Origin of the sequence: Pedobacter psychrodurus, assembly GCF_004331735.1 — a bacterium.
Classification (GTDB): domain Bacteria; phylum Bacteroidota; class Bacteroidia; order Sphingobacteriales; family Sphingobacteriaceae; genus Pedobacter; species Pedobacter psychrodurus.
This window is the reverse complement of the sequence record NZ_SJSO01000005.1, coordinates 173015-391649: the sequence shown is the minus strand read 5'-3', so window position 1 is coordinate 391649 and position 218635 is coordinate 173015. Positions and strand designations below refer to the sequence as shown.

General features: G+C 37.9%; 189 protein-coding genes, 1 pseudogene and 1 riboswitch (1 of these 191 only partly in view). Of the genes and pseudogenes, 73 read left to right on the top strand and 117 right to left on the bottom strand.

Translation table 11 applies throughout. From position 1 onward, the window contains the following. Both EZ456_RS08495 and EZ456_RS08490 read left to right on the top strand, forming a co-directional pair. The coding region (locus EZ456_RS08495; RefSeq protein WP_165501280.1) for a transposase at nucleotides 1–590 on the top strand (590 nt) is incomplete at its 5' end. A gap of 496 nt (nucleotides 591–1086) precedes the next feature. Then, entirely contained in the window at nucleotides 1087–4617 is a 3531-nt protein-coding gene (locus tag EZ456_RS08490) for a gliding motility-associated C-terminal domain-containing protein (RefSeq protein WP_131529178.1), read from the top strand. Here EZ456_RS08490 and EZ456_RS08485 read toward each other — a convergent pair. Beyond that, on the bottom strand, nucleotides 4614–5624 hold the full coding sequence (locus EZ456_RS08485) for a PorP/SprF family type IX secretion system membrane protein (protein WP_131529176.1): 1011 nt from the start codon (nucleotides 5622–5624) through the stop codon (nucleotides 4614–4616). The two genes, EZ456_RS08490 and EZ456_RS08485, sit on opposite strands and share 4 nt — an antisense overlap. 283 nt (nucleotides 5625–5907) lie before the next feature. Between EZ456_RS08485 and EZ456_RS08480 the strand changes: the two genes are divergently transcribed. The 4 genes from EZ456_RS08480 (at nucleotide 5908) to EZ456_RS08465 (ending at nucleotide 10986) form a co-directional block, all read left to right on the top strand. Then, the gene (locus EZ456_RS08480) at nucleotides 5908–8799 is read left to right on the top strand and encodes a DEAD/DEAH box helicase (RefSeq protein ID WP_131529174.1); all 2892 of its coding nucleotides are present in this window, start codon (nucleotides 5908–5910) and stop codon (nucleotides 8797–8799) included. A 309-nt stretch (nucleotides 8800–9108) separates the two neighbouring features. Further along, nucleotides 9109–9426: a YgaP family membrane protein gene (locus EZ456_RS08475; protein WP_131529172.1), complete on the top strand. Its 318-nt coding sequence runs from the start codon at nucleotides 9109–9111 to the stop codon at nucleotides 9424–9426. 64 nt (nucleotides 9427–9490) lie between these two features. Beyond that, the gene (locus tag EZ456_RS08470; protein ID WP_131529170.1) at nucleotides 9491–10273 is read left to right on the top strand and encodes a 3-keto-disaccharide hydrolase; all 783 of its coding nucleotides are present in this window, start codon (nucleotides 9491–9493) and stop codon (nucleotides 10271–10273) included. A 104-nt stretch (nucleotides 10274–10377) separates the two neighbouring features. Further along, on the top strand, nucleotides 10378–10986 hold the full coding sequence (locus tag EZ456_RS08465) for a TMEM175 family protein (protein ID WP_131529168.1): 609 nt from the start codon (nucleotides 10378–10380) through the stop codon (nucleotides 10984–10986). 200 nt (nucleotides 10987–11186) lie between these two features. On the opposite strand, the gene aat is transcribed toward EZ456_RS08465, so the two are convergent. Continuing rightward, on the bottom strand, nucleotides 11187–11819 hold the full coding sequence (gene aat / locus EZ456_RS08460) for a leucyl/phenylalanyl-tRNA--protein transferase (RefSeq protein ID WP_131529166.1): 633 nt from the start codon (nucleotides 11817–11819) through the stop codon (nucleotides 11187–11189). A 73-nt stretch (nucleotides 11820–11892) separates the two neighbouring features. Here aat and EZ456_RS08455 point away from each other — a divergent pair, with 73 nt between their 5' ends. Both EZ456_RS08455 and EZ456_RS08450 read left to right on the top strand, forming a co-directional pair. Continuing rightward, on the top strand, nucleotides 11893–13335 hold the full coding sequence (locus tag EZ456_RS08455; protein ID WP_131529164.1) for a DUF1800 domain-containing protein: 1443 nt from the start codon (nucleotides 11893–11895) through the stop codon (nucleotides 13333–13335). A gap of 106 nt (nucleotides 13336–13441) precedes the next feature. Continuing rightward, nucleotides 13442–14641, top strand: coding sequence for a DUF1501 domain-containing protein (locus EZ456_RS08450; protein WP_131529162.1), 1200 nt, complete (start codon nucleotides 13442–13444; stop codon nucleotides 14639–14641). 62 nt (nucleotides 14642–14703) lie between these two features. Here the strand turns inward: EZ456_RS08450 and EZ456_RS08445 are convergent, their stop codons facing one another. Further along, nucleotides 14704–15057 carry a hypothetical protein gene (locus EZ456_RS08445; protein WP_131529160.1) on the bottom strand — a complete coding sequence of 118 codons (354 nt, stop codon included), beginning with the start codon at nucleotides 15055–15057 and terminating at the stop codon, nucleotides 14704–14706. A 107-nt stretch (nucleotides 15058–15164) separates the two neighbouring features. Between EZ456_RS08445 and EZ456_RS08440 the strand changes: the two genes are divergently transcribed. Further along, nucleotides 15165–15533: a YccF domain-containing protein gene (locus EZ456_RS08440; protein WP_029274540.1), complete on the top strand. Its 369-nt coding sequence runs from the start codon at nucleotides 15165–15167 to the stop codon at nucleotides 15531–15533. Nucleotides 15534–16169: 636 nt separating this feature from the next. Here the strand turns inward: EZ456_RS08440 and EZ456_RS08435 are convergent. Beyond that, nucleotides 16170–17144 (bottom strand): App1 family protein, encoded by a 975-nt coding sequence (locus EZ456_RS08435; RefSeq protein ID WP_131529158.1) that lies wholly within the window; start codon nucleotides 17142–17144, stop codon nucleotides 16170–16172. A gap of 57 nt (nucleotides 17145–17201) precedes the next feature. On the opposite strand from EZ456_RS08435, the gene EZ456_RS08430 reads away from it, so the two are divergent. Further along, nucleotides 17202–18074, top strand: a complete 873-nt coding sequence (locus EZ456_RS08430) for a diacylglycerol/lipid kinase family protein (RefSeq protein ID WP_131529156.1) — start codon at nucleotides 17202–17204, stop codon at nucleotides 18072–18074. On the opposite strand, the gene EZ456_RS08425 is transcribed toward EZ456_RS08430, so the two are convergent. Further along, nucleotides 18063–18452 carry a hypothetical protein gene (locus tag EZ456_RS08425; protein ID WP_131529154.1) on the bottom strand — a complete coding sequence of 130 codons (390 nt, stop codon included), beginning with the start codon at nucleotides 18450–18452 and terminating at the stop codon, nucleotides 18063–18065. The genes EZ456_RS08430 and EZ456_RS08425 overlap by 12 nt on opposite strands. A gap of 82 nt (nucleotides 18453–18534) precedes the next feature. On the opposite strand from EZ456_RS08425, the gene EZ456_RS08420 reads away from it, so the two are divergent. After that, nucleotides 18535–18969 (top strand): energy transducer TonB, encoded by a 435-nt coding sequence (locus EZ456_RS08420; RefSeq protein ID WP_131529152.1) that lies wholly within the window; start codon nucleotides 18535–18537, stop codon nucleotides 18967–18969. 12 nt (nucleotides 18970–18981) lie between these two features. Here EZ456_RS08420 and EZ456_RS08415 read toward each other — a convergent pair whose 3' ends face one another. The 9 genes from EZ456_RS08415 to EZ456_RS08375 form a co-directional block, all read right to left on the bottom strand. Next, on the bottom strand, nucleotides 18982–19635 hold the full coding sequence (locus EZ456_RS08415) for a TonB family protein (protein WP_131529150.1): 654 nt from the start codon (nucleotides 19633–19635) through the stop codon (nucleotides 18982–18984). A 238-nt stretch (nucleotides 19636–19873) separates the two neighbouring features. Continuing rightward, nucleotides 19874–20560: a peptidoglycan DD-metalloendopeptidase family protein gene (locus tag EZ456_RS08410; protein WP_131529148.1), complete on the bottom strand. Its 687-nt coding sequence runs from the start codon at nucleotides 20558–20560 to the stop codon at nucleotides 19874–19876. Nucleotides 20561–20567: 7 nt separating this feature from the next. Further along, a complete protein-coding gene (gene trhA, locus EZ456_RS08405) occupies nucleotides 20568–21197 on the bottom strand; it encodes a PAQR family membrane homeostasis protein TrhA (RefSeq protein ID WP_165501279.1) in 630 nt (209 codons plus the stop codon). Between the two features lie 5 nt (nucleotides 21198–21202). Continuing rightward, nucleotides 21203–21580 carry a 30S ribosome-binding factor RbfA gene (rbfA, locus tag EZ456_RS08400; protein ID WP_131529199.1) on the bottom strand — a complete coding sequence of 126 codons (378 nt, stop codon included), beginning with the start codon at nucleotides 21578–21580 and terminating at the stop codon, nucleotides 21203–21205. 100 nt (nucleotides 21581–21680) lie between these two features. Further along, the gene (hflX, locus tag EZ456_RS08395; RefSeq protein ID WP_057931523.1) at nucleotides 21681–22871 is read right to left on the bottom strand and encodes a GTPase HflX; all 1191 of its coding nucleotides are present in this window, start codon (nucleotides 22869–22871) and stop codon (nucleotides 21681–21683) included. Between the two features lie 90 nt (nucleotides 22872–22961). Then, entirely contained in the window at nucleotides 22962–23744 is a 783-nt protein-coding gene (gene trpC, locus EZ456_RS08390; RefSeq protein ID WP_131529198.1) for an indole-3-glycerol phosphate synthase TrpC, read from the bottom strand. 122 nt (nucleotides 23745–23866) lie between these two features. Beyond that, the gene (locus EZ456_RS08385) at nucleotides 23867–24457 is read right to left on the bottom strand and encodes an anthranilate synthase component II (protein WP_131529144.1); all 591 of its coding nucleotides are present in this window, start codon (nucleotides 24455–24457) and stop codon (nucleotides 23867–23869) included. Between the two features lie 52 nt (nucleotides 24458–24509). Continuing rightward, nucleotides 24510–25907: an anthranilate synthase component I family protein gene (locus EZ456_RS08380; protein ID WP_184465000.1), complete on the bottom strand. Its 1398-nt coding sequence runs from the start codon at nucleotides 25905–25907 to the stop codon at nucleotides 24510–24512. A gap of 357 nt (nucleotides 25908–26264) precedes the next feature. Next, on the bottom strand, nucleotides 26265–26708 hold the full coding sequence (locus tag EZ456_RS08375; RefSeq protein ID WP_131529142.1) for a cytochrome B: 444 nt from the start codon (nucleotides 26706–26708) through the stop codon (nucleotides 26265–26267). 112 nt (nucleotides 26709–26820) lie between these two features. Here EZ456_RS08375 and EZ456_RS08370 point away from each other — a divergent pair, with 112 nt between their 5' ends. Further along, nucleotides 26821–29841 carry an amidohydrolase family protein gene (locus EZ456_RS08370; protein WP_131529140.1) on the top strand — a complete coding sequence of 1007 codons (3021 nt, stop codon included), beginning with the start codon at nucleotides 26821–26823 and terminating at the stop codon, nucleotides 29839–29841. Between the two features lie 79 nt (nucleotides 29842–29920). Further along, complete coding sequence (locus tag EZ456_RS08365; protein WP_131529138.1) at nucleotides 29921–31231, top strand: amidohydrolase family protein; 1311 nt, start codon at nucleotides 29921–29923, stop codon at nucleotides 31229–31231. A 150-nt stretch (nucleotides 31232–31381) separates the two neighbouring features. Here EZ456_RS08365 and EZ456_RS08360 read toward each other — a convergent pair whose 3' ends face one another. After that, nucleotides 31382–32824 carry a hypothetical protein gene (locus tag EZ456_RS08360; RefSeq protein WP_131529135.1) on the bottom strand — a complete coding sequence of 481 codons (1443 nt, stop codon included), beginning with the start codon at nucleotides 32822–32824 and terminating at the stop codon, nucleotides 31382–31384. A gap of 338 nt (nucleotides 32825–33162) precedes the next feature. Here EZ456_RS08360 and EZ456_RS08355 point away from each other — a divergent pair, with 338 nt between their 5' ends. The 3 genes from EZ456_RS08355 to EZ456_RS08345 all read left to right on the top strand — a co-directional run bounded on the left by EZ456_RS08355 (nucleotide 33163) and on the right by EZ456_RS08345 (nucleotide 38456). After that, nucleotides 33163–36369 (top strand): TonB-dependent receptor, encoded by a 3207-nt coding sequence (locus EZ456_RS08355; RefSeq protein WP_225876497.1) that lies wholly within the window; start codon nucleotides 33163–33165, stop codon nucleotides 36367–36369. 101 nt (nucleotides 36370–36470) lie between these two features. Next, complete coding sequence (locus EZ456_RS08350) at nucleotides 36471–38222, top strand: ABC transporter ATP-binding protein (RefSeq protein ID WP_131529131.1); 1752 nt, start codon at nucleotides 36471–36473, stop codon at nucleotides 38220–38222. Between the two features lie 18 nt (nucleotides 38223–38240). After that, nucleotides 38241–38456 (top strand): PLDc N-terminal domain-containing protein, encoded by a 216-nt coding sequence (locus EZ456_RS08345; RefSeq protein ID WP_131529129.1) that lies wholly within the window; start codon nucleotides 38241–38243, stop codon nucleotides 38454–38456. Between the two features lie 494 nt (nucleotides 38457–38950). Here the strand turns inward: EZ456_RS08345 and EZ456_RS08340 are convergent, their stop codons facing one another. The 8 genes from EZ456_RS08340 to EZ456_RS08310 form a co-directional block, all read right to left on the bottom strand. Then, entirely contained in the window at nucleotides 38951–40273 is a 1323-nt protein-coding gene (locus EZ456_RS08340) for an MFS transporter (protein ID WP_205945053.1), read from the bottom strand. Nucleotides 40274–40452: 179 nt separating this feature from the next. Next, the gene (locus tag EZ456_RS08335; RefSeq protein WP_225876496.1) at nucleotides 40453–42336 is read right to left on the bottom strand and encodes a RagB/SusD family nutrient uptake outer membrane protein; all 1884 of its coding nucleotides are present in this window, start codon (nucleotides 42334–42336) and stop codon (nucleotides 40453–40455) included. A gap of 109 nt (nucleotides 42337–42445) precedes the next feature. Then, nucleotides 42446–45718: a SusC/RagA family TonB-linked outer membrane protein gene (locus tag EZ456_RS08330; RefSeq protein ID WP_205945052.1), complete on the bottom strand. Its 3273-nt coding sequence runs from the start codon at nucleotides 45716–45718 to the stop codon at nucleotides 42446–42448. Between the two features lie 471 nt (nucleotides 45719–46189). Then, entirely contained in the window at nucleotides 46190–48295 is a 2106-nt protein-coding gene (gene recG, locus EZ456_RS08325) for an ATP-dependent DNA helicase RecG (protein WP_131529125.1), read from the bottom strand. Nucleotides 48296–48301: 6 nt separating this feature from the next. Continuing rightward, nucleotides 48302–49204 carry an EamA family transporter gene (locus tag EZ456_RS08320; RefSeq protein ID WP_131529123.1) on the bottom strand — a complete coding sequence of 301 codons (903 nt, stop codon included), beginning with the start codon at nucleotides 49202–49204 and terminating at the stop codon, nucleotides 48302–48304. A 2-nt stretch (nucleotides 49205–49206) separates the two neighbouring features. After that, complete coding sequence (locus EZ456_RS08315) at nucleotides 49207–49587, bottom strand: RidA family protein (protein ID WP_131529121.1); 381 nt, start codon at nucleotides 49585–49587, stop codon at nucleotides 49207–49209. Between the two features lie 11 nt (nucleotides 49588–49598). After that, nucleotides 49599–49736 carry a DUF6728 family protein gene (locus EZ456_RS25720; protein ID WP_307533138.1) on the bottom strand — a complete coding sequence of 46 codons (138 nt, stop codon included), beginning with the start codon at nucleotides 49734–49736 and terminating at the stop codon, nucleotides 49599–49601. Between the two features lie 97 nt (nucleotides 49737–49833). Next, the gene (locus EZ456_RS08310) at nucleotides 49834–51180 is read right to left on the bottom strand and encodes an OmpA family protein (RefSeq protein WP_131529119.1); all 1347 of its coding nucleotides are present in this window, start codon (nucleotides 51178–51180) and stop codon (nucleotides 49834–49836) included. A gap of 171 nt (nucleotides 51181–51351) precedes the next feature. Between EZ456_RS08310 and EZ456_RS08305 the strand changes: the two genes are divergently transcribed. Beyond that, nucleotides 51352–52641, top strand: coding sequence for an aminopeptidase P family protein (locus tag EZ456_RS08305; protein ID WP_131529117.1), 1290 nt, complete (start codon nucleotides 51352–51354; stop codon nucleotides 52639–52641). A gap of 50 nt (nucleotides 52642–52691) precedes the next feature. On the opposite strand, the gene meaB is transcribed toward EZ456_RS08305, so the two are convergent. Next, nucleotides 52692–53591 (bottom strand): methylmalonyl Co-A mutase-associated GTPase MeaB, encoded by a 900-nt coding sequence (gene meaB, locus EZ456_RS08300; protein WP_131529115.1) that lies wholly within the window; start codon nucleotides 53589–53591, stop codon nucleotides 52692–52694. A gap of 58 nt (nucleotides 53592–53649) precedes the next feature. On the opposite strand from meaB, the gene EZ456_RS08295 reads away from it, so the two are divergent. The 5 genes from EZ456_RS08295 to EZ456_RS08275 all read left to right on the top strand — a co-directional run bounded on the left by EZ456_RS08295 (nucleotide 53650) and on the right by EZ456_RS08275 (nucleotide 59680). Further along, a complete protein-coding gene (locus EZ456_RS08295) occupies nucleotides 53650–54525 on the top strand; it encodes a glycosyltransferase family 2 protein (protein WP_131529112.1) in 876 nt (291 codons plus the stop codon). 64 nt (nucleotides 54526–54589) lie between these two features. Further along, nucleotides 54590–55645 (top strand): glycosyltransferase family 4 protein, encoded by a 1056-nt coding sequence (locus EZ456_RS08290; protein ID WP_131529110.1) that lies wholly within the window; start codon nucleotides 54590–54592, stop codon nucleotides 55643–55645. Nucleotides 55646–55860: 215 nt separating this feature from the next. After that, nucleotides 55861–57696 carry an ABC transporter ATP-binding protein gene (locus tag EZ456_RS08285; RefSeq protein ID WP_131529108.1) on the top strand — a complete coding sequence of 612 codons (1836 nt, stop codon included), beginning with the start codon at nucleotides 55861–55863 and terminating at the stop codon, nucleotides 57694–57696. Nucleotides 57697–57703: 7 nt separating this feature from the next. After that, nucleotides 57704–58867 (top strand): glycosyltransferase, encoded by a 1164-nt coding sequence (locus EZ456_RS08280; RefSeq protein ID WP_131529106.1) that lies wholly within the window; start codon nucleotides 57704–57706, stop codon nucleotides 58865–58867. An 18-nt stretch (nucleotides 58868–58885) separates the two neighbouring features. Further along, complete coding sequence (locus tag EZ456_RS08275) at nucleotides 58886–59680, top strand: DUF5672 family protein (protein WP_131529104.1); 795 nt, start codon at nucleotides 58886–58888, stop codon at nucleotides 59678–59680. Between the two features lie 12 nt (nucleotides 59681–59692). Here EZ456_RS08275 and EZ456_RS08270 read toward each other — a convergent pair whose 3' ends face one another. Next, on the bottom strand, nucleotides 59693–60637 hold the full coding sequence (locus tag EZ456_RS08270) for a glycosyltransferase family 2 protein (protein ID WP_131529102.1): 945 nt from the start codon (nucleotides 60635–60637) through the stop codon (nucleotides 59693–59695). Between the two features lie 82 nt (nucleotides 60638–60719). On the opposite strand from EZ456_RS08270, the gene EZ456_RS08265 reads away from it, so the two are divergent. Together EZ456_RS08265 and EZ456_RS08260 are read left to right on the top strand one after the other, a co-directional pair. Then, nucleotides 60720–61574 (top strand): alpha-1,2-fucosyltransferase, encoded by an 855-nt coding sequence (locus tag EZ456_RS08265; protein ID WP_131529100.1) that lies wholly within the window; start codon nucleotides 60720–60722, stop codon nucleotides 61572–61574. Beyond that, on the top strand, nucleotides 61571–62578 hold the full coding sequence (locus tag EZ456_RS08260) for a glycosyltransferase family 2 protein (RefSeq protein WP_131529098.1): 1008 nt from the start codon (nucleotides 61571–61573) through the stop codon (nucleotides 62576–62578). Before EZ456_RS08265 ends, EZ456_RS08260 begins: the two co-directional genes overlap by 4 nt. Here EZ456_RS08260 and EZ456_RS08255 read toward each other — a convergent pair. Then, the gene (locus tag EZ456_RS08255) at nucleotides 62575–63666 is read right to left on the bottom strand and encodes an acyltransferase family protein (RefSeq protein WP_131529096.1); all 1092 of its coding nucleotides are present in this window, start codon (nucleotides 63664–63666) and stop codon (nucleotides 62575–62577) included. The two genes, EZ456_RS08260 and EZ456_RS08255, sit on opposite strands and share 4 nt — an antisense overlap. A gap of 238 nt (nucleotides 63667–63904) precedes the next feature. On the opposite strand from EZ456_RS08255, the gene EZ456_RS08250 reads away from it, so the two are divergent. Next, on the top strand, nucleotides 63905–64648 hold the full coding sequence (locus tag EZ456_RS08250) for a DUF268 domain-containing protein (protein WP_131529094.1): 744 nt from the start codon (nucleotides 63905–63907) through the stop codon (nucleotides 64646–64648). Between the two features lie 74 nt (nucleotides 64649–64722). On the opposite strand, the gene EZ456_RS08245 is transcribed toward EZ456_RS08250, so the two are convergent. After that, entirely contained in the window at nucleotides 64723–65568 is an 846-nt protein-coding gene (locus tag EZ456_RS08245; protein ID WP_131529092.1) for a hypothetical protein, read from the bottom strand. A 1-nt stretch (nucleotide 65569) separates the two neighbouring features. Next, a complete protein-coding gene (locus EZ456_RS08240; protein WP_131529090.1) occupies nucleotides 65570–65863 on the bottom strand; it encodes a hypothetical protein in 294 nt (97 codons plus the stop codon). A 126-nt stretch (nucleotides 65864–65989) separates the two neighbouring features. Between EZ456_RS08240 and EZ456_RS08235 the strand changes: the two genes are divergently transcribed. After that, a complete protein-coding gene (locus tag EZ456_RS08235; RefSeq protein WP_131529088.1) occupies nucleotides 65990–66184 on the top strand; it encodes a helix-turn-helix transcriptional regulator in 195 nt (64 codons plus the stop codon). An 88-nt stretch (nucleotides 66185–66272) separates the two neighbouring features. Here the strand turns inward: EZ456_RS08235 and EZ456_RS08230 are convergent, their stop codons facing one another. Continuing rightward, a complete protein-coding gene (locus tag EZ456_RS08230; protein WP_205945051.1) occupies nucleotides 66273–67079 on the bottom strand; it encodes a hypothetical protein in 807 nt (268 codons plus the stop codon). 4 nt (nucleotides 67080–67083) lie between these two features. After that, entirely contained in the window at nucleotides 67084–67392 is a 309-nt protein-coding gene (locus tag EZ456_RS08225) for a hypothetical protein (RefSeq protein WP_131529084.1), read from the bottom strand. A gap of 133 nt (nucleotides 67393–67525) precedes the next feature. Between EZ456_RS08225 and EZ456_RS08220 the strand changes: the two genes are divergently transcribed. After that, the gene (locus EZ456_RS08220; protein ID WP_131529082.1) at nucleotides 67526–67765 is read left to right on the top strand and encodes a helix-turn-helix transcriptional regulator; all 240 of its coding nucleotides are present in this window, start codon (nucleotides 67526–67528) and stop codon (nucleotides 67763–67765) included. A 185-nt stretch (nucleotides 67766–67950) separates the two neighbouring features. Here the strand turns inward: EZ456_RS08220 and EZ456_RS08215 are convergent, their stop codons facing one another. The 5 genes from EZ456_RS08215 to EZ456_RS08195 all read right to left on the bottom strand — a co-directional run bounded on the left by EZ456_RS08215 (nucleotide 67951) and on the right by EZ456_RS08195 (nucleotide 74840). Continuing rightward, nucleotides 67951–69183, bottom strand: coding sequence for an ATP-binding protein (locus EZ456_RS08215; protein WP_131529080.1), 1233 nt, complete (start codon nucleotides 69181–69183; stop codon nucleotides 67951–67953). A 173-nt stretch (nucleotides 69184–69356) separates the two neighbouring features. Beyond that, complete coding sequence (infB, locus tag EZ456_RS08210; protein WP_131529078.1) at nucleotides 69357–72449, bottom strand: translation initiation factor IF-2; 3093 nt, start codon at nucleotides 72447–72449, stop codon at nucleotides 69357–69359. 62 nt (nucleotides 72450–72511) lie between these two features. After that, nucleotides 72512–73756: a transcription termination factor NusA gene (nusA, locus tag EZ456_RS08205; protein ID WP_131529076.1), complete on the bottom strand. Its 1245-nt coding sequence runs from the start codon at nucleotides 73754–73756 to the stop codon at nucleotides 72512–72514. Nucleotides 73757–73822: 66 nt separating this feature from the next. Next, complete coding sequence (rimP, locus tag EZ456_RS08200; RefSeq protein WP_131529074.1) at nucleotides 73823–74287, bottom strand: ribosome assembly cofactor RimP; 465 nt, start codon at nucleotides 74285–74287, stop codon at nucleotides 73823–73825. Between the two features lie 121 nt (nucleotides 74288–74408). Continuing rightward, on the bottom strand, nucleotides 74409–74840 hold the full coding sequence (locus tag EZ456_RS08195) for a hypothetical protein (RefSeq protein ID WP_131529072.1): 432 nt from the start codon (nucleotides 74838–74840) through the stop codon (nucleotides 74409–74411). 18 nt (nucleotides 74841–74858) lie between these two features. Between EZ456_RS08195 and EZ456_RS08190 the strand changes: the two genes are divergently transcribed. Further along, entirely contained in the window at nucleotides 74859–75203 is a 345-nt protein-coding gene (locus tag EZ456_RS08190; protein ID WP_131529070.1) for a phage holin family protein, read from the top strand. 64 nt (nucleotides 75204–75267) lie between these two features. On the opposite strand, the gene EZ456_RS08185 is transcribed toward EZ456_RS08190, so the two are convergent. The 4 genes from EZ456_RS08185 to panC all read right to left on the bottom strand — a co-directional run bounded on the left by EZ456_RS08185 (nucleotide 75268) and on the right by panC (nucleotide 79307). After that, the gene (locus tag EZ456_RS08185; protein ID WP_131529068.1) at nucleotides 75268–76407 is read right to left on the bottom strand and encodes an acyl-CoA dehydrogenase; all 1140 of its coding nucleotides are present in this window, start codon (nucleotides 76405–76407) and stop codon (nucleotides 75268–75270) included. Between the two features lie 593 nt (nucleotides 76408–77000). Further along, the gene (locus EZ456_RS08180) at nucleotides 77001–77981 is read right to left on the bottom strand and encodes a lysylphosphatidylglycerol synthase transmembrane domain-containing protein (RefSeq protein WP_131529066.1); all 981 of its coding nucleotides are present in this window, start codon (nucleotides 77979–77981) and stop codon (nucleotides 77001–77003) included. A 4-nt stretch (nucleotides 77982–77985) separates the two neighbouring features. Next, a complete protein-coding gene (panD, locus tag EZ456_RS08175) occupies nucleotides 77986–78336 on the bottom strand; it encodes an aspartate 1-decarboxylase (RefSeq protein ID WP_131529064.1) in 351 nt (116 codons plus the stop codon). 125 nt (nucleotides 78337–78461) lie between these two features. After that, nucleotides 78462–79307, bottom strand: coding sequence for a pantoate--beta-alanine ligase (panC, locus tag EZ456_RS08170; RefSeq protein ID WP_131529062.1), 846 nt, complete (start codon nucleotides 79305–79307; stop codon nucleotides 78462–78464). A 149-nt stretch (nucleotides 79308–79456) separates the two neighbouring features. Here panC and EZ456_RS08165 point away from each other — a divergent pair, with 149 nt between their 5' ends. Continuing rightward, nucleotides 79457–80281, top strand: a complete 825-nt coding sequence (locus tag EZ456_RS08165) for a glycogen/starch synthase (RefSeq protein ID WP_225876495.1) — start codon at nucleotides 79457–79459, stop codon at nucleotides 80279–80281. Between the two features lie 21 nt (nucleotides 80282–80302). Further along, nucleotides 80303–81742: a DUF4270 domain-containing protein gene (locus tag EZ456_RS08160; RefSeq protein WP_131529058.1), complete on the top strand. Its 1440-nt coding sequence runs from the start codon at nucleotides 80303–80305 to the stop codon at nucleotides 81740–81742. Nucleotides 81743–81887: 145 nt separating this feature from the next. On the opposite strand, the gene EZ456_RS08155 is transcribed toward EZ456_RS08160, so the two are convergent. Together EZ456_RS08155 and mutY are read right to left on the bottom strand one after the other, a co-directional pair. Continuing rightward, a complete protein-coding gene (locus EZ456_RS08155) occupies nucleotides 81888–82325 on the bottom strand; it encodes a single-stranded DNA-binding protein (RefSeq protein ID WP_131529056.1) in 438 nt (145 codons plus the stop codon). A gap of 56 nt (nucleotides 82326–82381) precedes the next feature. After that, on the bottom strand, nucleotides 82382–83443 hold the full coding sequence (mutY, locus tag EZ456_RS08150; RefSeq protein WP_131529054.1) for an A/G-specific adenine glycosylase: 1062 nt from the start codon (nucleotides 83441–83443) through the stop codon (nucleotides 82382–82384). A gap of 170 nt (nucleotides 83444–83613) precedes the next feature. Between mutY and EZ456_RS08145 the strand changes: the two genes are divergently transcribed. The 5 genes from EZ456_RS08145 (at nucleotide 83614) to EZ456_RS08125 (ending at nucleotide 89323) form a co-directional block, all read left to right on the top strand. Further along, complete coding sequence (locus EZ456_RS08145) at nucleotides 83614–83916, top strand: HU family DNA-binding protein (protein ID WP_025143406.1); 303 nt, start codon at nucleotides 83614–83616, stop codon at nucleotides 83914–83916. 9 nt (nucleotides 83917–83925) lie between these two features. Then, nucleotides 83926–84804, top strand: coding sequence for a tetratricopeptide repeat protein (locus EZ456_RS08140; protein WP_131529052.1), 879 nt, complete (start codon nucleotides 83926–83928; stop codon nucleotides 84802–84804). 277 nt (nucleotides 84805–85081) lie between these two features. Then, entirely contained in the window at nucleotides 85082–86632 is a 1551-nt protein-coding gene (locus tag EZ456_RS08135; RefSeq protein WP_131529050.1) for an Rne/Rng family ribonuclease, read from the top strand. A 520-nt stretch (nucleotides 86633–87152) separates the two neighbouring features. Beyond that, complete coding sequence (gene radA, locus EZ456_RS08130) at nucleotides 87153–88529, top strand: DNA repair protein RadA (protein ID WP_131529048.1); 1377 nt, start codon at nucleotides 87153–87155, stop codon at nucleotides 88527–88529. A gap of 329 nt (nucleotides 88530–88858) precedes the next feature. Then, the gene (locus EZ456_RS08125) at nucleotides 88859–89323 is read left to right on the top strand and encodes a DUF4920 domain-containing protein (protein WP_131529046.1); all 465 of its coding nucleotides are present in this window, start codon (nucleotides 88859–88861) and stop codon (nucleotides 89321–89323) included. A 208-nt stretch (nucleotides 89324–89531) separates the two neighbouring features. On the opposite strand, the gene EZ456_RS08120 is transcribed toward EZ456_RS08125, so the two are convergent. Then, entirely contained in the window at nucleotides 89532–90596 is a 1065-nt protein-coding gene (locus EZ456_RS08120) for a branched-chain amino acid aminotransferase (protein WP_131529044.1), read from the bottom strand. 145 nt (nucleotides 90597–90741) lie between these two features. Beyond that, on the bottom strand, nucleotides 90742–91707 hold the full coding sequence (locus tag EZ456_RS08115) for a tryptophan 2,3-dioxygenase family protein (protein WP_131529042.1): 966 nt from the start codon (nucleotides 91705–91707) through the stop codon (nucleotides 90742–90744). A gap of 64 nt (nucleotides 91708–91771) precedes the next feature. Beyond that, nucleotides 91772–91834: riboswitch (Fluoride riboswitch) on the top strand. Nucleotides 91835–91853: 19 nt separating this feature from the next. On the opposite strand from EZ456_RS08115, the gene EZ456_RS08110 reads away from it, so the two are divergent. After that, nucleotides 91854–93143: a voltage-gated chloride channel family protein gene (locus EZ456_RS08110; protein WP_131529040.1), complete on the top strand. Its 1290-nt coding sequence runs from the start codon at nucleotides 91854–91856 to the stop codon at nucleotides 93141–93143. Between the two features lie 167 nt (nucleotides 93144–93310). Here EZ456_RS08110 and EZ456_RS08105 read toward each other — a convergent pair whose 3' ends face one another. Further along, nucleotides 93311–94612 (bottom strand): HAD-IB family phosphatase, encoded by a 1302-nt coding sequence (locus EZ456_RS08105; protein ID WP_131529038.1) that lies wholly within the window; start codon nucleotides 94610–94612, stop codon nucleotides 93311–93313. Beyond that, the gene (locus EZ456_RS08100) at nucleotides 94612–95574 is read right to left on the bottom strand and encodes an NAD-dependent epimerase/dehydratase family protein (RefSeq protein ID WP_131529036.1); all 963 of its coding nucleotides are present in this window, start codon (nucleotides 95572–95574) and stop codon (nucleotides 94612–94614) included. Before EZ456_RS08100 ends, EZ456_RS08105 begins: the two co-directional genes overlap by 1 nt. A 71-nt stretch (nucleotides 95575–95645) precedes the next feature. Between EZ456_RS08100 and EZ456_RS08095 the strand changes: the two genes are divergently transcribed. The 3 genes from EZ456_RS08095 (at nucleotide 95646) to EZ456_RS08085 (ending at nucleotide 99355) form a co-directional block, all read left to right on the top strand. Further along, the gene (locus EZ456_RS08095) at nucleotides 95646–96827 is read left to right on the top strand and encodes a formimidoylglutamase (RefSeq protein WP_131529034.1); all 1182 of its coding nucleotides are present in this window, start codon (nucleotides 95646–95648) and stop codon (nucleotides 96825–96827) included. A gap of 114 nt (nucleotides 96828–96941) precedes the next feature. Beyond that, nucleotides 96942–98102 carry an ATP-binding protein gene (locus tag EZ456_RS08090; RefSeq protein WP_131529032.1) on the top strand — a complete coding sequence of 387 codons (1161 nt, stop codon included), beginning with the start codon at nucleotides 96942–96944 and terminating at the stop codon, nucleotides 98100–98102. A gap of 98 nt (nucleotides 98103–98200) precedes the next feature. Beyond that, nucleotides 98201–99355: a TlpA disulfide reductase family protein gene (locus EZ456_RS08085; RefSeq protein ID WP_131529030.1), complete on the top strand. Its 1155-nt coding sequence runs from the start codon at nucleotides 98201–98203 to the stop codon at nucleotides 99353–99355. Nucleotides 99356–99415: 60 nt separating this feature from the next. On the opposite strand, the gene EZ456_RS08080 is transcribed toward EZ456_RS08085, so the two are convergent. From EZ456_RS08080 to dcd, 9 genes are all read right to left on the bottom strand, one after another. Next, nucleotides 99416–99922 (bottom strand): SMI1/KNR4 family protein, encoded by a 507-nt coding sequence (locus tag EZ456_RS08080; protein WP_131529028.1) that lies wholly within the window; start codon nucleotides 99920–99922, stop codon nucleotides 99416–99418. Nucleotides 99923–99933: 11 nt separating this feature from the next. Continuing rightward, nucleotides 99934–101205, bottom strand: a complete 1272-nt coding sequence (purD, locus tag EZ456_RS08075) for a phosphoribosylamine--glycine ligase (RefSeq protein ID WP_131529026.1) — start codon at nucleotides 101203–101205, stop codon at nucleotides 99934–99936. A gap of 487 nt (nucleotides 101206–101692) precedes the next feature. Next, nucleotides 101693–102445 (bottom strand): methyltransferase domain-containing protein, encoded by a 753-nt coding sequence (locus EZ456_RS08065; protein WP_131529022.1) that lies wholly within the window; start codon nucleotides 102443–102445, stop codon nucleotides 101693–101695. After that, a complete protein-coding gene (locus tag EZ456_RS08060; RefSeq protein ID WP_131529020.1) occupies nucleotides 102436–103173 on the bottom strand; it encodes a DUF2071 domain-containing protein in 738 nt (245 codons plus the stop codon). The genes EZ456_RS08065 and EZ456_RS08060 overlap by 10 nt, the downstream gene beginning before the upstream one ends. Before the next feature lie 13 nt (nucleotides 103174–103186). After that, nucleotides 103187–103582 carry a DoxX-like family protein gene (locus EZ456_RS08055; RefSeq protein ID WP_131529018.1) on the bottom strand — a complete coding sequence of 132 codons (396 nt, stop codon included), beginning with the start codon at nucleotides 103580–103582 and terminating at the stop codon, nucleotides 103187–103189. Nucleotides 103583–103588: 6 nt separating this feature from the next. Then, nucleotides 103589–104464, bottom strand: a complete 876-nt coding sequence (locus EZ456_RS08050; protein WP_131529016.1) for an SDR family oxidoreductase — start codon at nucleotides 104462–104464, stop codon at nucleotides 103589–103591. A 133-nt stretch (nucleotides 104465–104597) separates the two neighbouring features. Further along, nucleotides 104598–105359: an enoyl-CoA hydratase/isomerase family protein gene (locus EZ456_RS08045; protein WP_131529014.1), complete on the bottom strand. Its 762-nt coding sequence runs from the start codon at nucleotides 105357–105359 to the stop codon at nucleotides 104598–104600. Nucleotides 105360–105480: 121 nt separating this feature from the next. Then, the gene (locus EZ456_RS08040; RefSeq protein ID WP_225876494.1) at nucleotides 105481–108171 is read right to left on the bottom strand and encodes a carboxypeptidase-like regulatory domain-containing protein; all 2691 of its coding nucleotides are present in this window, start codon (nucleotides 108169–108171) and stop codon (nucleotides 105481–105483) included. A gap of 674 nt (nucleotides 108172–108845) precedes the next feature. Further along, the gene (dcd, locus tag EZ456_RS08035; RefSeq protein WP_086548704.1) at nucleotides 108846–109382 is read right to left on the bottom strand and encodes a dCTP deaminase; all 537 of its coding nucleotides are present in this window, start codon (nucleotides 109380–109382) and stop codon (nucleotides 108846–108848) included. A 71-nt stretch (nucleotides 109383–109453) separates the two neighbouring features. Here dcd and EZ456_RS08030 point away from each other — a divergent pair, with 71 nt between their 5' ends. From EZ456_RS08030 to EZ456_RS25515, 5 genes and pseudogenes are all read left to right on the top strand, one after another. Continuing rightward, the gene (locus EZ456_RS08030; protein ID WP_131529012.1) at nucleotides 109454–110101 is read left to right on the top strand and encodes a 4'-phosphopantetheinyl transferase family protein; all 648 of its coding nucleotides are present in this window, start codon (nucleotides 109454–109456) and stop codon (nucleotides 110099–110101) included. 11 nt (nucleotides 110102–110112) lie between these two features. Next, the gene (lipB, locus tag EZ456_RS08025; RefSeq protein ID WP_131529010.1) at nucleotides 110113–110841 is read left to right on the top strand and encodes a lipoyl(octanoyl) transferase LipB; all 729 of its coding nucleotides are present in this window, start codon (nucleotides 110113–110115) and stop codon (nucleotides 110839–110841) included. A gap of 45 nt (nucleotides 110842–110886) precedes the next feature. Next, nucleotides 110887–111612: an SGNH/GDSL hydrolase family protein gene (locus EZ456_RS08020; RefSeq protein ID WP_131529008.1), complete on the top strand. Its 726-nt coding sequence runs from the start codon at nucleotides 110887–110889 to the stop codon at nucleotides 111610–111612. 90 nt (nucleotides 111613–111702) lie between these two features. Beyond that, nucleotides 111703–112191 (top strand): DUF5684 domain-containing protein, encoded by a 489-nt coding sequence (locus EZ456_RS08015; protein WP_131529006.1) that lies wholly within the window; start codon nucleotides 111703–111705, stop codon nucleotides 112189–112191. Between the two features lie 8 nt (nucleotides 112192–112199). Continuing rightward, nucleotides 112200–112346: pseudogene (locus EZ456_RS25515) on the top strand (DUF2752 domain-containing protein); the annotation flags it as partial. Nucleotides 112347–112522: 176 nt separating this feature from the next. On the opposite strand, the gene EZ456_RS08005 reads toward EZ456_RS25515, so the two are convergent. Continuing rightward, the gene (locus EZ456_RS08005; RefSeq protein ID WP_131529002.1) at nucleotides 112523–113266 is read right to left on the bottom strand and encodes an RDD family protein; all 744 of its coding nucleotides are present in this window, start codon (nucleotides 113264–113266) and stop codon (nucleotides 112523–112525) included. Nucleotides 113267–113465: 199 nt separating this feature from the next. Here EZ456_RS08005 and EZ456_RS08000 point away from each other — a divergent pair, with 199 nt between their 5' ends. The 6 genes from EZ456_RS08000 (at nucleotide 113466) to EZ456_RS07975 (ending at nucleotide 119596) form a co-directional block, all read left to right on the top strand. After that, entirely contained in the window at nucleotides 113466–114419 is a 954-nt protein-coding gene (locus EZ456_RS08000) for a stage II sporulation protein M (RefSeq protein WP_131529000.1), read from the top strand. Between the two features lies 1 nt (nucleotide 114420). Then, entirely contained in the window at nucleotides 114421–115305 is an 885-nt protein-coding gene (locus EZ456_RS07995) for a hypothetical protein (RefSeq protein WP_131528998.1), read from the top strand. Between the two features lies 1 nt (nucleotide 115306). Then, entirely contained in the window at nucleotides 115307–116035 is a 729-nt protein-coding gene (locus tag EZ456_RS07990) for a DUF4129 domain-containing protein (protein WP_131528996.1), read from the top strand. After that, nucleotides 116032–117222: a DUF4350 domain-containing protein gene (locus EZ456_RS07985; protein ID WP_131528994.1), complete on the top strand. Its 1191-nt coding sequence runs from the start codon at nucleotides 116032–116034 to the stop codon at nucleotides 117220–117222. Before EZ456_RS07990 ends, EZ456_RS07985 begins: the two co-directional genes overlap by 4 nt. After that, the gene (locus EZ456_RS07980; protein WP_131528992.1) at nucleotides 117203–118180 is read left to right on the top strand and encodes an AAA family ATPase; all 978 of its coding nucleotides are present in this window, start codon (nucleotides 117203–117205) and stop codon (nucleotides 118178–118180) included. Before EZ456_RS07985 ends, EZ456_RS07980 begins: the two co-directional genes overlap by 20 nt. Before the next feature lie 69 nt (nucleotides 118181–118249). Further along, nucleotides 118250–119596, top strand: coding sequence for a DUF58 domain-containing protein (locus tag EZ456_RS07975; protein WP_131528990.1), 1347 nt, complete (start codon nucleotides 118250–118252; stop codon nucleotides 119594–119596). Between the two features lie 68 nt (nucleotides 119597–119664). Here the strand turns inward: EZ456_RS07975 and EZ456_RS07970 are convergent, their stop codons facing one another. The 4 genes from EZ456_RS07970 to EZ456_RS07955 form a co-directional block, all read right to left on the bottom strand. Further along, on the bottom strand, nucleotides 119665–120723 hold the full coding sequence (locus tag EZ456_RS07970; RefSeq protein WP_131528988.1) for a nucleoid-associated protein: 1059 nt from the start codon (nucleotides 120721–120723) through the stop codon (nucleotides 119665–119667). A gap of 85 nt (nucleotides 120724–120808) precedes the next feature. Beyond that, nucleotides 120809–121291, bottom strand: a complete 483-nt coding sequence (locus EZ456_RS07965) for a MarR family winged helix-turn-helix transcriptional regulator (RefSeq protein ID WP_131528986.1) — start codon at nucleotides 121289–121291, stop codon at nucleotides 120809–120811. Beyond that, nucleotides 121291–121794: a GNAT family N-acetyltransferase gene (locus tag EZ456_RS07960; protein WP_131528984.1), complete on the bottom strand. Its 504-nt coding sequence runs from the start codon at nucleotides 121792–121794 to the stop codon at nucleotides 121291–121293. Before EZ456_RS07960 ends, EZ456_RS07965 begins: the two co-directional genes overlap by 1 nt. A 197-nt stretch (nucleotides 121795–121991) precedes the next feature. Continuing rightward, nucleotides 121992–122564, bottom strand: coding sequence for a TlpA family protein disulfide reductase (locus EZ456_RS07955; RefSeq protein WP_131528982.1), 573 nt, complete (start codon nucleotides 122562–122564; stop codon nucleotides 121992–121994). A 166-nt stretch (nucleotides 122565–122730) separates the two neighbouring features. Here EZ456_RS07955 and EZ456_RS07950 point away from each other — a divergent pair, with 166 nt between their 5' ends. Together EZ456_RS07950 and EZ456_RS07945 are read left to right on the top strand one after the other, a co-directional pair. Continuing rightward, entirely contained in the window at nucleotides 122731–123063 is a 333-nt protein-coding gene (locus EZ456_RS07950; protein ID WP_131528980.1) for a hypothetical protein, read from the top strand. A 113-nt stretch (nucleotides 123064–123176) separates the two neighbouring features. After that, nucleotides 123177–125495 (top strand): TonB-dependent receptor, encoded by a 2319-nt coding sequence (locus EZ456_RS07945; RefSeq protein WP_131528978.1) that lies wholly within the window; start codon nucleotides 123177–123179, stop codon nucleotides 125493–125495. A gap of 254 nt (nucleotides 125496–125749) precedes the next feature. Here EZ456_RS07945 and EZ456_RS07940 read toward each other — a convergent pair whose 3' ends face one another. Next, nucleotides 125750–126832 carry an NADH:flavin oxidoreductase/NADH oxidase gene (locus EZ456_RS07940; RefSeq protein WP_225876493.1) on the bottom strand — a complete coding sequence of 361 codons (1083 nt, stop codon included), beginning with the start codon at nucleotides 126830–126832 and terminating at the stop codon, nucleotides 125750–125752. Nucleotides 126833–127163: 331 nt separating this feature from the next. Between EZ456_RS07940 and EZ456_RS07935 the strand changes: the two genes are divergently transcribed. From EZ456_RS07935 to EZ456_RS07915, 5 genes are all read left to right on the top strand, one after another. Then, complete coding sequence (locus tag EZ456_RS07935) at nucleotides 127164–127991, top strand: ABC transporter ATP-binding protein (RefSeq protein WP_131528976.1); 828 nt, start codon at nucleotides 127164–127166, stop codon at nucleotides 127989–127991. 3 nt (nucleotides 127992–127994) lie between these two features. After that, entirely contained in the window at nucleotides 127995–128798 is an 804-nt protein-coding gene (locus EZ456_RS07930) for a hypothetical protein (RefSeq protein ID WP_131528974.1), read from the top strand. Nucleotides 128799–128816: 18 nt separating this feature from the next. Next, nucleotides 128817–129191: a GntR family transcriptional regulator gene (locus tag EZ456_RS07925; RefSeq protein WP_131528972.1), complete on the top strand. Its 375-nt coding sequence runs from the start codon at nucleotides 128817–128819 to the stop codon at nucleotides 129189–129191. A 4-nt stretch (nucleotides 129192–129195) separates the two neighbouring features. Beyond that, nucleotides 129196–130038 carry a hypothetical protein gene (locus EZ456_RS07920; protein WP_131528971.1) on the top strand — a complete coding sequence of 281 codons (843 nt, stop codon included), beginning with the start codon at nucleotides 129196–129198 and terminating at the stop codon, nucleotides 130036–130038. A 167-nt stretch (nucleotides 130039–130205) separates the two neighbouring features. Then, a complete protein-coding gene (locus EZ456_RS07915) occupies nucleotides 130206–131192 on the top strand; it encodes an alpha/beta fold hydrolase (protein WP_131528969.1) in 987 nt (328 codons plus the stop codon). A 48-nt stretch (nucleotides 131193–131240) separates the two neighbouring features. Here EZ456_RS07915 and EZ456_RS07910 read toward each other — a convergent pair whose 3' ends face one another. From EZ456_RS07910 to EZ456_RS07900, 3 genes are all read right to left on the bottom strand, one after another. Beyond that, nucleotides 131241–132131 (bottom strand): DUF6263 family protein, encoded by an 891-nt coding sequence (locus EZ456_RS07910; protein WP_131528967.1) that lies wholly within the window; start codon nucleotides 132129–132131, stop codon nucleotides 131241–131243. 16 nt (nucleotides 132132–132147) lie between these two features. Then, nucleotides 132148–132921 carry a M90 family metallopeptidase gene (locus tag EZ456_RS07905; protein WP_131528965.1) on the bottom strand — a complete coding sequence of 258 codons (774 nt, stop codon included), beginning with the start codon at nucleotides 132919–132921 and terminating at the stop codon, nucleotides 132148–132150. Nucleotides 132922–132997: 76 nt separating this feature from the next. Beyond that, nucleotides 132998–134023 (bottom strand): Gfo/Idh/MocA family oxidoreductase, encoded by a 1026-nt coding sequence (locus tag EZ456_RS07900; protein ID WP_131528963.1) that lies wholly within the window; start codon nucleotides 134021–134023, stop codon nucleotides 132998–133000. 105 nt (nucleotides 134024–134128) lie between these two features. Here EZ456_RS07900 and EZ456_RS07895 point away from each other — a divergent pair, with 105 nt between their 5' ends. After that, a complete protein-coding gene (locus EZ456_RS07895) occupies nucleotides 134129–134473 on the top strand; it encodes a hypothetical protein (protein ID WP_131028267.1) in 345 nt (114 codons plus the stop codon). 458 nt (nucleotides 134474–134931) lie between these two features. Here the strand turns inward: EZ456_RS07895 and EZ456_RS07890 are convergent, their stop codons facing one another. From EZ456_RS07890 to EZ456_RS07875, 4 genes are all read right to left on the bottom strand, one after another. Further along, nucleotides 134932–135609 (bottom strand): OmpA family protein, encoded by a 678-nt coding sequence (locus EZ456_RS07890; protein WP_205945050.1) that lies wholly within the window; start codon nucleotides 135607–135609, stop codon nucleotides 134932–134934. 175 nt (nucleotides 135610–135784) lie between these two features. After that, nucleotides 135785–136477: an ABC transporter ATP-binding protein gene (locus EZ456_RS07885; protein ID WP_205945049.1), complete on the bottom strand. Its 693-nt coding sequence runs from the start codon at nucleotides 136475–136477 to the stop codon at nucleotides 135785–135787. 2 nt (nucleotides 136478–136479) lie between these two features. Further along, complete coding sequence (locus tag EZ456_RS07880) at nucleotides 136480–137952, bottom strand: DUF5687 family protein (protein ID WP_131528959.1); 1473 nt, start codon at nucleotides 137950–137952, stop codon at nucleotides 136480–136482. 70 nt (nucleotides 137953–138022) lie between these two features. Continuing rightward, nucleotides 138023–139303 (bottom strand): replication-associated recombination protein A, encoded by a 1281-nt coding sequence (locus tag EZ456_RS07875; protein WP_131528957.1) that lies wholly within the window; start codon nucleotides 139301–139303, stop codon nucleotides 138023–138025. Nucleotides 139304–139424: 121 nt separating this feature from the next. On the opposite strand from EZ456_RS07875, the gene EZ456_RS07870 reads away from it, so the two are divergent. Further along, the gene (locus EZ456_RS07870) at nucleotides 139425–139805 is read left to right on the top strand and encodes a VOC family protein (protein ID WP_131528955.1); all 381 of its coding nucleotides are present in this window, start codon (nucleotides 139425–139427) and stop codon (nucleotides 139803–139805) included. A 228-nt stretch (nucleotides 139806–140033) separates the two neighbouring features. Here EZ456_RS07870 and EZ456_RS07865 read toward each other — a convergent pair whose 3' ends face one another. Next, nucleotides 140034–141341 (bottom strand): MFS transporter, encoded by a 1308-nt coding sequence (locus EZ456_RS07865; RefSeq protein ID WP_131528953.1) that lies wholly within the window; start codon nucleotides 141339–141341, stop codon nucleotides 140034–140036. A gap of 203 nt (nucleotides 141342–141544) precedes the next feature. Here EZ456_RS07865 and EZ456_RS07860 point away from each other — a divergent pair, with 203 nt between their 5' ends. Beyond that, entirely contained in the window at nucleotides 141545–142276 is a 732-nt protein-coding gene (locus tag EZ456_RS07860; protein ID WP_131528951.1) for a class I SAM-dependent methyltransferase, read from the top strand. A 112-nt stretch (nucleotides 142277–142388) separates the two neighbouring features. Here EZ456_RS07860 and hisS read toward each other — a convergent pair whose 3' ends face one another. The 5 genes from hisS to EZ456_RS07835 form a co-directional block, all read right to left on the bottom strand. Further along, nucleotides 142389–143780 (bottom strand): histidine--tRNA ligase, encoded by a 1392-nt coding sequence (gene hisS / locus EZ456_RS07855; protein WP_131528949.1) that lies wholly within the window; start codon nucleotides 143778–143780, stop codon nucleotides 142389–142391. Between the two features lie 144 nt (nucleotides 143781–143924). After that, nucleotides 143925–144545: a LytR/AlgR family response regulator transcription factor gene (locus EZ456_RS07850; protein ID WP_131528947.1), complete on the bottom strand. Its 621-nt coding sequence runs from the start codon at nucleotides 144543–144545 to the stop codon at nucleotides 143925–143927. Continuing rightward, nucleotides 144535–144735: a hypothetical protein gene (locus EZ456_RS07845; protein ID WP_131528945.1), complete on the bottom strand. Its 201-nt coding sequence runs from the start codon at nucleotides 144733–144735 to the stop codon at nucleotides 144535–144537. Before EZ456_RS07845 ends, EZ456_RS07850 begins: the two co-directional genes overlap by 11 nt. Before the next feature lie 367 nt (nucleotides 144736–145102). Further along, on the bottom strand, nucleotides 145103–145453 hold the full coding sequence (locus tag EZ456_RS07840) for a translation initiation factor (protein WP_131528943.1): 351 nt from the start codon (nucleotides 145451–145453) through the stop codon (nucleotides 145103–145105). A 107-nt stretch (nucleotides 145454–145560) separates the two neighbouring features. Further along, nucleotides 145561–146442 (bottom strand): diacylglycerol/lipid kinase family protein, encoded by an 882-nt coding sequence (locus tag EZ456_RS07835; RefSeq protein WP_225876492.1) that lies wholly within the window; start codon nucleotides 146440–146442, stop codon nucleotides 145561–145563. 225 nt (nucleotides 146443–146667) lie between these two features. Between EZ456_RS07835 and metK the strand changes: the two genes are divergently transcribed. Beyond that, nucleotides 146668–147918 (top strand): methionine adenosyltransferase, encoded by a 1251-nt coding sequence (gene metK, locus EZ456_RS07830; protein WP_131528939.1) that lies wholly within the window; start codon nucleotides 146668–146670, stop codon nucleotides 147916–147918. A 954-nt stretch (nucleotides 147919–148872) separates the two neighbouring features. Here metK and EZ456_RS07825 read toward each other — a convergent pair. The 5 genes from EZ456_RS07825 to EZ456_RS07805 all read right to left on the bottom strand — a co-directional run bounded on the left by EZ456_RS07825 (nucleotide 148873) and on the right by EZ456_RS07805 (nucleotide 154005). Continuing rightward, the gene (locus EZ456_RS07825) at nucleotides 148873–150984 is read right to left on the bottom strand and encodes a peptidase domain-containing ABC transporter (protein WP_131528937.1); all 2112 of its coding nucleotides are present in this window, start codon (nucleotides 150982–150984) and stop codon (nucleotides 148873–148875) included. 6 nt (nucleotides 150985–150990) lie between these two features. Beyond that, entirely contained in the window at nucleotides 150991–152148 is a 1158-nt protein-coding gene (locus EZ456_RS07820; protein ID WP_131528935.1) for an HlyD family secretion protein, read from the bottom strand. A gap of 63 nt (nucleotides 152149–152211) precedes the next feature. Next, nucleotides 152212–152418: a bacteriocin gene (locus tag EZ456_RS07815; RefSeq protein WP_131528933.1), complete on the bottom strand. Its 207-nt coding sequence runs from the start codon at nucleotides 152416–152418 to the stop codon at nucleotides 152212–152214. Between the two features lie 310 nt (nucleotides 152419–152728). Beyond that, nucleotides 152729–153262 (bottom strand): ExbD/TolR family protein, encoded by a 534-nt coding sequence (locus EZ456_RS07810; protein ID WP_131528931.1) that lies wholly within the window; start codon nucleotides 153260–153262, stop codon nucleotides 152729–152731. 212 nt (nucleotides 153263–153474) lie between these two features. Next, the gene (locus EZ456_RS07805; protein ID WP_131528929.1) at nucleotides 153475–154005 is read right to left on the bottom strand and encodes a superoxide dismutase family protein; all 531 of its coding nucleotides are present in this window, start codon (nucleotides 154003–154005) and stop codon (nucleotides 153475–153477) included. A 118-nt stretch (nucleotides 154006–154123) separates the two neighbouring features. On the opposite strand from EZ456_RS07805, the gene EZ456_RS07800 reads away from it, so the two are divergent. Continuing rightward, complete coding sequence (locus tag EZ456_RS07800; protein ID WP_131528927.1) at nucleotides 154124–154471, top strand: hypothetical protein; 348 nt, start codon at nucleotides 154124–154126, stop codon at nucleotides 154469–154471. Nucleotides 154472–154588: 117 nt separating this feature from the next. Further along, on the top strand, nucleotides 154589–155440 hold the full coding sequence (locus EZ456_RS07795; RefSeq protein ID WP_131528925.1) for an EamA family transporter: 852 nt from the start codon (nucleotides 154589–154591) through the stop codon (nucleotides 155438–155440). Here the strand turns inward: EZ456_RS07795 and EZ456_RS07790 are convergent, their stop codons facing one another. Together EZ456_RS07790 and EZ456_RS07785 are read right to left on the bottom strand one after the other, a co-directional pair. Next, the gene (locus EZ456_RS07790) at nucleotides 155441–155725 is read right to left on the bottom strand and encodes a putative quinol monooxygenase (RefSeq protein ID WP_131528922.1); all 285 of its coding nucleotides are present in this window, start codon (nucleotides 155723–155725) and stop codon (nucleotides 155441–155443) included. Further along, the gene (locus EZ456_RS07785; RefSeq protein ID WP_131528920.1) at nucleotides 155697–156326 is read right to left on the bottom strand and encodes an NAD(P)H-dependent oxidoreductase; all 630 of its coding nucleotides are present in this window, start codon (nucleotides 156324–156326) and stop codon (nucleotides 155697–155699) included. Before EZ456_RS07785 ends, EZ456_RS07790 begins: the two co-directional genes overlap by 29 nt. 99 nt (nucleotides 156327–156425) lie before the next feature. Here EZ456_RS07785 and EZ456_RS07780 point away from each other — a divergent pair, with 99 nt between their 5' ends. After that, complete coding sequence (locus EZ456_RS07780) at nucleotides 156426–157328, top strand: LysR family transcriptional regulator (RefSeq protein ID WP_131528918.1); 903 nt, start codon at nucleotides 156426–156428, stop codon at nucleotides 157326–157328. Nucleotides 157329–157421: 93 nt separating this feature from the next. Then, nucleotides 157422–159896, top strand: coding sequence for a PAS domain S-box protein (locus tag EZ456_RS07775; RefSeq protein ID WP_131528916.1), 2475 nt, complete (start codon nucleotides 157422–157424; stop codon nucleotides 159894–159896). A gap of 300 nt (nucleotides 159897–160196) precedes the next feature. Here EZ456_RS07775 and EZ456_RS07770 read toward each other — a convergent pair whose 3' ends face one another. Both EZ456_RS07770 and hutH read right to left on the bottom strand, forming a co-directional pair. Continuing rightward, nucleotides 160197–162203 (bottom strand): urocanate hydratase, encoded by a 2007-nt coding sequence (locus tag EZ456_RS07770; protein ID WP_131528914.1) that lies wholly within the window; start codon nucleotides 162201–162203, stop codon nucleotides 160197–160199. Between the two features lie 12 nt (nucleotides 162204–162215). Next, nucleotides 162216–163751, bottom strand: coding sequence for a histidine ammonia-lyase (hutH, locus tag EZ456_RS07765; RefSeq protein ID WP_131528912.1), 1536 nt, complete (start codon nucleotides 163749–163751; stop codon nucleotides 162216–162218). Between the two features lie 76 nt (nucleotides 163752–163827). Between hutH and EZ456_RS07760 the strand changes: the two genes are divergently transcribed. Further along, nucleotides 163828–164721, top strand: a complete 894-nt coding sequence (locus tag EZ456_RS07760) for a LysR family transcriptional regulator (RefSeq protein ID WP_131528910.1) — start codon at nucleotides 163828–163830, stop codon at nucleotides 164719–164721. Between the two features lie 19 nt (nucleotides 164722–164740). Here the strand turns inward: EZ456_RS07760 and EZ456_RS07755 are convergent, their stop codons facing one another. From EZ456_RS07755 to EZ456_RS07630, 28 genes are all read right to left on the bottom strand, one after another. Beyond that, complete coding sequence (locus EZ456_RS07755) at nucleotides 164741–165661, bottom strand: hypothetical protein (protein ID WP_131528908.1); 921 nt, start codon at nucleotides 165659–165661, stop codon at nucleotides 164741–164743. Beyond that, on the bottom strand, nucleotides 165661–170250 hold the full coding sequence (locus EZ456_RS07750; RefSeq protein WP_131528906.1) for an RHS repeat-associated core domain-containing protein: 4590 nt from the start codon (nucleotides 170248–170250) through the stop codon (nucleotides 165661–165663). The genes EZ456_RS07755 and EZ456_RS07750 overlap by 1 nt, the downstream gene beginning before the upstream one ends. An 11-nt stretch (nucleotides 170251–170261) precedes the next feature. Continuing rightward, nucleotides 170262–171545 carry a tetratricopeptide repeat protein gene (locus EZ456_RS07745; protein ID WP_131528904.1) on the bottom strand — a complete coding sequence of 428 codons (1284 nt, stop codon included), beginning with the start codon at nucleotides 171543–171545 and terminating at the stop codon, nucleotides 170262–170264. 19 nt (nucleotides 171546–171564) lie between these two features. After that, nucleotides 171565–173382, bottom strand: coding sequence for a type VI secretion system Vgr family protein (locus EZ456_RS07740; RefSeq protein WP_131528902.1), 1818 nt, complete (start codon nucleotides 173380–173382; stop codon nucleotides 171565–171567). A gap of 24 nt (nucleotides 173383–173406) precedes the next feature. Beyond that, nucleotides 173407–174249 (bottom strand): hypothetical protein, encoded by an 843-nt coding sequence (locus EZ456_RS07735; protein ID WP_131528900.1) that lies wholly within the window; start codon nucleotides 174247–174249, stop codon nucleotides 173407–173409. 1 nt (nucleotide 174250) lies between these two features. After that, nucleotides 174251–174970 (bottom strand): hypothetical protein, encoded by a 720-nt coding sequence (locus tag EZ456_RS07730; RefSeq protein WP_131528898.1) that lies wholly within the window; start codon nucleotides 174968–174970, stop codon nucleotides 174251–174253. A gap of 91 nt (nucleotides 174971–175061) precedes the next feature. Continuing rightward, a complete protein-coding gene (gene tssD, locus EZ456_RS07725) occupies nucleotides 175062–175457 on the bottom strand; it encodes a type VI secretion system tube protein TssD (protein ID WP_025145659.1) in 396 nt (131 codons plus the stop codon). Nucleotides 175458–175633: 176 nt separating this feature from the next. After that, entirely contained in the window at nucleotides 175634–176029 is a 396-nt protein-coding gene (tssD, locus tag EZ456_RS07720; protein ID WP_131528876.1) for a type VI secretion system tube protein TssD, read from the bottom strand. 1199 nt (nucleotides 176030–177228) lie between these two features. After that, nucleotides 177229–178005: a hypothetical protein gene (locus tag EZ456_RS07715; RefSeq protein WP_131528895.1), complete on the bottom strand. Its 777-nt coding sequence runs from the start codon at nucleotides 178003–178005 to the stop codon at nucleotides 177229–177231. Between the two features lie 46 nt (nucleotides 178006–178051). Continuing rightward, nucleotides 178052–178798: a hypothetical protein gene (locus tag EZ456_RS07710; protein WP_131528893.1), complete on the bottom strand. Its 747-nt coding sequence runs from the start codon at nucleotides 178796–178798 to the stop codon at nucleotides 178052–178054. Further along, complete coding sequence (locus EZ456_RS07705) at nucleotides 178773–181526, bottom strand: hypothetical protein (RefSeq protein WP_131528891.1); 2754 nt, start codon at nucleotides 181524–181526, stop codon at nucleotides 178773–178775. The genes EZ456_RS07710 and EZ456_RS07705 overlap by 26 nt, the downstream gene beginning before the upstream one ends. 5 nt (nucleotides 181527–181531) lie before the next feature. Further along, a complete protein-coding gene (locus EZ456_RS07700) occupies nucleotides 181532–182017 on the bottom strand; it encodes a DUF4280 domain-containing protein (protein WP_131528889.1) in 486 nt (161 codons plus the stop codon). A 16-nt stretch (nucleotides 182018–182033) separates the two neighbouring features. Beyond that, nucleotides 182034–183011 (bottom strand): hypothetical protein, encoded by a 978-nt coding sequence (locus EZ456_RS07695; RefSeq protein WP_131528887.1) that lies wholly within the window; start codon nucleotides 183009–183011, stop codon nucleotides 182034–182036. An 11-nt stretch (nucleotides 183012–183022) separates the two neighbouring features. Beyond that, complete coding sequence (locus EZ456_RS07690) at nucleotides 183023–184438, bottom strand: T6SS phospholipase effector Tle1-like catalytic domain-containing protein (protein ID WP_131528885.1); 1416 nt, start codon at nucleotides 184436–184438, stop codon at nucleotides 183023–183025. 1 nt (nucleotide 184439) lies between these two features. Next, entirely contained in the window at nucleotides 184440–185483 is a 1044-nt protein-coding gene (locus tag EZ456_RS07685; protein WP_131528882.1) for a DUF2931 family protein, read from the bottom strand. Beyond that, entirely contained in the window at nucleotides 185480–185653 is a 174-nt protein-coding gene (locus EZ456_RS25065; RefSeq protein ID WP_165501277.1) for a hypothetical protein, read from the bottom strand. Before EZ456_RS25065 ends, EZ456_RS07685 begins: the two co-directional genes overlap by 4 nt. A gap of 2 nt (nucleotides 185654–185655) precedes the next feature. Continuing rightward, nucleotides 185656–187494, bottom strand: coding sequence for a type VI secretion system Vgr family protein (locus EZ456_RS07680; protein ID WP_131528880.1), 1839 nt, complete (start codon nucleotides 187492–187494; stop codon nucleotides 185656–185658). A gap of 34 nt (nucleotides 187495–187528) precedes the next feature. Continuing rightward, entirely contained in the window at nucleotides 187529–187690 is a 162-nt protein-coding gene (locus EZ456_RS25060) for a hypothetical protein (protein WP_165501276.1), read from the bottom strand. 150 nt (nucleotides 187691–187840) lie between these two features. Then, nucleotides 187841–188236 carry a type VI secretion system tube protein TssD gene (gene tssD, locus EZ456_RS07675; RefSeq protein ID WP_131528878.1) on the bottom strand — a complete coding sequence of 132 codons (396 nt, stop codon included), beginning with the start codon at nucleotides 188234–188236 and terminating at the stop codon, nucleotides 187841–187843. 177 nt (nucleotides 188237–188413) lie between these two features. Beyond that, nucleotides 188414–188809 (bottom strand): type VI secretion system tube protein TssD, encoded by a 396-nt coding sequence (tssD, locus tag EZ456_RS07670; RefSeq protein ID WP_131528876.1) that lies wholly within the window; start codon nucleotides 188807–188809, stop codon nucleotides 188414–188416. 315 nt (nucleotides 188810–189124) lie between these two features. Next, complete coding sequence (locus tag EZ456_RS07665) at nucleotides 189125–189697, bottom strand: NAD(P)H-dependent oxidoreductase (protein ID WP_131528874.1); 573 nt, start codon at nucleotides 189695–189697, stop codon at nucleotides 189125–189127. A gap of 124 nt (nucleotides 189698–189821) precedes the next feature. Further along, complete coding sequence (locus EZ456_RS07660) at nucleotides 189822–191210, bottom strand: DUF5458 family protein (protein WP_131528872.1); 1389 nt, start codon at nucleotides 191208–191210, stop codon at nucleotides 189822–189824. 18 nt (nucleotides 191211–191228) lie between these two features. Then, nucleotides 191229–191675, bottom strand: a complete 447-nt coding sequence (locus EZ456_RS07655) for a hypothetical protein (RefSeq protein ID WP_131528870.1) — start codon at nucleotides 191673–191675, stop codon at nucleotides 191229–191231. A 57-nt stretch (nucleotides 191676–191732) separates the two neighbouring features. Next, the gene (locus EZ456_RS07650; protein ID WP_131528868.1) at nucleotides 191733–194249 is read right to left on the bottom strand and encodes an ATP-dependent Clp protease ATP-binding subunit; all 2517 of its coding nucleotides are present in this window, start codon (nucleotides 194247–194249) and stop codon (nucleotides 191733–191735) included. 5 nt (nucleotides 194250–194254) lie between these two features. Next, nucleotides 194255–196630 carry a type VI secretion system protein TssR domain-containing protein gene (gene tssR / locus EZ456_RS07645; RefSeq protein ID WP_131528866.1) on the bottom strand — a complete coding sequence of 792 codons (2376 nt, stop codon included), beginning with the start codon at nucleotides 196628–196630 and terminating at the stop codon, nucleotides 194255–194257. A gap of 42 nt (nucleotides 196631–196672) precedes the next feature. Beyond that, entirely contained in the window at nucleotides 196673–197653 is a 981-nt protein-coding gene (locus EZ456_RS07640) for a PKD domain-containing protein (protein ID WP_131528864.1), read from the bottom strand. 30 nt (nucleotides 197654–197683) lie between these two features. Then, nucleotides 197684–198169: a type VI secretion system TssO gene (tssO, locus tag EZ456_RS07635; protein ID WP_165501275.1), complete on the bottom strand. Its 486-nt coding sequence runs from the start codon at nucleotides 198167–198169 to the stop codon at nucleotides 197684–197686. Between the two features lie 12 nt (nucleotides 198170–198181). Next, a complete protein-coding gene (locus tag EZ456_RS07630) occupies nucleotides 198182–198703 on the bottom strand; it encodes a type VI secretion system TssO (protein WP_131528862.1) in 522 nt (173 codons plus the stop codon). 179 nt (nucleotides 198704–198882) lie between these two features. Here EZ456_RS07630 and EZ456_RS07625 point away from each other — a divergent pair, with 179 nt between their 5' ends. Continuing rightward, nucleotides 198883–199317 (top strand): GPW/gp25 family protein, encoded by a 435-nt coding sequence (locus EZ456_RS07625; RefSeq protein WP_131528860.1) that lies wholly within the window; start codon nucleotides 198883–198885, stop codon nucleotides 199315–199317. A 26-nt stretch (nucleotides 199318–199343) separates the two neighbouring features. Continuing rightward, a complete protein-coding gene (locus EZ456_RS07620; protein ID WP_131528858.1) occupies nucleotides 199344–201209 on the top strand; it encodes a type VI secretion system baseplate subunit TssF in 1866 nt (621 codons plus the stop codon). A 450-nt stretch (nucleotides 201210–201659) separates the two neighbouring features. Here EZ456_RS07620 and EZ456_RS07615 read toward each other — a convergent pair whose 3' ends face one another. Continuing rightward, the gene (locus EZ456_RS07615; RefSeq protein ID WP_131528855.1) at nucleotides 201660–202598 is read right to left on the bottom strand and encodes a type VI secretion system baseplate subunit TssG; all 939 of its coding nucleotides are present in this window, start codon (nucleotides 202596–202598) and stop codon (nucleotides 201660–201662) included. A gap of 117 nt (nucleotides 202599–202715) precedes the next feature. Between EZ456_RS07615 and EZ456_RS07610 the strand changes: the two genes are divergently transcribed. Both EZ456_RS07610 and EZ456_RS07605 read left to right on the top strand, forming a co-directional pair. Continuing rightward, nucleotides 202716–203609, top strand: a complete 894-nt coding sequence (locus EZ456_RS07610; protein WP_131528853.1) for a TssN family type VI secretion system protein — start codon at nucleotides 202716–202718, stop codon at nucleotides 203607–203609. Between the two features lie 21 nt (nucleotides 203610–203630). Further along, nucleotides 203631–204773, top strand: coding sequence for a hypothetical protein (locus EZ456_RS07605; RefSeq protein WP_131528851.1), 1143 nt, complete (start codon nucleotides 203631–203633; stop codon nucleotides 204771–204773). A 387-nt stretch (nucleotides 204774–205160) separates the two neighbouring features. Here the strand turns inward: EZ456_RS07605 and EZ456_RS07600 are convergent, their stop codons facing one another. Continuing rightward, a complete protein-coding gene (locus tag EZ456_RS07600) occupies nucleotides 205161–205577 on the bottom strand; it encodes a hypothetical protein (protein ID WP_131528849.1) in 417 nt (138 codons plus the stop codon). A 506-nt stretch (nucleotides 205578–206083) separates the two neighbouring features. On the opposite strand from EZ456_RS07600, the gene EZ456_RS07595 reads away from it, so the two are divergent. After that, nucleotides 206084–208360, top strand: coding sequence for a tetratricopeptide repeat protein (locus EZ456_RS07595; RefSeq protein ID WP_131528847.1), 2277 nt, complete (start codon nucleotides 206084–206086; stop codon nucleotides 208358–208360). Between the two features lie 210 nt (nucleotides 208361–208570). Then, a complete protein-coding gene (locus EZ456_RS07590) occupies nucleotides 208571–209224 on the top strand; it encodes a hypothetical protein (RefSeq protein WP_131528845.1) in 654 nt (217 codons plus the stop codon). Between the two features lie 678 nt (nucleotides 209225–209902). On the opposite strand, the gene EZ456_RS07585 is transcribed toward EZ456_RS07590, so the two are convergent. From EZ456_RS07585 to EZ456_RS07565, 5 genes are all read right to left on the bottom strand, one after another. Further along, entirely contained in the window at nucleotides 209903–210757 is an 855-nt protein-coding gene (locus EZ456_RS07585; RefSeq protein ID WP_131528843.1) for a glycosyltransferase family 10 domain-containing protein, read from the bottom strand. Nucleotides 210758–210946: 189 nt separating this feature from the next. Then, nucleotides 210947–212248: an HlyD family secretion protein gene (locus tag EZ456_RS07580; protein ID WP_131528841.1), complete on the bottom strand. Its 1302-nt coding sequence runs from the start codon at nucleotides 212246–212248 to the stop codon at nucleotides 210947–210949. Beyond that, nucleotides 212249–214453 carry a peptidase domain-containing ABC transporter gene (locus EZ456_RS07575; RefSeq protein WP_131528839.1) on the bottom strand — a complete coding sequence of 735 codons (2205 nt, stop codon included), beginning with the start codon at nucleotides 214451–214453 and terminating at the stop codon, nucleotides 212249–212251. 122 nt (nucleotides 214454–214575) lie between these two features. Continuing rightward, nucleotides 214576–215895: a glycosyltransferase family 25 protein gene (locus tag EZ456_RS07570; RefSeq protein ID WP_131528837.1), complete on the bottom strand. Its 1320-nt coding sequence runs from the start codon at nucleotides 215893–215895 to the stop codon at nucleotides 214576–214578. A 267-nt stretch (nucleotides 215896–216162) separates the two neighbouring features. Beyond that, the gene (locus tag EZ456_RS07565) at nucleotides 216163–217824 is read right to left on the bottom strand and encodes a thioredoxin domain-containing protein (RefSeq protein ID WP_131528835.1); all 1662 of its coding nucleotides are present in this window, start codon (nucleotides 217822–217824) and stop codon (nucleotides 216163–216165) included. A gap of 789 nt (nucleotides 217825–218613) precedes the next feature. On the opposite strand from EZ456_RS07565, the gene EZ456_RS25860 reads away from it, so the two are divergent. Further along, nucleotides 218614–218635 carry the 5' portion of a CBU_0592 family membrane protein gene (locus EZ456_RS25860; RefSeq protein ID WP_131528833.1) on the top strand. It continues 233 nt past the right edge of the window, so the window shows 22 of its 255 coding nt (coding positions 1–22); its start codon is at nucleotides 218614–218616; its stop codon lies beyond the right edge, outside the window.

Genomic DNA, 218635 nt, shown 5'->3' with positions numbered 1-218635 from the left:
GGGCCATCATTGCAGATAGCATCTTTGGTACAGAGCAGAACTATGAACTTCTGGAGAGCAAACAGATAAACAACTACCTTAAGTTTCCCTCTTATCAGGCCGAACAAAAGCAAAGCTACCGTCAGAATCCTTTTTTGAAAGATAACTTCGGCTATGATGCAAGTACTGACAGTTATACCTGTCCGAATGAAAAACAACTTACCTTACAGTCCAGCTATTTTCAAACCCATAAACGAACCGGCTACCAGTCTGCAATTAAAGAGTACCAATGTAAAGACTGCAAGAAATGTCCTTTTTATAAGCAATGCTGCAAATCTACTACAGGCGAGAACAGGATGATCAAGGTAAATGAGAAGCTGGATACTTATAAACATCAGGCCAGAGGAAATCTGAATAGCGAAATGGGAAATGTCTTAACCGAGCAGCGCAGCATTGAAATAGAAAGCTGCTTTGGCGACATCAAACATAACATGGGGTTTAGAAGATTCCATCTTCGTGGATTAAAAAAAGTGGAAACAGAGTTTAGTCTGGTTGCGATGGCGCATAACCTTAGAAAACTTCGGATCAAACAAGAGAAAACGGCTGTGTAAGCCTTTTTAAACCCTATTTCTTGTGTAGTCAATCAAAAGGTATTCAACAAAATAAGTTCGGCAAGATATTCTATAGCTTCTATAGCTATAGAAAAAGGAAGGCTGACCAAATTAGCAATATACCTTTTTAGTCAGCCCCATTGGGAATCTTAATGCCTTTGTAAGGGTTTGTAGGTTGCATTAAGATTCCCGCCTGCGCGGGAATGACGAACGATTTTTAGAATCTGTCACTGGTAGCGCAGTGAAGGATCTTTAAAAACAGAGATAGATCCTGAACAAGTTCAGGATGACGATCGCGTTAGTGGAGGCAGCGTTAGTGATTGTTCAGACTAATGCAATAGAAATCCCTAACTCCATGTCCTATGTGTCTTCCCTCTGTTAACTCGGTGGTTAAAAAGCCTGCGCAACTATTTTTCAGAAAAATAATGTAGGTTTGTTTACTAAAACGCTAGCCACTAAATAGTTTATTTGTATTTTGGCTGCACCAAACAATTTTATGCGCTTCTCAAAACTTCTAGCCCTCCTTGCTGGCTTATTTTTCTTTAGTAATAGCTACGCCCAAACTTACGTAGTAACCAGTAATGCCGATAGCGGACCTGGTACATTGAGGGAAGCATTAACACAAGCAGCCATAGCCAATAGGATAACTACGTTTACCATTAACTTTAATTTACCGGGTACGCCTAGCGACAACGCTAACCGTACCATCAGGTTGCGTTCAGCACTACCTATAGTCTCGTCAAACGTAGTTATTGATGGCACATCTCAGGCAGCCTGGCCAGCACTTGGTGTTTCTGGAGCAAAGGTAATTCTGGAGCCAGAATATCCTAATTCTACATTTTCGGGTCTGGTAATTGGCCAGTCTTCAACCACGCAGATCCAAACTACAGGGGTTGAGGTTTATGGTTTGTACATAAGGAATTTTGCCACCATCAATAACTTACAAAATGTAAATATGGCTCAAGGCTCGGGAATTGTAATCGATTATCGTGCAAATAATATTACAATTGGTGCTCCAACTAAAGGAAATGTTATAGGAGGCAACGTTAACGGTATTATTATTCAGAATAGCTATTATTTTACCACCATCACCGCAACTAAAATTAAGATCCAATCGAACTTAATCGGGGTGATATATGATGGAATAACGCCAAACACCAATGTTTTTGGTATTTCGGCCAATTTATACGATAGCGCGCTAGATGTTGGTGGTGATAATGCTGGTGAAGGAAACGTGATTGCAGCAAACCGGATTAATGTAGATATCACCCGATCATCGTACTCCACTAACGCAAGGTTTGATGTCAACGTGATCAATAATAAAATCGGGGTTGATTATACAGGCAAGAAAGACTTTCATGAGCTACCGATATTTCTTTCTTCTTCCGCTTTAGAAATTGCAGGTTTAAAAGTTAATGCCATCAATACTGCACTTTATGTGCGCAACAACATTATCGGAGGAAATAGAACTACAGGCATTTCGATCACCAATTCCGACTTCATTTTAACTGGTAACGCTATAGGTACCGATGCCGCCGGAACAGTTGTAATGGGTAATGGCATTGGCGTTAGGATAGAATCGGGTGCAGGAGGAACTATCGGCGGCGCAACACCTGCCGAAGCAAACTTAATTGCCAACAACAATTTCGGAGTTGAAACGGTATCTTCAAAGCCTGTAAAAATTACAAGGAACAGTTTCTTTTGCAACAAGACATTTGGGATCGGAAAAACATTATCTATCCTTCAACCCTACATTCAAGTATTGAAAAAAAGAAGTGACTATGTTTCAGGTAAGGCTACTCCCAACTCAGAAGTAGAATTATTTTATACTGTAAACTGCCAGGGTATCTGTGAGGGTAAAACCTACATCGCAACCGTACAAGCTGGTAGCGATGGCCGTTGGGAATATAACGGAAGCCTTAGCGGAATGGTTACTGCAACAGCCAGTTTATTAAATGCTACCACCTCCCCTTTTTCTACAGCAGAATTACTACCAAACGAAGCCATAGTAGAACCCGTAACCTGTAATGCCAACGGATCGATCACGATACCTGAGGTGCGTGAGGGTTTTACCTTTAACTGGGTAAAGATAGAAACTGATGGTAGCCGTGTACCTAAAGGAAGTACACAAAGTATTTCCAATTTAGATGTAGGCACTTACGAAGTAACTGTTGATGATGGCTGCAAAGCATTCCCATCAGTGTTTATCATCAAAGATCAGAAGTTAACCAAACCCACTATTTTGCCAGTCTCGCCTGTATGCGGACAAACCTCTTTTACCTTTACTGCCGAGGTTTTAAGGGGAAAGGGCGTATTAAAATATGAATGGATAAATACCGCAACAAATGCCGTGGTAAGCAGAAGCAATCCAGCTAGTTTGCCAGAAGGTACCTACATCGTAAAGGCCTCAGATGAGGCAAGCTGCACGTTAGATTCTGATCCGATTACGGTTAAAAGGAAACCCCAACCTAAAATTGGGAATCCAACTAAAACTACTTCTGCAGCGTGTGGTAAAGAAAACGGATCCATTGTCGGCATCACTATTATAGATGCAACAGGTACGTTAAGCTACAAATGGTTTAAACGTGATCCGATCACAGGGATTTTAGGTACTGATGTTGTGTCGAATACATTGGACCTGGAAAATGTTGGAGGTGGCAACTATACCTTGTCTGTTTCTGATGAGGGTCAATGTTCGCCAGTTTCCTCATCTTTCTTTATCGGTACTTATAGTGATGTTACCATTAATGGCGGAACAGTAACCCCGGCCAGATGCGGTGTTAACAATGGTGTTATTGATGGTGTATCGATTACCAATGCCGATACCTACGAGTGGTTAAGCCCAGCTGGACAAAGCATCAAAAAAGGAACGTACTCACCTGGCATGTCAATAAAAATGATTGACCTAGCACCAGGAACTTATACATTAAGAGCCAGCAATTCGCTATATACCTGCACTTTAGACAGGACTTTTAGGGTGGATGCATTAACGCCAACTGTTTATACTTTTACGCCAACCGTTAACAACACTACCTGTGAGTTGATTAACGGAAGTATTAACCTAAACTTCAGTTCCATTCTTCCAACATTCTTTAAATGGGTAGATGAATCAGGAGCTACAGTTGCAGGAGCAACCAAAACAGGGAACATTATTGAACTTAAAAATTTGCCAGGAGGCAATTACAGGATGTTCGCTTATGATGTGAACAATTGTGAAACCATTTTAGGGCCTTATGCCATCAATATTACGCCAAAACTAAACATCGTATCGAATACGGCAACTGTAATTAAAGATGGCTGTACCTTACAGAGAGGTTCTGTTAAAGGCATACAGGTAATTGGTGGTATTCCAGCTTACGATTTTAAATGGATAAATGAAGCTGGTGAAGCCGTTCAATATACCCAAGATTTGATTAATGTTGGCGCAGGCACTTATCGCTTAGAGGTTAAAGACAAAACATCTTGTGGTTATGCTATCAGCGAGGCCTATACAGTAGTAGATGAACCTTTTAAAATCATAGCTCCACTCATCAACGATTTACGCGTTTGTTATGTTTCTGATATCGTTTTACCTGTAATTGCACCAGAAGAAGGAACTTACCAGCTCTTTGAAAAAATTGACGATACCAAGCCCTTTTTAGAAAACACCAACGGAATATTCAAATTTAAAGTGGCCAAAACAGCCGATTACTTCGTGAGGAGAAAATTAGGTTCTTGTACCAGCGAGTTCACTAAAGTGCACGTAGAGGTAACACACGATAACCTCGAGGTAACCAATACCATGACCCCAAATGGCGATGGCATGAACGATGTTTGGCAAGTGAGGGGCTTACCGGATTTCAAAGGGAATAATATTAAAATTTATACCCGTGGTGGCCAATTGGTATACGAATCAATCGGCAACTACACCAAACCTTTTGATGGTAGGTTTAGGGATAAGGAATTACCAGCAGGTGTTTATTATTATGTGATCGATTTGCGAGCCGAATGTAAACCACTGGGCGGTAGTATAACGCTTTTGCGTTAAAACTGTCGGCTAGGGCAAACCACTTGATAACGGTTATTTAATAAAATACCCAGTACAATTTCGTGCGTGCCATTGTTTACCGAGCGTAAACCTGAAGTATTAACATCATAAGAATAACTCAGGTTTACCAACGAAGCAATATTGAGTCCGGCCAAAAGCGAAAAGGAATCATTGTTTCTGAAACTGGTACCCACCCAGAATTTATCCTGATAGGCGAATTTCAAATTGGCATCGAAAGTAGCTGGAGAGTTGGTCCAATACGAAATCAAACCTGAGGGAATCATTGCGATATCCTCATCCAGAAATATTTTATAGCCCGCCGTTCCGTAAAAAGTAGCCGCTTGGTAGGGACTGGTTTTAACTTGATTATTTACAATACTGCTTTTATTTCCAACGAGCTGTTTTGCTGAAACACCGGCAAAAAATCTTGGACTATACAGCCAAATACCTGCGCCAATATCCGGTCTTATTTTATTGTTGTAATCGGCAGAGAATAAAGGATCGCCAGATTCGTCAGCTATAATCCCACGCACATCAACACTAATTGATTTAAATCCGCCAGATAAACCAACTGATAAATTTACTTCGTTTGTAATCCCTAGATGATAAGCATAGGTTAAATTAACATTTGTTTGCCTAACCAAACCAGCTTTGTCTGTCATGGCCACCAGGCCAATTCCATGGTGAGGTTCGGCCGCAGTATAACTGTTTACAAAACTTCTGCTCATTGGATTATCTCCATTCCCGGCAAATGAGTTTACATTGCTCCGAACAAAATCTTCGCCAATAGCAGTGCTTAAAGAAAGATATTGTGTACTTGGGGCACCTTCTAAACCGCTCCACTGTTTGCGTAAACCTATTTTTAAATCCGTATAATTATCTATTCCCGATAGTGCAGGGTTCAGTAGAATATTGTTAAAAATATATTGGGTGCTCCGGGGAATTTCTTGTGCATAGCTACAAAAAAAGAGGCAGGCAAGCAGAGAGAGCGCGTAAAAAAATTTCATTTAGACCTTTAGTGATGCGTTAATTGATTGATAAAAAAAGCATATCAATACAAGGGCTAAGATAATAAGTTGTAGCCAATTATAAAGTATTTAATATTTATCTGCTCATTAACTTCAAAGAGGCCCTCTAGCCAACCGTACTAATTAACCCTTCTTTTAAATTTCGATATAAAACCGATAATTTTTATCTCAAAAACCACTACTTCTTTTGATGTAACCTCAAAATATTGTAAGTTTAAAGTTTTTTAAGCGCTTAGCTTAGAAAAAAATTTTATCTCCATCAATGTTACGTGTCGATAGTTCTAAAACCTGTAAAGTGGTGTACTCTTTGTGCAAACATGAGTACTTGGGCTATTTAATTGAACCTCACGTTGTTCAACTCAATCCACAAGGAGATTTTTCTTTTACTTATCAACGGGTTTTTACGCATACCGCAGAAGAATTTAGCGCCTATTTAAGTGATATTGATTATAAGCTGATCAAGATTTTAGATGACATCGAGCAAGACTCGCTGATTAAAAAATATTATAAAAAACTAATCAGGCCAACTGAGTTTTTCACCAAAATTTTCGACAGTAAATTTTACGAAAATGTCCGCCCTAAAATCGAGAAGAAACTTGCCGAAGCTTTAGAGCTTTTAAAGGTAAAAAACGAGCTTTATGTAATGGACAAAGATGGCTGGCCGGTAGAACGCAAAATCGAACTGGCCGATGAGCCCGCATCTATTCTTTTTCATTTCCGCCGGAATGAAACTGAAACACGTTATTTTCCGACCATCAAATATCAGAATCTGCGCATCGAATTTATGTTTAAAGAAGCGCAGATCATTAGCAACAAACCTGCATGGCTATTGCTTAATGATGTATTGTACTTTTTTGATCAGGATATTGAAGGGAAAAAATTGCAGCCTTTTTTAAATAAACGTTTTATTGCCATACCCAAAACAACTGAAGCCACTTATTTTGAAAAGTTTGTTGCCCCTTTAATAGAAAAACACCATGTGTATGCCGAAGGTTTCGAAATTAGAACCGAACAGTTTGAAGCCACACCTGTAATTAAAGTTTTATATGTAGACGGCGGACTTTCTCAGATTCAGTTGTACTTTAAATACGGCGAATATACTTTCCCAGTAGAGAATGCGCACAAAGTAACTGTACGTTTAGAAAAAACTGCCGATAACTATATTTTCCACCGCATCAAACGTTCGGCAGAATGGGAGAAAAAACAGTTTAATTTGCTGTTATCGTTAGGACTAAAAAAAACGAGTTCTTTATTCAGCAACCTGGAAGTAGCTTCTGCCGACGAAAATCCAAGTTACGGGGCTATAAATTGGGTAAATGAACATATCGAACTTTTAGAAGCAGCAGGATACGAAATTGAACAGGCCACTGGGCAGAAAAAATTTGTTTTAGGCGCCAGCAAAATAGATCTTGAAGTTAAAGAAGGAAACGATTGGTTTGATATTCATGCCGTGGTATGGTTCGGAAAATACCAGATTCCTTTTCTTTCGCTAAAACAACATATTCTACACAAAAAGCGTGAGTTTTTATTGCCCGATGGCGAGGTGGCCATTATTCCCGATAAATGGTTTACGCAATATGGTAGTTTATTCAGTTTGGCAGAGGCTGGAAAAACGTTAAAATTAAAGAAACACCATATCGGTCTAATCAACGATTTGGCCGAAGATAGCCTAGCTAACGTTACACTCGAGCGTAAGTTACAGCGATTATCAGATTTCGAAGATATCGCCGATACGCAGATGCCCGTTCACTTTAAAGGTAGTTTACGCGATTACCAGAAAGCCGGTTATAACTGGTTCAGCTTTTTACGCGAATACAATTTTGGCGGGTGTTTAGCCGATGATATGGGTTTGGGTAAAACCATCCAAACATTAGCCATGCTGCAAAAAGTGAAGGAAGATGATCAATTGCTTGAAACGCAAACCACCTCACTCATCATCATGCCTACCTCTTTAATTTATAACTGGTTAACAGAGGCTAAAAAATTCACACCAAAGCTTAAAATACTGGCACATACGGGCACTAATCGAAATAAAGATGTTGCCAATTTTGCCAATTACGATATCATCATTACCACTTACGGTGTAACCAGAGTGGATGTAGATGAACTGAAAAATTTTTATTTCAACTACATTATTCTCGATGAAAGTCAGAACATTAAAAACCCGGCATCAAAATCATTCAAAGCCGTTAGAAGCTTAAAATCGAAACATAAACTGATTCTGAGCGGTACGCCTGTAGAAAATTCGGTAAGTGATTTATGGTCGCAATTAACTTTTTTAAACCCTGGTTTGCTGGGCACACAGGCATTTTTCTATGAAGAATATGTACAAGCAATAGAAAAGAAAAAAGACGAAGAAAAAGCGCGTAAACTGCAATCGATTATTAAGCCATTTGTGCTTCGTAGAACGAAAGAGCAAGTAGCAGCAGAATTACCCCCTAAAACGGAGCAGGTAATTTATTGCGACATGAGCGAAGATCAGGCCGCTTATTACGAGAAAACAAAATCTGCCTACCGCAACGACTTATTGCAAAGCATGGACGATGGAACTTTCGCCCAGAAACAGGTGCAGCTTTTACAAGGATTAACTGCCCTACGTCAGCTGGCCAACCACCCCGTAATGATTGATGGTGCCTATGTTTCAGATTCGGGGAAGTTTGAAAACGTAATCCACACTTTAGATAACGTACTTAAAGGCGGGCATAAGGTTTTAGTATTTTCTCAGTTTGTAAAACACCTGGATATCTTCAAAAAACATTTTGAAGCGGAAAATATTCCATTTGCTTATCTGGATGGTTCAACCCGTAACCGCGGCGAAATTGTTTCCGAATTTCAGCAGAATACCGAACTGAAGGTCTTCTTAATCTCGATAAAAGCTGGTGGTGTGGGTTTAAACTTAACCCAGGCCGATTATGTTTTTATCCTCGATCCATGGTGGAACCCTGCGGTAGAACAACAAGCGATCGACAGAACCCACCGTATCGGTCAGGATAAAAAAGTTTTCATTTACAAATTTATTGCAAAAGATACCGTTGAAGAGAAAATATTGGCCTTACAAAACCGTAAAAAATCGCTGGCAAACTCTTTAATTACAACTGAAGAAAGTTTCTTTAAATCATTGAGCAAAGAAGATATAAGGGATATATTAAATTAAAGTCGACATAGGCAATTGATTCATTAGTCATTGGTTCATTCATGAACATGTCGCAAGCTGGATATATCTCGAAATATCGTCATTCCCAACTTGATTGGGAATCTTAATGCATTATAAATATGCAACACATTAGCTTTAAGATTCCCGCATACGCGAGAATGACGATTATGCGAACAATAAAATCCTCTTAAATGATCTTAGGTTTCTTAGGTGGTGAAATTTTTCTCTGTGGTAGTCCCTATATTTAATTTTCTTTCAAAACTCATTTCCCCCTTACTTGTTATACAGTAGAACATAAATTTTACCATCATGACAAATCAAGATTTTAATACCGCTGTAAACAACGTTAAAGAAGCCTGGAAGTACCCAGAATTATTCACAAACGTTTCAAAATCTGAGCGTTGGTTATCGGGCGCTGCAGGAACATATTTGCTCTTTAAAGGTATCACCAGCATTTTTTCGCATCCTGTAATTGGCCTAACTGGAGCAGCAATTGGCGCAGGATTACTGTATCGCGGCGTTACGGGTTATTGCCCAATGCGCGATTTGGCAGAACAGCGCAGAGAAGACATTGCCCCTGACGAAGTAATTATAAGCGAAACCTATGTTGTTGACGATTTGGGGTAAAATTTTAAATACCAATTTCCATTTCTTAATAAACTGGTTAACTTTAAAAAGTTAAACCACAATCATGAACAAGTATACACTATTATTTATTCCTGCACTTTTTGCAGGTCAAGCTATGGCACAAGATAAAAAACCAGATCCTGCCAAAGACCCAAAAACAACCGAGGTTTGGGAACCTGTTCCAAAGGTTGTTACACCAGGCAAATTGCCTCAAGATGCACCATCTGATGCTACCATTCTTTTTAGTGGTAGAAATTTAGATGCATGGCATTCGGTTAAAGATCCATCAAAACCAGCTGAATGGACAATCGACGATGGATTTTTCACCGTAAAAAAAGGGACTGGAAACATCGAAACGAATAAAAAGTTTACCGATTACCAGCTACATATGGAATGGAAAATTCCTGAAAACATATCGGGCGAAGGTCAGGCACGTGGGAACAGTGGCGTGTTTTTAGCCTCAACTGGAGGTGGTGATAATGGTTACGAAATCCAGATTATGGATGCATACAACAATAAAACCTATGTGAACGGACAAACAGGTAGCGTTTATAAACAAGCCGTTCCTTTGGCTAATGCTAACAAGAAACCAGGCGAATGGCAATATTATGATATCATTTGGAATGCTCCACGTTTTAACGAAGATGGAACAGTACAAAAACCAGCAACTGTTACCGTGTTTTTAAATGGGGTGCTTTTGCAAAACGGATTTGTATTAAAGGGTGAAACCAGGTATATCGGCGCCCCTGAATATAAAAAACATGGCCCTTCTTCAATTAAATTACAAGATCACGGCGACCCAAGCCCAGCCATCAGTTACAGAAATATTTGGGTAAGAGAATTATAATTCAACAAAACAACAATACGGAACCTGCAGGCCAAAAGTTTGCAGGTTTTGTTTTATAAGATAATTTGACTGATAATTGCATCAGATTATTAGGGTTGAATTTTATGAACAAAGGCAGATTAGAAGCATTTAGTGATGGGGTAATTGCAATCATTATCACCATTATGGTTTTAGAGATTAAAGTACCCGAGCATGGCGATACATTGGCCAGCTTAAAACCACTTATTCCAAAATTTATCAGCTATGTTTTAAGTTTTATCTACGTAGGTATTTACTGGAACAATCACCACCATTTACTGCATGCGGTTAAAAAAGTAAACGGATCAATGCTTTGGGCAAATCTTAATTTTTTATTCTGGCTCTCTTTATTCCCCGTAGCAGCCGGATGGATGGGTGAGCATCATTTTGCGTTATGGCCGGTTGTAGTTTACGGTGCTGTGCTCCTGCTTGCTGCTGTTTCTTACACCCTGTTGGTAATCGTAATCAAAAGAACGGAGGGTCAGCATTCGCTTGTGGTACATGCCATTGGGAGTGATGCAAAAGGGAAATTTTCATTGCTTTTTTATATCGGGGGCGTTGCACTAAGTTTTATAAACCCATGGATTGGTGTTGCACTCTATTTCTCTGTGGCCTGCATCTGGTTTATCCCCGATAGAAGAATAGAAAATGCAATGCGCGAACAAGGTTTAATTGAGGGGAATAACGGACATTAGCCTTAGTGCGGGGATTATAATTGTATGAAAAACTAATTTCTTGGCATACTTAGCCGATAATAGTAATACAACCCCGCCCACCTAGCCCCGATTGAAGTGAACATCCCGATCCCTTCATCGAGATAAAACGTAAAGCGGGAAGAAACCTGAATAACTGTACTTAGCTGCGCTCCAAGTGAAAGTCAAAACATCTGTTGGAATCAAAGCGCCTGAAGCGTCTCTATATACAATTCCCGACTAATCATCTCTGCACCCAAACTCAGTAAATGATCATTTGGTAACTGGCAATCGATTAAATCGATATTCATTTTACTCAAAAAAATCAATGCTGCTTTTGAGGCATTGCTTACATGGCTAAACATACTTTCGCCACAAAAAACGCGGTTTACTTTTAAACCATATAAGCCACCAACCAGTTGATCTCCTAACCAAACTTCTACACTATGTGCGTAGCCCTGTTGATGAAGATTAATGTAAGCCTCTTGCATTTCGTTGGTAATCCAGGTGCCATCCTGACCTTTCCTTTCAGTAGTTGCGCAATTGCGAATTACTTCGGCAAAAGCCTGATTAAAGGTTACTTTGAAAACCTCCTGATTCAGAATTTTCCGCATGCTTTTACTGATCTTAATTTTATCTGGATAAATTACGCAACGCTCATGTGGCGAATACCAGAGAATTGGTTCGCCTTCACTAAACCACGGAAATATACAATTGGAATATGCAATTAACAACCGCTCTGTACTTAAATCTCCCCCAATGGCCAATAAACCATCCTCCTCTGCCAAAGCCGGATCTGGAAAGCCTGGGTTATCATCTAGTAACTGAAAAAACATAAACAAAAATAAGAAAGAAAACAAAGATTAAACCCTGGCGTTTTAAATAAGTCATACTGTAAAACAGTCCATTATGAGCGCAAAAGATAATTTCTTAAAAGTAAAACATCTTTACAACCGGGCGGGCTTCGGGGTTTCTTATACAGACTTACAAAAATTAAGCAAAAAAAACCTCGATAAGGTGGTAGATAATCTGCTTAAAGATTCCCAAAAAAACGATCCCATCAATTTAGTGAACGATTACGAATCGAAACGGCAACTTCTGGTTCAGGCGGGTTTATACTCAAAAAAAGACCTGAGTGATGAAGAAAAAAAAATGCGCCAGCAAATTGTTCGCGAACAAAACGAAGTGAGCCGCGACCTGAACATTGCCTTCATTACCAAGATGATTAACACAGATGCCCCATTGAGGGAAAAAATGACACTTTTTTGGCATGGTCATTTTGCCTGCCGCAGCAATAACCCGTTTTTTGCACAACAACTAAACAACATCCAAAGAACAAATGCACTTGGCAGCTTTAAAGCCTTACTGGTTGAGGTTTCTAAGTCGCCCGCAATGCTGCAATATCTGAATAACCAGCAGAATAGAAAAGGAAAGCCAAATGAGAACTTCGCACGCGAGCTCATGGAACTTTTCACCTTAGGTAGAGGAAATTATACCGAGCAGGACATTAAAGAATCTGCCCGCTCATTTACCGGCTGGATGTACGATAAAGATGGCTCTTTTATTTTTAGGCAAAACTTACATGATGCCGGAACAAAAACTTTCTTCGGTAAAATTGGGAATTTTGAGGGCGAAAACATTATTGATATTATTCTCGAAAAACCAGAAACCTCGCAGTTTATCGCCCGAAAAGTATACAAATTCTTCGTAAATGATAATCCAAATGAGACGCACATTAAAGAACTTGCCACTCATTTTTACAACTCGAAATACGACATTGCCTCGATGATGAAAAAAATGTTTACTTCCGATTGGTTTTATAGCCCTGAAAATGTGGGCACAAAAATTAAATCACCTACCGAATTTTTGGTAGGATTAAGTCGCGAGTTTTATGTTACTTATAACAAACCACAGGTTTTAATACAGCTACAAAGCAGTTTGGGGCAATATTTATTTAACCCACCTAATGTTGCAGGCTGGCCTGGCGGACAAAGTTGGATTGATAGCTCATCGTTAATGTTAAGGATGCGCATTCCCTCTCTTGTTTTAAATGATGGGGAAATCGATTTTAGCGGTAAAGCCGATCCTGAAGATGAAGCTGTAATTGCCTTAAGCCGGACAGCGACCACCAATGCAAATGCGAACACGAAACCAAAGTCGTATGTAAACGCAAATGCAGATTGGCCTAAATTTTTAGATACTTTACCAAAGGGATTAACCCCATTAGCGCTTACTGAGTTTTTATTGCAACCAAAATTAAACGCCAAAATTACATCAATGGTAAGCGATAATAAAGGATTGCGGAGTACAGCAGTAGAAATTACCAGTATGCCCGAGTATCAGTTGTGTTAATAGTCAATGGTTGATGGTCAATAGCCAGTTACCTATGCACCTAGGCTATTAACCATTAAACTATGAACCATTGACTAAAAGACCATCAACAAAAAAACTTTACACCATGAACAGAAGAAATTTTTTAAGAAATACAGGATTTGTTGCAGCAGGTTCGCTATTCGTTCCGGCTTTTATGAAACCACTTGAGGCCATGGCACTTGATGAATTGAGCCTTTACAAAAACCTGGTTGTGGTACAGCTTTCTGGCGGAAATGACGGCTTAAATACTGTTATTCCCTTTGGAAACGACATTTATTATCAAAAGAGAAAAAGTATTGCCATTAAACCTGAAGAGGTGATCAAACTAAACGACATGCAGGGATTAAATCCCAATATGGCCGCCTTGCAAGAAATTTATGACCAAGGCTGGATGACCATTATCAATGATGTTGGCTACCCTAACCCCGACCGTTCGCATTTCCGTTCGATGGATATCTGGCAAACGGGTAGTGATAGCAATCAATTCTTATCAACCGGATGGATTGGCCGCTATTTAGATAGCAATTGCCAAACCTGTAAATTCCCTTATACCGCGATAGAAGTAGATGATTCGCTTTCTCTCGCGATGAAAGGTCAGACTAAAAAAGGAATTGCATTAAAAGATCCTGCTGCTTTGTTCCGCAATACAAACGATCCATTTTTTAAAGCCATGTTGCAGAATGACAAGGAACATTTAGATGAAGATAATTTAGGTTATTTGTACAAAACCATGATCGAAACTTCATCCTCTGCCAATTATATCCAGAATACCTCCAAAATTTACCAGTCTAAATCCACGTACCCAACTTCGGGTTTTGCAAACCAGTTGAAAACGGTTTCTAAATTTATTTCGTCAGGATTAAAGACAAGAGTTTATTATGTATCGTTAAGTGGTTTCGATACACACGTAAATCAAATTGGTCAACAAGGAAATCTGCTTAAACAATATAGTGAAGGCATGGCGGCCTTTTTGAAAGATCTAAAATCGAACAACAAACTGGAAGATACCTTGGTGGTTACCTTCTCCGAATTTGGCCGCAGGGTAGAACAAAACGCCAGTAATGGCACCGACCACGGAACGGCAAATAATATGTTTGTTTTTGGCGGAAAATTAAAGAAACAAGGGATTTTTAACGCTGCTCCTAACTTGAGCGACCTGGATACCGGCGATTTAAAATACCAATTGGATTTCAGACAGGTTTATGGTACCATTTTAGATAAATGGCTGGATGTAAATAATGCTGATATCTTGAACAAAAAATTTAATACGCTCGATTTTATATAGATATTACAAAGAAGTTAAGTTTTCATAGCACCTTGGCCATTTAAACTTGACTTCTTTCTTAATTATTTCCTTTTCAACACATAAACAGGTCGATTGGAATCTGAGGACACCTGCTCTGTGTAAACACTAAACAGTTCATAATCGTAGGACTTCATTTTGTTCACGGCATCGATGGCTGAATTAAATTCTAGTTTTTTGGCATTGTCATCCCTGATGTACATTTCGCTATATTCATCTACCTTTTGCCCATACTCCAGTAAAATCCATTGTTTATCCTCAAAAAAACTCTTTTCCGCGCGGATCTGGATATAATCCACATGGATATCGGTCAGCTTCACGCCATTTACATTTTGGGCTTTGGCACGCGACAGCCCAAAGCATGCGACAAGTGCCGCTGCAAGAATTAATTTTTTCATGTTGTGTTTCTTTTTGTGTGTAATTCTAAATTACGAAGAATACATGAGTATGTATTAAATGAATTGTAACAAAACATCCATTATTAAATCTTAAACTAAAAAACATAATGAACTTTTTAGGCAATATTATCTGGATTATTTTTGGCGGTATCTTTATTTTCTTCGAATATATTATTGGAGGATTAATCCTTTGTCTAACCATTGTGGGGATTCCTTTTGGCATTCAATGTTTTAAATTTGCCATTGTAGGCCTTGCTCCTTTTGGGGTTAAAATCACCGATACTTCATCAAACACAGGCTGCCTTTCTACGATCATGAACCTGATCTGGATTTTATGCGGTGGTTTCTGGATTGCTTTAACGCATTTATTTTTCGGTATCCTGCTTTGCATTACCATTGTAGGTATTCCATTTGGGCGCCAGCATTTTAAGTTAATGAATCTGGCTTTTACGCCGTTCGGAAAGTCGATTTCTTAAAACGAAAGGAAACTGAAAATATCTTCAGTTAAAGCACCCGTTTTCAAATCAAAATTTAATATTTTTTGATTTTGAAAATGAAAGTCAGTATTTCATAGCCTCTGCAATCCCGCCATTCGCTGTAGCCCTCATGAAAAATTCGGGGCTGTCGCTGCTGTCAGGTTTATTGAACAACAGAATGATCCTGCAGGCGCTACACAACCTTAAATAGTAATACCAGCCTTGCCAGCTAACTCGACCGCAGTGTAAAACCCATAGTCCGAAGCATGAGGGCGAGGATTTGTAACGGAGGGCGGGGCAGTTGAGGCCGAAAAGTGATGTGTTTGCTTTCCAAAATAATAATAAAAAATGCTTGTATACCATGGCCAGTCAACTCAATCGCTTTAGAATGGTTCCTTCATTTGGACCGCAGCGGAGAACCCGAAGGCTCTGCGAAGCAAAATCTGTAATTTTTTTTGAAAAGCAAGGTTCGGTGTTTATCGGATCCGAAAGTCCTGCCATCCGCTTTATCCCGACTTTACCTCGGGATGCTCGCTGCTGTCAGGTTTATTGAACTATGGCCTGTTCCCATTAGCAAAAAGTGCTGTACTTAGCCCCGATTGAAACCGATGAGCACAACAATTGCGCTCCAAAAAACTATTGGATCAACCCTATTGATTTAGAATGTTCAATCGCCTCATCGCTATCATTAAACAAGCACGCACTCACCTGTTTGTCTTTGATTTTTGCTAACAAAGCTAGTGTCTGTTTTTCTCTTTCGGGCCGAATGTTGCGGATATACACCGCTTCAATATTTTTTGGATATTTCTCCACTATTGCTGAATAAATTTCGGGGTCCTGCTGGGAGTTATCACCAAAGAAAACAAACTTCTGATTGGGGAAAGCGTCTAAAATCCTCATTACCCTCAATAATTTACCTTCATGCCCTGTTTTACCTGTTTTCACTAAATCTTTCCATCGTTTTAATGTATTTAAAAGAAAAGCACCTTCAGGCAGTTTATTAAACTTGAAAGTCTCGAGCAAATAATCGTAAAGGTTCCATTCGCTGCTACTTACATAAAAAAAAGGATTGGGCTGATTTGCCTCGGTATGCGACAGGGCTAATTGCTGATAGTGACTGGCTGCATCTGCAAAAGTTTTACGTGTATGCGGATTTTTGATAAACAGCTCTCTTAATCTCCTTCCAATAGTTGCCGAATGAGAAACCATTACCGTATCATCCACATCAGAAATAAAAGCATATTGGGTAATGTGTGGCACATATACCTTACCCTCACCTGCACTTAAAACTTTACCGTTTCTATCAACAGCTTCTACTTTAACAAAATGCCAGCCTGCAGGCACATCATGTTCCGCCTTCCATTCAAACTTAAAAAAGCCATCTCCTTCGGTTTTATTGTAAATGGTCTGATCAAAAAACTGCAAACGCACCTCAACAGAAGCATAAGGTTTTAAAATAAAGAGTTTTAACAGGTGTACAATATTAACAAACAAATTATTACTATAAACCTGCTGTGTTTTTGCCTTGCGTTTAAAAACATGGCCATAAACAACCAAATTGTGTGCGTGGCCATAGCCATGATATACTTTAACGCTAACAGATTTATTCATCTGTATTAAAACAGAGTTTACTAAAAGTTGTTTGTGATATAAACCATAAGCTAACAAATGAAATTATTATTCATCATCAACCCAGGCTCAGGCAGTCATAACATTAACTTGAAGGAAGTAATTTCTACCCATTTCAATGCAAAAAACACACAAGTTGATCTTTTCGAATTACCAGAAGATTGCTCTTTAGAGAAGATAAAAGAGAGAATTAAAAGTGCAAAAGCAGATCGTGTGGTAGCTGTTGGTGGCGACGGGACCTTAAAACTGGTTGCCGAATGTTTGCTGCATACCGAAACCCCTATCGGGATTATCCCTGCCGGTTCGGCTAATGGCATGGCAAAAGAATTAGGTATACCAACTGATATTGAACAGGCTTTAGCTATCTTGGATGGAGGTCGTTTGCAAAAAATTCATGTAGTTAAACTCAATGATGAAATCTGTATACATTTATCTGATCTAGGTTTTAATGCCTACCTGGTAAAGAAATTTGATACCCTGCCCCAACGCGGTATGTGGGGTTATGCAAAAGCCACCTGGCATGCTTTATGGAACCATAGCAGAATGGAAGTACAGCTGAAACTTAAGGACAAAACCATTACTTCAAAAGCGGCGATGGTAGCCATTGCCAATGCAACCATGTACGGCTCCGGATTAAAAATAAACCCTGATGGAAAATTAGACGACGATCTTTTCGAAGTGGTTTTGGTAAAAGATTACTCCTATCTTGAAATATTAAAAATATGGATCACCAAACTGCCCTTCAACCCAAAAAAAATAGAGGTGTTCCAAACTGCTGAAGTCAAAATTTCGTCGAAACATAAAGCACATTTCCAGGTTGATGGAGAATACATTGGCAGCGTGAATACCGTTGAAGCAAAAATTCTTCCTGCTGCCATAACGGTGGTTTTACCTAATGTATCAGAAGGATGAGCGGTGAATTTTAATGGTAAAATATAATCTGAAAAATTCGGCGATAAAACAGATGCGGAACAAAATATCAAACCACCGTTCGCCCAGGTTTAACACTTCTGGTAAATAAGTAATAAAGCCGATGGAAAATATCCATACCACCAAACGGAATGGAAACTGAATGTAATAAGTAATAAAGCCGAATTTCTTAAATAAAATTAAACCCGTTGCCGATACAAAAAGAGACACAAATAAGGGCAACAATAAAACAACCTTGGCCTGCGAAAGTATCTGATCGGGAATTTCGTTCAGGTGTGTTAAAATCTGCCAAAACTGTTTAGCCAATAATGCAATGCTAATAATATCCAATAAAGCGAAAGATCTAACCGTGTTTTTCATTGTTGGCTAAATTAATCAATTTCATTATCTTCACTTAGCAAAAGCTGATCAATTACTTTGTTTCCGAAACAACATCCATTAAATGCTTAAATTAACGTTGTTATTTGCCTTTTTATTAACTGCTTTTAACAATAATTCTATTGATCACGCTGTAATGAATAACAATCCTTCACATACAGATTGCACACAGAAAAAAGATCTCATAACAGGTAAAATGATCTACACTTCATTTGATGAACCGGCAACAAACCAAGGTGGGCGGGCAAAGCTTTACAAAGCACTTTCTAACGTTACATTAGAGACTATTCCCAATAGCGCATCAACCCAATTCACTATATCTTTTTTAGTTGATGCGGATGGTCGCATTTCCCGAGAAAGGGTAGTAAGAGATGAAGTTGGTAAAATAGGAGAGCAAATGTTAAAGATTATAAAATCCTTTAAATGGGCTCCGGCAACCTGTAACGGTAAAAAAGTGGCAACATTAACGACTCTTTCTACACGGATGTGTTTACAGTAAAAGACCTGGCTACTACTTACAATACTTTGCTAAATAATCATCAGCCTTTTTACTCCCCATATATTTAACAAATAAAAAATCCTCACACGCACCTTGTTTATCGCCTTGTTTTATTTTCTTTAGGGCCATTTTTATCCTGTCGTCCAAATATTCATCATCAATACCTAACTGGTTTTTAGTGGCAATAATCTGAACTTCTTGTCCGGGTTTTGCCTGGTCGATGTTTTTATAAAAATTAATGACAGAGTTGGTCAAACCTTCCTCAGCCAAATAAGTACGGATAGCTTCTTGAATGGCTTCACTTGATTTTCCTTCGCAATTATAGCCCGAAAGTTTAAAATTAACCGGCGCAACTATCGAAACAGTTGTATCGTAACCTGCCAGAACTTGCCATTTACCGCTGCTTAAACGCACCAGTCGCAGGGCTTCTTCATCGAGATCAGACAATATTCCTTTACTCACTTTCGAAAAATAAACCTTCCCTTGTGCATCAAGCTTAAAGCTCACATTTACCGTTCCTTGAATACAATTATCTTTAGAGAACTGCGGATAAATGGTGTTCTCCCTTAAAAAATTTGTAAAACCACTTTTACCTGATTTAAACTGAACCTGGGCTATAGCCAATGAACAGGAGAAAAGCAAAGAAAGGGTGAGCAGGTTTTTCATTATACTAATTTACGGTTTATTCAGGTTTAACCGCAAAGAACACAAAGTTTTTCTCCGTAAACAATAATATTTTACCACAGAGATCATGGAGCTTCTCACAGAGGAGAAAGAGCTTTTTTTTTGCCAGAGCACAGAAATTGCAGAAAGTATTCCGTGTTAATCTGTGTTTCCGTGGCTAACCAAATAAAAACCTCGGCGTAAGCTTTGTGCCTTTTCTCTGTGCCCTCAGTGGTTAGAACTAAGAAAACGTAGCCTTCAAAATTAAATTCGGATCGGGGCAGTTTGTCAGATATTTTTCTCGCTCACTAAACCTGCAAACCCCGGGGTAATCGCCTTTTAATCCTTCCATATTTCTGATCAATTGGAAATGAAGGTGTGGCGGCCAGTAACCGTTCTCTTCTTTTGCTCCTAGCGTTGCGATTTTAGCCCCAGCAGGAATAAATTTACCTTCTTCAAGGCCATTTAACGAAGCCAAACTTAAATGCCCGTATAAGGCATTAAATTTAAAACCACCTATTTCATAAGCCAAAATGATTGTTGCGCCGTAATCGCCAAAGTTGTTGTTGTTGGCAAAAGTTTGAACAGTGGCATCATAAAAATTGTAGACCGGTGTTCCAACTGGGCCCCAAATATCTACACCTAAATGTAACCTTCGGGGCTCTTCGCCTGCATCAAAATGAGCACTTCTCGAATATATAGTACGGTGTTCATCATAACCTCCAATTCCATAACGGGCATTATTTTCGACAAGTTTTTTATTTACCCAATCCGAGAATAAATCGGTATTATCCAGAATCTCATCACTTAGCTCGGTATTGGTTGCCGTAAAATCTAAAGGTAAAAGCTGATCATGTTTTACATCAAAATTAACCACCTTATGGATTAGTGAAGCATTGGTTTGAATAATCTGCTCAAAAGTTTGCATTTATAATCTATTTAAAAATATAAACGAAGTTATAAATATAGTGAGATAAGGCTCCTCCGATTACAAACAGGTGCCAAAGTTCGTGACTGTGCATCCACCTAAATAGCTGTTTATCCTTTGCATAATAATAAGTTCCGGCGATGTAAAAAATGCCACCAAACAGTAACCAGAAAATTGCACCCATGGGCAATGTACCTAGCATTTTCTGTAATAATGGCACAATTAAACAGCCCATTAAAATATATATAGACAAAGAAATAGTGGTGCTTTTTAAGCGGTTAAAAATTTTAAGCAGACAGCCAACTATGGCAATGATCCATACAATGGCAAATAAGCTCCACCTTAACCAGCCATCAAAAACCAATAAAGCCGTTGGCGAGTAAGAGCCTGTTATCATTAAATAAATGCAGCAATGATCAAATTTTTGCCAAAAGCGTACGCCATATTCGGTAGCCGGATAACCGTGGTACATGGCACTTACACCAAAAAGAATAAACGTGCCAATGCTATAAATCCATGCAGCGGTATATTCAATTGGGGTATTGCATTTCTGAAGCAATATATAGCCTGCTGGAATTGCAATTAATGCCGGTATAAAATGGGTGAAGAAATTAACAGGTTCCCTTAGCTTCCTCACAAGGATTATTCGCTGTCTTCTTCTTTTTGTCTGGGCTCTTTGGCAATCTTATCGAAAAGGTGATCCATACGTTCTACATATTCGTTGGTATCATCAACAAAGAAAGTAAGTTCTGGCACAACCCTAACCTGATGGCGGATCCTGCTTCCCAATTTATACCTGATCTCGCCTGAATGTGCGTTAACCGTGTTGATAGAAAGCGTGGTATTATTGGTATTAAAAAAGCTCAGGTAAACTTTAGCCACTGCCAAATCTGGCGAAACCCGAACACGGGTAATGGTTACCAATGTATTAGGCAAAAACGCAGCACCTTCCCGCTGAAAAACCTGTGCTAACTCCTCTTGTAATACTCCTGCAAATTTCTGCTGACGTTTACTTTCCATAATGTATTTATCTGTCGACATTGCTACTTTTATCATCAAACCTTACAGGTTTTAAAAACCTGCAAGGTTTATATCGCACCTCGCAATGACGGAATTTAATCTAATATAACAAATTACTATCATACGGGTATCTCGCCACATGTGCAGCTTTAACCTTATCGTACAACAATGTTTTAAACTCTTCTAAGTTCTCTTTCTCGGTAGCCGATATAAACAAAACCGGTACCTTATCGTGGCTCATCCAGCTTTTCTTAAAGTCTTCTAAAGTAAGCTTGCCGTCATCCTCTTCATCATCCACTTCTGGCGAAACATAAGCATCAATTTTATTAAAAACTAAAATCATGTCCTTATCAATGGCTCCGATATCTTTCAACGTTTCGTTAACCGTATTAATCTGATCTTCGAAGTTAGGGTGCGAAACATCAACCACATGAATCAGTAAATCAGCTTCGCGTACTTCATCAAGAGTAGATTTAAAACATTCTACCAAATGGTGAGGTAGTTTGCGGATAAATCCAACAGTATCAGAAAGCAGAAAAGGTAAATTTTCAATCACCACCTTACGCACGGTCGTATCTAAAGTTGCAAACAATTTATTTTCTGCAAATACTTCCGATTTTGACAGCATATTCATGATGGTAGATTTACCAACGTTGGTATAGCCAACCAAAGCTACCCGAATCAACTGGCCACGGTTTTTACGCTGCGTTTCGTTCTGCCGATCTATATTTCTTAAACGCTCTTTTAGCAAAGAGATTTTGTTTAAAATAATACGTCTATCACTTTCAATCTGTGTTTCACCTGGACCACGCATCCCGATACCACCTTTCTGGCGCTCTAAGTGGGTCCACATACCGGTTAGGCGTGGTAAAACATATTGCAATTGTGCCAGTTCTACCTGTGTTTTTGCCTGTGCAGTTTGGGCCCTGTTAGCAAAAATATCCAGGATCAGATTGCTTCTATCTAAAACCTTAACGCCAAGCTCACGATCGATATTGCGTAGTTGCGATGGCGATAATTCATCGTCGAAAACCACCACATCAATTTCTTCCGATTTTACATAAGCTTTAATCTCTTCCAGTTTTCCCGTACCCACAAAAGTAGCACGCTCTGGTTTAAGCATCTTCTGTGTAAAAACCTTTTCTACCTTCCCTCCAGCTGTATCTACCAAAAAGGCCAACTCATCTAAATATTCTTTTGTTTGGGCTTCTTTTTCGCCTGGAGTAACTACCCCAACTAAAATTGCCCGCTCCTGCACAACGGCAGTATCGTATGTTTTTTGTTTTCCCATGTAATTAAGGCAAATATACGAAATTTGCAAACGTGTAAATCTTTTGTTCAAACCTCGCAGGTTTTAAAAACCTGCGAGGTTTAAATAGAACTATATCTGCGCTACAAATTCCTTTATGGCAACACCTGGGTTATCCGTTTTCATAAAATTCTCGCCAATCAAAAAACCGTTAAAACCTGCGGCTTTTAATGCTGCAATGGTCTGAGGATTACTGATCGCACTTTCTGAGATTTTCAGAAATTCATTTGGGATTTTATTCACCAAATCAAACGAGGTTTGGATATCTACCGTAAAATCGGACAGGTTTCTGTTGTTTACACCAATGGCATCCAGATTCGGACAGATGCTTCGCTCCAGTTCTTCCAGGTTATGCACTTCTAACAGCACATTTAACCCCAAATCTTTCGCAAACTTTCCGAAATCGTTAATCTGCTGAGGTGTTAATATTGAGGCAATCAACAGAATGATATCAGCACCCCAGGCTTTTGCTTCCAGGATCTGATACTCATCGATCATAAAATCTTTTCTTAAGATCGGAATATTGTTTGCAGCCCTTGCCGCTAGAATATCGTCGGTTTTACCACCAAAAAAATCTACATCAGTTAAAACCGAAAGTGCAGATGCACCTGCTGCATTATACGCCTGCGTTACATCAGCAACATCGGCAACACCATTAATCAAACCTTTAGATGGCGAACGGCGCTTAAACTCTGCAATTATCCCGGTACGGTCTTCTGCCAATAAAAACTCTTTAAAAGAATAAGGTGTTCTATCAAAATGCACCGATTTTTCTAAATCCTGAATAGAAACCAAAGCTTTAGCAGCTGCAATTTCTTCCTTTTTACGTAATACGATTTTATCTAAAATGTTCACCCCTAAATCCCCTGAAGGGGACTTTGACTTTCCATCGTTCATATTATTTTGCATAGATTAATTTTAGTTTAATTTTTCAAACTGGCTATTTCCAACTAGCCTTTAATTCCCCCTTCAGGAGGCTAGGGGGTCGACGTCAACCAATTCTCCATCATCTGCTTGCCATACTCCGTTAGCACACTTTCAGGATGAAACTGTACCCCACGAACATCTAATGTTTCATGTCTTAACGCCATGATTTCGTTCTTATGATCTCTGGCCGTAATTTTTAAACATGAGGGAAAATTATCTTTACTCACTACCCAACTGTGGTAGCGACCAACATTTATAGTTTGTGGACACTCCCAGAACAAAGGTTCATCACCATCTACAACCGTTACTGGCGTAGCAATCCCATGCATGGGTCTTCCAAGGTTCAGTAAAGTACCGCCAAAAACTTCGGCAATGGCCTGCTGCCCTAAACATACCCCAAAAATACTCTTTGTTGGCGCATACGTTCTAATTACATCCAATAACAACCCAGCCTCTTCAGGAATACCTGGCCCCGGAGAAAGCAAAATTTTATCGTACTTTTCTACATCCGCCAGATCGAATTTATCGTTTCTCCAAACTTCGGCCTCATAACCTACCTCGTTAATTAAATGCACTAGGTTGTAGGTAAAGCTATCATAGTTATCAATTACTAAGACGGCTTTTTTATCTATATTTTCCATTTTATTTCTTGCTAATGGATTTTACTCCAAACTAAAAACTCTTCACTCCCAACTATATTCCCTCTGCCATTTGCACTGCTTTACGCAACGCTGCAATTTTATTATTCACTTCCTGCATTTCGGTTTCAGGGACAGAATCGGCCACAATGCCTGCACCTGCACGGTAATGCAGTTCGTTATTCTTGCTCATAAATGTCCTGATCATAATGGCATGGTTAAAATCTTCGTTGAAACCCATAAAACCAATTGCACCAGCATAGAAATTCCTGCCCAATTTTTCGTTTTCATCTATCAGCTGCATGGCCTTGTATTTTGGTGCTCCACTTAGGGTACCTGCCGGGTAGGTATCGGCAACTACTTTAAAAGCACTTACGTTTTCCTGCAAATGACCGCTCACTTTACTCACCAAGTGAATCAGATGCGAATAGTACTGAACTTCTTTAAAAGATTTTACCTCAACGCGGTTACAGTGCCTGCTTAAATCGTTTCTGGCTAAATCTACCAGCATTACATGTTCTGCACTCTCTTTAGGATCCTGTTCTAATTTACGGGCCTGTTCAGCGTCTTCAATGTCGTTTCCGCTGCGTTTAAATGTTCCTGCGATTGGAAAAATGTTGGCCGAATTGTTTTTGATCGTAATCTGCGCCTCTGGTGAAGAACCGAACAATTTAAAGTTCCCATAATCAAAATAAAACAGGTATGGTGATGGATTTATCGAACGCAAGCAACGGTAAACATTAAATTCATCGCCAGAAAATGCTTGCTTAAAAGCTCTTGAAGGCACAATCTGAAAAACATCTCCACGGTAAATATGTTTTTGCAGTTTCTCTACCAAATCCATAAAACCCTGATCGGTTAGGTTCGAACTTTCCTCTCCACGCAGTTGAAATTTATATTCAGGGTAATTTTTATTCTGGATCAGGTATTCCATTTTTTCAAGCCCACCCTCTTCTTCTCCTTCGAAAGTATTTTTGAAAAGGGTAATTTCATTTTTGAAGTGATCGATGGCGATAATATAACGATACAGGTGGTACTGCATTTCTGGAATCTCTTCACCCTCCGGTGTTTCAGAAGTAAACTTTATATCTTCAAAATGTTGTACTGCATTCCAGGTAAAATAGCCAAACAAACCGCTCGAAATAAATTTGATCTCTGGTAATTCTGTTTCTCTGAATTTATCTTTAAAATCGGTAATTTCTTCAATCAGGTTTTTACTTTCGGTAATCTCTACAGCCCCATCGGGGAAATAAGTCTCCAATCGCGAGCCCTTTAAAATAATTCCAGCTACAGGATCGGCACAAACAAAACTCATCGAGTTTTCTCTGCTATGGTAATCAGAACTTTCTAACAGGATACTGTTGGGATACACATCACGTAAGCGTAAATAAATGCTTACTGGTGTTGTGGTATCGGCAAGCATTTTTTTGTAAGTGGTATTAATTTTATACATGATAAAGGTAAATGGTGTAAGCTATAAGGCTTAAGGTTTGCATTTTCGTATTTTTTAACAATAAAAAGCCCGGCGTGTGGTTCTACGCCGGGCTTTAATGGTTCTTTAATAAGGTTTAGGTTGATAAACTATATTTTGTTCATACGCAGCCAGCGCAATTCGTTCGAATTACTTTGCCAAAGCCATGTATGTATATTGTTGATCATGAGCAACAAAAATATAAAGAATTTTGAAAAATGGAAATAATTATGAAAATAAATTTAGTCGGAAGTTCGGAGTCGGTAGTCCGAAGTCGATTGCAGCACAAGATTAATATTGATTTCACACGCTTTTCTCCATACGCCCAGCTCTCTGCCTTTAAGACACCCCAAAAAATGTTCTTCCGGGAACGCTTTTCGTCATCAACAAAATAGCAACAATGATCAGGATCAATGCTAATCCAAAGAAAACGGCAATGGTGCGGTGTTTTGCTACAGCTTCTGTTACCTTTTTCGATTTGGCGTTACCTACCGTAATCAAAATGATGGCAATAATCATCATAGCGGTATGCTCGGCCTTAAAGTACCGACCAATAGCATCGCCCATTGGCAATTTTGTTAAGGGGCTCAAAAAATACAATACCAGGCCGATCAACAATTGAATGTGTGCACTGATCAGTGTAAATACATTCAGCTTGCGGTTACCTTCTGTGTAAGTTTTATTACCAAACCAGCCCGACAAAGCATTGATTACAGCAATAACCAATAGAATTAATACGATGTAGCGCCATCCAGAGTGCGCAGATTTTAAGATGTTGTACATTTTTATTAAATATGTTTAGTCAAAAATAGACATTAATTGTAAAAAATAGGATATTCAGCAGATTGAACGCTTATTTATATTAGTTTTAAACAAAAAAAACACTAAACTTATTATGAAGAAAATTTTACTCGCCATTGGGCTGGTATTTTCTACTACATTTCTGTTTGCACAGCAAACCTCCTTTCCTGTTAACGGTTCTTTTGATACCAGGCCAGGAATGTTTGCTTTTACTAATGCAACTATAGTAGTTAATGCCAACCAAACCCTTACAAATGCCACGTTTTTAATCAAAGGACAAATCATACAAGGTGTTGGAACTGGTTTAGCCGTACCTAAAGGCTATGTTGTAATCGATCTTAAAGGAAAATTTGTTTATCCATCCTTAATTGATGCCTTTACCAGTTATGGCCTTAGCGAAGCACCCGTACAACAGCGTGGTTTCGGAGCTCAGCGTCAATCTATTTTTGTATCGACAAAAAAAGGTGCTTATGGCTGGAATGAATCAATCAGGCCAGAAACTTATGTAAAAAGTATTTTTTCTACCGACAGCAAAAAAGCGGATGAACTGCGTAAGGTAGGCTTTGGTAGCGTAAACGTAATTAACCGCGATGGTATAGCGCGTGGTGTTTCTGCCGCTGTAACCTTAAACGAAGGCGCAGATAACAGTGTATTTTTAAAGGACCAAACCGCAGCAAATTATTCGTTTAACAAAGGAACTTCATCAAACGATTACCCTACTTCGTTAATGGGTTCGATTGCTTTATTGCGCCAAACCTATTACGATGCACAATGGTACAGCAAACAAAAAGACGAATACAACATCTCGCTCGATGAATTTGGCAAGCAACAGACCATGCCACAGCTATTTGAAGTAGATGGATGGCAAAATATCCTCCGTGCGGATAAAATCGGAAAAGAATTTGGCAAGAAATACATCATTAAATCTACTGGCGATGAATACCAGCGCATAAATGAGGTTAAGGCTACAGGTGCAAGTTTGATTATCCCCTTAACTTTTCCTAAAGCTTATGATGTTGAAGATCCTGCAGAAGCCAGAAACGTAAGTTTATCGCAAATGAAAGGCTGGGAACTGGCACCAACCAACCCCGCAAGTTTAGAAAAAGCAGGAATCAAATTTGCCCTAACTGCATTTGGCTTAGAAAACAGCCGTGATTTTTGGGCAAACATCCGCACAGCGATAGAAAATGGCTTAACCGAAAAACAAGCTTTACAATCGGTTACCGAAATCCCTGCCTCACTTTTGGGCATTGGCGATAAAGTAGGATCTTTAGAAAAAGGAAAAGTAGCCAACTTTTTAATCTCGTCAGATAACCTGTTCAAGAACGGAAACATCATTTTCGAAAACTGGGTACAGGGTAAACGTTTCATTGTAAATAAAATGGATGTGAGCGATGTACGTGGCACTTATAACTTAAATGTAGATGGTATTGGTGCTTTGATCCTAAAAATTACGGGCACAGGCGGCGGATCGACAGCAGCGATTGAAAGAATTGGTATAGATAGCGTAAAAACCACAGCAACCTTTACCAGAAATGGCGATTGGGTAAGCATCAATTTTAATTTAAAGAAAAATCCTAAAGGTGATGTCCGTTTAAGCGGCTACATTACTTCGGCAAATCCGATTACCCTAAAAGGCGAATCGGCATTAGCTGATGGTACTACAGGAAAGTTTACAGCAACGTATAAAGAAGCAGCTAAAGAAACGCCTAAAAAGGAAGAACCAAAAGCTACATTGGCCATGGGCCCGGTAATTTACCCTTTCTCTGCCTTTGGAAGCACTGAACTCCCTAAACAAGAAACGGTTTTAATTAAAAACGGTACCGTTTGGACGAATGAAAAAGATGGAATCCTCCAAAACGCCGATGTACTTTTAGAAAACGGAAAAATTAAAGCGGTTGGCAAAAACCTTTCGGCAAGCGGCGCAAAAGTGGTCGATGCTACTGGTAAACATGTAACCGCTGGTATTATTGATGAGCACTCGCACATTGCAGGTGCAGGCGGTATTAACGAAGGTGCACAATCGGTTTCTGCTGAAGTACGTGTTGCCGATATCATCAACTCAGAAGATGTAAATATTTACCGCCAGTTGGCCGGTGGTGTAACCACTTCACAAATCCTGCACGGGTCGGCCAACCCAATCGGGGGTCAGTCGCAATTGATTAAACTGCGCTGGGGCAAATCGCCAGAGGAACTAAAATTTGCAGGCGCTGACGGCTTCATTAAATTTGCGCTGGGCGAAAACGTGAAACAAAGTAATTTCGGTACAGGTGCCCGTTTCCCGGTTACACGTATGGGTGTTGAACAAACCTTTGTGGATGAATTTACACGTGCAAAAGAGTACGAAAAAGCTTTATCAGTAAAAGGTAACAGTGTACGTAAAGATTTAGAATTAGATGCCATTGTTGAGATTTTAAACAACAAACGTTTCATTACCTGCCACTCTTATGTGCAGAGTGAAATTAATATGCTAATTCATGTAGCTGATAGCTTAGGATTCAAGATTAACACCTTTACGCACATTTTAGAAGGTTACAAAGTGGCCGACAAAATGAAAGCGCATGGCATTGCTGGTTCAACCTTCTCCGATTGGTGGGCTTATAAAAACGAAGTTGCCGAGGCGATTCCTTATAACGGAAAAATCATGCATAATGTTGGTGTAACAACTGCTTTCAACTCTGATGATGCAGAAATGGCACGTCACTTAAACCAGGAAGCGGGGAAATCAGTGTTATATGGTAACGTTCCTGAAGAAGATGCCTTGAAGTTTGTAACGCTAAACCCTGCAAAAATGCTACACATTGATGATAAAGTGGGCAGTTTAAAAGCAGGTAAAGATGCCGACGTGGTGATCTGGACAGCTAATCCACTTTCTATTTATGCCAGGGCAGAGAAAACTTTTGTAGATGGTATTGCATACTGGGATATCGAAAAAGATGCACAGGTAATTAAAACGCAGCAGGCAGAAAAAGCACGTCTGATCCAAAAAATGTTAGAGAGTAAAAGTAAAGGTAGCCGTACACAACGCCCAGCTGGCGATGCACCACGCCTGTACAATTGCGAAACTTTAGAAAACTATTCAGCAGAATTAACCGAGAAGGAACATGCACACTAAAACCATCGTGAGCCATCCAATTACAATGATTTACAGGCTCACGATAGCTTGAATGCATTTGAAAAAAAATAAAAACGCTATGAAAACATATTTATTCAGTCTGGCTTTATCGGCAACAAGCCTGATGTGTTTTGCGCAGGCAAACATTTCGCCAGCTAAAAAGCAAAGCAAAACCATCGCCATTACAGGCGCAACTGTACATGTTGGTAATGGTACCGTGATCGAAAATGGCACTATCCTTTTTGGCAATGGAAAAATTATTTCGGTTACCACCAACGGGCAGGTACCACAAGATGATGTAATGCGCATTGTAGCTACAGGTAAACACATTTACCCGGGCTTTATTGCCGCAACAACCAATTTAGGTTTAACAGAAATTGAAGCGGTTAAAGCCACTTTAGATTTTCAGGAAATCGGTGATTTTAATTCACACATCCGTTCAATCGTGGCTTACAATACCGATTCGAAAGTTCCGGCAACATTACGCAGTAATGGAGTATTAATGGCGCAGCCTACGCCGCAAGGTGGTACGGTTTCTGGCAGTTCATCCGTTGTTCAGCTTGACGCCTGGAATTGGGAAGATGCAGCCCTTAAAACCGACGATGCCATGCACATGACCTGGCCGGTTACACCACGTTTCAGGGGTGGCTTCGGTGGTTTTGGTCGCCCACAGCAATCGCCGGAAAGCTTAGCCGAAAGAACACAGGCGGCCATTGCACAGCTAACCTCTTTCTTTGCCGAGGCCAAAGCTTATTCAGAAATGGGCAAACCAGAAGTAATTAATACCCGTTTCGAAGCGATGAAAAAAGTATTCGCTGGTAACGAAAAGTTGTTCATCGCAGCCGAAAGTCAGAAGGATATTGTTGCAGCAGTTAATTTCGCTAAGAAATTTGGCATCACTCCGGTAATTACTGGAGCAGATGAGGCCTATCTGATTATCGATTTCTTAAAAGAAAACAATATTACCTTGGTGGTGAAACAGCCACATGCTTTACCGAACAACAATGATGATGATGTAAATATGCCTTACAAAAATGCCGCAATATTGGCCAACGCTGGTTTAAATGTGGTATTGAGCATTGATGGTTACTGGCAACAGCGCAACCTGCCTTTTATGGCAGGCACCGTTACCGCCTGGGGTTTAGATAAAGAGAAAGCATTATCAACCATTACCTTAAATGCGGCTAAAGCTATGGGCGTTGATAAAACTACCGGCAGTATCGAGACTGGTAAAGATGCTACTTTCTTTATTTCAGCTGGTGATGCTTTGGATATGCGCACCAACAAAGTGGAGCAGGCTTTTATTCAGGGGAGAGACATTAACCTGGATAATTTACACAAACAGTTGGATAAAAAGTTCAGTGATAAATATACTGCTGAGAAGAAATAAAAAGGTTAACTGGTTAATTGTTAAAGCGGTTAACTGTTAAAATTCTAAATCATAAAAACGGCCAATATTAATTTATTGGCCGTTTGTTTAGGGTAACTGGAGAATTATAAAATAAGAGGTGAATCCATTTTATAACTAACGTTGTCAGAATTAAAATGAAAAAAGCTTATAAACAATATTTCCATTATTAAATGTAATTTTTACTCCAAGTTGTAATGGATATTCATTTTTAGCAGCCCATATCCACCTTTCAGTTTGGTCAAATACCGATACTGGAACAAAGTCAACCCCTGTATTGGCACCCCATGCTTCTACACTTGCTACATCATTAGCAATCGCCGGGTTAATCACTAGCGAATTAGCAAAGAAATTTGGATTGAATTTTACTGACCTACTAAAGCCATCATAAACCTCTCCTGGATAACCATATTCATCCGTTACCCAAGTGTAATGAGTAACATCCTCAACAACCGCATTTGAAGTTTCCAGATAAAAAACTCCCCAAGGAATATTTTGTACAGCACGGTAGGCTACACTACCTGTTAATGGTTTTAAATACACACTAAAAGATGTTTTTGGCGATGTTAACTTAATCGATCCGGTTTGGTTGATTGTTCCTTTCAGTTTAATATTATAGGGCACTGCCGATTCCCCTCCCGAAAAACCTGTTATTAATCCCAATATACTCTTTAAAAATAGCGTGCCACCACCTGCAATCCTACCAGCAGCATCTGTCTCAGGTATTTTTAAAACCTTTGCAACACCTTCTGCAGTTTTAGCATAAAAGCTTTCTGCATTTTTAATTATACCTAATGCGCTAGGGCTACCAGCTGCTTGTGGTTGAGCAGTACCATCTAATTGTATATTTCCATTTAAAACAACATCAGATTGTGTTACTTCAGAAACACTAATATTGAATGAGGTATTTTCATCAAAAGTTGCACTATATCCATTGACATCAAAATCTGCAATCATCCATTGTTGCACTCCTGCAAAAGTAACTGCAGTTTGCTTGTAGTCGCTGCTTTGAGTGTTAACCGGATTAGCCGGATATTCAACAGTCCATGCATAAGGAGGCTTTGTACTACTGTATAAAAAGAATTTTGGATACGTTGTATTTGTAGCGTAACCAAGTGTGATTTGTTGATAAGATGATTGAACATCGTAAGTCCTCAATACACATACCCTCAAAATGCCCCTATGTTTATTATAAAGTAATAAAAACGGATAGGCATTGGCTTCTGTTGGCGTTCCAAAATCGCGCGATACCAGCATCCACCCATTGGCAGGATACATATCTGCTTTTGAAACATCAACATTGCCATAAACTTTTTGAGCGCCATCAATAAAAGGATTCAAAGTAGTAACACTACCAACAGACCCATTGGCATTGTTAAAATAAGCAGTCCAACTGTGCTGGGTCCAGTCCCAGGTTGCATCTAAATTTGGATCACCGGGATTTAATGGACGTGAACTGGTTAACTTGGAATTAGATCTCGAAAACAGCTCTGTTTCCTTTGAAATCTGCGGCTCTTTCTTACAAGATGAGACAATTAGTACCAATAGGACTAATAGAGTGCTAATTTTTTTCATATCTGATTTTTTTTCATAAAAAGACAGATTTAAAATTAAGCATACGTAATATTAAAATTACTTTAATGTAAAACTTATACACAAATTTAGTACACCAAGAGACAACTATAAAATCTGGAAAAACACACAGACAAACTATCCAAATACCGCTGATGCTATTTCTTAACATTGACCAAATTTGTAAACCATTTCATAATATAAAATCTAATTCAACTTAACACTACATTAACATCTTTGCCATCATAAAAAATCAGAAAACTAATCATGATGAAACATGCTTGAGCAGCAAAAGATAATACGCTCCGCAAGCTTCATAACCGCTAAAAAAACAAATGATGATGAAAAATTTACTTATTGCAGTGTTGCTGTTGTTATGCTTTGTCCAGAACCGGGCATTTGCACAAACAACCCAGGCATCAATCTCCGGCATTATAACGGATGAACAAAAGAAACCCATACCTGGAGTTTCGGTGCAGATCAGAAACAGTTCTACTGGTTTTACCACCAAAACTTCAACAAATTCTCAGGGTGAGTATACCTTTAAGGAGCTTCCTTTAGGTGGCCCTTACACGGTAAAAGCCGTTTATGTAGGCTATGGAGAGCAAAATAGAACCGGCTATATGCTAAACCAAGGCGATGCTATAAAAGTTGCCATTAATATGCAGGAAGCTTCACAAAATTTAGAAGCTGTGCAGGTAGTAGCATCTGGTTTAAAAAACAAGATCGAAAACATTGGTGCTGCAACAGCTATTTCGGCCAGGGCAATTACTCAACTCCCTGTTAACGGACGTAATTTTACCACCTTAATGGATTTATCTCCATTGAGCAGGGGTGGAAATATATCTGGTCAGTTAGGTTCATCAACCAATTACACCATTGATGGTATGAATGCCAAAAATCCTACTTCAGCTGGCTCAACTACAAGTCGCAGTGGTGCACCCTATTCTATCTCGATCGAAGCGGTACGCGAGTTTAAGGTAGTTACGAACCAGTACGATGTGATCAACGGTCGCAGTGGCGGAGGTACCGTAAGTGCAGTAACCAAACAAGGAACCAATACCTTCAGCGGTAGTGCTTTTGGTTATGGTCGTGCCGACTGGTTATCTAGCGGTTACGATATCAGAGGAAATAAACGCGATATCGATTTTTCAACTTATCAATATGGATTCTCGCTGGGTGGTCCAATTATTAAAGACAAATTACACTTCTTTGTAGTATGGGATCATCAAAAAGATGCCCGTCCGTTACTCATTGCTGATGTTCAATCTTCGGCTGATGAACTACGTTACAACATTAACCAATCTACTTTAGATTATTTTGTAGGTGTGGCGCGCTCAAAATATGGCGTGGCAAACTCTCCGCAATTTGGTTCTTTCCCTAAAAAAAGAGGTTCGGATGCAGGCTTTCTACGTTTAGACTGGCAGATTGATGAGAAAAACCTATTAACCATCAGGGATAATTATACTAATGACCGTAACAAACTCGGACTGGAAGACAATACTGCAATTAACCTATACGAATCGACTGGTAACGACAAAAATGTCGACAACAGTCTATTAGCTACCTTACGTACCTCAATAAGCTCAAAATTAACAAACGAGTTAAAAGTACAACATTTATATACCTACCAAAAAAGTTCTCCTGGCGATCAGTTACCGGCATCGAATATCCCACGTGTAATTGTTGAGGGTGTAACCTCGGTAATAAACGGTACAAATAGAGCAACCAATATCGAAATGGGTGGTCACCGCTTTGCACAAGAAGGCTTTACCAATAATGTATTACAGTTTGTAGATAACCTTTATTATAATACCGACAAGATTAAATATACTTTCGGGATCGATTTTATGTACACACACGCCAAATCATTGTATGGTAGTGAGGTGAATGGCCGTTTCCACGTTCAAGCCGGAACAAAAGATGTAATTACCAGTGCGCCTGGTGTAACACCGGTAGTTATTACCAAAGTACCTAACTTTGATAATTACGAAAACGGAACAGCTTATCGCTACTTCAGAGAGGTGCCGCTAATGGCCGATCCAAGTGTTCAATCGAATATTATCAATGCAGGTATTTATGCACAGATGCAAACTAGACTAGCACAAGGTTTAGACCTTACCGCAGGCATCCGTTTAGATTACGCACATTATCCTTCTTCTCCTTTGAACCAATTGGTGTTGGATGAAGTTGGTGTTCGTACCGATAACAAATTAAAGTCATTCGTAATCCAGCCTCGTGTACAATTTACCTGGGATGTTAATGAACAAAGAACAGATTTCATTCGTTTTGGCGCTGGTATCTTTGCATCAGACATTAATAATTATGTTACCATTAATAACTTAACTTTTGATGGTAAACATTTTGGGACAGTTGATACACGTTTAGGCGTACCATCTGCTTATTTAACCAGCTACAGAAACGATCCGTCTACTACACCCACTTTAAGCCAATATCAAATTGCTACGATCAATACCTATGCAGAAAACGCAAAAGTACCTGTAGTATACAAGTCGAATTTATCGTATAGCCACTTTTTCACGCCTACATTACGTGTTGGAATTGCTGGTTTCGCAACTTTGGGAAGAAACAACTATGTTTATGTTGACAGGAATATGGTTGCCAATCCTTATTTTAGATTAGCCAACGAGGATAACCGCGGTGTTTATGTACCTGCAGCAAGTATTCCCGCATCTAATGGTGCAGCAGACTGGCAACAGGGCCGTATAAGCAACAAAGTAGGCCGTGTGTTAGAAATGAATAGCAACGGTAAGGTAAACCAGTTTGCCGTAGTAGCCGATGCAACATGGCAGTATTTTAAGGATGGCGAGATTACGGTGAGTTATACTTATAACGATACAAAAGACAATACCTCTTTTAACGGAAACGTAGCCAATACCTCTACCTTATCTTTACCAGTTAAAGACGATCCACGTAACTTAAGCAATATGACCTATTCTGACAATCAGTTTAGAAATAAGGTTGTTTTTTATGGTACATCCCCTAGCCTTTACGGCTTTAACATCGGTATCCGTTATTCAGGTATAGGTGGTACACGTTACAGCTTATTATCGGGCGCAAATATCAATGGCGATTTTGTTGGTACAAATGATCTGGCTTTCATTTTCGACAGAAACAACCCGAGTGTTGCAACAAACGTTCGCAACGGTTTACAGGCTATTTTGGATAATCCACTTGCCAGTCAAAGTTTGAAAGATTATATCAACAAATATTCAGGTCAGATTGCACAACGAAATGGCGGTATTAATGGCTTTTATGGTATTGTTGATGTGAGGATCACCAAAAAATTAAGATTGAACAAAATACATGCATTTGAACTTTCTCTTGATGCATTTAATGTTGGCAATATGATTAAGAAAACATGGGGTGTAAATGAGACATTGGGTTCGCAAGCCTTATATGCCTTACAAAATCCAGCTTTCGATGCCACAAATCAAAAGTTCAACTACAATGTAAACAATGCCGGCATTGTTACGCCATCGGGTAATCCTTGGCAGATACAGATTGGTTTACGTTACGGATTTTAAACAAGGTTTAGCTATTTTCTTAGCTTAAAGTCATAAAAAAGGGGAATGGATTTTAATCCGTTCCCTTTTTTTATGTTTGCATTAATAAACAACAAAACTTAATGGGATTATTACTTAACTACCTGAAACACCACAAGTGGATTGTGGCTTTGGCGCTTTTGCTGGCAGGTATAAATATTGGTTTTTCACTTTTAGATCCATACATCACCGGTCGCATTTTAGACCGCTTTATCAATAAAAAAGATACGCTTACCTATGCCCAATACCTTTGGGGTTCGCTGGGTTTAATCGGCTTGGCTATTGGGGCAGCCATGGTTTCGCGTATCGCTAAAAACTTTCAGGATTATTTCACCAGTGTGATTGTTCAAAAAGTTGGTGCAAAAATGTATGCAGATGGTTTACAACATTCTTTAAAATTGCCTTATCAGGTTTTCGAAGATCAACGTAGCGGAGAAACCCTGGGTATTTTACAAAAAGTACGTTTAGATTCGGAGAAATTTATCACCGCCTTTATCAGCATCCTTTTTGTAAGTTTAATCGGAATGATCTTCGTTATCGTGTATTCGGTTTCGGTAAGCTACAAAGTTACCTTAGTTTATTTTTCGGCTATTCCGATCATCAGTTTCGTAAGCTGGTTTTTAAGTCGCAAAATCAAAACCATCCAACGCTCTATCGTTGGCGAAACTACTGCTTTGGCTGGCTCTACAACCGAATCGTTAAGAAACATCGAACTGGTTAAGAGTTTAGGTCTGGCCGATCAGGAAATTGAAAGATTGAACAAAACCACTTACAAAATTCTGGGCTTAGAACTTAAAAAAGTGAAATATGTGCGCAGTATGAGTTTCGTTCAGGGCACTACAGTAAACCTGGTGCGCAGCACAATGGTGTTAGTTTTACTGTTGCTTATTTTCGATAATTCAATTACTGCCGGACAGTATTTCTCATTCCTTTTTTACTCATTCTTCCTTTTCGGACCACTACAAGAGCTTGGCAATGTAATTTTAACCTGGCGTGAAGCAGAAGTTTCGTTAGGTAACTTTAAAAAGATTTTAAGTACACCGATTGACAAAAAACCTGAGAATCCAACTTCTATAGCAAAAATTAAGGATTTAACCTTTAGCAATGTGGGTTTCAAACACCTAACAGCCAATAGAAATGCTTTAGATAATATTTCGTTTAAAACCCATCACGGGCAAACCATTGCTTTTGTTGGTCCCTCGGGTTCTGGAAAAAGCACACTGGTGAAACTATTGGTGGGTTTATATCCTGCAAAAGATGGTGAGATTTTATACAATGGTATTCCAAGTAACGATATCGATCTTGATGCCTTACGCGAGAAAATCGGTTTCGTAACGCAAGACACACAGTTATTCTCGGGTACAATAAGAGAAAACCTGTTGTTTGTTAACCCTAATGCAACTGATGAAGAATGTTATAAGGTTTTAAACCAGGCAGCCTGTCAAACGCTTTTGGCCCGTGCCGATAAAGGCTTAGATTCGTTAATTGGCGAAGGTGGGGTTAAGGTTTCTGGTGGCGAGAAACAACGATTATCAATTGCAAGAGCATTGCTCCGTCAGCCAGATATTTTGGTTTTTGATGAAGCGACATCGTCGCTAGATTCGATTACAGAGGAAGAAATAACCAAAACCATCCGTTCGGTTTCAGATTTAACCGATCACATTACCATTTTGATTGCACACCGTTTATCGACCATAAAACACGCTGATAAAATTTATGTTCTGGAGAAAGGCAACATCATTGAAGAAGGAAGACATGAAGAATTAATTGCACAAAACGGCTTATACCAAGCCATGTGGCGCCAACAAATTGGCGAAAGAGTTGTTGAAGCTTAAGGAACAATATTTTTAATTATGTTACTAGCACAAGTAGAAAGCAACCAGATCGCAATTATCATTATTATAGCAGCTGTATTATGGCTAGCCTTAATATTAGCCGCATTGTATCATATATCGAGAAACAACAGCATCGGTTTCTCGGTAAAAGTACTTTGGTTTATCATTATCCTTCTTGCTCCTTTTTTAGGTTCCATTATTTATCTAATCTGGGGTAAGAATAAGAAGTTTTGATGATTGAATTCAATGGATATCGTCATCCTAACTTTATTTCATCGCCATGGTTCGTGTCCTCACGAACCATTTCTCTTTCTTCCCATTAAAACTAAAATGCTTTTAGTTTTATGTATTTTTTTTGGAAAGCAGTGCCAGTAGTTCTTCGGTTTCGTTCCGCCCCGCTGTTCCTCCTGCCGATACTTGTTTATAAAAATAATGATGCGTAATCGGCATCCGTGCCATCGGGTTTAGGTGTCAAATCACATGCGCGAACCAATGTTTTTAACCACTAAGAAACAAAGGCACAATAAAAGTTAAGCATGAGGGATAGCAGTGGAAATCCTTTTTTGATTTTTCTTCAAAAAAGATTGTAACGAATAGCCCGACCCTTGCGCAGCTTGGGGCATGCCCAAATTATTTGCAATAGCGTGTTTATCAGTAATAAAATATGAATTTCAGAGTTATCAACTTTCTTACAAACTGGCTATTAAAGTTGACAACTCTTTTATTAACTAAGCCGCTTTAGTAGTCTGCTCATTAATATCCTGCAAACTCAACTTGGTTAAAGATCTTGTTTTAAACCAGGTAATGCCAGCAATGGCCAATGTCATACTTCCTCCAAAAACTACCGATGGGATGGTACGCATTAACTTTGCGGTAAGACCCGATTCAAAAGCGCCAATTTCATTTGACGATCCAATAAACATACTGTTTACAGCCGATACACGTCCACGCATTTCATCTGGTGTTAGCAATTGCATAATGGTTGATCTGATAATTACACTTACACTATCAAAAGAGCCTTCCAAAAAGAGGAAGAAAAGTGTTAAGTAGAAATTTTTAGATAAACTCCAGCAGATGATGCTTAGGCCAAAACCAGTTACGGCGATCAATAAATTTCGCCAAGGCTTGTTCATCGGAGAAAAACGTGTCATCGCAAGCATGGTAAAAACAGATCCTGCAGAAACAGCTGCTCGCATAAAGCCTAAACCCTCAGGTCCAACTTTTAATATATCATTGGCAAACACAGGTAATATGGCTACTGCGCCGCCAAAAAACACCGAGAACAAATCTAGACTCATTGCCCAAACCATCATTTTGGTTTTAAATACAAATTTTATTCCTTTCAGCAAACTTTCTTTAATATTTTCTTTGGGCACAAACTGTGGTGGGTGAACTTTTAAAAAGAAAATACAAATGAGGGCTATAAATACAAAAGAAATAATCACGATATATGTTATAGTAATACCGAAGAAACCGTAAGTCATTCCTCCTATTGCCGGCCCTAAAATAGAAGCCATCTGCCAGCTCGAACTGCTCCAGGTACTTGCATTTGGGTAAAGGTTTTTCGGCAAAATCTGAGCCATTAAAGAGAATGTAGCTGGTCCGAAAAACCCTCTTGATATACCCATTCCAAATACGAGTACATACATAATTAAGGCGATTAGGTTAACCTTAAAATTAAACAGGGTAAAAATGATATCGATCTGCCGAAAGTTAAACTGCGGCAATGTTACCAGCAGCATAATAAGGGTACAAAGAAATACACCTCCAAATATTTTGAGCAATAAGCCTCTTTTTTCGCTCTTATCTGCGACATAACCTCCGTACAATGCAATTCCTATTGCAGGAATAGCCTCGCACAAGCCTACAAATCCTAAAGCCAATGGATCCTTGGTTACATGATAAATATAAATCCCAAGCACTACTGCCTGCATTTGATAGGCAAAGGTGAAGAAAAAACGCATGCCTAGGTAAGAGCGAAACTCCCTAAAGCGCAATGCGGCGTAAGGATCTGGTTTTGTAATAACCGAATTGGGGTCTGAATCTGCCACAGAAAAAAAATTATATGCAAAACTAAGCTTTGAAAATTAAATGGAGGAATGGACAAAGGCTTAAGATTGTTTGTTTTTCTATTAAAAAGTAAAAATATGAGTTCAGAGATTCTAAATGTTATTGCATAAAAAACCCGATGAATATGATTGTACATATCCATCGGGCTATTATGCGTAATTTAGTAACCTGGGTTTTGCTCTAGCAAATTATTCTTGTTTACTTCATCGCGGCTAAATGGCCTGAAGTAAAGTTTATTGTCCCAACTTCTGTTTTCCTGTGCATTTTCTACAACCGGACTATAGGTATAATCGTATACGGTAGGATCGTAATGGTAAGGAGCAGACATGGTTTTACCTGGCTTAAATTTACCGGTAACCTTAATGTAGGTAACCTTTCTGCCCAGTGTTTCACCAGCAATTAACCACCTGCGCGTATCATGATAACGTTGTTCCTCATAAGCCATTTCTATACGGCGCTCATGGCGGTAAACCTCTCTAAGTCCGGCCTGGTCTGTTGCTGTAACAGCGGGCATACCTGCTCTAAAACGGATTTTATTTAACCAGTTTGTAGCATTACTCAATTCGCCAAGCTCAATACTTGCCTCAATGTAATTGAATACAGCTTCCGTATATCTAAAGAAAGGCCAAGGCACATTTTGCGACATAGAGGCATCAACAATAGTTGGATCTGGATCAATAAATTTATGGTAGTAATAACCTGTCCAGCTGCCATTCCAGTTTTCGATAGAACTTGCTCTGGTATCCAAACCTTTGAAATCGATTCTTGTAGTGTTATCCATTAAATCGTATACCCCAGTTTGGATTTGACTGGCAGGATCAACATTACCTGATGCTTTATCGCGTGGTTTCCAACCAGCACCATCGTATAAAACTGTAGCGTAAAACCGTGGGTCTCTATTTATATAAGGGTTTGCCTTCTGTAGCGGATCATTCCAACTAAACTTTGTCCCATTTATCATTTCGTAATCATCGACCAATAAACCTATCGGCGTATTGCCTGCCCAGTTGTGGTAACCGTTCGGGCCATTTTGCTGTGCATGTTTGATATTGCTTTGGATGATAAAGTAGCGGGCAAAAATTAATTCTGAAGCCGCAGTAGCATCTACACCAGGCGCTTTACTGGCTCCACCCATTGCTATGCTCTTATAATTTAATTGTCCATCTGCTAGCGTAGCGGGAGCAGAAAGATTTAATTTATAACCAGTACCCAAATCCACAACGGCTTTAGCCGCAGTTTGGGCTAACTTATAACGGTCGGCCTGGTTTCCACTCGCATAGCTCAGGAAATCTAATTTTTGAGCAGCTATTCCAGTAATTTTCGCATTGAGCTTCGCCCGATCATGCAAATCACTTGCTGCATAAATCAGCACTCTAGATTTTAGAGCCAAAGCAGCAAGTGCAGTAGTACGGCCTTTATCGAGTGTTTTACCTGTTAACAGCTTATTGGCTTCATCGCAGTCTTTAATAATAAAATTTACACACTCTTCGTAAGTGTTGCGTTTTATTTTAAAATCATCAGTTAAAGCATATGTTTTGGTTATAATAGGTACAGCTCCATAATAACGCAACAGCTGCTGATAAAAATAAGCACGTAAAAAATAAGCTTCGCCTAGTAATTGATCCTTTAAGGACTGACTAGAAAGTGCATTATCGCCACCAACAATCCTTTCAACAGTGGTATTGCAGGCCCTGATGCGATTATACATCTGCTTATAGGCCCAGGTATCATCCACCCAACCCAATGTAGATGGGTTAATGGTTGCATTATTGATTAAATCGATTCCTCTTGTAGGGTGTGTAAACATTGCTTCATCCGAAACAGAAGCAAGCATTTGCTCAGAAAAACCGCCATTCCCCAATCCATTGTAGATATCGTTTACGAAGGCCTGTGCAAGTGCAGGATCTTTCCAAACCAGCTCAGAAGATATTTTATCGGGTGGATTTACATCCATAAAATCTTTCTTACAAGAGGCTGCAAGAAAAGTTATAAAAACCAATATATACAGATTTATATTTTTGTTTGTTGCTTTCATATTTTTCATCCTTTTAAATTTATTTTCAACTGCGATGAAGCTACCATAATTTATATATTCACTATATATTACGAAAATTATGATGGTTTCGTTGTAATTGATAAACAGCTATACATTATTAAAAAACGGCTTTAATACCCATATTAATTACCCTTGCCTGAGGATAGTATTGACCACTTGTATTGGTAGATTCAGGATCCCATATCTTGATTTTATCAAGTGTTGCCAGGTTGAGCCCATTTGCATACACCCTTACACTGTTTAATCCGATTTTTTCAACCCATGTAGTTGGCAATGTATAGCCCAATTCAACATTTTTTAGTCTGATGTAATTATTGCTCCGCAACCAATAGGTATTATTTAATGCATTATTACCATCGGTATAATAGGTAGCGCCTCTGTTAGATAAGCGCGGATTTACTGAACTTGGATTGTCAATACTCCAACGGTTCTGGTAAGACCATTCCAAGAAATTGCCGATATCTCCAGATTCAGTTATCCCAACAATTTGCATCCCTCCTGTGGCGCCCTGAATAAGTACAGAAAGGTCGAATCCTTTATATTGTAAATTCAAGTTTAGCCCTCCGGTAAAGGTTGGTGTACCGTTTTTATCTAAACGAATTTTGTCATCCGCGTTAATTTTACCATCACCATTAATATCTTTAAATTTCATGTCGCCAGGACGAAGGTTACCGGTAAGTGCGCTATAATTAAGCGTATTGGCATTAACCTCTGCCTGATTTTTAAACACACCGTCATAATCGTACACCAACCACGAGCTAGTCACCCTACCTGTAGAACGCTGCCACTCTGGGGCACCCGGTGTTTCATCCCAAAATATGATTTTGTTTTTGGCATAACCACCGTTCACACTTATTCCATAATTCCAATCACCCACGTGGTCGTTATAACTTAATTTAAATTCAAAACCTTCGTTATTTACCTTACCCAAGTTAACAGGCGGTAAACGGTCAGTAATCCCCGAACTTTCTGGAACAGAACTGCCCCTGCTGATCAGGATATTTGTACGTTTATTGTAGAAATAATCGAACTCAAGAGATAGTTTATTTTTCAAAAAAGATGCATCTAAACCAATATTGGTATTGTTAGCAACTTCCCATCCGAAATCTAGATTAGGCACCTTGCCTTCAGTTAATGATTTGGTAATTAAATCATTAAAAACATAACTGCCGAAGTTCATCAAACTGAGGTACTGGTACTCCTGCAAGGCATCTCCAAAGTAGGCTTCAGCTCCCATTTGTCCCCAAGAAGCCCTCAATTTTAGATTATCTACGAACCTAACATTGTCTTTAAAAAAGGGCTCTTCAGATAAGCGCCATCCTACCGATACGCCAGGGAAGAAACCAAAACGCCTGGCTGTTGGAAAAATATAAGAACCGTCTACCCGCCAAAGAAATTCGGCCAGGTATTTTTCTTTATAATTATAGCCCGCACGCCCGAAATAACTTAATCGGGCACGGTTGAATAAATTGTTCGGGTCGCCAGGATTATTCCCTAAAGATTGTTCCTTCTCATCACCTGCCAGTAATTGCTCAATTGCCGACGACAGGAAATACCTCCTGAACGCAGTAAAGCCATCGTTGGTAATTTTTTCACGGGTTACACCGGCCATTAAACCAATGGTATGATCGCCAATCTTTTTATCATAATTGATCATACCCGTTAAATTTACCGCCAATTGCCCGCCAGCTGTTTCCCTAAGCCGTGGGTCGGTGTATTGAGAGCGTACAGTACCCGAAAGTACAGGGGTTACTCCGTCCGCTTCAAAAGTTTTCTTGTCCCAATCATAAAGGGTCCATGGTAGTTGCCAGTTTTTCTGTCTTCCAGAATATTTATCTATAGCTGCAGTTCCGGTTACTTTTAATCCGTCTACCCCTGGGATTTTAATCTCAACCTTACCTGTGGTTTGAAAGTAATCTCTAATATCTTTATTATATCCAGTTAAATCTGTAGTAGAAACTACCGGATTATAACCATATTCAATATCCCTACCTGGCAAACCATTAGGCCATATGGCTATTTCATTAGGCCGCCCTCTCATCAAAAACCTAAAAATATCACCTGCACCAACTGTAGGGAAATTACGATTTTCCTCTCTAGCCGTTACACCTAGTGTTGTTGTAATGTATTTACTCACTTTTGCTTCCAGGTTTAAACGCATGTCGTACTGCTGATAACCTGTGGCAGAATTTTTATAGTATGCATCTTGATCGAGGTAGCCAAGAGAGACCAGGTATTTCACATTTTCACTTCCACCATTGATCTGTACATTATGTCTTTGCTGAGGCGACCAAGTTTGAAAAACGGTTTTAAACCAATCGGTATTAGGATACCTTAAAGGATCAGAACCATCGCCAAATTTTCGGATTTCGTCTGGTTTATAAGCTGCATTAATCGTTTTACCCCCAGTGGATAGATAAGAACCTGTTGTTTTAAAATTGTTCCACGCCGCCGACCACTCATTAGGATTAAGATCGGAGCCAAAAATATTCAGTTCATTTAAGATCTCGGCATATTGAGTTGAATTGGACATTTTTGGTATTCGTGTAGGTTGCTGCAAACCATAGCTAAAATCGTATGAAAACTGTGGTTTGCCTGATTTACCTAATTTGGTGGTGACTAAAATTACCCCGTTCGCCGCTTGCGAACCGTAAATGGCAGCAGAAGCATCTTTTAAAACCGATACGCTTTCGATATCGTTAGGGTTTAACCTTTCAATTCCACCAGCACGATTAGGAATTCCATCGATTACGATTAATGCATTGTTATTTCCGAGTGAATTTATACCCCTGATCCGGATGGTAGAACCATCGTAACCAGGCTCGCCACTTCCTTGCAATGCAGTTACACCGGGTAAACGTCCGGCTAACGAATTGGTTAAGTTCACAGAAGAAGACTTGGCCAACTCCGACCCTTTAACCGCAGCAACTGCACCAGATACAACAGCTTTCTTTTGCGTTCCGTAACCTACTACCACCACTTCTGATAAGTTTTGATTGTTTTCTACTAAACGGACATTAATACTGGTTTGGTTCTTCACCTGGATTTCTTGATCTACATAGCCTATATAGGTGAATACTAAAGTAGCATTCTCAGGCACCTTGATGCTAAATTTACCCGAACCATCTGTTACTGTAGTTGCCGCCCCTCCCTTTAACTTAACACTTACACCGGGGATGGGGCCATTACCATCGGCAACCTGTCCTTTCACAATGATATCCTGAAGTGGAGGTCTGTAAAAATCAAAAGGTTCTTTTTCGTGCAATGATGCTTTGGCAGACATGCTGGCAAGTGGAGAAAAAACGAGACAACCACTGCAAACAAGAAACATGCTACTTCTGGCAAAAGTCCTCAATAGATTTTTTTTCATAGTTTTTCAATTTATTTTGGTTAGATAATATTTGTATTATAATTCAGTACACATAAGTAATAATTAACTGTCTTTAAAAAAATCATTTAAATATGACTTATCGACATAATCTTTTACACGACATTAACATCAAAAAATTAAGGTTCCTGCCGATTATATCATTAAATCATTATTAACCATATGAAATCCCTCATAATATGCTTAAAACCATATTTAAGGAATAAAAATCACTGTGATGGAAATCCTCAGTGTTGGACTTGCAGACTCTAAATTTCATATTTGGTTACACGCAAGATAGGAATATTAGGGATTTAAAGAAGGGGGTAAAATAATAATTATAAGGGGCTGACTCGTAAAAAAACAATTACACAACTACGCAAAGTAGTATTAATAATACAGCGCTAAATATTATTGCAAAATATGAGAAGAAGGAAATTAAATGATTGGAAAGAAATTAAGCTGAATATAAGATTAGCTTATTTTGTCGAAAGAAATGCCTCTTTCTAATTTTTGCAGGTAAGCTTTTAAGATGGCATTTTCGGGCTTAACCAGCTGCGGATCGTCTTCAAAAAGTGCGATAACCGTATTACGTGCTTCAGACAAAATAATCTGGTCTTTGGCCAGGTCGGCAAGCTTCAGATCTAAAACACCGCTTTGTTGTGTACCGGTAATATCGCCAGGGCCACGGAGCTGTAAATCTATTTCTGATATTTCGAAGCCGTTGTTTGTTCTTACCATTGTTTCCAAACGAATCTTGCCTTCCTTACTCAGTTTATTACCACTCATTAATATACAGAAAGACTGCTCTGCACCACGGCCTACCCTACCGCGCAACTGGTGCAGTTGTGACAGACCAAACCGTTCGGCATTTTCAATTACCATTACAGAAGCATTGGGCACATTTACACCCACCTCTATTACTGTGGTAGCTACCATAATCTGGCTTTTACCATCAATAAACTGCTGCATTTCGAACTGCTTATCGGCATTGGGCATTTGTCCATGCACAATACTCATTTGGTAATCGGGTCTTGGAAACTGATAACTTAGCTGCTCAATTCCAGCTTCGAGATGTAAAAGATCTAATTTTTCGCTTTCCTTAATTAAAGGATAAACAATATAAACCTGCCTGCCTTTGGCAATTTCCTGCTTCATAAAACCGAACATCCTGAGGCGCTGACCTTCAAACAGGTGTTTGGTTTCTATGGGTTTTCTGCCCGCAGGTAGTTCATCAATGATAGAAACATCCAGATCACCATATAAAGTCATTGCCAAAGTACGCGGAATAGGCGTAGCAGTCATTACTAGAATATGTGGTGGAATGATATTTTTCCGCCAAAGCTTAGCGCGTTGCTCCACACCAAAACGGTGCTGTTCATCGATCACAACCAGTCCTAAATTTTTAAACTGAACCTTATCTTCAATCAATGCATGTGTTCCAATCAGAATATCGATTTCTCCATTCTCCAATTGCTCGTGCAAAACAGTACGCTCCTTCTTTTTGGTATTTCCAGTAAGAATGGCAACACGCACCAGGTCGTCGGTCACAAGTTCTGTGATAGAAGCATAGTGCTGGCGGGCCAAAATCTCGGTCGGAGCCATCATACAAGCTTGGTAGCCGTTATCATTTGCCAAAAGCATACTCATCAATGCAACGGCAGTTTTACCGCTTCCTACGTCCCCTTGAACGAGCCGGTTCATTTGAACACCACGTTGGGTATCGATTCTAATTTCCTTAACTACCCGTTTTTGGGCATTGGTTAACTCGAAGGGCAAAAACTCATTATAAAAGCGGTTCACTTTTTCGCCAACCTTTTCAAAAGTTACGCCTTTAAATTTTAACTGGCGTAAGTGCTTATTGTGTAAAAGCTGTAACTGGATGAAGAATAATTCTTCAAATTTAAGGCGTCTTTCAGCAGCGCTTAAATCCTTCTGATTTTTAGGAAAATGAATATTCAGTAAGGCCAATCTTTTATCGGGCAGCTGATACTTATCAATGATGTATTGTGGTAAATTTTCGGGAACCTGGGGGATAATCTGATCTAACAAACCTGCGATTAAACGCTGTAGTCCCTTTGAATCGAGATTAAATTTTTTAAGCTTTTCTGTTGAGTTATAAACCGGCTGCAGGGTTAAATTCCCTCTTCCCGCCTGCTTGCGCTGGTACAGTTCCATTTCCGGATGCGAAATACTAAATGTGCCGTTAAAGATGGTTGGTTTCCCAAAAGCTACATAAGCTGTACCTACAGTAATATTATCGTCAACCCATTTTAAGCTCTGGAACCAAACCAATTCCATGATTCCGGTTTCATCTTTAAAAACAGCGATAATGCGCTTTGCTCTTTTATCGCCGATTACTTTTTTACTGATTACACGCCCGATAATCTGGACATACTGAGAATCAGGATTGATCTGGTTAATCTTGAAATATTTTGTACGGTCGATATACCTAAACGGATAGTGCGCCAGCATATCCAGATAAGTGAACAGGCCGAGATCCTTTTTCAAAACATCAGCACGACTTGGTCCAACGCCTTTCAAAAACTCAACAGGTGTATCTAATACCGAATTAAACAAAATATTTTAATGTTTTTTGTAAACAACATTCTTTAACAACTGCGCATTAAAAATAACGATCGATAGCAGCAAAAGCAAATAGGCGAAAAGTTGATGCAGATCTATTTCCTCCTTAAAGTAAAAAAATGCAACGGTAAAAGCAACTATAGGATTGAGATAGATCAAAATACCCAAGGCTGATGAAGGCATGCCCAACAGCGCATAAGAATTTAAGAAGAGTGGAATAATGGTAAATACAATTGCAATCAAAAATATATGCGACCAAAAGAAGGTTTCGGTTGGAAAAGGCGCCGCATTGAGAAAATACAGCGGCAACATCATTAGCCCAGATAAAATCAACTGAATGCCCAAAAAGTTAAATTTATCTACATCTTTAATTACTTTTAGAACAATAACATATATGGCATAAAAAGAGGCGATGATAACGGCCCACATTACTTCGATTAATGAACCCGTTGCCAATAGAATGATGCTAATAAATGCAATTATAAGCGCAACAATTTTACCCTTCGTTAACTGTTCTTTTAAGATGATAAAACCACAGAGTGCAGTTAACAGCGGGCAAACCATATAAGCAAAAGCTGCGGCCTTTAAACTCACGCTATTTACTGCGTAAATATAGGTGAACCAGTTTCCCGTAATTAGAAATGACGATACTACGGTAAGCAGCAATAGTCTTGTTTTCTTGCGTGTGCTTAATGATTTTAAGAAATTTAAATCATTCTTTAATGCTGCTCTTCTGAATAAAAGAATGGTTGCCCAAACTACGATAATGGAAACAAATATTCTGTAGTATAAAATTTCGTGTGGCGGAAAACCTTTTATATTACGTAAAGGTATAGACATTGTTCCCCAGATAATGTAAGGAACAATGCCAGCTATAAAATATTTGCTTTTACTGTCTGCCAAAATTAGCCTGCAATGGCAATTACAGAAATCTCTACATTAACATTTTTAGGCAATACCGAAACCTGAACCGTTTCACGAGCGGGAAAATCAGCAGTAAAGTATTGTCCATAAACTTCGTTTACCTGAGCAAAAGTGCCCATATCGCTTAAGAAGATAGTAGACTTTACTACGTTATCGAAAGTTAAACCTGCCTCAAGCAAAACGGCCTTAAGGTTACGCATCACCTGATGTGTCTCTTCTTCAATATTACCAATATTTAATTCCCCATTTTCGGGGTTAATGGCTACCTGGCCCGATACGAATAAAAAGTTTCCAGCTTGTACAGCTTGGCTATATGGTCCAATTGGATCTGGAGCATTAGTGGTTTTAATAATTTGTTTCATACAATTTGGGGTTATTTAGCAAGCCACTGGATAAGCTTGTAGATGATACCTGCAAGAAAAATCAAGATGGCCAATGCATTTATAAAATGCATAATTCTCAGATTGATATTATTTGGCCTGCTGGGATCCTTTTTTCTAAAGAAGTACATAATACAAACTTAGCTAAAAAGCTTAACACAGAAAATTAAAAGGCATAAAAAAAGTCCCGATTTTCATCGGGACTTTTTTAAATCTTATATTGAAATACTAGTTTCTAGCAGTTTCAACACGACGGTTTTGGATACGACCTTCTTCAGTATCGTTAGAAGCAATTGGATTAGCTTCACCATTACCTTTAGTAGCAACTTGACTAGCGTTAACGCCAGAGTTTACTAAGTAAGTTTTAACAGAATTAGCTCTGTCTTTAGATAATTTCAAGTTATATGCAGCAGTACCTTCGCTTGAAGCGTAACCGTTTACAGTTACTTTACCACCGTTTTCACGTAACACTGAAGATAATTTATCTAAAGTAGGATAAGACTCAGTTTTTAATACTGAAGAGTTGAAATCAAAAGCGATTTTCTCGAAACCAGTTACATTCGAAGCAACAGAATCAACTGGAGCTACTTTTGGAAGAGGACAACCTGAACCATCAACAGCAGTACCAGCAGGAGTTCCTGGGCATTTATCGAATTGATCAGCAACACCGTCACCGTCAGTATCTTTTTTCAAATCTTCAACAGATTTTTCAACAGCAGAAACACGGTTTTTCAATGCTTCAACTTCTTGACGTAAAGTTGGATCTTTTAACTCATCATACATAGTAGCTAATGGGTTAGTCCACTCTAAACTTGGTTTAGCAGAAGAACCTAAAGAGAACTCTAAACCAGCATAACCGTAAGAGAATTTATCTTTAGTTTGACCTTTTGCATAAACTCCGTCTAAGTTATCAGCATCAACAAAGTTCATAGTGTAACCTAAGTTAAAGTTAACACGCTCTGAAACTTTGAATTTAACACCAGCACCAACTGGAATATAGAAACCTTTTACGTAGTCTTTAGCATCATGTTTGTCATCAGCAGGACCTACAGCTTTACCTTTCCAGTCGATAGTTTGACCAGCACCAGTAATGATTTTTGGTGCATAAGCCATATAACCAGCACCAGCTGTTAAGAAGAAACCTACAGAGTTCTCACGACGTAAGAAATCGATAGAACCTAAATTAACAACACCACGTAAATCTACAGCATATTGTAATTCAGTTTCAAATTCTCTAACTGCAGGGTTAGTAATACCTTCGTTAGTACCTGAAAGTTTACCACGAGTTCCGTTTAATTCTAAACCGAATGAGTGACCTAATTGTTTACGGATGTTTAAACCGTAACCTAAGTTAGCATCCCATTTGTTAAAATCGTTAGTACCACCGATAGCAACAACTGGCATTAAAACACCACCATGTACACCGATAGACCAAGTTCTGTACTGTCCTCTACCACCAAATACCTTGGTAGCAGAAGTTGTTGCAGGTGCATCTTGAGCGACAGCAAGAGAAGCAACTCCTGTTAATGCCACTAAAGAAAGTGCAACACTTTTCTTTAAAGTAGAATAATTCATAATCTTTTTCTTTTTTAAGGGTTAAACAATTTAATTGATTAATTTTTTAGTAATCGCAAAATTAAACAAAATTTTAAATTTTCAAACTTTTATACAAACTCCGTTCCAAACTTCACAGTAATTAATCATTTTATTACATTTGGCCATTACCCATATAAAAATACCATTTTCATGAAATATCCTACCATCAATCAGTCATTATTTGTTTTAAATAGAAATAATTTCACTAAACACCTAAAAAACAACTCATTAGCCATATTCAATTCAAGTGATGAATTTCCCAGAAGTGGCGACCAGGCCTTTGTTTTTAAGCAAAATCCTGATTTATTTTATTTATCGGGAATTGATCAAGAACAAACAATATTATTATTATTTCCTGATTGTCCTAATCCGTTGTACAGAGAAGTCCTGTTTTTAAGACAGACTAACGATTACATTAAAGTCTGGGAAGGATATAAATATACTAAGGAGCAAGCTAAAGCGGCATCGGGTATTCAAGCTATCTACTGGTTAGACGATTTTGACAACATATTGCATAGCATTGTTAATTATGCTGAACATATTTATTTAAACACTAATGAAAATGATAGGTACGCCCACGAAGTTCCTTATCGGGATATCCGCTTCATTGAGAAAATGAGGGTTAAATATCCATTGCATCATTATGAACGTTCAGCACCCATTATGCGAAATTTACGTGCAGTTAAATCAGATATTGAAATCGAATTAACTAAAAAGGCGTCAGCAATAACCCGGGATGCATTTATTCGGGTATTAAAATTCACCAAGCCAGGTGTTAAAGAATATGAAATTGAAGCGGAGATTATACACGAATTTATCCGCCAAGGCGCAACAGGCCATGCCTATACTCCTATTATTGCTTCCGGCCATAATGCAAACATCCTACACTACAACGATAATAACCAAGTATGTAAAGACGGAGACGTAATACTTTTCGATTTTGGCGCCGAATATGCCAATTACAACGCAGATATGAGCCGCTCCATCCCGGTTAACGGTCGGTTCACTCCAAGACAAAAGGATGTATACAATGCAGTATTGCACGTAATGAAAGAGTCGATCAAATTAATTGGCGAAGGAACCGTATGGAATACCTATCACGAACAAGTTGGCGAAATTATGACCGAACAGCTGGTTAATCTTGGACTTATTTCTACATCAGACGTGAAGAACCAAACCGCAGCGTGGCCAGCTTATAAAAAATATTTCATGCACGGCAATTCGCATCACTTGGGTATTGATGTACATGACTTTGCAGGAAGATATACTCCATTTGCTAACGGGAACATCCTTACAGTTGAACCAGGTATTTATATTCCAGAGGAAGGCTTAGGCATCCGTTTAGAAAATAATATTCTGATCACCGCAAGCGGAAATATAGATTTAATGGCCGATATTCCATTAGAAGCTGAAGAAATTGAGGATATCATGAACAGTTAGTCCAATTTAATTTGGCCGTTTTCAGTTAACGGGTTTCAACATTTTACAGGTTAACTATTACTGATGAATTCATCTGCGAAGCGATAAATATTAAAATCATCTTCTTTCAAGGCTGCCTGAACTTTTTCTAGCAGCCTTTTTTTATCAACAATCCTCATTTTCTCATGCTGAATGAGTCTCCAGGCTTTCTCTGCAAACAAAAAAGCCCTTCGGTTATGATCAGAAGTAAGCGGCTTGATTATCCAAGCACATAATTCATCAATACCCGTATTTTTATCGGCCACTGTTTTTAATATTGGAATAGTCTTCGTGCCCTGATGAATAATTTTCTTTAAATTATTGGCAAAAATAGCTGCACCATCTCTATCAGCCTTGTTTATCACAAAGCAATCGGCAATCTCCATCAAACCAGATTTGATATTCTGTACCTCATCTCCAGATTCGGGAACCAAAACAACAACAGTTTTGTCAGCCAGTCCCGCAATTTCTACTTCCGATTGCCCAACACCAACAGTTTCTACAATAATCAGATCAAAATTAGCTGCTTTTAAAACATCAACCATTTCGATAGTTTTTGCCGAAATACCACCCAAAGCACCACGGGTAGCCAACGAACGGATAAAAACATTTGGATTATTAAACTGACCAGCCATACGAATACGATCACCCAATAAAGAACCAAAATTAAATGGGGAGGTAGGATCTATTGCCAATATAGCAATGCGCATTCCTTTCACTACAAAATGACTGGCTATCGCATTTACTAAGGTACTTTTACCTGCACCAGGGGGGCCAGTAATGCCTAAAACCGGAACATTAACCCGACTATCCAAATCTCTTAAAATCGAATCAGCCGGTGTAATGTTATTTTCGACAAGGGTTAATGTTCTTGCCAAAACCTTGTAATTCCCTGCCTTTACTTCGCTTAAAATGGATAGATGCGTATTCATCAATAAAACTATCTTTGTACAAATAAACAAAAATTATTAGCTACAAAGCGTCCCTATAATGAAAGTTACCGGTTTTACCTTTTTAAGAAATGCCATTGTTAACGATTACCCTGCCAAAGAAGCGATACTTTCTGTACTACCTTTATGCGATGATTTTATAGTGTCACTGGGAAACTCTTCAGACGAAACTTCTGAAATGGTTAAAAGCATCGACCCTAAAATCAGTACCATTGATACCGTTTGGGATGACAGTATAAGAGAAGGTGGTCGTGTTTTTGCCGATGAAACCAATAAGGCCTTAGCAGAAATAAGTAAAGATACCGATTGGATGATCTACATTCAAGGTGACGAGGCTATACATGAAGATTATCTTCCTTTAATAAAAAAAGAAATGGAGCTGGAGCTTAACAACAGCAACGTTGAAGCCCTGCTTTTAAAATACAAACATTTTTATGCCTCTTATGACTATTTAGCTGAATCCAGACGCTGGTATAGAAGAGAAGTTCGGGTTATAAAAAATCTACCTGGAGTAAAATCTTACCGCGATGCGCAAGGCTTCAGAATTAACGACAGAAAACTTAAAGTTAAATTGATCGACGCCTACATTTATCATTACGGCTGGGTTAAACCACCAAAAGGATTACAAGGTAAAGTGCGGAATTTTAATCAGTTTTATCAAACAGAAGAATGGATTGAAGAGAATTATCCCGTTCAAGAAACCTATGACATGCACAATGCCGATCGTTTGGTTCATTTTAAAGGCACCCATCCAAAAGTGATGCAGGAAAGAATTGAGGCCGCAAACTGGAAATTTGATAAAGATTTAACCAAGGAAACTCCAAAAATGAATTTCCGAAGGAGCGTTTTGCAAAAAATTGAAGATTTAACAGGCATGCGCTTATTTGAATACCGGAATTATAAAATTGTAAAGTAGTCTACAATTTAAATCTGTCTATATTTGCATAATTTTTTTTTCTTCTAAATACACTATTTAATTAATGGAAAAGCCTAAGGTCTTAGTAACTTTTGATTCGATGAAAGATGCCAATTGCGGCTATTTTTCGTTTGGAAAAGGATTAGGCGACGCATTAATCCAGGAAAACAAAGGAAAGTTTGAATTAAAATTTTATCTTTTCAAACAGACAAAATATCTTTTTAACGGCTTGGTTGATATCATTTATCTCTCGAGATTAGATCGGTTATTTTTTAAGAAAAAAAACGATTTCGAAGTTGTTCATCTCTCTGATCAGACCTGCAGATTACGGCCAAAAAAAGTAAATGCAAAGAAAATAATGACTGTTCATGACATGAACAAGGTTCATTTAAAATTTAGTAAGCCACACAGAATTCAGGTTTATCTAAAAAAACTTGGCAAGCTTGTATCACAGTGCGATAAAATTGTGTGCATATCTCAATTTGTAGCAAATGATGTAGTCCACTATTTTCCTGAGGCAAAAGAAAAAGTTAGCGTAATTTATAACGGAGCCGATAAGCTGATATCAGATGAAAAACATAACCCCAGTTTCGTTCCACCAAAACCTTTCTTATTTACAATAGGCTTATTATCGGTTCAGAAAGGATTTCATTTGCTTCCGGCTTTATTAAAAGGGAATGACTTTCATCTTGTTATTTCGGGCAAGGAAACGCCTCATAAACAAAGGATTTTAGAAGAAGCCGAAAAATATGACTGTTTAGATAGGGTACATATTACAGGGCCAATCTCTGATGAAGATAAAGCCTGGTATTACAAAAATTGCGATGCTTTTTTATTCCCTTCAGTTGCTGAAGGTTTTGGTCTTCCTGTAATAGAAGCCATGCACTTTGGAAAACCTGTTTTCCTCTCCAAATTCACCTCACTCCCAGAGGTTGGCGGCGACGTGGCTTATTACTTCGATAATTTTGAACCGGAACACATGCAGGAAGTATTTAAAAAAGGAATAAGTGATTTCGTCCAAAATAATCGTGCTAAAGAAGCAATTGCCCAAGCAGAAAAATTTTCGTGGGAAATTGCAGCCAACCAGTATCTGAATTTATATCAGGAATGTTTGGAATAACAGTTCTTAACCTATATTCTATAGCCCAACGGTTGACTCGAAACATTCCGTAAAACAGCATCTCAATCCATTCCATAACCCAAGAATTGTAATTTTAATTTTGTTGGGTTTCTCCATCTTATTCATATGTATGAAAAACCGTACATTTGCTCGGATCTTATTATATTTTTTTCCTACTGGGTACTTCCTGGGTTCTGTTATATATACAATACTTAATGAAAACTTATTTTCGTTTATTATCATTTGCCAAGCCTATTGAAAAGTTTGCCATACCTTATGTTATTGCAACCTTACTTTCTATTCTATTCGGAACCTTTAACTTGGCTTTGTTATCGCCGCTGTTCGAAACACTTTTAAATGCAAACAAGCAAGCTTGCCAAACGCCAAGCTTAACAGATAAAGCAGCCTCCTCATTTAGCTTATTGGGCAAGTTAAGGGATTTTGTTAACTATTCAATAAAGGTTAACACTATAGAAAGTACGCTGATGTACATCTGTATTATCATTGTTATCTCTGTATTGCTTTCCAATTTGTTCAGGTATTTTTCTCAGCGTTACATGGAAGATTTGAGAGTCCATACGTTGCTAAACTTTAGAAAGCGGGTATTTAACAATGTGATGAATCTTCATGTAGGATATTTTAACAATGAGAGAAAAGGCGATATTATTTCTAAAGTAGCATCTGATGTACAGGTGGTTCAATTCACGGTTACCAATACATTACAGGTTGTTTTTAAAGAACCTGTAACACTAATTGTATATGTTATTCTTTTATTTAATATTTCAGCAAAGCTTACCTTATTCTCGTTACTGGTAATCCCAATTTCTGCATTTATTATCAGTAAAATTGTAAAAAGGTTAAAACAGCAGGCAAAAGAATCGCATGAATCTTTTGCAAAAATGATTGGCTTTTTAGATGAGGCATTAAGCGGGATTAAAATCATAAAGGCCTTTAATGCAACAGAACGAATTAAAAACAAATTTAACCAGGAAAATATATACTATTCCAACTTAACACGCAAAATGGTTAGACGCCAACAACTCGGCTCACCAGTTTCTGAATTTTTAGGTGTCTTAATGATTTCTATTATCGTTTGGTATGGTGGATCATTAATATTACATAATGATAAAAACGCCTTAACCGCATCAGATTTTATTGCTTACATCGCTATTTTTTCCCAGGTAATGCGTCCTGCAAAAGCATTAACAGATTCATTTAGTGGAATCCATTCTGGAATTGCAGCAGGCGAGCGGGTTTTAGACCTAATAGACACTAAACCGTTGTTGGTTAATGAACCAGATTCGAAAGTTCTCGATGATTTTAACAGTACAATCAGCCTTCAAAATATATCATTCAGTTATGGGGAAAAACAAATTCTTAACTCGATAACCTTCGACATTGAAAAAGGGCAAACAGTAGCACTTGTCGGACCATCCGGGGGTGGAAAAAGCACATTAATGGACCTGTTTCCACGTTTCCATGATCCAAAATCAGGAACGATTAAAATTGATGGCCACGATTATAGGGAGCTTACTGTCGAAAGCATCAGGGCACAAATGGGAACCGTTAATCAAGAGTCTTTTCTATTTAACGATACCATTTTTAATAACATTGCGTTTGCCAAACCAGATGCCACAATGGAAGAAGTTGTTGCCGCAGCGAAAATTGCAAATGCGCACGATTTTATCGAGAATACAGAAGATGGTTATCAATCTTTTGTTGGCGATCGAGGAAATAAACTCTCTGGAGGCCAGAAACAGCGTGTTTGTATTGCAAGGGCTGTATTGGCTAACCCCCCAATCATGTTGCTGGATGAGGCCACTTCAGCCTTAGATACAGAATCTGAAAAATTAGTTCAGGATGCTTTAAATAACCTGATGAAAAATCGCACATCAATTGTGATTGCGCACCGTTTAAGTACAATACAACATGCCAATAAAATTGTTGTGATAGATAAGGGCAGCCTAGTAGAAACCGGAAGCCACAATGAGTTAATGAACAAAAATGGTTTATATAGGCGCTTAATCGACATGCAGGCTTTTAACGACTAACATCTAGATGAAGAAAGTACTATTTTTTATGCCTGATAATCCGCTAAAAAAAAATGCGGGCAACAGAACCAGGGCTTTAAGCATGTTAAGCTATTTTAAATCGAGAAATTTTGAAATTGATTTTGTAAGCGAGTATTTCACCGGAAAATGGAACGAGGCAGATATTAAAGCATTTGAGCAAGCGGGCTTGGCCAGTAATACTTATGTAATTAAAAAAAAACCATCTAAAAAGAACTTACTTTATTACCTGCTTTTTTATAAACTGCCCAATTTCTTTTATCAGAATAAGGGTTGGTTCTTTCCGCTTCAATTCCCTGAATTGGTGACCTTGAGGTTTAAGAGGGCTTTCAAAAAAATTCTAAAAAACAACGATTACGATTACATCTTTATCAATTATGCCAGCTGGGCTACGCTGGTAGAGCATAATCACCTTACAAAAAGATCGATAAAAGTAATTGATACACATGATTTTATAACCGCTCAACTTCAAAAAAAGAATAATATTGGCAAATCCTTTAAAGAAGAAATAAGAAGAATTTCTTTATTCGATATTGCTTTAGCCATTTCTGTCGAAGAACAATACGTTTTTAGTCAATTTTGTAAAAATAGGGTTGTATTAGCACCAATGATGCTTGATAGACCAGAAAATATTCACGCTACTAGTGACAAGTCGTTTGATCTGATATATGTAGCCAGCGATAATGTACATAATCAAAAAGCTGCCAAGTGGTTTTTTAAGGATGTTTACCCGTTATTACCAACCACCGTGCAGATATGCGTTATTGGACAGATAAACCAGCATCTTTCTATAAAGGCACCGAATATTGTTACCGTAAACTTTGCCGAAGATTTATCGATCTATTACCAAAATGCTAAAGTAGCACTATGCCCTATGCTAACGGGCACTGGAACCAAGATAAAAGTAGTGGAAGCGTTGTCTTATGGCTTACCGATAGTTTGTAATACCCGTGGGATCGATGGGCTGATCAACAAGACCGACAATGGCTGTTTGGTTAGTGATGACCCCATTGAATTCGGAAATAATATCATGAAACTATTAACGGATGAATCGGAATATAAAAAACAGGCAGAAAATGCCTTGGCGGCTTTTAGCATCAATTACGAAAAGGAACACTGCTATAAAAATCTTGATAAACTATTTTTGAAGTAGTTTAAATCTCATCATATTATGAAAAAGGTTGCCGTTATTGTACCTATTTATAAAGAAATAAGCTATTTAGAGGATATATCCTTACAGCAGTGTTTCAAAGTTCTTTCTAAATCACATCCAATTTTTTGTGTAAAACCCAATTCTTTAAATCTAAATACCAAGTATCCATTTAATAACTTCATCAGTTTTGATGATACGTATTTTAAAGATATTGCAGGCTATAACAGACTAATGCTGTCCGGAGAATTTTATGATGCTTTTTTAGACTATGAATACATCTTGATTTATCAGTTAGATGCTTTTGTTTTTAAAGATGATCTACATATTTGGTGTCAAAAAAACATAGATTATGTAGGAGCTCCGTGGCTCAGACATAAATATCCTGATGTGATCAAAGCAATAAAAAATAGCATTTTGCGCTACATACATCGAAAATTCGATATTAAAGAGAAAAACACACTTGCTCCAACCGACATTCAGCGGGAGTATAAAGTAGGGAATGGAGGTTTATCTTTGCGTAGAACACAGTTATTTTATGATTTAACCAAACGCTTTCAGGAAAAAATAAAAGAATATTCTTTAAATCCGGCAGCTAACTTTAATGAAGATGTTTTTTGGAGCATAGAAGTAAATAGGCAGAAAAAAATTTTAAGGATACCTTCATATAAGGAAGCCGTATATTTTGCATTTGAAGTGCCTGTTGATCGGGCTTTCGAACTCACTAACAATACACTGCCTTTTGGATGCCATGCATGGAACAAAAACCTGGAGGTATGGAGGCCTATACTTAAAGACTTTGGATATTCTATTTAAACTACAATCGCGTTAGGGTTTACTTTTTCTGCAATCGTTCATTGCTTTTAAGTAAGATGCCAGGAATTGAGATATACCGGCGTTTTTAATCAAGCTAAAACATTCTTTTAAGCTAAGCTTTGATTCTTTAATTAATCCACTTAAAATAACCTTATTATGCCTCGAGTTTGATTTTTCCAGCATCTTCTTTTGCCCTGAGTTAATAAATGAACAGTTTTTTATTAAGTTTTTAATTCTCTTCCTCACTATTACTTCATACTCCGACATCTTTTTCTTGTTCTGACTCATACTGATTTTATGAATCCTAATTAAAGCAAAAGCCTCCTCTACAGGCAAAAAAGAAAAATAGAAATCTTTAAATGCGCACGAAATCCAAAAATCCCAGTCTTCCAAACTTTTCAAAAACATATCAAAAAAGCCTACTTTTTTCAATGAAGATGCCCTAATTAAAGCGGAATTAACTGGCATTATATTTTGCTTCACCAGCATTTCTAAAACTTCATATCCAGAAGCATCCAACTTAGACATCCATTCATCCTGGTTTAAGTTTATACTTTTATAAAGCTTTTCTTTATTGCCGTCTACAAAATAACACGCCATAGTATAAGAGATATCTATATGAGCATCTTTTTCCATATCCTCAACTTGCAAGCTTAATTTTAGATCGGACAAAAGGTCATCCGCGTCTAAAAACTGGATATATTCTCCATTTGCGTTCTTTATCCCTAAGTTTCTTGCAGCCGATAAGCCAGCATTTGATTGATAGAAATATTTTATTCTGGGATCTTTTGCTAAAAATTCAGCTACAACATCTTTTGTTTTATCTGCCGAACCATCATCTACAACAATAAGTTCAAAATTTTGATATTTTTGTGCCAATACCGAATTTAAAGTCTCAGGTAAAAACGCCTGATAATTATATGCGGGTATAATGATAGTAACTACAGGATTTTCCATTTATAACAAAGTTAATTTAAATCTGAGTATGTATTTCAGATCACTCAGATTTAAGTAGAAATTTATTGATTAAACTCAAGATATGATCATTATAAAAATAATAGGCGGATTAGGCAATCAGATGTTTCAATATTCTTTCTACAGATCGCTACAAAGTAAGGGCATCTATATTTATGCAGATTTATCTGAGTTCGAAGCCTATCCTCTACACAATGGTTACGAACTGGAAAGAATTTTTAACTTAACCGTAAGAACACCAAGCAAATTTATTTTAAATCTATTTAGACCCAATCAAACCAAATGGATATTTAGAAAACTGAAAAGGGTTTTAAATTTAAAAAAGACCTATAGGGTAGAGGAAAAGGAATTTAGGTTCGACCCCTCTTTTTTAAGCGACACTAATAAATATTATTTTGGTTATTGGCAAAATGAGGGGTATTTCCATGATATAGCAGACCAAATAAAACATGATTTCATTTTCCCTAAAATTGTAGGCATAGAAAATGAAACAATCCTTCAAAAAATCACAAATACTCAAAGTGTATCGATCCATGTAAGAAGGGGTGATTATTTAAAAGATCCCTTATTAGGCAATATTTGTAATTTAGATTATTATGAGGAAGCGATATTGAACATCAATTCAAAAATTAAAGACGCTCAATTCTTCGTCTTCTCTGATGACATGGCCTGGTGCAGACAAAATCTTAAATTGGCGAATGTAACCTACATTGATTTGAATAAGGGAAAAAACAGTTATATAGATCTGCAATTGATGAGCAACTGTAAGCATAATATTATTGCAAATAGCAGCTTTAGTTGGTGGGGTGCATGGCTAAATAACAATAGTAATAAAGTGGTTATTGCCCCAGGGAAATGGGTAAATAATCTTGCTGTTGATGATACTGATATTTGTCCAAAAAACTGGATCAAACTATGAAAAGCCCTAAAATAACAGCATTTATAGCTGCCTATAATGCTTCTGGCTATATAGAAGAATCTATATCTAGTATTTTAAACCAAACTTTTAAAGATTTTGAACTTATTATTATCGACGATGGGTCAACTGATGATACTGCATTAGCAGTTAAAAAATTTAATGATAACAGAATCAGGTTTATACAAAACAATGAGAATGAAGGACTGCCTTTTACCAGAAACAGATTGCTCGAACTAGCTAACGGTGAATACATTGCAATTTTAGATAGTGATGATATCGCTTATCCTGACAGGTTTCAGTTACAGTTAAACTTTTTTTCTTCACATCCAGAAGTTGCATTATGCGGAGGGCATGGTACAATTATAAATGAAAATGGAATAGAGGCTGATAAAAAAATAATTGTGCCAACTGATGATTCGATAAACATGCGTATGTTATTTGCCAATTCTTTCATAAATTCAAGTACCATGTTTAAAACGGAAATCTTTAAAGCGCTTAACGGCTATAGAGATTTTGCATTAGCTGAAGATTTCGACCTTTTTACACGGATTTCAGAAAAATATAAAGTAGCAAATATTAATGCGTTTTTAGTTAAATATAGGATACATGGCGAAAATATAACGATCAAAAGATCGGAGGATCAGGGAAAAAACGAACTCGAAGTTCTTAAAAATATTCAAGATAACTTAGGCATGTCGTTTAACACGAGTAGCTTAAATCTACATAAAGAATTATTAACAAATAATTTAAATGAAGCTCACTTTGCTGGATATCTCGAACTATTAATTGCAATGAAAGTTGCAAATGCAAAATCAAAAAGATTTGATATAGCTAAATTGAATCGGTTTTTATTTAATAAATGGTACGAAATACTGCGGTTAAAAAAATCAGATGTTAAAGCATTAAATTGGTATTTTAAAAAGGAATTGTATCGTGGAGCGTATTTTAATTTTAAGCAATTCCGAAAAATATTTAAAATCACGCTTAGGGGATTGATCAGTTAATTCCCCACCATCCATTTCACTTTAGTTTTTCCGATAGCTCGAGCCAGGAAAAAGCTTAGCGTATAGGTAACTAAAAATCTAATTAACAGTATTGCGGTATTCTGCCATATGTTAAGCTCAAGAAAATTTAACTTTAAGGGCTGAAAAATTAGGGGAAGTCCTCTGTCAATTATAATCACATGGATGAGATAGATACCGAAGGTAGTTTCCCTGGGTCGTAAATTTCGCTGGAGCCAATTTAAACTGCCTACTTTTAATAATAGAGCAAACATCACCAAAGAATAGATGATATTACTAAAACGTAAGGTATTATATGCATCTTTTATACCAATACTATTAAGGTAAGTAGATTCTCCAACGGCTATCCAAAAGGTAACAAATGCTAAAAGCAAGATGATAAACCACGATGTAGCCTTAATTATATTCATTATCTTATCATAATACTCGTTAAAATAAACGCCGAGCCATAAATAAAATACGAATCCAAAAATTGCTGTAGTATGGGTTGTGGCAATCCAGCCCTGATAAATATTTACACTATAAAACAGCGAAAAAAGGGCCAAAACCAAACCAAACCAAAGGTTATACAAATGCTTTTTAAATAGCAATAAAATAGTAATACAAATAAGAAAATTAAGGATAAACCAATATGGGCTAATGAGTACGATACGGGTAAAGGTTTCAACAAAGTATAGAAAAAAGTTATTTCCTATCATGCCCATCTCACTTCCTCTACTATGGGCGATATAACGGTCTAAAACACTTAGCATAATTAACATAAATATCCAGAACAACCATGGTTTAATGGTTTTCTTAAATCTGTTTTTTAAATACTGAAAAGGTGTGTATTCATCAAACTTATGGTTGATTAAAAAGCCCCCAATTAGAAAAAAAGCTATTGTGCTGAACTTAAAAGACTGTATAATAGAACTTTCGATAATGTTTTCGAACTGCCTGCTATAGTGATTTGGCGGAACAACCCCGCAATGCTCAAGAACAATCCCAATCATAGATATACACCTGATTGAATCGACAAAAGAAAAATTATTTGTTTTAGGTGTTGTAACTTTTATTGGCTCAGTATCCATTGAATATCATTTTTAAACAGTCTGCGAATATCTACAAAAAATGATCTTATATAAAAAATCAAGCAAATTTTAACACACATGTATAAAGAATATTACCCATATCGAATATATGTATTAGATCTCTGCAAGAATTATTTTTACCCCCGTTATAAGTTTACATCATTTAATATTAAGTAAGGCTGAAAGATTTCATTAAATAATTGCGTTATCTTAGTCGGTCGAATAATTAGGCCTTAGTATGATTAAAAAAATAAGAAAAGCATTTTCTAAAGACAATTCCCACAATATAAAATTCAAAGCCGAATTTAAACAATTGCTTGACCTAGAAAAACGATCAAAAAAACGTTTTTCTTTGGATGAAGAAAATCTTTATCCATGTTTATTTGATAATACAACAGATACAGGCTTTGATAGGCACTACGTTTATCATCCTGCCTGGGCAACCAAAATAATCATAAACAATAAGCCTTCTAAACATATAGACATCTCATCTACGCTGCATTTCTGTTCTATGCTCTCAGCAATTTTACCTGTTGAATTTTATGATTATCGACCAGCGAAACTAGAATTACCAAATTTAAAATCGTTATCTGGCGACCTAATGAATTTACCATTTGAATCAGACTCCATTGAATCGTTATCATGCATGCACACAGTAGAGCACGTTGGCCTAGGCCGTTATGGAGACCCTCTGGATTACGATGCGGATATTAAAGCAGTAAAAGAATTGACGCGGGTATTAGCAATTGGTGGCAATTTGTTATTCGTTGTTCCTCTAGGGACAAAAGATGTAATCTGTTTTAATTCGCATCGCATTTATTCAAAGGATCAGGTTTTAAATTTATTTTCAGATCTGGAACTTAAAGAATTCACATTAATTCCCGAAGATGAAGCAGATGGCGGATTAGTGCTTGATCCATCAGACGAATTACTTAAAAAACAGTTTTATGGCTGTGGGTGTTTTTGGTTTACAAAAGACTAAAAAGTCAGAGTTTAAAAAAAGTCGCGAATTATTTCGCGACTCTCTTAACATTTATGTATATAAAGTATTAGAATTTAGTAAATTGGAGGGCCAATTATGTACCCTGCTGTACCATTAATATGCTGAATGCCTTTAAAATTAAATTTATATCTACTAGCAACTGAAGGGCTAGTGATGTATCTTAAAACATTTCCTTCGTTAAAATATACCATTCCATTACTTAGGTCGTCTACAATTCTTGTACCGGGTTGGATTGGACTCCCCATTGGATTTTTTGTAACATCTAGATAAGTTCTAATCGGCACAGTGCTTCTCACAAAAAGAGCCAAATATGTATCCATAGACTGGATATGTCTAAGCCTCCCATCCATCACAATTAATATCCTGCCATCATCAGCAAAAGTTAAAATATCTCCCTCGTTCCTAGTGATACGTGTATCTGTTGGATCTGGAGTCGGACTTGTATTAATTCCATACCTTGTAGATGAATACTTTGTTATCACTTGGTTAGGAAATTCTGTATACACATAACGAAGCACTATCTTGCCATTTACCTTGTTTCCAGTAAAAATAGCGTCAGCTTTAACAAATGCAGTCTCCTCTTTATAATCTGACGAGGTTAATTCTTTTTCATATAATTTAACCTCTGATGGATCTGGTTGGATACTTCCATCCCCACTTTGATATTCAGTATAGATTAAAGAAACCACGCAGTTACCAGAGGTAAAGCCTCCGCCGCTTGCTATACTTCTTGTAAAAGAGAAAGAAAAGTTGAATCCTGTAGGTAAGTGAATATTAGGAACTTTTAATCCACTGTTTTCTACAAACTGTGGATCAATGTTAAATGATACAAACTGAATTTGTGCATTTGATTTTAGAGCTAACACTATGAAAGCTAAAATAAAAATATATTTTTTCATATTATTTTTCGTAATTAGCCTTATATTCATTTGCTGTTTCATATTGACCTTGTACACTTTCTAAGCTCTTATGGAACCAGCCATTAATAATAAATTCTTTATCTTTGTCTACGTATATCACCTTGCCTTCTGTTGTTCCTAGCGTAATTGCCAAGAATTTTGTAAGTTTTTCTTTAGATTGATTATTTACATCTGTTTTCCCTATAGCTTCATCAGTTTTAACATCTTTCTTACATCCTTGAAAGGATATGAGCCCAATACTTCCTAAGAGAAGCATGCAAATCTTTTTTTTCATAAGTATTTTTTTTACAAAAAGACAAAGAAAAAATATTAATTTTGATAACTCCTTATTATCATTATTTACTTATTATTAATACAATAGATAAATAATAAAACCACATAGTCGTTAGCGCTTCTCAACATGTTAGATATAGGGATTACTTTAAGAAGGTACAGGGATAAATACAATTACACACAGCAATATGTTGCTGATCTAATCGGAATAAGCAGGGTTGCTTATCGAAAGTGGGAAAATAATGAGGTAGATCTTGCTATGTCGCAATTGATCAAAATCGCCGAACTCTATGAAGTACCTATCCACGAGACCATCATCTAATCGAATTTTAAAAAGAACAAAATAATTCTTTTCAATAAAAAGGCATCATTATTACTTGATGCCTAATCTATTTCGTTAAAAACGGATACTAAAGCATTGGCGAACCAATAAGATAACCGCTTGTACCATTTATATTTTGTATATTTTTCAACTGAAATTGATATCTACTTGCAACTTCAGGGCTAGTAATGTGTCTTATAATATTACCTTCTCTAAAATAACATTTGCCATTTATTGAATCCCAGATAATACTAGTATCAGGTCCGATAGGCAAACCTAAGGGTATGTTTGAGGTAGGATTATAAAGTACTGTATTTGCATTTCTAACAAAAATACCAAGAAATGTGTCCATCGTCTGTATATGTCTTCTTTTACCGTCCAAAACCAAATATATTGGGTCCGTACCAGTATTAACAAACAGGAAGCCCTCAAAAGAAGAAGTTGGTGGACCAGTAGAGGCTACCCCTATTCCGTAGTTAGTATCAGAATTAAATGAGCCGCCTGTATTGCTCCCTTGCCAAACCTCATACTTTAAATATATATTGCCGACTGTTTTATTTGCGGGTAGTGTACAGGCAACAGTATTAACCCACATAAGATTGCTATTCGACCATTCACCGTCATATTTCCATACTGCAGTTGAAATTTCCAAATCAGCTTGACCCGACTCTCTATAAATAACAACGGCTCTAACAGTATTATATAAATCTCCTGACTTTATAAAAGTGAAATTCAAATTAAAGGTTGTTGGAAGGCCGGAAGCAATTGTAAGCCGTCCCTGTGGATTGAGAGAAGAAGCTGGTATAGAAAATTGAGTTATACTAACTCCTGCTATAACTTTGTTTACGAAAAGAATTGTTAACAAAGCAAAAATTATAAATATTGACTTTTTCATTGTTCTAGTTTTTTTCATATTTAAGTTTGTATTCATTAGAAGAATCGTATATACTTTCCATTTTTTCTTTGTTAAATAAAATCCCATTGAAACTAAATTCATGTTTAATTGGATCGTATCCTATTTTATCCTTCTGTACTCCCCATGATATAGATATAAAATTTAAAATTTTCTGAAATTTGTCAGATTTGATTTCAGAAACCTTTTCTGGATTTAAACTGCTTTGATCATCCTTTTTACACCCCTGAGCAACGACTCCGATTGTAATGGCAAGAACTGCAGCTCTAAGCAAAATTTTAACATTTTTTTTCATAAGCTTTTAAAGTTTTTTTTACAAAAAGACAAAGAAAAAATATTAATTTTGATAACTCCTTATTATCATTATTTACTTATTACTAATACAATAGATAAATAATAAAACCACATAGTCGTTAGCGCTTCTCAACATGTTAGATATAGGGATTACTTTAAGAAGGTACAGGGATAAATACAATTACACACAGCAATATGTTGCTGATATAATCGGAATAAGCAGGGTTGCTTATCGAAAGTGGGAAAATAATGAGGTAGATTTTGCGATGTCGCAATTGATCAAAATCGCCGAACTCTATGAAGTACCTATCCACGAGATCATCATACAATCAGTTTTTAAAAAGAACAAAATAATTTCTCTCCAACAAAAATAGGCTGTATCATATTTGTAATTCATTTCGAATTTGTCACGTTGAGCCTGTCGAAACGCCTTGTAAGACATTTAAAGCCGATCCTTCGACAAGCTCTCCGAAGGAGTCCTTTGGACAGGATGACAATTCTATATTTATGATACAGAATCTCTGTTATTTTTTTTCCAGGTTAATGCTCAAAGAAAAAACTATAACCGAATAGCTTCTATTGAATCATCTTTTGTAATTACCTTACAAACACATTTCAGATCGAAATCAGTATAGGCTTCCGTAAATTTCTTATACTTGGTAGGTTTAAACTGAACATCATTATACTTAACCTCATAAGCTATTCCTTTGTTTAAGTATTTTTCTATGATAAAATCTACTTCATTATCATCAGCAGTACGCCAAAAATGTAAATCATTGGCATCATATAACTGCCTTAACCTACAATATATATAATTTTCTAACAACTCGCCTTTGTCTGCTCTATCATTCAGCTTAGAAAAGTTATTTAATAGTGTATTACGCAAGCCATTATCGTTAAAATAAACCTTTGGCATTTTGGTTAATTCTTTCCGTACATTACCATAAAAAGGAGAAAGCAATTGTACTATGAAAGTTTTCTGCATTAAATAAATATAGTTTTCTACAGTGGAGCTGGCCATCTGCAAAGTATTTCCCAGCTCATGATTATTCACCAGATTGCCAGTTTGATCGGCCAATAATCTTGCAAGATGAAAAAATTTAAGTTCTTCCTTAATACCTGCCTCTAAAGCATCCTTTTTCATGTAACTGTTTACAAGCTCTTTAAGCATTTCCTGCTTTTCTTGTTCAGTATCTGCTAAAACTACTGCCGGATAACCACCATAAACCAAATATTCATCAAACAGCGCACTTATACGGTTACGCTGGAGGCCTTGATAAGTAGCCCTTTTTTTCATTTGTTCCCACTCTGCAATTAAATTGTCCTCACCCTTAAAATGCAGAAATTCGTCGAAAGCTAGAGGAAAAAATTCAAATACCTTTTTTCTACCGGCTAAACTATCTTTAAAGCTTTTATCAATATAAAATGCGCTGCTACCAGTTGCAATAATTTTTAATTGTGGAGCATACTTATCATACAAAAGCTTTAAAAAATTGCTGGGGTCTTTTGCATACTGAACTTCATCAATAATAATATACAGCTTTTTACCCGCTGGAACATCTGTAGGCAAAAGGGTATAATTAAATATGTTTTCGGCATGATTATTTACAGCCTCTAATACTGCAGGATCTTCAAAAGTTAAAAAATAAACCAATTCATTGTCTAGGTTTAGCTGTTCTGCTAATTGTTTAACAAGTGTAGTTTTCCCGATCTGTCTTGGCCCTATTACTATAGTGTGCTGGGGCTTATTCAAATGGTCTTTTAAAGATTTTAGTGCCGCTGACCTTTCCATAATTATAAATATCAAGTACAAATATCGATATTTTTAAGATACAAACTCAGTATTATCCGATATTTTTAAGATACAAACTCAGTATTATCCGATATTTTTAAGGTTAAATTTTGAGGGGGTAAAAAAAAGTGGCCTTTTTGAGGCCACTTTTAATTCTATGTTTTGAAAAACTATTACAGCTTTCTCGCTACTTCTACTTGTTCGTAAGCTTCTACGATATCGCCCACCTCGATGTTGTTAAAGTTCTGAATATTTAAACCACACTCGTAACCTTTATTCACTTCTTTCACATCGTCTTTAAAGCGTTTTAACGAGGCCAATTCACCGGTGTACACTACAACACCATCTCTAACAATACGGATTTTGCTGTTACGGGTAATCTTACCATCTAATACCATACAACCTGCAATGGTACCCACTTTAGTAATTTTGAAAGTCTCACGAATTTCAACGTTAGCCACAATTTTCTCTTCAAACTCTGGATCCAACATACCTTCCATTGCCGATTTAATCTCGTTGATTGCATCGTAGATGATAGAATATAAACGAATATCGATCTGTTCAGCTTCTGCAAGTTTACGTGCACCTGTTGACGGACGAACCTGGAAACCGATAATAATCGCATCTGAAGCCGAAGCTAACAATACATCAGATTCTGAAATCTGACCAACACCTTTACTGATGATATTGATCTGGATCTGCTCAGTTGATAGTTTCAACAATGAATCTGCTAATGCTTCAATTGAACCATCCACATCACCTTTAACGATAATGTTAAGCTCTTTAAAGTTACCGATAGCCAAACGACGACCGATCTCATCCAACGTAATGTGTTTCTGTGTACGTAACCCCTGCTCACGTTGTAACTGCATACGTTTGTTTGCAATATCACGCGCTTCGGTTTCACTTTCTAAAGCATTAAATCTATCACCTGCTGTAGGTGCGCCTTGCATACCCAAAACCTGTACGGGTTGTGATGGACCAGCCGACTCAACCTTTTGTCCACGTTCATTAGTTAAAGCTTTAACACGTCCGCTATAACTACCCGCTAAGATTGGATCTCCAACCCTTAACGTACCAGCCTGAACCAATACTGTAGTTACAATTCCACGACCTTTATCTAATGCAGATTCAATTACTGAACCTGTAGCTCTCTTATTTGGATTAGCTTTAAGCTCCAATAATTCAGCCTCTAATAATACTTTATCTAAAAGTAAATCAACATTTAAGCCGCTTTTGCTTGAGATTTCTTGTGATTGATACTTACCACCCCAATCTTCAACCAAAATATTCATTACTGATAATTGCTCACGCACTTTATCTGAATTAGCACCTGGTTTATCAATTTTTGTGAAAGCAAATACCAATGGAACCCCTGCCGCTTGTGCGTGGTTAATCGCCTCTTTTGTTTGAGGCATTACTGCATCATCTGCAGCAATTACAATAATTGCAATGTCGGCAACCTTAGCACCACGGGCACGCATCGCTGTAAAGGCCTCGTGACCTGGCGTATCTAAGAAAGTTACTTTTTTGCCGGTTGGTGTAGTTACCATATAAGCACCAATGTGCTGGGTAATACCACCCGCCTCACCAGCAACCACATTTGCTTTACGAATATAATCCAGCAACGACGTTTTACCGTGATCGACGTGACCCATAATCGTAACAACCGGAGCTCTTTCGATTAAATCTTCTGCTGCATCTTCCTCTTCAATTACGTTCTCTTCATCTTCATCTGGTTTTACGAATTGAATTTCGTAACCAAACTCATCTGCCACAATGGTTAAAGTTTCAGCATCTAAACGCTGGTTAATGGAAACGAACATCCCAAGGCTCATACAAGTACCAATAATTTTGGTAACCTGTACATCCATCATACTCGCTAATTCATTAGCCGTAACAAATTCTGTTACTTTTAATATTTTCGATTGCGATTCAAGTTCGTTTGCGGCCTCTTCTGCATTATAAGCAACATCATCACGTTTCTGACGACGTAATTTAGCGCGTTGTGCAAATTTACCAGATTTCCCTGCTCCACTTAAACGAGCAAGTGTTGCCTTGATCTGATCTTGAATTTCTTTCTCAGTAGGTTCTTCTTTAGGTCCGCTTGGTGTAGCATTTCTATTTTGGAAACCTGGTCTGTTATTGTTGTTATTTCTATTTCCTTGATAAGGAGTTCCACCTTGTCCGGCTGGTCTGTTACCTTGGTATGGTGTACCGCTAGCTGGTCTGTTACCTTGATACGGTGTACGAGGTTGACCTGGTGCACCACCTTGGCCCTGACCTTGCCCTGCAGGATTATTTTGTCCTTGCTGGCCTTGACCACCGTGTTGGCCTGGTTGGCCAGGAGCTCCCGGAGTTTTTTTGCGTTTACGCTTACGTTTAGCGGCTTCACTATCGCTAGATGATGCTACTGGACCGTTTCTTCTATCCGGTGTTGTTGGTAAAACAATTTTACCAATAATATTCGGACCAGTTAATTTAACGGTACGTGCCTTCATTACTTCAGGCTCGTTGCTTACCGGTTTTACCTCAGCTGGTTTTTCTTCCACTTTAGGTTGTTCAACTGGTTTTACAGGCTCTGGTGCTTTAGCCACTAGCGGTTCTACAACTGGTGCTGGTGCAACATGAGCTTCTTCCTTTTTAACCTCAACCGGTTTTTCTTCCACTTTAGGTTGTTCAACTGGTTTTACAAGTTCTGGTGTTTTAGCCACTGGCGGTTCTACACCTGGTGCTGGTGCAACAGGTGTTTCTTCTTTCTTAGCTGGGCGTGTTTTTGAGTTAAGATCGTTTAAATCGATCTTTCCTACAATTTTAACTCCTGGCAATCCAGTTTCTTCAACCTTATCTTCTGCCTTAGTTTCCTTTACTGGCTCTGCTGCTGCCGCAGGTGCTGGAGTTTCTACCTTAGGTGTTTCTACAACCTTTGGTTTCTCTACCGGAGGGGTAAATGATTGAGCATTTTTAATTAAAATCTCTTCATTTTTCTCAAAATCGGTATTCTTCTTCGGCGCTTCTACTGGCTTTTCAGTCTCAGGCTCGTCACGACGTATTTTACCAATCACTATTTGTTTGGCTTCTTCTCTTACGATCTTATCTCCCTGATACTCTTTCAACAAGGCATTATACATGTCTCCCGTAAGTTTAAACATAGGGCTTTTCTCGGCAGAGAATCCCTTTTTGTTTAAAAACTCAACGGCCGTACCCATGCCTATATTAAGTTCTTTAATAGCTTTAATTAAAATGATTGGTTTGTCGTCTGACATTTAGCTCCTGTTATTGTTTTTTATTTAATACAAAAGTAGTGTTTATTTGGCAATTACACCACTTATTCAAATTCTGACTTCAAAATTTGAACCACTTCTTTAATGGTTTCCTCTTCAAGGTCGGTGCGTTTTACTAAATCTTCTACTGTAAGTGCTAGTACACTCTTAGCAGTATCGCAACCGATAGCCTTTAATTCATCAATGATCCAGCTATCAATCTCATCTGAGAATTCTTCTAAATCAACATCCTCGTCGCTTTCTTCTCCAGCCTCACGATACACATCAATTTCATAGCCTGTTAATTTACCAGCCAATTTAATATTGTGTCCGCCACGTCCAATTGCTAATGAAACCTGATCTGGTTTTAAGTAAACCGATGCATGTTTGGTTTCATCATCCAATTTAATAGAAGTGATTTTTGCCGGGCTTAAAGCACGGGTAATGTATAATGAAACATTATTGGTGAAGTTAATCACATCAATGTTTTCGTTTTTCAACTCGCGAACGATACCATGGATACGGGATCCTTTCATACCTACGCATGCTCCAACCGGATCAATACGGTCATCGTAAGATTCAACAGCAACTTTAGCACGTTCTCCTGGCTCACGAACAATTTTCTTAACGGTAATTAAACCATCGAAAATTTCTGGAACTTCCTGTTCGAACAGGCGTTGCAAAAATTCTGGTGCTGTTCTCGAAATGATAATTTTCGGATTGGCATTGATCATTTCTACTTTAGAGATTACTGCTCTCACAGAATCGCCTTTTTTGAAATAATCTGCAGGAATCTGCTCTGTTTTAGGCATTAAAAGTTCGTTACCTTCATCATCTAAAACCAAAGTTTCTTTCTTCCAAACCTGGTAAACTTCTCCTGTTACAATTTCACCTACTCTATCTTTATATTTTTTGAAGATTTCGTCTTTCTCTAACTCTAATACTTTAGACACCAAAGTTTGACGGGCAGCTAAAATTGCTCTACGACCAAAGCTTTCTAAAGTAATCTGTTCGATATAATCATCGCCAACCTCTAAAGTGCTGTCTAATTTAGAAACTTCAGCAAGCTCGATCTCTAAATCATCATCCTCAGAAAATCCATCTTCCATTACTTTTCTTGTTCTCCAGATCTCCAAATCCCCGTTATCTGGATTCACGATAACATCACAGTTTTCGTCTGTTCCGTATTTTTTACGCAACATGCTACGAAAAACTTCTTCCAGCACACTGATCACCGTTGGGCGATCTATATTTTTGAAATCTTTAAACTCTTGAAAAGAGTCGATCAAATTAATTGTTGTAGTACTCATTTTTTTAATTATGATTAAATCGATTGTTAAGATTACACAGATTATCTATGCAACAAGCCAATCCTACTATTTAAAACTTACTAAAACTGTTGTTTCTAATATATCATTAAACGGTACAACTGTTTGCATTGTTACCGCCTTTTTCCCTTTTTCTTTAACTGATTCTTCAATCAGCAGATTATTTTCTGTAACTGCTAGCAGTTTCCCTTCTTTTTTTAATCCTTCTTTCAGCTTAATGCTTACCGTACGGCCAATATTTTTATTGTATTGACGGATTAATCTTAAAGGCTCGCCAACACCTGGCGAAGAAACTTCTAAATTATAAGCCTGTTCTATTGCGTTTTCTTCTTCGAGATGAAAACCAACATGCCTGCTTATGGCCACACAATCCTGTATGCTAATGCCTTCGTCGCCATCAACATGAATAATTAGTTTATTGTTTGGCAACATTTTTACTTCAACCAGAAAGAGTTCTGGCCGATCTGCTATTTTTTCCTCAACGAGGGCTGCAACTCTCTTTTCTACCTGCATATTTTAACCTGATTTCATAGAAAAAGGGGACACTGTCCCCTTCTCTTTTCTTCGATTACGATGCAAATGTACTAATTTTTTAGAAAAAATCAAACACCTGTACTAATTATTATGCTGATTATTACCGTTTAAGTGTTTGTCGCTGCGCTTTTAAATTCTGCTTACCATTTCCTATAATCAGATCGCCTACGGTTGCAAATTTTATTCCGATGTAACTCTCAACCAGATATTCTTTACCTTTAAGAAAGGGCTGATCAGGATTAAAAATTAATGAATCACCAAGAATTTTGATCTTTCCAGGCACTTCCAGCTCATCTTGTACACTGTCCAGATCGCCTGGTTTTATTAAAACAGAAACCAAATTAAGTGTGTCTGCATTATCCTGATAGGCATTTTTAACTTTTAAAAGACTTGCCTCATCAATATTTTTAATTATTATTGATGAACTATCCCCAGAAAACTTAATTATTGGCCTGTTGTTTGCATTCGAACATGAAAGTGCAAATAGGACAACAGCAATTGCGGCCTGGTATTTTAAAAAGCATTTAAACATTTACAAAAATAAACAATTATGAGATTTATTATCGAAATCCTTTTGATGGGATTAGCCTTTTTTATTGGAGCAAAATTAGTGCCCGGTGTACATGTAGATAGTTATACTACTGCTATCATTGCTGCTGTACTGGTTGCACTAGCAAATTCAACCATCGGGTTCATTTTAAGGCTATTAACATTCCCTGTTAACTTCTTAACGCTAGGCCTGGTATCATTTATCATTACCGTTTTAATGATTTTATTAGTGGATAACATGATGACCTCTTTTAACACTTCGGGCTTTATCGCAGCAGCGTTCCTGGCCATAGTTGTAGCCTTAATTAAAGCGGTGTTTAGCGCTGTTGTTGGAGAGAAAGATTAAGTTGGGAGTTTTGAGTTGAGAGTTTGGACTAACGACTCCAAGCTCCCAACTCCAAGCTCAAAAACTAACGGATCACTTCTCTCGAAATCACCATTTTCTGAATCTCAGAAGTTCCTTCGTAAATCTGGGTGATTTTAGCATCGCGCATTAAACGTTCCACATGGTATTCTTTTACAAAACCATAACCACCGTGCACCTGTACCGCTTCGATGGTTACATCCATCGCAACTTTCGAAGCAAACAGCTTGGCCATAGAACCAGCCTGTGTGTAAGGTAATCCCTGATCTTTTAACCATGCAGCCTTATAAACCAATAACCTGGCGGCTTCGATCTGTGTAGCCATATCGGCCAGCTTAAAAGCAATGGCCTGATGTTCAGAAATTGGTTTCCCGAATGATTTACGCTCTTTAGCATACTGTGTGGCCAACTCAAAAGCACCCTGTGCAATACCTAAAGCCTGGGCCGCAATACCGATCCTCCCGCCTTCTAAAGTTTTCATGGCAAACTTAAAACCGAAGCCATCTTCACCAATCCTATTTTCTTTTGGCACTTTAACATCGTTAAACATTAAAGAATGTGTATCAGATCCGCGGATGCCTAATTTATTTTCTTTTGGTCCAACGGTAAAACCTTCCATTCCTTTCTCTACAATAAAAGCGTTGATACCTTTATGCCTTAACTCAGGATGGGTTTGTGCAATAACCAGGTAGGTTGATGCGGTACTTCCGTTGGTAATCCAGTTTTTTGTACCATTCAGCAGATAATAATCGCCTTTATCTTCGGCTGTTGTGCGCTGCGAGGTGGCATCAGATCCAGCTTCGGGCTCTGATAAACAAAAAGCACCTATTTTTTCTCCAGCTGCCAATGGCTTTAAATATTTTTCTTTTTGGGCTTCGCTACCATAAGCCTCTAATCCATAACAAACCAATGAGTTGTTTACCGAAACCACCACAGATGCAGAGGCATCTATTTTAGAAAGCTCTTCCATTACCAAAACGTAAGAAATGGCATCTAGTCCGCTTCCATTATATTTTTCGCTCACCATCATCCCCAGGAAACCAAGTTCTCCTAATTTTTTTACCTGCTCGGTCGGAAATTTCTGATGTTCGTCTCTTTCGATTACCCCAGGCTTTAGTTCTTGCTGCGCAAAATCGCGGGCAGCCTGCTGGATCATTAATTGCTCTTCACTTAATTCAAAATGCATAACATTTATGTATAAAAGGTTAGTAAATCAAATGTAGCATTAATGATCGAAATTACTATGGCTGCATAGCAATTTATTTTTAGCTTCATCTGGTTTATATAAAAGCAGGACTACGATCAAAATACGCCGATACTTTTTATTTTTTAGAAAGCAATAGCAGCAGTACTTCGATTCCTATAACCCCTCCCTTTAATCAAAGATAGCAGCACCATTTAGCCACTTAAACCAGGCAGCAGCGGCAGCTCCAGATCCTTCATCTGGACTATAGCGAATGACGGGACTGGAATTGACCCAAAAGCCTCTAAACTGCTTTTCAAAAAAACTGTTTAATTGTTAAGCAATTGTTTTTTTGGAAAGCAAGGGCAGCAATAATTCGGTTCCGGTAGCCCTGCCCTTTGCTTAATCCAGATGGAAGAATCTGGATAACGCTGTCGGTCAGGTTTATTTAACCAAAGATAGCAGCACCATTTAGCTGGCAGTAGCGACAGCTCCAGATTTATTTACTTATTTGGCCCGCGTTAAGGATGGAAGCGGCATCTCCCAATGTAAAATCGGGAATAAAAACAGCGTTAAAACTCCCAAAGAAAAAAGAATTATTTAGCTTTTTTCTTAGTCAAGATCAAGAACAAACTTAAACTCCCTAAAACTAAAATCAACAGAACCTGAGATGAATGAATGATAGTAGAATAGGCCAGCCCATCTTTAAAAGATATGCCATACAACACCAATGACTGGGCAACCATCCAATGAAAAACGCCAATACCGCCCTGAACGGGGGCTGCCATGGCAAAACCAGAAAAAACAATTGCAGTAAATGCGGCACTAAAATGCAATCCAGAGGTAGCTTGAATGGAAGAAAAGGCAAAATACATGGATAGTGAGTAGAAAAGCCAAATGCCCAAGGTATAAGTTAAGAACAGGCCTTTTTGCTTTAGCTTACTGTATGAGCCAAAACCCTGACGGAGGTTTACAAAAATGCGCAGGAATTTTTTACTGAATTTTTGACGGAGAAAATAGACCGCGACTATAATAAGAGAAAGAATAATAATGCCAATTCCAACCAGCCACAAATAATTAATGGCCCCTAATTTTTTAACAAGGTTAAGATAAATTACATTGTACAAAAAATCGGAAACGATATCGTACTGGAAGATCAACATTGCTACGCTGGTGAGAAAAAGCACAAGTACATCAAAAAGCCGTTCTGTAATTACAGTGCCAATAGAGGCAAACATCGGTACCTTTTCTGTTTTATGAATAACAGAGCATCGGCCAATTTCACCAAACCGGGGTAATGCAAGATTAGCCAGATAACCGATTATTACGGCATGGTAGGCATTCCAGAAACTTACTTTGTAATGGATAGACTGATACAGCATCTGCCAGCGCAAAGCCCTTAACACATGGGCAATCAAAACAGCAAGGGCAGAAATAACTACCCAAAAGTAATTGGCCGTTTTAATTTCCTGCCAAATCTTTTCTAAATCCTGACCCCGAAAAGCTAAATATAAAACCACTATCCCGATTAAAAACAGGATGATATATTTTAGCGCTGTTTTGAGGTCGAATATCACAAGGTTATTTTAGCAAATGGTTGTTATCATCAGGAAAAACCAATATTGGATTATATTTTTTGGCTTCTTCTATTGGTAATGAACCGTATGACATGATGATGAGAACATCGCCTAGTTGTGCCAAACGGGCTGTAGCACCATTTAAACAAATGGTTCCGGTTTTACGTTCGCCTTTAATTACATAGGTTTCGAAACGTGCGCCATTATTATTATTTACAATCTGCACCTTTTCATTAGCGATAATGTTAGCTGCATCCATCAAATCTTCATCTATCGTAATACTGCCAACGTAGTTTAACTCGGCTTGTGTTACCCTAACACGGTGTATTTTCGATTTTAATATTGTGATAACCATTCGGCAAAGTTAGTAATCAGTTTGGAGTTTAACTAACGGAAGATGTAAGAGAGATATAATATGGAAAATGGATGATGGAAAAAGGGCAATAACTACATCATCCCTCTTACCTCTCCCATTTTACATTATTTTATAATCATATTATCAATCAGCCTGGTCGACCCTACTTTCGCAGCAACCAAGGCAACTAAGTTATTTTCGTCTTTTGATTTTGCCGGCTCGAGGGTATTGCCGTTGGCAATTGTAAAATAATCGAGTTCCACACCTTCAATATCCTGATAGTATGCTTTTGCCTTATCCACCAGCTCTGCAAGTGAATATTCATTAAAATGATCAATAACGAACTGTAGCGATTTACTCAATACAAGCGAATGCTTGCGGTCATCGGTTGATAAATGGATATTCCGGCTGCTCATGGCTAAACCATCCTCTTCGCGGATAATCGGACAGGTAATGATGGTGATGGGCAGCTTAAAATAAGCCAGCATATTCTTGATCATTAATACCTGCTGAAAATCTTTCTGTCCGAACATGGCCACATCGGGTTCAACGGCATCAAACAGTTTTTTTACAATTTGTGTTACCCCTTGGTAGTGGCCTTTTCTAAATTCGCCTTCCAATAGAAATTCGGCATTGCCCAAATCAATGTGCCAAGCTTCGTCGGCCCCGGCGGGATACATTTCCTCTACATTAGGCATAAACACACCGTTACAACCAGCATCTGCTAACATAGCTAAATCGTGTTCGATTGGGCGCGGGTATTTCTCTAAATCTTTAGGATCTGTAAACTGTGTTGGATTTACAAAAATGCTACAAATAATAACATCGGCATTGTGTTGCGCCAATTTTATCAACGATATATGGCCATTGTGCAAAGCACCCATGGTAGGCACAAGCGCTATTTTTTTACCTGATGCTTTTAAGGGTTTTAAAAAAGCCTTAAGTGCTGCTTTGGTTTTAAATATTTCCAATTTGGACAAAGTAAATTAAAGCCGTAAAGGTGTAAATTAATCTAAACGAAACCAAACAAATGCTTGCTATATTGATAAATAGTATTATTATGCTTACCTTTGCAGCTCATTATCTTTTATTTAACTTAATATTTTCTTAGAATATGGAGATGGCAAAAACGAAGCTGCTGATTGTTACACACGAGATGTCGCCTTTCCTCGAGCTTACTAAAATTTCTGAAATTACGCGCCAATTACCACAAGCAATGCAAGAAAAAGGATTCGAAATCCGTATCTTGATGCCTAAATTTGGTAACATCAACGAAAGAAGAAATCGCTTACACGAAGTAATCCGCTTATCGGGAATGAACATCATTATAGATGACAACGATAATCCTTTAATCATTAAAGTAGCCTCCATCCCAGCTGCACGCATGCAAGTTTATTTCTTAGACAATGAAGAATATTTCCAACGCAAACAAGTATTTAGAGATGCAAGCGGAAAATTCTTCGACGACAATGACGAGCGTACAGTTTTCTTCTGTAAAGGTGCATTGGAAACTGTTAAAAAATTAGGCTGGGCACCAGATATCGTTCACTGTCATGGCTGGATGAGTGCATTGGTTCCTGCTTATATTAAAACGACTTATAAAAACGACCCTACTTTTAAAAATTCTAAAGTAGTATATTCTATTTATGAGGATGGCTTTACTGAGAAATTAAATGCTGATTTTTCTAAGAAAGCGGTGATGGCTAATATGACTGAAGATGATACGAAAGCATTCTTGCCATCTGATTGCGACAGCATGCACATTGGTGCCATAACATACTCAGATGCAGTAGTTTTAGCAGATGAAAACCTAAATGCAGCTATGTTAAAATTTGTTAAAGATTCCAATAAGCCAACATTAGCTTTTAACTTAACCGAGAATTTTGAAAACTTCTATACTTTTTATGAAGAAATTTCGAATGACGAATTGGTTTCACTTGCTTAATTAGGTATTATTATTTTAAATATGAAATTTACAAAACAAGACTTATTAACCCTGTTGATAGGTCTTTTTCTTTTTGCATCATGCAAAAACCCTGACGGCGTGGGTTTAGATGTTGATCCAGCTACAGCCATTACCGGAACGCTGGTGGTATCTCCAGTTAAGTCTCAACTTGTAAAAGAAGACGCTGCCAATACCTACGGATTAAACCGTTACCCGTTAGGATATATGATTGATCCTGATTTTGGAAAAACGGAGGCTGCCCTAGCATTAACGGTTTACCCAGTGAGTATGAGTTACGATTTCGGTACTGCTCCAGTATTAGATTCTGCAGTTTTGGTATTAAAAATAGATACCACTTCTACCTTGACCAAATTTTACGGAGATACCGTCAACTCTAAATATAGTATTGATGTTTTCCAACTAACCAACAAAGTTGCCAATTATAAAAGCTCTGATGAGCAGGCGCACAATAGCACATTACTCGGAAACTTTACAGGTAAGATTGCCCCTAATACCAAACCAAAGGTATTTAATATCATTACAGGCAAACCTGATACACTAAGAACAGTTCCAGCTCAAATCAGAATTCCTTTAAACAAGGCATTTATACAAAACGCCATATTAAACTTAGGTACCGCCGGAACAGCAACAGATGCTAAGTTTTTAGAGTCATTTAAAGGTTTGTATGCACAGATCAACAAAACATCTTCTACAGGAGTTGGAGGGATTGCATTCTTTAACTTTTCGGGAACAGACTCTTACCTGCAACTGGTTTGGAAAAAAACAAACTCATCAAGCGGCGTAGACACTACAAGTGTAAATTTCCCTGTCGGAAAGTTAGTTTCAAACGCTAGTGGAAGCGCAACGTTAATTTCGGGAGTAGCAGCGAATATTAAACACGATTACACAGGTACGCAAGTGCAAACACAAATTGATGTTCCTGCTCCAACAGATCCAACTCAACAATATAATGTAACCTATTTGCAGGGTTTAGCTGGCGTAAAAACTAAGCTAACTTTCCCACAATTGGCAAGTTTTACCAGTACTTACGGAAAAGCAATTATTAATAAGGCAGAGTTAGTTGTAGAGATTGGTGGTACTGCCCCAGCATACCCTTTTAATGCGGCTCAACGACTTTCTTTATATCGTTGGGATATTGCACAACAAGCCGCCGACATACCTGATTATACAACATTCTCAAGTAGCGCTTCTGGCGGTGCAGCACTTTTTGGTGGTTATTTTGATTCGTTAAAGAAACGTTACATCTTTATTATAACCAATTATGTTCAAGGCTTAATTGATAAAAACGTCGAAGATTATGGCACATTCCTAGCCCCTACATCCTATACCGATTTCCAGAGAACATCTAGTGCCACATCTGCTGAAAGATCGATTATAGGCGCTAGTAATACTACTGCAAATAAGCTAAAGTTAAATATTTACTATACTAAAATTAATTAACGATTTTAGTGTTATTATAAGAAACTCCTGCTAGCAAGACTGGCAGGAGTTTTTTTTTGTAGAATTATCTAGAACCAATGAAATAAGCGCATAAAAAAAGCTACCTCTCATCAGGCAGCTTTTTTGTATTCACAAAACCCCTTAATTAAAAAGGAAGATCTCCATTTTCATCTGATGGGCCAATTGTAAATTCATCTTCAATTTTAGCTTCAGCGCTTTGATGCGTTGGTGTAGTTGGACTTTGCTCGAAATCACTTTTTCTACCTAACATGGTAAAGTTTTCGGCCACAATTTCTGTTACATATTTTTTAACCTTTTCTTTATCTTCAAAGGATCTTGTTCTTAACTTACCCTCTATATAAACCAGTTTGCCTTTTTGCAGGTATTTTGAAGCTACTTCTGCTAAGCCACGCCATAATACAATATTGTGCCACTCCGTTTGTTCTACTCTTTTACCGTCTTTGTTGTATGTTTCCGATGTAGCTAATGGAAAACTGGCTACTGTTACGCCACCGTCTAAATGTCGCACTTCAGGGTCTTTGCCTAAGTGGCCTACTAAAATAACTTTGTTAATCCCAGACATAAATATTTTTGGTTAGTTGTTTCGTTGTGTAAATGCGCACCGAATAAGCTGGTTAGTTATTCCATTTTGTCCTTATAAAAATATTCCAGAACAAAATCATGGATTACTTTTGGTTGCGGTAACTCATCTAATTTACTTAAAGAAACCCAATTAAGTTCCTTTTGTTTACTAAAGTTAAATATATAATTTTTTAATACAAAAAATTGTATATGGATTATTTGGTGAGTTAATATGTGCTTTTTGGCTCTTATAAATGTAAAATCAGCCTCATTTCCGAATACAGATTTCACCCGATCGATGAATAATGAATCACTCCACTTGTATTCTTCTGTAGTTTCCACGCTAGGGAAATCATATAAATGCTGCCATATATCCCCTGCTTGTCTTTCTCTGATTAATACTTTTTCATCTTCAAAACAAACAAAATAATTTATATACCGATGTTTTTGTTCGGCTTTTCGGATTTTAACCGGCAACACATTTACCTGGCCATGGTTAAAGGCATAACAGCTTTGATTGAGTGGACAAATACCACAATTGGGCGATTTCGGCTTACACTGCATAGCTCCAAACTCCATAATAGCCTGATTATACAGGGCTGGGTCTTCTTTATAGAGCAAATCATTAGCTAGCGCATAAAACTCTTTTTTGCCGGCTGGGCCATTTATTGGCGTAGCTAAACCATAGAACCTGGAGAGTACCCGAAATACGTTTCCATCTACTACAGCCCGTGCTTCTCCAGACGAAAATGAAGAGATGGCAGCAGCTGTATATTCACCAATTCCTTTTAATTTTATGAGCTCATCATGTAGATTTGGGAAGATTCCATCGTAATCTTTCACCACAATTTGAGCGGTTGCATGCATATTCCTTCCCCTCGAGTAATAACCCAAGCCTTGCCAAAGCTTCAAAACTTTGGCCTCAGTAGCACTGGCAAAATCAGCAACTGTAGGAAAATTCTCCAAAAACTTATTAAAGTACGGAAGCCCTTGCTCTACTCGTGTTTGTTGTAAAATAACCTCTGATAACCAGATGGTATAGGCATCATTGGTATGCCTCCAGGGCAAATCTCTCTTGTTTATTAGGTACCAATTGATGAGTTCATTTTGAAATGTCATTACTGCAAATTACGGTCTATTTATCCGATTAAAAAAAAACTTGCAATTGCCTGATAAGTTCAGCAATAAAAAAATCATCTTTTATTTCCCTATCTCATTAAAAAGCAATACTTTTGCAACCCCAAAACAGTAGTAATATTAAAACATAATAATATAATAAATAATAAAATATGACTAAGGCAGATATTATTTCAGAAATATCAACAAAAACCGGAATTGAGAAGGTTGATGTACAGGAAACAGTGGAGGCATTTTTCAAGGTTATCAAAACCAGCATGATTGGCGGGGAAAATGTATACGTTAGAGGCTTCGGAAGCTTTGTTGTTAAAAAGAGAGCGCAAAAAACTGCGAGAAATATCTCGAAAAACACTGCAATAATTATCCCAGAACACTTCGTTCCAAGCTTTAAACCAGCAAAAGTATTTGTTGATAAAGTGAAAAGTAATTCAAAAAAAATTAACGTAGAAGCCTAAGTCTTATATATGAATAGCAACATCAGATCAAAACAAACCATTGTTATTGGAGCGATTGTATTGCTTGTTGCATTCTTATTTACAAGAGACATTAAGGGTTTGGTTAAACCAACGGAAGAAAATGGAAAAATGCCTTCCAGTGGCCCAATGGCCGGAGCAGCTTCTCCATCAACAACATCGGTACTAAACCTCGAAACTTCATCTACTGCTGCAAAGAATGTGATCAATAAAAATTTGGCTACAGATATTACAGCTTTAGAAAATAGCTACAAGGGCGCAAATGGTGCAGAAAAGATTGAACTTGCTAAACAACTGGCTCAGAAATGGGACGATGTTGAACAGATTACTCCATCTGCACTGTATTTAGAAGTTGTAGCCGAAGGCGAACCATCATCAAAATCATGGTTAGCTGCCGGTAATCAATTTATAAAAGCTTTTGAAAGCACTCAAGATAGTATAGCGCAGCCTGCTTTATTGCAGAAAGCCAATGTATCTTACAAAAATGCATTAGAGAAAGACTCTACAAACATTGAAGCCAAAACAGGCTTAGGTGTAACTATAGTAAACGGTTTGGGCGCACCAATGCAAGGTATTGCAATGTTGTTAGAAGTTGTTGCTAAAGAACCTAAAAATGTAAAGGCGAATATGAATTTAGGATTGTTCTCGATAAAATCAGGTCAGTTTGATAAAGCAATTCCTCGTTTTAACACCGTAATTGCCGCTGCTCCAACCCCTGAAGCCTATTTTTATTTAGGAACAGCTTTAGAAAATTTAGGCAGAAATAAAGAAGCAGTAAATGCTTACCTATCAAGCAAAAAATTAGCGGCTAACCCAACCTTATCTTCATTCATTGATAAGAAGGTGGCTGAACTAAAGAATAAAAATTAATTAACAGATTAATAAAAACATTTAAAACTTAAAACTATGCCAAGCGGTAAAAAAAGAAAGAGACATAAAATGGCTACCCACAAACGTAAAAAACGTTTAAGAAAAAACAGACATAAGAAAAAATAGTTTCTTATTTTGAAGCCAGTTAAACCTCATAGTAAACACTATGAGGTTTAAACAATTTATATGATTTTTTTATTGTATATCTTTTTGGCTACATCACTGTTTTTATTTACTATCCATTTGTTAATAGGCGAAAGCCTTAAATCTGTAGCTGTTGGTAAAAGAATTAATTATCAATTCGACTCCTGCCGGAGTTACCATAGCGTTGATTGAAGACAAACACCTTGTTGAGCTTCACAAAGAACAAATCAATATTAACTACGCTGTAGGCGATATTTATTTAGGCCGCATTAAAAAAATTATGCCCGGTCTGAATGCTGCTTTCGTGGATGTTGGTTATGAAAAAGATGCTTTTTTGCATTACTTTGATTTGGGCCCTCAGGTACAATCTTTAATTAAGCTAACGAAGATCAAGCGTAATGGCTCGGTTACAGGCACATTATTAGATAATTTAAAGCTAGAAGCCGATATTAACAAGGCAGGCAAAATTTCTGATGTGCTCAGTAAAAACATGCTCCTACCTGTACAAATTGCTAAAGAACCAATTTCTACAAAGGGGCCACGTTTAAGTTCCGACATTTCGATTGCCGGCAGGTATGTGGTACTGGTGCCATTCTCCAATACCATATCTGTATCAAAAAAAATTAAAAGTAATACCGAACGTAATCGTTTAAAAAAGATTATTGAAAGTATTAAACCTCAAAATTTTGGGGTCATTATCAGAACCGTTTCTGAAGGCAGAGGGGTTGCCGAAATGCAAAAAGATCTTTTAGATTTAATTGCTAAATGGGAAAACTTCATTAAAAAAATGCCATCTACCGAACCTGCAAAAAGAGTTTGGGGAGAAATGGACAGATCATCTACGTTAATCCGTGATATTCTGAACCCTGATTTTACAAACGTTTACGTAAGTACACCAGAGTTGTACGATGATATCCGTTCTTATGTTCACGATATTTCTCCTGAAATGGAAAAAATCGTTAAACTGTACAAACAGAAAGAACCTATCTTCGATCATTTCGGTGTAGAAAAGCAGATTAAAAATGCTTTCGGAAAAACGGTAAACTTACCAGGTGGAGCTTACCTAGTTGTAGAGCACACTGAAGCACTTCACGTTATAGACGTGAATAGTGGAAACCGTACTGCCAGTAAAGAAAATCAAGAAGAGAATGCTTTACAGGTAAACAAAGAGGCGGCTAAAGAAATTGCCCGTCAACTGCGCTTGCGCGATATGGGTGGTATTGTGGTAATCGATTTTATCGATATGCACAAACCAACAAACCGTAAAATGCTATTCGATTATTTGCGTGAGCTGATGTTATTGGATAGAGCCAAACACACTATTTTGCCTCCAAGCAAATTTGGTTTGGTACAAATTACCAGACAACGTGTGCGTCCGGAAATGAATATTGTTACGGTAGAAAAATGTCCGGCCTGCGATGGGACTGGAGAAATTAAAGCAAGTATCATTTTAATGGATGATATTGAGAACAACCTTAATTATATTTTAAGAGAGCAGAATGAAAAAGGTGTAACACTTTGTGTACACCCATACATCGAAGCTTATATTACAAAAGGCATTTTCAACCTTCAACGCCGCTGGTTCTTTAAATACGGCCAATGGATCAAAGTTAAGGCACAATCATCGTATCACTTAACCGAGTTTCACTTCATCTCAGCAAAAGATGAAGAGATTAAATTATAACTCAAAACACATTTAACTGAAAGCCTGGATTTTTAAATTCAGGCTTTTTTGTTTACGCGAATTACAAATCCCCACTAACAGCCAAAAAAACAGGAAGGTTAACTAAGTACTTTAAACCTGACAGGAACGGGCATCCCGATTTAAGCACTGTTCTTTTGTTTTTTTATTGTGTGCTTGCTTGTTTCACAGGTTTCTATCGGAATAAAGTGGATGGCAGGACTTTCGTCACCGATATACACAGAAACCTGCTTTCCAAAAAAGAACAGCAATTTAATCATTGTTTATCTGAAACATTATCTCATTTATTAGAAAAGCAGATACAGAAGCCATTGGGTTACAGCGGTCCCGCCATTTGTTATAGCCCCGATAAAGAATCGGGGGCTGCCACTTCTGTCGGATTTAAAACTGAAAAGTCTATCTAAGTTATTTCAAGTGCATTCGTCTACCACTAAATTGTTCAAAAAAATAAAAATACTTTCGAGCTTGAAAAGTTAAATTCGTAATCTAAAATTTTAATCAATTGGCAAAATCAAAAAGTGCATTTTTCTGTCAGAGCTGTGGCTACGAATCGGCAAAATGGCTGGGTAAATGTCCATCATGTAACCAATGGAATACCTTTGTAGAAGAAGTTGTAGAAAAGAGCTCAGCTTCTGTTCCAACCTGGAAAAGCGATGCCACTGGCCGTAAATTAAGCAAACCGAGCAAGGTTGATGAAATACAATCATCAACAGAACGCAGAATATTAACTGGCGATAAAGAATTGGACCGCGTTTTAGGTGGTGGATTGGTAGAAGGATCGCTGGTATTAATTGGTGGCGAACCCGGCATAGGAAAATCAACCTTAATGCTTCAGCTTGCTTTAAACCTAAAAGGAAAGAAACTACTGTATATTTCTGGCGAAGAAAGCGAACAGCAGATTAAAATGCGGGCAGAAAGGATTCAGGAAAGCCCATCATCCAACTGTTACATTTTAACAGAAACTTCTACACAGAATATATTTAAACAGATCGAAATTCTGGAACCTGAAATTTTGGTTGTAGATTCCATTCAGACTTTGCATTCAGCTCATATCGATTCAACACCAGGCAGTGTATCGCAGGTAAGGGAATGTACTGCCGAACTATTACGTTTTGCAAAAGAAACTGGCGTACCTGTTTTTCTTATTGGCCATATCACTAAAGATGGCGCCATTGCAGGGCCTAAAATACTCGAACACATGGTTGATACGGTTTTGCAGTTTGAAGGCGACAGGCACCACGTTTATCGCATTCTAAGATCTATCAAAAACCGTTTTGGTGCGGCAGCAGAATTAGGTATCTACGAAATGCAGGGCAGTGGTTTAAGAGAAGTTTCCAATCCTTCAGAGATTTTGTTATCACAACGCGACGAAGAGCTGAGCGGAATCGCCATAGCCGCAACCTTAGAAGGCGCCAGGCCGATGTTGATTGAAACCCAGGCCTTAGTGAGTTCGGCAGCATATGGAACCCCTCAACGTTCTGCAACAGGCTTTGATACCAAAAGGATGAATATGCTTTTAGCTGTTTTAGAAAAACGCTGTGGTTTTAGGCTAAGCACACAAGATGTTTTCTTAAATATCGCCGGCGGAATTAGAGTAGAAGATCCTGCAATTGACCTGGCTGTATTAATTGCCATTATTTCATCGCATCAGGATATCGCTGTGTCTTCAAAAAATTGTTTCGCTGCAGAGGTAGGTTTATCAGGAGAAATAAGAGCAGTAAACAGAATCGAACAACGCATTGCCGAAGCAGACAAATTGGGTTTCGAAACCATTTACATCTCTAAATACAATTTGAAAGGAATTGCTACAGAAAAATACAACCTTGAGATAAAAGCAGTAAGTAAAATAGAAGAAGTGTTCAGTCTTGTTTTTGGATAAATAAAAGGTGGGGAAACAACTCAACAACATTCCACACAAAGAAGATAATATTCTACACTTCTACAACATCATCAAATATTAATAAACCTAGCGAAAAGAACAACAACTATCTGAATACAAGAATATTAACCATAATCAAAACAAGAATTAAACTTTTGGATTCTGGTTTGCCTATAAAAATTGAGATGTATATCATAGAATGTGATTACACGATTTATTAGGGATGATTTTCCTCGTTAACGGATGTTGACGAGGATTTTTTTTCTTTTCATTATTTAGAAAAATTTTAAATAACTTTGATTAGATAACAACCAGATAATTATAAAATCATGAAAAAAATCATTCTAAGCTTAAGTTTTTGTCTATTTACGGCATTTTCATTTGCTCAAATCGCATATACTGGTCAAAAATTTGGAGAAGAAGTTAAACCAGGCGATGTAAAGCCAGCTGCAAAGATGGAAGCTGCGATGGGGGATAAAAAAACTGTCGATATGAAAATTGAAGGCAAGGTGGTAGATGTGTGTAAGAAAAAGGGCTGCTGGATGACTTTAGAAATGCCTAATGGCGATGCAATGCGGGTAACTTTTAAAGATTATGCTTTCTTTATGCCAATGGATATTGTTGGCAAAAAAGTAGTTTTGGATGGCTTAGCGAAGAAACAAACCATCTCAGTAGAAACTTTACGCCATTATGCAGAAGACGCTAAAAAATCTCCCGAAGAAGTGGCCAAAATTACCGATCCTAAAAAAGAACTGGCCTTCGAAGCTAAAGGTGTGGTGATATTAGATAAATAAAAGAAAGTCCAGAAAGTTCGGAGACCGAAGTTAGCGGTTGGAAGGCTAGAGAGCTAAATTTTGCTAAAATAAATTACCAATAATAATATCTCTATAAGAAAGTCGTCATCTAGACTGCGTTGCACTCCGCTCGAAATGACGATATTATAAATAAGAAACCCCGATGCATATTCTGTATCGGGGTTTCTTATTTTATTGACGGTGATCTTTATATCACCCAGTTCCAACCAAATTCATCAGGTGCTAAACCGTAACGGATATCGTTTAATTTTTTAGCAATGCCATTAGAAATATGTCTGGTTGATGGGTCGGTCAATTTATAGATCTGACCATTATAGCCCATTTCGCCTACATGCGTTACTGTAGCTGCAGTACCTGCGGCAAAAGCCTCGGTTAAACTTCCGTTTTCAATTCCTTCAATTACTTCTTTAACAGAAACCCTACGTTCTTCAACTTCTACTCCGGCATCTTTAGCCAGTTTAATAATTGTATCACGTGTTACACCATCTAAAACGGTACTGCGCACTGATGGGGTAACCAGTTTACCATTAATTACAAAAAGCAAGTTAGCTGTTCCAGCTTCTTCAATAAACTCATGTGTTACCGAATCAGTCCAGATCAATTGATCGTATCCTTCTTTTTTAGCTTGCTCGAAAGGATATAACGAACGTGCATAATTTCCAGCAGTTTTGGCAAAGCCCACACCACCTTCATCTGCACGCGTAAATTCAGTTTCGATTTTAACCTTTAATGCACTGCTGTAATATGGACCCGTTGGGGTAGTTAACAAAGCAAATTTATAGGTATCAGATGCCTTAACGCCTAAGTAAGGATCCATTGCAAACATTACAGGGCGGATATATAAAGCATAATCTTCTTGATTAGGCACCCACTTCTCATCAACGTTGATCAATGTGGCCAAACCTTGCATAAAAATTTCTTCAGGAATACCTGGCATCGACATTCTTGCCGCAGATTTGTTAAAGCGTTCGAAGTTTTTATCAGCACGGAACACACTAATCCTTCCATCTGGTTGGCGATAAGCCTTTAATCCTTCGAAAATTGCCTGCCCATAATGAAGCGCAGAAATTGCTGGGCTCATCGGAATTGGGCCATAAGGAAGAATCTGTAAATTTTTCCATTCGCCTTCTTCGTAGTCGGCAGTAAACATGTGATCAGTAAAAACCTTACCGAACGGTAATTGCGAAAAATCAGTAACAGTCAAACGTGTTTGGTCTGCTTTGGTGATTTTTATATCTAATGTCTCGGTCATATTATTGAATTTTGAATGAGTGATTGATTGAAATGATTGAGTGTTTTACTCCCATATTCTCTAATTAAATAATTCGCTCATTCTGTCATTAATTATTTCGCGCAAATTAAGAAAAAACAGCCTTTTTTAATAGCTTTTTGCAATATTAATCTTTGTTTTTGAGTGTTTTAAGTACACTAAGCACCCATCCTTTACCCCACTCTTCCATTTGCTCATCAGTCCATAAGAACGGATAAAAGATTCTCTTCTGAAAACGCGGAGGCAGATACTTTTGCCAGTTGGTTCCGCCTGTTGCAGCAATATCTACCGGATCTTTCTCCAAATAACGTACAGCCGATTTGTAGTGTGATAATGGCCATTCTACATTTACATACAAATCCAGCTTACGCAACTCTTCTGCAAGCGCAGAAACATCGGCTCCATTGGCTTGTAATTGATGATATAAAGCAGAAAAATTGGTTAAAATACGGTCATTTGCCAGTTGTAGAAACTGAGCCGCATACTTCTTAATAAATTGCTTTAAGGTTAAAGTTTGCTTACCCGAAGCCAGTTCGGTTGCACCGAATTTCCAGTAAATGTTTTCGAATTGTTCTTCTATTGTTGCAGTGCTTAGTTCTGTACGTTTGGTTTTGTCTACTAACTGGATAAAATCCGTAGCACAGATCTCGATCATTCGGTACTGGCCCGATTGAAATCCACTGGCAGGCAATAACGACATACGGAATTTTAAGAACTGTTCTTTCTCCATACCATCAACCATCACCTCAAAAGAAGTAGTTAAGGCATTGAAATAAGCGTTGATCCGTTTTACACGTGCAGTAAAAAATTCGACGGTTAAATTTTCATGCTCCGCAATCTGCCTGCATTCGTGCAGTGCAAGCTTAAAATAAAGCTCGGTGATTTGATGGTACATGATGAAAATCTCTTCATCAGGAATTGGTGTTTTAGGATTCTGCAAGCTCAGCAAAGTATCCAAATGGATGTAGTCCCAATAGGTTAAGAAATCGGCATATAAAAGTCCGTCGAGGTACGATGCCATATCTTGCCCCATTGCCGTATATTTTTCTTGTAGTTGGTGTAGTTTGTCTTTTATTTCGGGTGTGAAATCCATGGTTTAAAGTTAGCTGCACAAAGGTGATAAAGATTTTGCAACAAATAACTAAATTTTATACATTTGGCATAATGGCGATGGAGTACCGCCAAAACCGCCCAAACAGGCTGATGACTCCTACGATTTTTATTTAAAATTGAATTCAAATGCCTGTTAAAAAACTAACAGAAGGATTTCTTCTGTCTATCAAACACTTTATTAAACTCGACTTCGGATTACTCCTAATCAGCACTTTAAAATGGCTGTTGATCTCTGCAATATTGGGTGGGATTATTGGTTCTGCCTCCGCTCTATTTTTAGAAACTTTAAACTGGGCAACCAATTACCGTGAGCAACACCTCTGGATTATCGCCTTTTTACCAATTGCAGGTATACTCATTGGCCTGGCTTACCATTACTGGGGTGCAGCCGTTGTAAAGGGCAACAACCTCCTGATTGAGGAATTGCAATCACCCAAAAATATGATTCCATTGGTCATGGCGCCACTCATTTTTGCGGGCACTATTATTACCCATTTATTTGGTGGATCGGCCGGAAGAGAAGGCACTGCTGTGCAAATTGGAGGAGCCTTTGCCGACCAGTTTACCAAACTATTTAAACTTAAAGCCAGAGATAGAAAAGTGATCCTCATTTGTGGCATTAGCGCTGGCTTTGCCTCGGTTTTCGGGACACCTTTGGCAGGCGCCGTATTCGGATTAGAGGTTTTTGTTATTGGAAGTTTAACATACAGCTCAATTCTACCCTCATTTATTACCGCAATTATTGCCGATTATGCATGCAAGGCCTGGGGTGTTGGTCATACCCATTATTCCATATCTCTGGTACCGGAAATGAATTCGATCAATTTATTGTTATCCTTAGGTGCAGGAATATTATTTGGACTCGTGGCAAGATCTTTCTCGGCCTTGAACCACGGTTTATCAAACCTTTTCAGCAAAATTAAATACCCACCATTACGGCCATTGATTGGCGGAATAGTTTTAATAGGCATTATTTACCTAATCGGGAATACACGATACATCGGCTTAGGCATTCCAGTTATTTCAGAATCCTTTATACAACAAGAAGCATATTATACATTTGCGATCAAATTATTTTTGACTGCATTTACCTTGAGTGCAGGGTTTAAGGGCGGCGAGGTTACTCCACTTTTCTTTATTGGGGCCACACTCGGTAGTTTTTTGAGTTTCTTTATCCCCTTACCTTTTGGGTTACTGGCAGGAATGGGCTTTGTGGCTGTTTTTGCAGGGGCAGCGAACACCCCTTTGGCTTGTATTTTTATGGGCGTAGAGTTATTTGGCACCTCATCTGGAATTTATATCGCCTTAGCCTGTGTTACTGCTTATCTATTTTCAGGCCATACGGGAATTTATCGGTCACAAACGATAGGTGCACCTAAGCATTTGTTGTTGAAGAGGCATCAGTTTTTGAGGTAGTCAAGCCCGTGGGGCGCTGGGCGAAGAGCGTTAGCAAGGTCTGGGTAGGAAATGTAATCTGCAACATTTTCTTAAATCAGCGGGAAACCATAACTAAAAGCCTCCCACTGATTCATAGATCGACGCGGAATCAATTCCATCATCCATCATCCATCTTACATTTTACATTAGTAAAGCACCCTAAACTTTATCGTATGTTCGATCTTTTTAAGCGATTTAAACAATTGTTTATCGTACTCTGCATTGATATCGGTAATGGCATAGCCAATTTCAGAATTGGTCATTAAAAACTGGCTCACAATATTGATATCATGTTTAGCAAAAACAGTATTGATTTTCGCCATAATACCTGGAACATTTTTGTGAATGTGAATTAAGCGGTGCGATTTCTCAATTTTCGGCAATTGTAAGTTCGGAAAATTGCTGCTCAGATACGTTGCTCCGGTATTCATAAAATCGGCAACCCGTTTCGGGATAAAATCGATATTACGTGGGTTATTTTTGGGATCATCGAAAACTACAATACCTTGTTTGGTACATAAATCGAGGTCTATTTTATTTTTCGCATTACCTAAATAACCGATCGTTTTTAGTTTAGCAGCATCTTTTAACTGTTCCTTATTTATTTTTTCACCATCAGCTAAAAGGATAATTCCCACATCCTTTACATATTTATCTTCAAAAGAAGTTTTATGCCTAATCGACAAACCATCATTTTTAAGGATAGAAATTGTTAAGGGGTCAACCTCACCAATTACCAGGCAAAGGATTCTATTTTTAGGATAAGAAATTGCACGGGGCAGATCGTTTACATACAAAAACTCGTCGAAGCTTGGTGTTACATGGTCTGCTTTTGAAACAATGCTTTCACGGGCAATATTCTCCGTAAATGCAAAAAACTTATTGATGATACCACTTTCGCGCAGCTGGAAATCAGAATAACCATCGCCTATACCGAATAACTCGCCTTCGAGTTTTAAATGCTGAAGTAATTTTACTTTACCACCTTCTTCACTTAAAGGATTGGCATGATCGTAATCTATAATTTTACCATCGCCAGTGGTTACAAAGGTATTGGCATAAATATTTTCCTTTTTAATGTGGTACTGGCTTACTACAGGGGTTATAAATTCCTTAAATCCGCCAGAAACAATCAGCACCTCATCCGCATGTTGCTTAAAAAATTCGGCATTACGCGAAAAAGAAGTAGATACTTTCTTTTTTAAATGTTTGATGAGTTGTTTTAAATGATCTTCATTTGCTTCAAGAAGTTTAACGCGTTGTGCTAAACTTTCGGAGAAGGAAAGTTTTCCTTCCATGGCAAAATTGGTATAATCTTCAATTTTTTGGAAAATCGCTTCTTTATCTGGGTGGTTCTTTAGCGAAATTCGGGCAAGTTCATCAAGTGCTTCTACCTGTGTAAAGGTACTATCAAAATCGATGATGTAATAGGCTTTCTGTTTGGGCATTATCTTAAATGTTGGGTAATTTCTTTTATGCTTTCGGCAACTGGCTTAAAGGTAATGCCTGTTTCCGTTTTTACTTTATTGTTATTGTAATAACTTAAGGTTAAACTGCTCTTTGCAGCATCTTTAGTTATGGAAGGTTGTTTACCAGTAAATATGGATGCAAATTTTAGCGACCTCCAGGCTATACCGAGCATCCATGATTTTGCTTCTTTTGTTGGTGCTTTAACACCAAAACCCTGCGCAATTTCACTGAACAGATCTTTATAATGATAATCATCGGCAGAAATGATATACCGTTCTCCCGAAACTTCGGCACCCATTAACAGGATCATCGATTTGGCTACATCTTCAACATCAACAAAACCAGAAGCACCATCGGTATAAAATGGAAAACCACCTTTTACCAGTTTAAAAATGGCTCCACTTCCCTCAAAGCCCGCATTTTTACCAATAATGATCGATGGATTAACAATAACAGCATCTAAACCTTCGGTAATACCCCTCCAAACCTCCATCTCGCCCTCGTATTTGGATAAACCATAGGCATGTGCTTTAGCGTCATATTCCCAAAAGTCTTTCTCGGTAATTTTATTGCCCTTTTTAGCAATGCCCAAGGCCGCAACCGAGCTTACGTGCAATAGACGGCAATTATTTTCGGCACAAAGGTTTACAATGTTCGAGGTTCCATCTATGTTTACGTGAAAAAGTTGTTTTTTATCTTTTGGGTTTAAGGATACAAATGCAGCGCAATGGTAAACTTTGGTAACTCCTATAAAGGCCTCTTCCAGAGCCGATGGCTCATTAATATCAGCCTCAAACCATTCTATAAGTGGGATATTTTGGATTAGTGAAGGAATTTTAGATTTCTCCCGCCTTAAGGCCCGAATAGCTAAGCCGCTATCGGTTAACTGCTTAATTAATTCAGATCCTAAAAATCCAGTTCCTCCGGTTACCAGTATCATTTTATTTTTTTCGAGCTATATGTGGAAATACGCATTCAAAAATAGATATTTGAGCCGAGAGTTTTAAATATATGTCATTAACGGATTTCTTTTCCCCAATAAACCCCGATAGTTTTACACCCAAGCAAGGATTTTTCACAAGTCAGCTGGGGTTAAAAACGCAGATTTACACCGAATCGTTTCCCGATTTTGAGGAGCATACTTACGATTTGGCAATTTTTGGGGTACTTGATGGAAGAGGTGCTGTTAATAATGAAGGCTCTGCTTTAGCGCCTGATTATTTTAGAGAGAAATTCTACAAACTTAACGAAGGTGCTTTTAACAGCAGGATTGTCGATTTAGGTAATATTAAACACGGTGCAACCATTGCCGATACTTACATCGCCATCAAGATGGTGGTTTCTGAGCTGATCAAAAAAGACATTATTCCGATCATTATTGGTGGCGGGCAAGATTTAACCTACGGCCAATATCTGGGTTATGAAGATTTAGAGCAAAAAGTAGATCTGGTTATTATTGATAACCAATTTGATATTGGTGATGACGACAATGAGGGAATTGCTACCCGATCGGATTGTTACCTGAACAAGATTTTCTTACACCAACCCAATTACCTTTTCAATTTTAGCAATGTTGGTTATCAAACTTATTTTGTAAATCAAGAAAGTTTGAGCGTAATGGACAAATTATATTTTGATGTGCACCGTTTAGGCGAGTTTGCTCAAGATATTACTTTAACAGAGCCCATAATCCGCAATGCAAACATGATTAGCTTTGATATGGGCGCAATCCGCTCTGCCGATGCTGCTGCCAATGCGAACACCACGCCAAACGGTTTTGATGGCGAAGAAGCCTGTCGCATTGCCCGTTATGCAGGTATGAATGATAAATTGACCTCAATTGGTTTTTACGAGTTTAATCCTGCCTACGACAATAACGGACAAACAGCCTTCTTACTTGCTCAAATGGTATGGTATTTTGTGGATGGATATTATGCCCGCAAAAAGGATTTCCCGCTTACACCTAAATCACAGTTTATGATCTATCGAACCAGTTTAAAAGATGGTTCGGGAGAAATGATGTTTGTAAAAAGCAAAAAATCAGACCGTTGGTGGATGCAGGTTCCTTATCCTTCGGGACAATCTAAAAATGAACGATATCACCTTGTACCATGCAGGTATGATGATTACCAAACTGCCGTTAACGGCGAAATGCCCGATTTGTGGTGGAGAACCTATCAAAAGCTAAATTAAACTTATGTAATTCCAAAGTTGAAGCTATGTAATTCCAAAGTTGAAGCTATGTAATTTCAAAGTTGGTGTTGTATACCAATTCTTTTTGCTGTATTTTTGTTAAAACAACTAACTATGCAACAATTAGTTAAAAGACATATAACCAAATACATCCAGGCTCAGAAAAGCAAATTCCCCATAATTGCTGTTACTGGCCCACGGCAATCGGGAAAGACTACATTATTAAAAAATATATTTAGTGATTACAGATATATATCGCTTGAAAACCCCGATGCTAGAGCCTTTGCAACTGAAGATCCTAATGGTTTCTTAAATGAGTATAATCACAAGGTGATTTTTGATGAGGCACAAAGAGTTCCATTGCTTTTTTCTTATCTACAAAACATTGTTGATGAATCTAAAATAATGGGCCAGTATATTTTATCAGGTTCACAAAATTTTCACTTAATGCAGGGCATCACACAAAGTCTTGCAGGAAGAGTAGCATTATTTAAACTTTTACCATTCGATTTATCTGAGCTTAAAGCCAATGATCTACTTGACGATTCATTTGCTGAAGCTTGCGTTAAGGGTTTTTATCCTGCCATTTACGATCGTGATATAGAACCTAATGTCTATTTTTCCAATTATATACAAACCTATGTAGAAAAAGATGTTACTGAACTTCTGAATATTAAAGACTTAAAGACATTCAGAACTTTTATTGGAATATGTGCTAATCAAGCGGGACAGTTGCTTAACCTGAATGCACTGGCTAATGCATGTAATATATCGCAGCCAACAGCAAAAAACTGGCTTTCAGTTTTAGAGAGCAGTTATATTGTGTATCTCTTGCAGCCATATTACGAAAACTTTAATAAGCGCTTGGTAAAAACACCAAAACTTTACTTTTATGATTCTGGTCTATTATGCCATCTTTTAAAAATTAAAAACAGTAAGACATTAATAGGAAATAGATTAAAAGGAAATATCTTCGAGAATATGGTAATTGCAGAGTTTCAAAAGCAAAACTATCATAACTTTTTAAATAATGAATATTACTTTTGGCAAGATAGCAATACCAACGAGGTTGACTTACTCCTGCCAACAGACAACGGTTTTTCCGCATTTGAAATCAAAGCAACGCAAACCATTACTTCTGATTTATTTAAAAACCTGGATAAATTTGAGTTAAATGCCAGCCCCAAAAAGGTAGAGAAAACATTAATTTATGGAGGATTAGAAAACCAAAAACGAAGCCTGTATAAAGCTTTGAGCTGGAAGTCTATAAAATAAAGGTTTACGCTATTATAAATAATCTATCATAATTTTACACAGCGATTTACGTTTTAGCGGTACAGATTTATATATTTGAACAGGATTAAACTAACCTCATGAAAAAAATATTATTATCTGCAATGGCATTATTGCCGCTTGCAGTTTTAGCACAAAAGCCATTTACAGTTAACGGCGATATAAAAGGACTAAAAACCGGAGATAAGGTTTATCTGATCTATCAAGGTGATGACAAAAACATTACTGATTCTACAACAGTGACAAACGGTGCTTTTGCATTTAAAGGAACATTGTTGAGCCCAGCACAAGGAAGTCTTTTCTTAAACAAAAACCCTTATGTAAACCGCCCGGCAGAAGGCGAAAAATTAGATGCTTTATCGCTTTATCTAGAGCCAGGAAATATAAAACTAGCCGCAGCAGATTCATTAAAAAAAGCAACAATTACCGGTTCACTTGTTAATGATGATGCAGCGAAATTAAAAGCATTAACGAAGCCGGTAACAGATAAGCTTGCGGCAATTAATGCAGAATATGCGGCTTATACACCAGAGCAAAAACAAGATAAGGCCGTTATGGGGGCTTTAGGTGCTCGTTATGAAAAAGAGGCTGCAGGAATGTCTCCATTATTATTACAGTACGCAAACAGCAACCCAAAATCATTTATCAGCCTAAGCGCAATTAGTCAATTGGCTTCAGATCCAGATCAGGCGGCAGCTGCAGAAAAGGCATTTGTTGGATTGTCACCAGAATTGAAAGCAACAGCAAACGGTAAAAAAATCGCGCAATTATTTGATGCTGGAAGAAAAACAGCAGTGGGGGCGATGGCTATGGACTTTACCCAAGTTGATACCGCAGGAAAACCTGTTAAATTATCCGATTTTAAAGGTAAATATGTGCTCGTAGATTTTTGGGCATCATGGTGTGGTCCGTGCCGCAACGAAAACCCAAATGTTGTAGTGGCTTACAATAAATTTAAAGATAAAGGCTTTACCATCCTAGGTGTTTCATTAGATGGAGGAAGTACCAGAACAAATAAAGCTGCATGGCAAAAAGCCATTGAAGCAGACAAATTAACCTGGACACATGTATCTGATTTAAAGGGATGGAACAATGAAGTAGCCCAAATGTATGGTATCCGATCAATTCCAGCCAATTTCTTAATTGATCCAACAGGTAAAATTATTGCTAAAGGATTAAGAGAACAAGCTCTACAAGATAAACTTCAAGAATTATTGGGAAGTAAATCGAAATAAGAATTAAAAGAGAAAGTCCCGATTAAAACCGGGACTTTCTTTGTTTTATAGGAAAACGTATTACGCAGATTTTAAGAAATCCAATACGTTAATAAAATAATTTTCAAGTCCTTCGTAAGGATCTTCTCCTGGAATCCACGATGCGAATTTCCAATATTCCCAATCTGCATTTTCGATTACCGGTGGGATTAAAAGAAAATATTGTTCTTCTGTTAAGCCACCGATTACAATACTTCTAGCCAGTTTAATTGCTACCTCAAGCAATTCGATGTTTTCAATCCAGACTTCGATCAACTGTGGATCAACATCCTTTAGAAATGCTACATCACTTATTTTGGAAAACGATGGATCGACGTTTTCATTTGGCGTAGTAAACCCATTGGTAATCAATAGAAAATCTTTATAATCACTTGGTAACGTTACACCCAATCTTGCTTCAGCCTCTTGTATTTCGGCTAATGTGGCAGGTTGGTTGCCTAGCCATTTTGCTTCGGTCTGCTCGGTCGTAAAACTAAACTCTCCTTGTTTAATTGCCGTTTCGGAAATCTTCTTAAGTACTTTTTTCAACTTATATCTTTTTAAACCAAGTCAAACCCGATATCTTCTCTAAAATATTTCCCGTCGAAATAAATTCTGCCAGCATCAGCAGTTGCCGATTGTAAAGCAGTAAACAAATCTTTCTGCAAACTGGTAATGGCAATTACCCTTCCTCCATTTGTTTTCACTACATCATTTTCTAACAATGTTCCGGCATGGAATGCATTCGAATGGCGTAAGTTTTCGATTCCAGTAATGGCTTTGCCTTTCAGGTAATCGCCTGGGTAACCACCTGCCACAATCATTACGGTAGCTGCTGTTTGCTCGGAAATAACCAAACTTACCTGATTTAACTGTTTGTTGGCCGTAGCTAAAAACAGCTCTACCAAGTCGTTTTCAACTCTGGGGATCACACTCTCTGTTTCAGGATCGCCCATACGTGCATTGTACTCGATTACAAATGGCTCTTCTCCTACTTTAATTAGTCCGAAAAAGATGAAACCTGTATAATCGATATTATCTTTCTTCAGGCCCTCAACTGTAGGCTTAATAATCCGCTCTTCTACTTTAGCCAAAAATTCTGGTGTGGCAAAAGGAACCGGAGAAACCGAGCCCATGCCACCAGTATTTAAACCGGTATCGTTCAAGCCAATCCGTTTATAATCTTTAGCTGAAGGAAGTGTGATATAATTTTCACCATCAGTTAAAATAAATACCGAAAGTTCTATTCCGCTTAAAAATTCTTCGATTACAACCGTTGCACCGGCCGCACCAAATTTACCGCCAAGCATCAGTTTTAATTCTTCCTGAGCTTCGATGGTTTCGGTACAGATTAATACACCTTTACCCGCAGCCAAACCATCAGCCTTTAAAACAACTGGCAATGCATGGTTTTGCAGATAAGCCAAGCCATCTTCTAAAGTTTCGGGCGTGAAAGATTTTGAAGCCGCAGTTGGAATACCATGACGCTCCATAAACTGTTTAGAGAAATCTTTACTTCCTTCTAAAATAGCACCTTCTTTTTTTGGTCCGACAACCGGGATGTGCGCAATGGCTTTATCAGCAAGGAAGAAATCGTGAATACCGTTTACCAAAGGTTCTTCAGGACCTACTACAACGAGTTCGATGTTTTCGGTAAGCACTACTTTTTTAATGGCATCAAAATCGTTTACATTGATGTTGATGTTTGTACCATAAGCTCCTGTACCACCGTTACCTGGAGCAATAATTAGTTTATCGCAGTGCGAAGACTGGCTCATTTTCCAAGCGAATGCGCTTTCTCTGCCGCCTGAACCTAAAAGTAAGATATTCATATCGGCAAAGATAATATTTTACCATCAAGTAGCCCAGTATGAAGTGGTAAGACTTTACGATAAAGCGCCTTTGCTTTAAACTGTTCAGTATTTAAAAAAAATAAAGAGGAATACGAAACTAAAATATGCCCAAAGAATAGAAAACATGGCATGGACGGTGGTTTCGAATAGCTTACCTTTCCATAGATCCTTGGAGTAAACAAAAAATTGGATAAAGAATCTCGTAATCCAAAATAAACCCAAACCGAGCGATATTTTTCTTCCAAGATCAGTCTGTATTAATTCATTTGATGAGGTTAAACAGAGTAACCCCATTAAAAATACGGTAAGCGCAACAAAAAATGTATGTACCAGCATCATCTGCCTGTTTATTAAACTCAGTAATTTAAGTTCAGTTTGCCAATTAAAATATTTGGGGAAAATGACGTGAATAAATGCCAATGCGATTAGAAGTGCACCAACTATTAATAAGTGTATCTGCATTAAATTAAGGGCAACAATTAAAAATAGACATAAATGGTGTGAATTTCGTTTCAGAAAAGGAAGAAAAACCTGCGGCTTCAAATGCTTTTTGCCAAACTCCTCTTGAGAAAAAATGAGTAAAACCAATAGAGAAGGCCATAAAATTAGGTAAATCTCGTAAATGTTCTACCATAATTACCTTACCAGTTGGTTTACATAACCTATAACATTCTTTTAAAAAAACGATCTTTTCCTGCTGTGATCTTATTTCATGCGCAGCCGACAACAGAAATATGATATCGACGGATTTATCGGGCAAAGGAATCAAATCCGTTGTGATCTGCCTTGTATCAGGAAATAGTAAGCTTACTTTTCTTGCTCTGATTATTGCATGTTCTGTATGTTGTTCAGGATTGTAAAAATCGAAAACTTTTAAAGTTGCTTGCGGAAAATGGTCTTTAAGAATGAAGCTTGTTTCATCAAACCCTGCATTAATATTTAAGATTAAATCTGGACTAGAATTGGAAATACCAGTTTTCTTTAGCCAGTCGAAATTATAATATCCAGAAAAATCATAAACATATGCAGACACTATTAATGGCATTAAAAGACCATAAAGAAAAGCCAAAATGATTATCCAAAATAAGGTAGCAGACCATGGCATTAATACTTGACTAATTACCACTAACAATAAAGCGATAACACCAAATATGTAAAAATGCCTGTTAAAACTTAAAATGTTTAACACACCCTGAAATTTTCTTCTTTTTATTTCCATTTTTCAATTTTTCCGCTTTTCCAATAATAAGGGATGTTTTGAATGTCAAAGGCATTTGCTAAAATCGGGTCTTTTAGATTCAAGGAATTTAAAAATCCAAAGTTATAATTGGCAATTTTAATCGGGGCTGGTTGCCAGTTTTGCCTAACACCCTCTATAATTAAAACTTCTTTGTTTTTTTTGTTGTAGGTAAATGTAAAGGGTAAAGGTCCGGCAAATCTTCTGGCTTCTTTCCAATCGGCAAATGGCGAATTTTCAGGCAAAGCAACTTCATGATCTGTTTTATCTATTATGATTTTAAAATTAGATTTGGCTGAAGTAATTTCTTTAGTATTTTCCTTCTCAAATAGCGCAATATCAGTTGTGCTATAATTATAATGAGTAAAAATATTTCCCATAAACTCCATTTTCTTTTTATTAGTTTCTGATTTTAAAATATACAGACCACGTAAGCTTTTTCCGGCTTTGTTCGTATAACGGACAAATACGCGATAACCGATAAGAAAAAAGTCGTTCCCCATAAATTGGGGGAAGCCTTTGGGTCGCAAATTTTTAGTTTGAACCATGGCAATGGCAATGAAAGCCCATTTATCGTTAAAGGTATCCAACGTTAAGCATTCAGGAATAAGATTCTCTAACTCTGCTTTTGGGACAGCAAACGTTAATACAAGAGAATTCTCAAAAAATGCGTCGACTGCAAATGGGTGGTTTTTTAGAAATGAGAACATGATGCTTGCTGCGTTATTTTTTGTTTAAATAAAACCCATTGATAAACACAACCAGAATAAATATAAATGCAAAAAGTGAATTGAATTTTCCCCAAAGCAATAAATCTGGCGCCAACATAAATTCGATGACATTCATTGTAGCAACTATTACAATCTGAACAATAGCATTAAGCTTGGTTTTGAAATTACTCAAAATCCAGATTGCCATAACAATCTCTGATATGCCTATAAGAACTGTAAAGCTATGACTATGGTTAGCGTTTAAAATTCTTGCAACGATCTGTTCATGGCGAGGCACAAGGCCTAATACCTTGCAAAACAATCCGTTTGCAAGCCAAACCAATGCAATAAACCAAGTAAGTATTCTTTGTGGTAATAATTGATTATTGCGATTGGTTAAATTTACCATATTGCATTATTTGGCGCTTCTTGTCATTTGCTCAAGCATATCCCACATTTCGTTCGGGATTGCCTCTAAGCCATTCATCTGGCCTGCTCCCTGCAACCATTCACCGCCATCAATGGTAATTACTTCGCCATTAATATATCCTGAGAAATCGCTCACCAGAAATGCTGCTAAATTGGCAAGTTCCTGATGATCGCCGACTCTTTTTAGTGGTACGCGATTTTTAAAATCGAATTTTTTTGCTAAATCGCCGGGCAATAAACGCTCCCAGGCACCTTTGGTTGGAAACGGACCCGGAGCAATCGCATTGGTACGGATACCATATTTACCCCATTCTACGGCTAAAGATCTTGTTAGTGCTAAAACACCACCTTTTGCACAGGCCGAAGGTACAACATAGGCTGAGCCTGTAAAAGCGTAAGTGGTAATTATATTTAAAACTGTTGCAGCTTGTTTTTCTTTAATCCAATGTTTACCAAAGGTAAGTGTACAGTTAACCGTTCCTTTTAAAACAATATCGATAATTGATGAAAACGCATTAGCCGATAGCCGTTCGGTTGGAGATATAAAATTACCTGCAGCATTATTCAGTAATACATGAACCGAACCAAATCTTTCTAAAGTTTTGGCCAGTACGTTTTCTACCTGCGCTACTTCTCTAACATCACACGCAACTGCCAATACTTTGCCGCCTGTTTTTTCTTCCATTTCATCGGCAGTTTTTTGCAGTACATCCTGTTTTCTGCTCGTAATTACGATGTTGGCACCTAACTTTAAGAAATATACGCCCATCGCTTTTCCCAATCCTGTTCCACCGCCTGTAATAACAATGGTTTTTCCTTTTAAAGCGTCTTCTCTGAGCATTGGTGCGTTATAACTGAACATAGCGGTGATTGGTTATTAGGTTAATTGTTGGAATGGTTAAATTATTGGGAATTGCTAACTGTTTAGCCTGGGTAATCGCCAAGTTGTTTGAACCGAATAATCGACTCCAAACGCTCAGCTCCGAACCCCAAACTTATTTTCTCTGCAGGTTAGCTAAAATTGTTTTTAAAATATGGCGCGTTGCCGGCGACCACCATTGTGCTAACATTTTTTCTAAAGTAGCAGATTGATCTGCAGTTACAGCATCTATTAATTCCTCGCGGATATTTAATTTGCTTTGCGACCAGGTATTGCTTTCGAGCTCCATGTATTTCTTAATCTTACGCTCGGCAGCAGTTAACAAACTTTCATTTCTTACCAGTTCATCAACCAAACCAACCTTCAAAGCTTCCTCTGGGCTATAAAGTTTACCGGAAAGCAAACTACGACTGGCTTCGGCCTTTCCTAGCCAAAACGCATACAATTGAAAAATACTATTCGGCACAATAATACCTACCGGAACCTCATTGAGGCCAATAATGTATTGTCCTTCTGCCATAACACGGTAATCGCATGCTAAAGCCATTACGCATCCACCGGCTGGGCTATGGCCACTAATTGCGGCTACCATCGGTTTTTTAAACGAAACCATATTGGCGGTGAAACCCAAAAACAATTGCCAGAAAGATTTGGCCTCTTCTTCGTTATAGTTATAAAGTTCTACTAAATCCAGTCCCGCAGAAAAGAAAGGTGCTGTTCCGGTTAAAATTACACCGCCAATGTTATCATCGGCAGTAATATTTTTAAGCATATCGTCAAGCTCGGTAATCAACTCACGGTTTAGGGCATTCGATTTCCCTCTATCTAAGGTGATGGTTGCCAGGCGATCTTTAACACTTACTTTTATTGTATTCATATTTTAAATAGTATCAAGATTTGAATATTTAGTATCAAGGTTTAAAGTATCGGTTATTAAGATAAATAAAACCGCAGCATAAGCTATGCATGCATACTAATTCAAATTTATCTATTTTTCTCTATTTAACATCATAAGTGTAAACTTTTCTTGCCAAATGCCCTACTGCGTCTATTCCTTCTATTACTATGCGATAGGTTCCCGGCTCGTCTGCATTATAAAATTCGAATTGGGCTTTTCCATCTTTATCTGCAACAACCTGAGGGTTCCAATAAATAGTTGTTCTTAAATCAGTCCTGCTGCTTGAACTTTCCGCATCATATTTTGGCGAATAAAACTCTCTTGAAATCGTAAATCCTTGTGGATTAAAGGTTACAATACCTGGGGCATAACGAGCGGTACTTCTACCCCCATCACCACGTTTAGTCGTAATGATAATTACACCTCCACCACCTTGCGAACCATAAATTGCCGTATTGCCGATGCTTTTTAAAAGCTCAATAGATTCTACATCGTTAGGATTAACATTATCCAGGAAATCGGCTTCCATTTGCATGCCATCAACAATAATATTAATAGGTTGATTTTGACTACGCATTAAGTATGGCACGTTACCTCTAAATATTACCCCAGGCAGCCTACCTTGTAAACATTGCGATAAGGTAACACAAGTGGATAACTGATCAGCTGTCATCACAAAATCGGCTCTTCCTGCACCGTTGAGGTTGGATGAATTTTTCGCTGGATTTTTCTTCTCTGTAATGGTTACTTCTTCGAGTTTAATGGTCCGCTCCAGCAAGCCTAAGCGGGTCATCTCATTAAAATAGTTATCACTTTCTTTAATATACTTCATCAAAGTATTATTCACATTGATATCTATATCGGCTCCATTTTTATTCTTGGTTACAATCTGCCCAGGAACGATATCGAGATTAATATCTACAAACTTCCGTTCTGTTTTAGTTCTAGCCTGAACCACAAATTTTGTACTATCACCAAAACTTAAATTATCGAAAACAAATTTTCCTTCCGCATTGGTTACCGTATCTAAAATATATACTGTTCCTTTTGTAGCCATGAGCATTACTTTGCCGCCAGGTACAGGCTTATTACCTTTTGTTACTGTTCCGCTAATGGTAATAGATTGCTCGGGCTTATAGGTAATATTCGGACCGATATTATTGATGATATTTTTCCAAAGAAACCTCCTCCAGCCCTGGGTAAGCATTAAGTTATCGAGTTCTTTTTGTGTTTGAAGGTCATCCTTTAAAAAATAATGATTGGGTTTTTCTACATACCCGGTCAAATCAGAGGTAAGTAACAACGAACTGAGGATATTCGACTCGTTATTTTCATCAGGCGTTACTTTTGCAGCATTGGTAACAGCAACCGAAAAACTACCTAAAACGGGCTTATTATCATTAGTCGCATTGAAAGTAAAAGCTGATTTTCCTCTTTTTGAGCCAGAAACTCCCGATGCATTTAGCGATACATCGATTAAGTCGGCCTTGTTATTAATAAAAACTAAACGTTCTGCAATAGGTTGGTTGCTGCTCGAAAATAAAGTAAACTGAACAATGCCAGTTGGTAGGTTCTTTTTTGGAATATTGGCCACTAGTACCTGTTTATCCATTTTAGCTTTCGAACCATAGTATACATTGCCACCATGCTGAGCAACAACTTTTAGCTCATCGCTATTCACAAGATCGGCACTGGCCATAATTTTAACCACCACTTTACCTGTATCTAAAGCATTAACAGAAAGTGCATAACCACTTTTAACGGCTACAGGTAACTTCACCGTTTTTTCTGATCCATCCTTAAATTTAACTTTTGCCGAATATGATTTCCCGGCCTGATTGTTAAACACAAAGTTACCCATACCTAAATAATTGGTGGCAAAGTTGGTCACTTCATTACCCCCGTCATCTACTATAGTTCCTTCTACATCCTCACCGCGGCCATCGGCATTAACAGCTTTAATGGCAACTTTTTGCGGCAATTCTTCAACAAGCGTTCCCCCTTCTGGGATAAACTGTACATCAACATTGTTAGATGTCGAGGTGATTGGGATAGATTTGATTACTTTTTGTTTGTTATCTAACGCGATAGTAGCAATAATCTTCCCCGATTTATTCTGGAAAGATTGATTGTTTGTAAAGCTAATTAGGGCATCACCTGTTAAACTTGTTTTAACTTTACCTTTTGCAACGCTACGATAATCTAACTGAACTTCATAACTTACTTCATTTTCACTGTAGGCTATACCATTTTTATCTTCAAAATGAACTGTTGCGGTTACTTTATCAGCATTGTTCTCCTTGGTAAAACTGTAAGAAGTTTTTGTAAAAACTTTGTTAGCCCAGCTATTTCCGATCTTAATTGTCTTATCATAAAAGAATTCGGTGCCAAAATTCCTCATGTAATTGGTATAGGCCCTAATTCTATAATTGCCCTCTCCAAGTGAATCTGTTAACTTAAAATCGCCCCAGGTAATTCCGCCCATAATGGGCAATTTAATCAGTTTTTTTAGCGAATCTTTTTCATTGATCAGCTCCACATACAGGATCTTGCTGATGCCTGAAGGAGCCGAATTCTTGGTATTTACCACATAGGCTTTGAACCAAATATCGTCGCCAATGGCATAATAAGGCTTATCTAAGTGAAGGTGAACTTTTTCTTGTGGATATTTACTGGTGTAATCGTCGAGTTTTTGTAAGAGCTGACTAAATGGATCATCATCCATTTTAAACGCAGCAAAAACAATAAGTAGAGATAGAAAACTGATTGCGAGAGTAATTTTGAGTTTCATGTGGTTAGGTAACAAATAAATACGTGTCAAGGTACAAAACCTAAGGCATACTTTTATGAAGTTACCATGAAAATTGACAAGGCTGAGCCATCCATATTTAAGAACCCTCATGCAATAACTGTAAATGTAGTTTTAAAGCCTCTTTAAATTTAGGGAGATCTATTTATATTTTTGAGAAAAGAACCGCTGTTCAATAAACCCGACAGCAGCGGCGGCTCCCGATTTTCTATCAGGACCACAGCGAATGGCGGGACTACAGCAGCCACAGCACACTAGCTTTCATTTCCAAAAACAAAAAAATTCTTTCACCCTACTGATTTGGAAATGAGGGGTTCTGATCTACTTGGCCTCACCAGCCCCGCTTTTGTTTCTGCCGATCGAAAAAATCGGCATTCACGACAATCGGGTTTAGAAACAATGTTTAGTGCCCCAGAAAACACCCCCTTGTTAATAAACCCGACAGCGGCGACGGCTCCCGATTTAAGCACCGGTTTATGTTACATTTTGGTGTGCTTGCTTGTTTCACAGGTTTCTATCGGGACCACAGCGAATGGCGGGACTACAGCAGCCACAGCACACTAGCTTTCATTTCCAAAAACCAAATAAACTCTTTTATTCTAAGCGATTCGGATAGTCTGTATAACTTAATTTTAATGCAAAGAAGGCACTTATCACTAGAACTTATTTTTCCACATCATGCTTTCTACGGGCCTGGTGGTTTTATTGTTGTACTTAGCGTTACCTTTTGAATTGTACATCGTTTCAATCTTACCTTCAACCACAAAATAAATCAATTGGCCAATAGGCATTCCTGCATAAATTTTCACAGGTTGCGCTACCGATATTTCTAATGTCCAGGTATTACAAAAACCAACATCACCCTTACCTGCTGTTGCATGGATATCGATACCTAGGCGGCCAGTGCTGCTTTTCCCCTCTAAAAAAGGCACATGCCCGTGCGTTTCAGTATATTCTACAGTAACACCAAGATATAGCGTGCCTGGATGAAGGATATATCCATCTTTAGGAATTTCAAAATGTTCGATTTCGTTGTGCGCCTTAGCATCAAGCACACGGCTTTTATATGTAGCCAGGTATTTCCCTAAATGAACATCATAAGAGTTGGTCCCTAAACATTCGCGTTTAAAAGGCTCAATGATGATTGTTCCCTTCTCAATTTCTTCTAATATCCTGCTATCAGATAATATCATTTTTATACGTATTTTTGGCCTAAATTATCATTTATTTAAGATAATTTTGCATGTAATCTCCAATTTAATCAATGCCAATAATTTACAATAAAAATATTGATCAGCATTCTGTTTTAGCAATTTGGAAAATTGAGGAAACGGAAGAAGAGTTGTTGGCCGGACTGCAGCTTAAGCAGCATGAACGTGATATTATTTCGTCGTTAAATAGTGGCAAGCGGTTGTTGCATTGGTTAAGTACCAGATTGCTATTAAGAACAATGCTGAATACAACTGAGTATATCGATTGTCAGTTTGATGAACATGGAAAGCCCTATCTGGTTAATTCAGACTATCATATTTCGTTAAGCCATTCTTATGATTATGCTGCTGTAATGATTAGCAAAGATCATCCTGTTGGTGTTGATATTGAACTAATTAAGCACAAAATAAAAAGCATTAAACACAAGTTTTTAAACGACGTAGAGCTTGCCCAAAAACAGATTGGAGATAATACTGATGGCTTATATGTAGCATGGTGTGCTAAAGAGGCCATTTATAAGTGGCATGGGAAAAAAGGTTTAGAATTTAAACAGCATATCCATATTAAACCTTTTAAGCTAAAAAACGAAGGCTCATTAAATGCATTGGTAGAACTGCCAACAGGTACACGAGAGCTGACCGTTAATTACTTTAAAACTAAAGATAGTTACATGTTAGGCTATGTAGCCAGCAATTCTTAAAATAAATGGAGATGAACGAGACAGCGGAAAAAGCAATTGCAATAGGTTTAGTGCCAACTACTTTTACAGACTGGGGCTTAACAGACTACCAGGAAGCCTGGGATAAACAGGAAGATTTACTAAATAAAACGGTGGCCATTAAAACAGAAAACCGAGTAAACAACACCAATAAGCCTACCCCAAACCATCTTATATTTTGCGAACACCCACACGTGTACACTTTAGGTAAAAGCGGGCATCCTGAAAATTTATTATTAGATGAGCAGGGATTAAAGGATAAACATGCAACCTATTATAAGATAAACCGGGGTGGCGATATTACCTATCATGGTCCCGGACAGATTGTGGGTTACCCTATTCTTGATCTTGACAATTTCTTTACTGATATCCATTTATATTTACGCACACTGGAGGAAGCCGTTATCCTTACCTTAAAAGATTATGGGATAGAAGCAGGCCGTTATCCTGGTTTTACAGGTGTTTGGTTAGATGCCGATAACGAAAAGGCACGCAAGGTATGCGCCATGGGTGTTCGTTGCAGCCGCTGGGTTACCATGCATGGTTTTGCATTTAATGTAAATGTAGATTTAGATTACTTTAAAAATATTGTGCCCTGCGGGATAGATGATAAGGCTGTAACTTCTTTAGCAAAAGAACTGGGTTATAACTTAGACATGGAAGAAGTAAAAGCAAAGTTAAAAAACCACATTGCCAAACTTTTTAAAATGAAGCTTATTTAACAGGCAGAATAAAACTAAGTCGAATATTACTTCGTAAAGTAAACTATGAAGATTTTATTAAGCGCCATTTTATTTTCTTTCTTAACTTCGGGCTGTACAAAACAACAGCCCATGCCCATTGAACCAGTTATTGATCGAACAACAGCTTCACCAAATGGCGAAGGTAATTTTACTTACCTAGCTCTCGGCGATTCTTATACCATTGGCCAATCGGTTAAACAGGCAGAATCTTTCCCTTATCAGCTTCAAAGCCTGTTAAAAGCCAAAAGTAAAAGTGTAACAAACCCAAAAATTATTGCGGTTACCGGCTGGACTACCGATGAACTTCAATCTGCCATAAAAAAAGAGAATTTAACCGGAACCTATAGCTTTGTTACACTTTTGATCGGTGTAAACAATCAATACCGCGGCTACCCAATAAATACCTATAAAAAAGAGTTCGCAGAATTGTTACAAACGGCAATTACTTTTGCCGGTGGCGATAAAAGTAAAGTTTTTGTGGTTTCTATTCCCGATTGGGGTGCTACTCCTTTTGGTAGAAACTCAGGCAGAGATCCTCAAACCATTGCCGCCGAAATTGACAGTTTTAATGCGGCAAATCAAGAAATCACCCTTGCAGCGGGTGTAAACTATACGAATATAACGCCTGCGTCGAGAAAGGCAACAACCGATATTGCGCTCGTTGCCGACGATGGACTGCATCCCAGCGGTAAAATGTATGCCGAATGGGCCGAAGCTTTATCAGCAAAAGTGGCCAATGTGTTGGAATAATTTAACCTCTTATTTATTCTGTTTTTAAATTAAAAAAATTACTTTAGATCAACTATTTAAATTAATCACCTTTTAAAAACAGAAAAAATTATGAATGAGTATGAAGGAGGCGGATTAGCCGCAGGTATTGGGCTGGTAGGCGGAATTATTTACCTGGCAATAATTGTTGTTGCGATTGCTGGGATGTGGAAAGCCTTCGAAAAGGCTGGTAAACCAGGTTGGGCAGCAATTATTCCGATCTACAATTTGATCATTTTACTAGAAATCGTTGGCAAACCAATGATCTGGATTCTATGGCTAATTATCCCTTGTGTAAACATTGTATTTGCAATTTGGCTTTACAATTTAGTAAGTAAAAGCTTTGGGAAATCAGAAGGCTTTACTGTTGGTTTAGTTATACTTCCATTTATTTTTTGGCCAATTTTAGGTTTTGGCGATGCTAAATATTTAGGTCCATCGGCAGCAGAAGCACAAAATGGCGGTTTTGGTAACAACCCTTTCAATAACCCAAATAATCCATTTAACAAACCATTCGGTAATCAAGACACTCCAAACGATACTCCTCCACCAGTAGTATAATTCAAGGAATGTTTATCATATTTATATTTTGCAGCTTAATCAACTTTGTTGATTGGCTGCAAAATCATTTAATCACCTGCCCATTTAAAGCCTTAACAGGAATCGACTGTCCAGGTTGTGGCTTTCAAAGATCTTTTATCGCCCTTCTTCAAGGCGATTTATCAAAAAGCTGGTCGCTTTATCCACCTACTATCCCGCTATTGTTTTTATTTATCTCAGCTGGCTTATTGTATAAGTTCCAGATCAAGCAACGTTCCTTTATTTTTAGAATATTGGTTATCGTAATCGGTAATTTTACACTGATCAGCTATTTTCATAAAATGTTCTTTAGCTAAACACTCATATTGGCTGTAAGGTGATTATAATCCTTTAATACTGCCTCTAAAAACTGTAACTCGTTCATCCCGCTAGGGATAGTTACAAAAATATGTTCTTTGGTCTTGCCTGCCATGGCATAAATCAGGTCGGCATTTCCCGTTTGGTAATATCCAGTTAACACTTCGTGTATCAGTTCTATATCTCTATCATTTAAATGCAAAACCTCTTTAAACTGCGGTTCATATTCTTCAGGCAAATTAAAACTGAAGGCCACATTAGAAAATTCAGTTCTTGGTTTAGTTTTAATCAGCGTTGTTTTAGCCAGTATATCGCCCAATCGTTGATGGTTTTTAGTTATCGCTACAGAAACCAGCGCAACAACGCCCCAGCCAAAGGGGAAACCGAAATCAATTATCCGAAATAACCACCTAGAAATATACTGCCCAATAGTGGGTTGTGTGCCATCGATGCTTATTACCTTTATCTTTAATACTTTCTTTCCCAAAGTTTGGCCATCCATAGTGATTTCACAAACCAGGTCGTAGAAAGCAAAAATTGCCAAGAAAATAAAAAAAACAACCATGGCTGCACTTCCCGACATTGCCATTTGTGCGGCACCCATTACCACTAAGGTAATTACAGCGAGGATTACAAATCCAGCCAAATCGATACACCTTGCGGCTATACGCTCGCCAAGGCCAGCAATTTCGTAATCAATATCAATATTTTGAGCAGTGCTAATTCTGATGCTATCCATATTCAAACATAATTTTTTTTAAAGATAATAGCTGTAGGCCGATCTTTATTTTTTTAAACTAAAGTTTTCTTATATTTTCATATTTAGTTTGTTCATCTATGTATCTTTGTTCAGATTGGTTAAACGATTTGAAAATAATGTTGGTTTCATTTCTATAAAAAATTAGCTATTTTAACCCGAGATTTGGTAAGGCCTTTAAATGAGAGAAGCATTATTTGTTAAACAGAATTCGAAGAAGTGGCAACATTATGATTCCATGCAACAGGCAAATCCTGATGAAGTGGCCAATCAGTTTATCGAAATCACTAACGATTTGGCTTACTCAAAAACGTTTTATCCAAATTCGAAAACCACAGCCTATCTCAATGGCTTAGCCTCTAAATTACATCAATCCGTTTACAAAAACAAAAAGGAAAAATCGAACCGGTTTATCCATTTCTGGAAAACAGAACTCCCCTTAATTTTTCTACAACACAGAAAACAGGTATTTTATGCACTGGCATTTTTCTTGGTTTCTTGTGCCATTGGCGCTTTATCAGCCAAATACGATGATACCTTTGTGCGATTGATTATGGGCGATGGTTATGTGAATATGACAAACGAAAACATTGCCAAAGGTGATCCGTTTGGGGTTTATAAACAGCCTAATGAGTTGATGATGTTTATGCAAATTGGAGCTAATAATATTTATGTTGCGCTATACACCTTTGTTTTGGGCATTATATTTTCATTTGGCTCTATCGTTTCATTATTCAGAAATGGAGTGATGCTCGGCTCGTTCCAATATTTCTTTTTTAGTAAAGGCTTGGGCTTTCAATCGGTTCTGGTTATTTGGATTCACGGAACATTAGAAATATCGGCAATTGTTTTGGCAGGCGCGGCTGGTTTAATCTTAGGCAATAGCCTTTTATTTCCCAAAACCTATACCCGTATGGCTTCTGTAGTAAAAGGGACCAAAGATGGATTAAAAATTGTAATTGGCCTGATACCAATTTTTATCGTTGCAGCATTTTTTGAAAGTTTTGTTACGCGACATACTGAAATGCCTTTATGGTTAAGTATGCTCATTTTATTATCTTCTGCAGCATTCATTATTTGGTATGTATTTATTTACCCCATAAAAATCTACAATAAACAAGCAACACTAAATTAACATGCTAGGGAAAATTGAATTTAAGAAAAGAAGAGATTTCGGACAGGTGATCAACGATACCTTTACTTTCATGCGTCAAAATTTTAAGCCCCTCATTAAAATTTATTTTACGTTTTGTGGTTTATTTGTGCTGGCGAGTATGTTAACCATGTTATTGCAACAATACAAAATGGTTAACATTATCAATACCATTGGTAATGGAAAAAACACTTCTGGGCTCGGGTTTTCAAACATATATGGATTAGAATATTTCTTATCCATTTTATTCTCTTTGGCAACCTATGCCAGTATGAGTGTTGCCATACTTTCTTATATCGCCATTTACGTGCAGAAAGGTAACCAAACACCAACCATAGATGAGGTTTGGGGATACTTTAAGTATTACTTCTTCAGGCTATTTGGCAGCTCTATTCTATTAATTATCCTGTTATGTATTGCCTTTATGTTTTGCCTTGTACCTGGCTTCTGGCTATTCCCCTTTATTGCCATGATGTTCCCAATAATGGTAATCGAAAATGGTTCATTAGGTTATTCATTTAACAGGAGCTTCAAAATTATCAAAGATAATTTCTGGATTACATTTGGCACACTGATCGTGGTATGGATTATTGTTTATGCCTGTATGAGCATGATCATTTTACCTACAACTTTATTTAATATGATTGGTATGTTTACGCATAAAACCCCACACATGTCAGTAACTCTTACCATGATTACAACTGTTTTGCAGTCATTGTGCCAGGTGTTTACCATCATCCCCATCATTACCATTTCATTGGCCTATTTTAGTTTGGTTGAACAAAAAGAAAGCACCGGCTTAATGGAAAGGATTTCTAACTTTGGCAATACCGAAAAACCTACAGACACCAGACCTGAAGAATATTAAAATGCAGCCTGCACTATTCCGATATCTTCTTGTTTCTCTTTTGTTTTTTATTCCGGTAATCAGCAAAGCACAGACTGTTAAGCCTAAACCTGTAACTACTATAATTAAAACAGATAGCAGCAAGGTTGTGGCATCAAAATTTGATAAAGAGGCCATAAGCAATTACAGAGAGCAAAAAGAGTTTCAGTACGACGAAATAGGTCAACAACAGTTATCGCTTTGGGATAAATTTTGGTTATGGTTTTGGGATATAATTGGCGAGCTGTTTCAGGGAGCGGCATCTAACATTTTTTCCAGGTATATTTTTATCGGACTTGGTGTTGCGCTAATCCTATTCATTATAATCAAAGTTATTGGTGCTGAAAAAATCTTCACTAAAAAATCAAAAGAAACAATCCTTTCATACGATGTAATTACCGAAAACATCCACGAGATAGACTATGAACAGGAATTACAAAGATTAGTTGCCGAAAGAAAATTCCGTTTAGCAGTTAGGCTTTTGTACTTGAGGGCATTAAAAAAATTGAGTGATGCCGAAATTATCCAATGGCAACCCGATAAAACCAATTATAATTATTTAATGGAAATCAGTAAGCCAGAGCTTAGAAACGATTTTAGCCAACTTACCCTACAGTTCGATTATATCTGGTATGGCGATTTCCCTATCGATGAAGTGAAATTCGACCCCATTAACCAATCGTTTAACCAGTTTAACAATCAGATTAAATGAAAGGCTACAAATTATATCTGATTATCGGTTCCATTCTAATCTTGGGTTATTTAATTGCGCAGTATAACAAGCCAACGCCTACAAACTGGGCACCAACCTATGCCACTAAGGATAAAATCCCTTACGGAACATATATCTTATACAATAGAATCAAAGATATTTTACCATTGGCAAGTATTCAACAGTCCAAAACTGCCGTTTACACCACTTTAAAATCTAAAAAATTCAATAAAACCGCTTATATAATCGTTGCGCAAAAAACAGATATTAGCAAAACTGATCTTGAACAGTTGATAAAATATATGCAAGCGGGTAACGATGTATTTATAGCCACTTACGATTTAGGAAAAATAAGGAAGGAACTTAAAGTGCAAACTTCTACCGCAATGGCTCCTGAAGGAAGTATCTTAAATTTCACCAATCCAGAATTAAAAACTGATGCGAACTATGGTTTTGAAAGAGGCATTGGCAGCCAGTATTTCAGTAAAGTTGACACCAGTAAAACCACAATACTTGGGGTAAATGGTAATAATAGGCCAAATTTTATCCGTTATAACTATGGCAAGGGTAATCTTTACCTGATTGCCGAGCCAGGCTTTTACACTAATTTTAATCTGCTGGATAAATATGGCGCAGAATATGCCGCTAAAACCTTGAGTTATTTGCACGGAAATAAGCAACTCATTTTTGATGAATATTTTTCTGCGCAAAAGAACACCACTACCGACATGCTCAGGGTATTCTTTAAACATCCTGAACTGGAGTTTGCATACTATCTGGCCATATTTAGTTTGATAATTTTTGTCTTATACGACATTAAGCGCAGGCAAAGAATTATCCCAATCGCCGATCCGCTTACCAATTCTTCATTGGCTTTTGTTAATGTAGTTGGTAGCGTTTATTACCACGAACGCAACAATCTCGATATAGCCTTAAAAAAGATCAATTACTTTATGGAGTACTTAAGGGCCAGGTATTACCTAAAGACCAACGATATCGACAGCAAATTTGCTCAGGTACTAATGGAGAAAACAGGCATTAACGAAGCCCTGGCCAAAACCCTGACCAAACATTTTATCCAAACGCCAACAATGGGCGATTTAAGCGATACACAGTTGATCAATTTAAACGAAAGTATAGAACAGTTTTATAAAAATACGCAAAGCAATGGAACAAGAACAGTTTAACCCACGTACCGATTTAAGCGCCTTAAATGAAGCTGTAAATCAGATCAGAAATGTACTTGGAAATATCATTATCGGCCAAAAACAGGTTATTGATTTCTTAATTGTTGGTTTGCTTGCCGACGGGCACATCTTAATTGAAGGAGTACCTGGTGTAGCCAAAACGCTGAGCGCTAAATTGCTGGCAAAATCTATTGATGCACAATTTTCGAGGGTTCAGTTTACCCCCGATTTAATGCCATCTGATGTTTTAGGAACCCCAATATTTAACACCAAAACAGGAGATTTCGAATTTAGAAAAGGTCCTATTTTTGGTAATATTATTCTGGTTGATGAGATTAACCGTGCGCCGGCAAAAACCCAATCGGCTTTGTTCGAGGTGATGGAAGAGCGCCAGGTAACCATTGATGGACACACCTATATCATGGATGAGCCTTTTATGGTATTGGCCACACAGAACCCGATTGAGCAGGAAGGAACATACCGCCTGCCTGAAGCACAATTGGATAGATTTTTATTCAAAATAGAGGTTAAATACCCTTCACTTGAGGAGGAAACCGCAATTTTAATGGCTCAGCACACCTTAGTTAATAAAACATTATTAAACGAAGTAAAACCAGTATTGTCTGTTCAACAGATACAAGAGGCTAGAGCAATCATCCGCAATTTGTTTGTAGAGCCAAAATTATTGGAGTTTATCGCTAAAATCGTAAACGAAACCCGTAACAATTCGTCACTTTACTTGGGCGCTTCGCCAAGGGCATCTTTATCAATTGTACACAGTGCAAAAGCTTTCGCTGCTATTCAAAACCGCGATTTTGTTACACCTGAAGATATTATTGCAGTTGCAGGCCCAGTATTGGCTCACAGGATATTATTATCACCTGAAAAAGAAATGGAAGGATTAACCACAAGCGACATTGTTAACCAGATTATTAAAAAAATCGAAGTACCTAGATAAGTCCGAAGTCTTGAGTCAGGAGTCCGAAGTCGTATTTAGTGTTAACTACTTTAAACAATTACCCATACATTGAAAAAATTCTTTCAGCAATATTATAACAATCTATTCCTAAGCGATCGCTTATTTGCGGTTTTAGGCTTCTGTATTGTGCTCTTCTTGTTAAAGTTCTTTTTTGCATGGCTGGGCGATATCCCTGAAATTGCCACTGGGGTCGTTTTTGTTCTATTTTTTATCGATATTTTTATTCTATACCGAAATACCAAGGGAATTGAAGCCAAAAGAATTACCTCGAAACGTTTGAGTAATGGCGATGAAAATCCGATACAAATCGAAATCAAGAATAGTTATGGTTTTGGGGTAAATGCCAGGGTGATTGATGAGGTACCTTTTCAGTTTCAACTTCGGGATAAAGATTTTAAACTTCACCTAAAACCTGCTGAAGTAAAATCGATCCACTACAACCTGCGACCAACAAAACGTGGCGAATATGATTTTGGTTTTATTAGAGCATACGTCAGTTCACCCTTGGGATTGATTAACCGCCGTTATAATTTTGATGGAGCTAATATCCTACCTGTTTATCCTTCTTTTATTAATCTTGGTCAATACGAATTGATGGCCGCTTCACGCTATTTAACAGAATTTGGGATCAAAAAAATCAGGAAAATTGGGCAAAGTAGTGAATTTGACCAGATTAAAAATTATGTTGGTGGCGACGATATACGTACCATTAACTGGAAAGCTACTGCAAGAAAAGGCGGTTTAATGGTGAATACCTACACAGACGAGAAGTCGCAGAACATTTATTGCGTTATTGATAAATCGCGTGTAATGCGCATGCCATTTGAAGGCCTGAGCCTGCTCGATTATGCCATAAATGCTACGGTTGCACTTTCAAAGGTGGCCATGCTTAAAGAAGATAAAGCCGGTTTAATTACCATATCCGAAAATATAGGATCTATTGTGCCTGCAGATCGTAAAGCTTCGCAGCTTGGCAGCATTATGAATGTGCTTTACAAAGAAAAAACAAGATACCTGGAGAGTAATCTGGAGGCATTATATTCGGCAGTACGTTCAGTAGTAAAACAACGTGGTCTTTTGGTTTTCTTTACCAATTTCGAAAGTTTATCTGCCCTGCAAAGGCAATTACCTTATTTAAAAAGAATTGCAAAATATCACTTACTGGTGGTTGTATTTTTCGAAAATACCGAACTAAAAGAATTAAGTACAGCACCTGCAAAGGACGTAGAAGGAATTTACCACAAAACTATCGCCGAGAAATTTATCTACGAGAAAAAACTAATGGTTAAAGAGCTTAATAAACACGGCATATTAGCCATCCTTACCCCACCCCAAAAGCTTACTGTAAATGTAATTAATCAATATTTGGCGTTAAAAGCACAACAGCGAATTTAGTCATGAGTCCTTAGTCTGTAGTCCAAAGTCGGACTCATGACTGAAGACTAAGGACTTAAGACTAAAACCTATTCTTCTTCCCTAAAATACACCTTGTAAAAGTTCATCGATTTATCATCATCGTAACCTTTCTCGATCATATCTTTATTGCCGTGGATATAAATATGAAAGTTTTTATCCAGCTTTAATACGCTTTTATAGGCACGGGCTTGTTTTTTAACAGCAGATTCGGCGATTTCAAAATTATCGGCAATCGGACTTTCGTACTCTTGCTCGTAATTCTTCTTATAGTTTTTAAATGATTCAATCCCTTCGGCATTACCAATTACTTCATTACCGAATTCCTCAATATCAAAGGTTTCTTTTTCTTTGAAATACTTCATCGAGCGATTTAAGAGATCGATTTTATCCGCTTTGCTGATTTCATAATCATCATCCAGTTTCTGCGTAACAAAATTTTTATAAACCCCTAAAACATTATTGGTTTGGTTATAACTGTCGTTCCTGATTTTCAGTTTCAAGAATTCATCTTTCCAGTAAACAGCAGAATCGTTGCTACTTTTCGATTGATCCAACACCACAACTTTGTAACCTTCTTCTTTATCAACGTTAAAAATCAGGCAGCCTTTATCTAATTTATTAATACTGATAGCTTCTTGCTCGTAACTTACATTAAAGCCATCTTGCTCAGGGTAAACTTTTAAATAAGTATCTTTTGTTTCAGATTTGAAAACCCCAACCACATCCAACTGTTCGCCTTCTATCTGCACTTTTTCGAAATAAGCCACATAGAGTTCTCCCGATTTAATTTTTGGGTGATTGGCTACATCGTATAAATGTTTGGCAAGTTGCTGCGAATCTTCGTGAAAAAGTTCGTTGTTTTCGAAAATTTCATGAACGAAATGGAATACTTCGTTGAGTTCTAAATTATCATTGGGATGATAAAAACGGTAGACTTCATTTACCTTTTCGAAAGGTTTTAAGAAATACTGCATCAACAGATTTCCCAACACTTCATCATCAATTTTTAAAGGAGCATCAGATAATTTGTAATACTCTTCAAGCAATTTATTGCCTGTATGGTGGATAGAAAGTTGCTTAAGTGAAGCCTCGAAAAATGAAATCATGGGGGCAAAAATAGCAAAATCATTGGTTAACCTTTCTTGCCATTCAAAATTCAATCAGTCAATTATTTTATCATTCAATAATCTATCATTTTCTAAAATAAACCTCGGCCCTTTGCAGAAAGCTTTTTTCTTTTAGTGTTGCTTCAACCTCGTTTATGGCTTTCATTAAGTTATTCTGTGTATTTGTAATATCAGCTGTAGCTTTAATAATTACTTCCCAAACCGGCTCCATGGTAGCCAGAAGTGCTGTACCCTTTTCGGTGAGCTCAACCAAACGCTTACGGGTATCAACCTTGTCCTTTTTAGAACGGATCAGTTTCTCTTTCTCCAGTTCCTTTAACAAACTGATGGTAGATGGGTGTGCATAACCAATTTCATCTGAAAGTGAAACCACACTCATGGTCGATTTTTTATACAACGTATAGAGTACAGGAAACCATTTGGGTTGAAAGTCGATTCCGAATGCTTTATAAATCAGCAGGCCATCTTTACGGATCTGATCGCTCAGCCTTTGCAAACGCGTAGAAATGGCCAATAAACCAGAAGCATCAATTACATTTTGTTCCATCAAACAGATTTTAAATCCAAACCATAAAATACATTATCAACAGCCATACGAGGAAAATAACTTGGCAAATCTTTCATTTCAACTTGCTTAAATCCGTTACGTTCGTAAAAGCGACACGCAGCCTGCAATATATCTTTGGTACCCAAATATACCTCATTCAGGTTATTATCCGCGCAGTAGCCTAAAAGCGTTTTCAATAAAGCCTGCGCAACACCCAAATCTTTCCCACGAAAGTCCTTTTTAACAAACATTTTTCTTATCGCCCCCGATTGATGCCCAGGTACAGCGATTAAAGCAATAGTACCAATCAATTCACCATTTAATTTGGCACCCCAGAAGGCGCCGCCGGAGCCATCGTAATTTTTTTCGATATCTAACAGATCTGGTTGCGCAGCCAAGTCGATATCGACATTAAATTCTATTTGTTGGATGGGTAGAATCAACCCAATAATCTCTTCGCAGAATTGATTATTTAACCGTTCAATTTTAAATTCGTCTTGCATCGTTAATAATTATTCTACAAATATATGTAGTTAACTACATATATTGCAAATCGAAATATCATTTCAGCATCAAATTTGATAGTGAGTCAATCGTCATGCAGTCCAAAATATTAGTGATCAGCACCTTCCACTACTCAGACCCTGAAATAAATCCGATAGCTATCGGATCAGGGTGACGATCGTGCTAGACATTCAGCTTAATTGCTGTTTTTTAATCTATTAATGAAATCAACAATCTTTTTATCGGCATAATTCGCTACACCTTCATGTTTGAAAGACAATCGGCCCTGCTTATCGAAAATAACTGTTGTAGGCAAAGCGCCTGTAAATATCTGCTCGGGGATGTTGCTTTCTACTTTATAAACAGGCATTTGATATTTACGACTGACCATAAACTTACTCGATTTTGCAAGATCGCCATCCGCATCAGCAAAAATAAAAACAACATGTTTATCATCTTTAAACTGAGTATACAATTTGTTGATCGAAGGCATTTCGGCCCTACATGGTGGGCACCAGGTTGCCCAGAAATTAAGAAAAATAACCTTGCCTTTTAAATCACCCAGATCTACCAGTTTTCCTTTAACATCTTTAAACTGGATACCATTAAGGTTAGTAGAGGCGTTATTGGCCGTTTCGATCTTTGGTTTATAAAAACCAATTTCCATTAACCCCCTAATCAAAAATGCTTTTGCATCCGGTACAAAAATAATTACCAAAAAAATAATGATAAATAACGCACTGAATATATTTTTCTTGATAAACGTCATTAGCTATAGATTCTTCTGATCACAAATGATAACGAAAATAGGTTTACAATTGGTATAGCGATAATTTAACGTTAAACCATTGATTAAATAGCCAGTCATAACACAGCAAATACAATGTTACTTTGTAAATATATATAATTGCTTAGGAATTACTATTTTTGCCCTGTTGAAAAAGCATAGACAAAACATTAAAAAATATTTATCAGCAATTATGCTGATGGTGTTTGCTATTGCTTTAACTCCATGGAGTGTTCTTCACCATCACAACCCCGTTCAGGTTGTACAAAAAGAATTGCACTGTAAACACGTAAGTCATGTACAGGCACATGGCGATACCTGTTTGATCTGTAATGCAAGTTTTGAAAAAAATTATGTACAAACGCACCACATTTACAGAATCTTCTTATCAGCCAAAATTTTCAACCGAACCGAACCTACGTTAAAGAATGCCTTTACAGAAATAAAGCGCACGTGTTTACGTGGTCCCCCTTTAGCTTAATTTTTTCTTGTGGCGCATCCGCGCCGAATCAAATTATTTATCTGAGAAATTAAAACCAGCTTCATTTAAGCTATTGTTTTAGCTTTTCGTTCATTTTTATTTACATACAATACATGAAAAAATTACAGCTTATTGGCTTGGTAATTCTATATACATTATTAAGTAATACCGCTTTCGCTGCCCTACTAAAAGATATAAAAGGTACGGTTACAGATGCCAGTACTAAACAAACACTACCAGGCGCTACCATTTTTATCCCTGATTTAAAAGTTACTGCAGTAACAAACAATGATGGTGAATTTATGATTAACAACCTCCCTTCAAAGGGAAGTTATCTGGTTGAAGTACATTATATAGGTTATAAAACAGCTACACAAGTAGTAAACCTGGCTACATCAGCTGGATTGGAATTTTCTTTACAACCCACAGCAATAGAAACAAAGGAAATTGTTATTACCGGAAGTTTGATCAGCAGTACCAGTAAGAGGAACAGTGCTTCATCGGCAGTGGTGGGCAAAGATCAGCTTTTGCAGCCTTCTACCAATTTAATCGATGCACTGACTAAAATCCCTGGTGTATCGCAGATCACCACTGGCCCATCAATTTCTAAACCTGTAATTAGGGGCTTGGGCTACAACAGAATTGTAACTTTAGATGATGGGATTAAACAACAAGGCCAGCAATGGGGCGATGAACACGGCATTGAAATCGATCAGTTTAAAGCAGACCGTATAGAAGTACTACGCGGTGCAGCATCCTTAATGTATGGTTCTGATGCACTTGGTGGCGTAATTAATTTATTAGAGCCAAGCACAGCACCAGAAGGACAAATTAAAGGTGAATTTATTACCAATTACGCTACCAACAACGGACTTACCGCTAATTCGTTAATGTTAACCGGTAACCAAAACGGTTTTGTTTGGAGGGCCCGTGGAACCTATAAAAATGCTTACTCTTTTAAAACACCTACCGGATATTTCCCTAATTCTGGTTTTAATGAAACCGATTTAAGTGGTATGGTGGGCTTAAACAAAAGCTGGGGATATTCTCATTTAAACGTTTCTAGTTTCCGTAATAATATCGGTTTTTATGAGCCAACATTGGATGGAAACGGCAATTTCGTTAAAGAGGATGGTGAATCTTTTATTACCTCAGACTTTAAAAACCGTGATTTGGATTACCCTCGTCAGGATATTCGCCACTTTAAAATTGCGTTAAATAACAATTTCATTATCGGTAATGGTAATTTGAAAGCCGATTTTGGGTACCAGCAAAACCAACGCCGTGAGCTGGAAGAAGGGCCAGACCCTTCTTTATTTTTCGATCTCAAGACGTATAATGCCGATTTAAAATACTACATCCACGAAACAAATGGATGGCAGCCCGTATTTGGAATAAGTGCCGATGCAGGTCATAGCGAAAACAAGGCTAATGATGAATTTTTAATCCCGAATTATAACACCTATGGAATCGGTGTTTTTGCCTACGCGAAAAAGAATTGGGAAAATAATACATTTAGTATTGGCGCCCGTTACGATTATCGAAAAAACAATGGAAAACAATTATTTGTAGATGGTGAAGAACAATTTGCTCCTTTCCAAAATAAATTCTCAAATGTAAGTGGTGCATTAGGTTTTACCCATCAATTTAACGAGGAGCTAAACTTTAAAGCCAATGCAGGCTCTGCCTTCCGCGCTCCCAACCCGGCAGAATTAGCTTCAAATGGTGTACACGAAGGAACTTTCCGCTACGAAATTGGTAATTCCAATTTAAGCCCTGAGCGTAGTTACCAGGTAGATGCCGCACTAGAATACGAAGGTAAGTTAATCAGTGCAAGTGCCAGTATTTATAATAATTACATCCATAACTTTATTTACGCCTCAACCAACGGAGAAAGAATAATGGCTGAAGGAGATGATTACCCGGTTTATCGTTATGGTCAGGTAAATGCGAACCTGTATGGTGCAGAAGCAAGCTTAACCATACACCCGGTTCCTTTTATCCACTTCGAAAATACATTTGGGTATGTACATGCGCAAAATAATACGTTAAACAAGCCTTTGGCCTTTATACCAGCGGGTACATTACGTAATGAATTGCGTTTCGAGCCTAAACTTAAAGGTACAAATGACGCATACTTATCGGTAGGTATTAACTCTGCATTTAAACAAGCGCGAGTGGACGATGTCTTCGAAACGCCAACAAGCGGTTATACCTTATTAAATGCAGGTATCGGCGCTACCTTTAACTTAGGGAAGCAGCCGGTTAAACTATCTGTTTCGGCCAACAACTTGTTAGATCAGAAATATTATGATGCTTTAAGTAGATTTAAACCAGGACGTTTTGATCAGGAGAATCCTAATTTGGGTGTTTACAATACTGGTAGAAACATCACTTTTGGATTGTATGTTCCTTTTACCTTGGTAAAATAACTCTATAATCCTCATTGTAGGAGATTAGATTTTAATGATTTTTATAAATCGATTCGTCATTTCCAACTTGATTGGAAATCGTAATGCAAAGAAAGGGCTTTAGGATTCCCGCCTGCGCGGGAATGACGATCATTTTTAATCCTGCAGAGGGCAAGAGAATTGACGAAGTAATATTACTTGCAGAGTATAAGTCCAAAAACAAGAAAGCTAGCGGAATGCTGGCTTTCTTGTTTTTAAGTTGCTTTGAACTTAAATTATTTCTTAAACGTTTCCCTTTTGGCCCTAACATACTGATTTGGCCATTCGGTATTATCGCCAAGCACTTGCGCCGCATGTGTAGGGAAATAAGCATCACGTAGCGATTCGCGGGCAATAAAAATTAAATCGGCTTTGCCTTGTTCTAAAATTTCTTCTGCTTGCTGCGCCTCCACAATTACACCTACTGCTCCTGTGTAAATACCAATTTCATTTCTGATTTTATCAGCAAAAGGAACTTGGTAGTTTGGTCCCGCAGGAATAAAAGCATCAGGTACATTTCCTCCTGATGAGGCATCTATTAAATCGACCCCGCGATCTTTTAACACGGCTACTAATTGTAACGAATCATGCTCATTCCAGCCGCCCTCTGTCCAGTCTGTTGCTGAGATACGAACAAATAAAGGCAAGTTTTCTGGCCATACCGATTGTACAGCTTCAACTACATCAATTACCAAACGGATCCGGTTTTCGAAACTTCCGCCATAAACATCAGTTCGTTTGTTGCTCAGCGGACTAAAAAACTGATGCAGCAAATAACCGTGTGCAGCATGTATTTCTACTACTTTATAGCCTGCATCCAATGCACGTTTAGCAGCTGCGCGGAAAGCAAAAACAATATCCTGAATTTCTGAAATCGTTAATTCATGAGGTTCAACTTGCCCTGGCTTAAAAGGAGTTGAAGATGGTGCAAGGGGTTTCCAGCTATTTTCTCCTGCAGTAATCTGCTCACCACCATTCCAAGGCACCTCACAGCTGGCTTTTCTACCCGCATGCGCCAATTGGATGCCCGCAATAGCACCGTTATTATGAATAAAAGAAACAATCTGTTTCAATTTATCTACATGCTCATCTTTCCAGATGCCCAAATCGGCATAAGTAATTCTTCCATCCGCAGTAACCGCAGAAGCTTCCTGGATAATCAACCCTGCTCCACCAACTGCACGGCTGCCTAAGTGCACCAAATGCCAATCGTTGGCAAAACCATCAACGGCAGAATACTGGCACATTGGCGAAATAACAATTCTATTTTTTAAGGTTACATCCTTTATGGTTAAAGGAGAAAATAATTTTGACATCATGTTGGGTTATTTTACCGCAAAGAACACAAAGTTTTTCCGCAAAGGAAAATAAAGTCGTTTGCCCCGAGCGCTCTTCGCATATTACACAAACATACAATCTCCATATTAAGGAAGTTTTAATGCAACAGTTATTAAACGGATATTTTACCTTCCCATGGCTGAGCGCAGGGCGGAGAGCACGGAGTGCCAAACGTTGAGGGCTGAGCGTTAAGGCATATCGCAGGGAAAACGCCAGCCGCTGCACGCTTAGCGCTAAACTTTTTTCCACAAAAATTTGGAGATTACCAAACAACATCATACATTAGTGCACTATTTAACTAATACAGTAGGTATGATAAACATTAACAATCTTAATTTTGGCTACAGCAAGCATAAGCCATTATTTAAAAATATGAGCATGCGGTTAAGCAATGGTCATATTTACGGTTTGCTTGGAAAAAATGGAGCCGGTAAATCGAGCTTATTAAAAAACCTGGCCGGTTTAGTGTATGCTCAAAGCGGCACTCTGGATGTGATGGGTTTTAATCCTGCCAAAAGACAACCCGCACTATTAGAACAGATCTGTTTTATACCAGAAGAATTCTATTTGCCTTCGGTAAAAATAGATGCTTACTTAAAGGCCAATGCTCCATTTTACAAAAACTTCGATCACCAGTATTTTGCCACGCTTTTAAAGGAATTTGATATTCCAGCCAGCAATAAACTGATTGAAATGAGCTACGGACAAAAGAAAAAATTCATTATTGCCTTTGGACTGGCTACTCAAGCCAAACTCGTAATTATGGATGAGCCTACAAACGGCTTAGACATTCCATCAAAAGCGCAGTTCAGGAAAATTATGGCTTCAGCAATGACAGATGAACGTTGCATCATCATTTCTACCCACCAGGTTAGGGATTTGGATAATTTAATTGATACCGTGATTATGCTCGATGAAAACGATGTTGCCCTAAAAGCATCGGTAGAAGAAATTACAGCAAAGTTAACTTTCAAAAAAGTTAAAGAAGTAGACGACAGCATTTTTTATGCAGAGCCATCATTATCGGGCTATAATGCGGTAATGCCCAACTATCACCACGAAGAAAGCAAATTAGATATGGAACTTCTTTTCAATGCTATACTTGCAGAAAAAATCAAATTTAAACCTTTATTCAGTTAAGCGATGAACAACACATTTAATATTAATCGATTTGGCTTATTGCTTAAAAGAAAATGGTTAGATTTTGGAAAAATTTACCTCATGAGTTTAGTGGTACTAACTGTAGTTATTGTTAGTTTCTACCTCTTCAATATCCCTATTGTAAAACAATCAAATTTAAGATGGAATGATAATGAACATGCGCAGCTCGGTTTCCGCCTTCCGACTTTTCTTATGGTTGGATTTCTGTTTTTAACGATAGAAGCAAGTACCTATTTTAGCGCTCTTGGTCAAAAACCGAAGGCGATTATGGAGTTAATGACCCCAGCATCTACCACCGAGAAGTTCCTCTGTGCAATTCTTTTCACCACAATCATCAGTTTAATAAGTTATCTGTTTATTTTTTATATAATCGACGCTCTTTTTCTAAACTATATTAATGAGTTATGGGAAAATCAAAAAGCTATGAACTACAATACCAATAAACTTAGCGTGGTTTCTTTCAGCACTTTGTTTGATGATTTAACGGAGGACAGAAGGAATAAATTTTTGTTTGCCTTTCCATTCTTTTTCTCCAGTATTTTTCTACTAGGTTCTGTTTATTTTAACCGCTTTCACTACATTAAAACAGCATTAACGGCAACAGCCTTTTTCGCATTTGTTATCTTTTTAGCTTTTAAAGCAGCGAAATGGCTAATGGAAGGGAAGTACAACGCAGGCGCACAAGAAAAAGACTTTGTATTCGTAATACTTTTTGTGGCTAGTGTCATAGTCACCTTTATTATCTGGGCGATTACGCACATCCGTTTGAAAGAAAAAGAGGTTTAATTTTAAAAAGGTATAGATATGGAATTTAGAGATAACAAGGCGATATACCTTCAAATAGCAGAATATGTTTGCGAACATATCCTGTTAGGAAAATGGAAAGCCGATGAAAAAGTTCCTTCGGTGCGGGAACTGGCTGTAGAAATGGAAGTAAACCCCAATACAGTAATGCGCACCTACGAGCTGTTACAAAACAAGAACATTATCAACAATAAAAGGGGGATTGGTTTTTTTGTGGAAGAGGGGGCAATAGATAATGTAAAAAACTACCGCAAACAGCAGTTTATAATAGATGAGCTACCTGTAGTTTTCAGAAACATTTACCTGCTTGATATTAGTTTTGACGAATTGGAAAATCAATACAAAACATTTGTAAAAGAAAATTTTAACGCTTAATAAAATGAAAACAAGTAATAAATTACTAACCGCCCTTGCCGTATTGCTGATTATCATTCCAATAATAGTTGTGGCAATTAATGTCAAGATAAATTATAAGCACTCAATCGGTGATAGCTTTGTAGAGGAACAGGAATTAAACGAAGAGCCCTTTGATAAAGAATCTTCTGGCCGAACTTCTATACCAATCAAAACTGCTTTTAGTAGCGTTAATATTCCTGATGCAAAAAGAAACGTGCTACAAATTCACTTTATTAAAAGCGCAATGTCAGGTGTAAAAGTACCCACAGAGATGAAAAATGAAATCAGTTTCAGCGTAGATAATATGGGTGTGCTAAAGATAAACGTCGGTGATAAACTAAAAACATCGGGCTATCATAGATATGGCATAGCAATATTAATATATGGTCCAAATATTAATGGTCTTAGCTTAAATAACTCTACAAGCCTGGTTTTAACAGCAAAAACTGATACATTAAACGTTAATATGAAACGATCTGGTTCACTAAGCTTTGGCTCGCCAATAACATTTAGCGTAAATGACAAAATTACGAGAGTAATTAATCAAACAGATATCAAACAATTGAACGTAAAACTTGATAGCGCGTCTTTTTATTCATCTAATAGTTCTTATAAAAGCTTAACTATCACCAGCAAAAATTCATCAGTTGATATTCGGGGCGATGAAAATAGCAATAATAGCATTGAAAATTTAACAATTAATACCTTCGAAAAATCTGATATTAAAATAGAAAATGTAATTGTAAACAAAATGGCCGGTAGCCTATCAGACGAAACAACTGTTGGAATACCTGTAAAATACCTTAAACAAATATTTAAAAAATAAATTCCATTCCCGATAAACCTAAACTTATCGTAGCTTTTTACGCTGTAATGTTTTTTATAAACACCTTTTATTCGGGCTATGTAAAAAGGGGCATGATTTTTAAGCTAACTAATTGGCAAAAGTTACTTGGGCCAATTAGTTTTTTAGTTTTTACATCATAACCCATTATGAAGAGATATTTTCTTTTATTTGCCTTTACCCTTTTTCTTTTTAGCCATGTACATGCACAAAAAATAGATACCCTATCTATTACCCTTGATAACGTTAAATACCCCTATCTAGTTAAATATTTCCCTATTAATACCGAAGGGCAAGATATTAAAATGGCCTATATGGATATTGCCCCAACCGCAGCAGCCAATGGAAAAACAGCAATCCTTTTCCATGGGAAAAATTTTGGTGGTTATTACTGGGGCAATGTAATTAAAGCTTTAACCAACATTGGCTACCGCGTTATTGTTCCTGACCAAATTGGTTTTGGTAAATCATCTAAAGCATTTATCCATTACAGCTTCCATCAAATGGCTACCTGGAATAAAAGACTTTTAGATACACTTGGCGTTCAAAAAACCGTAGTTTTAGGTCATAGTATGGGCGGTATGCTGGCTACACGTTTTGCTTTGATGTACCCAGAAACTACCGAAAAACTCTTGCTCGAAAATCCAATCGGACTGGAAGATTATAAAACTTTCATCCCTTATATCACCACCACCCAACAGTACCAAACGGAACTCAAAACAACAGCTGAAAGTGTACGAAAGTATTACCAAGGCTCTTACTTTACTTATTGGAAACCGGAATATGAATACCTGGTCAGTATTGCCGGAGGTGTAACCAATAGTTCTGATTACCCGCGTTGGGCTAAAGTTGCTGCACTAACCTATACCATGATTTATGAACAACCTGTAGTATACGAATTTCAGAACCTAAAGGTCCCTACAGTTTTATTTATCGGCAAGGAAGACAAAACCATTGTAGGCAAAGGATTACTTACACTTGATCAGCAGGCGTTACACGGGCAATATAAACTTTTAGGAAAACAGACTGCAGCCAAAATTATCGGCGCGAAAATTATTGAGTTTGATGCCTGCGGGCATATTCCGCATATCGAAATTCCTACGGAGTTTCTGGTGGCGTTAACTGGTAGCCTTTAGCTAATGCAAGACCTTATAGGTTTTAAAAACTTATAAGGTCTAAATAAATTAATTAACCTCTTTCCCTACAATCTTATTAATGCCTTGCATTTCGAAATCGATGTCCTGCCCCATCGATTTCATTTTACCATACAGTTCTACGCGGAGATGGCTGTTAAGCACAATTCCGGTTTTCATATCAAGTGAGGTTTCTCCGGAGTTGGTTCCTTGTAAATCAGTTTCCATTTTGTTACCGATGATTTCAAAATTCCCCTTTGAGACTAATGTACCCTTTACGCCCAGTATGGCGATACCATCTTTCACTTCCTTCAAAGTGTATTGTGTAATCGTTTCAATTGGCATGTTCATCTGCATTTTGGTATCAACCGTCCAACTGTCACCTATTTTAACGGCTTTGTCTGGATAGATTTTAAATGACGATTCCATTGTTTGTTTTACCACCTCGTTGCTAAACTGTTTACTTAAAGCATTTTTAATCTGTTTAACCTGACTGGTATCTTTAGTCATCCTTGCCGCCATATTATCGAGCATTTTATCTATACCGGCAACTGTTTTAATCCCACCATTAGGGGTTACAGTCATATAAAAAGACGCTCCTTTTAGGCCGCTAAAAGGATTCTTTTTGGTACTATCCTGATCATCTGAATTAAGGGTCATGGTATTACCCATCGCAACCGATTTCATAGAAATTCTGTTGTAAGTTACTTTCACATCCTTTTCGCCACTATGGCCTTCGGTAATATCAAAAGTATAATCCGTTCCAATGCTTTGAGTTAAATGTACATCGCGACCAGCAATTTTCTGCTTAATAATCTGATCGGAAGTGATAGAGAAATTGTACTTATAGCCTGTTGGATAATTTTGTCTGAGCACATAGCTTTTCTGAGCAAAGGCACCGATGGAGATCAGGCTATAGATGATTGTTGCAAATATTTTCATTTGGTAATTTATCATTCTAACCTGCAGGCTGTTGCGCAAAAATGTGACTTAACTGAAAATACAATTCGGGATGTTTATCTTTTAACAACTCTGGTTTTTCAAAGAAATATTCAGAAACTACAGCAAAAAATTCTGCCTGATTAGTGATGGCGTAAGGATTAATATCCGATTTATTATCCTCAATTTTTTCCATTTCCTCATGCATCATTTTAATCCATGGTAAAGTATACTCATGCGCCATTAAATTCTCCGGAATACCATCCGTTGCGCCATCAGATTTATCCAAAAGGTGTACAAATTCGTGTATAGCCATATTTTCTTTCCCTGCACTTTTAGAGAAACCATGACGCAGTGCCGAACGCGATAAAATCATCTGCCCGTTCATATAACCTGTACCCACCATGCCCATAATATTTCTTTCGCCACCTTCAAATTGAAAATCTTTGTTAAAAGTATCAGGATACAATAAAACGCTGGTTAAGTTTTTGTATTGCCAATCGTCGAAACCAAAAATCGGGATCACTGCACTCGAAGCAATCAGTAATTCATCTAAAGTAGTCATTTCTAAACCCACCGCTTCAATTTTAACCGTACTGAAAAATGTGGCTACTTTTTGCTCAAACTTAAGTTTATCAGTCGAATCGAGATTATGGTAATACCCTACATAATCATCCAGTATCTTTTTGTCTACATCGGTTAAAGGATCAATAGCCACCTTCTTTTTTTTAAGGATAAGATAAAGGGCAATCAGAAAAATAGGAATTAAGTAAGCAAATGGCAGCGCGTTCATATAAGGATTACACAGATTAACGTGATTACAAGGATTTAAGGTGATTACACCGATTTAACAGATTGCACAGATGCGGTTAGCTTTCGATAATTTCTAATTGGGTTAAAACATTCTCGCGTGTAACGGGATATGGTTTATTGTTGCTTATCGCTTGATAAACAGCTTCGAAGAGCGGCAAATAACTTCCTACTTCTGATGGGACTGTCTCCTCGGTTTTACGACCTTCAGCATCAATGGTTGTTAACAACCCATCTTTACTCGCTGACTCAACGCCGTAGCCCGGATCGGTTAATTTCATACCCGCCAGCAACTGTTCTTCCTGAATATCGGTTCTTTGTTTGATAAAACTTCCATTTACGCCATGTAAAATAAATCCTGCCTGTGGATTTACCACCAACATGCTCGAAGTAACAAAAACATTCAGACTATCAGGGTAGCTCAACTGGATCGAAAAATAATCATCAACCAATGTACCTACCCTGTTTTTACCTAGAATTTTATGGAAACTTAATGGTTTGCCAAACAGGCTGATTACCTGATCTAAAAGGTGTGGACCTAAATCATATAAAAGTCCGCTGGCTTCTACCGGGTTTTCTTTAAACGCCTTCGGTCCAATTACATTACGATAGCGATCGTAACGCATATGAACTTCAACCAGCTTACCCAGTTTACCACTTTCAATCACCTTTTTCACCGCAGTAAAGTCACTGTCCCAACGGCGGTTCTGGTAAAAAAAGATTTGCTTCCCTACACTATCTGCAAGTTCAAAAAGTTCTTTTGCCTGTGCAGTCGTTGCCGTAAATGGTTTTTCAACCAGAATATTTTTATGTTTGGTTAATGCCGCTTTCGAATGCTCATAATGAAGATTATTAGGTGTATTAATAACCACCAATTCTATTTCCGCATCATTTAAAAGCTCATCAACGCTATTGTAGCTGGTAATATTTGGGTAATCATTAACTGCCTTTTTATGGCTGCGTTCTACTATAGCCTTTAAATTGAACCCACTATGTGCTTGTAAAAAGGGCGCATGGAAAACTTGCCCTGACATGCCATAAGCTAATAAACCTGCATTAATTGTTTTATTGATATTCGTATCCATAGGTTATAAATGTAGCTAAAAATACAATTACGATTCAAGCTTTAATGTTAAAACTGCAAAGCTTTTACTTAGGCCTTACACCTTTTTACCTTATCTTTGCCAAATATGAAGCCGTCGGAGATTAATGCCAAGTGGAAAGTTTTACAGGAAAAGATTTCAAAGGAATTTGATTCGGATTTTCCTGATTTAAAAGTAATGCTTTTTTTAATCGGCGTTCAGGAACTGGGCAAAGGGCCAAAAAAATACAGCAAACGCCAAAAAGAGGAACTGATGCACATTGCTACCTGCCGTTTATTGAGCGAAATGGGCTTCTATGAACTCGAGGGATTAGATCAGGATGGCTGGCCACATTGGAAATTAATCAAAGCCATTCCACCTTATACCATGCTCGAGCAGGAAATGCTGATGAAATCGCTCGTGGTGAGTTATTTTGAAGATATTTATTCGTAAATTCTATCGTGCTGTCAGATGTTACCATCTGACAGATTTCATAAAATATAAGATTCTTTCTTTGGAAAGCAAGGCCATTTACTTCTATTTAAGTTAGTCGGGCTTTTTGCTTATCCCGATTTTACATCGGGACCGCTTCATCCGATAGCTATCGGATCCCATTTAGGTAATTCTGCCGGTGCAGCTATTTGAGGTTGCAGGTATTAATAACACCAAACCGAAGTTAAATAAACCTGATAGAAACGGAAAGCCCGTAACGCAGTGGAGGCTTGAAGTGGATAGCAGGGCTTTCGGAACCGATAAGCGCAGGAACCTGCTTTTCAAAAACTATATTAATTTATTATCACGTGTCAGATGGTAACATCTGACTGTACTCCCAAATGAAAACAAAAAACCCCAGTGGATGTACACCGGGGTTGCATTTATAATGACCTCATAGGTAGAGGGAAATTGCGATATTATCCTTGTTTTTGTGCGCTCGCTTTTAATGCATCGTTAGCAACGATTACAATCTCTACGCGACGGTTAGCTGTACGGCCTGCATCAGTTTCATTATCTGCAATTGGCTCAGCAAAACCTTTACCAATAGTAACTAACCTAGTTGATGGCACACCTTGCGAAACGGCATAAGCTTTAACTGCTGCTGCTCTTCTTTCTGATAGGCCCATGTTATATTGTTCGGTACCGCGGCTATCGGTATGACCGATAATTTTGATATCAGTATCAGGATATTGATTCAATGAAGAAGCTAAACTCTGGATGTTCGTTTTAGCCGCATCTTTCAAAGCCGTTTTATCGAAATCGAATAAAATACCGCTGTCGAATTTTACAATAATCCCTTCACCTTCACGAATAACTTCTGCATTAGGAATAGCTTTCTGGATTTCAGCTGCCTGTCTGTCCATTCTACGGCCGATAAAAGCTCCTGCTGTACCGCCAATAGCACCACCAATTAAGGCGCCTACTGCTGTATTACCGGCTTTTTTACCGATCAATGCACCAATAACACCACCAGCTGCAGCACCAATACCAGCTCCTTTTTGTGTTTTAGTTAAACTATCACAACTTTGGAATGCCATTGAACCAACCGCTAACCCTATACTTAATGTCGCTATTCTTACTTTTGAAATACTCATAATAATCTAGATTTATAATTCTACTCGTTATATTCAAACACAATGCCAAAAAGTAACCTAACTGCACTTTCTGTCTATTTTGACCAAATTTCACTACAAACAAGAACTATACACACAAAAAAAGAGTCCCGGTTAATGGAGACTCTTCGATAATGTATCATTCTTAGTACAAGAACTAAGCAGAGAAATAACTCTCTAATTCTTTTAATGTATTTTCATCTGTTTTAAAATCCTTAATTACTTGTCCTTTTTCAACCAAAATAATCCGGTTACAAACGTCGGTAACATGATTTAAATCATGACTGGAAATAAAGGTAGTCATGTTGCCTGTTTGCTCTTTTAACAGTTTTTTTAAACGGATCTGTGTAGTTGGATCGAGGTTGGCAAAAGGTTCATCCAAAATTAAAATTTCTGGCTTCTGCATCAGGGCAGCTGCAATTCCTACTTTATTCTGATTTCCTTTACTAAAATCGCGGATGTATTTTCCACTGTTTAATATTTCTCCATTAAAAAACTCACCGTATTGGTTTAGGTAGGCAGAAACATCGGCCACACTTAAATCGTGCAAGCTGCCAATGAAAATAAAATATTCCTCAGGAGTTAGGTAATCGATCAGAAAACCTTCGTCTAAAAACGATGCGGTGTAATTCTTCCAGTTATCGTTTTGCATGACGTTTTCACCTTTTGATAAAACCTCACCATTGGTAGGCCGGATTAAATCTAAAAGCATTCGGAAAAAAGTGGTTTTACCAGCGCCGTTATTTCCTACCAATCCAACGGTTTCGCCTGCGGCAATTTGCAAATCTTCGATGTTTACAACGGTTTTATCGCCATAAACTTTTTGTAAATTCTTAACTTCTAAAATCATAATTATTCTCTAAAGCCTTCGGCTATTTTATAACGTTGTAATTCTAATCTTTTTGCAATGTAGTTTACCCAATAGCCACGCATGAATAACATAATAAGGCCAAAGAAAGCAATTGTCATTAAGCCCAAATAAGGCCTGTTCAAATACCCAAAAGGCAAATAAATAAGGTAGGGTATTAGTATAAAAGGAATCATTAAGATCCATTGGGTGGCTCCCATCCCTTGAAAATTAAAACTAGCACTCCTTGTAATGTCAATCCGTTTGTAATTAAAAGTGGCTAAATACAAAACCAGAACTGTACAGAAGCCAATGTTATACAGGTAAGCCGCTAAGTGTAACAATAAAAGTTTTGGACTTAAAAAGCCATAAAAACTGGCCAGGATAGTTGTTATGGTACACATTATAGTAAAGAGCAAAAACTTGCCTTTGATGTAGTCTTTAAAATCGATTTTATTGATGAGTAAACCATCAAAATGTGAGCTTTGCCACGCAAACATAAACTGGCCATAACTGAGCACTGAAAAACCCGTCATAAAAATAGCAGCAAAAATCATCTTGCTAAAAGAATCTGCTGCAATAAATGGGGCTTTATAAAAGAGATATCCATATAATAAGAAGAATAGACCCATAAATACCGAGTATCGCGGCCGTTTGTGCCTTAAAATTAATTTAAGTTCTAGCGCGGCCAACTCCCCGGCTTTTCCAAACCTGTTTAAGAATGCATAATCAGTACTTACTTTCTTCTCCTGTTTCGAACCTAATTCTTCTACATAAAGGTTTCTACGCAGGTAATTGGAATTGAGGATAAAAATTACGGATGCTATAACTGGAAAGACAAGCCCTAAATAAGGCTTATCGGCCATCTCGCTAAAAACATAGTTAGATGCGACCATTATAGAAATCACCTTATAATATTCTAAGGCGGCAAATATACCAACGATAGCTAAACCGACTAATGTAAACAATACATTGGTAATCGATTTCCGCTTAAGGTACAAAACGAAATAGTTGTTAAACACCATAATCGAAAGGATAGCGATAATATACATCAACGCAACCAGTGCACCATCTACACTCCATATTTCGATAAATATGAATGGGAAAAACAAGAAAAACGGCCATATATTAAATGCAGAAAACAGTGCCTTTGCATTTAAAAAATTAATGATTTTACGCTTTGGTATTTTAAGGTGCAGGTAGGGTATGATACTCAGCGTTGGAATATCCTGAAGCTGTAACCGCATTAAGAAATCGAATGCGAAATAATATAAAATTATTCCGTTAAAGCTTGTCATCACATTTTGATTGGGAAAAATCTTTGGGAGGAAAATTGTCATACCAAAGCCAATCCCCACTGCAACAACAAGAAAATAAAGCATAAAAAAACCAATGATGATTTGTGTAGCAATACTTCCGCCCTTATTTCGCGAACGCCAAAAAGATTTTCTTTGATGACTTAAAAAAGTACTCAGCATATATAGTTTAGGTATTAGTTAATCATTAATGGTTTTATCTATTAGTATACGTTTAAGAGAAAATGTTACATTAATATTTGTATTTGTCCTTCCAGTTTTGCCTAAGTTTTTCGCGCAACTTCTCTTCGGCCTGGTTTTTACCTGGATCGTAGAGTTTAGTGCCGCTCAATTCATCTGGAAAATATTCTTGTGGCGAAAAATTTCCTTCATATCCGTGCGAGTATTGGTAATCTTTTCCATAACCGATATTTTTCATCAGTTTGGTTGGTGCATTGCGAATGTGCAATGGCACGGGTAAATTACCTGTTTGCTTAACCAAGGCTTGCGCTTTATTAATCGCTTCGTAGGATGCATTACTTTTAGGCGAGCTGGCCAGATAGGTTACACACTGCGATAAGATAATCCTCGCCTCTGGATAACCGATTACATTTACTGCAGTAAAACAGTTATTAGCCAAAAGCAAGGCATTAGGATTGGCATTGCCAATATCTTCCGAAGACAAGGTCAGCAACCTACGGGCTATAAATAATGGGTCTTCACCCCCTTCTATCATCCGCGCTAACCAATAAACGGCTGCATTGGGGTCGCTGCCACGGATTGATTTAATAAAAGCCGAAATAATATCGTAATGCTGCTCACCTGCTTTATCATACAGGGCAAGGTTTTGTTGTGCATGCGCCAATACGTTTTCGTTGGTGAGTATGATTTTATTTCCGCCGATACCATTAATGGCAATTTCGAGCACATTTAACAATTTCCGTGCATCACCACCAGATAAACGGATTAAAGCCTCATGCTCTTTTATGGAAATGCTCTTCTCTGAAAGAATACTATCTTTTTTAATGGCCGTTTGTAATAAACCCGCCAGCTCTGTTTCGGTTAACGATTTTAAAATGTAAACCTGACAGCGTGAAAGTAAAGCGGAAATAACCTCGAAAGATGGATTTTCGGTTGTTGCACCAATTAAGGTAACCAAGCCCCTCTCTACAGCTCCTAATAAACTATCCTGCTGCGATTTGCTAAAACGGTGAATTTCATCAATAAACAAAATGGGCAGCCCTAAAAAACTATCTTTTAACTGTGCTGCCCGATCAATTACCTCGCGGATATCTTTCACTCCGCTGTTAATGGCACTCAAATTAAAAAAAGGACGGTCTAATGCCTGTGAGATAATATAAGCCAAAGTGGTTTTGCCCACGCCCGGAGGTCCCCAAAAAATCATGGAGGGAAGCTGACTGCTTTCGATCGCTTTGCGCAACACTGCTCCTTCTCCAACTAAATGCTGTTGACCAACATATTCATCGAGATTTTGAGGGCGCATACGTTCGGCTAAAGGAGGCAGGTTTTGCATAATGGTAAATATATAAAAATTGAGTATTTTGTTTGTCGATAATTTACTAACCAAATATTGAAAGCATAAATTCCTAATTGTTAAAACAAAAGGACGAATGCTTTAGTTCTAATTTATTATTATGGACATTAAAAACTTAGATCATCTTGTATTAACGGTTGCCAATTTAGAAAGCACCTGCAAGTTTTACAGCCTTGCCCTAGGAATGGAAATTATTGAATTTGGCGAAAATCGAAAAGCTTTAAAATTTGGGAATCAGAAAATTAACCTGCACCAATATGGAAGTGAATTTGAACCTAAAGCTTTTAAACCGATGCCCGGAACAGCCGATCTATGTTTTATTACCGATTTCCCACTGCTCGAAGTGATGCAAGAACTTAAAGAAAAATGTATCGAAATTGAGGAAGGCCCTGTAGAGCGGACTGGCGCCAATGGTAAAATTAGCTCTATTTATCTCCGCGATCCGGATATGAATTTAATCGAGGTGAGTAATTATTTGTAAAGTCTTTGCAAAGACTTTTGCCACGGAAGCACTGAGTAACACGGAGATTGTAATTCTTTCATCGACGTCCTTTGCAACGATGGCTATTTAGTGGTGTTTTAAAAAAGGTCTTCGACAAGCGCAGACTGACACCTCTACATTTCATTACAAAAAAGGGTTGTTTTGATTGCATTAAGATTCCCAATCAAGTTGGGAATGACGCTCCGTATTGTATCAAGCTCCAGAAAATTAATCCTCAATCTTCGAGTGGTGTTTAGTATCTTTCATAGTAGTATATAAAATCAATGAGATTAAAATGCATCCGGTTACATACCAGTAGAAATAATTTTCGTGCCCGATTTTTTTAAACCATAATGCAAAATATTCTGCAGTTCCACCAAAAATGGCAACAGTTAATGCATAAGGCAAGCCTACGCCCAAAGCCCTGATTTCGGCGGGGAACAGCTCTGCCTTAACTACGGCATTAATACTTGTATATCCGCTCACAATGATCAGGGCGCCAATCATCAGCAAGAATATGATAGTCGTATTGGTTTCGCCAGCCAAGCTAGTTAAAATTGGATAGGTACATAAAGTACCCAGCACACCAAACCCGATTAATAAAGGTTTACGCCCAATTTTATCAGATAATAATCCAAACAAAGGCTGCATAGTTGCAAAAACCAATAAAGAGATGAAGGATAAAGTTGTAGAGGTTTCTTTACTGAGGTGTACCGTATTGACGAGAAACTTCTGCATATAAGTGCTAAAGGTATAAAAGGCGATTGTTCCTCCTAAAGTTAAGCCTACAACAGTAAAAACTTCCTTTGGATATTTCATCAGTACCGCAATGCCGCCTTTTTTGTCTGCCGAGTTTTTGCTTTTAAACGCCGAGGTTTCATCGATATGTCTCCGTAAATACAAAGCAATGAAAGAAAGTATAGCACCGATAAAAAATGGAATCCGCCAGCCCCATTCGTGCAGTTCGGCAGGGGTAAGCAACCAGTTTTGCAAGATTAATTGAATGCCCAAAGCCAACAACTGTCCGCCGATTAAGGTTACATACTGAAAGCTTGAATAAAATCCACGGTGTTTTTTGGTGGCCATTTCGCTGAGGTAAGTAGCAGAAGTTCCGTATTCGCCACCAGTACTCAAGCCCTGGATCAATCTTGCAAAAATAAGCAACAATGGGGCTGCAATTCCGATCTGTTTATAACCTGGCGTTAATCCTATAATTAATGACCCTATGGCCATAATGAGCACAGAAAGTGTCATCGAACGTTTTCGCCCTAGTTTATCGGCAATGCTACCAAACAGCCAGCCACCAATAGGACGCATTAAAAACCCTACAGCAAAAATTCCTGCTGTATCTAACAATTGTGCAGTTGGATTGCTATTTGGAAAAAAGGCAGGAGAAAAATAAAGCGCAAAAGCAGAGTAAGTATACCAATCGTACCACTCAACAAGATTACCAACCGAACCACCAAAAATAGATTTCAAGCGGTATTCTACATCCTTAATTTCTTTCTGGCGTACAGTATCAACGCTTTTATCCATGTTGCTAAATTATTGATTGAATGAGAGAATTTTGAATGTTTGAATTGTTAAATTATTGAGTGAGTGAATTATTGAACGAAACTTAACTTAAACAATTCGGTTCTTACCCAAAAATATGATAATTTTATAAATAAAGAGTGAAGCTGTTTTCATCCTGATACCATTCACTCCTTCTCTCATTCAACCTTCAATCATTAATTAAAATGAAAGATAACTTTTCTACCCAATCTGCCGATTACGCCGTATACAGACCAACCTATCCACAAGAATTATACGACTATCTGTTTGCGCTAGTAAAAAACAAAGAAACAGCCTGGGATTGTGCTACTGGGAATGGTCAGGTTGCGCGTGTATTGGCGCAGCATTTCAATGCTGTTTATGCCACAGATATCAGCGAAAACCAATTAAAAAATGCTTTACAATTACCAAATATTACCTACAAAGTTGAACCTGCAGAACAAACCTCGGTTGGTAATGATAGTTTCGATTTAATTACCGTAGCACAGGCTATCCATTGGTTTAACTTCGAAGCATTTTATGCCGAGGTAAAAAGAACACTAAAACCTGATGGACTTTTCGCGGTGATTGGTTATGGCATCATGTTTATCGATAAAAAGGTGGATAAGGCTGTACATAAACTTTATGAAGATATTCTGGGTAAATATTGGGACAGTGAACGCCGTTACATTGAAGAAGGTTATAAAACCATTCCCTTTCCTTTTGAAGAAATTATTGCCCCTCATTTTCAGATTAAAACCACATGGAATTTTAACCAATTGATTGGCTACTTAAATACCTGGTCTTCTTTGCAACATTATAAAAAGGCAAATGAACGCAATCCGCTGGAGTATATGTTTACCGAGCTAAAAGAAGCCTGGGGGGATGATGCAGAGAAAGATGTTCATTTCCCGGTTTTACTGCGAATTGGGCGGTAGGTTTAACCACTGAGAGAACAGAGATAAGGCACAGAGGACACTGAGTTCGATATGCAATTGGTCTCTACTCGCTCTGTGAAAACTCAGCGATCTCTGTGGTTAATTAATATTGTTATTTCAACAACTCCAGAATACCTAAAACAGTAAGTTTTTTCTGTTCACCGCTTTGCATATCTTTTAGGGTAAGTTCGCCGCTTGCAATTTCATCACCGCCAATTAAAATTACATAGGGGATTTTCTTGGCATCAGCATAAGCCATTTGTTTCTTCAGCTTGGCTGAACTTGGGTACAGTTCGGCTGAAATACCTGCATTTCTAAACTGCTGAACAATCGGCAAAGCGTATTTTTCAGCTTCTGCATCGAAATTACTGATTAACACTTTCGTACCAACTTCTGCTGCCGCTGGAAAAAGATTTAATTCTTCCAACACATCGTAAATACGGTCGGCACCGAAAGAAACACCAACGCCTGTTAAATCTTTCAAACCGAACATACCTGTTAAATCATCGTAACGACCGCCGCCGCCAATACTGCCCATGGCAACTTCGTTCGTTTTAACCTCGAAAATACAGCCGGTATAGTAGTTTAAACCTCGCGCTAAAGTAATATCTAATTCTAATTTAGCCGTTAACGGCAAACCATAAGAATTTAAACTTTCCACGTATTCAAAAACCTCTTCAATTTCTGCAACACCTTTTAAACCTGTTTCTGATTGGGACAGAACATCCTTTAGGCTGGTTAATTTTTCTTCATTGGTACCTTCAAGCAAAATCACCGGGCGAAGCTTTTCTAAATCCGCTTCGGTAAAACCTCGTTCTAAAAGTTCTTTACTTACTCCATCTAATCCGATTTTATCCAATTTATCGATGGCTACCGTCATATCGATAATTAAATCTGGCTTACCAATGATTTCGGCAATACCCGATAAAATTTTTCTGTTGTTAATTTTTATACTGAAATCTTTCAAGCCCAATTTGCTTAAAGCTTCATTGTAGATTAAAATAAATTCAGCTTCATTCAATAAACTTTCAGATCCCACCACATCCACATCGCACTGGTAAAACTCACGGTATCTGCCTTTCTGCGGACGGTCTGCACGCCAAACGGGCTGCACCTGAAAACGTTTAAATGGCAAGGTAATTTCGTGCTGATGCATCACTACGTAACGCGCAAAGGGCACTGTTAAATCGTAACGTAATGCTTTTTCAGAGATTAACGGAATCAGTTTATTACTATTATCTTCCTCCGCAAAATCGAAGGACTTCTTTTTTGGATCTTTAAGAAACTCGCCGCTATTTAAAATTTTAAAAATCAGTTTATCGCCTTCATCGCCATACTTTCCGGTTAAGGTAGAAAGGTTTTCGAAACTTGGGGTCTGGATTTCGGCGTAACCATATTTTCTGAAAACCGTTTTAATGGTATCGTAAATAAAGTTGCGTTTTACCATTTTAACCGGAGAAAAATCGCGGGTACCTTTTGCTAATGAGGGTTTAATAACTGACATAGCCACAAAAGTACAAAAATGTAATGTTTAAAAAACAAAGTTTCGTCATTGCGAGGAGGAACGACGAAGCAATCTCATAATTGTGGGTTTTAGCGAGCGTATTAAGATTGCTTCGTGCCTCGCAATGACGAATTATTTTAAAAACTACTTCCCCAACACCTCTTTCACCATTTCTCTATTTGGTTTACTCACCGGAATTTTTTCACCACTATCCATTAAAAGTGTTCCTCCATCTTCTTTCAGCCAGCTTTTTACAAATTTAGGGTTAACCAAATGGCTTTGGTGTGCCCGCACAAAACCATGCGGTTTAAGGAGATCTGAATATTCTTTTAACGATTTTGAAATCAACAGCTGATCGCCGTCGCTAAAAAAGAAGTTGGTATAATTGTTATCTGCTTCACACCTTATTATTTCTTCGGTATTAACATATCTGATTTCATTCTGTTGAGGCAAAGCAATTCTAGCATTTACTTTTAAAGTTTCTTTTTTATCGGCTTTTTCCTCAATTGTAGGGTTTTGATAAGCAAGCGGAGGTGCAAAGTTTATGGCTACAGTATTCGGAGCAGGGTTTGATGAGTTATTACGGTTTTTTTTAATCAAAAAATAGATCAACATAAAAACGCCACCAAAAAATCCAAAAAAGATAAGACCTGCTACCAAAAGCATCATTATTTCCGCACTTCCCATATTTAAAAAATCGGCTTGGGCAACCTGAATACCATAGGTGAGGATGAAAGCGAATCCGAAGATTATTTTATTTTTCATTTTTAGCAGGTCTAGACCTCTTAATTAAATATAAACATAAGAAAACAAAACCTATAACGAAGGCCAAAGCAAAAAAGCCCACGACCAAAAGCATGATTATCTCTGCCCCACCAAGATTCAAAAATTCTGCATGCGCCATCTGTAACCCAAAAGAAATGATAAAGAAGAATAAAAATAATAACTGTTTCATGTTGATTGATTTAAATGTTTAACAAAAGTAGCTACGTGCCATTCATTTTAAAATCAACATTGAGCATCGGCTGGCTTACCATGAGGATTGACGGGAAGGCTTTTAGTATTTTGCGAGGGTCGTCATAGTCGAAGACCAATATATACGGGACAATCAAAAAAAGATCCTTCGACCACGCTACCACTAACAGACTTCAATAGAATGATCGTCATTCCCGCGCAGGCGGGAATCTTAAAGCTTATTGCACTACGATTCCAATCAAGTTGGGAATGACAATTCCACGCAATATATTAATTCATTAAAATCCGCTGTCAATCGTATTGATTTTTATACAATAAATTAGCACTCAGGATGACAGCTTTTTCTGTTATCCCCCGGCTTTTTTTACCTTATAGCCATCTTTCTGAAGGATACCCATCACTTTATCGCGCACATCGCCCTGGATCATAATCTCGCCGTCTTTAACCGAGCCCCCTACACCACATTTGGTTTTAAGCATTTTGCCCAATACCTCTAAATCTTCTGAGCGGCCCCTGAAACCTGTAATTAAGGTTACAGCCTTGCCCCCACGGTTCTTTTTATCTAGCATTACCCTTAAATCCTGTTGATTGTTTGCTGAAGTAACCGTATCATCAACTTCTTCTTCGTATTCGAACTCCGGATTGGTAGAATACATAATTCCGCCAAGATCGTTTAAACTGTTTTTCTTTGGTTTCATGTTTTATAAATGTAAAATGGGTGATGCTTGCTTAATTCGTTCGTTATTAGTTCATGGTCTGAAAGTCAGATCGGCTCCAAACTCCAAACACTCAACTCCAAACTCACCTAGGGAACAATTACCTTTAACGATAGCGGGTGTACAAGCGCTTCAATCTCTGTTCCCATTTGTAAAGGTTCGCCATCTACATGCACTGCACCAGCTTTTTCTCTGGTAATTTTAATGTTTTTACCTTTAATAATTTCAATCATATCTGAGGTTTCGGCCTTCCCTCTTAACATTACATAACCCAATAATGGCAATTTTATTATCGGGAAAGGTTTAATAATGCAAACATCGAGCAAACCATCTTTTACCGAAGCATTAGGTGCAATATAAACGTCGTTTCCATACTGCGATGAATTGGCAATGCTAATGGCAAAAGCTTTTCTGGTATATTCTGCGCCATCAATGTTTAACAAATAAGTTTGGGCCTTATAGTTAAAAACTTCTTTAAAGCCTAGCTTTACATAACCCGATAAACCTCGTTTTTTATCTTTCGAAAAAACAGAACTTAAATGTGCATCGAAGCCCATACCAGCCAAGTTGAAAAAACATTTGTTATTAAACTCGGCAGTATCAATCTCATCAACCTTAAAATTATTGATCAGGGAAAGTGCATACCTTAAATTTTTGGATATCCTTAAAAACCTGGCGAGGCCGTTTCCCGATCCAAGTGGCAAAATCCCCAAAATCTTTTTGTGTTTTAGCACTTTGCTTGCCACTTCGTTTATGGTACCATCGCCTCCCGCAGCCACAATTACGTCGAAATTTTTAGTTGCAGCTTCGTCTGCCAATTCTCCGGCATGACCAACATATTCGCTAAAAACAAAGTTCGGGTTAAACTTTTCCTTATCCAGGTATTGATCAATAAAATCGGGGATGCGTAACTTCCCTCGCCCACCAGAGATAGGGTTTATAATAAAGAGGATATTGATCTTTGTGTGCAAAGTGTAAGAATGAATGCACAAAATAATCTATAATTTTTGAAATAAAGAAAATATGCTAATTTTGCAGCAGTAAAAAAGTGGATTGATTTGCTATCCCGATACCACGGGACCGGATTGCAACCACTTAAAAAAATTGCTAATGCCTCCTTTCAATCATTTCAACACCTGTTTCCAAGGGGTTTGGCAGTTATTAATTTGTTTATTTATCATTAATTTATTTAATAAATGTCGTATTTATTTACATCAGAATCTGTTTCAGAGGGTCACCCAGATAAAATCGCCGATCAAATTTCGGATGCATTAATTGATAACTTCTTAGCTTTCGATCCAGAATCAAAGGTTGCTTGTGAAACTTTGGTAACAACTGGTCAGGTTATTTTAGCGGGTGAGGTAAAATCTAAAACATATTTAGATGTACAACAAATTGCCCGCGATGTGATCAAGAAAATTGGTTACACCAAAAGCGAGTATATGTTTGAGGCTAACTCTTGCGGAATTTTATCGGCAATACATGAGCAATCTCAAGATATTAACCAAGGTGTAGATAGAACGAACAAAGAAGAACAAGGTGCTGGCGATCAAGGTATGATGTTTGGTTATGCTACTAACGAAACTGAAGATTATATGCCTTTGGCATTAAATCTTTCTCATAAATTATTGCAGGAATTGGCTGTATTGCGCCGCGAAAATAACGAAATCACTTATTTACGCCCTGATGCGAAAAGCCAGGTTACTTTAGAGTACGACGATAACAACAAACCTGTGCGTATTGATGCGATTGTAATTTCTACACAACACGATGATTTTGATGAAGAAGCAGCAATGCTGGCGAAAATCAAAACTGATTTAGTGAATATCCTGATCCCAAGAATTATCAAAGCCAATCCTGCATACGCACATCTGTTTAATGATAAAATTGAATACCACATTAACCCAACCGGTAAATTCGTTATCGGTGGCCCCCACGGAGATACTGGTTTAACTGGAAGAAAAATCATTGTTGATACTTACGGCGGTAAAGGCGCACATGGTGGTGGTGCTTTCTCTGGTAAAGATCCAAGTAAAGTAGATAGAAGTGCGGCTTATGCTACACGCCATATTGCTAAAAACTTAGTGGCTGCTGGTGTGGCCGACGAAATTTTAGTTCAGGTATCATATGCTATCGGTGTTGCAAAACCAATGGGTATTTACATCAATACTTACGGCACTGGCAAAGTGGGTAAAACGGATGGCGAGATTGCCAAAATTGTAGAATCGATTTTCGATATGCGCCCTTACTTTATTGAGCAACGTTTGAAATTAAGAAACCCAATTTATAGCGAAACTGCTGCTTATGGGCACATGGGTCGCACACCAGAAACGGTTACTAAAACTTTCAGAACGCCAAACGGTGAAGAAAAAACAGTTACGGTTGATCTGTTTACCTGGGAGAAATTAGATTACGTAGATCAGGTTAAAGCTGCTTTCGGCATTTAATTCTTCGACTAAATTATAGAAAAAGGCGTTTTGCAGATATGCAGAACGCCTTTTTTTTTGCTAGCCCGCACAAACTTACGAAGTTTAAAAGGCAAGCGGGGTAGGTAAAACTTCGTAAGTTAGCCTCGTGCAGTCGGATGGTAACATCCAACACAGATTCCGTGTTTGGTGGCTCAGCAAACTAGAAAATCAATCGATATTTTTTAGAAAAGCAGGTTCCTTTATATATCGGTTCCGAAAGCCCTGCCATCTGCTTTATCCCGATGAAAAATCGGGATGCTCGCTCCTGTCAGGCTTATTTAACTTAGGCTGGTGGTTCTTGGGAAGATAATCCCTTAAAAAAGAAATGCTTTGGAACTGTGCAGACTTCCGGTAATAGTAGTAAAAGCCTAACCTACCCAAACCTGATTGAAATGGAAAGCCCGTAAGCCCGATTCTTCATCGGGAGCGGACTTGTAATGAAAAGCAGGACTGACATTAAAAAGAGCTTCTGCAATTGCTTTCCAAAAAAAATAAGATTTACCCCTTGCTAAGTCAGATGTTAACATCTGAGCGAATCTGGTGGCTCCGCAAATACTAGAAAAATCAATTGATAACTTTTTTGAAAAGCAGGTTCCTGTCTTGATCGGTTCCAAAAGCCCTGCTCTCTGCTTTACTTCGTGCCGCGGCGATCAGGCTTATTTAACTTAGGCTGGTGGTTCTTGGGTTAGATAATCCATGCGCTGGCCAGCGCTAAGCTTACGCACCTGCAACCTAAAATAGCTGCACAAACAGCACCTACACAAACCTGATTGACGCGGTAGCTCCCGATTTTTTTTCTAATCGGGACTACAAGCAAAAAGCAGGACTGACATTAAAAAAACCACTGCAATTGCTTTCCAAAAAACAAGCTTTACCCCCTTGCTAAACTTACGAAGTTCCCCCAATGCTCATGCCTTGCAAAACTTCGTAAATTTAGGCCAAATGGTATTTCAGTTCCTGATGGCTGCCTTGTTCTACCACTAAACCTTTATCTAATACAATAATTTTATCAGCATTGTTCAGCGTACTCGATCGGTGTGTAATTACAATTACGGTTTTCTGTTCGGCTTTTAAAAGTTCGATCATCCGTTGTACATGTTGCTCAGAAACCGAATCGAGCGACGAGGTGGCCTCGTCCAAAATCAGAATTTCCGGATTGCGGTATAAAGCCCTTGCAATGGCAATCCGTTGTCTTTGTCCACCTGATAATGCGGTTCCATTTTCGCCTAAATAGGTTTGAAAACCTTTTGGCAAAGCTTCAATAAAACCGATTAAACCCAATTTAGTAGCAATATCAATAATCCTTTGCATATCGGGTTCTTCCTCGCCGATGGCAATGTTCTCGATTACATTACCAGCAAATAAATCAATCTGCTGGGGCACTACCGATACCATTCTGCGAAGCGACGAATTGGTAATGTATTTGAGATCATATTTTCCAATACGTACATTACCAGCCTGTATAGGATAAATATTCTGCAGGATAGACATTAATGTCGATTTTCCCGATCCGCTCTCGCCAACAATGGCCGTAAATTTTCCTTGTGGAATGGTTAAATTCAGATTTTCGAAAACAGCCAATCTGGTTCCATAACGGAAAGAAACATTTTCGAAATGAATATCCCCAATTTTATTGGCACTCAGCTCAATCTGGTTCTCATCACTTTCACGTTCAAGATCCATAATTTCGAATAACCTGTCTGCCGCAATTACCGCGTCCTGCACGGTTTTATTCATTCCGATTAAAGCGGAAACTGGTCCAGTAAAATAACCGATCAACGTATAAAATGATAGTAATTCTCCTGGTGTAATCGAATTGCTTAACACGTAACCTGCGCCCACCCAAAGCAATACAATGGTAATCATGCGCGAAATAAATTCGGTAGAAGTACCCGATACCACGGCATTTATATTTGATTTAAAGCCTGCCTGGAGCAACTTAATAAAACGGGTTTCGGTTTTCTCGTTAGCATGATCTTCTAAGCCGAAGCGTTTAATCGTACCTACTGCATTTAAGCTTTCTACCAATTGCGATTCGAGCTCGGCAGCATCCTCCATTAACCTACGCTGTGTACGTTTGTTAAATTTATCGGTAATTACATAGATTATCAGGTATAATGGGATAACAGTAAGCGTGATGAGCGCTAGTTTCCAGTAGTAAGTAAACATCATGATGAACGAGAAGAAAACAATGAAAATGTTGACCACAAAATTTACGCATACATCATTTAAAAATGTTCTGATTTTTACGGCATCGTTAATCCTCGAAATAATTTCGCCCACCCGCATGGTATCAAAAAACTGCTGGGGCAAACGGAGCAGGTGTTTGTAGTAGCCTAAAATAAGCTGCGAATCGATTAACTGGCCCGTTTTTAAGGTAAAAATTGTTTTTGCCGAGCCAATAAACAACTGCACCAAAAGAATAACCATCATGGCTATGCTCATCAGGTTTAGCAGATTATGGTTACCATCTACCAGCACAAAATCGACTAATTTCTGAACAAAAATAGAGGTGGATAAACCCAGTACAGTATAAACAATAGCACCAAATAAAACTTGTGTCAGAATGCCTTTGTGCGGTTTAATCAAACTCCAAAATCTACCTTGGATTGATTTTTTTTCATTGCCGATCTGAAAATCTTCTGATGGCAACAATAAGACTAAAGCACCGGTCCACTCCTTTTTGAATTCATCATGCGTTTTACGGTGCACTTTCCCATCTATAGGGTCCATCACCTCTATAAACTTACTATTTACTTTGTAAATCACTACATAATGCTGAAGGATATCATTCACAATGATATGTGCTATAGCGGGTGTAGGTATTTTAAATAAACTATCAAAAGGTGCTTTTACACCTTTCGCCTCAAATCCTAGTTTTTGGGCGGCTTCTACAAGTCCTAAAACGGTTGTACCTTTTTTATCGGTTCCGGCGAGCTGCCTAATGCGGGCAACGGCCAAATCCAATTTATAGTGAGCAGCAATTGAAGCCAGACAAGCCGCACCACAATCTGTTATATCTCGTTGCTTAACCTTTGTACTCATTGCCTTTTATGTTTTTTGGATTAAGTTTGGATTAACCCAATCATCTACCTTATCGTAAAGTAACTGATATAAACTCCGGTCGGTTACTTTAAAACGGGCAGTAAAATTCATTCCTTTTTTGAGGTATCCCTTATAACCGTTTTTTAGCATTAGAAAATTTTTATCCATTAAACACTTTACCTTAAAAGCAGGCTGGTTGCCATTTAAAATTACAATATCGTCTGAAATATCGATCACTTTACCTAAGGCCAAACCCCATTGGTTATAATTGTAGGCGTTTATTTGGAAGTGTACCTCTTGTCCTTTTCTAATTAGGCCAATATCAGAAGGATTGATATAACAATAAGCGGCCAAACCAGCATCAGGAGAAACCTCTCCCACTTTTTGATTGGCAAATACGTAAGCCCCTTGCTGTAAACCGATTAAGTTTTGAACAGAGCCATCTATTGGTGCCCGTAATACATATTGTTTTTTCTGTTCGTTAAGTTCTGCCTGCTGGCCTGAAAGTTGGCGAAGTTCATTGCGGTACCCGTTGGCTTCGGTTTGCCATTGGGTTTTATATTTAGTACGCACCATTAAGTAAACCGATTCGGCCTGCTCGAGTTCGTATTTGTATTTTTCGTATTCAGATTGTGTAATTACTTTATTTTGATAAAGCTTACTATAACGCGCAAAGTTACTCGCGGCCTGTCTTTTTGCAATACCAGCGTTTTTCGACTCCTGTACATATTGTTGCCAGGAAGCAACGTACTGGCCGCTTTGCAGATCGGAACCGCCGTTAAATGATAACAGTGTGCTAATGTCTTGTAAAAAATGGGTGATCTGATTTTTACGCGTTTCTACCAAAGCATCTTGCTGTTTGGGTAAACCAGCATCAATGGCCAGCAGTGTATCGCCTTGTTTAAGCCTCTTATTATCCGAAAGTCTGTACTGTATTAATCGGCCATTAACCGGTACAATAAGTTCTGTTTTTTCGATGGTAGATTGTAAAATGCCTGTACCATTTACGCTAATGGGTATTTTAACAAAGGGAAGGGCAACCAAAACAATTAAAATGGCTGCCACGGCAACGATATAAATTAACTGGCTTGATTTACTAATTTGGGAACGGTAAACGAGAGCGGTATTTGAAATTCTTTCTGTAGAGTAGCTGGTTAGCGCCATAGTGTTTGAAATCGTAAAGCATCCGCTATTCTGAAAGCCAGAACAGCGGATACAATAAATTGCTTATAGACTCCAAACAAGTTTCAAAACATTGGTTACTGTTTTGCTTAAAAATGCTGAAGTGTCTGCGCCAACTGCATTTAAAGTTCCTGAAAGAGAAGCTAAAAGTTCGCTTAATGTATTGTTAACAATACCACCACCTTCAACTTGTGACATTTCAGTTGTGTTCATTTCTTTAACACCAAGATTTTTTAATTCTAAACTTTTCATACTAGATTTTTTTTGAGTTTTAAGATCCCTACTCTTTTGAAGGCTTTTCGGGATGCGCCTGATGCTCGGCCAAACACTTTGACTAATGTAATAATATTAGCTATAAGGATGTAGTATTAAACACCTAACACAAACCTAACAACTCTATAATATAGTCTATAAAAATGGGCTCAGAACATTAAAAACGCAATATTTCCAGAGAAATGATTGTATCATTTATTATATTCAATTTATTCATTAGCCTTAAACCATCTTATATTCTTTTTATTCGCTGTATTTAAGGCCTTGGGTCTTAAAAAAGTCAATAAATCTAGATGCCGTTCATTTTCATAAATGCAGTCTCTTTTTCTGCAATATGATCGTCGTCAATGGCATACGATTTAATATTAGCAATTTTCATTTCATCAATTACATCTACAAAATTCTGGAACTTAGCCGTTTTAGCTGGCTTGATAATTACGATCATATATTTGGCCGGATTATGCTGATGGGTTTCAGCAACTAGTTTCTCGTTTGCAATAATCTCTTTTTGAATGTTGGCTACCAGGGTAACCTTCATATTAGCCTTTTCTATTGTTCCCATGTAGCAAACAGCCTTGTTGTTTTTGCCAAGCAGGATGGTCATGGTACGAGATTCGGGATAATTTTCTACTACATCAATATCCGTTTCATCAGGCTTGGCAATATCTGCCGCATTTAAAGTACCCAAAGAAGTAGTGAGCATAAAAAATGTAGTTAATAAAAACATCAGATCTACCATAGCGGTAAGGTCTACCCTTGGTGCAGTTTTTTTGGTTCTTCCCTTTGCAGCCTTGCCGCTTTGAGATTCGTTTAGAGTGGCCATAATAATTTAGGTTTTTAATGATGATGACAACAGCAATCGAATTGCATAAAAAAAGCGATTAAAAATTTAATCGCTTAAAGACTCCAACAAAAAATCGTCATCTCGATCCGATAGCTATCGGATGAAACGCAGTGAAATGGAGAGATCTTTAATAGATTTCTCGACTGCATTGCACTCCGCTCGAAATGACGATCAAACTAATATACAAAATATTACTTCACCGCTTCAATTACACCGCAACCCACCCGTGGTCCTGAGTTACCAGTTGGTTGTGTGGTATAATCGTCGGTACCGCCATGTACAATAATCCCACGACCGATAATATTTTTAATATCGCCATCTTTAATGTTCCATCTATCAGTAGTAACCGAAAGGGTAGCATGGCCTTTATTATCTAACATAATATTGCCGATATCTCCACTATGATAAGCGGCAGATCCCCATTTCCCATGGGCTTCTTTTGTTGGATTCCAATGGCCATGGGTATTTTCGCCCATATTGCCGCAATCGCCATGTTCGTGAAAATGGACCGCAACATTACTATCTGCATGCGCTGCAAAATTCATCTCGATATCCATTTTAATTTTTCCATCACTCAGTTCGTAAAACTTTGCTGTTCCAATGGTTTTAGTATTATCAGCTGTTTCGGTTAGTGTAGCCTGGGCAATTTCTTTGTCGGTATTAGCACAAGCACTGATCAATGCTACGCCTGCAATAGCGAGGCTTAAAAGATATTTTTTCATTTTATAAAATTTAGTTTGTATAAGAAACAGATTGACAATCATTTAGTTTGCTTTAAAAGAACGACATGCAAAACCATTTCGAATGCTACTTGTTTAATGGGTATAAAATCGTATAACTATGGAACAGCCAATAGCAATGAACACTTTAAGTCAAATTTTGGAGAAATTGAGGCTGAAAGGAAAAGATAACGAGTTAAAAATATCTGATCATGGTAAAATGCAAAGTAAATCTTTGGGTAAAATTTATAGACCTGAAGATTTAACTATTGTTAAAACTTATCGCTTTGAAGGAGATTCAGACCCTGCAGACAACTCTGTACTTTACCTCTTAGAAGATCAGGATAAAAACATTGGATATATATTAGACGCTTACGGAATATATTCTGATAATGAAGGGCCGGCATTTGATGATTTCTTAAAGAAAATTCCTACCGAAAACAGAGACGAACAGGAACTGTTTTGTTAATAACCTAAAAGTCTGATTGAAAAGGGAGAATTAGCGTAATCTGATTCTCCCTTTTTTTATTTTAAAATATTAGCAGCTTATAATTCTGTAATTTTGCGCCTCATTTACGAGCACCAAATGAAAAGCAAAATCAATATCCCACCCATACCAGCTGTCTTACTCTCTATTATTAGTGTGCAGTGTGGGGCGGCAATTGCAAAAGGGCTTTTCCCACAAATTGGTGCTGCTGCTACAGCATCATTACGGATCGGTTTATCTGCGGTGATCTTATTAATTGCCTTTAGGCCAAACCTATTTAAACTAAACGCCAAACAATGGAAATATGTTATCCTTTATGGTGTTTGTTTAGGGGTAATGAATATGGTATTTTATATGGCCATAGCAAGAATTCCGATCGGTTTAGGGGTAACCTTAGAATTTGTTGGACCTTTGGGTCTGGCCATTTTTGGCTCTAAAAAACCGGTCGATTTTCTTTGGGTAATACTGGCCGCAACCGGCATTGCACTAATTGCCCCATGGACCAGTACAGGGTTGAATGTGGCGGGTGTGTTACTGGCCCTTTTAGCTGGCATTTTTTGGGCAGCTTATATTATATTGGGTGGAAGGATTTCAAAAATAATGAAAGGTGGTGATGCTGTTGCCATTGGAATGTTATTCGCTACCCTAGTCATCTTGCCATTTGGTATTTTTGGCGGCGGCTTAAGCGGTTTGAGTCCGAAATTATTGGGTTTAGGAGCAGCGCTTGCTCTACTATCAAGCGCCATCCCGTTTACCCTCGAAATGAGAGCCCTTAAGCAGCTCCCTGCACGGACTTTCAGTATTTTAATGAGCCTCGAACCCGCCATGGCCTCACTGGCTGCACTCGTTTTTTTACAAGAATACCTCACCTTAAAAGAGTGTTTTGCCGTGGCTTTCGTTGTAATTGCTTCTGCAGGTTCTTCGTTAACAGCCAGGAGTGCAAAACTGTAATTAGGCCAGTTTTTCTGTTTTATAGATTACAACATCATCTGCCAACGTATCCGCTTGCACCACAAAGGCTAAAATATAAGGCTGCTGATTGTGGAGGTCCAAACCTGCCTGATCTTTCCATTCTTCCTGAAAAATAAAAGTATTATCCTCTGCTGCTTCGTGCAGATCATACTGAATGCAGGCTTCCTCTTTACGGGAATTTACAACCATATCCAACAGCACATTTCTTAATGCGGCTACGGTTTCTTTTTTACTTTTAACTATTGCTGTTAGATAAATGCTCATATATTTCGGTATTTAAAAAGTTTTGGGTTAAATGTTCCTGGTGTAATTTTAATGCACTATTGATATCTGCGTTCTTTTCTACATCATGAAAATGGATGCCTTCTATCCGTTCCATTCCGGTAAAAGCATTCATTCTGTGGAAGCCGAACAATACACCATCATCTACACTGGTTTCCATAAAAAATTCTTCGGGTAAGGTAAATGCCTCTTTTGGTGCGTTCCACGATGATGTTACCATATACTTACGGCTATGCAACATCCCGCCGGTACCGTAGTTTCTTGTCGGATTATCGGCTTTACGGCCGTCACTTGTATAGATTCCTTTTTTATGCCCTTCAGTAAACACAACATCGATATATTTCTTAAATCCATGTGGTAACTGAAACCACCAGATTGGTGTGTGGTAAATTACAACATCTGCCCAAACATATTTTTCTACTTCTTCCTTTGGGTCGTAATTGTGGTTAATATTGGTTGTTTTTATTTCAAATCCTTCCACTGATGAAAAGAAATCGGCTGTGGCGTTAGCTATCGTTTCGTTAAATCTTCCGCCGGAGTGTCCAAATTTTTGTCCTCCATTGATGATGAATATTTTTGTCATTTCGTTTTTCTATTTTGATAAGACAAAATTACAGTGCCTAAACCTATTATTAAAACAAGTTAATTCATAGCTTTGTATCAGAATTATAATACTAATACTATGGTTAATTTAGAATGGTACAGAAGTTTTAAGGCGATTTATAAAACAGGAACTTTAACAGGCGCAGCAGAAAATCTCTTTATTTCACAACCAGGGGTAAGTTTACATTTAAGCTCTTTAGAAAGTTACGTTGGCTACAAACTGTTCGAGCGTACAGGCAGGAAGATGATTCCTACCGAAAAAGGGAAAGTGTTATATAACTTTATTGTAGAACCACTTGGAAAGCTCGAAGATGCCGAAAAACATTTTCAAAAAAGCACAGAGAAACATACACCAACCATTAGCGTAGGCATGTGTTTTGAGACTTTTCAGATAACGCTCGAACAATATATTTCTACCCTTCCTTTTAATATGATCATCCGTTTTGGCGAATATCCTGAAATGTTAGATCAATTGGATAAAGGTATTTTAGACCTCATTATTACCCCGCAAAAAGGTAATTCACCTAATGTAGAGCACGAGGCTTTTTCTTCCGAAACCATCGTTTTAGTAGGCGGAATAGAAACTGACGGGCAAACTTTTGATTCGTTAGTTAAAAAGAAAGATTTAACAGGAATGGAAGCATGGTTAAAACAACAAAAATGGTATGGAACAGCCGGCGATATGGAGCATCTCTTACGTTTCTGGCAGCTCAATTTTGGCAAACATGCCGATTTCAGACCAAATTATATTGTACCTAATCTAAATTCCATCGTTCGCTGTTTATCTGGCGGAAAGGGTTTAGCGATCATCCCAGATTTCCTTTGCAAAAAAGAAGTAGAAGCCGGAAAAGTGAAGGTGATTTGGGAAGGCACCTCAAAACTGACAAATACTTTATATTTTGGTTGTAGGAAAAACACACAGTATGCATCAGAAATTCATATAATTAAAAAACTTTTTAAGGAGGTTATGGTTAGTATATAGTTTATATCAAAAATGATCATGGTTAGATCCGTGATTTAATTTTGTTTTACACTTAGATAAATAATTATTTCAGATAATACTTAAGCTTCCGTAATGAGTTATCCTAATCACCTGTTAAGTAACGATCAATTATTAGAAGTTTTTAACTTGACCCATACGGCCACAGCTGTTCATGTGGGAGAAACGGCTGTAATTCAAGCGGCTAATGATGCCATGCTCAGAATCTGGGGCAAAAACAGAAGCGTAATCGGAAAATCGCTGGAAGACGCCTTACCGGAGTTAAAAGGACAGCCTTTTATTGGGATGTTCAGAAAAGTATGGTTAGAAGGGTTAGTTATCTCAGGAAAAGATACCGCAGCTGATTTGATGATTGACGGTAAACTGCAAACATTTTATTTTGATTTTGAATACCGGGCCATAAAAAATGATGCAGGTAAAACCATTTGCATTCTACACACGGCAATTGATGTAAGTGAGCGGGTACTTAGACAGGAGGCTGTAGAACGAGCGCTTGAAAAAGAAGAGGCACTACAACGCGAACAAACTTTAAATGAAGAATTGGCGGCAACAGTAGAAGAACTGGCAACAACCAATGAAGAGCTTGTTGCCACAAATGAAGAACTCCAGGAAACGCAAGAAACCCTGCACGTTTTAAATAACGAATTGGAATTAAGGGTTGTCGAACGTTTTAACCAACTTTCGGAAAGTGAAAAACGTTTCAGAACCATGGCCGAGGGAACCGATATCTTTATTGCTGTTGGAGATGAAAGTGGAAATGCCATTTATTTCAACAAACCCTGGACGGAATTAACAGGCCGATCGATGAAAGACCTCCTGGCCTTTGCCTGGATCGATTTAGTCCACCCTGAAGACCGCGATGGATATCTAAATATTTATCTTTCAGCTTTGGCCGAACAAAAACCATTTACAGGCGAATTTAGAATCCTGACCAAAAAAGGAGATTACCGATGGTTGCTGGCCAATGGCCCACCACGCTTTCATGCTGATGGATCTTTTGCTGGATACATAAGTTCTTGTGTTGATATAACAGAAAGAAAATTAATGGAAATAGAAAGGCAGAACTTAAACAAGCTCGTTGAGGCCAGTTCTGAATTTATTGGTTTGGCTGGATTAGATATGTCTATCCAGTATTTAAACCCAGTAGCACTAAGAAAATTGGGCTGGAGTAGTTTCACCAAAAGAACCATTTTAGATTGTGTTTTTCCAGAAGATCGATCAATTGCCGAGGAACTTTTACCAGGAATATTACAAAAAAATAATTTCAGAAAAGAAATTCGTTTCTGGAATGAAAAAACAGGAAATCCTTTTTGGATTGAGTGGAATGGTTTCGCCATTAAAAACGAAGAAACTGATGATGTAATTGCCATAGCTACCGTGAGCTCCGATATTACAGAACGAAAGCTTTATGAGAAGGAACTTCAGGACATAAATGCGGAAATGACAGCAGCAAATGAAGAGCTTGCCCAAACACACGATGACCTTATCCAATATACCAATAAACTCGCTGATAGCGAGGTAAAACTGCGACAAGCTATAGAAACGGGTAGAATGGGTACCTGGAGTATCGACCCTAAAACACTTGAGGTTACCATGTCTGCTTTTGTTAAAGAATTATTGGGCCTGCCGCTTGATGAACCTGCCACGATGGATTCGATTATAAAAGCTGTGAATCCAGATTACCATGATATGTTAAAATCAGCGTTGGAAAATGCGTTAAAAGACCATTCGCCAAGCGACTCTGAATATCCAATTAATCATTTAATCACTGGTGAAGAAAAATGGGTTAGGGCAACAGGAAGAGTTTTTGTAGATCAGCATGGCAATGCAACAGAATATTCAGGCCTATTTATTGATATTACGGAGCAAAAATTAGATGAACTCCGGAAAAATGACTTTATTGGCATGGTAAGTCATGAGTTAAAAACACCATTAACTGCCATTAATGGATTTGTACAGGTTTTGCAGCGCAAAGCGAAAAAAGATGAAGATAATTATGCCGTTATTGCGTTAGATAAAGCACATAGCCAGATCAGAAAAATGACGACCATGATTAATGGTTTCTTGAATGTGTCTAGGTTGGAATCGGGCAAACTGCTAATTGAAAAAACCAATTTCAAATTAGATGATTTGCTGAAAGAAACCATTGAGGAAACTTATATTTCGCAATCATCTCATCAAATCATATTAAATGAAACCTGCTCGGTGGAGATCAATGCTGATCGGGATAAAATCGGGAATGTTATCTCAAACCTGATTAGTAACGGTTTAAAATATTCAGACAATGGTACACGTATTGAAGTAAGCTGCAAACTGCACGATACTGAGGTTGAGATTAAAATTAAGGATGAGGGAATAGGCATAAAACCCGATGATATTGATAAACTTTTTGAACGTTATTACCGCGTAAAGGGGAATCACACCATTTCTGGTTTTGGAATCGGGCTTTACTTAAGTGCTGAAATTATAGAAAGGCATAATGGAAGAATATGGGCAGAGAGTGAAGAAGGCAAAGGTTCTACTTTTCATTTTACTTTGCCTTTGAGTTAATTTATCACAGCTTTTTATCACAAAGGTTTTCGCAAAGTGCACTAAGTTTTTTCAAGAAATTCGTTATTTCGAGGCAGGGGATTTATTGTAGTGTGTCGTCATTCCCGCGCAGGCGGGAATCTTAAAGAAACCTAAAATCCCTACCAAGGCATTACGATTCCCAATCAAGCTGGGAATGACGATACTTCGCAGCCTGTCATCATCACTCCAATATTTTTATAAAACGCTTCAACTCCACTCCGGATGACAATACGCACAGTATTCCGTGATTTCTGTGCTTCCGTGGCTAAATCTTAAACCTTAATCTATCTCCAATCCATCCAACACCCCATCATCAACCAAATTTGGCAACGTAATTTTTAAAGTACCTGTCCGTTCCATTTCTCGTTCGATGGCAAAACGCGCTTCCTTATTGCGGGCCCAGCTTCTTCTGGCAATTCCATTGTTTACATCGTAAAAAAGCATGTTCTGTAGTTTTTCTGCGGCTTGATCAGTTCCATCCAGTACCATTCCGAAACCACCATTTATTACTTCGCCCCAACCTACCCCACCTCCATTATGGATAGAAACCCAGGTTGCACCCCTAAAACTATCGCCTATGACATTATGAATGGCCATATCGGCAGTAAATCTGCTTCCATCATAAATATTGCTGGTTTCTCTAAAAGGAGAATCCGTTCCACTTACATCATGATGATCTCTGCCCAGAATAACTGGAGCCGATAATTCGCCTGTTTTGATGGCTTGATTGAAACGTAAGGCAATCTTCGCCCTTCCTTCGGCATCAGCATATAAAATCCGTGCTTTTGAGCCTACCACCAGGTTATTCTCTTTTGCCGCGCTAATCCAGTTGATATTATCCTGTACTTGTTGCTGTATTTCTGCTGGTGCACTAAGTTTAATTTCTTCCATCACTTCTTTAGCAATACTATCGGTTAAATCGAGATCATTTTCGTTGCCTGAAGCACAAACCCATCTAAATGGGCCAAAACCATAATCGAAACATAATGGACCTAAAATATCCTCTACATAGGATGGGTATTTAAAATCTATTCCATTTGACGACATTACATCGGCACCTGCCCTACTGCACTCCAGCAAAAAAGCATTTCCGTAATCGAAAAAATAAGTTCCCTTAGTAGTATGTTTGTTAATGCTTGTAGCTTGCCTTTTTAATGAATCCTGAACATAACCTTTGAACTGGTCAGGCGCACCGGCCATCATTTCATTTGCTTCAACAAAACCTAAATCAACCGGATAATAACCACCTGAATATGGATTATGCAGTGAAGTTTGATCAGAACCAATGGCAACTTCAATATTTTCTTGGTCAAATCGCTCCCAAACGTCAACGATATTGCCAATGTACGCCAGAGATACCGTTTCTTTTTCTTTTTGGGCAAGTATCACACGGTTAAGCAGTTCATCTAAACTATCGATCAGCTCATCTACCCAAGCTTGTTGATGCCTTTTGGTCGCAGCCTTTGGGTTTACCTCAGCACAAACCGTGATACAGCCCACAATGTTACCTGCTTTAGTTTGCGCACCGCTCATTCCACCTAATCCGGCCGTAAGGAAAATTTTACCCGCAGTATCCTTTCCATAAAAACCCTTTTTGCGGAAGGCATTCATTAAGGTAATTGCGGTTCCATGAACAATGCCCTGCGGCCCGATGTACATGTAAGAACCTGCCGTCATCTGGCCGTATTGGGTTACACCTAAAGCACTGAATTTTTCAAGATCATCTGGTGAAGAATAATTGGGTACCATCATGCCATTGGTTACCACTACCCGAGGTGCTGCAGCACTAGATGGAAATAATCCCTGCGGATGCCCGCTGTAAATATTCAGTGTTTGCTGATCGGTCATCATGGCAAGGTATTGCATCGTTAGAAGATACTGTACCCAATTTTGGAATACACTCCCGTTTCCACCATAAGTAATCAGCTCTTCGGGATGCTGTGCTATTGCCGGATCTAAATTATTCTGGATCATGAGCATAATCGCTGCAGCATGAACAGTACGACAGGGATATGCCGTTATGTCTCTTGCATAAATGGCATAATCGGGCATAAAGCGGTACATATAAATATGTCCGAAGCTTTCCAATTCAGTTAAAAATTCTTGTGCGAGTTCTTGGTGCCATGCTTTCGGAAAATAACGCAAAGCATTTTTAATACTCAGTTTTTTTTCATCTGCACTTAAAACGGCTCTCCTTACGGGGGCATGGCTTAATGCTGTATTTCTAGTTTTTTTTGCAGGTAATACCGAAGGAATACCTGCTAATATCTGTGCTTTAAAATCCATGTTTTAAATTCTTTAATTTAATACTGATTCTGCCTGAAGCGCAACAGACACAATTTTACCTTGCTGTACCATCTGAATCGCATTTTCCATTCTATCGTACATAATCTGATCTTCTTCAAAATGATCAATTTCGGTACGCACAAAATCGTGTACCATAGCCAGTATTTTCCCTGGTTTTAATGGATAATGGTAATCAACGGCCTGTGCGGCGCAAAACAGTTCAATACCTAGAATTTTTTCTACGTTTTCGATCACCTGCAGGGCTTTACGGCCGCTGATCGAACCCATGCTTACATGATCTTCCTGTCCGAGTGAAGTTGGGATACTATCGGCACTGGCAGGGAAACAAAGCCCCTTATTTTCGCTAGCTAAAGCCGCCGAGGTATATTGAACAATCATAAAACCAGAATTTAATCCAGTTTCTTTCATCAGGAGTTTAGGTACACCAGGCGTATTTCCCTCTAAGGACAGGTAAATTCTTCGATCGCTGATGTTCCCGATCTCAGATGCCGCCAAACAAGCGTAATCAAGCGGCAAGGCCAACGGCTGACCATGAAAATTACCTCCGCTAATGGTTAAATCGTCATTAAATATTACAGGATTATCGGTTACTGAATTTAGTTCGATTTCTAAAGCTTCTTTTAAGTGTAACCATGCTGTTCTGGAAGCACCATGTACCTGAGGGATACACCTTAACGAATATGGATCCTGTACTTTGGCACAATCGGCATGCGATTTCATAATTTCAGAACCTTGCAACAGTTTCCTTACCTTTTCTGCTACTGCAATATTTGCAGGATATGGCCTCAACTGATGAAGTTGTACATGAAAAGGTTTTTCCGATCCCTGCAAACCTTCAATCATCAATGCCGCAATAATATCGGCTGAATTCAGCACATTTTCTAAACGTTGTACTACTTTAACGGCATGTGCGGCGATGAACTGGGTGCCGTTAATTAAAGCCAGACCTTCTTTGGGGCCTAATTGTAAAGGCTGTATTTCATGTTCTTTTAAAAGTTGGGCTGTCGCAATAATTTCACCTTTATAATGCACCTTACCTAAACCAATTAAAGGTAAAAAAAGATGAGAAAGTGGGGCAAGATCGCCAGATGCACCAACAGAACCTTGTTTGGGCACCACAGGAGTTGCACCGGTTTCTAAAAACCAGATCATTCGATCGAGTGTTTCGATTTTAATACCTGAATATCCTTGAGCTAAAGCCTGCAGTTTTAAAACCAACATCAGTTTTGATATTTCACTATCTATCGGTTCGCCTACACCAACGGCGTGGCTTTTCAGAATATTCTCTTGCAATTTACGGGTATCAACTGCCGAAATCATCGACGTACACAATGGTCCGAAACCGGTATTGATGCCGTAAACAGCTTTGCCAGAAATTGCAATCCGTTCGACAACTTTACTACTTTCGAGCACCTTATCGCGGGTATCCTCACTCAATACTCCTTTTATCTCGCCATTGCTGATGGCCAAAGCCAATTTAGCGGTTAAATGATCTGTCCCGTAATTAAAAATCTGTTGCTCGCTCATGTTAAAAAGGTTTTAAACAAAAATAAGCCCTATATTTGATACCTATAAATACCAATTACATCATCATGTAATAACCATGGGTTATCAGATAGAACTTAGGCACTTAAAGTACTTCCAGGTTTTGGCTGAGGAACTGAAGTTTAGAAAGGCGGCAGACCGTCTCTTTATTTCTCAACCAGGGCTGAGCCGGCAGATTAAACAGATGGAGGAAATTTTTAATGCGCCACTGTTCGATCGTACCAAGAAAAAGGTGACGCTTACCGAAGCAGGCCTGTACCTTAAAGACGAAGTAGATTTTTTGTTTAGCCATATTGAGAACATCAAAAAACAGTTAACGAATATCACGGAAGGTAAACAAGGCGAACTCCGGATTGGGTTTTTAGGTTCGGCAGCGCAAAAAATTGTACCCGAGGTTATTTTTAAACTGAATAAAGATTTCCCCGAGATCAGAACCAATCTGGATGAAATGCCCAATAAACTACAGATCGAGTTATTGGAAAAAGATATGCTCGATATGGGTTTTGTGAGGATGCAGCAGTTTAAACCCGGCATTTCTAAATACATGATCCACCAGGACACTTTTTCGCTGGTATTGCCTAAAAGCCATCCCATGAAAAAGGCATCATTTGAAGCGGTAAAAAAATTGGGTAACGAACCTTTTATCTTTTTCTCGAGTGATGACAGCCCCTTCTATTACGACCTGATGATGAGCATTTGCGAGGATCATGGCTTTAAACCCAAAACCTACCACAAATCAGTCAATGCGCTCACCATTTACAAACTGGTAGAAGAAGGGTTAGGTATTGCCATTGTACCAACCGGCCTGCAATATGGCTATCAGGAAAACGTAAAATTTGTAGCGCTTACCCATATTCCGCAAAGAACAGAGCTCTACATGATCTGGAAAGAATCTAACCGAAACCCGGCTTTAAAAAATGTGATTAAGCTGTTGTTGCAGGATAAGGTTTAGGTTGCATTACTTATTGATCCTATATAAACAAATCAACATCCTCTCCAAATTGGGTTTTAAGTTCAGAAACGATTTCTTCGGTAGTCCATTTCTTTTTAGTATCTACCGTCCTTTTAACCAATTGGTACTTGACGTCTAAGTCGTCTTTATAGCCCGTTGGAATTTGAGGTTCCTTTGCCATTGGGGTTTGAAATAATTCATGCGTAATAACAGGAAAATCAAGACCTAACTTTTTTCTCACTTTTATAATGTTTATCAATTCCATCGGAACCAGTCCACTGGCTAAAAACTCTTCAGTTTTATAGTCATCTTCTTTTTCTAAACTCAGGCCTTTTAAATGGTATTCGCATAGTTCATCCCAATAAGTGGATTCGATTTTCGATAAATCATCCCAGTTGTCAATCAACTGTTGATATATCCCATAACCTGAACCATATTGTAAAACCCGATCCTTTATAGGATTTTTTCCCAACCATTTTTCGATTAAGAAATGGATTAGCTGGGTACTTGGATATACTTTTTGGTTTTTATAATCCTTGTTGGTTTTGTATTCATCACGGTTTAAATATTCCTCCGCTTTTTTCAATAAAATTTCAATCAGATCGTCACGCTCCACATATAAGCTATATTCGAGTGCCGCCTTAATATGATCGATAAAAGGATCGTTAATATGCGACATTGTCCAGAAAAGAGCCGTTCTTTCAAAGTATTTCCAACAATCAGGATTATTCTGAAAAAGCATGTTTTTCGCGGCTATATGGGTACAATTAGGTACCCCATCTAAAGTTGTCCATACAGCGAAAATGTATTTTTTTAAATTTTCTTTACTTGCAAAAAAATTATAGTCACCTATAAAAGGATCTGTACAATCTTTTACTTCTTCAAAATATTTATACCGCTTTATTGCTTTTTTTATTAAAACGCTATTCCAGTTTACCATTATTTACAAGTTAGTTTTATTGAACGTTTATTAACATTAATTTGAACAAGCTTATTTTTCAATTTCCCTTGAGATTTTGCATTTCTAATTGTTCTCATCAAATCATCTTGATACTGTGGCTTATTGGCCCATCTTCCATTTGTATTACCTGTAATCTTTGTTATATTATTACTGGTCCATTGAGGCATGTTACTTTTTCCAGCAGGCATATTGTGACTTGTTTTCACCTCAATCACATGTATATCGCCATTCGCAGTTTTTGTAATTAAATCAAATCCATGACCTGAAGCATTTTGAACGGAGCCCAATATATTATGTCCCTGGCCCTTAAGATATTTTGCCGCAACCCTTTCACCCCAATCACCCATCCGCGAATCGCCTACCATTTGGGTTGCCAAGCCAAACATATCTATTTCACTATTCGTGTCATAAACATATCCATAAGTTGAGGGGTTATCTCCCATTAATCCAATGGGATCCTGACTCAAATATACTCCGCTTTCGGGATCATAATACCTAAACCTATTATAATACAGCCCCGTTTCTACATCCTCATACTGCCCTTGATACCGGAATGGCACAAATCCCCTATCACCACTAAGTTTACGGATTTTTCCATAAATATCAAGTTCGCAATCCCACACTTTTTTACCTGCATCATCATAAGCTTGTACAGGTGTTCCCAAATAATCGCTGATAATAGAATAATATTGGCCATTAACGATTTTGGCACTTGGCGTAAATTTATGCTGATCGTACACCCAGGTAATTAAATCGTTGCCCAGTGGTTCTATTTTATCGTAGCTAAGGAGGCCGTCTTCGTTAACCACCAAATTTGGTCGTTCGTTTAAGGGGTAGTTCCATTCATGAAGGAGTAAATTGCCATCCCACACATAACGATACACCGTGTTTTTAATAATTTTGGCTTTCCTTCTGCCTAAAGCATCGTATTCGAAACTGATGATCTCGCCATGTGGATTTTTAACCGCTTTCATCATGCCATTGGCGGCCCAAGCATAAGCCCAATCGCCATCTTTCCACTCTGGCAAATCGGGTTCGGCATCGGCTAAGACATCAAGCGTTTCAGCTTTGGGGATATCAGGGTTGGCCATTCCCCAGTTTAATTTTTTACCAAACAAACCATTATCTTCTGATGTGGCAACTTCTTCTTTGGCCAGACCGATAATGTTACGTTTGCTTTTCTGTACCAGGTTGCCTTTGGCATCATAACGGTAATACCATTGGTCATCTTTAAGCAGTTTACCACCTTTATCATAACGCCTATCGCTCCGATCGGCTGTTTTATACAAGTTCCCAGTTTCATCAGGATTTTTATAGATCACTTTGCCGTCATCGCTATAACTTGCCGAAGACAGACTGCCAAAAGTATCGTATCTGTAATTGATGCTGCCGCCAGTAATGCTATTTAAGCAACTATTCAGTTTATCGTTTGGCCCCCAGGCATATTGTTTAAAAGCAGTAATGGACCGGCTGGCTTCAACCTTTTGACTAATTGGGTGGCCTTCATGATCATAATCGAATGTAGCTTTAATCCCTCCGCTTAAACTGCGGCTGGTTTCCTGTCCGTTTTTATTCCGGCCAATCGTTGCTGTCCATTCTGCTGATCCGCCACTTTTAGCTGCGATGCCATTCAGATAACCTATTTCATCATAATCGTATTTAATATCAGCTCCTAATGAGCTTTTTAAACTGATTAGATTGCCAAAAATATCGTATTGATAATTGATCTGGTAACCATCCTGTATTTCCTGGGTGATCATACCCAATGGGTTCCGGTTAAAATTAACCGAAGAAAGTTCGTTCTCTGCAGTAATGAGCAAACCGAGTTTATTATATTGGAAGGCTTCGTAAGTACCATCTTCATATCTACTGTATACCAATCGGCCGTTCAGATCGTAATTGTGATAAATAGCCTTACCATCAGCCTGTATGGTTTTAATGATCTGTCCATCCTGATTGCGGATATATTGTTGCTCTTGCCCATCAAAGCCAATTTCTTTCACCACATCATCGTTGGCATCCCTTAAAAAGATATATTCTTCGCCTTTTTCGTTGGTAATAGCTTTTAAATTTTCCCACTTATCATAGGTAAAATGAAGGATCTGAATATTTTGATCGGATAAGTGACTACTTCTTTTTTGTGTTTTTAGGCTACCCATTGGGGTATAGGCCATATGCCATTCTTCACGGCCATCGGTAGCGTAAACCGGAAGATCGTAGGCATCGTATTCGAAGCGTAAGGCCTCTTCTCCAAAGTCTTTTACCAGGGTTACGCGACCCATTTCATCACGCTCCCAGATCGTAGTTTGATCACCATCGGGACTAAAACGGATCAACCGCCCATAATCATCGTAAATCCAACGGCGGCTGTTGCCCTCGCTAGAAACTGATTCGATCAGTTGGTTTAAACTGTTATAAGTCCAATGGATTTCATGTCCATCATTATCGCGACAAAACACAGGTAACTTCTGTCCAGCTGTATAATAGAAATCGACTACCCGATTGTCTTTTTGAACATGTTTAAGCAATTGGTTCTGCTCGTTGTATAGCCATGTTTCGTTTGATCCAGCTGGATCACTGCGCAATATCAGGTTATTATTGTCATCATATTCATACTGGTATTGCTCGCCATCTGCGGTATGGTAAGTGGTGATATTACCCCGGTCGTCGTATTCATAGCCGATTACTCTACCCTCAGGGCTGGAAATCATTTTCTCTTCATTATAACGATCGTGTTCATACCAGGTTTCGCCCTCCATGGCATCTACTTTTTTATACACCAGATCGTTTTCATCATAATAATAACGTTCTACTTTACCATCGCGATAATATACTTCATTATATCCTTCCTCTGGGAAATAGCTTATCGATCCACTCATAAAACCATCTCTACCTTCGGTATGGATTACGCGGCCCTCCTCATCATAACGCCAGAAGTAAGCCATCCCATTACGGTTGATTCTTTTCACTACACGATCGTGATCATCGTACTCAAAGCTGATGGCTTTTTCTGCCTGATCGTATACTTTGATCATGTTGCCGCGTTGATCGTAATCGTAAGTCACCAACAGATCGCTGGTATTTTTATAGTGATAGTAAACTGCATTAATTGCCGTACCTACTTCGTTATGCTGCATTTCGAGCACACGACCAGAATTTTCTACGATGCGTGATAAAAGTTGTTTCTGATAATAAAATGTAAGGTGGCTGCCATTGGTATATTCGATACGGTTTATACGGTAGATATCGCCATCCGCGCCCCCGCTAAAAAGGGTATAAGTATAAATATCCTGATCGATGGTAAGTACCCAGGTATTTTCATCAGGCCTTTCCATCCAGATTTTTTGTGCACGGTCATAATGTTTACCTGAATACGGCTCTATATAGGGCAAAGGCATCACCATATTTTCGGTTGGATGGCTAAAACCTACAATGGCAGCCTCTGAGTCCGGATAAATATATAAATCATAATTATTGTAAACCTGATTGCCCAACATGCCCGCATATGGTTTGTCGCTGCGCCACACATTGTTCCAAGCCAGTGTTTGACCGCCCGGCAACTCAAAATCCGTCCATTCGAAAAACATGGCTCCTGTAACAAAATTGACAGGCTCCAAACCAAAGTGGCATTTTAGTTTTTTTAGCGGGTTGCCGCCAGCAAACATTTTGCCAAGCATTTTTTTTACGCCATTTAATGCCGCCTTAGATAAGGCCCCGCCCAATTTTGTGAGTCCCCTCATGATACCGATGGCTGCAAAACGCATTAAATACTCTTTAAGGGTATAATTGTGCGGCGCAAACGTACCACCAACCAACACAGGTTTACCGGTATTAATCTGCACATACATGCTCAATAAATCGCTGTAAAAAGCGAAATACGCCAATGGATTTTTCTTTAATTTCCCTGGCACAGTTGGCAGGGGTTTTAAACCCATTGGCGGGCACCAGCAGGTGAGTACCTGCCCAGGGTTAGAACCACTCATTTCTGATCCCTGCCCTTTTACAGTGGTGGATCCCCAATATACTTCACCTTCGTGCGGTGAACCAGGAATGTTTACAATAAAATAAACGGGTAGGGAGCTGATGTGCCTAAACGGAAGTAAAACACCCATCACCGTAGTGGTGGTAGTGGCTTTATGCCTGCCATGCACATAAATAGACCCCCCCATCGGAATACTGGCGGTACCGATTAAACCTTGTGCAAATTTTGGAATAGGTATGCTGAAATGCAGATAATCCATCGGATCGAACACCATTCCGATAAACGGATGGGGTAAGGGCAAAGGAATAAATCCGAAGGATGGTGGAATGGGAATGGTTGTCCAGTGAAAATCGATAGCCAGTACCACGTCAAAATGTTTGCTTACATGCTGCACAGCAGTATTGGCCATTGCAGGCTTTTTGGCTTTTACAAGCTTTAACGTACTTTTTGCTGCAGGAGCGTTACTTCCAGCGGCAACACCTCCTCCACCGCCCACTGCTTTTGGTTCGGCTTTGGTTAAGCTTGCAGACAGGCTGATTGACCTATCGGTAGACATATTCGGTTTACTCGCTTTTACTTTTTTCATCCGTATATTTTTTATGATAAAGGATTGGCGTGATTTTTTGGCACTTCGGCCATCGACTTCCAGTCATCTCCGTAATCCTGCTGCATATCCATATCTAATTTTTTACCTTCTGGGCTTTCTTCTCCATATTTTTTTAACATGATCGATGCGGTATAAGCCATCGAACTTTGTCGCCGTTTTTCAATCGGCATTTTCCGGGCGATTTCTAAACACTTCAAATAATAACCCATTGCTTTTGCAGAACCTGTTATTTTATTTTCAGAAAGCTGCCCCAGCAAGCGGGTACATTCCATTGCTATAAAATCGTTCCCCATAATTTCCGCGATTTTAATTGCCTTTTCAAAATACTTTTTAGCTTCATCTTTACCCGAGTGCGCCAGTAAGAAACTACCATAGCTCATGTGGATATGTGCACTCAATAGCGTGTTTTCTCCTGCACGGGCCAATGCCATTTCGTATTGCTGACGTGCTTCGTTTTTTTTGTTTTTTACGGCTAAACTCTGGGCCAGCATAATCCTTGCAGCCACTACCGCCTCGTGCAATCCTTGTTTCTGGGCGATCACAATTGCCCGTTCTAAAACTGCATTGGCCTGCTCATGTTTGCCTTTACTTAAATAATTACTCGCAATCAGTATCTGTTGCTGGTAATCACTTTCAGGATCGTTCTTTTCCCTGTTGGTATGCGCTGCCGCATTTTGCATCAACTGGCTAACATCTATATTGAGCTTAAATTCTGTTCCCTGTTTTAATTTTTTTAAAGTACGGTGTATGTGGTGTTCGGTGTAAACCAGTTTAATATTACGGTTATCGAATATTTTAACACAACTACACCATTCGTTAATCCATTCAGATAGCCCGGCTACATCATGTATGCTTGTTGGCGCCAACTGAACATATATCTTCTTTAATTTTAAATCAGGATAAAGATTACATAACCTTACAAGTGCCATAACAGACACGTAAGCATCTGTTTTATAATTTTGGGCACCTTCACCGGGTTCAACATCCCAAACAACACCTGCCTGGGTATCTTTCTGCCATAAATCAAAGATCTCTTTCCATTCTTTTACCAAACTTTTGCCATAATCATTTACGCTATGAAACTCCTGATAATGGAGCAAAAACATATCGTCGGTCCGGCTTTCTTCTGTTAACTGGTATTTAAAATAAGCCTCAAAGAGATTTACTTCGTGACGCTCGCCGAGGCAAAGAAATAGGGTTTCTGATGGGTGTTGCCTTACTACTTGTTGCCATTGTTTATCTATCTTAAATAATTCCAGTTGTATCGGATTCATTGAGCTTTAATGTCGAAAATTAGTTTAGGTTAATGGTACCACTGCTGATGTTGGTTTCGCTTTCGCCCCCCACATTAATCTTTTTCGAAGCCAGATTGGCCTCTGTTTCACCACTCATAGAAAGTGTTTTGGTACCAATATCTAAGGTTTGTGATTCTATCCCAATACCAGAGGTTGGTGTTCCATCTTCTGGCCCCACACCTATACCAATACTAATCGAGGCAGAATTTCCGATGTTCTCTCCAAGTGTTAAAATATCCTTCCCTTTAATGATGATCTTACCTGTTTTGTCCATAAAAATGCTACTCTCACCACATTTGATGAGGATTGATTCTTTGGTTTCGAAAACTGCTTTACCGGCTCCATCCAGCTCGATAAAATTGCTATCCTTATCGCGCATGATCATGCCTGCCCCATCATCCATGGTTAAGGTATGGCCACTCTTAGAGGTTAAGCTTTTGCTGTTATTGCTGGCGCTACCGCCACTACTACTTTTGCCATGAAATACCGAACCTAATACAATTGGCCTTGCAATATTGCCTTCTTCGAAGGTTAAAGCTACCTGATCGCCTATTTCGGGAATAAATACAAAGCCCCGGTTTTTACTCACTTTATCGCTGCTTCCAGCGTCTGGTGTAATTACCCGTAGCCATTCGGTTACATCGTTGGTTTTACATTCCCATTTAAACTTTACTTTAATACGCCCCTGCCCTTGTGGGTCGGCATTGTCAATTACATCTGCCAGTTGCATATCAGGGCTTGGCTTACCGTAGTTTTTAACCAACAGACGCTCTGTTGTAGCTACCACACCTTCGAAAGTGTTATAATATTTACCTGTACCATCAATATCATGGTTGATACTGGTGATGAGAAATTTGCCCAGGCTTTCTGTAGAAAAGGATAGTTCTTTTCTCACACTCATCGTAATTTCGGCAATACTGCCAATGCCCAAAGCAGCATTGTCTCCACTTGCATTTACCTTCAATAAATTGCTGATGTGTGCCTTTTCTTCATTCTGCACATGATTTTTAATGTCGTTGTTATTATCTACCCGGATAAGAGACGGTTGATTAAAGGTTTTGCTATACATTGCGTTAGACACTTGTATGGCGTGCGCCAGATCAGGTGATCCATCGCTCTGCCCGCTACTTTCGCTCTGCAACATTTCATCCTGTTTGGGATTATAAGCGAAACGTTTATTTTTGATCGGCGCAATTTCCATGGCGTATTGCAGGTTTTGCACATCGCGACCATAAATCAAGGCAACTTCTTTCTGATCATCTGGTTTACCAAAATTCAGCTGTTTACCATCATAGTAAAACCACTCATGGTATTCACCCGAAAGCCTGTTCAGAAAATCAAAGTCACTTTCCCGATATTGAATCAAATAATCAATAGGATCTTTTCTAGCCGCATTGGCCACAATTTTAATATCATTTGAAGGCACATCCGAGGTAGCAAGATTTACAATCGTATTTAAATCCTTATCAAGATAAGAACCTAAATCTGGACCGCGATCGATTAAGATCGTTGGACTATAACCGCTCACAATCAGCACGCCGTGATAACCATGGCTTTGCGCCAGTTCTACTTTAGTTACCAAGCCCGCAAACTCCTGTAAACTGCCCGAATCATAGCCGAACAAAGCGGTAAGGGTTTTACCCACAAAATCGCGGCTATCGTTTAAACTGATCATCCCAGGCGAACCCATCTGATCATGATTAAATCGCAGCTCAAAATAATGGTGTGCATTAAAAGCTTGTTTTAAGCTAAAGGAGGCAAAATGGGAAATTGCTTTATCTTCTATATTAATTTCGGTGATTAATTTCTTTTCCATGCGAGCTAAATAATAGGTTGATTATTACTTGAACATTCCATCCCGAAAGGTTAAAACGTTTCTTTTTCCACTGAAAACAGATCCGTTTTTAGTTTCGTTAACCTCCGGATAACTGATGGTCTTATCTTGGGAATTATAAATCATGGCTAACTGTGCCGTAAGTTTCTCTTTATTTTGATCCTCTTTAAGGGTGGCAGATGCAAACAACTGATTTTTAACTGTTTTCCCTAATTTGAATAAGGGATTGTTAATGCTAAATTTTGAATGGTTAATTATCAGCGTATGACTTACACTATACGGCTCAGTACCACTCATTTGCCCATAACCTGTAAGCAAGTAGGTTTTTTGAGGGGAAGTATTTAAGTTATATATATGCTCAAAAAAAGGCGTAGGACTACCTTCATCGTCTTTATCTTCGTAAAGACTATTAAATAAAACCGCACTTACAGCATTGTTTTCGCCTTGGTATTGAACAATATTCTGCACATGCCACATCGTACCAGAATATGGCGAAAGCCAGTAAAACAGCCTAAGTTTGTGGTCATCGGCAGTTAATACATTAATCTCGTACTTTTTAAGATTGGCAAAGTCTGCCTCAAAAGCCTTTGGCTGTTTTAAGGCTTCAACAAAGGCTTTTATAAATACTTCTTCGGCTTCAGTTTTTCCATCATTTAGATAACTTTCTCTGGAGGCTAGCATTTTTGCAGCCAATTTCTCAAGAGAACCTGCTTCAGCAGAAATAGCATCTATCTTCTTCTCCACAACAGCATTATGACGGACTCCCTTCAGTTGCTGATCATCATGCTTCGCCCCGCAAGAAAAAAGCAAGAATACAAGAGAAAAATATAGAAAGTCAGTTGTTTTCATATTATTGCCTGGGAATATTTACTAATCCTCTGTTTTCCATAACCTTCAAAATAACGGCGGTTCCAATTTGCTTATTTACATAATCGAGACTAAAAAAATGATCTCTCGGAAAACCACCTTTAGTATAAAGATTAGAACCTCCCCACAGATAAGGTGAGTTGATATTATTGTTTTGATAGGCTTTTGCTATGCCATTATATTGCTCTAAACGCAGCAAAAGTTTTGGCAAAGACCAAACTGTTTCTTTATCCAAACCACGTAATTTTAAGGCATCTACCGCACTTTCTTCAAAAGTAAAGGGTGGTCCATGGCTAATTTTTGGCCGGTTTGCAGGATGCTGACTGGTAAAACCACTAAGCGGATCGCCATTATGCAGGTGTTTGTTAAAGTCAGAATTACTTTCTCTATAGTGTACACAGGCAATAAAGTACCAAGGAATACCTGTATTTTCAGAGAAAACACTATGATCTAAAAATGACCTGCTAAAAAAACTATTACCAATTTTAGGATTCCTTTTAAGGAATAAATCATCTGGCTCGGTTACAAAACAGGTATCGCGATAAGTATATTCTTTTAAGTTGAGCAATTTATTCCTTACTGCCTGATATCTTGATTTATTGCTTATGATCTTATCATCAATAATTCGATTAATCTCAACCGATTTAATTGGAGATACTGTACAGGAATTAAACAGCTTAATGTATTCTAAATCAGTAGCCATAATAAGCTCTTTATATCACACCTCTAAAACAAAAAAACCGTTACCAGCACCAGCGCTTTTAGCCAGCAACTCGTAACGGTTTTAATAGGAATTAAGCTTTAGGCCAATCGTTTTCATGTTCTGCGTTGCCAAGCTTTAGCTTACGGGCCGATACCACAAAACTTAATGTCATAGGTGTATTGTCGTTTACCGCAATACCCTCGTTATACTGGATGATGTAACCATCTTCGAATGATAGTTCTTTCATTTTTGAATCTTCTTCGCCTTTTTTGAAAACCAATGTTCCAGATAGCGGCTTGTACTGGTTGTTAACCATTGATTCGATCACAGAAGTATCTTCAGTTGATTCGATTTCGATATGGATAGTGCCACCATAAACACCTGAAGATGGACGCCCTTTTGCGTCGACATCTCTATTTAATGAAAAGCTGCACTGTAGTACATCAAATTCTTTTGATCCTAAGTTTAAACGGGTTTTGAATGCCATTGTAGTAAAATTTAAATGTTTTTGAAAAAATGAATGAATTGCGGTGAGCGATTGGCGTAGTGCGGCTGGCGTTTTATTTACCTTAACTAACCCCTACTCTCTAAACTGTTTAAGAGGTTAGCTGGTTAGTGTTTAGTTTACCTTACACCTTCTGCCTTTACACCTTCAACCTCCGCTTAGGCTTTTGGCCAGTCGTTAAGGTGCTCGGCGTTTCCTAATTTAAGCTTTCTTGCAGAAATCTGGAACTTAAGCGTCATCGGGTGATCGCCCACAATGTTGATCCCTTCGGAATACTTAACAATGTAGCCATCCTCGAAGTTAACTTCTTTCATTTTGGCATCTTCCTCTGTTTTCTTGATCAGAAGGCTTCCTGTAATGGGTTTGTACTGGTTGTTTACCATCGCCTCGATGATTGAGGTGTCTTCGGTTGATTCGATCTCAATATCGATGGTACCGCCGTAAACTCCGGAAGAAGGTCTTCCCTTAGCATCTACATCGCGGTTTAACGCATAGGCACAATGAAGCACATCGTACTCCTTGCCTGAAAAATTTAATCTAGCTTTGAAAGCCATAGTTTTAAAATTTAAAGGTTAAAAAAATTGATTTATTGTAGCCTCCGCTACATTAATTATAAACCAAATATTAAGCCAATTATTGTGTATCTACCTCATATATAACCACTAATAAATTACTTAAATTTCAAAATCTTGGTTTGCGGTATGGAAAACGCAGATTTGTACGAAGAAAAAAAATGTATTTTTTTAAAATTATTTTCCGTATCATTTCTACTACACACAATATCTTGAAATTATGTAGCAATTTAGGGCAAGGTGTTACTTTTTGAAACAAAATTGCAGACAGACGCTAATTTTTTACACCAAAACTTATCCTGGTTAAGTTTTTAAAAATCGTCTTGACAAGATCAATTGGTTTTCCCTTTCCAAAACAGGATTAACCCATCACTTTTACGCCTGCTTGTACTGATAAAACAAAAGGATTGTTTTAAAGTTATTCAAAATATTAGCTATGATTAAATTTCTGCTTTTTAGTTTCTAACCTTCTCTTCCCCAGATAGTCCATAATACTGAGAAAAAGAAAAGAAAGATTAAATGCTAAACAGATTATTATCAAGGCATTTGCTTTTATATGAAGTACAACAAAAATTAAATATAGAAATGCCGAAATTGGAACTGTTAGCATAAATGCAAATAAAAACCGGAAAAACTGGGTTTTCGCATGATCAAAAGCATTGATAAAGTCATAGTAAAAGCCTAGCATATTAAGGCCTAAAAAAATAACGGACATGATCAATAGCCTTGTATTTTCAATGATATACTGATTCGCATCGGAAATTATAGCTAATAAGCCGCCTAAAGCACTTTTAAATATCATTAACGGAATTCCAAAAACGACAAGCAGCACGCCAAAATATACGACCCAAAAAAACATCTTTTTTGAGAGATTTTTAGATCCATCTGCCGTGTAGCTTTTAATAATCGTTTTATTAAACCGCGAGGGCCTAAAGCTGTATAGAATAATAAGAAAGAAATAAAACTCTAACTGGAAAATAGTCAGCTGATAGCCATCGTTGGTGTTTCTGATTAAATTTTCGTTAGCTGATTGAATAATGAAAGAATAGAATAGCGAGCAAACGGCATAGAGCCTAAAAAGAAGGAAGTAGCAGAATAAGGCAATTGAAATTCGTTTGGCCATAGTGCTTCTAGTATCTTTTACAGCTTTAAGTATTTTTTACTCAAACCAAAGTTTGATTTTAAAGCACAATAGATATTGGAGAACCGCTTGTTTTTTTACGGAATAAAATATATTCAATAAAAGCGTCTTCTTCTTTTTCGTTGTCGATATATATACCTGGTGCTTCATTTAACATCTGCAGGCCAACAAATTTATTATTGTTGTAGAATACCAGTCGATATGATTTTAAAGGGTATAATTTAACCAGATTATGGGTAACACCGCTTAAATAAGATGCTTCTTGTTTCTTTCTTTTTTCGCTATCCACATAAAGTGAAGTAAAAATATTTTCCTGCCGCTCACTTGTCAATTCTTGATAGGCACTTAGATCATTTTTTTTAAAAGCATTGGTATATTTAATGTATTCTTTTTCCAATGTTTCTCTAAGAATAGAGTGATCAATCTTGCTTAAATCAATAGAATCCACATAAGATAAAGTATATGGAACATCTGCATTAAATATTTTTTTGTCTGTAAAAACCCCTGTGGTATATGTTTTCAAGTCAGGTGTTTTATAATCCATAACCGCTTTCCGTTCTTTCGGGGTATTTTTTTCAAACTCCTCCATTTTCAAAACCACTTCCGCCCCAACCGGGAAACCATCCCCTTCATTGATGGACAACATTTTTAAGGTTATGCTTTGTTTTCCGCTTTTCGGAATAAAATTATTTACCGGTAAACGGAAAGATGTTGCCCCAACTTTATAATGGAAATAAAATGGAATATCATTTATCAATAGCTCAAAGTAACATCCTCTGGCATCTATCAATAATTCGTAAATTGGCTTTACACCCATTGAGTTTATCTTAATTGTTATCAATCAAATAGTTATCGAGTCAACATTAATTCCCGAACTCTTTTAAGTATCCTTTAGTATCGGGATTTAAGTAGGCAATTGCTAATTCGAAGAAATTTGAATCTTCTGATTTTCCGAAATTGAGTTGGATTACTTTATCTTTTGCCCGCCATTCGTAATTGGTAACACCAGTTGATTGGGGCTGTTCTTTAAATGCGGCTCCTTTGTTTTGGGCTTTTAATGCTGCCAACAAGGCTTTGTATTCTTTTAATCCAGCATTATGTAAATTACCGCTTTGAAGCCTGATCCTAATCAATTTATTATTGGCTGTAGAGCTGGCATATATGCTACTAAACGAAATTTCTTTTGTACTCCAATAGCCAAAACCTCTTAAATCAGGATTTCGCATGCCCAATAAAGGAGCGGTACGATCTATACTGAATAAATCTCCATAAGGCTCTCCTTTGTTTATAATCCGGTATTCACGCTTTTTAAATCGTTCCAGTAATGGTTTGTCGGTAATATTATATAAGGTAAACCACTTAACATTTAAAACCTCATCTTTGGTATTGGTATGCTTATCTGCCCCCATTATATTTTCTTTCGAATAAGCAAGTTTAGCAAAGAAATTATCCAGATTGAGTTTTTGGAAATCGACCTTTGCAAGATCAATTGGCTTACCCCTTTCTAAAATGGGATTTACTCCTTCACTTTTACAACTACTTGTGCTGATAAAACATAAAACTGAAAAAAAGATTGTTTTAAAGTTATTTCTTTGTTGTTTTTTTATCATCTTGATCTGTATAAATTTTTTCTGGCCCATACCAAACACTTTCATTTAATAACACAAATTCTTTTTTTGCTTTCACGTCCACTTTTTGTTCCGAAACATCTTTCCATTCAGGATTGTGTACAGTTTTTTTTCTGCGCACTAATGCCGAATAAACTTCTATTTCTGCTTTCATACCTGTAAATTTCACCTGTACTGTTTTAAATATGCCTCCTTTATCAGCATCCCAGTTTTCGGTATACTCTACCCCACCACCTATCGAAGCTTTCGCTTTAAAAGTTGCTACAGTTTCTTCCGTAGTTCCAACGGGAACCGCTGCTCCGGTAACCGTAGCAATAACTGTTCCTTCATAATCTACACCTGCCTCTAAAGAGGCGTTAACCTTAATTTTCAGTTCGCGTTTCAAGCCAGAATCCCAACCATCGAGATTATGGTATCCGATAGATACTTCTCCTGCAATCTCTGCATTCAGTTTAAAGTTAAAATAGATATCCAAGTTATCTACAGCATATTCCAATGCTTCAATGATCCATTGAATGGCCTTACCAACCAGCCCTCCAACTTTCCCTAAAATCGAAACAAGGTCAACAGTAATCCCAATTCCCACAAAAGGTTTTAAGGCTACCCCTCCCTCTATCCTTGTACCTACCTTGCCTTTATTCTTTTCAAGTTTTGCGAGTGCATGTTTCCATTTTATGGCTACCCCTACATTAGGTGGATCTATATTAAACTCGAAAGTGCGGATGGAGCCTGTTCTAATTGCTGCAGAACCTCTGGCATTAGCGTCTCTTCCATCAAAAACTTCCAATCCCTGATAAACTGCATTAAAAGTACCTACCACTTTTTTAATGGCATGTTCAATTTTATAGCCAACCTCAAATTCAGTCCCACTGGTAGCAGCCTTGAGTGTAAAATCTACTCCTACTTTTTCTTCTGTTTCTGCTTTTGCCTCTAATTGCCTCTTTGCGTACCTAAAATTATATCTATTATGATAACCCCTTAAATCCTGCCGTGTTGCCTTAAACTTTAATGTTACCTTTCTTGTACCCGGAATGGCAATGAGTGCAGCCAATTCCCATTCCATATCTGGAAAAACACGAACTTTAACCAACTGATTTGGATAGCGGCAAGTGCTTACGGGCAGGTAATAACTTTGAGACTTGGCCTCGTCCAAGATAAAATAATTAAAAACCCAGTACGTGTTTACAGCATCACTGGTTTGTGTTGATACCATGCTTTGGGCTTTTTCTAAAAATGTCTTATTGTAAACATATCGTAGCATCAGCACTGCTTCATCATCACCATTGAATTTGTAATCTCGGTTCAATTGCCATTCTTGTATCTCGCTAACATCTTCTGATTGGCCTTTTTGTGTATCGGGCTGCACATCGTAATCATCTTTTTGACTAATATCCGGTCGCGTAACAAACACACCTCCATTAAGCCTTAGGGCTGGCATTACGCGGTCTATCTGGAAAAGATTTTTCTGTTCGCTGTGTTTTTGTCCAGCCTCTAAAAGTAGGCCATTACACAGCACACCTTTAGTGGCCAACTTACCAACTTTTACACTAATGTTCTTTCGGTTATCGCCGGCAATGATATCAAATGTTTGAGCGGTTAGATCAATCGGTTTGTCTTTTGCATCTTCATCAAAAATAACTACTTCCGCATCATCACTTTTAACGGTAATGGTCGAAAACCCACATGGATCAAATTCTTTATGAGTATAGCGAACATCGCCAATGTATTGAATCTGGTTAACCTTTTGCACCTCAACCCGATTTAAATAGCTATCCATTAATTCTTCAGATACCATAAAACGGCTTGATTCTGAGGGTTTGTTATCTAAATCTTCGAGTTTAAGTATGTTGCGGTCGTATTTAAGCAGATCCATGGTAGGTTCAGCCGCGAAATTTTTGGCAGTTACTAAATGGAGTACTTCTTTGCCACCCCTGTCTTTATCTTTCCGATAGACTTCAATTGCAATGGTGAAATTCTTTTGCCGGTTTTCTCCCTTTTTCCATGCGATATCAATCGGGAAACCACTGTTAAACCTGAAGTTATAATCATCGCGGGATGCAGCTCCACTGATATCAAATACTTTTACTTTATCCCAAAGATTATTCTCATCAAACTCTTTGGTATTGCGAAATCCAGTAGCAAGTTCTTTCTCGAGAAGATACATTTTTGCCATATAAGATTTACCCTTTTCCATATTATAACCGTGGAAGGCAATCTGGTAGCGAATATATTCACCATATCTACGGATACGTTCACTTTCTGTAAAATAGGCAAAGGTGATGCTCGATTTAGCCATCGGAATCACATAAAAGTAAAAGCCTGAGCCTGGTTCGAAGCTAAATAGTTCTACACGTTGTTTAAAACCATAATAAAAGTTAGATCCAGTGGGGGCAAATTTAATACTACCACCTACTTTGTAACGGGTTCCAAGCCCCCATTTTTTTACCGCAACTGTTCCACCAGATAGATTTCCCCATAAGCTGTTGTCGTTACTTTTTTGAACATCTGCAAAAAAATCGTTGTATATAAAAGCCCATCTAGCTCCATTTATAGTTGCCTGTTTATTTTTATTGGAGTCTTCGATACAGCTTTCATCAACAATAAACTCATTCGTATCATCTACATGAAGCAAATATTCTCCTCCCTGTATGACACGCTGTAACGGCCCGTTATTCGTTTTCCAGTAACAATGTTTTATACCTCTGGCCATAATCGTTATTCGGCATTTAAAAATTTGTAAAAATCAGCCTTATCAAGCTCCTTCATATTTACTAAAGGATTAATCTGCGATTGCTGTTCTTCGTCGGCATTATCAATATTTTGCTGAGAAGGTTGTCCTTTCTGCCCTGTTTTGGCAAAAAGAATACAGGGTGAACCGCTGATGGTGCAAACACCTTTACTATCTTCTACCAAAACCTGTCCGTTGTTAATTAAAACCATTTCTTTGTACATACCCTTCCATTCGGTTAAGGCTGGCAAGCAGGGTTTAAAACCACCTGGGGTTGGTTGGAGTTTACATTGTCCGAAAGTGTTTTTTTCAAAAGTCATCCCGATATCTACATGGGAGGCAATTAATTTTTGCGCTCCATCTTTATCGTTCACATAATGTTTTTGCTGCGTAAGCACTTTCAACTTATCTGTTGCGGTACCAAACTGGCATTGGCAGGTGGCACCTTGTACAGTGATTTCTTTCTGTGACATATCTCTTCTCCTTTATTTAACCCAGTACCTTTGCCCAAAATCCCTTTTTCTTTTCAAGAGGAAAACCATTGTTTTGCTCTTGAATTAACAAATGCTGATCTGTTGTCGGAATGCTGCTTTCAATTTCATAAGCAGAAAATGCAATGCGTTTAATGCTTATTTCTTCATCCTTTTTATATAAATTCCAATCTACGCGGGCATGCTTAAGTAAGCCTCCATCCCGATCTAAATCACAGACCGCATTTAATTTCATTTTTAAAGCCCCTTTTTGGCCCATTTGTAATTTTTGCTCTTCAGTAAGCTCACTTTCTGAGGAAAAATTCACTTTGAATGTCCCATAATCGGTATAATTGGGCTCAACAGACTGAACACCTTCGAAAGCCACGTTTTTATAAGCGATAACGGGGAAAAACAATGTACTTTGTTGGGATAAGTTACCATCGTATTTTAGGTGCTGGGGATGAAAAAACACATTCCAGAACATATCTGCTCTTAATGCATATTCAAGCTCAAACCTATCTGATATCCTTTTCTCCATTTTTTCCAGATACAATTCAGCATATTTACCTTCATACTTATCACTTATTTTTTCAGCCACCTGTTTCCAGCGGTTTAAAATTTCACCGTGATTAACAATCCCTCTAAATACTTCGTTCCTTGAATTTACATCAACCTTTAAGGGATATATCGCACCCATGGCCATATTGGCCAGCTGTTCACCAACAAAATCTGGTTCATGGTGATCTATAAAAAGGTCTGTTTTATCAAAACATAACTGCCAAACTTTATTTTCATCTCTAAATTGGTTCACCTGCAGGTGGATCTGGTAATCTAATCTTTTTGTAGCCTCTTGATTGCCTTCGCCATAATATTTAATGGTAACGCCATAACTTCTGCTTGATCTCGGCTTTGGCACAAAATCAATTGCATGATCAAGGTTAAGCTTAATCTTACCTGGCGTAGAAGAATGTGAATGGCCGTTTGCTTTTTCCATAACCAAATACGTTAATAAATAACCCTTTTGCCATCGGCATTTGGATCCATTCCGATACCTTCTTTACGGGCCGACCAATGCAAATATTTGTTCCTTAGTATGCGCAGATCTTGTTGTTGCTGTTTTTCCTTTTGATAATCAGCATATTTCTGCTCGGGCATTTTCGCGCCTGCGTACTTCCTATCTAAATCAGCAAGCGGCTTAAAAGTATAAGGCTGGCCGTTACCCATTACATAATCTTTTAAATAGCCTTTTACCCTCACTAGCAAAGGATCGTTTGATATGGTATATTTACTATCTACTAAGGCTTCCAGATTAACAGGCGCTGTACTTTTTTTGGCATATTCTGCCATGTAATGCAATGGAATGTAACTGTACTCCTTTTTGATGAGTTTCCGTGATCCCTTTAAAGCGAAATAGGCAAAGCCTCCAGTAATTTCCAGTTCATCTTCTTTATACCAGGATTGTTCGATCAGGTTTCTTTTAAAAGGCTCGAGGTTATTTCTATTGGTCCAAGTGGTTTCGAGTTCCTCTTTTACTTCAGGGCCGGTATCGTAACTTCCGCCTACATCACTATGCACCCCTGGAAAAGATTTCTCTTTGCCCATGTTTACCCTCGTAAGTGAGAAATTTTGGCGGTGCTCATTTTCAGCAACAAAATGGATCACTGTCTGTGCCTTTCCGATTTCGTTGAGATGGAGTTCTTCCACATCGTTAAAATTGGGCATCGCACTGATGTATTTCGAGTAAGAAGATACGGTATCGAAAACACCCAAAAACCGGACTTTAATCTGGTTGGCAGTTATTTTTATTCCCGCCTTCTCGCACATCAAGCCCAAATGGCCGCATGCAGGCAATACTTCGGTGCTAGTAGATTCACCATCAGAATCGAACTTGGATACAATACCCGATCGCGGTTCTACGATAACGTTCGGTTTGTAAGATGATTTTCCTATTTCGTAAACAAAATTTCTTGCTGCAGCTGCCCCTCTGCTGAACCCAAAAACATCAAAAGTTATGCTCCTAAGCTTTTTCTTATTGTTGGCTTTTAGTATTTTAGTGAGTTTTTCAGAAACAATTTTCTCGCAACCAATCCTCACTTTACCCCTAATTCCCGTATCGCCAGAGCCAAATGCATAACCAATAGTACTGTCCTTTTTCTCATCTTCGGTGCCAATTCCTTCTATATACAGACTAATGCTTTTATCGTAGTGATCCCAAAGTCTGGCTACGTTAGACCAATCGTTATAGTAACTACTCTCATCGTCATCCTTTCCGTATTTTTTAAATGTTTCTGTATTATTAAGTCTTGCATTGGTATTTGCTTTACTATTTTTTGTCCCATCAAAGAAAATACCCAAATTAATATCCAGGTATTCGATAATATCATTTTTAGGGGTATAAGCACCCAATTGAACACTTGTCATATCAATCCAAATTTTTACTGATGCTGGTTTTACTACTGACCAGTTTTATTTCTTCTTTTTTGTTTTTTAGTGACAGCTTCGCTGTTAATCCATCGCTGTTTAAGCTGATTACCAAATCAATAGGACCATCTCCATCCAATTTTTTAAAAGCATCCGTAATTTCCTTTTCATCAAACGGCCTGATTTCTAGACCATTTTTTTTGCCTGCCTTATCTTTCCAGAGGATAGAAATATATTTCGGTAATGCCCTAGATGCATATTTATTAACAACCAGTTCTTGTCCGAAGCGGTTTTCTTCTTCTCCGTTTAGAAAATTATAATAGATCAAAGTCACTTTTTCACCTTCTGGAAGTATAATCTGCGGCCTCCACTCATAGCGCTTGCGGTAAGTCTCGTAAATATCCATATCTGGCAAACCTGATTTTGTTATCCTCGCCTTGATTTCGGATTTTATTACCATTTCATTATTCAATGTTTTGGTGATAAAATCGGGACGGAACATATACTTTGCATTATCGTAAGCCTGCTCTGCAGTAATGGTTGTATCGTGCGCCTGGAATGCCCCTACCTCAGTTTGGAAACCTGCCCCACTTAACCAAACCATTACTCGGCCTTTTGGTGCGAGCCCAACTTTAATCAGGGTATAGGTTTCCTTTTTATTATTCAGGTCGTTGATAAAACCCTCGTTAAACAACTTGGCAATAAGGTTTTTATCCAGTTTCCATTTTCCGGTATAAAATTTCTTCTCGGTAAGCGAAAGCCAGGTAAAGTTTAACGAATCTGGTGCTTCCATCTGTTTGGTAGATACACTCATTATACCACCATCATTTCCCCATCCGGTGTTCTGTGTACCCCAAATGGCATCAAAACTATATGTAAAATCGTTAGCGATTATAGCGCCTTTATAAACTTCTGCCGGATATTCTTCCGGAGCAGAAACGGTACCTGTCCACTCAAATTTTTCTTCCATTTTTTGTCCTTTGCAACTTGTTATCGCCAATAAAATGAACGACAGCAATAAATACCTGTTTTTTTTTAAACTCATGATTTGTTACCGCTTGATACAATTTTCTTGCTGCTGGCTAACGATAAATTTTGTGAGGTAGCTTCAACATTCATTACCTGGGCAATCTTTTCCAATTTAACGCCAACACGCAATTCGTACTTCTGAATCACCTCAATACTGATATTTTTTGCCTGTTTTATGATTGCCATAGTTAGAAAAGATTAGATTTTTCTGCACTGTTAAGCTCTACAATTTTACCGCTTTGCATGGTCATGTTTTCTTTTGCGCTAAACATACTGATCTCTGAAGCGATTTCGTTTGAGGTATCCGCAGTTCTTTTAAAATCCTTTGTTGCCAGTTCAGTTCTATTATTGGATGTTTCAGAAACATCACCAACTGCACTTAACGAATAATTATTTCCTGCAGTGGTGGCAATATCCTTACCTGCATTGGTCGATTGATTTTGTCCTACCTGCACATCCATATTTTCCCCTACATTAATCTGCATGTTCTTGCAGTTTAAGGTCATATTCTCCAAAGCGGTAATGGTAATATTGTTGCCTTTGGTATCGATATGGATAATATTATTGTGGATATCCGTAATTTTTATCCCCTGGCTGTTTGCATCATCATCAAACTCTACCAAATGTCCACTCCTTGTAATGATGCTTTTCAAGTGGTTTTTAATCAGCGGACTGCTATCCACACTGGAGCTATGGTAAACACTACCCATTACTACCGGACGGGCAATATTTCCTTCTTCAAAAGCAATCATCACCTGATCATCAATTTCGGGAATAGCGAAGTAACCACGGTTATTTCCCCTATCGCCAATACCAGCACTTGGTGTAACCACACGTAACCATTCGGTTACATCATTGGTTAAACATTCCCATTTAAACTTCACCTTGATACGGCCCTGGCCCTGTGGATCATTGTTATCGATCACGTCTGCCAATTGCATATCTGGCTGTGGTTTTTCAAAGTTTTTCACCAAAATACGCTCGGTTGTGGCTATTTTTCCTTCGAAGTTATTATGGTATTTACCATTCTCGTCTATGTGGTGTTTAATGCCCGTGATCAGAAATTTGCCCAAACTTTCTGATGTGAAAGCCAATTCTTTGCGAAGGCTCATCGTAATTTCGGCAATGCTGCCAATACTCAATCCGGCATTATCGCCCCTTGCCGTAACTTTTAAAAGTTCACTTGTATTGGCTTTCTCTTCATTTTCGACCAGGCTTTTAATATCGTTGTTATTATCTACTCTGATTAAGGAAGGCTGGTTGAAGGTTTTGCTGAAGGTAAGGTTAGAGGCTTTAACAGCATGTGATAAATCGGGTGTGCCTTCTACTTTACCCGTACTTTCGCTCAACAACATTTCATTCTGCTTCGGATTATAAGAGAAACGCTTGTTCTTTATTGGCGCAATTTCCATTGCATATTGCATTTCCTGCACGTCTCTTCCGTAAAATAAGGCTACTTCTTTTTGCGTATTGGGCTTCCCAAAATTAAGCTGCTTACCATCGTAGAAAAACCACTCATGGTATTCGGCCGAAAGCCGGTTCAGAAATGCAAAATCACTTTCTCTATATTGAATGATATAATCGATTGACGATGTTCTGGAAGCATTTGCAACAACCTTTAAATCATTGGCAGGTGTATCCTTCGTTGCTAATTTTACAATCTCGTTCAGATCTTTGTCTAAATAAGAACCCAAATCTGGTCCGCGATCGATCAGAATTGTTGGGCTATAACCGCTTACAATTAAAACACCATGGTACCCATGGCTTTGTGACAGTTCTACTTTCGAAACCAGCCCTACAAAATTCTGCATGCCTTCTGGCGAATGACCAAAAGATGCGGTTAAGGTTTTGCCGACAAAATCGCGGCTATCATCTAAACTGATCAGCCCTGGTGCGCCCATTTGATCATGGTTAAAACGCAGCTCGAAATAATGATGTTCGTTAAAAGCCTGTTGGAGGCTAAAGGAAGCAAAATGAGTAATTTCCTTATCCTCTATATTGATTTCTGCTATGAGTTTCTTTTCCATATTGATTAATCTTGATCACAACAATTGCCCTTAGCTAAGCCCAGTGCAGCGTTTTCAATGCATAGCCACCTAATAAAAATGAGTCTATTTGTATATGCTGTATGTTCAGATAAAAATTGTGTGTGAGTGCCAAACCAAATACTTTACCAGAGTGGTAATCGTTTTTTAATACAATATATTTGAATTGGTTAGACATAGTTGAGCTTTAATTGATGAGATAGCCTTAAGGCGATGACCGTAAGACTAAAAAGCATTAATTTTAGTATTTAGGATGATAAAAATATGAGTGAAATCAAAGCGACCAGCATAAACCGGTCGCTTCAGTTTATTTTATACTTGATAACAATTAAGCTTTAGGCCAATCGTTTTCATGTTCTGCGTTGCCCAGCTTTAGCTTACGGGCAGATACCACAAAACTTAATGTCATAGGTGTATTGTCGTTTACCGCAATACCCTCGTTATACTGGATGATGTAGCCATCTTCGAAAGACAACTCCTTCATTTTTGCATCTTCGTCGCCTTTTTTGAAAACCAATGTTCCGGAAAGCGGCTTGTACTGGTTGTTCACCATCGATTCGATCACAGAAGTATCTTCGGTTGATTCGATTTCGATATGGATAGTGCCACCATAAACACCTGACGATGGACGGCCTTTTGCGTCGACATCTCTATTTAATGAAAAGCTGCACTGTAGTACATCAAATTCTTTTGATCCTAAGTTTAAACGGGTTTTGAATGCCATTGTAGTAAAGTTTAAATGTTTTTGAAAAATGAATGAATTGCGGCGAGCGGTTGGCGTATTGCGGTTGGCGTTTTATTTACCTTAACCCTAACCCCTACTCTCTAAACTGTTTAAGAGGTTAGCTGGTTAGTGTTTAGTTTACTTTACACCTTCTGCCTTTACACCTTCAACCTCCGCTTAGGCTTTTGGCCAGTCGTTAAGGTGCTCGGCGTTTCCTAATTTAAGCTTTCTTGCAGAAATCTGGAACTTAAGCGTCATCGGGTGATCGCCCACAATGTTGATCCCTTCGGAATACTTAACAATGTAGCCATCCTCGAAGTTAACTTCTTTCATTTTGGCATCTTCCTCTGTTTTCTTGATCAGAAGGCTTCCTGTAATGGGTTTGTACTGGTTGTTTACCATCGCCTCGATGATTGAGGTATCTTCGGTTGATTCGATCTCAATGTCGATGGTACCGCCGTAAACTCCGGAAGAGGGTCTTCCCTTAGCATCTACATCGCGGTTTAACGCATAGGCGCAATGAAGCACATCGTACTCCTTGCCCGAAAAATTTAATCTAGCTTTGAAAGCCATAGTTTTAAAATTTAAAGGTTAAAAATTTGATTTATCGTAGCCTCCGCTACTACATCAACTAAGCCAAATATTAGGCCAATTATTATCTATATCGCTCATCTACAACGAATAGCCTTGTCTTAAAAATAAGGATAAAATCAGAAATCACACTAAATGATTAGTTAAACGAATTATTACTGTGGAAAAAGTGTGGAAAACTTTTAAAATATTATTAGTGTTACAAATACAACGCATTACGGAATAACCTACAAAACTGTAGTAATTTCTCCCAACATGGGGTGTTTTATGTGCACTATCTCCCCAACATGCTCTTAGCTAAATGAGTTGTGTGCCAAATTTTTCCATCTTAGCCAACCATTTCTGACTGTAATGATTTTCCAGAGAATGTAATTCGCCAATGGTATTGGTGAGCACAGGGCTCATCCTACACTTCTCAAAAACAACCTTTTTGATGGAAAGGTAGGTTGTTTTCTTATTTGCTTTCCACTCTTTAAAGGTTGCCTCATCTAGAATAGACACAATCCTTGCCGAACGGCCACTAAAATTATTATTTACATTTTGTTGTTGGGTAGTAAAGATCTGATCAGGCATAAACAAGCGATCAAAAAAGCCTTTGATCTTTGCCGGAATATGATCTACGTACACCGGGCAAAAAAGCACCACATGGCTGCTTTGCCTAATCGCTGTTAAGGCTTTCTGCAAATCGGGCTCTAACTCAGCAATCTGTCTATTGTTAAATAGCTTGTTCGAGTTGAATATCAGATCGATGATGGCTAACTCCCTCACGGTTGCGCCAGCACTTTCTGCACCTTGCTTGTAGGCGTTAATCAGGAAATTTGTAGATGCGTTTTTTTCAATATCCCCATTCAGGATAAGTACTTGCTTCATTTTTTTTGATTAATCTGATCTGGCCGATGCATTACAAAATTATAAAGAATTTGTTAAGTGTTATGCATAACCCATAAAAAAAACCCAACGCTAAGGTTGGGTTTTTATTTCAGCGCTCAAAAAACTACTGCTGATTGTACTCTGTATTCCAGGTGGTATTTTCATCTTCGCCCTTATGCCCGTCTAGTTTTACTACAAAGCTTTTGGCCGGAAAATATGGTGTGATGTGGATATCCAAATGGATTCTGTCTTTTTGAAGTTCATCTCTCTCAAAACGCATAATCTTAAATCTTTCGATTAAGCGGTCGGCACCCTGGATACCATCCAAAAATTTAACAATCTGGCCACGCAAATCCTGTTCTGTTTTAGAGGTCCAGTTTTCGAAAGCTCTTCTATTCAAGAAATCAAACAAAACTTTGGTGATATAATCGAATACGCGAACAACTGAATAAGTTTGTAAACCGATATTGTCGCCATTGAATAACGTTTTAGCAGAAAAAGCCATTACCTTACCGTATTCGTTAACCATTGGCACTAAACCTACGCGCTCTAAATGAGAGATTTCGCTTTTCTTTAAATCGAATTTTACGCCATCTACTTCGTTTATTGCACCATGTTTTTTACCTGCGGTAACCTGCGACATTAATGTGTAATACATTTTACCTGCAAGTGCGGCCGATCCTGGAACAGTAAGATCATCTTCCTCGCCCACTTCTGCTACTTTCCCACGACCTACCAGCCAGTTACAGGTCATGATTACGTTTGATTTGAATGCGTCAGCACCAGTAAGGTTGGCCGCTGTAAATAAATCAAGTACATCATCCGGCTGATCAAGATCGGCAAAATCGGTTACCAGCATGGCTTTGTTGTTGTGGGCAATTTTACCCCATCTTTCTACCACTTTATTAGAACCCATATAGCCCGGTACTACTATTAAAGAGTAGTTTTTGCGCAGATCTAAACGATCGTAATTTTGTTTTAACTCATCATCTACATACTCGATAAAACGTGGGTTATCCAGATCTTTAACCTGATCCATAGACGCATTTAACAGCACCACATTTTTAAGTTTATCAGATTCGGTATTTTTATAGAATAAATGTACCGAACGGTAGGCCTGCTCTAATTCTCTGGTACTTTCGAGCGCTGTACCGATATTTTTACTTAGGTTTTGTTCTGCTGCATTCAGTTTTTCGGTGCTTTTTTCAACCATATTCGCTACAGAGGTGGACGACTCAAGCACATCTATCCAAAGCTGAATCTTCTTTTTCAGCTCTTCGCGTTCTTTCTTTTTCTCATCTCCTGTTAAAAAGATCTGCTTCCGTGCTTTTCTTTCAGGGTTTAAATTCTGAAGACCATCAACAGTAGCTTCTAACAGATCGAAACCGCCCACACGGGCCAGTTTCTCTAAGTTATCTTTAAGTGATGTTTTCTCTATAGTTTTAACTTCGGCCGGTTTAAAACCTGCTTCAGATGTATTTTGGTCTGCTTTTAATTCTTGAGGATTTGACATGTTTTTTCGGCGTTAAGATTATTTATTTTGCTCCAATTCGTCAACAAAGTTTTTTAAAGCACTAATGAAAGCCGATTTTGTTTCTTCGTCATCAAGCGTAGCTTTTAAGGTTTTGTTTGATTTTAACTGTTTGATCACATTAAGTGACATTTCACGTTCGATATTAACATTGGTTAAATAGTTACTTTGGTTAATAATGTTTTTCACACCGAAATCACCTAGTTCAGTAAAGTTCAGGGTTTCAGCAACCGTAGATCCGTCCTGCTTTTCGAAAGCAACTCTTACATTTGGTTTGTAATGATCGAATACTTCTTTTACTGTTTTAAGCCCTTCTACTTTTTCAGGTTTGATGGGTTCGTTATCAGTAAGTTTTTGTACAAAAAGCGTTTTGTTGTGGGCAATTTCTGCGAAAGCTTCTGAGGTGTCAATTTTCCGCTCATTACCGCCAATTTCATAATTAAACATAGTATGTAGATTTAAGTTTGCGATTAATTTTTTTCTAATAATATAATAGTTAACGTTTTAACTCAATTTTTGTTCCAATGTAGCAACTTCTGGCTGAATAATATCCCATTTCAATGTATCTTCTTCGGGATGTTTGCTCACCTGAATCTTCGATCCTTTTTTGAGTTCACCCGAAATGATGTATTTCGAGATTGGCCTGCGTAAAAGATTTCTGATTACTGCCGATAGCTGCCTTGCTCCATATTTTGGTGTAAAACCATCTAAAGCAATCATTTTTTTAGCATCATCTGCTATTTCAAATTCGATGCCCATTTTGTTTAACGATTGCACCAAACTGCTCAACTGGATTTCGAAAATGCGTACTACGTTGCTCTCGTTAATCGGTGCAAAAGGAACAATTTCCGAAATCCTGGCTAAAAATTCGGGACGGAAATGCCCAGCCATTACTTCCATCAACTGGTTCGAAGCCGGAATAACCCCTTTACCGATCTGCTCGGCAATCCATTCGCTGCCGATATTTGAGGTAAAAAGGATAAGGGAATTACTAAAGTCGCCCTCTTTCCCTAAACGGTCGTGCATATGGCCTTCATCCAAAATCTGCAAAAAGGTGTCAAATACCGAAGGGTGTGCTTTTTCAATTTCATCAAATAGCAATACAGAATAGGGCTGTTGCCTGATTTTATTTACCAGCAAACCACCTTCTTCGTAACCCACATAACCTGGAGGCGCTCCATAAAGCAATGCGGCACTGTGTTCTTCTTTAAATTCAGACATATCAAAGCGGATCATTGCCTTTTCGTCGTTAAACAAAAATTCGGCTATTGACTTAGCCAGTTCAGTTTTACCTGTTCCGGTAGGCCCCAATAAAAAGAAAGATCCAATAGGCTGTCCTTTTTTATTCAATCCGCTGCGCGATTCCAATATCGCATCAGAAACAGCTTTAAGCGCCTGGTCTTGTCCCACCACACGTTTTTTCAGGTATTGCTCCATATTCAGCAATTTTTCTTTTTCGCCTGCTTGCAGTTTTCCCATTGGGATCCCTGTTTTGTAAGCTACAATAGAAGCAATATCCTGTTTAGTAATGCGGTCGCTTTTTTCGGCAGCATATTTTTTTAGTTCCTGCAGGCTGCTGTTGATATAACCTTGATATTCATCAGCCGTTTCGAAGGCATCCGTTTGCGTTTCGTCGGTTAAGCGGCCTAATAAAACGGGACTTAATTTATTTTGAAGCAAAGAGAAAAGCCATTTATAATCGGCAAATTTATCAGCTTCTGATTGTCCATCGTTTGCATTCAACGCATCCAGATCAGCTTCCAAACTATCAATCACTGCATCAGAGGTATCGTTCATCATTTTCATTGCCGCCATGGTTCTATCCAGCAGATCAAATGCAGAATCGGGCAACCTCCTGTCTTTCATGTAGCGTTTGGCTAAACGAACGCATTCGCCTAAAGCATCTGGTTCGATGGTTAAAATATGGTGCTCTTCATATTTTACAGCCAGTTTCTGCAACATTTTTATGGTGCTTTCCTCATTCGGCTCGTTTACCTGAAGTACTTCGAACCGCCTGCTAAAAGCCTGCTCAGGCTCAATAATTTTGCGATATTCGTCAATAGTGGTTGCACCAATTACCGTGATTTCGCCACGGGCCAATTCTGGCTTTAATAAATTGCCAATTCCTGCGCCCAATGGACCTTTACTATCCAAGAGCGTGTGGATTTCATCAATAAAGAGCACAGCTTTTTCGAACTGTTTTATTTCTTTGATGATGTTTTTTAAGCGGTCTTCGATCTCTCCTTTGTAAGATGCACCTGCAATTAACGAGCCTAGATCCAACTCAAAAAGCTGAACCGGTTTTAAGCTTTCAGGCACATTCTGGTTTACAATATCGATGGCAAAACCATCAACCAGGGCAGTTTTACCTACACCGGCATCGCCAGTAAGAATTACATTTGGTTTGGTTCGCCGACAAAGGATTTCCATCATCATCCTCGTTTCTTTATCGCGGCCTATTATCGGATCAGTTTTACCGTCACGAACTAGCTGTAACCGGTCTATACAGTATTTATATAGTGCATTGCCTGTACTTTTATTTTCTGTAGCCGAAGTTGTTTGATCTGGAGAAACCGCTCTTGAAATTTCTTCATCCTTTACATAGAGGTCTAAAATCTCGCGTTCTTTTATCGGAAAAGATTTTAACTGATCAGGCTGAAAACCGATTCCGGGCTTAGCCAATGCGGTTAACACACAAACGGGTGTAATTAAATCCAATCCCAGTTTAATGCGTACATTATCAGCTTCTTCAAAAATAACGGCTATTTCTGGTGCACCACTAACGGTATCACTAAAGCTTGCCGATTTTGTCAGTTCATCGATTCGAACCTCCGCCCACTCACTAATGTATTCTTCATCCTTCCCAATTGAAGTGACAAAAGACCGTAAACCAACATCTTTATGCATTAAGCCTTTGAGTAAATGAGCTGCAGAAAATGTTTCGTTCCTGTATTCTTTTGCTAACGACTGTGCGATGTGTAGGGCTGTTTTTACCGATTCGCTTAAATTTGTAATTGCCATATCCCTTAATTGGTTGTAGGCAAAATTGCCGGGTTGAAATTATTTTCAGTGATGTAGTAGTATATTTTTCCGTTTGATACAAATTGTTGCTCAATCTGCGTAGCTCTTTTAATCTGCTGTACCGATTGGTTTAGTAATTTGATATAGTTTTCGAACTGATCGAGCGGCATTTTAGACGAACTCTTTAAGTCGTTAACTGTGTATTTCGACAAGAATTCGTTATTTAAAGGCAAACCTGTTACCAATTTAATATAGTTAGCCAATGTCATTGCTTTAACATCGCCTGACGATACTTTCATCCCCAACAATTGCTTAGGCATTTTAACGTAATTTTTAACCAGTTTGCTTCTGAAAGAAGACTGATCGGCCTGCAGGTTTTGCCCTAACATATTAGAAAAAACATCTACAATCTGCTTATATTCCATGTTATTTAATACAATCGCATATTGCAATTTAGAACGATTGTTTTTTACAACATCGGCTGATAGGTTCGCAGTGCTATAATATTTAAAAGCATTGTGCGGCATGCGATCGGCAACTTCGGCACCGACAGGTTCGGGCAACAAACCTTCTACATCGGCCGATAGATTTTTGCGCGATATCCCTGTTAAACGGAATGCACTATCTAAAGAACTGATCTGATTGTAAATATCCATATTGGTTTCTTTTACAAAACGGCGCAAAGCGATCGTCATACTCTGGTTTGAATTTACCGATCCTTTGGTAGGAAAAACCACTCCACCTTGTATTAAACTGTTTTTAGGATAATCTAAATAGTAAGAAATAGAATCCTGCAGGCTGGTATTGTAAGGTTGGAAGCTTTTTAAGCCTTCGCCTTTAACCATGGTATTTTTTCTATACTCGGCAGAACGGATAGCCGATTCCGAAACCAATTTACGCGATTGAATTACGAAGTCGTTAAATGACTGGTTAAAATCGCTATAAACCTGCAAAGCTAGAATACGAGCATCGGCAAGTGCAACTTGCTCACTTAATTCGTTAATGAGGTAATTATTGGTGCCACCTACATTCCCTGTACTGCCAACCAAGATAATTAAATTGGTTTCATTCTTTTTGGCTTTAAACAAATTTAATCCAGATTTTAGTGCTGCAAAAACAGGTTCTTCGGCAATTTCGCCATTACACCTCAGGGTATTTTTTGCCTGGTTTGACAGGAAAGTCATCAACTGACGGTAATCATCCTGGATAGGGCTAACAAAAATACCCTGTAGTGCACATCCGGTTTCGCCACGGTACACCACACCACCATAATTTACTTTAGTGCCTTTACCAAAATCGCCCATTATGCTTTCGAAAGATGCAATGGTATTGGTCATTCCGGAAAGATACTTGGTCATTGGGCTCCCGCCATCTACCACAAAAACTACATTTACCTTGCTTTTATTTTTACGGAGCTTTAAATAATCCTGATAAGATAATGCAGAACCGTTAATGGTTAATATTTTATTGTCTTTTTTGTTGTAAACATCGGTTGCTATACCCACAGCATAAGTACCGGCATCATCTGAAACCACAGGCACACTTCTTAAAATCAGATTTTCTCTTGGCAATAAAGGATCTACTACGAAAGCCGTTCCTTTATCAATTCCATTTTTGATTGCCGTTGAGGTAGAATCATCGTTATCATAGTTACCCGGTTTAACCGACGTGATGTACAGTCGATCTCCCCAGCTATGTACTGCTTCGGCAGAAACCCATCCGTAAATACTTTTTAAGGCGGTATCTGCAACCAACTGATCGTCAGAACCGATCAAATATTTTTTACCATCTTCCGATTTTTTGTAGATATAGGCAATTTCGTGCAACCTTACTTTGGTGCGTCTATCTTTAAGTTCAGGTGTATTATAAACCAAGATCGAATCGGTTGTATCGAAATAGAATTTTGGCTCGGTTAGCGCATTTTTTCCATTAACAATACCGATGGCTTTCTCTGCATAACCTGTTTTTTGGTTAGAGAATGCACGTTGCCACAGAAGCAGTTTAGATTTTGCAATCCAGCCGTAACTGATGGCACTTTTTTTATCGTTAATTTTTCTTCCCCTGATCATTCCAGCCTTATACTTGATCAGTTTCAGGTAGCCGTTTTCTTCTTTTGAAACATAAAAAGGCTCCATAAAGCTTATTTTTTTCATAATCAGGCTTCCACCTGGCGCTGTTGTAGTATAGTTATCTTCACGATCGGAAAAAACAATCCAGGGTAAACTGCTGCTACTGGTATTATCGTTAACGTTTATGGTTTCGGCTGGCCGCTCATAAGATTTAGGCATGTATTTTACTTTTTTGCCAAAAGACGCGGGCGATTGTGCATAAGCAAACGATATTCCTAAAAACAGGATGATTAAGGCATAATATTTTTTCATAGTATTTGTAGATGAGCTTTAAAATTAGGTTCAGATGTTAATCTATTTTGTTTTCGCCGGAGCATCAGTGGTTGCTGTTTCTGCAGGCTGGGCTGTTCCCGAATGTTGCTTAATGTTTAACAAACTGGCACAGGTAGAATTAGGTTTAATGGTTAACTGCGCTTCATCTACGGCTATTTCGCCTCCAAAAGTGAGCCCCATACAGTAAGAATAAATATCAGTTTGTTTTTTCTTCCCATTCATTTCTACATTTACAGTTACTTTTTCATTACTGCACATGTATTTATTAATCAGGTAATAATAATTGGAGTTAAAATCGGCGCCATTAGCAATGGCCTGCAAGCGGGCCCTGATGTCATCAATGGTTTTACGTTCTCCATCGCCAGGTGCAACCAGATCTTCAACTATTTCGGCATTGGGATCGGTAATTAGAATGGTTAAAAAAGCAGGCCTACGCGCTTTATCCGAACGAAGACGAACTACGTACTTTCCTGGTGCGCGGTAAGTGTATAAGGCCGTTTTTCCTTTAACATCTACCCGGCCAGTTTCGCCAAAAGACCATTCGAAATCTTTTCCTTCGCCATCGCCTTCCAGTCTGATTTCTTCGTTAACCAGACCTGCAGTTGGACCGCTTATGGTAAGCACGCTATCGATAATCGCTGCCTTTACAGTATCGCGTACGGTAATTGGAAATTCCTGGCGCAGTTCGCCATCTACCGTTAAACGTACAATATAAGTATCGGGTTTGGTGTAGTGATAGGCCCCTGTTTTTGTAGTTGCTTTTTCGCCATTACCGAATTCCCATAACCATTTAGTGGCTTTTGGCGTATTATCGGTAAAAACTAAATCCTCGTTTAAATAAATTTCATCTTTAAGGATTCTCGCATCAATGGCTCTTTTTTCGAACAAAGAGCTTTTAAATAAAAAAATCAGGCCTGTTAAGAGCAGCACAGCCAAAAGGATGTAAAGAATAACGTAGCCTTGCGAATTTGAGTTAACTTGCTTGGTGTTTGTGTCAGACATAGGTAGCGTTTTTTATAGGTTGTGGGATGTTTATCTTGCAGATATGGTTTGCTGCAGCTGACGTCTGTTGGTAATGCAGTCGTCTAGTTGTTTTTGGTAAAGTTCGATATCCGAAATGTTTTTATTTTGTTCTTGCCTATCGTAAAATAACCTGTTGTATAACTGTTCGTTTTGTACAAAGATTTTATAACGGTAATCAGATGCTTTACGATCGAATGAAGATTTGATAGCCCCTAATGAGCGTTGAATATCATCTTTCAAAAATACAGCCCGAACATTTGGATTGTAACGGGTAATCCATTTAAAGGTTGTATCAACGGTAGGCATGGTTTCTTTCACGGTATTCTCAAATACTTCATTTTCACTAATCTTAACCTCAAGTTCTTCTTTAGAAATTTCATACCGGGATGTACCGCTGTAAAAAATACCAAAGCTTAAAAGCCCGACAGTAAAAACGAATAGGGCTAAAAAGAACAAGAATTGTTCGCGCCTTTCTTTTATGCTTAATTTTATCATAATAGTTGCTAATTATCGGCCGAACCTGCCATTTCTAATTTTTTTTGCTGCTGATTGGTTTGCAAGAATACATTCATTTACGCGTTCTTTGGCTCTTTGTATCACAGATCTCGAATCGATAAGGGAATCTTGAAGAGCGGCCATTGCCCCAACATTATTATTCAGCTTTTCGTACAACAAGAAACTTGGTGTAGCCGCTGTTTTTTTGGAGATGAGGTCTTTTATCCTATTGTTGGCGCTTTGGATATCACTGAGTAAAATGGCCTGTTGGCTCATTTCATCAGCGTTATAATTGGTATACTGTGAAAGTTCCTTAAAGCGAACCAGAATTAGGTCGAAATTCGTATTGATATCTTTCCTGAGATAAGATAGTTTTTCAGTTTCTTTTACTTTTTTATCGAGTAAGGTGTACTCGTAATCAGAAGCTGCGAAAAAGAGATAAATACAAAGAATAGAGAAGAGTGTTAGGAATACAAAATTTAAAATAAACTTTGTATATGAATTCCTAATTTCGGGGGCGTTAATGGGTTTCATATAGATTTAATATTTTCACATAGCAATATCATAATAATTAATCTGACAATCAACCTCACTAAAAATCACACAAACCTTTTCAAATTAACATTGTACTATAACAATTTTTAATATTTGTTGTTTGGTTATAAAAACGATTTTATTTCTTTTACTTTTAACAAACTTTAAGCCAAACATCTATGTCTGAAAATTTTTTCAACAAACCCTTCAGATTTAACTCCATTTTTTCAGGCGCTGGCCTACAGGCAACTGACCTCGGTAAATCGATTTCTAACCACATTGAATTGATTATTTTTACCCGATTTGGAGAGCATAGATTCCACCATGATTTTGGATGTGAAATATGGGATCTCGACTTTGAGTTAATCGTGAGCGAAAGCATTTGGGAGGAAAAATTCCGCAAATCGTTGCTAAAATCCATAACTGACTATGAATTTAGGATATATAATACCGAGGTAGAAGTACGCATTACGGAGGTAGAAAATGTATATCCATTACGTAAGATAACCGAGATTAAAAAAAAGGTAGATATTAGTGTTAGAGCACTAATAAAAACCACAGGAGAAAAATATTTTTTCAACACTGCTTTATTTCTTAGTCCATTATCAACTTAATCTAAAACGCCCAAAATATCCTACACATGAAACCAGTTTTTTATTCATCAAAAGATGAAATCCGGAACAGAATTTTAAAAAATGCCGAAGACTTTTGGAACGTTAAGGATAGTAATGATTTTGATCCACTCGTAAAATTGATTATTGAGGCCTTAAGTAACGAACTTTTTAATGTAGCCAACGATGTTAAAAATCTTGAGAATAGAATTTTCGATAAGATTAGCCGCATTTTAGCTCCTGATCATTTAACTTCATCGTTACCCGCACACGCCATTATCCACGCCAAGCCAATTGAAGATGAAGATTACCTTTCGCCCTATACACAGTTTGCTTTTAAGAAAAATATTCAGCAAGAAAATGATAAGGCAAAAAAAATCGATATTTTCTTTAGTCCCTTACACCATATAAAAGTTCAAAATGCTGCTATAAAATATATTGCTACCGGAAATACCCTTTTTAATGTAGAGCAATTAAGCAAGCAGCCTGTTTTAAACACTTTGCCCGGTTCAGCAATAGAAAAAAACACCATCTACATTGGTTTTAACGGGATAAAAAACTGGATGGATTTTAATAAACTGAATTTATTTTTTGATTGGAAAAATTATTCGGTGCCAGAGAATACTTACGATCTGTTATCCTTAGGAAAATGGTTCTACAAAGACAATGAGCTTAGTGCTTATACCGAACGCTTTATGGACGAACCTTTAACAGGGAAACAAGAGGCGCCCTTTCAGAATAAACAATTGCTTAATCTGATTAAGGCTGACGTACTCCAGTATTACAGCAACCGGTTTATTACCCTTGGCGATCTCAACGATTTCAATATTGATGAAAGTAAGGAGTTGCCAGCCGCCTTTGCAAACATTTTTCAGCCAGCTAGCTTAAACCAGATTGATGAAAAAGTGAAATGGCTTAAAGTGGTTTTTCCTGCTGCCATCAATCAGGAAATGCTGAACGAGCTTCATATCTACATCAATGCATTTCCGGTGGTGAATAAAAGGTTAAGTCAGATTAAACACCGGCTTAAAACGATGAATAATATCATCCCGATTAAAACCGAAGCTATGGACCAAATGCTGGCTGTAGAAAACCTGAAAGACAATAAAGGCAAAAGTTATAACGAAATTCCATACACCAACGAGAACGATAAGGGTGATGGTTCATTCTCGATCAGATATGGTGGCACCGAGCGTTTCGATACTAGAAATGCAAAAGAATTGGTCGATTATCTGTTTGAGCTATTGAGAGATGAGAAGGCTTCTTTTTCTGCTTATGGTCCCGATTTTTTAAGTACCATGCTTAAAAATTTAGAGCAAAACATTGCCCTTATTGAACAAAAGAGTCGTTCGGCATTAAAAGACATCAAAGAATTACCCAGCTATATTGTATTAAAACCAATTGATGACGCCGATATTCTATTTTTAGATATTTGGGTTACACAGGCCGAAGAGGCTAACCACATTAATGCGGGAAGCCGATTAGCGGTATACGATAGTAGTAAAGTTAATGCAGAAAGCATCTTTTTATTAAGCCAAACGAAAGGAGGTCGCACCAGACTAAATGCTACAAACCGCGTTCAGGCTTATAAGTATGGGCTAACTACAGCAGATCGAATTATTACCAAGGCAGATGTGATTAACTTTTGCCGTTACGAATTGGGGCAACAGCTTAAAGGCATTACTTTAGCCAAAGGTATTGTGATGGATAATAAGCCCAATGCCGGATTTATTAAAACTACAGATATTATAATCGAGCCGGCAGACAATCTTAAACTCACCGTACAGGACTGGGAAGAACTGCTTGGCCTTACCTTGGCTAAATTAAATTTAAGAAGTACCATGAATGTACATTACCGGTTGTTATTAAAGCCAACAGTGTATAAAATGGTTTAAGTGTTTTGAGATAGATTATTCTGTTTTGTAAGCAGTTAGTGAAAATTACAGGAGGATTTTAAGGAGATAAATCTCTTTAGATTATCGTCATTTCTAAGTTAGGAAATGAAAGGACAGCATTTCATAGGTGTTATAATCCCGCCATTCGCTTTATCCCGATTGAAAATAATCGGAATGCCCGCTACTGTCGGGTTTAGTTAACAATGGTTTGTTTACAATAGCAGGTTTTCATTATTCGTGAATGAAAGGTTCGCGTTTCCTGCGGTAGTCTAAGTTAGATAAACCCGATTGTCGGGAAGAGCTTCCGATCCTTCATCGGAACTCGAACCAAAAGCGGGGCTGAAAATGCTAAGAACCACAAACCGCTCATTTCCAAATAACCTGGATTCAATTATTTTTATGGTTTTATAAGCAAGCCGAAAGAGATTGCTTCGTTGTTCCTTCTCACAATTAAATATATACCGTATAGCCCAAATAAGCGCTTTCTCCATCCGCACTTAATACTGTTTCCTGAAAATCGGTTGCGGTAAGCAGCTCAACATTTATCTCCGCATCAAGTGGCATAAGGTAATTCATCGCCATATCCAAAATAGCCCTGTTCTTTTGACCTGGAATAAAGCCAATCAATTCTTGAGGTGTGGTGGGGCCAATATTAATATTATAGGCCTCGTGCTCTGGCATAAAACTATCGCCAATAATGGTATCAATTCCTAGTGCACTGCCGCCAAGCTCCATCTGTAGCTCATCTGCAATTTTTAATGGGCTAATGTTAGCGGTAGTATCAACAAGGTTTATCGGCAAATTAAACAGGGCCGTAAGCACTTTAGATACAAAACCAATATCATTTCTTTTTAGTTGAATTTCGGGCAATAAATGCATCCAAATGATGCTCTGTTCTTTATTTAATAAGTTAAATTCATCCCAGCCGAATTCGAATATTTGGCTTAAATCCGAATAAGTAGTTTTTTTATCAAGCCTATTTTCATAAAGCTCGGTCATAATCCTAACATGATTAATTTCGGCATCGAAGGGGGTGAAAAACAATCTGGCCTGCTTCTCTTCTTCTCTCCTATCTCTGATATCCTTAATCATCGATTCTTCATCCATCCCTGCACTACCTGTTGGAGGTCTATGGAAAAGCCCTTCGGGCAGCATATCATATAAACTCTCTCTATTGGTATTAATGCGGATGCGATCGTGCCTTCTTTTTTCCGTATAATAGATGTTTGTATTTTCAATATCCTTGGCAAAAGCACGCTTATCAGGCCCTATCGGAATAACTTCAATACGATCGGCATCTATCACCTTACGTTCTATTAAGTCGGCAGCATGAGCCACCGCTTTATAATCTGTAAAGAGTTCGTTATTAATAAAAGTTTCTTTTTTCATTTAAACTTTAAGCTTGCTTATTTGTTATAGGTTAAATTTATATTATCGAAAAAAAATAGGATTATAATCAAATACTAAAGATACTATATTTGTAGTACATCACATCTATAAAAATTAATGGACGTTCAATCATTTTTTATTCGCTTTCTCTTATTCCCGCTGATCTTCGTAGTCTCAACGGCAGTTCTTTCCATCATCAATAAAAAGAACCAGTTTCTTAATAACAAAAGACTTATCGTAAGTGTTCTGCTAATTGGTATTATTTTAGCCACTCCAGGTTTCTTAGGGTTTCTGAACTTTAATTTTATGCCCTGGGGTTATATTATTTGCTGTATTTTTTACCTATTGATGGGTGCCATATTCGTTTATCTGTTAACGAAATACTACCCTAAAGATGTACTGGAGCGCAAGGTTTTTATCTTTTTCGCCACTTTAATTTCGGCTATTTTAGCTGTTTATTTATTCCAATTGGCCTTTAACTGGTTAAGCTCGGTAAATTTCGGGTGGTTTGGCGCAGGCAGCATTACCTGCTTTTTCGTTCCACTTATTTTTTGGTGGGCTTATGTTTCACTGCTTGGCATCCCTTCAGAAATCTACAAAATCTGGAAATATCCTGATACTCCTTTGGACATTAACATGGACCATGTAGATTTTAACAGGCTACTGGTATTGGAACTGGAACTGTATAAAAAAAGCACTGATCCCGAGCCCCTTAAAGTAAAAGTAAAAGCGGTAGAAAACATGAATTTCGGCATCTGGTTCCATAAGTTTATTGACGATTATAACCTCAAATTTGCTAAAAGCCCGGTAGCATTTAAAGGCGACGACCAGGAGAATTACAAATGGATTTTCTTTATTAAAACCTCCTTTTTTAAACGCAACATTTTTATTGATCCAGATCTGGATATTATAGAAAATGGCATTACCGAAAAAATGACGATTTATGCTAAACGCGTTTCAGAAAATGTAAATAAGCCTAATGAAGTTGGAGAAAGTGCTATCTTTATCTAACCTATATAAAAAACATTTACCATGATAAAGCCGCTAAAATATAAATCCATTAACTGGATTAATGGCATGAAGCTTTCTAGTGATCATTTTACAGTAAGCGACCTCTATTTGCAGGATTTTGTTCGAGATGCCGTATCTATACAATTAAACAATAGTAATTACGGATTTTTACCACCCTTTACGGGTTATAAAAGTTCGCACGATATTGAGATTATAGAAAAAGCCACTAATCATATCGAAGTTAGGGTAAAGTACTGTAACGCTGTAACCCCAGAGGGTTGTCACATTGATATTGTACAGTCAGATCATATGATGGATACACTGGTTCACAACCATTATTTTGGCCAGTCAGAACCCCGCAACTATGTTATTTTGCTGGTGGTGAGTCCATTTAACCGCACTCCAACAGGTACACCTAACCCCGAAGAGAGCCCAATCCGTTATCCAGAGTTGGCAAAAAGTTACGCTATTGCCGTTTTGCCCGAGAGCGAAGTAAGCTCACAAACAGCCGACAGTTATTTCCTAACGATTGGACAGGTTTATTACGAGAACGGAAGATTAACGATCAACAACAATTATATACCACCCAGCTCAACCATAACAAGTCATCCGGCCCTGATTAGATATTATGAATCTTTTAGTGTTTTACTAAATGATTTACAGCTCGCGGCTTTTAAAATTATCGATAAAACGGGAGGACGTGATAATATCACTCCCTTAGGTAGGAATATCCGTTTAATCTCGGAGAAAATTGTAGATTATATTGCAGGTTTATTTTACGAATACAGAAACATTGCTCATCGCGAATCGCCAGCAGTTTTAGTAGGTTATTTCTCCAGTTTGGCGCACATCTTTTTTACGGCCATTAAACTGATTGATCCCCGCGAAAGAGAAGAACTGCTAAAGTATTTTTACGAGTGGAAAGATGTAACCCCTGGAAACTTTGAAGAGCTTTTAGCCAAAACCATCGAACTGGTTTACGATCATAAACAAATTAATAATAGTATGCTAATGGCAAACGAGTTTATGAATGTATTGGTAGCACTTTGGAATAAGCTAAGTGGATTAGAATATATTGGCCAGCGTAAAGAAAATATTGTGGTTGCCGAACAGCAGGTTGTACAGCAGGTACAGGCCAGAAAAACCTGGACATTGCTGGATTAAAATTATTTCTCGGATTAAGTTAATGATAAAGCTGTACCCATAACTAGGTACAGCTTTTTTAGTTCTTATAACTGTTGCAATATTTTTAGTCAGGATACTAATTTGAGGTGTAACCAAACTTCCATTGTAGGTGGTTCCGGTAATCCACTCATAATTTTAGGTTTACATTACCAGCTTGTAAACTCAAACCAGCAATAAAGATTTCTAATAAAAGTATCACCAGAAATAGTCAAAATCAAACCTAAAAATCACGCAAACGATTGACCAATTTTATTGTTACTCAACAAATTAGTTATTAGTATAAAAAAGTCCAGACAGAGAATCACAAAATAAAAAAGACTCAGCCTTTGCAAGCCAAGTCCATCAAAATCTATAAGGAATAATATTTTAATCGAAAGCAATCTGTTCTGTTCCTGAGATTTTATCGATGTGACAAGCACACTTGCCCCCGCTTACTTTTATTATGGCAGATTTAGTCTGACTAGTTTCTACTGACGTGCCGGTAATTTTTAAATCATCTCCCTCCTCTGATAAACTTTGAATATTGCCATCATCAACTACAACAAACGCCCCTTTTATGGTATTAATCGAAATATTTGAATTGGCCTGTAGTTTTTCCCCAGTTCGTTGGTTTACTACTTTAAAGTCTTTTACTTCGGTAGCCTCACCTTTATTGTTTACAAACCTTATCCCTACTGACACAAATTGGTACGTACACATTTTCTCTCCACAATCGGAGGTTTTATTTTTTTCGCACGAAAGCAGGGCCATACCCATCAATAATAGCAATGTTATTTTTTTCATAGTTTCTCGGTTTTCAACCAAAAACGACAAAACCTGTTAAAACGCTACAAAGAATCGGGTATTAAAGCGGTTTACTGAATAACAATTTCGCTTTTGCACTAAGCAGCCATTATCACGTTAACCAACATTCTCTTACCCGCATCTCTCATTTGCCATAAAACCGTTAATAGTAACATTTGTTTATACAAAATCTGGTAAAAATAACTTTAGTAAAGAGGCTGCAAAGGAAGACATGTGAAGTGAAAATATTAAAATACAATGCTATCTATTTTCACCTTCCTCTACAACTTATTGTATTGATCCCAACAATTACCACTGGAGGTCTTGGGTTAGCAAAGATAAATGTGTAGATGTAATGTAGACGCTTTAGGAGGCCAGGTAGACGTTTTGTAGAATGTTAAAATTAGGTTACTGCATCGGGTGTATATAATTTTGTCGTAGTAATATCCTCCGGGTGGAAAATGGCAGAGCCGGGCTATCCGAACTTCGTATTCAATTAGAACCATATGCAGCAACAACGAAATAGAATAGATCTTGAACATTTGCAATCAATGTATAACGAAGGCGATTTCCAAGAATGCTTTAAGGTCGCGGAATTTTTCCTGCTGATTAATCCTCAAAATCAGGACGGTATATTGCTTAAAGCAAAATGTGCGTTTCAATTATCGTTTAATAACGATACCAGTAATAAATTTTTGACTACTGCCATCAACAGCTTTGACGAGTTGCTGCAGCTGGTGCCTGCTCATGAAGAGGCGATGTTATTTCTGGCCTATATCAGTATTTTTATAACAGGTACAGATTTATCAAAGGCCATGATGTACTGTGCTCAGTTGACAGCATCGGTACATTTAGATACACGGATTAAAGCTATTACTTATCGGCAGGAAGCTTATTATCAAACCGGCGACATAGATAGTACATTGAAAGATTTGGAGCTGTTAATAATATTAAACCAGGCGCACACTATTGAAAACCGTAGTTTGGCTGATCAGCAGCAGGCAGCATTATATGCAAAAAAAGCAGATCTTTACCTTTACCATAAAAATGACGCTGCTAAAGCGCTTGAAATCTTTAAAGAAGGATTGGTACATGGGTATAAGGATGTACATACCTATATCCTGATCGCCAATCTAGCGCTCGATCATCAAGATTATGAATTGGGTGGAGAGATTGCCCAGATAGCTTTGTTTTCTAGCAATGACGATGCTGATGAAGACCTATTAACCCTGTATAGGAGGTTAAATGAACTGACCCAGCAGAACATCAATAGTAGATCCATTATCTACGCGATGTTTATTGCACTTAAAATATACCCGGAGCAACTGAAGTGTGATACTGTTGAAATGTTGAATTTCGCGCAGCATTACATTAAGATGTACCCTGATTGGTTTATCCCTTACCATTATGCCGGCACTGCATTGTATGAAGCAGGAAGTTATGGTGAGGCACTTCCATACTTACATAAGAGCTTAGCGTATGGTGGACTGGCACTTGGTCTGCAACGTTTCATTGAAGTAACTTATCGGGTAAAGGGCCAGCTGCCAATAATAGAAAAATGGCCTGTTGACTCTCCCATAATGTACTATAATGCAGGGGTATGCTTTTTCGAAGAATCAGAAAGCAATATCGGTAACGCGGGCATTTCCAGCGAACTATTGAAGATAAGGGCAAATTTTTATAAGATTTCTTACGATAGCTTTTATGATTATTTCTATAACGACAAGGGAAATGGCGCCAACAATGAGCCACATATTTTCTCGATGTGCTGCAACAACTATGGCATAGCTTTGAGTGTGTTGGGGGAATATGAAACCGCGGTCGAGGTACATAAGCTGGGTTATGCCTTATCTCCCTTTTGGGAACAATTATCGTCATTGGCAACTGCATTATTTGCGCTTAAAAGATATGAAGAAGTAATTGAGGTGGCCGAACAGGCACGTACTTATAGTAGTGAATATTTCAGTTTTGAAGATTATATCGATTTGAAGGGTAGGCAACTTTGGTCGATTTATAATTTAGGCCGGAAGGAAGAGGCAAGTAGCCTTTTGAATTTGATAGAAGAGGAATATAACAGCTTTATTGCAACCTATGGAAGTGAACTTACCGAGCAGGAACGGTTTGTATTAAGCCAAAGGTATATAGTTGTACAAAATATTCGTCAGGATCTTTTGAGTGAGGATGACCCAGAAATTGCGGTTCAGGTTTGGCAGGAACAGCTGGATAAAAACCCCGACGATAACTCGTCATGGTATATGCTGATGCAGAATTATTTTCAACTGAAAGATTACAAGCAGTGTATTGCCTGTGCCAATAATTATCAATCGGTGAAAGGTGCCGCAATCAAAATAGACTCGATTCAGAAGGTATATTACATGCGTGGCATGTCATACCTGTATCTGGGTGATCATATCACAGCCAAAGAAAATCTGAAGAACCTGCTCGATAATTGCCAGCCTGGAATTGAAACTGAGGAAAGCATTATCTGTGATACCAATATAACCTTGGCACAGTGCAGTTATGCCCTGGAGCAATGGGATGAATGTATGGACTTTTCGCTGGCAGCAATAGCCTGCTACGATAAGAACGGCTGGAAGTGGGATGATGTCAGGTTACAGGTTAGCTTACAATATGCAGATGCATGCAAAGCAGCTGGCGAGACAGATGCCGCTATAGGAACAATAATCAACATATTGAAGGTAGAACCTGAGAATGAAGATGCACTGAAAAGGAAACAGGAATGGAAACATGGCGGATTATTCTCTTTCCTGAAAAGGCGATAAAAAAATAATGCACATGCATTGCAAATGTGTTTATGTAGATGGCAGCACCTTAATAGCGGATAGGCCTTTGGTGGATAACCCAGAAAGTGCTGATTCCTTCAATCAACAATTCTCTGGTTTACAGTGGATTTCTCATATAATAAAATTATTAGAATGAGATCAAAATAATTTGGATTATAAAACTTATACGAACTATCAAATACGCTGCACATGATCATTCTCTCCAAAATACTTTATTTCATCAGTCACTACGGCTTTTACACCATAGTGCTTATCATCTTGCTCTTCGGGTCTCTTGCACATTTCACCAGGCGGGCCTTATTCCTTATAGCCATCATCCCGCTAGCCATAGCCAATGGTTTTGCCAGCCAGTATTTAAACGCCTGGTTTTTGAACAGGTATGGCGTACGAAGTACGGCCATCATCACTTCTGATGTTGAAACCAATTCTACACTCAACGACGCCTATATCCACGATTATGGAGCAATAGTGATGAAACAGAACGGTAAATATATAAACGCTGATTTCTCCACCACATCAGCAGCCATATACCCGATCGAAAATAGCATTCAAATTCCGTCAAAAGGCCAAAGCTTCCCGGTAAAATACATTCCGGGTTTTGAGAAAAATATCGTGATCCTTTATTACGAATCCAAACAAGGACAGAGCCGCCTGCGCTTCGAAAGACAGGAGCCCATCAATGCCGCCCGCATCAAATATGAAGCTGATTCCACTAATAATGAATTCATTGAAGAATACTTAAAAGCATTAAAAGACTACACCGAACAATATAATGATGAAAATACAATAGCTTATCAGCTAAAGATTATAGAATTGCAGCGTGCGTTGGCGGCGTCAAAATAGAATAGGCTGAATCTGGAATAGCATTTTGGATGTTCACTATGGTATCATACTAAAAAAGGTGCCTCAAACAGTTTGACCAGTTGCTTGTAAATGGCTTCCAGAAAACGAAAAAGCCTGTAAACATTTTATTTACAGGCTTTTAGTTAAATTTAAAACTATTTTCGCGGAATGGACGGGACTCGAACCCTATCCATATATCTTTGATAATTAGCTTTTTAAATTACACTAAGGGAGGCTGCTCACTATATGCTCACCATTTTTTTGCAACTATTTGACTGTAATTGACTGATCTAAAGATAGCCAATAATATTATTAGATGCAATTTATTTAAGGTCGTGAAATACATAATATCCTGATAGTGAAGACCATTTGTCGTTTCCGCAATACCGCTTTCAATTACGCCACTAAATACCTGACAATAATCGGGGTCACTCCAGGGCATACGGGGCAATTAAAGCTAGGTTAATCAAACCCCCTGTACAAATAACCTTCATTGGAGTACCATAGCTCCACAACAAAAATAGGATCTATTAGAATATACAGCCAAAAAGTATTGAAGGGTTGATCGGGGGCTTTTAACAAGTGGCTGCTTGCTTTGCCCTAAAGTAATTCTTCTCGAGCTCTACTGAATAGGCATATTATATCAGGAATTATTATACAATAGACCAAACTGCCCAATTATAGCTTACACGCCTTCATCACATCTTTGCCATTTACCGCTAACCAGATTATATTTATTGGATTTAATTCATTCATCAACCTATTTTTTTGTTTCCTGATATATTTTATTTTCCTATTCCATTCATTATTTTCAATGGCATTAATAATATTATCAATTGTATCAAAAGGATCAAATACATTTATTTTTACAAAGGCTCTTTCATCTATAAATTCTTCTAGATTCAAACAGCCATCATAAAAACAAAGACATTCGGCTATAATTGGGTCCGTTATTTTTTCAGTGAAGTAATTTTTTTCGAAAGAATTTTCACAAGCAAAATGATACATATAACTCCATAAAGCATCATATTTATTTGTTAATTCACCTCGATAGGATTTTAGTTGTTTCAGAAAAGTACCTTCGTATTGTTTACCCCACAAATCAAGCCCATCATCTATTTTTTTATCTAAAATTGATACCAACTGACGTCTAGCTTTATGTCCTTCCAAGTAATTTAGTTCACTGGTTACACTTGACAACAACTCAGTTTTTTCAATTTCTTTTTTTCGGAGCAGAGCCCAATCTTTATCGGAAAAATTTTGCCAAAATGGAAGAGGTAAATACATATCCATTATTTTAGATGTCGCATGCGATCTATGGCTAGTAGGTGGTTCAGTTAAAAGGGTAATAGCTTTGTTAGCGTCATAATCCTTAAAATCATCGTGAGGTCGTGTAAATATGACTAATACATCGTAATCTTCGCCAATTGTAAGTTCTATATTTTTCCATTTTGGATTCCCAAAATTGTATTTCTTAAAAAGATTAAACATACTAACATTATCTTCCCAAAAACCGGTGAGCTGCACTTTCATTTAAGTATAATCTGAGGTTGTGAACATATTTTTTTTTGCAGTATATATGTATTTAATCTTTGTCTCATAGAAGAAAATCGTATTTCAATCTGGTCATTTTTCTAAGCATTTTGCATTGCAAGATAAACAAACTCAAAAACCCCTTATGTGTAAAAATAACTTTAGGTACTTGAATAAAGCACCTTTCTTTTAGTTGGTATTTAACATCTTAACTAAATTCCTTGTAAACCTTTTTAATAAAGAACTTTCTTCAGTAATAATCTCTACGTCTCCCTGCATACCGTTTTTAAGCAAAATTTTATGTTCAGAATCTTTGTTCTCGTATCGATTAAAATTAATTTTGGCAATGAAGACACTATCTTTAAATGCCACCTCCGAAATGTAATTTAGTTTGCCTCTGATCACACCATATTGCTCAAAAGGAAAACTTCTCATTTTGACAAGTACATTCTGACCGATTTTTACCTTACCCATATTGTATTGGGGTATCTGTACCTCTCCAAAGAAATCTGCATTTGCTGGATTAACCATAAACAGTTCCTGACCGCTGATCACAGTCTGGTTCCCTTGGACAATGCCCGCAAAACTCACTTTACCATCTACTGGGGCACACATAATATGCTGATTGATCCATGCATTTGTTTCGGTAATCATATTACTCAACGACTGCACAAATTTCGCTCTTTCATCTTGTATGATGTGGTCTAAATCGAGTATCTCTTTTTTCTTGGAGGTATAATCGGCCATGTTGTTCAATAAAGCGGTTGAGGTTTGCTGTAGCGGATATTGGCCCGACAGGTACTTATTCTCCTGCTGCTTGTATTCGCTAGTGGAAATAACACCTTTCTGATAAAGCTTTTTATAAGATTCAAACTCTTGTTTCACATTTGCGTATTCTTTTTCCTGAATTTCACGCTGGGAAATGATCTGATCTTTTAATTTGCCAATTGACGTTAAATCGCTCCTTAGATATTTTTTTTTACTTAGGTAATATCCATCCTTTTGGGCTGAACTGAACTGTAGATACTGTTGGTAAAAATTCTGATAGGCACCCTGTAACTCACCTAGATTTAGCCCTTTCGGCAATTGCGTTTCCACATAACCTGAACTATTTTGTTCATTGTTAATCTCGGACAGTACCGCCCGAAGTTTAATGACATCGCTATGATTTCCATTACTCTCCATAAAGGCTAGGGATTGGTTTTGTTTAACAATCTGGCCCTCCTTAACCAACAGTGCAATAATTTTACCGGTCTGTTTGGCAAATACCATCTTCGGCGCATTCAGGGAGTTTATCTTTAAGCTAGTTTTTACAACATCTGGATAGTGTATGAAAGCTGAAATGCAGAAAATAGAAAGTATAATGCCGAGAATTAAGGAAATTCCTCTTCTTAAAATCCACGACGGGACTGCGGTAATAATCTCCTGAACTTCTTCGCTGTTGATTTCCAATCCGTTCAGTTCGTTGTCTATCATTTTCTTTTCTTCCATTTATACTCCTAGTTCCAATTGATTTTTCACCAATTGATAGTATTCACCATTATTTTTTACCAGCTCCTGATGGGTACCCTGTTCTATGATCAAACCTTTATCCAATACAACAATGTTATCTGCGTTCTTTACCGTACTCAACCGATGGGCAACTACTATAACCGTCCGGCCTTTAAAGAAAGTTTCGAGGTTCTCCATTATAATTTTTTCATTATTCGCATCCAAGGCATTGGTTGCTTCATCAAAGAGGATGTATTCCGGATTTTTATAAACTGCCCTTGCAATCAGTATACGCTGGCGCTGTCCCTGACTAATGCCGTTTCCAACTGCACCTATCTTTGTATTTAGACCTAGTGGCAATTCTTCCACAAATTCACTAATGTTGGCAGCTTTTATAGCATGCAGCAATTTAGCCATATCTGGATATTCATCTGCGACGGCAATATTGCGTGCAATTGTATCTGAGAATATAAATCCATCCTGCATCACAATGCCGCATTTCCCGCGCCAGTAACGGTAACCAATCTGCTTAATAAGAGTATTGCCGATCTTGATTTCTCCTTTCTGTGCTTCATAAAACCTTAACAAGAGCTTTAAAATGGTAGTCTTGCCACTTCCACTCATCCCGACAATAGCGGTCGTTTTACCCTCTGGGATCTGCAAAGTAATGTTACGCAAAACAGGTTCATTCCCAGCACCCGGATAGGTAAATGATACATTCTGAAGACAAATACTTTTATTCAGAGGAAGTTCATTTAAAAAGCTTTTCCCTACGGGCTCTTCATCTTCAAGTTCATGGATCTCATTTAAACGTTCTAAGCTAATCTTCGCATCCTGAAAAGATTGCAGAAAGCCCAATAATTGCTCTATTGGACTGTTCAATTGGCCTACAATATATTGGACCGCCATCATCGCTCCAAGTGTCAGTTGCCCATCGATAACGGACTTTGCTACTATAAAAGTGATCAAGATATTCTTTCCTTCATTAATAAAGAAAGTACCGAACTGCTGGTATTGTCCCAATGCAAGGCTTTTTATGCTAAACCTGAACAATCCTGCCTGAATTCGCTCCCATTCCCAGCGTTTTTGCTGTTCACAGTTGTTGAGCTTGATTTCTTGCATACCGCCAATCAGTTGTACAATAGTACTTTGATTTTCAGAAGACATATCAAACCGTTTGAAGTCCAGTTCTCTCCTCTTTTTAAGAAAGAAAATTACCCAGAGGCTATAGATCACACTGCTCACAAAAAAAACAATAAAAATGCTAATGTTGTAATAAGCAAGTACAAATGAAAACACCACAAGATTGAAAAGCGAGAAGATGGTATTTAGCGATGAGCCGGTTAAAAAACTCTGTATCCTTCCTTGGTCACTCATCCTTTGCATAATGTCGCCTGTCATTTTAGTCTCGAAGAAGCCCATCGGGAGCTTCATTAGCTTGATCAAAAAATCAGTAAGAATAGAAATGTTTATCCTTGTGGTCATGTGTAACAGTATCCAGGAACGGATAAAATCAACACCCAATCGCCCAAGAAAAAGCATGGTCTGCGCAATTAAAATGATATAGACAAAATTTAGATTACGGGTATTGATCCCAATATCGACTACAGATTGGGTTAAGAAAGGAAAGATGAGCTGTAATAAACTTCCTACCCCCAAGCCTAAAAGCAATTGAAAGATCAGCTGCTTGTACTTAAAAAGATAGCTTATCATGTAAGTGAGGCTCAATCCTTTTTCTGAATCTCCTCCTTGCTGGTAAAAATCAGGGCTAGGAGAAATCATTAAAGCAATCCCCTCAAGGCGTCCATTATTCTGGGTACTCAGCCAGTTCTTGAAAAATTCAGTTTCACTATACTTAATTAACCCTTTGGCCGGGTCTGAAATGTAATAGATCCTAGTATCGGAGTAAGATTTAAAGGAAATTTTATAGAGTACAACAAAGTGGCTTTGTCTCCAATGAATAATACAGGGTAAATCGATTTCTTGTAGCTGCTCTACTCCAATCCTTAAACCTATCGTCCTAAAGCCAATTTTTTCCGCTGCCTCACTAATCCCCAGTAGAGATGCCCCCTGTCGGTTAATCCCAGAGATTTCACGTAACCGTTGAATGGTATAATTTCGCCCATAGTGTCTGGCGATTATACGCAAACAGGTAGGGCCGCAGTCCATTTGATCCGGCTGCTTATAATGGGGGAATTTTTTCAATTGGTTATATATAAAATGGTACTCGTCTTATTAGTAATGCCGACTAAATCCTATAAAAACAAGAATTACTGACCTTTAAATGATCAGCCATGATTACTGGGGTTATCATATCCGTTAATGTTTTATAGCAGTACTCTTTTGAGTTTATCCAGACGGAAAGAGGTATCTCGGAATGTATCATCTCCCCTATAAGATTCCCTTAAACAGATATCAGAATATCCAAAGTCTTTCTGAACAGATATAAACGGATAAATAACCATTTTACGGCTTGTCATTTCTGAAAACTTCCCATCTGATGTTACAGTTTCCAAAAAAGGTTCGTCTAAAATCTGCTGAAAAAACTGTTTAAAAACTATAACAAACTGTGTGCTCCAAAGACTGTCAATCCACCACAAGTTTCCAGCGACAGGCACTGCAGTTCCATAGTTACCTATCCCACCAAAAACAACATATGTTCCCAGATCGTTGGCCCTGATAATATTCTCTAACAATTTTTCTTTTGTATATTCTTCCGTGAATACATGATCATCTTCACATATGATAATGACATCATCGTCATTTTCTATGGCTATCTTAATTATCTTTCGAATACTTTGCCATAGTCCAACAGCACCAATCTGATGCTCACAAGCTTCGATTACATTAACATCAAATTCACATCTTCCCGCAAACTGCAATTTAGCATGCTCAAGTCTTTCTTGTCTTTTGGGTAGATTTATAACATAGGTAGGTATAGAAAAATCGTCAGCGGCAAAATCGTCAACCTTTTCGCCTTTCAGAATGTTTTGATAAAATCTTTTTACTTTCGCAATCTTATCCATCATTGCCAGAGTATTTTTGAATATGGAATCTACATAGCCACCCGCATTATTCTTTGCCGTTACGTCTGAATACCCAAATTCTTTTTGAATAGATATAAAAGGATAGATTACAAGCTTGTTTTTTGCAAGCGAGGAAATTTTTAGATCCGCTGTATCAATATCGTTAAAACCCGCTTCCAATATGACCTCGAAAAACCTTTTAAACACAACAACAAACTGTAGACCTGTAAATTGATCTACCCAAAATAAGTTTTTTGATATTTGTAAAGCATCATTAAACCAGCTCACTCCCCCAAGCAATATATCCACCTTTTTTTGTTGGCACAGAAAAATGTATTCATAAAGCATTTTAGGCATATATTTATTTGTGAATACATGGTCGTCTTCACAGATAATCACGTATTCAATGTCCTTTTTTTTAGCTTCTGTAATAATTTTTACAATATTTTGCCATAATCCTATTGTGCCTATCTCATGTTTGTCGGTTTGTAATAGTTTTAAGTCAAATTCTGACCTGCCTTCAAATTGGCTTTTTATGTGATCCACTCTATCAGTACGTTCTCTTAAATTTATTGCATAGGTAGGGATAGAAGTACCATTGCCGATATCTTTTTTTTTCATTTCACAGTTTTACCTTAGGTCGGTTTTTCCTTACCAACTTTTTAATTCTATCACATTGGCCCATAACTTTTGTTAAAGGTCTCACGTTTAGTCTTAATTTTTCATTGATATTTTTTTAATGTTTAGTGGTTTTTCAACGTGTTACTTATCTCCTGATGTATTTTAACGGCATAGTAGTTAACCGGGCAAATCCTTTTTAGGAAAAAGTTATAATTATGTTTAACCGATATCAGTGGAACCCCCTCAAATGATCGCCAAACAACAGCTTTAGCTCAACAAATACTCGATATCTTCCAGTCTGTATGGCTCTGGTAGTTTGTAGCCATTTATAAATATGGTTGGTGTAAAAGTAATTTCTGCCATTTCACACCAATGCTTTTGTTTTGCTGTTAAAACATTCATTTCTCCATTAAAAGAAATAGGATATTTTTTAGCCCATATATCATATTTACCTTTACTGTTGAAATACCAATCGTCCAAAGCATTTTCCATTATTTTACCGTCATTTAAAGAAGATAAAGCACCGATATGCCGCGCCACTTTCGTTCGTTCATCACGGTCATTGTTCCCTGTTGAAAAAATGACCCTCAGCTGCAAATCTTCTCTATTCTGTAGCCACTCATTAATGGTGCGGTGTGCTTTGGCACAAGGGCCACAAAAAGGATTGCTAACCATAGTGATTACAGTGCTTGCTTCCCGATTTCCCAGGTTAATAGGCGTTATGTCATCTGAAATAGTATATCTATGCTGGCTTGTAAGTAATTGGCTAAAAAGATCACTATTATATTTAAATTTTTTAAGTTGCTTTTTTAAAGACTCTGTTTGTTCTGATTTCATCAACAACGGCTTTAAAGCTGACCATATAGCTATAGGAAACAAAAAGGAAAATATAGTACTGAGTATATTGTTAGTAGACAGAAGCTGCCATGACCAAGAGTAATTTAATACAAACACAAACCCCTCAAACCATAGAAGAGCCTGTACAGTGCAGCACAGTAGGCACCAGTTTTTTCGCTTAAACTGATAGCTAATGGAATAAAATGTATAAGGTAGACAGGCAATATTTAACCACTTCAACAAAATAATACTCGAAGGATTAAATAATAAACAGATAAATGAACCTACAAAATAGAACATTCCGACTTCACTCCAGCTTAACCAGCTGGTCACCTTAGCTGCATCGGACTTTAATATTGCGTTGCACTCATTTTTCTTGCCTAGTGAACATAAATTTTGTATAAAAGGATTGTTCGCATTAATACTGTACATAATCAGTAAAATGCTTACAATTACTCCCATAAGCTTTAACGCCAAAAGCGACAGATAAACAGCGTTAACGTTATTAAAATCCATTTTCAGTACCACAGCAGCCAAACTTGCTACAACGAGAAACGGTAACCTAAAAGAATTCAATAACGACCTAAACAGTGATTCTCTATAGCTACTTTCTCCGCTCCCCTCCACCTTTTGAGCATATAATAAAATACCACTCCATTGGCTCAAAAAATCTTCTTTGGTTAAGACTTTATTTATTCCTGCCTCACCACTATATTTCACTATGTTGCCTACAATATCCTCCACCAAAATGAATCTACCAGCTCCTTCTGGAAAATGGGCGATAAATGGATAAGATAACTCTTCTGTATTTAAATTTTCTTGATCTATTTTATAAGATTGATGAGGAACTTTCCAGCTGGTTAAACAATCGCTCAAAGCTAATAGACTTGGGTATTCAGGATGATTGGCCAAACACTCTTCAGAGGTCTCTGAGGTTACTTTGATATTGAGCTTTTTTATAAGCGCTTTTAATGTTAAATCTGCATTTTCATCCTGGCTACGAAACAGTTTCCAGTTTTTTAGTCCCCCAAAGACATTTTTAAGTTTATAAAAAGATAGACCCCCATTGAAAATTGCACTGAGAACGTTCATATTTGCTGTGTTAATGTGCCGAATATGAACCAATAGTTTAAATTTAATATTAAAAATTTGTTACCATTAGATTTTCATCCAATTCCAGATAGTTCAGCAGGCTCTATCTCCATCTAATCAGACAAGTCAGCCAATCGGACAACTCACCATTGATTGAAGTGAACCACTGATATGAATAGCGTTGCAATGCACCCCTATTCCAACTTGTATAAACCAAACGAGAGGAAAAGAATATCAGTCAAGCCTAATGCAAATTATAAAAAAGCTAACCAATGACAGTAAAACAGATTTTGTCATCTGCGGCGCTTCTCTTTCATTTATAATAAGACATCGTCATCACTTGAAATAAAGGGTATACCTCAAATCAATTAGATAACGGCAAGTTATCATATCTTATGCCAGCCGTTAATATAACCTGCTATAACCAACAGACAATTGAGAATTAAATCAGCTACGCTTTCAATTTGAAATCCAATTTATCCATTCAAACCCGCATGAGACCTACGACAACTTATCAATGCATCAGAAATTTAACTTCTAGGTAATATTTTAACAATATACGCTAGCTACCTTTCGTAAGAAAATCTAATGAATAAAATTAATTTTACTAAGTGATTCATCTAAAAATGTTAATGTCATTGTTTTCTTTTATGCCGTAATTATATTGTTTAACTCTCAACTTCTGCTTTTTTGCTTGACAGCGTAACCATACCATATACCATAAGTAGTTCTTTATCCGGGTTAGAAATAGCTGGAGATCAAACTAGAGCGATGGCTTCTTAATCAACTATGACACTAATCAACATAATCG

Coding starts and splice junctions, on each gene's coding strand:
- EZ456_RS07695 (WP_131528887.1), bottom strand. CDS start 183,011: ATGGAAAAAGCAAACGGCCATTCACATTCTTCTACGCCAGGTAAGATT.
- EZ456_RS07925 (WP_131528972.1), top strand. CDS start 128,817: ATGGAATTTAGAGATAACAAGGCGATATACCTTCAAATAGCAGAATAT.
- EZ456_RS07740 (WP_131528902.1), bottom strand. CDS start 173,382: ATGGAAAAGAAATTAATCACCGAAATTAATATAGAAGATAAAGCAATT.
- EZ456_RS07705 (WP_131528891.1), bottom strand. CDS start 181,526: ATGGCCAGAGGTATAAAACATTGTTACTGGAAAACGAATAACGGGCCG.
- EZ456_RS07730 (WP_131528898.1), bottom strand. CDS start 174,970: ATGGCTACTGATTTAGAATACATTAAGCTGTTTAATTCCTGTACAGTA.
- EZ456_RS07825 (WP_131528937.1), bottom strand. CDS start 150,984: ATGAGTACAAAGGTTAAGCAACGAGATATAACAGATTGTGGTGCGGCT.
- EZ456_RS08345 (WP_131529129.1), top strand. CDS start 38,241: ATGTTACTAGCACAAGTAGAAAGCAACCAGATCGCAATTATCATTATT.
- EZ456_RS08020 (WP_131529008.1), top strand. CDS start 110,887: ATGAAGATTTTATTAAGCGCCATTTTATTTTCTTTCTTAACTTCGGGC.
- aat (WP_131529166.1), bottom strand. CDS start 11,819: ATGTTTTTTCAGTTACTAGATGATAACCCAGGCTTTCCAGATCCGGCT.
- EZ456_RS08230 (WP_205945051.1), bottom strand. CDS start 67,079: ATGAAAAAGTCAATATTTATAATTTTTGCTTTGTTAACAATTCTTTTC.
- EZ456_RS07895 (WP_131028267.1), top strand. CDS start 134,129: ATGAAGCCGTCGGAGATTAATGCCAAGTGGAAAGTTTTACAGGAAAAG.
- EZ456_RS08115 (WP_131529042.1), bottom strand. CDS start 91,707: ATGGATTTCACACCCGAAATAAAAGACAAACTACACCAACTACAAGAA.
- EZ456_RS08185 (WP_131529068.1), bottom strand. CDS start 76,407: ATGCATTTTGAATTAAGTGAAGAGCAATTAATGATCCAGCAGGCTGCC.
- EZ456_RS07780 (WP_131528918.1), top strand. CDS start 156,426: ATGGTTAATTTAGAATGGTACAGAAGTTTTAAGGCGATTTATAAAACA.
- EZ456_RS08275 (WP_131529104.1), top strand. CDS start 58,886: ATGAAAAAGGTTGCCGTTATTGTACCTATTTATAAAGAAATAAGCTAT.
- EZ456_RS07845 (WP_131528945.1), bottom strand. CDS start 144,735: ATGAAACAGTTATTATTTTTATTCTTCTTTATCATTTCTTTTGGGTTA.
- EZ456_RS08145 (WP_025143406.1), top strand. CDS start 83,614: ATGACTAAGGCAGATATTATTTCAGAAATATCAACAAAAACCGGAATT.
- EZ456_RS08410 (WP_131529148.1), bottom strand. CDS start 20,560: ATGCAAACTTTTGAGCAGATTATTCAAACCAATGCTTCACTAATCCAT.
- EZ456_RS08285 (WP_131529108.1), top strand. CDS start 55,861: ATGAAAACTTATTTTCGTTTATTATCATTTGCCAAGCCTATTGAAAAG.
- EZ456_RS07755 (WP_131528908.1), bottom strand. CDS start 165,661: ATGGTAAACTGGAATAGCGTTTTAATAAAAAAAGCAATAAAGCGGTAT.
- EZ456_RS07770 (WP_131528914.1), bottom strand. CDS start 162,203: ATGGATTTTAAAGCACAGATATTAGCAGGTATTCCTTCGGTATTACCT.
- EZ456_RS08015 (WP_131529006.1), top strand. CDS start 111,703: ATGAATGAGTATGAAGGAGGCGGATTAGCCGCAGGTATTGGGCTGGTA.
- EZ456_RS07905 (WP_131528965.1), bottom strand. CDS start 132,921: ATGAACGCGCTGCCATTTGCTTACTTAATTCCTATTTTTCTGATTGCC.
- EZ456_RS07665 (WP_131528874.1), bottom strand. CDS start 189,697: ATGAAGCAAGTACTTATCCTGAATGGGGATATTGAAAAAAACGCATCT.
- EZ456_RS07820 (WP_131528935.1), bottom strand. CDS start 152,148: ATGGCGCTAACCAGCTACTCTACAGAAAGAATTTCAAATACCGCTCTC.
- EZ456_RS07585 (WP_131528843.1), bottom strand. CDS start 210,757: ATGAAAGTGCAGCTCACCGGTTTTTGGGAAGATAATGTTAGTATGTTT.
- EZ456_RS07680 (WP_131528880.1), bottom strand. CDS start 187,494: ATGGAAAAGAAACTCATAGCAGAAATCAATATAGAGGATAAGGAAATT.
- EZ456_RS08190 (WP_131529070.1), top strand. CDS start 74,859: ATGAGATTTATTATCGAAATCCTTTTGATGGGATTAGCCTTTTTTATT.
- EZ456_RS07565 (WP_131528835.1), bottom strand. CDS start 217,824: ATGAACGTTCTCAGTGCAATTTTCAATGGGGGTCTATCTTTTTATAAA.
- EZ456_RS08265 (WP_131529100.1), top strand. CDS start 60,720: ATGATCATTATAAAAATAATAGGCGGATTAGGCAATCAGATGTTTCAA.
- EZ456_RS07815 (WP_131528933.1), bottom strand. CDS start 152,418: ATGAAAAGTTTAGAATTAAAAAATCTTGGTGTTAAAGAAATGAACACA.
- EZ456_RS08445 (WP_131529160.1), bottom strand. CDS start 15,057: ATGAAAAAATTAATTCTTGCAGCGGCACTTGTCGCATGCTTTGGGCTG.
- EZ456_RS08470 (WP_131529170.1), top strand. CDS start 9,491: ATGAACAAGTATACACTATTATTTATTCCTGCACTTTTTGCAGGTCAA.
- EZ456_RS07700 (WP_131528889.1), bottom strand. CDS start 182,017: ATGTCACAGAAAGAAATCACTGTACAAGGTGCCACCTGCCAATGCCAG.
- tssO (WP_165501275.1), bottom strand. CDS start 198,169: ATGATAAAATTAAGCATAAAAGAAAGGCGCGAACAATTCTTGTTCTTT.
- EZ456_RS07760 (WP_131528910.1), top strand. CDS start 163,828: ATGGGTTATCAGATAGAACTTAGGCACTTAAAGTACTTCCAGGTTTTG.
- hutH (WP_131528912.1), bottom strand. CDS start 163,751: ATGAGCGAGCAACAGATTTTTAATTACGGGACAGATCATTTAACCGCT.
- EZ456_RS07935 (WP_131528976.1), top strand. CDS start 127,164: ATGATAAACATTAACAATCTTAATTTTGGCTACAGCAAGCATAAGCCA.
- EZ456_RS07800 (WP_131528927.1), top strand. CDS start 154,124: ATGGAACAGCCAATAGCAATGAACACTTTAAGTCAAATTTTGGAGAAA.
- EZ456_RS07610 (WP_131528853.1), top strand. CDS start 202,716: ATGGACGTTCAATCATTTTTTATTCGCTTTCTCTTATTCCCGCTGATC.
- EZ456_RS07990 (WP_131528996.1), top strand. CDS start 115,307: ATGCAGCCTGCACTATTCCGATATCTTCTTGTTTCTCTTTTGTTTTTT.
- EZ456_RS07775 (WP_131528916.1), top strand. CDS start 157,422: ATGAGTTATCCTAATCACCTGTTAAGTAACGATCAATTATTAGAAGTT.
- EZ456_RS08215 (WP_131529080.1), bottom strand. CDS start 69,183: ATGGAAAGGTCAGCGGCACTAAAATCTTTAAAAGACCATTTGAATAAG.
- EZ456_RS08475 (WP_131529172.1), top strand. CDS start 9,109: ATGACAAATCAAGATTTTAATACCGCTGTAAACAACGTTAAAGAAGCC.
- EZ456_RS07605 (WP_131528851.1), top strand. CDS start 203,631: ATGATAAAGCCGCTAAAATATAAATCCATTAACTGGATTAATGGCATG.
- EZ456_RS08380 (WP_184465000.1), bottom strand. CDS start 25,907: ATGTATAAAATTAATACCACTTACAAAAAAATGCTTGCCGATACCACA.
- EZ456_RS07980 (WP_131528992.1), top strand. CDS start 117,203: ATGGAACAAGAACAGTTTAACCCACGTACCGATTTAAGCGCCTTAAAT.
- EZ456_RS07570 (WP_131528837.1), bottom strand. CDS start 215,895: ATGAAAAAAAAAGATATCGGCAATGGTACTTCTATCCCTACCTATGCA.
- EZ456_RS07750 (WP_131528906.1), bottom strand. CDS start 170,250: ATGAAAAAAGTAAAAGCGAGTAAACCGAATATGTCTACCGATAGGTCA.
- EZ456_RS08430 (WP_131529156.1), top strand. CDS start 17,202: ATGAAATTATTATTCATCATCAACCCAGGCTCAGGCAGTCATAACATT.
- hisS (WP_131528949.1), bottom strand. CDS start 143,780: ATGTCAGTTATTAAACCCTCATTAGCAAAAGGTACCCGCGATTTTTCT.
- hflX (WP_057931523.1), bottom strand. CDS start 22,871: ATGGGAAAACAAAAAACATACGATACTGCCGTTGTGCAGGAGCGGGCA.
- EZ456_RS07745 (WP_131528904.1), bottom strand. CDS start 171,545: ATGAATCCGATACAACTGGAATTATTTAAGATAGATAAACAATGGCAA.
- EZ456_RS08270 (WP_131529102.1), bottom strand. CDS start 60,637: ATGGAAAATCCTGTAGTTACTATCATTATACCCGCATATAATTATCAG.
- EZ456_RS08100 (WP_131529036.1), bottom strand. CDS start 95,574: ATGATACTGGTAACCGGAGGAACTGGATTTTTAGGATCTGAATTAATT.
- EZ456_RS08355 (WP_225876497.1), top strand. CDS start 33,163: ATGAAAAATTTACTTATTGCAGTGTTGCTGTTGTTATGCTTTGTCCAG.
- tssD (WP_131528878.1), bottom strand. CDS start 188,236: ATGGCATTCAAAACCCGTTTAAACTTAGGATCAAAAGAATTTGATGTA.
- EZ456_RS07715 (WP_131528895.1), bottom strand. CDS start 178,005: ATGGGTGTAAAGCCAATTTACGAATTATTGATAGATGCCAGAGGATGT.
- EZ456_RS07955 (WP_131528982.1), bottom strand. CDS start 122,564: ATGACGTTTATCAAGAAAAATATATTCAGTGCGTTATTTATCATTATT.
- EZ456_RS08085 (WP_131529030.1), top strand. CDS start 98,201: ATGAAAAAAATATTATTATCTGCAATGGCATTATTGCCGCTTGCAGTT.
- EZ456_RS08375 (WP_131529142.1), bottom strand. CDS start 26,708: ATGTACAACATCTTAAAATCTGCGCACTCTGGATGGCGCTACATCGTA.
- EZ456_RS07625 (WP_131528860.1), top strand. CDS start 198,883: ATGTCTGAAAATTTTTTCAACAAACCCTTCAGATTTAACTCCATTTTT.
- EZ456_RS08450 (WP_131529162.1), top strand. CDS start 13,442: ATGAACAGAAGAAATTTTTTAAGAAATACAGGATTTGTTGCAGCAGGT.
- EZ456_RS08095 (WP_131529034.1), top strand. CDS start 95,646: ATGTCATTAACGGATTTCTTTTCCCCAATAAACCCCGATAGTTTTACA.
- EZ456_RS07920 (WP_131528971.1), top strand. CDS start 129,196: ATGAAAACAAGTAATAAATTACTAACCGCCCTTGCCGTATTGCTGATT.
- EZ456_RS08245 (WP_131529092.1), bottom strand. CDS start 65,568: ATGAAAAAATATATTTTTATTTTAGCTTTCATAGTGTTAGCTCTAAAA.
- EZ456_RS08240 (WP_131529090.1), bottom strand. CDS start 65,863: ATGAAAAAAAAGATTTGCATGCTTCTCTTAGGAAGTATTGGGCTCATA.
- EZ456_RS07875 (WP_131528957.1), bottom strand. CDS start 139,303: ATGCAAAACCTGCCTCCTTTAGCCGAACGTATGCGCCCTCAAAATCTC.
- EZ456_RS08065 (WP_131529022.1), bottom strand. CDS start 102,445: ATGGAAATAAAAAGAAGAAAATTTCAGGGTGTGTTAAACATTTTAAGT.
- EZ456_RS07620 (WP_131528858.1), top strand. CDS start 199,344: ATGAAACCAGTTTTTTATTCATCAAAAGATGAAATCCGGAACAGAATT.
- EZ456_RS08295 (WP_131529112.1), top strand. CDS start 53,650: ATGAAAGTTACCGGTTTTACCTTTTTAAGAAATGCCATTGTTAACGAT.
- nusA (WP_131529076.1), bottom strand. CDS start 73,756: ATGAGTACTACAACAATTAATTTGATCGACTCTTTTCAAGAGTTTAAA.
- EZ456_RS08425 (WP_131529154.1), bottom strand. CDS start 18,452: ATGAAAAACACGGTTAGATCTTTCGCTTTATTGGATATTATTAGCATT.
- EZ456_RS08440 (WP_029274540.1), top strand. CDS start 15,165: ATGAACTTTTTAGGCAATATTATCTGGATTATTTTTGGCGGTATCTTT.
- EZ456_RS07685 (WP_131528882.1), bottom strand. CDS start 185,483: ATGAGTTTAAAAAAAAACAGGTATTTATTGCTGTCGTTCATTTTATTG.
- EZ456_RS25720 (WP_307533138.1), bottom strand. CDS start 49,736: ATGTACTTCTTTAGAAAAAAGGATCCCAGCAGGCCAAATAATATCAAT.
- rbfA (WP_131529199.1), bottom strand. CDS start 21,580: ATGGAAAGTAAACGTCAGCAGAAATTTGCAGGAGTATTACAAGAGGAG.
- EZ456_RS25060 (WP_165501276.1), bottom strand. CDS start 187,690: ATGTCTAACCAATTCAAATATATTGTATTAAAAAACGATTACCACTCT.
- EZ456_RS08350 (WP_131529131.1), top strand. CDS start 36,471: ATGGGATTATTACTTAACTACCTGAAACACCACAAGTGGATTGTGGCT.
- EZ456_RS07600 (WP_131528849.1), bottom strand. CDS start 205,577: ATGAAAAAAATAACATTGCTATTATTGATGGGTATGGCCCTGCTTTCG.
- EZ456_RS07660 (WP_131528872.1), bottom strand. CDS start 191,210: ATGTCAAATCCTCAAGAATTAAAAGCAGACCAAAATACATCTGAAGCA.
- EZ456_RS08420 (WP_131529152.1), top strand. CDS start 18,535: ATGCTTAAATTAACGTTGTTATTTGCCTTTTTATTAACTGCTTTTAAC.
- EZ456_RS07865 (WP_131528953.1), bottom strand. CDS start 141,341: ATGGATAAAAGCGTTGATACTGTACGCCAGAAAGAAATTAAGGATGTA.
- EZ456_RS08055 (WP_131529018.1), bottom strand. CDS start 103,582: ATGGTAAATTTAACCAATCGCAATAATCAATTATTACCACAAAGAATA.
- EZ456_RS08165 (WP_225876495.1), top strand. CDS start 79,457: ATGGCAAAAACGAAGCTGCTGATTGTTACACACGAGATGTCGCCTTTC.
- EZ456_RS07885 (WP_205945049.1), bottom strand. CDS start 136,477: ATGATTTTAGAAGTTAAGAATTTACAAAAAGTTTATGGCGATAAAACC.
- EZ456_RS08225 (WP_131529084.1), bottom strand. CDS start 67,392: ATGAAAAAAAATGTTAAAATTTTGCTTAGAGCTGCAGTTCTTGCCATT.
- EZ456_RS08000 (WP_131529000.1), top strand. CDS start 113,466: ATGAGAGAAGCATTATTTGTTAAACAGAATTCGAAGAAGTGGCAACAT.
- EZ456_RS08090 (WP_131529032.1), top strand. CDS start 96,942: ATGCAACAATTAGTTAAAAGACATATAACCAAATACATCCAGGCTCAG.
- EZ456_RS08140 (WP_131529052.1), top strand. CDS start 83,926: ATGAATAGCAACATCAGATCAAAACAAACCATTGTTATTGGAGCGATT.
- EZ456_RS08315 (WP_131529121.1), bottom strand. CDS start 49,587: ATGAAACAAATTATTAAAACCACTAATGCTCCAGATCCAATTGGACCA.
- EZ456_RS07805 (WP_131528929.1), bottom strand. CDS start 154,005: ATGAAAAAATATCTTTTAAGCCTCGCTATTGCAGGCGTAGCATTGATC.
- EZ456_RS08260 (WP_131529098.1), top strand. CDS start 61,571: ATGAAAAGCCCTAAAATAACAGCATTTATAGCTGCCTATAATGCTTCT.
- EZ456_RS08280 (WP_131529106.1), top strand. CDS start 57,704: ATGAAGAAAGTACTATTTTTTATGCCTGATAATCCGCTAAAAAAAAAT.
- EZ456_RS07985 (WP_131528994.1), top strand. CDS start 116,032: ATGAAAGGCTACAAATTATATCTGATTATCGGTTCCATTCTAATCTTG.
- infB (WP_131529078.1), bottom strand. CDS start 72,449: ATGTCAGACGACAAACCAATCATTTTAATTAAAGCTATTAAAGAACTT.
- EZ456_RS07860 (WP_131528951.1), top strand. CDS start 141,545: ATGAAAGATAACTTTTCTACCCAATCTGCCGATTACGCCGTATACAGA.
- EZ456_RS07785 (WP_131528920.1), bottom strand. CDS start 156,326: ATGACAAAAATATTCATCATCAATGGAGGACAAAAATTTGGACACTCC.
- lipB (WP_131529010.1), top strand. CDS start 110,113: ATGAACGAGACAGCGGAAAAAGCAATTGCAATAGGTTTAGTGCCAACT.
- EZ456_RS08365 (WP_131529138.1), top strand. CDS start 29,921: ATGAAAACATATTTATTCAGTCTGGCTTTATCGGCAACAAGCCTGATG.
- EZ456_RS08060 (WP_131529020.1), bottom strand. CDS start 103,173: ATGTTCTCATTTCTAAAAAACCACCCATTTGCAGTCGACGCATTTTTT.
- EZ456_RS07960 (WP_131528984.1), bottom strand. CDS start 121,794: ATGCAAGACGAATTTAAAATTGAACGGTTAAATAATCAATTCTGCGAA.
- EZ456_RS07870 (WP_131528955.1), top strand. CDS start 139,425: ATGGACATTAAAAACTTAGATCATCTTGTATTAACGGTTGCCAATTTA.
- EZ456_RS07795 (WP_131528925.1), top strand. CDS start 154,589: ATGAAAAGCAAAATCAATATCCCACCCATACCAGCTGTCTTACTCTCT.
- EZ456_RS08310 (WP_131529119.1), bottom strand. CDS start 51,180: ATGAATTATTCTACTTTAAAGAAAAGTGTTGCACTTTCTTTAGTGGCA.
- EZ456_RS08050 (WP_131529016.1), bottom strand. CDS start 104,464: ATGTTCAGTTATAACGCACCAATGCTCAGAGAAGACGCTTTAAAAGGA.
- EZ456_RS08435 (WP_131529158.1), bottom strand. CDS start 17,144: ATGAATAAATCTGTTAGCGTTAAAGTATATCATGGCTATGGCCACGCA.
- EZ456_RS25065 (WP_165501277.1), bottom strand. CDS start 185,653: ATGGCAATCATAAAACAGGCAAAAAATATCAGTATTGAGGTGATTCAG.
- tssD (WP_131528876.1), bottom strand. CDS start 188,809: ATGGCTTTCAAAGCTAGATTAAATTTTTCGGGCAAGGAGTACGATGTG.
- EZ456_RS07655 (WP_131528870.1), bottom strand. CDS start 191,675: ATGTTTAATTATGAAATTGGCGGTAATGAGCGGAAAATTGACACCTCA.
- EZ456_RS07910 (WP_131528967.1), bottom strand. CDS start 132,131: ATGAAAATATTTGCAACAATCATCTATAGCCTGATCTCCATCGGTGCC.
- EZ456_RS08255 (WP_131529096.1), bottom strand. CDS start 63,666: ATGGATACTGAGCCAATAAAAGTTACAACACCTAAAACAAATAATTTT.
- panD (WP_131529064.1), bottom strand. CDS start 78,336: ATGGTTATCACAATATTAAAATCGAAAATACACCGTGTTAGGGTAACA.
- tssD (WP_025145659.1), bottom strand. CDS start 175,457: ATGGCATTCAAAACCCGTTTAAACTTAGGATCAAAAGAATTTGATGTA.
- EZ456_RS07930 (WP_131528974.1), top strand. CDS start 127,995: ATGAACAACACATTTAATATTAATCGATTTGGCTTATTGCTTAAAAGA.
- EZ456_RS07640 (WP_131528864.1), bottom strand. CDS start 197,653: ATGTCTGACACAAACACCAAGCAAGTTAACTCAAATTCGCAAGGCTAC.
- EZ456_RS07650 (WP_131528868.1), bottom strand. CDS start 194,249: ATGGCAATTACAAATTTAAGCGAATCGGTAAAAACAGCCCTACACATC.
- dcd (WP_086548704.1), bottom strand. CDS start 109,382: ATGATATTATCTGATAGCAGGATATTAGAAGAAATTGAGAAGGGAACA.
- EZ456_RS07840 (WP_131528943.1), bottom strand. CDS start 145,453: ATGAAACCAAAGAAAAACAGTTTAAACGATCTTGGCGGAATTATGTAT.
- EZ456_RS07850 (WP_131528947.1), bottom strand. CDS start 144,545: ATGAAAAATAAAATAATCTTCGGATTCGCTTTCATCCTCACCTATGGT.
- EZ456_RS08455 (WP_131529164.1), top strand. CDS start 11,893: ATGAGCGCAAAAGATAATTTCTTAAAAGTAAAACATCTTTACAACCGG.
- EZ456_RS08465 (WP_131529168.1), top strand. CDS start 10,378: ATGAACAAAGGCAGATTAGAAGCATTTAGTGATGGGGTAATTGCAATC.
- metK (WP_131528939.1), top strand. CDS start 146,668: ATGTCGTATTTATTTACATCAGAATCTGTTTCAGAGGGTCACCCAGAT.
- EZ456_RS07995 (WP_131528998.1), top strand. CDS start 114,421: ATGCTAGGGAAAATTGAATTTAAGAAAAGAAGAGATTTCGGACAGGTG.
- EZ456_RS08195 (WP_131529072.1), bottom strand. CDS start 74,840: ATGTTTAAATGCTTTTTAAAATACCAGGCCGCAATTGCTGTTGTCCTA.
- mutY (WP_131529054.1), bottom strand. CDS start 83,443: ATGACATTTCAAAATGAACTCATCAATTGGTACCTAATAAACAAGAGA.
- EZ456_RS08155 (WP_131529056.1), bottom strand. CDS start 82,325: ATGTCTGGGATTAACAAAGTTATTTTAGTAGGCCACTTAGGCAAAGAC.
- EZ456_RS08360 (WP_131529135.1), bottom strand. CDS start 32,824: ATGAAAAAAATTAGCACTCTATTAGTCCTATTGGTACTAATTGTCTCA.
- EZ456_RS08220 (WP_131529082.1), top strand. CDS start 67,526: ATGTTAGATATAGGGATTACTTTAAGAAGGTACAGGGATAAATACAAT.
- tssR (WP_131528866.1), bottom strand. CDS start 196,630: ATGAAAAAATATTATGCCTTAATCATCCTGTTTTTAGGAATATCGTTT.
- EZ456_RS07790 (WP_131528922.1), bottom strand. CDS start 155,725: ATGAGCATTTATCTAACAGCAATAGTTAAAAGTAAAAAAGAAACCGTA.
- EZ456_RS07965 (WP_131528986.1), bottom strand. CDS start 121,291: ATGGAACAAAATGTAATTGATGCTTCTGGTTTATTGGCCATTTCTACG.
- EZ456_RS08105 (WP_131529038.1), bottom strand. CDS start 94,612: ATGCCCAAACAGAAAGCCTATTACATCATCGATTTTGATAGTACCTTT.
- EZ456_RS08490 (WP_131529178.1), top strand. CDS start 1,087: ATGCGCTTCTCAAAACTTCTAGCCCTCCTTGCTGGCTTATTTTTCTTT.
- EZ456_RS08005 (WP_131529002.1), bottom strand. CDS start 113,266: ATGGATAGCATCAGAATTAGCACTGCTCAAAATATTGATATTGATTAC.
- EZ456_RS08160 (WP_131529058.1), top strand. CDS start 80,303: ATGAAATTTACAAAACAAGACTTATTAACCCTGTTGATAGGTCTTTTT.
- EZ456_RS07900 (WP_131528963.1), bottom strand. CDS start 134,023: ATGGATACGAATATCAATAAAACAATTAATGCAGGTTTATTAGCTTAT.
- EZ456_RS08235 (WP_131529088.1), top strand. CDS start 65,990: ATGTTAGATATAGGGATTACTTTAAGAAGGTACAGGGATAAATACAAT.
- tssD (WP_131528876.1), bottom strand. CDS start 176,029: ATGGCTTTCAAAGCTAGATTAAATTTTTCAGGCAAGGAGTACGATGTG.
- EZ456_RS07590 (WP_131528845.1), top strand. CDS start 208,571: ATGATCATTCTCTCCAAAATACTTTATTTCATCAGTCACTACGGCTTT.
- EZ456_RS08335 (WP_225876496.1), bottom strand. CDS start 42,336: ATGAAAAATATGAAAGCAACAAACAAAAATATAAATCTGTATATATTG.
- EZ456_RS07880 (WP_131528959.1), bottom strand. CDS start 137,952: ATGCTGAGTACTTTTTTAAGTCATCAAAGAAAATCTTTTTGGCGTTCG.
- purD (WP_131529026.1), bottom strand. CDS start 101,205: ATGAATATCTTACTTTTAGGTTCAGGCGGCAGAGAAAGCGCATTCGCT.
- EZ456_RS07710 (WP_131528893.1), bottom strand. CDS start 178,798: ATGATAAAAAAACAACAAAGAAATAACTTTAAAACAATCTTTTTTTCA.
- EZ456_RS08290 (WP_131529110.1), top strand. CDS start 54,590: ATGGAAAAGCCTAAGGTCTTAGTAACTTTTGATTCGATGAAAGATGCC.
- EZ456_RS07630 (WP_131528862.1), bottom strand. CDS start 198,703: ATGAAACCCATTAACGCCCCCGAAATTAGGAATTCATATACAAAGTTT.
- EZ456_RS07970 (WP_131528988.1), bottom strand. CDS start 120,723: ATGATTTCATTTTTCGAGGCTTCACTTAAGCAACTTTCTATCCACCAT.
- EZ456_RS08415 (WP_131529150.1), bottom strand. CDS start 19,635: ATGAAAAACCTGCTCACCCTTTCTTTGCTTTTCTCCTGTTCATTGGCT.
- EZ456_RS07690 (WP_131528885.1), bottom strand. CDS start 184,438: ATGACAAGTGTTCAATTGGGTGCTTATACCCCTAAAAATGATATTATC.
- rimP (WP_131529074.1), bottom strand. CDS start 74,287: ATGCAGGTAGAAAAGAGAGTTGCAGCCCTCGTTGAGGAAAAAATAGCA.
- EZ456_RS08030 (WP_131529012.1), top strand. CDS start 109,454: ATGCCAATAATTTACAATAAAAATATTGATCAGCATTCTGTTTTAGCA.
- EZ456_RS07580 (WP_131528841.1), bottom strand. CDS start 212,248: ATGGAAGAAAAGAAAATGATAGACAACGAACTGAACGGATTGGAAATC.
- EZ456_RS08370 (WP_131529140.1), top strand. CDS start 26,821: ATGAAGAAAATTTTACTCGCCATTGGGCTGGTATTTTCTACTACATTT.
- EZ456_RS08110 (WP_131529040.1), top strand. CDS start 91,854: ATGCCTGTTAAAAAACTAACAGAAGGATTTCTTCTGTCTATCAAACAC.
- EZ456_RS08480 (WP_131529174.1), top strand. CDS start 5,908: ATGTTACGTGTCGATAGTTCTAAAACCTGTAAAGTGGTGTACTCTTTG.
- EZ456_RS07945 (WP_131528978.1), top strand. CDS start 123,177: ATGAAAAAATTACAGCTTATTGGCTTGGTAATTCTATATACATTATTA.
- EZ456_RS07735 (WP_131528900.1), bottom strand. CDS start 174,249: ATGAAAACAACTGACTTTCTATATTTTTCTCTTGTATTCTTGCTTTTT.
- EZ456_RS07595 (WP_131528847.1), top strand. CDS start 206,084: ATGCAGCAACAACGAAATAGAATAGATCTTGAACATTTGCAATCAATG.
- EZ456_RS08040 (WP_225876494.1), bottom strand. CDS start 108,171: ATGAAACTCAAAATTACTCTCGCAATCAGTTTTCTATCTCTACTTATT.
- EZ456_RS07915 (WP_131528969.1), top strand. CDS start 130,206: ATGAAGAGATATTTTCTTTTATTTGCCTTTACCCTTTTTCTTTTTAGC.
- EZ456_RS08305 (WP_131529117.1), top strand. CDS start 51,352: ATGAAATATCCTACCATCAATCAGTCATTATTTGTTTTAAATAGAAAT.
- EZ456_RS08485 (WP_131529176.1), bottom strand. CDS start 5,624: ATGAAATTTTTTTACGCGCTCTCTCTGCTTGCCTGCCTCTTTTTTTGT.
- EZ456_RS07615 (WP_131528855.1), bottom strand. CDS start 202,598: ATGAAAAAAGAAACTTTTATTAATAACGAACTCTTTACAGATTATAAA.
- EZ456_RS08045 (WP_131529014.1), bottom strand. CDS start 105,359: ATGAATACAATAAAAGTAAGTGTTAAAGATCGCCTGGCAACCATCACC.
- EZ456_RS08385 (WP_131529144.1), bottom strand. CDS start 24,457: ATGGAAAATATAGATAAAAAAGCCGTCTTAGTAATTGATAACTATGAT.
- EZ456_RS07810 (WP_131528931.1), bottom strand. CDS start 153,262: ATGGCCACTCTAAACGAATCTCAAAGCGGCAAGGCTGCAAAGGGAAGA.
- EZ456_RS08330 (WP_205945052.1), bottom strand. CDS start 45,718: ATGAAAAAAAATCTATTGAGGACTTTTGCCAGAAGTAGCATGTTTCTT.
- EZ456_RS08120 (WP_131529044.1), bottom strand. CDS start 90,596: ATGACCGAGACATTAGATATAAAAATCACCAAAGCAGACCAAACACGT.
- EZ456_RS08250 (WP_131529094.1), top strand. CDS start 63,905: ATGATTAAAAAAATAAGAAAAGCATTTTCTAAAGACAATTCCCACAAT.
- EZ456_RS07940 (WP_225876493.1), bottom strand. CDS start 126,832: ATGATGTCAAAATTATTTTCTCCTTTAACCATAAAGGATGTAACCTTA.
- meaB (WP_131529115.1), bottom strand. CDS start 53,591: ATGAATACGCATCTATCCATTTTAAGCGAAGTAAAGGCAGGGAATTAC.
- EZ456_RS07890 (WP_205945050.1), bottom strand. CDS start 135,609: ATGAGTATTTCAAAAGTAAGAATAGCGACATTAAGTATAGGGTTAGCG.
- EZ456_RS08125 (WP_131529046.1), top strand. CDS start 88,859: ATGAAAAAAATCATTCTAAGCTTAAGTTTTTGTCTATTTACGGCATTT.